The sequence below is a fragment of the Dyadobacter sp. HNCC25DJ187 genome (assembly GCF_056895255.1).
This window is the reverse complement of the sequence record NZ_JBXHAT010000001.1, coordinates 1,211,101-1,441,786: the sequence shown is the minus strand read 5'-3', so window position 1 is coordinate 1,441,786 and position 230,686 is coordinate 1,211,101. Positions and strand designations below refer to the sequence as shown.

Below are 230,686 nucleotides of genomic sequence, written 5' to 3'. Positions count from 1 at the left end.
TATCGATTTTTGCAACCACATGTTCCGCCTGCTGCAAGGTATCGTCAAGATTCTTATCAGTAGAAATATGAACAAAAAGGTCGTTCTCCTTTTTAGTATCGGCGATTCTGATTGTTTTTCCACTTACCTCTAATACTCCCGTGTCACCTACCTGTCCACCCATTTCTGCGTAGAACGGCGTACGATCCAGCACAATATGGTATTCTTCACCAGCTTTTGTTTTCACCTTGCGGTACTTCACAATATTGCTGTGTGTTTCTTCAAAGTCGTAACCAAGGAATTCAACTCCTTCAGATTCACGCAATTCAATCCAATCAGTAGCTTCTTTGGCTGCATCCTGACGTGAGCGTTTTTTCTGCTCCTGAAGCGCATCCTGAAAACCAGTTTCATCAATCTGGAAACCTTTTTCTCTGGCGATAAGCGCAGTAAGGTCAACAGGGAAACCGAAAGTATCACTCAGTTCGAACACCTCGTCACCTGCGATTGTGTTCACACCGGCTTCTTTTTGCGCAGAGATGATCACGTCCAGGCGTTTAAGTCCTGATTCGAGTGTTCTCAGGAAGCTTTTTTCTTCTTCCAGAATAACTCTGGTTACGAATTCCTCCTGCGCTTTCAGTTCTGTAAATACATCTTTGAACTGCTCAGCCAGCACAGGTACCAGTTTGTGGAAGAATGGCTCCTGCAGTCCCAGATAAGAATAACCGTAACGTACAGCACGGCGAAGTATACGGCGGATTACATAACCCGCTTTTACATTGGATGGCAGCTGACCATCCGTAATTGCAAAAGAAACGGCACGGATGTGGTCTGCGATTACGCGCATGGCGATATCCGCAAACGGCTCATCATTGGCAGCATATTTTTTGCCCGACAGCGTCTCCAATACACCAATCGTGTTTTGGAATACATCTGTGTCATAATTTGACATTTTACTTTGAACAGCCATACAAAGGCGTTCGAAACCCATTCCGGTATCTACGTGTGTAGCAGGCAGAGGTATCAGCGAGCTGTCGGCTTTACGCTCAAACTGCATAAATACCAGGTTCCATATCTCCACTACCTGTGGGTGATCATTATTTACAAGAGATTTGCCTGACACTAACGCAAGATCAGCTTCAGGTCTCAGGTCAATATGAATTTCGGAACATGGTCCGCATGGACCTGTGTCGCCCATTTCCCAGAAATTATCTTTTTTGTTTCCCAGAATAATCCGGTCTTCACCAACGATTGGTTTCCACAAATCCCAGGCTTCCTGATCAAAAGGAACTCCGTCTTTGGAATCGCCTTCAAATACCGAAACATACATTCTTTCCTTTGGAAGTTTGTATACTTCTGTCAGCAGTTCCCAAGCCCAGCTAATTGCCTCTTTTTTGAAATAATCCCCGAAAGACCAGTTCCCCAGCATTTCGAACATGGTGTGGTGGTAGGTGTCAAAACCTACATCTTCCAGGTCGTTGTGTTTTCCTGATACGCGCAAACATTTCTGAGTATCCGCAATACGTGAGGAGGGAGGTGTGCCATTGCCAAGGAAAAAGTCTTTGAACTGCGCCATTCCCGAGTTGTTAAACATCAGGGTCGGGTCGTTTTTGGCCACAAGCGGAGCAGATGGCACGATTAAATGTCCTTTACTACGGAAAAAATCCAGAAAAGCCTGTCGTATTTGATGCGAAGTCATAAAATTATTTGCGTGTTGCGAGCAGGGTTATGCGATGTCCTGCATCTTTATTTTTTCGCAAATGTAATGAAAAAATAAAGCAGACCTTTAAAGCAAAATCACTTCAAAAGTCTGCTGCTTAATTTTCATGTCGTAATAGCTGCAAAATGGTGTACTTCAAGGTTCCTGATCACGTCATTACAGTTGGCGCAGGCATCCATCCCGCGTTGCTCAAACCACCTGCAACGGTTTCGGATTGGGCAGTGTTGCGGCGGATCCGAAAGAGGGCTGTTCATGCGTTCGATGATTGCACTTACGAGCCCGCACTGATGTGCGCTATCGTTCCATTGATGGCAACCTTTTTCAATGCACTTTCCTGCAAACCGGAACCGTTCCTCTGCTGCTCGTCCCTGTTGAGCTGTATCGACGAAAGTCTGATCTATGGTGATCGTCTCTTTCAGATAATCGATTTTTCCTTCGCTGTTCTGAATGCCGAACAATTTTGCCCCCGGCTTACTTACGTAGCTGGGGCATAACAAAGGATCTGTGGTTTGTTTCCGGGGAGTTTCCATATCAGTACATTATATACTGAATATGTCCTTGTGAATTTTGGCATAAATACCATCGATGATCGGTCCCGGAATAAGCTTTACCTTTTCAAGTCTGATTTTCCTGCTCAATGCAAGATCTCCTCTGTTGTCGATAGAGGCAAGCTCTTTCATGACAACCTGTGCGATACCTGACGCGATTCTGTTGTGTTGCTCTTTGGTCAGTTCTACACCATCAAGTGCAGCCAGAAATTGTGTGGTTGTTGTTTCTGCTTTCATAACTTTGGATTAATTTGAGTTGAATTATATTCCAAAGTTATTTTGTTGTAATGCAGTTTTTTAGAGGTTAAACACCTGATTTTTAGATCGCGTAGAAATCTGTCCATATGCGTAATTTTCCTCATCTCCATTGCATGAGTGCTGCGTTCAGGACTTCTTCAACGCGGCGCCTGGGTTTATAAAAATAAGCCATGCCGTGCCCAGGCAACATAATATCACTGTCAATTCTGGCTATTTTCTTTAAAGATTCTGTATAAATGCGCTTGTCAAAGTCTACAGATCCGCTCCAGCCGAAATCTCCCGAAAGCAAAGTACCTATAAGATCACCGCATACCAGTACATTTTTATGATCCCAAATAAACTTATAGGCAGTACATCCCATGCTGTGGCCGGGGACGTACAACGCCTGAATTGTTAGGTTGCCGATCTGAAAAAATTCCATATCGGCTACGACCTGATCTGCCTGCAACGGAGTAAAAGTTTTATGGTACAAAAATCCGCAGCACCTTTCATCCCCGGTCACGATCGCATCAGCCGTTTCTACAGAAGCTATAACAGGCACACCCTTTTTTTGCAATACTGCTGCACCTCCGGCGTGATCCAGGTGTGCATGTGTGAGCATACAACATACAATGTCCGAAGACGACATTTCCCAGTAAGCCATATTTTCAAAAATCTGATCCAGTGTATCCCCGCAACCACAATCGAAAAGGATAACACCTGCATCTGTTTTTAATGCATAACAATTGGCATCGTTCCATAATGCTCCGGGCTGGTCGAAAGTGATACCGTGCAGGTCTCCGCCGACCTGATATAAATTCTTTAAAAGCTGCATAATTCTTGCGTATATCCTGACTGACTTAATACCGTAAACCTATATCAAATGGACTATTGCAAGGTTTAATTGCCCTTTAAAACGCCGTATGAATAAATTGAACATTCAGTTGAAATACGTTTGAGTATAAATTACTTTTGCCCTCCTTTTTTTAATGTGCCCTTCGATTAAACAGAAGCACAAATTATTGCCGTCTGGTGGGTTGCACTACCGGACTTAACGTTTTAATGCAGACGAGATGAAGCCGTATTCGGATTATTCAGCCGAGGAGTTAGCGATGGAAAATCTTTTTATAAGATGGGTCCGGTTTCCTGATGATCCATCCATCCGTACTTTTTGGGAAAACTGGATCGTGAAGTATCCCTATATGAAAGCAAATGTGGAGCGGGCAAGGGAACTCGTACTTACTGCGTCCGATTGGAAACCTGATTCCCTCAGTAATCAGGAGGTCAATTCACTATGGGGTAGAATCCGAAATTCTCTGGAAATAATAGGTGAGCGCGAAACATATGATCCGGAAGATAAATTTTTCAGTCTGAGATCCTGGACAGGCCGATTGGTCACCATTCTGGGATTGGTTGTTTTCCTTTTTTTTGTAGTGTATTTCGTGACCAAATAATCCTTTTAGCCATACCATCCTTACCACTTTAAAGCCAGAAGTTGCCGCCGCACTGCAACTGATGTTTTGTACAGATAATCCTGTTGTTATTGTATATTTTAAATATTTTAAGAAAAAAAATAATAATTAAGGGTGTGTTTTAGAAAGCGCGTCAAGGATTTAAAGCCGTGACCTTCGGGTACATTATTAACACTTGTGAAAGGAAAGCCTATGGATTTGAGCAATGATATGATTTTGTCTGGCGGTCAGATGGCACCGGTACAAAATCAGGAAGGGCAGGCGATTATCAGCGAACCGCAATGGGAGCAGATCAGGCAGGGAGATTATACGGCCTTTGAAAAAGTATTTAAGACTTTTTATGCACAGCTCTTGAATTACGGACTGAGATTTGTCCGTGATGAAGAAGAGGTTAAGGATTGTATACAAACTCTTTTTCTCAATATCTGGGAAAGACGATGTTTCCTGGGACCGTGTGACTCCATAAGAAATTACCTGTTGGCTTCTCTGCGCCGGCATATGCTGAAACGATTGAAAGTTGCAGATCAGCTCGTTGGGCTGGATGAACACAACATGACTTTTCATATGGAGGCGTCTGTGGAAACCAGGTTGATTTATGACCAGACACTCGCAGAAAATATAGCGCTTGTAAAAAGCGCCATGAAAGTTCTTCCTGAAAGGCAAAAGGAGGCACTGTATCTTCGATTCTACGAAGACCGTTCATTCGCAGATATGGCCGCTATTATGAATATCTCCACAAGGGCAGTGTACAAGCTGGTTTACAAAGGACTGGATACTCTCAACGCCAGACTCAACACAGATAGCGAATCAAAAACTCCACATCTTTCCCCTCTCCAGTTTTTAATTGCGACAATAGGAGCAAATATCACGGCACAGTTGGTATTTAGTTAGGATATGCAAACGTTTGCCAAAGATTTAATAGATATCAAACGTCTGTATTTCAGTAGTTTAATCAATTTGTGAAATAAAATATTAAAATTTTATAAGAAAATGTGACTTTCGGAGGGTCACTTTGCAGGATAACCAGCTTTATTAATTTAAAGTCTAAATATTATCCTATTGAAAAAGGTTTACGACGAATATTCCTGTAACGATTTTGTTCTGGACGATGATTTCAGGGCCTGGGTACTGAGACACGAAAATGCCGGACTTTGGGAGGCACTTCTTCTCTCAAATTCTGCGTTACGTACCGAAGCGGAACGTGCAAGAGTGATTGTATATGCACTTCATACCGAGCAGCACCCCGCGCTGATCGGTGATGCGAATGAACAATGGTTGCAGCTTGACAAAGCGGTGAAGCAAGCTGATCAGGAACAAGATCCGGCACATGGTATTTCTTCCCGAAGCTTTTTATCAGGGTGGCAAATGGCTGCCGCTTCCGTCATGATACTCTGCTGCCTGGGTGCAGCTGTTTTTTTCTTCAAAGATACTTTTATGTCTGCTCCTGCGGTCAGTATGCAGGAGGTGACCGACGATGGTCAGCAAAAGACAATCGTTTTAAAGGACGGAACAAAGGTTAAGCTCAACTCTGGCTCTACTCTTACTTATCCCAAAACATTCGCTTCCGATGTAAGAGAGGTCACGCTGAAAGGGGAGGCTTTTTTCTCTGTTACCAAGAATCCGGATGCGCCATTTATCATTCATACCGGCGATGTTACTACCAAAGTATTGGGTACGGAGTTTAACGTAAGTGCCTATCCTGAAAGCGGGGCGGTGCAAGTCGCCGTGGTCAGTGGCAAGGTGAAAGTGAATGCCAATGTGAAGCCGGGTGCCGAGAAAAACAGTGTGTGTCTGAATCCAAGTGAGATGGTCACCTTTGAAAAAAAGGAGCGGGAACTGCTGGTTAGCCCTTTCGATGCCAAAGATCAGATAGGCTGGAAAGACGGTATTCTGTACTTCGAGAAATCAGATTTCCCTTCAGCGATGAAGAAACTGGAAAGATGGTATGGCATCCGGATACAGTTGCCGGCCGATTCCAGGAAATTAACTGACGCCGACTGGCGGTTCAGCGGGAAATTTCAGGATAAAGATATTGCCTATATCCTGAATGTAATGAGTTACCCCAATCGCTTTTCCTACACAATTGAAAATAAAAAAGTCAACCTGAACCTTTAACAACAACAATCGCTATGACACTGAACACAAGCTAAAAAAACCGGTAATTCAGAAGAATTACCGGTCCTGATTTTGACCTTACCAGAAACCAGAGTTGGCGCTCCATAAGATGACGGTAAGAGTCAGTTGTAATGAATTCGAAAATTCAAACGATCAAAAATATGGAATATAAACTACTACAACAAATTGCAGTAATGTCCAGATATGCCCTAGTCGGAATGGTGTTGCAATGCGTTTTTATAGGGTTACTTTCCGCATCAGAGGGTAATGCCCAGGAGAAAAGTATTGAGAAAATTATCATTTCGATTCACCTAGAAGATGTGCCGTTGGAAGATGCTTTCGTAGCCATCAATGACAAAACGGACTTTAATTTCCAGTATGATCAAACACTGGTTCAGAATAAAAAGGTTGATCTCAATTTTACTTCCAGCAGTATTGGCAAAATCCTTCGTCACATTTCAAAGGAATCCAATGTGAGCTTTGCCAGGGTAAATGAAACCATCTATGTATCAGGTGCAAAAAAACAGCCTGTTACTGAGGTGATCAGCAAACCCAAACCAAGTTCTTCATTGCCTGCTCCAGTTGAAAAAATGAACATGACAGTGGACGAGTTTCATGCCAACAGGCTTACGCAGGTGATGAACAATAGCTTGCAAGCGATGGCGGTAACGGTATCTGGTGTTGTAAAAGGGGACAACGGAGAAGTATTGCCAGGTGTGAATGTGGTTGAAAAAGGTACAGTGAACGGACTTTCCACAGATACTGACGGAAGGTTTAAAATCACAGTTGCCAACAACAATTCGGTTTTGGTTTTCAGCTATATCGGGTACGTTAGTCAGGAGCATCCGGTGGGTGTAAAGCGAACTATGGAAGTGAAGCTTGTTTCCGAAAACAAATCCCTTGAGGAAGTAGTGGTGGTAGGCTATGGTGTTCAGCGAAAAGAAAGTGTGGTGGGAGCCATCACTCAGGTGGACAACAAAGCTTTGATGCGCTCGGGTACGTCTAACATTACGAACGCCATTGCTGGTAAACTTTCCGGTGTACTGACCATGCAAGCCAGCGGTGAGCCGGGAAATGACCATTCTGAGATTATCATCCGCGGTCTTTCGAGCTGGAATGGTTCTCAACCGCTGATTATGGTGGATGGTGTGGAACGTGATTTCAAGGATATGGATCCAAATGAAATCGCAACGATCTCCGTACTGAAAGATGCTTCCGCAACTGCTGTGTTCGGGGCAAAAGGAGCTAACGGCGTAGTGATTGTAACGACGAAAAGAGGAGCTATAGGTAAACCCAAGTTGGATTTTACAGCCTCTTATGGTTTGGCCAAAGCAACGCGTATTCCTGATCACATCAGCTCGTACAGAACAATGACGATGTACAATCAGGCGCTGATGAATGGACAGCAGTTTACCGACCTGATTCCGCAGTATGCTTTGAACGAGTACAAAAATCCCTCAACACCGCTGAATGCACTTCGGTATCCGGATGTGAACTGGTTTGATATCATGACCAAGCCTTTTGCAACCAATGCCAATGCAAACTTTAATGTGAGTGGCGGTACCAACTTTATCAAATACTTTGCTTCTGTAGGTTATACCTATCAGGGAGATTTTTTCAAAGCATATAAAGAAGGCTATGATGACACCCGTTATTGGTACAACAGGTTCAACTATCGGACTAATATTGACTTCAATCTCAGTAAAAGCACTACGCTTTCTTTGAATGTGGGAGGAGAAACAGGCGTAAAAAACCAGCCAAACGATACGCCCTGGCGTAACCTGTATTCAACGGGGCCGTCGCGTTACCCTGCCTATTTTCCTGCCTGGGTATTGGAGCAGGTTCCTGATCCCGATTATCCAAATGACAGAGGTGATCGCCTTGCCATGAACTTCGGAGAATTTACAGGGAATCCGTATACGTCTATGAATCAGGGTTCCTTCAACAGGTACATCGATTCTCAGTTGTTTACCGATTTAATTCTGGATCAAAAACTGGACGGGATCACACAGGGATTGTCGGCGCGCGGAAAAGTTTCGCTAAGTACATTTTACAGAAACAGATCGCTCACCGCCAGTTATACATTTCCGGAGTATCAGTTAAACTACGACAAGATTGGTACAGAAGAAAATCCATGGTTCAGGAACGGGCAGGGTAATGAGATGTTTCAGCAGGGACCGTTGGATATTAACGTAGGAGCACTTGAAGACAGCCCTCCGTATTACATGGATCTGTATTATGAAGGTTCTTTGAATTACCTGCGCAGCTTTGGTAAACACAATGTTTCGGGTCTTGCGCTGGTGAACCGTCAGCAGAAAGACAGAAGAACAGATTTTCCCTATTACAATCAGGGACTTGTAGGCCGCGGTACATATGACTTTGCAGGTAAATACATGGTGGAGGTCAATGTTGGTCTTACGGGTTCCGAACGCTTTGCTCCGGGAAACAGATATGGTTTTTTCCCTTCAGGTGCGGTAGGTTACATGCTTTCAGAAGAGAAATTTTTCAAGAATGCTCTGCCCTGGGTGAGTAAGCTGAAATTCCGTTATTCCGATGGAATGGTGGGTAGTGATATTGCTGCTAACAGGTGGTTGTACCTGAGCGACTTTTACAAAGACAATAGCGGTTATATCCATGAAGACCTGGGGGCTAACCGGGTGTCACAATGGGAGGAGGCTCGTAAGCGCGACCTCGGTATCGAACTCGGTTTATGGAACGACAGCTTCAATTTTACCGTCGATTTCTTTGATGAGAAAAGAGAAAAAATGCTGCTCGTACCACGAAGCGTAACTATGATGGTAGGTAATTCATTCAAAGAACTGAACCTGGGGCGTCTTAAAAAGCATGGGATAGAGCTTGAAGCAGAATACCGTAAAACAATCAGCAATGGTCTTAATTATTTTGTGAAAGGAATTTTCGGGTTTAATGAAAACCGGATTCTTTTCAAAGATGATTTGCCTTATGCTTTTGACTATCAGAAAGATGCAGGTAAGCCACTTGGTGCTCAGCTAAGTGGTGTGGAACTCACTGGGAGCGGCTATTACACTTCTGTAGATGACATCCATAATAATACAGCAGCCATTGATCTTTACAAGCTTAACGTAGGAGACTATAAGTTCCTGGATTACAATGGTGACGGAAAAATTACCAATCTGGATAAATATCCCATTCCCGGATCGGATTTTGCGCCAATCACCTATTCGTTCTCTGCCGGGTTTTCTTGGAAAAAGTTTGACTTCAACTTTATGTTCCAGGGCAACGTAGGCAAGTATGTCGAATTTAATCAGCCTTACGAAGTAGAGTTTATCAAAGGGGACTGGAGAGTCCACGCTTCTCAGCTTGATTATTGGACGCCGACAAACCCAAATGCCAATCACGCCACGTTGCATTATTCCGGCGGTGGTAGTACCGACAACCTTTTCTGGGGTGGTGGGGAGGCCGACAGAGGCTTTGATATCATGGTAGAGAACAGGTTCTGGAGGAATGCAAATTACCTGCGCCTGAGAGAAGTGTATGCAGCTTACACATTCAATTCCAAAGTTTTGCAGCGTGTATTGGGTACATCCAATCTGATGTTTTTTGTAACAGGAAATAATCTTTTCACCATCACCAAACTGATTGAAGGTGATCCCGAACGCAAAGATTTTAATCAGGGATTTTATCCGCAGATGACCACTTTGAAATTCGCCATCAGGGCGGTATTCTAAGCTAAACCTTTAACATATGAAAAAGTACTTCGCACTATTATGTGTACCGGTTTTATTGCTGGTACTGCTCTCGGGTTGTGTACAGAGTTATCTGGACCAGGCACCGGAGTCGGGTCTGGGACCTGAGGATGTATTCTCCAAATACGAAAACTTCAAGAAGTTTTTTGACACCATTTATGAAGGCAATAAACTGGACGGGACAACCTGGAGAGGCTACAACATCAAAAATGCCTACTCGCTGTATTTCGATTTCTGGGATCAGAAATATACCATGGAGTCGCTGACAGATATGAGCGATATGGGCCGTGTGATGGATGCGCAGGTCATCAAGAGCGGGTCCGTTTCGGCCATTATCAATAAAATGACCTATGATCAGGCGCGCCGCCCGATTCTGGGTTCGATGTTCAAAATTATCAGAGTTTGTAATACTTCCCTGCAAAATATTGATATGCTCAAAGATGTCAATGCGGTTGATATCAACGACTTCAAAGGGCAGGCGCATTTTATCAGGGCATTTGCACATTTCGAGCTTTTCCGGCTGTGGGGACCTATGCCATATCTTAACAAAGTGATTGGTCCTGACGATGAATGGGATATTGCCAGGTTATCCAAACACGAAACGCTGATTCGGATTGCTGCAGACATGGATACAGCAGCTTCTTATTTCAAAGCAGCTGATCTGATGCGTCGTGATCCGCCTCCGGGTATTGCCGGCCACCTTAACAATCCTGAACAAAAGCGCCCGAATGGAGTAGCTGCTTTGGCATTTAAAGCCCGTGCACTCTTGTATGCGGCAAGCCCGTTGAACAACGAACTCGGCGTGAAGGACTGGGAGGAAGCTGCAAAAGCCAATTGGGAGGCAATTAAAGTAGCTGAACAGTACGGATATGATCTTTTACCACTTTCTGATTACAAGCGAAACTATATCGGAAATCAATATTCCAATGAGCAGCTCTGGGCATGGTCTGCCGGTACGAGAGCCTACAATGCCGGCGATTTGCAAGGGCAGGTAAATGGTGTATTCGGAGGAGGAAAAACGGGCTGGTCAGGCGAATGTCCCACACAGAATACAGTAGATAAATTTGAAACCAAATGGGGGGAGCCTTTGAACACCGAGGCTGATCGTGCCGCAGCCACAGCAGCCGGGCATTATAAGGAACAAGATCCTTATGCGAACCGGGATCCACGGTTTGCGATTGACATTATCTACAATCAGTCACAAATTCCAGGTTATGGCGCTGCCAAGATTTACTATGAAACCAATAATGGAGCCGCTATTTATGCAGAGTTGCTTGATCAGACGTATGCCGGTATTACCCGCACGGGTTATTATGAGCGCAAAACCTGGGGGGAGCAAAGCGTAAAAAACAAAACTACGCCCCAGTATACCGACCCGCTGATCCGTCTGGGCGAATTGTATCTGAATTATGCAGAGTCGGCTAATGAGGCCTACGGACCTGCGGGTGTTGCGCCGGGAGCTACCATGACGTCGCTGCAAGCTGTCAACAAGATTCGCACGCGTGCCGGAATGCCCGATGTATTAACTGCCTATATAGGATCCAAGGACAAGCTGCGCGACCGGATCAAGAACGAAAGAACCATTGAGCTTTGCTTTGAAGGCGGCCATTACTTCCACGATATCCGGCGCTGGAAAGACGCTCCTCGCGTGATGAGCGGAACCTTGTACCGTGTGGACATTGAAAAGGTACCTGTGAGTGCTGCTTATCCTACAGGCTTCAGATACACACGTATGCCGATGTCGGCCGACAGGCAGGTGCGCTGGAAGGATGCCATGTACTATTTTCCTTTCAATACGGAAGACATGTACAAGATGAAAAATTTTGTTTCCAACGAAGTGTGGTAGCCTAAACCTAAAACATTGATCATGATCAGATTATATATATATCGAAAAATGCAGGGCTATCTGGGTTTGGCTGTCTTGATGCTCCTGTTTGTAACTTCGGTTATGGCTCAGGACAAAACCAGCAGGAAAGCACAACCTGTAGATGTAAACCTTAAAGTTACCGACGAAGAGGGAAATCCGATTCCCAAGGCCACCGTAGTAGTAGGAGAGGGGCTTATTCATGCCGAGACAAATGACAAAGGGAGTTTCAATTTCAAAGCACTGCCCGCAGATTTTATCACTGTAACTTCTTATGGGTACAGCAAAAAGGTTTCTCTGATCGGAGATTTGATTGAAGATAACATTGTCTTGAAAAAGGCGAAGCTCTATATGACTCCGGATGATGAGGTGCCTATGCCTTACATGAATCTGTTGAAGCGAAAAACGACCGGCAGCTACAATGTATTCAGGACACAGGATCTTGAAAAATACCCAACCAATGATCTCAGAAATGCGTTTGCCGGTATTGCCACAGGTATTGAGGTAACCGAAAGAGACGGGTCAACCGGTCTGAACGCTGAGGAAGAACTGGGTTTTTTCAGGGTAACAGAGAAAGTGGGAATTACGTCCAGAGGTTTCAGTCCGATTTTTATCATTGACGACATTCCTACAGAAATTACAGAAATGAATCTGGATCCGCAGGAAATTGAAACAGTGACGGTTATCAAGGATATTGTGGGTAAAGCGATGCTCGGACCGCGTGGAGCCAATGGGATCATCTATATCAAAACAAAACGAGGTAAAGCGCACGAGCGTGTGATGAATGTGAATGTGGAAGAAGGTGTAAGTATTGTAGACCGTTTTCCTGGCTGGGCTTCCGGTGCGGACTATGCAAGACTAAACAACACAGCGCGGATCAATAGCGGAATGACGCCTTTGTATAGCGAATCGGCTATTAACGGATATGCGCAAAATGACCCGTATAATATGTACACGCCGAGCGTGGATTTCAGAAATATGATGCTGAAAAATTCGAAGTCCTTCCGCAGAGCCAATTTGTCATCAGGCGGAGGAAACGAAACGATTCAGTACAACGCGTATCTGGGCTACAATGGAGAAGGAGATATTTACAAGATCGGTGATATATCTGACTATCACCGGATCAATGTTCGATCCAATATTGATGTGAAGATCAATGAACTGATCAAAGTGAAAGTCGACTTTTTCGGAGGGCTAACTATTCGCCGTTCACCTAATTATGGCTACAATTCCAATTTTACCAATGAAGACGGCAACACCAATACTGCTCTGGATCTGGTAGAATTCAATACGGTAATCAATGATATTACGAATACGCCACCAATCGCATTTCCGGTGTATGCTGCCTTTGGGGACAATGCAGTTGCACCCTGGTACGGTGTAAGTTCCAACTTCAAAACCAACCCCATCGGCAACCTTGTTCACAACGGATACTATTCTGAAAAGGGACGTACAGGAGCATCTAATGTCACTTTCGAATATGATATGAAAGAGATATTGCCCGGTTTGAAATCAAGGACTTATGCAGGTTTTAATGTTTTCAATAGTTTGCGTATTGGTAAGGCTGAAGATTATATCGCCTATATCGCTACGCCTGGAACCACCGCCTCAGGCCAGGACACTATTCGTTTATCGAAAGTACACGATGGTGTGGACATGCCGGGTATGGCCAAACTGCACGACTACTATTCCCAACGTTTTGTGATCTATGAAAACCTGAGCTATGACAAAACATGGGGCGCTAATGACTTGCAGGTAGGACTTACCTATTTCCTTTCAAGAATTTCCAAAAACGGAATAGAGGAGCCGCAACGTCAGCAGAATGCAATACTTACCGGAATTTATTCCTTCAAAGACAGGTACGTATTTCAGGGAGTGCTTAATTACGCAGGTACCTACAGCTTTGCCAAAGACAAAAGATACGCCATGTTTCCTTCTGCGGGTATTGGCTGGGTATTGTCAGAAGAAAGTTTCCTGAAAAATGTAACGCCGGTTAATTATCTCAAACTAAGAGTTGAAGGCGGGATCCTTGGTTATGAAAGCTTCCTGCCTCCGTTTTATGATCTGGATCGTTGGGGCGTAAACTCTACCGGTGCTGCTTTCGGGCCTTTTTCTACGAATCAGTGGTTTGGCAGTAATACCGATAACGCTGTATACAGAACAACGCCTGCCCGTATTGGTAATCCTGATCTGACGTGGGAGAAAAGAAAGGAAATTAGTATAGGTATGGATGCCTTACTATTCAACAGAAAGCTTTCGGTTGAGGTGAATTACTTCAATAACCTGCGTGATGGAATGGTGTCGCAGCTGGCGAATACTGTCCCTCTTGTTGCTGGTATATCCACATCCCGTCCCTGGTTCAATTACAACAAAATGCGTTTTTTCGGAGTGGAAACAGGTATCCAATACTCTGACAAAGTTGGAGCAGTCCGTTTCTCCATAGGTGGTAATGCATCTGTTCAAAATAGTAAAATCCTCAAATACGATGAGCCTGCCTACCGCTTTGATTATCAGACCCGCATCGGAACACCTACAGATGGCTACTGGGGACAGACCTATCTTGGTAAGTTCAGCAGTGACGAAGAAACCAGAATTGTTCCTCAGATCTACGATGAGGTGCTCAAACAGGGAGATTTGAAATACCAGGATAAAAATGGTGATGGGGTAGTAGATGACAACGACCAGAGCCAGATCGGGCACTCTTCTCCGAGACTGATTTATGCGCTAAATCTTCGGGTGGGTTTCAAAAATTTTGAATTGACTGCGGTAGGTAACGGACGGGCGTTTTACGATATCGGCATGACCAACAAATATTTCTGGAACGGCTGGAACGACAACAATTACTCCAATTTCGTAAAAGAAAATGAAGGTGGCGATTATCCCCGCCTGACGTATCAGAAAGTCAATAACAATTTTATCGGTTCAAATTTCTGGCTGAGAGACGGAGGTTATTTCAAAATTCAGAATGTAGAGCTGGCTTACAATGTGCCTGCCGGCGCTGCACAGGTGATTGGAGCCAGAGGGTTGAGACTGTATATACGCGGAGCAAATTTGCTTACAGTGTCTAAAATCAAGGATGTGGATCCTGAATCGATCAATTCAGGTGTAACCGTGAATCCGCTTTTCAGAACATTCACAGGTGGAGTGAAGCTCACATTTTAATCAAGAATGATTATGGATTTCAAAAATATAAAAATCAAAAGTCTGGGTGCGATACTGATGGTAACGCTCACACTGTTATCCTGCGTTGACTATCTGGAACCTTATCCTAACGGAAACAGAACCACGGAAGATATCTGGAAATACCAGGACATGGTACAGGGACTTGTGGGCCAATGCTACGACAACATGCCTCGTAACTATAACGATAACGAAGGTGTTTTCCTGGATGGGGCAAGTGACGACGTGGTGATTACTGCTACTACCAATGCCATGGTCAGACTGGCAACTGGGGCTTTGCCTACAAGCCAGGATCCTTTCCGTACCTATTGGGATCGCGATTACCGGTCTATCTATCTCGTGAATCTTTTCCTGAAAGACCGCAGAGGTTTCAATACCCGTTTCCTTGTCAATGCGCATCTGGACAGTCTTGTGAAAACCCGTTTGCAGGGAGAAGCTTTCGCTTTGCGTGCCTGGTTCCAGTGGGATCTTTTACAAAAATTCGGAGGAAAAGGAATGGATGGTCAGTTACTTGGTTTTCCTATTGTACTGGAGCCGATTGATGTAAAAGCAGAAACAAACCTGAAGCGTAATACCTATGACGAATGCGTGCAGCAGATCATTGCCGATTGCGATTCGGCCTACAAGTATTTGCCGATTGCACATAGAGACTACCTCGTTCCGAATGTGAATGACAGAGCATATGCCGGTGGGCGCTATTGGGGACGTTTCGACGGCATCACTACCAAAGCATTGAAAGCGCTCGTATATCAAACCTGGGCGAGCCCGCGTTTCAACCCCGCCAACAATGTAGCCAGATGGGATTCTGCTGCAAAAAATGCCAAAGTGGTAATGGATTTTAAACAAAAAACAGATGCAGTAACGAATGGTTTCGGCCCCACAAAAGCAGTCGATTGGTTTAATCCCAATTTCGGGGGAATCGTTTTTTCTGCACGGTATAACAATGCCAACGATGCGATGGAGCGTATGTTTTATCCGGGTGGTTTTCAGGGAAATGGCCAGGTAGGCGCAACACAGGAGCTTGTAGACGCATTCCCGATGGCGAACGGTTTTCCGATTACAGATCCGGAGAGCGGATACAATCCTGCCAAGCCTTACGATAACAGAGATCCGAGACTTTATGCTACTATCTTTCACAACAATGCCAAAGCGATGCGGCTGAACAGTTCCAGCACCACGCCCATGTATACATTCGAGAACTGGACAGGGGGAAAAGATGCACCGGGTCCACCGGCAAACAGCAGAACCAACTATCATATCAAGAAAATGGTATTTATGGGGCTGAACTGGGGAGATAATGCGATCAACCGCCAACCGCATACCAAAATCTTCATTCGCTGGGAAAACATGGTATTTGCTTTTGCCGAAGCAGCCAATCAGGTGGAAGGCCCGCTAGGAAGTAAGTATGGTATTTCAGCTAAAGATGCCATGGCTTTGATCAGAGCTAAAAATAATACCGATGGTGGAAAAGGCTTCGTTCGGGATCCTTACCTGACGAAAGTCGCTGCGGCGGGCAAAACGTCTTTCGGGGAGTTTGTTAAAAATGAACGCAGGATTGAATTTTGTTTTGAAGGACAGCGCTTTTACGATATCAGACGCTGGTCAACAGGACTCACTGAAATTAACAAACCCGTTCACCGCCCGCTCATTACCAGAAATTCAGACGGATCATTTACTTACAAACTCGACGACCTTGCCGAATCGAGGTCCTTTACCTCGGGTTCTTTACCTATTCCTTTCGACGAAATGCTGAGAATGAGCAATCTGGTACAGAACGAAGGATGGACAACCTGGAAATGATTTGCAGAAACAACTAAGTAATCACTGGGATTCACGCTTTACAGGTCAATCCCACAGACAATAAGGATATGAAAAAAACGATCACAGCTGCTTTATTTCTGCTCGCAGGCATGACTTCCTGCTATGAAGACTATATCAAAGACTTTGATTACAGCTCCATCTATTTCATGTATCAGACCAACGTACGCACATTTGTGGTAGGTGAAGGGATGAAAATTGAGGTAGGTGCTGCTTTGGGCGGTGTGCGGGAGAACCGTCAGGACAGAGTGGTCAATTTCACGATGGACAATTCCCTGATCAATGCTAACATACTGGCAGCCATGAAAGCGGGTGCCAACTATATCAAAGAAGCAATTGCTCCTGTGGACACGCTGAAGTTAATGCCGGCATCGTATTTTACGATTTCAGATAACAGTAAGATGATTATCAAACAAGGTAATCACATGGGTGCGGTGACTATTAAAGCAGATTCTGCCCGTTTTTTGCAGGATCTGGCGACAATCAAACCTGGATATGCGATCCCATTTCAGATCACGACAGCCGACGCTGACTCGATTCACAGGGCAAAGGCTTTTACTGTAGTAGCACTCAAATACGAGAATATGCTGTTCGGGAACTACTGGCATGGTGGAGTTACCACGGTGAAAGACGCAACCGGCAAAGTGGTGAACACCATTCGCTATTATACGACGATTCCCTCACCCGAAGTGAAAATTCTGAACCTGAAAACGGTGGCACCCAACGCATTGGTGACTAATAAAATTAGTGATCAGGCAGGCTCTATGAAACTGACACTAGATGGTACTAAAGTTACAGTGAGCAAGGCACCCGGCTCTGCAGTTGAAATCCTTCCTGACGGAGAAAGTGTTTTCAACCGCTCTAAATTGTTACAGGATAGGCGCATTGTGCTTCGTTATAAATATGCTAATGCAGATGGTACCACCTCATTTGCCCAGGATACGCTCACTTTCCGCAACAGAATTAGGGATGGTGTAAATGAGTGGCAGGATGAAAACCCGGCGAATTACAACTAATGAAGCATTGATTTTGCAAACAAGTATAAAACCAGGCCCGGAATCATAACGTTTCGGGCCTGGTTGTTTTAGAAAATACTACGTATAAAAAGGTATCAAATTGCTTTTGAAAAGGTAAAGAGGTAGTTACATGGTTACTTTCGATATCAGTTCCTCCTTCGTTAATTGGATACTATTCCTTAAACTGCTCATAAATAATCTGATGAAAAAACTCATAAACCTAACCCTTGCTCTGACGTTATTGTCAGTCTTTTGCATGGCTCAGCAATCCGTCACTGAACTGGTCCATTCCATGTCTGCACAGCATCCAAGATTATTGTTGCTGAAAGGCGAGGAGACGCTGATTAACCAGCAGGTGAAAAAGCATGCAGAATGGAACAACGTACATCAGGCTATATTGGCAGAGTGTGACAAGCTGGTCAACGAAAAAACATTGGAAAGAATACAGACCGGCAAGCGCCTTCTGAGCGTATCACGTGAATGCCTCCGGCGCGTGTTTCAACTATCTTATGCATACCGGACCACAGGCGATCAGAAATACCTGAAACGAGCGGAAAGTGAAATGCTGGCCGTCTCCGGTTTCACGGACTGGAATCCGTCGCATTTTCTGGATGTGGCTGAAATGACGCTTGGCGTGGCTATCGGTTATGATTGGCTTTACGACAAGTTGCCAGAAGAATCGCGGTTGAAAATTCGCCAGGCCATCAGGGAAAAAGGTATTGATCCATCTTATGATAAAAAATACAATTGGTTTCTGTCATCGGATAATAATTGGAATCAGGTATGTAATGCGGGAATAGTGTTCGGGGTTTTGGCTATTGCCGAGCACGAACCCGACCTTGCCGAAAAAACAATCACCCGTGCATTGGAATCACTTCCAAAAGCGGTAAAGCCAGCCTACCATCCCGATGGAGCCTATCCTGAGGGGTTTGGTTACTGGGAATATGGGACAAGCTTTAACGTGTTATTGGTGAGTGTGTTGGAAAAGGCGCTGGGAAGCGATTTCGGGCTTTCCCAATCTTCCGGTTTCCTGAAAACAGCAGACTTTTTTCAAAACATGGTGGGGCCTACAGGTTTGGCTCATAACTGGGGAGACAGCGGCTTAAAGAACGGCCTCAGTCCGGCGATGTTCTGGTTTGCCGGCAAGAACGATGCCCCGACATTATTATGGTCTCAACGGAATATGATGTCATCCAAAAATGTAAGGTTTGTTGGTAACAGATTACTGCCCGCCATGCTGATTTGGGGAGCGAAAGCTGATCTGGAAAAAGTAAAGGCACCGGTTCATAAAGTTTGGATTGGGCAGGGGCCTTCGCCCGTCGCACTTATGCGCACTTCCTGGACGGATCCCAATGCCATTTTTGTGGGCGTAAAAGCCGGGTCACCTTCAGTCAGTCATGCGCACATGGATATAGGCTCCTTTGTGATTGACGCGCAAGGGGAGCGTTGGGCATCAGACTTCGGTATGCAGGATTACAATTCACTTGAAACCAAAGGAGTGGATTTGTGGAACAAGGCTCAGAACTCTCAACGTTGGGAAGTGTTCCGTCTCAATAACTTTGCGCACAACACGCTGACCTTTGATGGACAACTACAGAATGTGAAGGGTTATGCCAAAATTGACGCCAGATCTCAGGACGAAGCTCAGCCGGCTGTAACAATGGATATTTCTCAAATCTATAAGGATCAGGTGGCTGAAGCCAAAAGAGGAATTGCGATTCAGGATCAGAAGTATGTGGTTGTAAGGGATGAGATCAAAACACTGGATAAACCGGTTAAAATGCGTTGGAATTTACTAACAGCCGCACAGGTAAAAATCATAGATGGTAAAACGGTGGAACTGACTAAAAATGGCAAAAAAATGCTTTTGAAGTTTGAAACGAAGGCTAAGATTGAAATTAAAATCTGGCCGACAACGCCAACACACGACTACGATGCCGCCAATCCGGACACACAATTTGTGGGTTTTGAAGTTGAAATACCAGCGTCTTCTTCGGAGAGCTTTAATGCTTATTTCACTACAGACGGAAAAGTAAAGCCTGCCAGAGCGCTTACCGCCTGGAATGTGAAATAGGTTAACGAGTATATTACCCTGGCAATTTACGGTAGTGCTGCGATAACGTCAGCTTTTGCTAACTTGACCTTTCGAAATTAATATTGAAATACATCATTTATGAGAATTATAGTATTGCTGCTGATCTTGTCTGGCACGGTTTCACTGGCGCAGAAGTTACGGAGACCGGGCGATAACCACGCAATACCTGTTTCGTCGGGTATGGGTGAACAGGATGCGGATCTGGAGATCATACGGCAACGGGTTATTGCTGATCTGCTTGCTTCGCCAGTTGATGAAAATAGGATCAGTGAGTTAAGCAGCACACAAAAAGCTGATGGGACATGGGCAACTATTAACTACAAAAATGTATCGAAAACAGGTTTTCAGCATCGTGAACATCTGGCGAATATTCTGTCTTTGTCCAGGGCATTCAGGAAAAGCGGCTCGCCATTTTTTAATGATGTAAAGGTGAGAAGTACCGCTTCGAAAGCATTGGATTTTTGGATTGACAATGATTTTATCAGTGAAAATTGGTGGTGGAATGAAATGGGGACGCCGGAGTTGATGATCAATATTTTGTTGGTACTGGATACTGATCTCACTCCCCGGCAGCGTATGGAAGGCGGTCGTATTGCAGGACGTGCCAATATGGAAGCGTCAGGAGCGCGGCCAGGCGGAGATTTGATCCAGATTGCCGGAATGCGTGGAAAACAGGCACTTTTTCAACGTAATCCGGAGGTTTTGAGCAGAGTTATTGCTGTGATGGCTAGTGAAATCAAGACATCGTCAGGAAGAGGGTTAAAACCGGATCTGAGTTTTCACCACCGTACTGATAATGTGATTTCAACCTTGGGATATGGCTTGGGATATGCTGATTCCTTTGCCTACTGGGCTGCAAAAATAGCCGGCACAAAGTACACGTTGCCCGAACCCGCTATGCACCTGCTGATCGATTATTACCTGGATGGAATTTGCCAGTCGATGGTATATGGGAAGTATCCGGATCCGGGCGCCGAGAACCGTGGAATTACAAGAAAGGAAGCATTGGAGATCGCAGGGAATGATTTGCCGGAAAACTTGCTGGCAGCCGGTTCCTATAGAAAAGCTGAACTGGAGAATATCATCAAAATCAGAAGGGGCGAGGTGAAACCGGCACTTACCCGGGATTATTATTTCTGGCATTCTCATTATTATACCCACCAGCGGCCGGACTATTACACCTCTGTGCGCATGCACAGCAACAGAGCAAGCAACATGGAACAGCCACATAATGAAGAAGGGCTGAAGAGCCATCATTATGGAGATGGTAGCAATTTTATATCTGTAACAGGCGAAGAATACAGGCAGATTTTTCCGGTGTGGGATTGGCAGAAAATTCCGGGAACTACCGTGTTGCAAAAGCCGGACGTTGCACATTGGAATGACCTGGCACGACAGGGGAGGAAGGATTTTACGGGAGGAGTGACAGATGAAAAATACGGCACTGCAGCTTTTGATTTTGAAAGTGTTCATGATCCTTTGAAAGCTAAAAAGACTTGGTTTTTCTTTGACAGCGAATTTGTCTGTCTGGGAGCGGGAATACAGTCAGATGCGGACCTCAACGTTGCAACTACATTGAATCAAAGTCTTCTGAATGGAACAGTAACAGTCAAAGCGGACAACAGACGGCAGCTGGAGCCAGATTTGCATGATTTAAAAAATGTAAACTGGGTTCATCATGCCAGTATCGGCTATGTGTTTCCGGGTAAGGCGAATGTGAAATTGAAAAATCAATCACAAACCGGCACCTGGCGATCCATCAATCATCAATCCTGGGCGACCGATGAGCCGGTAACCAAAGAAGTATTTACTCTATGGCTGGATCACGGCAGAAAACCGCAAAGCGGCTCTTATCAGTATATTGTAGTGCCTGGTGTAAGTGAAGCAGCTATGAACACTTATCGGTCTGATTTGGTGAAAATTATCTCAAATACGGAGCAGATGCAGGCTGTGGAGCATACCGGTTTGGGTTTAAGCCAGATTGTTTTTTATCAGCCCGGTGTCGTTAAACTGGGAGATAACTTAAATATTAAAGCGGATCAGCCTTGCCTGGTGATGGTAACGCGCAAGAATAGCAAAGTTCAGAAAGTGACGGTTTCAGATCCTACGGGAAAATTGAAGAAAATCAGACTTGAATTGAATACCAGACTAAACGGAGCAGGAGGGGATTGGCAGAATGAGTGGGATGAAAACAGAAAAGTAAGTGTGCTGCAATTCAGTTTGCCTGAAGAAGGAATGGCTGGAAAGAGCGTTTCAGCTTTATTAACTGAGTAACATCGCGGAGAACATTGAGGAACAATTTTTGTTAATACAGTAGCTATCATATGTTTCCATGCGTTAATACGCTATTTTTGCGCATGGATGCAATACATTCATATTTGTTGAGCCTATCGTTCCCAAACTTTCTGTGAAAACAAAAGACGAAATATTAAAAGAAAAAATTCTTGATGGCGCTGATAAACTGTTTCAGAAATATGGTTTAGATAAAACCACGATGGAAGAAATAGCCAGGGAGGCTGGTAAGGGTAAAAGTACGTTATACTATTATTTTAAAAGTAAGGAGGAGATTTTTGACGCCATCATTCAGCGCGAGAAGAATGAGTTCTTTAACTACGTTCAGGAGGAAGTTTCCAAAGCACCGACGGCCGTGGAAAAACTGAAGGTTTTTGTTACGATCCGTTTTAAAAGACTAAAAGAAATAACAAACCTCTATAACATCATGATTACAGAGGTGAAAGCGGCACTCAATCTGGATACGATCTGTAAACCGAACTATCGTCAGCAATATGACCAGAAGGAAGCCAATATCGTAAAAAGTATTTTGCAATACGGAATTGTATCAGGTGAATTTCGCGTGTTCACAGAGAGTGAGCTGGATATGATGGTGTTTGTCTTCATGAGCGCTCAAAACGGGCTGGAAATGGATCTGATTATTTATGACAAACTTGATGAAATGCTCACCCGACTCAACTTTTTTCACGAAATAATGCTGGGTGGAATCAAAAAGTAAGGACTACAGATACGTATTTAAATCATAGAAGCCCGGTTGATTTTAGTAGGATCAACCGGGCTTTGTTTTAATTAAGATTAATTTTTCAAAATTTTAGTTTCGCTACTTTGTGCTCAACTAGCTCCTTAACTGTCACAATACTAAGGTTTAGTAAATTTACTCTGTGATGATATTGTCAGACATTTATTATACTTTTGAATAGACTTTGTCCCCTCAATCGTCCCCTGAAATCATCAACATCAATATGGCAAGCGTTAACTTTTATCTTAAAGATCCTAAATCTACAAAAGATACCCCAATAAACATGCATTTTGCTTATGGTGGAAAGCGGCCACTAAAGTATGCTTCAGGAGATAAAATACACCCTAAGGATTGGAGCGCAGATAAGCAGCGTATCAGAGAGAAGCGCACAGTAGATAACTGCGAAGAGCGCAATGCTTATCTATCCAAGATGGAAGCAGCGATAAACACAATCTACAAAAAACTATTACTCGAAGAGGTTGAAATAACTGAAGAGCTTCTACGTGAAAGGTTAGACCTGGACCTCAACAGAAGTAAAAAAACAAAACACAGTACGTTACTTGCTTATGGTGAAGCTCTGGCCAAATCAAAAAAAGATCGTGGCGACTCTGATGGATACCTGGTAGCGATGGTTGTGAAGAACCTGAAGAAGTATTGCACAACAAAAAAGGTGAAGGTAGACTTTGAAGATATGACACTTGCTTTTCGGGATAAGTTCAATGCGTTCCTCTACGAGTTGGATTACAAACAAAACTCCGTCCGAACCAACTTCTCAGCCCTCAGGATTATCTTAAACTATGCCACAGATGAGAAGATCAACACCAACGTGGAGTACAAGAGCAAGAAATTCACAGCCAAATCTGAGAAGGTTAAAAAGTTCGCACTGAAGGATACAGAACTAAAAGCAATACTCGATCTGGATCTATCAGAGCAGCCGACGCTTTACGATGAGGTGCGAGATATATTCCTTATCGGGGTATATGTTGGTATGCGAGTTTCTGACTATGCAAAGCTGAGTAAAGAAAGCATTGTAGACAATAAGATATATCGGAAAACACAAAAAACCGGGAAACATGTTGTTGTGCCTATCCATCCGGTAGTACGAAAGATATTGAATAAGCGCGGTGGAGAATTCCCGCCAGCTCATAGCAAGGTAGTTATTAATAAGATTATAAAGGATGTCTGTCAGCTTGCCGAAATAAACAGCAAAGTAATCATCAGTTACACCCAAGGCGGTAAGAGGGTGGACCAGGTAAAAGAAAAGTGGGAAACAATCACAACGCACACAGCACGGCGGTCAGGCGCTACCGGCATGCTCAAAGCTGGAATTGATAGGGAGAAAGTAAAAATGATTACCGGTCATCAGTCAGATGAAGCATTCTCCCTTTACATAGATATTGATCAGGAAGAGAATGCAACTGAACTGGCTAATCATCCTTACTTTCAATAAAAGAGGGCAGATCGTTCAAATCTGCCCTCTTTAGGTATTAACACTTACATTCGCTTCGATCAACGTAAGTTTTGTTGCCTTTGCTATTGATGTAGTAACAGCCTCCTTTGGGACCAAGCTTTAATGGTTCGCCATTATGATAGCCGCAACTATCAAGGTCACCGGAGCATGAAGAAATACAGGCAGCAGCCAGGAGGAGAATAAATAGTCTTTTCATGGTTATTTGGTGTAAATCACTACAGAATTGGGAATTCCCGAAGCCATATTATTAAGCACAACGAATGCGTCACTATCTATTGCATTTGATCCTCTCCAAGTAACGCGCTTAAGTCTGTTTTGCACTGAGATAATACCGTAATCTATATAATCTTGTTGGATTGGTCTACTAGACCAGGTACCCATAAAAAGAGCAGAACTACTATCTCGGCTAATCGATTTTATTTTAATTACAGGCTTAACATACAACCCTGGGCCAAATTGCTTACTATCCGCTTGAATTTGCATTGCTTCCCGAGATCCGCTAATCAACCAATTTACACCTATGGTTTTAGCAATGTAAGTATATAAACTATCAGCACTGACATTAGCGTGAACGTAAATTTTATTTGTTTCAAGCGGAATACCCTTAGGGTACTGCAAATACCTCGATGACGAGCAGTTGAATAGTAATAGAGCAAGAGTGATAATTGTAAAATATCTTTTCATTGATAACGCTCGGTAATTGCTTTAATGTAAAATATCTCGTTCACATCGTCCAGGTGAACCTCAAAGTCAGGATAAGACTCTTTGTCTGGATTGAGCGAGTGACAAACCAATATTCCATCTTCAACTTTATGCTCTATGATTTCCTTTATCAATATTCCATCCTTGGTTACTAGCACATAGTTCTTGTACTTGTGCAGATGCAGCCGATTAACCCAATAGTCGCGGTTTAATTTACGGGCCGTAACAATGTCGCCATCTCCAATACAACCTTTAAGTCCATTATCCATCGAATCTCCCTTTACTTCAAAGGCTCGATAAATACCAGGGCTGAGTTCTTTTACTATTACATGATGCCTTGGTAAATCCTCAACATAAACCTCATCAGCCCAGCCGGATACATAGCCTGCGTAAGCATACTGACTGATTAAAGGACATTCTATTATAAATCTATCGCCGATACTCCGGAATTCTGTAGAGTCAATTTTCCTGACTAACTCTAAAACGGCGTCTTCTTCTGCTAAAAACTGCGCATTTGATCGATTGTCCGGTGATGGATTAAGCATATTACCCTCTCCGGTTTCCCACCAAACTTCATTCACATTGAATTCATTAAGTATTCGGTATTCAATGTTCTTACCTAATGTGCGACTACCAACTTCTATCGCGCTGTAATTAGATTGGTTTATTCCAATTTTTTCTGCAAATCTACTTTGATTTAACTTCGAGTGCTTCCGTAATTCCTTTAATCTTAAAATTTTATCTTTCGAAACCTCCTGTAAATCAGACATTTAAAAATATTTTAAAATAATTCTTAGATTATATATCAAATGACTTTGATTAATTATATCATTTGATATATATTTGTAATGCGATCACAGCAAAGATATACAAAACACTTTGTAACCGCCTACGCAACTGATTAAACGGTTGTACGGATGATTAAACGGTTAAACGTGATTGCAAACTGATAGAGGAGGGTTTACGTGTATCGGTAGCTGGTTTTACTGGCTACCGATCTAAAAAAGTATCTCTATTAACTCAGATAGCAGATTATTTTGTGGAGGGTAAGGTGTATCAGCGGCAGACCTTGTTTGTCGCTGATCTTGAAAGCTCTCTCACAAGTCAAGACATAATCCCCTGCAACACGTGGATTCCGGAGGAATAATCAGGTAAAGATCCGGCTGAGAGGGCACCAGTTATTAGCGCGAGCCGAAATGCGCAGTCAGTCCGAAGTGTAGGTAAGGCTGGCAGACCCTTTAAAGTCTGCCCAAATGGCCAGATAGTGAAGTGGAAAACACACGAGGCTTAATGCGTCGGGTTCAGGTTCGAGTCCTGATCTGGTCACAAGGACAGTGCGACAATGGCGTGGGTGAGTCCTTCATAAAATTGTATACGTCATTGACAGCCGGGAAAGACCGGCAATTTCTAAAACCTTGAATCTGCCACATGAGACGCATTTTTTCGCAACCAGAAATAAAGCTTGAAATCGGAGGAGTTTACGAAGCGAGAAAGCCTGAAGCATGGGAGATGCTCAATAAGCCAGCGGTACGGACAATAGTTAAAAAACTTCCGGACTTCCATGTGTACGACTGGGAAGATGATCAAGGAGAGACTTACCTGCATAGCGGAAGGTTTCTGATTAACATGAAAACCAGGTTCGACCTCGTAAAGAAAATCAATTAATTACAACACTTAATATGGAAACATCGACACTTACCAGACAAGAATGGGCACAAAAAAGACACAACGATCTTTTTGACGAGTTTTCAGCGCTTATTGACTCTGGTGTAAAATCTCGTAAGGCAGTTGATGCCCTGAAAGACAAGTACCAGATCCAAAACTATCAGAGCGCCTACCGCATAATTGCTAAGATTCGAAATGAGCGAGAAAACCAGCACGCATCATGAAAACCCTTCTGCTGTTCCTTCTGATAGGGATTGTTGGAACCTACATTGATCCTATTATTGATTGGATCAACTGGCCTCTGGTAATCGTGGTTGCTCTCTCATTAGCAATTCTTTCTCCTGCGATAGTGCAGAGATTAAAAGAAATCAACAATCTGAACAAGTAAATAAAATGTCAGCTCTCGAAGATATAGCATATTTCCAGCGTAAGACGGCTGAAGAAATGCACGAAGTAAAACAGGCTTTATTCCGAATGGAAACACCTCCGCCAGCGCCTGAGCCTTTCCCTGAACTGTACATCAACTCAAAGGAAGTTCAAAGGATACTTGGCTTATCAGCTAATACTATTACCTCCTTTGCGAAGGAGGGATTGATCACAAAAAGAAAAAATGAAAAGTGTCCAATCAACTGCTATTCCGCTGCAGAGATACTCTGGCTTGAAAAGCAGAATTTCACTTACCTCAGCCCACGTGAATTAAGACTACTGATCGAAAGAAGAAAAAAAGAGCTGGGATTTTAGTAAACGTATACAATCAACAGTTATCATAAATCAACAATTAATCATGGCAAGGTACGAACAAACAAAAGTATCCAACCCGACAGCTAAGTATCTGGATTGGGATCAAAACGAGCAGTCATACACCTATTGGGATTCGAGTCTAGAAATTCCTGCGCGTGTTCCGGTTGATCTTCCCTTTAAGTTTCTGGTAATCCGCCAGAGCGTAATGGTTATGGGCTTCACGGATAACAAAGACCGCATCTACAGCAATGAGCTACTCGATGAAAAAATAGGTTTTGAAGAGCTGTATGTACGGACAAAGGATGGTATAATCGCTCAGGGTCTATGGAGGAACATTAAGCCACTCGCCCAAGAAAATGGAGCAAATTTATGCAAGATAATCCATGCTGTTTGTGGCAATGAAATTGTCTGTATACGAGTAAAAGGAAAAGGCTGGTCCTCATGGATTGAGACTGTAGGCTCAAAAAGGAACATTGAGCGCATACCTGACGAACTTATTACTGTTACCGGATTTGAGGAAAGCGAATATGACGGAGAAAAGTACAACTACCCAACATTCGGCTTTGCAGGATCTTTGAATGTAACGCAAAACAACAAAGTAAACGAGCTGGATAAGAAGCTGGATAGATATTACTTTCATCTTGCTGAGGAGAAATCCCGTAGAGCTGCTCAATATCAACAGACTCAACCCGAGCAGCATCAAAAACCAACACCTGCGCCACAGCAGCCAGCACGTAACCTAATGCCAACACCTGCACCAGCAGAACTTTTCGCTCCTGCGGGAGAAGACGACGACCTGCCGTTTTAGCGTGTCAAATTTCACTTCATCATAATTAATAATACCCATGCAGCGCGGACTCAACAAGATTTTTACTGTTGTCTACCAGCCTAAGAAAACAGCTCCTTTCGCAGAGAAAAGAAGGTTTGCAGTAGGTGCTTATTCTCTCAAAAAATATATAGGAGAAAAGAACGCAATTACCGCTATAGGTCGCGCTCTTAGGTCGGATCAGGATAAATACACAGTGAGACTCCGCGCTCATGGCCTAGTTGAATTTTACTTTAAATAACTCATAATTATCTCATGGAAACATTTCTCTCAGCGATTAGCATTGTTTGTGCTGCTTGCCTGACTATTGCCGGAATCTGGACTATAAGAGAGTTAAGAAATCCGGCAATGATGGATCGAAACGGCAACTGGATCAAAAAAGATGGCAAAGGTTTGTAAGCATCCAGGATGCAACAACCCAGTTTTCTCTAAGCTCTATTGTGCATATCATCAATACATCGTTAAGAAGCCGGTAAAGATCAGACCGGTAAGTAAAAAGACCTCGGCTCAATTGAAAATCTACAGTGGGCTGCGATTAGAATACCTAAAAGAAAAAAGTAACTGTGAGGCTCAGCTGAAAGGATGCACTAAAGTTGGTACGGAGATACATCATAAGGCGGGAAGAGGAAAATATCTAAATGATACTTCAACCTGGATGTCAATCTGTAGATGGTGCCACGATCAGATACATACTCAAATGAGTATCACAGAAGCAATCAAAAAAGGATTTAGGATAAAACGGAACTGAAATGGCACGTCCAAGCAAAGTAGGACTCGACTATTTTCCTTTTGACGTAGACTTTTTTGAAGATGAGAGGATAGAGGCGATTAATGGTGAATTCGGTATTAAAGGAGAATTAGCTGCCGTGAAGCTGCTATGTGCGGTATACAATAATGGATACTTCGCTGTGTGGAACAACCTGCTAAAAATGAAACTCCTGAAGAGACTGCCCGGAGTGAGTATGGATCTGCTTGATCAAATTGTAAACCGCTTGGTTATATGGGGATTCTTTGAAAAATCCCTCTTCGACTCGGATGGTGTTCTAACAAGCACAGAAATACAAGCCCGGTACTTTGCAGCCATAAAACGACGCACCTCTACAGATGATTTAGTTTATGTTATCAATAACGGAGTTAATGTATACAGAAACCCTAGTTCAGGTGTAGTTAATGTATGCAAAAACCCTCAAAGAAAAGAAAAGGAAAATAAAGTAAAGGAAATTAAAGAAGAGGATTCAAAAGAGTCGCCGTCCATCGAAGATCTTGTTTTGGAATTTCAGGAAAAAGAAAGACTGCGTCTTTCAGAAGAGTTAAAACCTGATCCCCCCGAGTTGCGGCCGCCCCCCTTTAGCGCTGATGAGTACGAATCTGAATTGAAAAATAACCGGCTCCTGGTAGAGACAATGTGCATAACCAGAAAATTTACAGAGCCTGAGGTTATGCTTGCTCTGCGGGACTTCTTCGCAGAAAAGAAGGTGGAAGGACACAAATGGAAGGATTTACAGGATGCAGTCAGGCACTTTATGAACTGGTCGGCATTCTGGATGGATAAGCGAAACAAAGAGGCAGTTTCAAACGGAGGTAAAGGTAAGATTCAGCAGGGAGTAGAAACGGCCGCATCGGCCGCAGACAGAATACGTCAACGCAGAGCAAATCAGTAAAATGGAAATTGTATCAACCAGAAAAGATAACGAATTGGTGGCATGGGATGTGCCGCTGATCCCGATACAGCTGACAAAATCAGAGCGCGAAATTGTAGCACTTGCATCTGTATCAGAAGAGAACCCAAAAATTAAAGATTCTGACCTCCTTACGCTGGCGGAGAAAATCAGCAACATTACACGGATCAGACTCAATCTACGCCCAAGATCAAACGCAGACGAAGAGGTTTTTCTTCAGACGCTCGAAGCCGACATAAACAAGTTTCCTCAGCTGACAGTTGCAGAGATTGAGAAAGCGCTAACAATGGGACTTGACGGAGAATTCGACCCGGACGACAAGGATATTTTTTTTAGCAGCTCCAAGTTTGTCAGGTGGATACGGGCCTACATCGAGCAAACGAAAAAGCCGGTAATGTCGAAACACGCACAGTTTGTCCACCAGCTGAAAGAGCCGGTTATGGTCCTGTCTGATGAAGAGAAAGTAAAGTCAGCCTGCGATGTGGCAAACATGTACGCCAGAGCCAGGCGTAAGGATACTGAAAGTAGAGCCGTTGGAGCCGCTGTCCTGTGGCAGAATTTGGAAGCTCTTGGAATTCACTCAATGCCTCTGCCTGATAAGATGGCTCTGAAAGAAGAGTTTGAAAAAATCTACCCTCAGGCTACACCTGCTGAAATCGTAGTGCTCTGCCAGAATGCAGCCTACAACAAGTTTATAGCAGACCTGGTCGAATGGGATAGGATGCTGAGTGATGAAGGAGAAATAATTGAAATTGAATGCTGAAAACAATCGTAGGAATAGATCCTGACCTGACAAAGTCCGGTCTCGCAATCCTGACAGGTGACAGCTGGGTATTTCATGCAGCTGTGCAGAATTGCGATATAGTAGAAATCATTCAGAAGAATAGCGATCCAGCAACGACTGTGATTATCCTGGAATGTGGATGGCTCAATGAAAAATCGAACTTCCGGTGGATCTCAAATAAGCGAGTATCCGATAAGATCTCCAAGAACGTCGGAGAGAATCAGGCTACAGGGAAATTCATTCTCTCGCTTCTGAAGAAAGCAGGATACCAGGTAATAGAACAGCCTCCGCTACAGAAGAAACCATTAAAGGTAGATGGAAAGTGGACAAAGCTCGGACGTGAATTTATTGTAAAAGCCTCAGGAATTACCTCACGGATTAATGATGAAGTCAGAGACGCGGTATACCTGGTTATCGCAAAGAAAGGAAAAATCAACATAAAATCTTAAAAATGGAAAGGTTCACTCAGTATCAAATGGGATTTGTCGCAAAGGCAAATCGTACCTGCGAAAGTCAGCCAGATAAGTACAAGACATTCCACATTATTTTGGACAATGACTTTGCAAATGTACCTGAAAACTACACCGCCGTTTTTCTTCGTGGTACACCTGTTCAGGTCGTTCCTGATGATTGCCTAAGGGAAATCAAATTGCTAAGCTCACAGGGATTTTTTAGAGAAAATAACGAACGGCGTTTTGTGTGCAAATACGATGCAAATTCAGACGAAGGTCGCAAACTGTACCGACAAATAATGGAATGTGTAGCGGCCTGGATGAATAAGCATTTGTCATGACCGGCTATTACAGGTCTATCTCTGACGGCAGCAGCATTTACCACGTGTATTATAAAGGATTGGAGCTAACTGCAAGGTGCATAAAATGCAAAACCAGAGAAGTTAATAACCCTTTTCCGATCGCAGCAGACAGAATTACAATGATGTTGCTGCGCAATTGTTGGCAGCAAATCACAGATCCGGAAGAAATCAATCAATTAAAAACTAATCAATAAACTAAAATGGCAAGTTGGTATTTATTAAAAAACAAGTATCAGAAAGAGGATGAAGCCGGTAGCTTGAAAACTATCGAAGAGTTCTACCTGATCGATGCGATATCCTTCACTGAAGCTGAGGCGCGCGGCTATAAGTTGATCGTAACCGGATGTACAGACTTCTCAGTTACCAGCATCAACCGTATGCGGCTGGCAGATGTGTTTTTCTACGAGGATGGCGAAGAATGGTTTAAAATCAAAGTGATCTACTTCTCTGTAGATGAGAAATCCGGCAAAGAAAAAAAGGTTGTGAACCGTATGCTCCTCAACGCTACAGGCATCGATCAGGCTTTGGAGCGTATCAGAGAAAGTATGCGCAATTTCCTCATCCCTTACGAAGTAACAGACATTAGCCTTACTCCAATACTGGACGTATACCCGTATTCGGCGGAAGAGGAAGAGGTTGAGGTTCCTTCCAACATGCGGCCACTATCTGAGGTACTGGCAGAACGCGCAAAGGATATTAACGCACCATTTGCATAAATCAGACTATGAGCAAGGTTTTAACATTCAGCCGACGATACCCTAAATATCATCGTAAAGCAGGTTTTCCCACTTATTTCGCTGAGAAGATCTGGAATAGTCTTCACTTCATCCAGCAAAAATTTACGACCAATTATTACAGCATAGCTGACTTAAATAAAGACAAGCCTGAGCACGTAAATCAGTTTTGGGGCGAAGTACTGGATGGATACGGAGAACTAATACCGAAATATCATACAATACGTGCCGGTAAAAGATGGAAAGAAGGGGATAAATTCAGCCCTCGTGTATGGTCGGGAGATCCTTACAAATCAAAAATGATAACTATAGCTCCTGACATCACTATTCTCAAAGTATGGGACATAGAAATCAAAGTGTTCCCTGCTAATGAGCACATCTGTAAAGATTTTGCAATTGCTGTGATTAATGGGAAAATCATATCCGGTAAGCAATATGTAGAGTTGGCAAAGAATGATGGCCTGACGCACGTGGACTTTGTTGACTGGTTTCAACCCAAAGGGAAGCCCACTCCATTTAGCGGACAAGTTATCTGTTGGTCCCCAAGCCCTAATTATTGATTAACCTTAACAGATTAGAACCAATGAACCACGGAAGCCTATTTTCTGGGATTGGCGGATTTGATTTAGCTGCCGAACAAGTTGGATACACTAATATTTTCCATGTGGAGGTGGATAATGAGAATCGTGAACACCTTGAATTAAGTTTCCCTAATTCAAATAGCTATGCAGATATTAGAGAATTTAACGGCACCCCGTACGCAGGAGCAATTGACATTATTTCAGGAGGGTTCCCATGTCAGGATATCTCAATCGCCAAAACCCACGCCGGCGGCGGCAAAGCAAAAGGGATCAAAGGAGCGAAGTCGGGTCTTTGGAAAGAATACGCCCGTGTGGTTAGGGAAATTGGACCAGGAATCATACTCTTTGAAAACAGCTCAATGCTCCTTAGTAGAGGACTCGAATACGTCCTATGCGACCTTTCCAAGCTCGGGTATGATGCTGAGTGGAGATGTTTTTATGCTTCCCAATTCGGATATCCACACTTCCGCCCGAGGGTTTATGGCTTGGCCTACTCCCGCGGCCACCGATGGCACTCGCTTATTAAAAAGGGTGGAGTCCTACAGAAAGTACCTACGGAACGGGCACCAAGACAAAACCGTGTACCAATGCCACCTAAACGGTATGACGGCGACTCAGACTTTAGCGGTGTATTGTTGGATGATGGGTTTTATTCCGAATTGGATCAAAAAAAAATCTTTGGATACGGGAATGCAGTAGTTGTCGATATTCCATTTACTATTTTTCAAACGCTGAATACAGCAATTAACAATCAACAAACTTGACAGAACAAGAATTAATAAACATTGGCTTCATACGCCGCGATTGGGCTTTTGAAGATGAAATATTTCACGACTACATACTTGAAGGTAATTCAGCTTTTAAGATTGAGGTGTGTGATGATTTCTCAGCAAGCCTTATCGTAGGATGTGAAAGCAAATCCCTTCCCAGATCTACAGGGATTAAGGAAATACAGAATCTGGCTAATATTCTATGTATTGTATGAAAACAGTAGACATTCAAAAGCTAATATGCAAAGCAGAGGTTCTGAAGTTTAACCACGCCTGCGAAAACGTCGCACATCTTTTAGCCTGGGAGTGCGACGTACTTTCTCTCAATAAATCAGGCTACTTATCAGAGTTCGAAGTAAAAATTTCTCGGTCTGACTTTCTGGCCGAAAAGAAGAAGGCCCGAAAATGGGAATTGATTGCGGAACGTAGCGAATGGACCTGCCCTAATTATTTCTGGTATGTATGCCCCGTAGGACTTATCAAGCGAGATGAGATCCCGGATTACGCAGGACTTATTTACACCGGCGAAGAGAAAGTTCAGATCGTGGTGTCAGCTCCATTACTTCATAAAGCGAAGAGAGATAAGTCTAAGGTATTGGAAAAGTTCTGCCGGGTATCTGCTGAGCGGACCTATCTGGGAGGTTGCAGGCTAACATACGATAACAGGCAGCGCAAAGAAAAGTTTGATCAGGTCAGCAATGTAAACGAATGGGAACTTGCAATACAGTATAAAGCTGCTCTGGCTCAGGAAAACTACGAACGCTGCAAGGTAATCAAAGATGAGATTGATCTACGGATTGAGAATGATACCATCAACCACGCACTCATGAACGGTTTCAGGTATTACGATGCAACGAAGGATGCTTTTACAGGGCCTCCAAGCTTTGAGCCCTACAATGGATTGTTTGACAACTATAAATACCCAGATGAACGAAGCGAAGATTAAAGAGGTAATAAATATCCTTTACGCAACCATGCCGCTTACACGATTTGAAACAGTTAAGCAGGCGGCAACATTGATCCATAAATTATATCAACAACAAACTATGAAAACAGGACTTGAATTTATTTCAGAAGAAAGAGGCCGTCAGGTTGCAATCAAAGGAATGACTGCTGAGGCAGATGATTTGTATGTACATAGTGAGCTATCAATGGCCGCTGCTGCATATGCATTGCCAGATAGAGTACAGCACCCAAATGGTTTGTGGGTTTCTGACCGTGACGAACTTTGGCCTTTTCATCCTGATGGACTTCATTCAACGCCAGAAAATAGGATTAAAGAGCTATCGAAAGCAGGGGCATTGATTGCAGCTGAAATTGATCGCCTCATCAGGAAGAGTGCAAGGGAAGTATCAGACCTGCCAGACGCTCCCAGCATATCAGAAAGAGACGGTAAAATACATGTAGACTTTGGAACCTTTGGAATGCCATGAAAAAACTTACAAGAAAAACCTACTGTGCAGCATGCGATATGCACGTTAATAATATACGCAGCAGATTGAACGTGCCTCATACCTGTGGTAAGACAGATTCATCCAGGATAGCGCAGGGGTTGAAAGATATAGGGAAGAAAAATACTTTCCCGAAGCAACAAAAAAGCTGAGAAAGGCTGAAATGATTTCAGCTCTTTAGTAGGAATTAAGAAATTTTTGAATACCGTAGGAGTTGAAGTAATTCGCAGAAGTAACAGGGGATATCCTGAGTTTTCTGCGGATTTTTATTTGGTGAAATAAAGGCCTTAAGTTATATAAGGCTATAATCAAATAAAATTTTTATGTTTTTTTATCTATAAAAAAAGTTTACAAATTATTTTATTTAACTAATTGATTTTCAGATTATTGTTATTTTACTAACAAAGAAAAGTTAACAATATATTAGGATTAATAGTAGTTTTGTGAAGCAGAAAAGGGAGCTGTGCTCGTAACACTTCTCCCTTCGTGAAAATTCTGCATTAACAAAACATAATAAACATGAACAGTTTTTTAGAAGCCATTGGCTTCATTCAGAATTTATCCGCCCAGCAGTGGGTATCAATTACAGGTCTACTTGCTTTAGTTTGGGACGTTGGCAAGTATCTGTTTGACATTGGAGATACACCTCCATCAAAGGCAGCTTCGACCGAAATAACAATCAAATTCAAGTTTTGCTTGACGATTGGCAAACGGTAGTGCAAAGCTACAGACAATGTTTCCTTAATTCAAGCAATTTGTTGAATTTATATACACTATTATGATATACCATAATAGTGTATATAACAAAAAGAGCGACTCAGCTGGGTCGCTCTTTTTGTTATAAATCCGGCTCTTCGTATCGTGTAACCAAAGTATAGTGCTTTGTTTCTACTCCCAAAGAATTATAGATAGCTCTTGCTTCATCATCTGTAAACCTTTGTCCTGGATCTGCTGGTACTGGCCGTTTACTTTGATCAATAGCTTGTACGTCAAACTTTATTCCTGTAAATGGATGTGTGTACTCTACAGCTGACCATCGCTTTACTTTCTTTGACGGTTCGGGGTAGAATGTATTGTAGAGCATTTGAGCAGCATGAAACTGATCCTTATACTCGCAGGTAATTCCGTGCTCAGCCAGTACAGAAGCTGACGCCCGATCAAATATTGATCTGTATTGCCAGACGATGTTGGGTATTTGCACTCCTTTTTCGATTTTCATACGGTGCCTAACCATTTCCATTCTGGAATGAATCAGGTGTGCAGCTGCGGAATATTGAGTTTTCATACGCATACATTGTGGATATAATCCCAAAGTTAGGAATATATCCAAATAAATAAAAAAGAGTAACCCAATCGGATTACTCTTTCAGCACTACAACTAAACCGAATGTTTTACTATGTGACCAATGTCCTATTATAAAGTCTAACCTGTAAATCTTCTCTTTCTGACGTAGGAAAGATGAGGTGTGTTAGTAGTCAAAACGTGGGTATCGAATATACGGTACCCATGTTTTTGTTTACTCCTCCGGCAAAACTGGCTTGATCTCTGGCATGCCTGACGCTGCAAAGAATCCGCGCAAAGTCGCAACGGTTGACGCGGTGACCGTTTTTCGGACGTAGTGCGTAATATTGTTATATATCCCGATAGGCACATTCCAGTTGCCGTCCCATGCTGTTCTGCCGTCTTCTTTTACGAGCTTGTAATAAACCGTCTGGAATTCCTTTTTTGTGATTATTTGACCTTCGTAGTAGGCCGTTTCAACCTTCGTTACTGAGTCCGTTACAACCGAATCAGGGGCAATCTGAACGTATCCGGCATTGACATAGTCGTAACGATAATTCAAGCCCTTTACGTCAAGATATTTCACATCAGGAACCTGCATTGTGTATTTCTCCAAAGGTACACGGGTGAAGTCCTGTGCCATTGAAGTGATGGCAATAAGAACGAAAGAAAGAATGATTGCGAAAGTTTTCATGCGTGTTGTGTGTGTTTTGGTTAATATCTGATCATTAATTGGCCTGTGGCAGTTCGGTAAACGTCACCCACTTGAAGCCCTCCAGAAATTGCGGCTGCGTTGTCTGCGTAGGTGGGAACGTTGGATAAATTAACTATACCGTCTGCTTTTACTTGTAATCTTGTAATGGAAGATCCTGTTTGGATATTGACTATCCCGGAAGGGTGAGTAGCTGCAAGACTTAATCCGCCTGAAACTGTGCTCATAACTCTTGCGGCAGGTGTTGTAGCTCCTGTGTAACCTATCTCAAACCCACCTATGCCATTATTTCCATTTATAAGAACCATTCTTGCAGCGTTACCTATCTGCCCTATAGATATCTGACCATTACCTGCCCATGTACCTGTACTAGATATAGTTCCTGCATTGAAATTATTCCCGGCAACGTCAACAGTATGTACAGAGGTATGAACGCCACCGCCGTTAGTGCCTGCATTCGTCCCTACGTCAATTAAATTCTTAGGTCCACTTGCGGTATTATCTGTGACAAAAACAGATGCGTGTATAGCCGCAAAACCACCCGTTCCGGTTTGTCTCATATTATTAATAATAGTCAAACCTTTATTGTACCCTGAGCTGTTACCAAGGTCGCCGCGGATTCCGACAGATGCGAAATTAGGCGCTCCGGTTCCCCTGTTTAGAGATATCAGGCCTAAGGCAGTCATAGGTTGCCCCATTTCTATAGTTGAGCCTCCGCCTGAAAACTTCAAATTCCTACCTACCCCTGTTCCTGCATTTTCTGTACCTATTTCGTATACGTTAGACACCCAACGCGCGTAGCCTCTTTCATAATTTGTAAGTTCATCGGTAGTATTGTAGTTGAGGTAGTTCCCGGTATTGCTCTGACTTAAAGTTCCTGTTATACGTTGATTGCCATTCGCTAATATACTCCCATCAACAGTTAATTTATTGCCATTATTGGCAGGTATAGCTCCCACAGCTTGCAAATGCCAATTACCATCACTGTGCACCCTCGTTACGGTTGAGGCAAGCGCACCATTACTAAATGAAAAACCATTGCTAACATTGAGGTGTGCGCTGGTAAAACCACCGTTAAATGTATGATATCCAGTCCATGTTTTTGAGCCTGTCAATCCTGTTTGATTGCCCGAAATTTTAACAGCTGTTGGATCTACCTCTTCTGTTATACCTCCTGTGCTTTCTTTTAACAGAGCGATAAGCTTTGTATTCAGGTCTACGATACTTGTAGAGGTAGGTACGGTAACCAGGTTGTGGTTATCGATCTTGAAAATACGTGTACCGTTCATGCTGAGCGTGATGTTCGGGTCGACGTATTGCAAATTCAGATCGCGCTTAGGGATTGACCTGGCATTGCCGTTGATGGTCACATTGAGATGTGATTGCCCGTCCGTAACCTGGATAGACTGGATCTGTGCAAAGATTGGAATGCTGAGTAAGACCAGCACCAAAGTCATTAATCTGGTTTTCATTGTGTGTGTATTTGGTTTGTAATTAGATTAGGCCGCTTGAAGCGTGATTATTGTTACATCTGAATTCCTGATCAGCCAGCCGTTGAGGTATTTCTGATCTTTCGGCCTCGCTTTGGCCAGTCCTGTATAGTGCCGGATTCGAGCGTTTGCAAAATCTCTCATTTCAATACGCTTCGTTGCCTTCAATGTATTTGGGCCCAACACTCCATCACGCTTCGCACCTGCCGCATGTTGTAGCGTTTTGATCGCTAACGGAACGCCTGCATTTACAGCAAAATCAAATACATGTAGGCGGAGAAGTGGCGGTAACTCATCCGCACGGACTTGCAACCAAAAGTCTTTGTAATAGATTTTGATTACCTCAGCACGTGTAAGTGTTTTGATATTCAGATGAGGATACGACCGTTTGGATATCCCCCAATTCGTTTCACCTCCTGAGTCGTCAGGATCGAACACGTACCCGCCTTCTGCAGATAGTACGTGTTCAATTGCTGTTTCAAAATTCATAGTGTGTATTATGTGATAATTAAAAGCAGTATCCAGACTGTCAGCTTTGTCAGTCCGTAAAGGCCAGCTATAGAAACCACTGTAAAGCTGGCCGTGTAATACCATTTGACTGGCTCTGGTTTTCCCATTATATCATAACCGGCTCTGTTACCTTCAATGTATTTCCAACAATGATCCTTGTCGATGGCATTCAGAAGTCCGGCCAGCCCAAGCCCCCAAAATGACAGCTTGCCGATAACCCAATTCTTGCCGGTTGCGCTGCTGATCGTTTCCCTGCCTTGTCCGTAGTGGTACCCTTTTTTCAGAATGAACCAATCGTTTAAAAATGAAGCAAAGGCCATGTTTCCGAATACATCTATCGCCTCAGCGCCTTTCAAAAAAGCATTGTCAACGTATCTGTATTTTCCCTTCCAGCGGAACGCACCTGCAATGGTATGAGTTAAGCCCGGATAAGATAACAGTATGGCCAGCGCCAGCGCCACTATAAAAAGTATGATTCCCATTACCAATTTATTTTAACTAACCATCGACCTAATTTATCTTTTGTACCACGGCAAATCCTGTAAATGATCAGCCGCTCCGTAACGACCGCTGCCATCAGAAAAACGTAGGTTGGAGCTACCCAGCCCCATAACATACCAATGCCGGTTGCAGCCATCAGGAGGTAGAAGTATAACCTACCTCCTAAAGTGTTTTTTGTAGACCGCCTGATAATCTCCTTGGCGCTGGAAATGTTGCTTTTCTGTAGCGACAAATGAGATTTTAAGCTGATAATGAAAATAAATCCGCACACAATGATGGTCAGTACCTGCGCGAATATCTGAAGTCCTGTTGCCATTATTCCTTAGTTTTTAGTTTATCAATTACTTTATCACGGATGATTTTGGTTACTGATTCAAAAGACAAAACCACAGAGGCAGTTGCGAAACTTGCCAAAAACGGGTTATCTACTCCGAACCAATACACGATCAGACCTGGCACGAGTAACGCCGTTCCAAGAGAAGCGCTTACCAGGTAGATGACTTTTCGCCGGGATGGTGGCTGTTCAGGTTCATAGATCCTGATCACAAAAAATATGATAGCCGTGAATAGCGCCAGTATCCACGATCCAGCCTTTACCCCGAACTCTCTTAATAACTCTTCCATTTACATTTTAAAATTTTAGTCCGACAATTGCCCCTCCTCCGAAACCGGCTCCAAGTCCAAATCTGAAGCCCCTCCACCACTTCCGGTTACCTGCCTTTTTATGATCTGCAAGCTGCGCTTCAAAAGTTTGTCTCTGCACTGTACTTTGCAGTTCGAGCACACGCACATGGTTTCTGAGCGCTTCAACTTCTTTGCCCTGGTATTCATAGGCCGTCCTGAGCTGGATGTGCGTTACTTTCAGCCGCTCGTACCGAATCGCGCTGTCCAGTAATGATCTTTCGTATAAGATTTGATCTATACTCTGCGCGTTGATCGTCTGTGATAGGAGAGCCATACACACTATCAGCCCCCAAATATTTTTTGTGAACTGAATCCTTTTTCGCCTGATGAACCTGCGAGGGATCGATGCCTGGTGTAAATGTTTCATTTGGCTTTTTTCTTAGTGTGATGAATAGGATTGCTGCTACGATCAGTAGCGCAACCACGATGATGATTATCTTTTTCATAGGTCGAGAATTATAGTTTGGCGACCGTAAGCCCGAAATGTCCTTCCTTGTATTGTTACGTCTTCGTACAGCTGACCAGACAAAAAACCATTGTAATAGATGATACACTTTCCGGCAGATCCTTCTCCGATTAAAGCAATACCTTTACCCTGGTTGAAGATGTGGTAAGAGTTATATTGATCTAAGTTAATTTCGCCAAATCCGTTCAAGGTTAAACCCGAAGTGCCCGGCGTGGGTACATACTCACCACGACTACTTTTGTACGCTACATGGCTTAATTTCGTAGTCCTGTCTCTATACTGCCATGCAACCTCCATTGCTGCTAAATGCGCATCCAAAGGAACAGCATAAAGCCTGTTGATATATCCCGTATTCCCTTTTTGCGGTGCGCCGTTCTGACCAGGTGTATAAGGATTGAAATCTTTCTCCCCAGTTTTTCTCCAACTGATAGCATGCTCGAATCCGTCCCACGCATCAAACTTTGTAGAATCGCCGCCAAACGTTCCGCCTGCATCCCAATTCATTGTACCTCCGCCTACCAGGTGTGACCACAGAACTGCGTTATACATTTCACCGATCGGAGCCGGTGGTTGATGGTTTACTTTGGTCAAGATCTCGCCAGTAGCGTAAGGGATAATCTCTCCTGTATCTACTACTTCGATATTATTCCTTGACCCATCTGGCCGCTGAACAAAAGACTCAACTTTTGGAGATGTAAACAGAATAACATTGCGCTCCCATCCCTGGCCCTGATAAAGCTTTGTTCCGATTTTAACACGTTCATTCAGATATAGAAATTCGTACGGAACATGTCTTACCTGATTATCGAAATATACCTTCTTATTTAGGTTTCGATACTGAACGTTACCTGTTTTGTAGTATACGACTTCGTCAGTATACCATCTGTCGTCTGGCGGATAGTATCCGCCGTAAAGCATACTTGTCAGCGACTTCTTAAAGTTTTCGTATCCAGCAGTTAGCCCTGACCCAAAAGCCCCAAACCAATCGTCACCTCCGTAATCTCCGAAGGCTCCCATCTGGCGAACATCTTTAATGCCGGTATGCTCGACTATTCCGTCGTAAAACCCTTTATCGTAGTTCCAAAGCCGCTCTTCGATCTTTGTTTTATCCTGCCCATACGTGTTTTCTACGAATTCGCTGGTCGTAGAAACGTCGATAGTTCCTCCCAAAAGGGATACCTCATACTTGCCCCAATTGTATAACTCACCATCCGTGGGCTGATAGTAAGGTTGCATCCGGTTTGTTCGCCATAAGGCACTACCCGAATCCTGGTTACCGAAATAAGTAGCTATGCCGGCTTTGTGATAAGCCTCTACATTATCGTACAGGTTGCGATCTCCAATACCATTGAACTTGTAATACCAGCGCCAATTTTTTGGCGTGGCAAATTCCGGGTAGGTAATTACCCGTGCAACCTGCAGCCAAGACGGAACGGAGTTGTTCCCCTGCTTTACATCTGACTGAATGGAAAGATAAATAGAGCTTCTGCGGGCATTGTCAGCATTTACCCCGCGGTCTCCCCATCCTGCATAATTGGCTTTAAAGGTCTCAAAGTCTGGAATTTTCGAAGCATCGCAAACGTATTGCTGAATGGTATAGATTCCATCAGGCAGATATATGTTTTGGAAAGGAGCAAATCCTCCACCATCCGCTTCCATCGGGAAGTGGTCTATTGCATAAAATACATTCTTGTCCCCGAACTTATTACCTGACAAGCCTGGGGTAACATCGGAAAGTGTTCCGTCATGATTAAATCCCAGGGCAAGCTCAGGCGTTTTATTGTAGGAGAAATTACGACCGTTTACTTTCCTGCGGTAAACTCCGAGCTTGATGTACTCTCCCTGATCAGGAGGCTTTATCCCTGTACCGGAAATGTGAAAAGTTTTTTCTGAAACTTCACTCTTGCATGTGCTGCCCTGGATCTGCAAAGTATAGGTGCCCGGAGTAAGAACTGGATACTTTATACGTATGTCGTTTCCGGTAGGTGCAACCATGTCAGAAAATACTTTACTGCCTGAACTGTTTTTGATATCGAGCGAGATACCATACACTCCTTCTCCGTCAAAAATGAAATTCAGTCCCGTTGTTGAAACGTCTTTAGTTCGCTCCAAATAAGGACCTTTCAGGCAATCCTTCAATCCTGGCTCAATCGGTTTTGTATTTCCTGACAGCACTTTAATCAAGCTATCCCCATAGGATTTAAGCCTTTGCTCAGTAACGACATTCTTCGGTAACTCGATGGTAATCTGCCCGGCTGCATACAGCGGTAGCAGTAAGGCCATTAGGCCAATCTTAAAGAAACTTTTCATGTGTGTATAGTGTATTGGTATGAAATAACCAGGTATTAAAGCGCCTGACTCGCTTTTGCTTTATTAAGCCCTTCGTTGATTGCTTTGGCAATGTCGAAGACTGAAAGATCTGTAATACCTGCCTGATTTTCCAGGTTCAAATTCACCGACTCGCTTATCGTTTCTTCGATCAACTTCACCTCCTTGTCTGTACCTTTATTCAGGTAGGTTTTCTTTTTGATATTCAAGGTGACTCCAATAAATACACCGGTAAGATCCAGCGTAAACGACACGTCTTGTTTGCCTTGCGGCATTTCGATTGTTTCAAGGTTATTTTTCATAATAAAAAATTGGTTATAAAATCTCTACGATTACATTGTTATTGGCATACTTGCCGGTTACTTTCAGTTTTGGAATGCCAGTAGTAACTACCGTTAGCACCCCAGCCCCGTTGAATGCCAGGTAGTCGCCCAACGCTCCGGTTGTGGTGCTGGTAACTACTTTTCCTTTCTTGCGGATGTGCGCAAACTTTCCGGCCGCACTATTCACCAGGCTAAACCCTGCAAAGTTTTTTGCATTGGCCGCAGTCAATGCTTCAATTCCGACAGGGACATCTACAGCCGTTTCCTGATCCAGATAATAGTGGGCTTTGATGCTACGGTATACATAAGCTACAGGCTGTCCCCAGGCAATTGCTGTTGCTCCGACGTTGCGCATAAATTCAACCTCCTCAATCATCGGCAGAGAGGTAGCTTCGTAGTTAGCCAGTGATGTGTCAACCACTTCATGGGCACCAAGGATTAAGCCCACACGAGTTGCGGAAAAATTAAATTTAAAACCGTTTTTCCGGCCAGGAGAATTGTTCTGAGATGGTCGGAAAGATTTTAATCTCAGACTTTCAATATTACAGCCCAGGTACATCCATACTGATTTATTCCTGGTTGCATCAGATCCGCTATGTTCATTCACATCTGCTATCAAAGCATTTGCAAAACCTCCCAGCATTGTACAGTTTTTGTAAACAACGATACCCGGCACTAGCTCTTCGGTTGCCGCAACCATGTTGTGATTATTGATCGGAAGCTTGTTTCTGCCTGTTGCTGTGTAATGGATATTTTGCCCTTCTATGATCGTATTCTCATACAAACAAAGTTGAGCGTCCCATGTGCCAATACCAACCAGCGTAGAAGCCGCATTGGTACCGGCAAGATCCGGAAATTTAACCTCTGACTTAATATGGCAATCCCGTACCGTTACCGTAAAGGGCCCAGTGTTTTTATCCGTGTGGATGAAGTAGGCTGGTGTGTTGAGCTGCGGGTTTCTGCTATTATCTTCGATAGATGTAAGTTTCAATCCGCTAATCTCAATATTGCCTTCAAAGAAATTGCCATCTACATTACTTGCAATATCACGGTTAAATTCAATAGCCCATTCGTCAAGCCCCATACCTCTTCCTTGGATCTTCCACCCGGAAGGGATCTGGCGCTGTGGGTTAAGGTCATAGAATTTGCCAGTAATGTAAATCGTTTTATCGCCTGCTGATTCTGTGAATAGTCCCGCAATGTTGGTATAGTTGATAAACTTACTTTCCAGGGATAAATCAAACGGATCGTTCCAGTCGTTTTGCGACTGCAATACAGCATCTTTCATAAACTTCACTTTGTAAATGAAGTCATTGAACCGTGCTGTGTCTGAAAACTGTATTACCACCTTATAGGCATTGTGCGTTACTGGGTATTGAACAGAACTGCGACCCCACTGTTCGCCACCTGCTGTCAATACGGTTGCGGTATCGCTCCAATAGCTTGCTTTAACAAGCGTCACAGGCGTAAACGCACCTGTAATCTCGTTTATAAAACCAATGCTTTTAATATCGCTCAGCTCCCAAGCTGCATTGTTAGCCCTTCTGATATTCAGATTCATGAAGTTCACGCCAGATACAGCATTCAGTCTGCGAACAGTCGAAGGCAAAGAACGCGCGATCTGCTTAATTTTCTTGTCGAAAAACCTGTTGATCGGAACCTCATCTACAACCTTCCTGAAACCATTCTGAGGATCACCCACAAAGGTGACAGCGGGATCGGTGTCCAACACTACGATAGATGCCAGCGGAACCGGGTAGTTTACACCTACAGGCACAAAACCGGTACGGGAAACAGCCGTATTGTCAGAGTAGAAAAACTTTACATCCGCCTGCCAGTCGGAAAAAGAGCCTGTAATGTTTATCCTGATTGTCTTACTTGCGGTAGCTGTCAGATAAACATTTCTTGCATAATCCGGAGCGCTTGCTGTATCGCCGACAATTAAACCCCAGTAGCTCCCGTCAATGATTGTCATGGGCCGGGTTACCCCCTTATCATCCGTCCAGGAAAATTCTGCTACATCCGAAGGTTGCCAAACTCCCTGGTTTGCCCTGCAGAAAGAAACGTTGAAAAAAATAGGAGATCTTTTAGCGTCCAGAAACTCAGTAAAGATGCCGGGGCCATCAGGAATAAATGATCCTGAACGGTTAGGTATATATGTTTTACCTACTACTTCCAGATTACCTATATCGGTTGCCTTTTCAACAGATTCAGAGATAATGTTTACCCGCCCCTTCGCACTCAGGTTTTCAATGATCACATCAGCCATTTGCAGCCTAAGAGCTGATCCGGATACGGCGATATTTCCGGTAATGAACATTACAGGTATCAAAAACAAATCACCTGCTTGCACAACGTACTGAAAAACGTAGGATACGTGATTGTCATTGATACGGGTCATGGTCGGAACAACGATATCAACCAAGCCTGTATCATTTCGTACTACGTTAAACCTTGCAGCTCCGCGGGATGTAAAGCCGTCCAATACGCTTTCGTACACAACCATAGTTACAGAAACCGTATCACCTGGGCTGATATTCTTATAGGTGTTGATAGGGAAAGAAGTACCTCCTGTCAGGTAAGAATTCATACCTGTAGAGCCTACAGGTATAGTCAGTACTTTGGAATTACTGTCGTAGGTAGCCCCGTTGCTGGTAACAAAACTAAGCTTCTTGTCAAACCTGCGTACAACAATCGTCTTATTGTTTACATCCTTTTCAACCTGCAGGCTCTTTTCAAAGCCTGTGTCTGTTGGCGGGATGTAATCCCACTTCACGCCACGGCTTACCAATGTCGCGCCAACCTTCATTGTCACAGGAAACCCATTAAGGCTGCTTACGCCTTCCTGAACCACTTTGAGCGACTGGCCGGATGGCAGGGAAGGAGCTTGCACCGGAACAAATGTGGTATCTATCCCGTTCGGATTATCCCTTATAGTAGCAATACCCGATTGTGCATTAAAATAACCACGCTCCTTAAAAGCGCCTACAGATGCAGTTTCAGCCCTTGCCGCAGCATCCTCCGCCTTTTTCAAAAGTCCTTGTTCGTCATACAGCGACGCCCTTACAACTCCTTCTCCTGGTGCAGAAATACTGACAGACCGGGGTTGCGGGGAACTGCCATCCATAGTCAGGGTTACAGGTATCGTAAATTTGAACGTACTTGCAAACTTGACGTAGATAGTAACCTTCTTCTTTGTGCCAAGCGGTAAAGCTTTAAGTTGAGCCGGTGAAATGCTAAAATCAATTTTGGAGTTAGCAAATGACGCAGGGACAAACATTCCCTGTATAACACCGTCAATTCCTATGACTACAGAAACAGGGTTTGCAACCGAAACCCCCTCTTCCAAACGTATCTCTACATTTAGCGGGTTTTCGACGAATACCGGAAGGTTTTTAATTATCTCGGTAGGCTGATTTGTCATTAGTGTGTGTAGTGTAGTCTTAAACTATTCGCCTTTCAATACGAACCCTTTGAAAATTGATAGGAGCGGCTCTTGCAAATCCTCCGGTGCTTCCGCGATATGAGGCTTGATATCAAACCGGTCTTCAACGAAAAGCTCCCGTAATTTTGCAGTCCTTGCTTTCTGCCCTTCTCTTGTAAATTCGTATTGCTTTCCAAATTCTGTGTTTTTGTAAAGCAGGGATTTTGTTACCGGATCTTCATTTGCAAACTCGATATCAATATCATCAAGCAAATCCTGATATTCATTGCCGACCTCAACCATTTGAGTGTATACCCGCTTAAGGGCGTGACTGAACTTAGTCTCTTCTGTGTGTACCTTCAGATACTCACCAGCTGCGTTCAAAAACTGAGAAACCCTTTTGTAATTGGTTACCATTTTTATTTTTTATGTTAAACCTGTTTGAAGTCTTGTCCAGACTACTGACCCTGATTCCAGTCTCTTTCTTCCATAAAAGAAACCAGCAGTAGAACCAAGAGTATCGGCTGCATATGCGATAGAACCTTCAGGTGCTAGTACAAGCGTAAGCTCTGCGATAGTCATTCTTGATAGAAGCAGAACCTTTGTCGTGCTCCTTAATTCTAGCGCCGCCCAGGCATTTATTTCTGATGCAGCCGAATTGTTATGTATGATTAATGTTCCGTGCGTATTCGTATGTCCCAAAGACATATTTTTCCAAACATTAAAATCATTTCTTACTGCCATTATTCCCAATACACCGACACTTCTGTTCAATGCAAATTCTATTTCAGATCCGGTATCCCTTACCGTAGTATCCTGAATATTCGCACCACCGGACGACCACTTTGTAAAGTACCCCGCTGTGCCCGATCCGCCTACAGTACCAGCACCTGAGCCGCCTGTATAAGATATAATTCCAGTCGAATTATTAACAGTAATAACACCTGATCCGGTGAATTTCCCCCGAACAGCTGTAGTAAAATCTGTGATATCTTGTGATACATGAGAGTGGGTTTTTGCTGCGTACCGAGCATCACCCCAAACAGTGTCGAAAGATAAGGACAAATCCGCAGAAAGTGAAGCACCTCCGTTTAATCCTGTACCAGTATTTATAAGCCTGGTAAGGGGAACATACCTTGCATCTGCCTGAGCTGTTGTAAAGGCATCAGTAATTCCATATCCGCCGATGGTTGTAGGCTTGCTGGTCAGGCTTGCGAAAGTATGTGTATGTCCACTAAGCGAGTACCTTGCATCACCCCAGACTGTATCAAAAGCCAGTGTACGATCAGCGGCAAGGCTTCCGCCGCCTGTAAGACCCGTTCCGGCCAATATCTGTCTTCCAACAACCGCATATCTTGCATCGCCCCAAACAGTGTCAAACGCAAGGGTGCGGTTTGCAGATAGATTACCTCCGCCTGACAGACCCGTTCCTGTATTGATTTGCCTCGTTTCAAGAACCAGTTTTACCTCATTATGTGTCAGGTTTTGAGAATAAAAATTGATCGTGCCGTTCGCATTTACACCGTCATGAATAGAGATATTCCAGCGGTCGGACTGACTGCTTTTCTGTATCGCTAAACGCGGCTTGCCAGTCCCGTAATCCGTTGGCTGGAATATAAAATAATTGGCGCTCGTTTCAGCTGTTGCCATAGAAACAACCGGGGTTATATTACTTGTATTACCCTTTGCCATTACAGCTTGCCAGCTCGTGCCCGCTGCGACTGCATTTTTTACCGCCAGAGCCGTAGGGATATTTAGATTGCTTGCCGCTAATAAATCAGACACAATAGGCACGCTCCCTAAACCTCCAACACCGTTAGCCGTGCGGCCAATTACAGCCGGACCAGTTACATCAATAAGGTGATCCATAGTGATGGATTTCTGCTTGACACGTAACCAGTTTTGTAAAGGATTATTCGGGTTGAAGATTTCAATCGTAACGTTATCAGGCCTTACGCTTAGCGTCTTGATGAAGTTAACAACGCTTTCAGATAACGCCGCGCCAGCATTGACTTCTACAACATCTCCGCCCGGTTCTTTAACTGGAACGTCCTCTATATCTTCGGCAGGACCGAAAGAAAAATCACTTTTTAGTATCGCTACTATCTGACCGGTAGCACCACCCAGACGCCGGGTAAACATAACTCTGAATGTTGACGGTGTACTATGTACGTTGCCAATATTTAACGAGTTGTACTCGCGAAAGAGCAATGTTTTTGCCATGGTCACAGGTGTGACAAATAGCGTGTAATCTGGCTGACCCGTATAGACTGGCACCTCAATCTTAATCAATCCCCCGCCTCGCAATTCCCAGATTTCAGCCTTCTCGTAATCGTACGGTAGCGACTCCGCATCAGATATCACATTCCAGTTGACTGGAAGGTCAAAAGATCCACCAGTTTCAGGCAGTTCACCTATCAGAACCCTATCAATTGTATTGGGCACCATTTTAACCAAAGAAAGCCCCTTTGTTGGCTTCGGCTTTTTGGGCACCGTTTCAAAATGTACGTACCTGGTAGCCACTTTCTGACCCGCCAAAAACAATTCAATTTTGACGGTGTGATCATAAACCTCGATAGGGAAATCTACATCCGAAAAGGAATAGGAATATTTTGTTACGGGTTCAGGATTCCCTTGTTGATCCAGATGTAAAACAGTTACAGGGGTAGTTAAGTCAAAAGACAAGATTGCTTTGTCGTGTTCAACCTCATCTACTTCGATTTTAAAGTTTCCTGTTTCTGGATCCAAAAAAGACGATGTGCCAGCTTGCGATAATTCACCCAGGCTAACGCCGCCTTTCATCAGGAAGAATTTGATCAGGTCAAGAAATTTTTCGTCGTAAAGAACGAAATCAATCGTTTCTCCTGCCAAAAACTTATCGTCAAGATACAAATCTGCTGACAGGCTGAATTGCCCAGCCTCAGTCACAATACCGTTATCCTCTTCATAGAAACGGCGCTTTGTAACCTGGCTCAATAATATCGACTGACTTACATTTTCATTTACCTCAGCCGCATTGGGGCCTCCTCCTTTGAGTCCGAACTTATACTGGTTATGTGTACCTTTCGCATAAACTTCAACATCCCATTTTGCAGGCAATGGCCATGCTCCGGGTAGCTCACCTACCACAACATTGGTAGCACCGGAAGTATCTATCAGCCTGTATGATAGCTCCGGTTTTGTAAATACCTTAATCGGAATAATAACCTCGACAGAGGTAGGCTGCATAGGTATTTCAGACTCAAGTTCTTCGTCTGTAAGCTCCTCTGTTACGCTGAATACGATTTCATAATTGCCGACTTCCATAGGCGTGCCACTTACAGCAACATCCATGAAAACTACCGTCTGATTATCTACCCAATTAGGCTTACGTACTACAGCCCACCGCAGAGAGTTAAAGTTGAATTGATCTTCCTCATCCTGTTCCTCGTTGTTGTAAATAACAACTTTGGAAAGATACTCGTACATATTAACCGAGTCCGATCCTCGCTCACCAGCAACAAAGTTGAGTGCCGGTATATCCTCGAATAAAGAAGCTCTGCGTGCGTTAGTATCGATAGTTTCCTGCAGCTCTATTTCTGTCAAAGGCATATCCTCTTCCAGTATCCGACCGTTCGTGCTATCCTGTTTTGAGGGGTAAATTCCATCCCCAAAACCTGGAATTGCATTAAGTTTCTTTGTTCCTGGGATGTATGAATCTTGCCTTAACTCACTTGCCGGAATTTCTTCATACTTAACTTCGACTGCGGTAAACTTAACACGGCGACTGTAATCGTTGTACGAAAAACGCAGGAAACGCATTCTAATACCTCCCAAATCTTGCATGATCAGGGTGTGCATAAAAGATAATCTTGGAGCACTGGCAGGAATAAATATACTTCCATCCGCCACTTTCAGAGGTCTACTCGTTAAGCACAACCTGTCAAGCATCATCGCTCGGTAGATGCTCATTCCTTCCTGTAAATTCGGCCTGCGCTTCCAGTTACTAGTTAGATCTGGGCTACCAATTTTAGTCCATGCCCCGGAATACCATGGAGTATAATCCCCCGATATCAGGTCAATTTGCGTGGCCTCCTCGTCAGTTACATTTCCTCTTTCAAGTGTAGTAGCGTATTTGGCTGAATCAGAGTTAGCTACAAAACCTGATAACTCTCCTTTTAAGTTAGATACCTTGTACCAATTCCCCGAACGAGGCGTATTAGTATCGTTTTCGCCGGACATCTTATAAAATCTAACGAAAATGTTACTAATTGGATAAGGTTTACCTGGACGAGCTATAAAGGTTGTGTTTAGAGATACTGCCAGTGAGAATGTCCCTTTTTTTGTATTGGTTCGCATGTTGATAACTTCCCAGTTATCTCCAACTTGATCCTGCCACCCGCCAGCGTTTGGAACTTTTGCTATTAATGCGTCTCCGTTTTCAACGATAACTCCGTTTGCGCCCCCAATGCGTCTATATTCTCCGTTAGGTACTCCCACAATTCGCCAAGCCCAATGTAACCTTGCACCTTGTGGATCTTGCGGATCTTGAGAATTATAAAGCGCTGATGGGTAAGGCGGGTTAGTTGCCACATCAAGATTACCTCTTTCAACTAGCTTCCCATAGTCAAGTGGTGGTATTCGTATAAGGTAGAACTCCTCTTGCGCAGCAGCCATAGTTTTATCAGCACTGGCAAGAGCAGGTTTTAAAGAAGGGTTTACCCAAAAATCTTTCTCTGAGCCGTCTGGCTGCAATACGGGAATTTTTATAGCAATTAAAATGTCCCGAGAAAATACATCCGATTCATAATCAAATGAAATAGTTACACTTTTATCATCCTTGGTTACAGGGCCTGCTGACGATTCAATATATTCATTTGGATGCTCATAGTAGTATTCATTTTTTAGGTTTTTACCTACAGCGCCTGTAAGAATGTTAAGTAAGATTTTGCCGAACTTCTTTTTTTTCTTTTTGCGGTGTGGCCCAGCAGAATATCCATTAATTTTCAGTATTCCACGTGATTCGTCTTGTACACCGATTTCAAATCGTTCCCAGCCTGGATTACCCTTTGGCATAGCAGAGAAATCCCATCCGACCAAACCCTCGTCAGTCCAAAGTACCATGTTACCATTTGGGAAAAATGGCATTTGTTCTCCGAAATCAACCTCTACACGGTATTTATTCTTTGGAGCAAGAATAGACACAGTTCCACCATCAACTGTAGCTGATCCAGACAACCCGCTGTTCAGAATATAAGTAGTCGGCCAGGATGCGCCGGTATTGCCGCCAATCTCTATGAAATCATTTGTGAATCCTGTGGCATTCCCGACAATATCCCAAATCACCCATCTGTTGTCAGACTGAAATAGTGCAGCATTGAAATGGTTAAGAATGTCATTGATGATCAGATCGCAGTACATGGCCTCGCCATTATTGTCATAATAACGGGCCGTATTTATTTCAAAGCATGACAAGCCTTCAAGTGCCGATCCAACAAAAGAAGTCTCCACCATGTGAGTGGAAACGAGTATGTTTTGCGTCGCTCCGATAGTATTCAAACATTCACGAATAATTTCAAGTCCTGTTTTCTTAAAAATATTCGTTGTGTTCAGATACTTCTTTCTGTTCAAATGAGACAAACCGCAGCTGGCCGTAAGGCTTACCTGCCATGGTAGTCTCTTATGATCCCTCTGAGCATTCCACGGCTCTACCCATCCACTCCATTCAATTACGTTTTCAGCAGTATTCCACAGTTCAACAAAGAATGTCTTCCGGTTGAAAACAAACTCTGAGAGATCATAATAATCTTCAAGGTGAAGGTTAATTTTTGCGATAGACGGTATAATCGGATCTGAAAACATTTCGTCAGACTCCGCATAATCGATCGTAACCGCACCGCTATGGCAATACCATTCAATGACTGCACCTTCGTTATTCTCTTTAAGAAAACGCAGCTCTTTGATAGTGTTGTTAGTGTCCTTATACCTTGCAAAGTATTTTAAACCCAGTGCCATTAACGTAATTTTAAATTATGATTTGCTTTTTCAACTTTATGAATTGCGATCACCAGGTCATTCATTTCAATACGGGTTTCAGCCACAAACCCAAAAGATCCGGAGTCTCGGCCTTTTTGTCCTTTGTTGATTATCCCTTCGAGTTTATCAAGCGGAGCCACAACCTCCGGATTAAACTGAGCACCTGGATTATCTCCCACAACAGCAAGGGTTTCACCATATGCAAGCGCTCCCTTAGCCATTTTGATTTGTTTATTCGACTTATTCGCCGAGTTTAACAAAGCTTTACCGGCTCCAATCGCAACAACACCGGCTGCAATTGCAACACCCGCATTCATGGTTTTCATTGCTATTTTGAGACCTAGCAAGGTGACGCCATAAGTGTTTAAAGCCTTTCCAATATCCATCAGTAGTCTACCAAATCCACTTTTTAGGTTTTTGCCAAAATTGGAAAATGGATCTTCCTGCGAATTGATCATATCCCCCAGCAATTCTCCGAAACTAGTCCCTAAATCAACAGCTGCATTATTTAAAGCAGAAGTCATTGACTGACTAAGATGTGCTGTAGCGTCAATATATCGATTCACCCTTTCCTGGTAGGCTTCAAAAGATTCACCAGCTACCTGTGGTATTTTAGCAAAGAAATCCCGTATTTCGGAAAGGCTTATTTTGCTACCAAACTGACTTTTCATCTGGATTGTAGCGTCAATATAACCGTTCACACGTTCTTTGTAGGCTTCAAATGATTCACCAGCTACCGTAGGTACAGAACTGAAATAATCCCGGATCTCCTTCAAGCCAATTGTACTTCCGAAAAAGCTTTTCATTTTGGAAGTCGCCTCAGCAAAGCCATCAATTCGATTTTGATACTCTTCAACTGATTCTCCCACAACTCGCGGTATTTCAGCAAAATGATCACGCAACTCATTTATATTCAGATCCCCTTTGAAATAGTCTTTAAGGTCCAGAGCTGATGCAAGCTGCATGTTTTGCTCGCCTGGATTCTGATTGAACTTGCGGGATATGTCGCTGAGCGTTTGAGGCATCCGGCGATCAGCTAATGCATCAGTTTTGGCCCTCGCCTTGGCTCCCATGTTTGCCAGGGTTCTGTCTGTCTCAATGGTTGAGCCCACCATACCTACAGCATTGATACCCTTGGCTATATCCCGGATCTCTTTGAGTTTCTTTTTATCCTCACGGACAATTTCCAGATAACGACGGTGGTTTTCCTTCGCTAACTCTTTATCAGAGGCACCGTCTTTATTCTGGCTGAACTTAAATTCTTTGGGCTTAGGTTTTCCTTTTTCCTCAACATACTCCGCAAGTCCTTTATTCCACTCGGACATCATCGGACCTATACGAGATTCAGTCGCTTTGATGTGTTTTGCAAGTGCGGCGGCTTCATCGTTAATGCTGGTAATCAATCCAACATCATTCGTTTTTCTTGCCTCCGCATACTCCTTGCTAAGCTCAACCTGCTTCTTTTTTAACTTTTCATATTCGGCGAATTCCTTTTTATAGATATCAACGCCACCCAAACGAACCAATTCAGCCCGATTCTTTTTGTCTTGCTCTTGAAGTGATGCAAGCTCTTTGCTTGCTTCCCGTATCTCCCTGGCGCCAATGTCTCTGGTAAGAACTGTACCGCCTGAGGCATCACCAACGAACTCTGTAACCTTACCGTTTCCATTAAGAAGCTTACTAAGTTCTTTCTGCCTTTCACCAGATTTTTTGTTATCAGCCAGTAGCGTTTCACGGCGCGTAGCCTGCATGGCAATCAGAAGCTTTTTCTGCTCTTCCGTATGCTGCTTAACCTTAGTTGTATTGATATCAACCGCATTGCCGTACTTATCCCATCCAGTAACAGCGGTGGGTACCAGATCGGCAATCTGCTTCGTAATATCCTTTAAATTTTTCTGCTCCTCAGTTGTAAGGTTGGTTTTCTCCTTTAACTCCTGGTACTTATCAACCAAGGGCTTCAATTTGGTTGATTGACTGGCAACAACTTCCTGTTGGCGATTGTATTCAGCCATTTGGTTGTTGAGAAGCGGCCAAAGCGCTATAAGTCCACCAATGGCAGATGCCAACGCAAGCGCACCCATGATAGGCCAGGAAATACCGGCAAAGCCAGCTGCAGTAATTGGGAGTAGTTTAATTAAGGTCCCGACAGCTGTTACTACCAATGGTATAGCAACAGCAAGCCCACCGAGTACAACAATAGCAGACTGAGCTTCCGGAGTGAGAGAGGCAAAGTTGGTTGCCAGGTCATCTAAAGCGCCACCTAATGCCAATAGCTTAGGCGTGATACCAACAGCTTTGTCGATCCCTTCACCAAGTGTTCCGGAAAAGAAAGTAAAGCTATCTCCAAGTTGCTCCACAGCAGAGGCAGCCAACCCTTCAACCTTTGGAAGTTTTTCAAGCTCAGTAATAAATCCCTCAATGAATTTATCAATACCAAGTTTGTTCAGCTTTTCAACATCAGTTGTACCAAATGCCTTTTCCAATACCTCCATGGTTTGAGGTATCCGGTTAGCCAGCTGACGCAAATCAACCTGGTTGATATTTTGTGTGGCTTTGAATTGTTTAAGGTTGAAAAGAGCGGGTTCCAGATCTGTACTATTCCCACCAGCGCCAGTTATGGCATTTGCAAAAGACTTTACTGCGCGCTCTGCAAGGCTGGATTCAAGGCGTACAGCTCTTAGCCCAACCAATGATTTTGCGCCGTCAAACACGCCAATATTAGGCTCCTTTGCAAGTCTGCGAACATCATTAAGGGTTTCTCCATACAGTTGAAGCCCTTTTTCCATCCGCTGAAGCTCGGTGTAATCTTTATAGTTTTTACCAGCAGCAAAAAGGGTAGGCAGAGCACCGAAAAGCGTCATTTTCTTACCTATCCCTTCAATTTCATTACCCAAACGCGTTAGTCCGCCGCGAAATGCTTTTTGCTCCGCGTCGGCTCTTTTATACGCCTGGGTAACGTTTGAATTGATTTCTCTGGTAAAGAGAGATACATGCTGTCTGGCCTGATTCAAACTCTTGATCAGTCCAGATTCATCACCGCTTATCTTTATATTTGCGCCTGTTACACTCATGGCATTTGGTTCATTTTAGCCTCCATTTCGGCCTTCTTCTTGGCGCTGACTTTTCTCGCTGCGGCTATTGGTTTAGCCTTCTTCTTGTTGATCTGATCAGATTCGAATATGGGATGAAACTCATCCATGGGTACCCGATCCTCAGCAGTGGTTTGCATGGCGTAGTTGTTCCATGCGACGTATTTAGCAAGCCTCCATTCGTGCTCTTGTCTTTTCTGAAAGCCTTCACGAATAAGATTAAACTCATAGGGTGTTATGTGCTTAAAATCAGCAACATTGATACCCATGGTTCCGGCGTCTCTCCAATAGTCCCGCCATTCGAATGGAATCTCCTTTATTTTTTTGCGGGCTGGCTTTCGCTTACTGTGTCGGCCAGCCTTTTGATAAGCAGCTCGAACCGACGATTGGTAAACCCCAATGAATTTTGGTAGGCAACAGGAATCTTAGAAAGATTTTCTTCATCTGTACACTCCTCGTACAATTCAATAAACTCCTTTTCCGTACTCCATTTTTTATCTTCTGGCTCTATGGCGCATTGGATCAGGAATGGTATAATTTCAAAGTCTGGTAAAGTTCCGTGTACCAAATCAAATCTCGGATGAATTTCTTCAATCCTACGACGAGTTAAAATACCAAACGATAGGTTATATACGACACCTCCTAGTTCAAGGCTAAGTTTTGTATCAGAAAATATTTGTTCCATGTTATTCGATTTGAAAAACAACCTCTTCGACATATGTAAAAGAGGTTGTTTCAGTGTGTGTTAATTTGATTTTACGCTGTTTGAGCTGTTAATACAGGCGGCTCGTCAATGTTAAGACCTACCGTGTAAGTCATAGCTTCGCCATTTGTGCCGGATTCGCGGAAGTTTGCGATGTATGCCCAGAAAGTTCTGACAGTATCACCAACATACTTTCCCTCGTATCGGTATTGTCTGCGAACCTGTGGTTTTACAGATGCCCATGTTTCAAAATCAAGAGATGATACATTTGTAGCCTGCTCTCCTGCTGCGTATTGAAATACAAACCCGTTAAGCTGGAAATCGTAAACCGGATCTGATCCCGAATCAACGTTACGTTCACCGGAATCACAATTTAGCTTGAGCATTTCATTCGCCAGTCCGTAATCCTTTCCGGTGGCACATCCAACCCAAACCCAATCAGGCGCGGCCATGGTCCCTTTATTTACAAAGAGATTTCGCTCTTTGGCCAACACGGCCGTTTGAACTCTCGCTTGTTTTGCCATTACTTTAAGTGTGTATAGTGTTATTAATTTTTAATCTCTGCGTAAGCTTCATATTCAATTACTTGAATGTTACGAGTACCAGTTTCGTCATAATCATCTGCAGTTTGTTCGCCTTCCAGTATTGAAATTCCTACATTTCCGACCATTCCGGAGTAATCATCTAGGGTTTGACGAATAAGTCTGATAATCTCAGCGCATTTTGAGTACTCCGTAGCATGGACTCCTATCTCCAAAATACCAGTGTGAACATGACCAGCATCGCAACCCATCTTTATCATCCGGTAGGCACTCACATACATTGCAGGATACACTTCGTCCGGTTTAATAATATTGGGACGAATTCTCTTGCCGACAATTGCCGCGAGTTGCGTGTTGGCGAGAAGTAGCTTTATAATTGAGCTTGTAATCATGTGTTAATTTGCGGCCATGTTGCTTTGGTCCACTTTACGAATGCTTCACGATACTCTTTTTGAAAATCTGCCGCCACGCCCGGAAACGTTGCATCATTGGCGCGTTGTAGAAAGTTGTTTGCTGTCATCCTACCGCGGTTGGCTCCTTTTTTCGTTTTACGCATCTTAGTACCCTGCGTAATGAAGATCGTCCGCCATCCAACTTTATCTCCACGCTTAGAGACTCCGACAAGCACCCTGCCAACCTCTCCCGCGGCCGGTTTGACTATTTTAATGCGAAGATCTCGTCTGGTTGCTCCGCCGCGCCGGTAAGCATTTGCATTTTTACCTGCGCTCCGCTGCTTCAGTGAGATTCTTTCGCGATCATTATTTGATACAGGAACTTCCGCTTGGGCTTTACGAAGCATCGGCCGCACTGCTCTGCGCAAAACGCTATTTGCTTTCTGCGTCGGCATGATGTGAGCGTAACGCTTCATTGAATCAGCCAGCTTATCTACCTCCTTTGTATCAAACTTTACTTTCATTCTAGCGCCAAAGTTTTTACTCGTATCGCCTGCCTTCTACCAATTTCAGATGGGGGGGAAATGATTTTATATTCCTTACCAGTAAAAACATCTACCAGCTTCCATGTGCTTTTAATGCCCATGTTCGGAATGAACCGCAATTCCCATTCAACGACATTTTTGGACTGCACAGCCTTGTTATCTTGCTGCTCTCCATCAGTCGTTACATTGTCTTTTCGATGAGCGGGAAAATTCTGATAGGCCGGTTCGAACTGAATCTGAGATTCATTGTACTCATTTTCGGTATTAACTGGCCTGAGCAGAGTTACCCGCCTGTCATACCGCCCTGCTGTAAAATTCTCTTTAACCTGCATAAGGAATAATGAAAGGAGTCAACAGCTTGTCAGATAAAGTTCTTTTTTCTGATACGCCGTCGCCTCGGTTAACATAAAACTCTCCGATCCTGGCTCTGATCGCCTGACGTATTCCAGCTGGAACTTTATCAGGCTCAAATCCGGCCTTAAAAACAACTTCGTAAAAAGGAGCTGTAGCTGGAGTGCTGTACCAGATGATCATTGACGAACGCTCACTGGTTTGCATCAAATAGTAACTGCCGGCATCAATAACAGTAGCTCCATGCTTGATGCTTACAATTTCTTTGATATAGAAAGTATCGTTGAATTTGTAAGGTAGGCAAGGGGAGTGCCACGTGTAAGTTGAGATACCGAGCTGAAAATTTAGCTCCTCCTCGATACTTTCAACAGCTGACTTAATAACCTCCTCAATGACATCATTTTTCCCATCATAACCCTCAATATCCATTTCTAGCCATGCCTTAGCCAAGTCAATGGAAATGACGGAAGTGGTATATTTCTGGGTTATGAAAGGATATGTTTTCATTGATTTTATAGTGCTCTGGCGTATCCCTTTTCAATCAGCTCATTCGCCTTTTCTTCAGTCAAAGTTGGCGTCTCCTTTACGTCATGAGCAATCATAGGGTGAAACTTGATAATTTCAACTTTCTTTGTTTTGACATTGGATTTAGTATCCTTTTCTGCCGATTTTTCTTCTGCCATTTTAAATATAGATGTGGCCGGATTAACCGGCCTTGTTATGAGATAATTAAGATTGGAGACTAAAACGTCAGAGCATCTTTGATCCCCGCAAATGATTTCGCACGTTTCACTTTCACACCCCAGAATGCGTTGGCCGTAACTTCGATTTGCCCCTTCTTCGCCTTAGTATATGGATTGGTAATGAATCTCGTACCTCCCCAACGCCCTACAGCTAAACCTTTTGGATCGCCGAAAATGATTGCAGATCCATTATTAGAAGTACCTTTTGTCAAGGTTGACGGCACCATATTTGTGGTAACTGCGGAGTATCCATTAAGATCGTTGCTATCTCCCCAGACCGGAATACCATTAGTGCCGGCAAATTTCTGAGTGACTTTCAGCTTGCCTTTAACTTTGGCATTGGTTAGATACTTCGGAGATCCCTGCAAATGATCTATACTGTCAATCATTGTTTCCAATTTGACAATATCCTCCCACGTTGCCGCTGCTCCGTTTGTTCCAAGTGCAAGCAAGTTGCCGTTGCCGGAAGTGATAGCGGTAAGTAAGTGTGCGAGAACTTCACGGTTCAATTTCTGAGCTAACTGACTGGAAATCTCATTCAAAACAAATCCTTGCATATCAATAGAGGACTGATCCAGGATCTGATAGGAAATAGGCACAGTCGCGCCACGGCGGCTTGGCTTCATCTCGAATGAACTGAAAGTGATCTCATCATCTTCCATTTCTTCAATTTCCGTCAACTCCTGAATGTCGATGGTAGTTTCCTGAACAGGGAATACCAGGTCGCCTTTCAATCCGCTCATGATTTCGACTCCCCATTCACTAAGGAATGTCTTTGCCTGAATCAATCGTTGGATACTTTGAAGCTCTTTCTGCACAAACAAACCTCCCAAGTCGCCAGGAGCAGTATTTTGAATTGTGACACCCTGACCAAGTGCACGGCTTTCATAGACCTCATCCAGCACGATAATACCTTTGCGAGGCCCCGGAATAGAGATACCATCCTGCAAAGCACGTTTTTCCCCTTCCTGAGAGACTTCAAGCTCAATACCATCCAATGAACGCTGCTCGGCATCAAGCAGTAAGGCGCGGTTAAGGTTGAAACGAGCCATATCCTTGCGATCCTGCTTTGAAGTATCACGGTTACCCATGCCAGCTCCACCCGAAGCAGCGCGACCGATCTGATATGCTTCCTGCACTTCCAGTTCGGAAATTTGGGTTTTTAGAGACCGAATTTCGGCCGACTTTGCTTCAAACGCAGCATGTTCATCGCTGTTCAAATTTCTTTGCTCAGCATCGCCCGCCTCGAGAAGTTTATCAGCCTCAGCGGAACGTAAGGCCAATTCGTCCCGTAAATCTTTAAGTGTTTTCTTAGCCATTATTGTTTGTGTGTATAGTGTAAAATTTAGAATCCTATCGACAGTCGCATTTTTGCGAGCTGCGCGTTGTATGATTTTTCCTCCTGTTGAAACGTTGCAATAAAATCGTCAAAAGACCTCGAAACGATTTCAGTTGTAGTGTCAGGAAAAGCAGGTACTGTAACCGGCCCCCATTCTAACACCACGATAATTTTTCTTACATACCTGGTAACTAATCCATTCGCTCCTCTTTCCCAATAATCGCCGTTTGGAGCGATATTGAACACAAAAGAGCTTCCTGTTACGTCCCTACGATCAATAGGAGCAAATACCATGTCCCGAATCAATTGTGTATCAGGCGGCAGGGTCTTATAAGGCATTCCAGTTTGGTCAATCTCGTATGTAGCAGTACCATTCCGGACTGATCCTAAGATTATGTCCTTATTGTGATTCCAGCAGGAAATTGCATTCGAGAAGTCAGCCCCGTCAAGCGCATTTTTGTCAATGATCTCCTGAAAGCTGTTAATACCTTTGGCGACAGACCTTAACGTACGCATAATACGAGAAGGAGAGTCAAATACAATTGACTTACCTTCAATCCAGCGAGCGCCTTGTTCATCCTGCAAAGTCCTTACCTCACTCTGCTCCTGAGGTAGAAACGCCTTTTCCATTTTGCTCTCCTGTTTTAACGTCTTTAATTAGCGATATCGGCGTCATCGTGCCGTTCATGTATGCATCGTCACCGCCTTTTTTCAGTGGCCTAAGATTATCGAAGTATCTACCCTCGTTCGGCGTCATTGTCCCGGCATTAACCGAATTGATAATGTGCTCCGATTGTGACTTAAAGTCACCCCTCAGAAGTCCTTTGAAATTATGCTCGGTAAAATATCCATCCTGAATTTCATCCTTCCTGAAACACTTGTAGTCAACCTCTTCTTCGATTTGTCGCGCCCAGGGCATAAGAACTGAGTTTGTAACAATCGTATTCATTGCCTCAACGCCGGTTCCCCAGGAGCTTTGAACCTCTGTGTCGCCTATAACAGTAAGCGGCAGATTGAACATTTTAGCGATATCCTTATCTGACTTGTCGAAAATCTCTAAAAGCCTTGAATCTGCCGGATTTAGGCCAATTTTGATATATTCAGAGCCTGTTGGTAGGATCGAAACGCCGGAACCGTCTTTATAGGAGGTCATAACCCGCGACTTTATCTCCATTGCCGCCTCTTCTTTTTTTACACCATTTACACTTGGGTGCGTAATAAAGCCTCCCATAAATGTGCCATTTTCAAAGAACTTGGTCGTAAATCCCATAGCTTGAAGATTTACGCGCAAGCAACTATTTTGAAATGTGGTTACAGAAGTCCCTTCTCTTCCGTCAAATGACAAGTCTTTTAAAAAGATTACGTCGTCTTGCGATAACGTCTTTCCGGTTTTTGTAATGTGGAAGAAATAGCTATCACTCCCTTCGTCAAAAATCGGATAAACTTCTGAGCACGCATGCGGAATGATTGACTCCGTACGACGCATTTCATCTCTAATAATTTCAGATATACTCCAACCGTGAACGAGCGCATTAACCAACATTGTCCTGCGCCCAATAAACGGGGACATATTTCTGTTCATTCTCGTTTCAAGAGCGTAGCTCAAAGGGTGATTTAACTCCCTATCCGTCCATTTTTCATCATAACGATATACATTATACGGAAGACTTGATATTTGATTACTGATGTATTTCACAAACCCGTAAAAGGTCGCGATACCCATCGAGTTGTTGGCGGAAACATTACCAATAAGATGCTCCAATCCCAAGTTTTTCAGGAAAGTTGCAGCGTCATCCATTGTAGAGGCATTCATTGACCTTTCTTCTGTCAATGGTTCTATATCAATAGATGGCTCAGGCACATAAGTGCTTCTCTTAAAAATATTTCCTGCCCACTCAAACAAAGTGTAGTGTGTGTTATAGTTCGTGGGCACTAAATTACGGCTGTTAACCTGCAATACATTGGCTCATTCTCAAATACTAGGTATTGGCAATACCTAGTATTTTTTGTTAGCAGTATAAATAGCCGCTTTTAGTGAATCTAGCGTGTTGTAATAGTTCTGGCATCCACTTTTACTACAAGTAGATGATATTTTTATGTATGCCTGATGAACAGACAGCCCCTCTCTTCTTAAAGCGTTGAATAGCCTAAAAAAACCATCCTTCGTTAACTTCAACTCTTCGCTTTGTATTTTTAAACTAGTAGATTCCATAGTTTTCGTCCAGATCGTTAGTATCCGCAACAACGTGCCACATAGAAAACTCTCCTATAGCCATAATTGCAGCAATAATTCCATCAATTTTATCCTTACTCTTGTCCTTGGCCGGTTTAATCTGTCCCAAATGATTCGTCATGATCGCAACATTACCGAGCATCCATGTTGTTACAGGATTGCCGTCATGCCGGATAATGCCGTTTGTTACCATTTCTTCAAACATGCGGGTAGGTGAATTGAAAGCAGCTATTGCCTGTGAGAATTTTTCAAGTTTTGCATGGTTTGCCCATTTGATTTCTCCATTTTGCAAATTCTTCTTCGCTCCCCAACTCACCCCTAACTGTTCGGATACCTGATCAAAAAACAACTGACCATGATTAGGGTCCATTCCTATAAATTTAATATCCCACATCTCAGCACACTCTATTATATCCTGCATAATAAAGTTGTAATCAGTGGTTTTACCCTCTGTAGCATGTAAATGCTCTTCGGTAATCCAGTCATTATAACTGATACCGCCTCTGGCTGCATATTCGGCCGCTTCCTTTGCTACGTAATGATACAATTTCAAATACTTATGCTCTGGAAAATACAACGCGAATGAAGATATATCATTACTGTTACCCAGATCTATTCCGCCAAAACACGAAGCTCCACGCGGGGGTGTGAATTCCAGATCCGCGCAGGCAACCCAATTCTCTTTCGGAATCCAGGTAACGTCAGCATCAACCCATAGGTTAAGGTGCTTTGTTTTAAACTCAACTTCTTCACGGCCATTCTTCTTTGCCTTTTCGTATTCCTCTTGAAGAAACTGCGGACGAACAGAAACACCGTAGTTAGGGTTTGCTTTCCGCCACATCGCCGGATCTTCCCAATCATCACCCTCATCGAGCGTATAGATCATCGCGAACATATTTTCACGATCATACACTGCTTTCAAAACGTCAATACAACCGCTCCGATATTTATAGCAAGGTCCCTGTTTATTTGAACCAGATGTTGTAATGGTGAAAAATAACGGCTGCTCCCTCGCCGCCATCCCCGAACGAAGGGACGTTTTTACGTCATCCGTCTTATGGACGTGATATTCATCGAATAATACACAACTCGAATGCTTACCTTCAGTATTATCCGCGTCGTGAGATACGGCCAGCATCGTACCTTCATTGTAATCGCAATAAAGATTGTAGGTTAAGATATCCAGCTCCGGCCTAAGTATCTCCGACTGCCTTGCCATTGATTTGGCAGCCTTGAAACAAATATTTGCCTGATCCCTGGTTGCAGCAGCCGCGTAAACTTCCGGAGTGTTTTCATCATCCAATACCAGCATACCTAGACCCACGCCTGCGGCAATCTCAGTCTTTCCGTTCTTCTTTGGAATCTCAATGTAAACTTCCGTAAACCGCCTATTACCATCATCCAAGCGAACCCACCCGTAGATATTGGCAATAATGAAGCACTGCCACGGCTCCAAAGAAAACGGCCGACCCTTCCATTTGCCTTTTGTAAAACGAAGCATCTCGAAAAAGTCAAGCCACTTTTGTGCCGCCTCTTCATCGAATTTAAAACCCTTCGCTTCGCCATTTATCAAGTCATCTTGAAATCTTTTAACAGCTAGTTTTATAAGTTCGCCCACAACAATATCACCCGACGAAACGCCGGAGGCATAATCATAAGCTTTAGAAATCGGGTTAATCATGAACTACTCTTGCCTCTGTTGCGCAACTCGTGTAAAGGGTTTTTCTTTTCTCCGATGGCTGACTTAACTTTAGCTCTGCTCGCAGGTGTCATACCAAATTCAGTCAATAATTTTAACAGGGTTTTTTCTGAATCTGCCAAGATATCATAAAGCGGATTTTTCTTCTGAACGGTTGCTCCGACATCGGACTTATGCTTTATCAGATACTTTTTCATATCCGGCATTTCGTCAGTCAGCTTTTTGACTCGAACAAAAGTTTTGCACAACAAACCGAAAGCAACCTCGTCCGTTTCTTTGAGTATCTCATTTTTCTGAAGGTGCTCATACCATTCAGACCAGACAGCTTTTTCTTCTTCATTCAGCCAGTCAACTGGTGATTTTTGCAACGCGTCTTTTACTAGTACGCGCTTACTGTGTCGATCTTTTCTATACGTTCCTTGCGCCTTTAGTAATTCTGTACTTTTCGGCTTCCTGCCTGCCATAGAATATTTGGTCTTTTTTGCCCTGTCGGGGAATTTGCTGTCAATTTTGACACGATATAAGAAAGAGAGTGACGACGGTTGCCAAAAAAGGTCGAAAAACCTTTTGACCCCTCCCCCTGGCTCGACCCTATTGGTAAAGTGCAATTTTCTTGATATAGTACAATTTATGATGATGTGATGACTTCGACCACGATCAAAACCGCTTCAGGTATCTCGATTTATGCCGTCTTGCAGCGGCTGTGTAAATCTCTGGATCTCGCCCAGCCAGGTCCGGCATGTTAGCCATGCGCTGTCTGTTCTCTTCAGCTGACTTGATTACATGACATCGCTTACACAATGATTGAAGGTTGTCGGGATCATAAGGATCTCCACCTGATTCAAGCGGCATCTTATGATCAACTTCAACGGCTTCGGTTAGCGCATCCTTCTTGTGGCATTCCTCGCAGTAGGGGAAGTCTAGCAACTGCTGAGGTCTTACTTTGTCGCGCCATTGGCGACTATTACGAATCTTGCGGACTTCCGCAGATGTCCGAACGCTCATGCTTATTATAGATTATGTAAGAAAATAGAGGAGCAGCAAGGCCACTCCCCATTCTATTTTTCATCAACAAATAATTGCAAGGTCGTTTCGGTAGAGTACGGCGTAGATGTAGGAAGAATTTTTCATGATTATTTTAGTTTTTCTGATGAAGTATAATGAATGCAATGATAGTAATTATTTCGTCCCCTAGCAAGTACACCCTGAAAATATAAATGAGCATAAATAGCTTATATAAAGCTACATATGCTCATTAAAATCTTAATTAAGATTAAGAACCGAAGGACCAAACTCCTCAAAGTAAATAGCCTCTTTCGCTACACCTTTTGTTCTGAGATCCTGATATTGTTTACTGATGAAAGATGACGGGCCGCAGAGATAAAAGTCGGCATCTGCCACCGGTAATTCCTTTTCCTGAATGTAATTCAGATCAACAATACCAGCAATCACAGATGCATCGCAGAGCCGTTCCGTTTCATTGTAAAATATGTGCTTTGTCAGATTCGGATACGCATCTGCCCAATAGTCAACTGTGTTTTTGAAAGCATGTACGGATTCATTCCTGCAACCATGAACCCATGTGATCGGTCGTGAGTCAGATTGCTGTAAGAGTGTTTCCAACATACTAACCAGTGGAGTCTGACCTACGCCGCCGCTGATAAAAACGATGGGATTCTCAGAATCCTGATTCAGTACAAAATCCCCTGCTGGCGCACTCACATCTATCAGATCGCCCGGATTGACAAAATCGTGTAACCTGTTGCTGATCATTCCGTCTGTGTTCAGCTCAGCACCTTTTTCGCGTTTCACCGAAATCCGAAAATACAGTTGATTCGGTGCATTGGAAATACTGTACTGACGGGGTTGCAAGAGATTGAGCTCAGGAAGGAACAATCTTATACTCAAAAACTGTCCGGGTACATGGTCCGGCACCTTACCTCCGTCGGCAGGGTACAGGTGAAAAGAGGTAATCTCAGCCGATTCTTCAATTTTATCCTTCACAATGAATGGTCGCCAGCCCGTCCAGCCATTTTCTCTGTTGACCTGGTTGGCATACAAGCGCGCTTCTGTTCCTGCCATAATGCCAGCCAACTGTCCGTAAGCCATTGTCCATGCTTCGATCAGTTCGGGCGTTGCTGCGTCACCCAGTACTTCACCTATAGAGGCGAGCAGGTGCCTGCCGATGATATCATAGTGCTCGGGGCGTATATCCAGACTGGTATGTTTATGTCCGATTTTTTCAAGAACAGGAAGTAATACCGACGGGTTATCAATATGCTCAGCATATGCCAGAACCGCCATTGCGAGCGCTGTCTGCTGTTTTCCATTTTGCTGATTTCCCATATTGAATGTGTTTTTCAGTTCCGGATTAAAAGAGAAAACACGGCGATAAAAATGTGTGGTTAATAAAACACCATGTTCTTTTAAGACGGGTACGGTAGCTTTTACGAGTTCTTTATGTATTGTTTCCATATGGCAATTCAATTTATAAAATATTAAAGGATCTTTTTATCTTCTATTTTTGTAAATTTTTTCAATTCCTCCCTAAGTGTACCAATCGACGTTCAAGCAGATCATTAAACTGGCTCACCGTAGCAGATTGTAACATTTGCTGCATCTGATTTCTGATTGATTTAAATTCATTGTGTATGGGGCAGGGGTTCTTTTCAGAACAGAATGTCAATCCTAAGCCGCACCCTTTAAAAATCTTATCCCCGTCAATGGCATTGACCACATCCGCAAGCGTTTTATTCATAGTTTCACTATTGATATAAAAACCACCATGCGGACCTTTCGCAGACTGAACCAGGTTTTCCCGGCCAAGCTGCTGCAGAATTTTAGCAATAAAGGGTTCAGGAGCATCTATGGCATGTGCAATTTGCTTAAATCCGGTTTTTCCACCAGATTTGGACTGCTGAGCTATATAGATCATCGCTCTGATGGCATACTTACACGTTTTTGAAAACATGCCGTAAAGATAATATTGAAATCATAAATAAAAGATAGAAATGTCTTTTATTTTCTTGAGAATTATTCAGTTACGTATAAAGCATTGAATAAAGGTGTCGGGTCACAGAAAAAATTGCAATATTTGTCAGTTTCTGAGAATAAATGTTTGAAGATCCAGTTAAATTATAGCATGCCTTTTATGTAGGATCACAGCCGTAGTGAACCAGTTTCGCCTAGTTTGAGTAATTTTTTATAATGCGCAGTATTTCAACGTTTTGGAATTGCTTCCAAAAAACCTCGTTAATAGTTATTTTAATTGTCCTTTTTATGCAGGCAGGCAGACTTTCTGCCCAAAGTGCTGCGGATCTCCGCAAGCTTATTGATATGTCCAATAGCCTTCATGCCTCCAGACTTAAGGTAACAAAAGATACGAGTTGGCATAAAATGGAACTCGGTGCTAATTTTAATCAGGGATCTTTTAGCAGCAACTGGACGGGCGGTGGTGTTAGTTCGGCAGGAATAGGAACATTTTTTAATGCACTCTTTGAAAACAGACAAGGCAAAAATTCGTGGCGGACTGATTTACAGTTGCAATATGGATTTTTGAAAAACAGAGGGCAGGAAAATCGGAAAAGTCAGGATCGGATTTTTTTTGATGCAAAATATAACCGGGAGATTGATCAGAAATGGACGCTTTTTGGGAATATTAACTTTCAGTCTCAATTCGCGGCTGGTTATAATTATGAATTTGTAGTTGATTCTGTAAAAGTGACCAGGCAGACTTCCAGATCTTTCGCTCCGGCCTATTTTACGCAATCCATCGGTCTGGAATACAAGCCGGATGCGTTCTTCTTCGTCGACTTTGCGCCAGGTGCATTCCGGCAGACTATCGTTTGGGACAGAACACTATATCCGTACACACCCGACCAGAATAATTATGGTGTGCCAATAGGCAAGCGTATCCGATACGAGCTGGCATTGATGCAGATTGTGGCCAACTATAACAGAGATATTACCAAGCAGGTGAATGTGAAATGCAGATACCAGCTTTATTCAAGTATACTCGATCCGTTCAATATAGATAATCGTATTGATGCGTCTGTTACCGCAAAAGTGAATAAATTTATCAATGTGAATTTCAGCGCGATATTGGCCTATGATGATGATCAGAGCAACAGCGTGCAATTTGCACAAGGTCTGAACGTTGGCTTTTTGTATTCGTTCTGAGATGAATCTTACCATAAGGTGGCTATTATCCAATATATTACGAGCGCTAACATGACTATTTTATGGTACGTACACCGCTGTGTCAATTTGCAGTACTTCTCAGTTTTATTGTAATCGGCCTTTCCAGCACCGGCTGCCGTAAAGATCCGGACCCTCTGCCTTCCGAGCTGGCAGACTCAACGAGTATTTATGATATTGTTGACAATGCAGTCAGAGTTACAACCTCATTGACTGAGACTTTGCCTGGAACGGTACTTAGATATGGTTTTGTATATGCAGAAAATTCGGTAACCGGGCTACCTACCATTTCAGATAGGAGCAGAGAATATACCGGAGGGCTTCCATCGCCTGCGAAATATACAATTCTCATCCAGGGTCTTGTGAAGAATACAAACTACAAACTCAGGGCATTTGTAGAAACTAATAATGGGATCGTATATGGTCAGCTCCAAACATTTACAACCCAGCCGGACTATATCAAACGACTTGTACAAACCCTGGACGGCTCACTCAGGAACCAGGGTTTTGGCTACAGCTTTATTGTAACGAGAAAGAATGAAGTGGTGGGTGAAGGTTTTGGCGGATATCAAGCCAGACGTATCGAGCAGGGTGGAGAAAAACTGGTCAGCCTGGATACTAAAATGCAGGTGGCGAGTATGACCAAGACCATCACTTCGGTTGCTTTCCTTAAACTGGCTGCTGAAAAAGGTATTAAAACCAGTGACCCCATCATGGCGTATCTTCCAGCTTCCTGGACGAAAGGTCCGAACGTTGATAAGATTACCTTCAGAGATTTGCTGCTTCATCGAAGTGGTCTTGTAGGCTTCACTGACGTTTGCCAGAATGGCGCTTTCCTTGAAAATGTATACAGTGGGTTGGTATCCCTGATTCAGAAAGGAGTGAGAACTGATAACCGAGGCAGACAATGTTATCAGAACGCAAATTATGGTATGTTTAGAATACTGATTCCGGCTATACTTGGATACAAATTCACGGGAGACGATCAGACAGATGATCTGGAAACAAGAAAAATCTATGAAAATTATATCAAAGAAAATGTGTTTGCCAAACTGGGCGTAACCTCAGATGACCTGTTTGTAAACGCTGCCCAATCGCCGGTATATGGTTATGATCATCCTTATACAGAGGGAGGATTCGGTTTTGATCCCGGGGATTTCAGGAATACAGCAGGGGGTTATGGTTTATATCTATCCGCCAGAGAAGCTGCGAAAATATATGCGGGCTTGTTTTCCACCTCAGATGTATCTGTGTTATCTGCTGCTTTGAAAGATTCTGTACTGACTGCCGGGTTAGGGAGCTATAGTACAGTTACGCCGCAGGGTAAATTTTCATATCACGATGGGTGGTGGCAACTTGGACTGGGAACCGGGCGCGCCAAGGGCTTCAGGAGTTTGTGGATGAAGTGTCCTGACGATCTGACGGTGGTTATTTTTACCAATGCACTAAGGAATGGCGATGGGCTTTTTCCGATTCGTTCTGATTTCTATTCAGATATTACATCTTATGTTTTATGGGCTTTTTCAGGTATCAATACAACAGAGAATAACAGACGAACGGAGCCGGTTAATTTTCATAAATATTTGCACAATCCGGAGCCTCATTGAAATACTTGATAGCAAAAAAATGGGTACCTGCCGAAGCGGGTACCCATTTTTATTTAAAAGCAGTAAGTTTAGAATCCTTTAGGAGCAGAACCGGCTGTTGGAGTCCATCCCGGGTTCTGGTAAATCGGAGATGTTGAAACATCACCGCCGGTTGCTGTCAGAAGGAAATGCTGTGCGGCAATCGGGTTGAGGTAATGTGCCATTGCCCAACGTGAACCTTTGTAAGAGTCGGCATTACTGCGAATCTGATGAGGTCTCAGGTACTGGCTTAATGCGGGGTCAGATACAACTGATGCATTGTTTGTTGCGCCAAATGTAAGCTGAGCTGGTGTATACCAGGCTTTCATTGGACCCCATAATTTGAATCCTTCTACATGGTAAGGCGTATTGATCATCTGGTCCATCGCTCTCCATCTTTTCAGATCCATAAAGCGAAGTCCTTCTGCCATTAGCTCACTACGACGCTCACGACGGATGTTGTACAAGGTTGGAGAGATCAGCTGATTTGCAGAGTATGCACCCCAGTCAGCAGTTTCTTTGCTCATTTGAGTAGCTGCAATGGTAGCGTCGATATTCGTACTTACTTTCGCACGTGTACGGATCTGCTGCCAGTACGTTCTTGCGTCACCGTCAAGTGCTCCTGTTTTTTCGTAACACGCTTCCATATAATTCAGATAAGCTTCTACTGCTCTGAAAGTGATGGAGCCTGTATACCCAGCTCCGTTTCCTGCGTGTGCTGCATTGTAAGTCAGACCTTTCCGAATGGTATAACCAGTAGAATATTTTTTCTCGTTGCTTGATTCCCAGATTTGAGGAGTTGGCTCAATTTCTGTTGCATGAGTTCCCTGATCTAAGTTGATCAAGACATTTTTCTGACCAGGTTCTTTCAAAAATAGGTTCAAACGTCCATCGCGTCCCTGTCTCACGTCGGTAATAAAATCATCACCTTTATAACCACTACCCGCTGCATAAATCGGAAGGCCATTTGCCATTACGAAACTTTCAACCATACTGCGCGTAAGTCCAACAGCATAGTTTCCAGCCATGGCATTCACGGGTACGTTGTGTGTTATCAGTGTTCTATTATACTGTCTCCAAAGTAATACTTCGCTATAGCTGCTCATGCTTTCAGCACTGAACATAGTAAAATACGGATTCTCAGCTGCAAGTGCTTCAATTACTCCTGTGTTATTGACTAAGGTAGTTGTAGATGCTACTTCCTTGGCGGAAGCCATTGCCTGTGTTAAGAAGAAATCTATTTCCCCTTCAATACTTCCACTTGGGAATTGGTAATTAGCGTTATAAGCTTTGCTTTTCCCTGGCCATTCAGGACCATTAGGTACCAAAGCAGTTCCTTTGAAATATTTCAACCAAGTTCCTTCATAAAGACCCACACGAGATTTAAGTAATTGGGCTACTTTTTTGGAGATACGGTTCGTGCCGCCGGTCGGAGCGGCGTTTTGCATCAGCAAAGCAGCAGAATCCAGATCTGAGATGATGAATCGAGCCACTTCATTTCTGGGATTTCTTGCACTCGCTGCTGTAAGTATCTCTTGGTTGTCTGCCATTGTATTTCTTACGATGGGGAAATCTCCGACAGCCTGCAATTTTGTGAAATACTCATAAGCTCTCAAAAAGTAAAGTTCTCCAATATAGTGACGGATATTTGCCACATTACCTGTTATAGCACCTGACTGAAGTCTGGGAACCGCAGCTTGAAGGACATAATTGAGCTGATAAATATTATTAAAGTTCCAGTCCCCACCATCAGCTCCTACACGCCACAAACCTGGTATGTATTTGTTATCTAAATTCGGCACAGCCATGTTATCGGTGTTGCCATCGAAACCAAACGTACCAAAATTCCAGTTAGGATGAGAAGGCAGAACTTCGGTGTACCGGGCCACCGCATACGCTGCCAATTGTGATTCTTCCTGCAAATAGGCTTCCGGAGATATATTTGACAAAGGAGCCTGGTCCAGATAGTCATTACACGATACCGCAAATGCGGCGGTCATGATCACTGACAGACCACTGATTATTCTATTGTTAAAAATGTTCATTCTTCGTATTTTAAAAAGTTACACTTAGACCTGCTGCATATACCTTGGAGAGAGGATAAACACTTCCTCCTGATCCGCCGTCGATTGTCTCAGGGTCAAACATTTTAGCAACCTTGCTTCTGGTAAATATGTTTTCTCCTGATATGTAGAAACGTAGTTTTTGAACCGCAAATTTCTGAGTTATGGTAGCCGGAATGGTATATCCCAACTGTATATTTTTAAGACGGATATAAGATGCGTCCTGTAAATAGCCACTCTGTACCTGCTGATTCTTACCACTACTGAAGTTAGGCCGTGGATAGTATGAATCAAGATTCTCTCCCAGTGGGTGATTTGGATCATTACGGAAGTAATCAACATGCTCAACCAAACCAGTAGAGAACCACATGTTGCTTGTTGCACCCCAGAAAAAGTAGCTTCCTTGCCACATGTCTCTTTTCAATACTCCCTGTAAAAATCCACGGAAGTCAAATCCTTTCCAGTCCAGATTAATGTCCATACCTACGGTATAGCGTGGCGTGTTATTACCAAGTAGCCTCTTATCACCAGGATTGGCAAGGGTGTTTGCTCCCTGGTCAATTCTTCCGTCACCATTCAAGTCGGCATACATAACATCACCTGCTGCCCACTGTGAACCGAATGCACTTTGTCCGCCGTTTGGAAGACTAGACAGATGGGCATCCATTTGTTCCTGAGATCTGGCAATGCCAACGGTTTCGAATCCCCATATTTCTCCCTTTTTCTGTCCCGTTCTGTATTGAGCGAGGTCATTTGTTGGGTTAGGATATCTTGTGATCGTGGTTTGATTGTCAGATAATAAAAACTTCACATTATACCCTAAACCAGCCTTTGTACGGTCGTTGTAAGCAATCTCGAATTCAAATCCACTTGTTTTCTGGTCGGTGTTGTTAATCTGAGGAACAGTTATACCATAAATTGCAGGTAATGTAGGAGCAGGTCCAACCATATTCAAAGTTTCACGAAGGAACCAGTCAAATGAACCGGTAAGCTTATTGTTAAACAACCCCCAATCAAGTCCGATGTCGTAGCTCTTAACAGTTTCCCAGGTCAGCGTAGTACTGATTGGTAACGGAGAACTTGCTATGTTAGGACGTACGCCGTCGATCAGCCAGCTTCCTGCCCCTGCAGAGACACGCTGTGTTAAATAAGTTGGATAAAAATCGTTAGAGTTTTCTCTAGCTTTCTGATTACCTAGTTGTCCGTATGAAGCGCGTAGTTTCATGGTATTGATAACTGAGATGTTATCTTCCCAGAAGCGCTCTCTTGCCATATTCCATCCCACAGAAACTGATGGGAAAAGATTCCAACGCTGCGCTGCACGGTAACGGGAAGAACCGTCGTATCTCAGGTTAGCCTCAAGCAAATATTTTCCTTCGTAGTCATAATTAAGGCGCCCAAAAAATCCCGCAGTTGCCCAACGATGATAAGTTCCGTTTACGATTGGAGGAGTTGGTTTACCGTTAATATCATTTCCATCGGTGGTATTAAGGGTTGGTAAAGTAGCGACCATTATACCATTCTTCGAAGCATTGAACATACGAGACTTAAACAATTCTGTTTGGAAACCTCCCATGATTTTGAAGAAATGCTTTTCTGCCACAGTCTTACTATACTCTGAATAGAGGTTAGTGTTGAAGAAGTTCTCTTTATATGCATACTCGTAAACTTCTGAGTTACGACCGTAAAGTACAGGGTTGCCTGCTACATCATAGTTATACGTGCGCTGCACATCCCAGTGACGGAAATCATTTCGGGTACGATAGTTGATTTCTGCAAATGTTTTCCAACCTTTCACTGGTTCAAAAACCAATTGCAATTGCTGATAAAGGTTGTCAGTCTGGTTACGGTCCTTTCCTCCATCACGCATTCCCAAGGCAGGAGAAGGTGAGCTGAACAAATAACCATTTGGATCATAAAGTGGTAAAGTCGGCCATCCCTGACGTCCAAGGTTTTCATAGAAGCCGGTGCCCAGCTGTGATGGACGATTATAATCTTCGCGAATAAAACGAGTACTATAATTGACCGATACCTGATCTGTTAATTGAGAATTGATTTTCCCTGTAAAACCATAACGGGTAAAGTCATCCTGGTTGAGTTTCATTAAACCCTCCTGACCCATGTAGTTACCGGATAGGTATACCTGTGTTTTTTCACTACCACCACTCAGGCTGAAGTTATGTTCCTGAGAAAGCGTTCTTGCACGATACATTGCCTTATACCAATCCTGATTTGCATTTCCATGTGCATATCCGTCAGCCCAACGGGTTGGATTATTGGGATCGGGGATCGTTGTATTTGTGATTACGCCATTTTGATAATCCAGAATACGTTGTAAGTGAGCTGCGTTGAAGTGAGGTGCACTTCCTCCGTTTTGTCCCGCGTCATTAAAATAGAGCGCAAAAGTATAAGAATCCATCATTTTAGGCATTAATACCGGAGTCGATGAACGCAAGCTATTGTTGTAATTTAACTGAAGTTTCCCGGACTTACCGCGCTTGGTAGTAATAAGTATTACACCAAAAGCTGCACGAGATCCATAGATAGAAGCGGCTGAAGCATCTTTCAGAATGGAAATATTTTCAATATCCTGTGGGTTGATTGAATTTAATGAACCTTCCATACCATCCACTAAAATTAGAGGATCAGAAGAAGAACCGGTGCCGATCGAGCCTACACCACGAATGTTGATGGAAGGATTACTTTCCAGCGATCCGTTGTTTTGAGCAATATTCAAACCTGTAACCATCCCTTGTAATGCTTGCGTCGCATTTCGTACGGGGCGGTTTTCAATAGCTCTTGCATCAACCGTCGCTACAGCACCCGTGAGGTTCACTTTCTTTTGTGTACCAAAACCGACAACAACTACCTCATCAAGGTTATTATCATTATTAGCCATGGTCACATCTACCTTGTAAACACCACCTGCCGAAGGCTGACGACTTGCAAGTGCTATTTCATTCGCTGTGTAACCGATGAAGGTAAAGATCAGAACTGCATTCTTGTCCGCATCGAGCTTATAATTTCCATCCACATCGGAGATGGTTCCGGTGGTTGTACCTTTCACAACCACACTCACGCCAGGCAATGCTCCCTGGGCATCTTTTACTACTCCTTCCACTTTTACAGTTTGTGCAAAGCTGCTGGTGAAGGATAACAAAGTCATCATAAAGCCGAGCAGTAAACCAGGCTCTCTGAGAAACACGTGTAATTTTCTTTTCATTATAGAATAATTGGTTAGAACTTCATCCGGTGAGGTTACTGGGGCCGGATTTTACAGAACTTATTAAACATGGTGGTCGACAGTTCGGATATCAACCGGGGAACAGGGGATTCTCTTTTAATTTGCAGTAGATTTCTCTTGTGTCATATGTACACTTATAGTTTGGTGGATATTGCTTTTTACCATCTGATTTAAATGGCTCGATTCTCTGTTCAGATTGCTCCTCCAGTGCTATCAAGATCTTTGTGTGTGAACTGTACTTTTGAAAGAAATGCCTTCGTTTGATTGTATCTGTTCGATGATTTTATATCATAGCCTTTACCAATACATAAAGACTTCAAAAGCAGGTATTCTGATACAGATTGATTTACTTAGTGTTGTATTTTAAGCATTTCGACTAAGTGTCAAATAATAATTTGAATAGTTCAAAATTATGAACCTGATGTGATAAAAGAGGGGTGCAATTCGTTTTTAAAGGGGTGTAATTCGTTTGAATACAAAAAAAGATAACAAAAATTTAATAGTACTATTCTAATATTAGTTAAGATGCTGGTGAGGGTTGAGGTAGCATCCTTTCAGGAATAATGAACAAAGAATAAGAATGAGGAATCGGTTATTGGTTATCATATTTAGTGTGTTGCTGTCTTGTGTAATCAGGTTGCACGGCCAGCCTGTGAACGCATTTAAATTTGAACATATAACGGTGGACGAAGGACTTGCTCACAGTGATGCAATGGCGGTGAGTCAGGATTCAAATGGATTCATATGGATCGGGACCAACAACGGGATCAACCGTTATGACGGGTACGAGCTGAAAAAATATGAACTCTATAATGATGGAGAAAGCGGTGTTTCAAGTAATAGAATCCGTGTACTGCACAGTGGCAGAAATGGGCGTATATGGGCAGGAACAGAACGTGCAGGATTATTTTGCTACAACCCGGCTAGTGATGCTTTTGTGAATATCAAAGCAATGATTCCGCAGGGTCAGTTCAGGAAAAATTTAGACCGGATCAATAAGACTACCATTCGGTCACTGGTTGTTGATGCAAAGGGTAAGTTGTGGATAGGCACACAGGATCAAGGATTGTTTGTTCTGAGATTGGACACGAAAGGTCAGATCAGTGCACTCGAAAATATCAGATTCAATTTATCTTCCCCGATACCTTTTGATATATCCAGTTTACAAATGGATCCCGCCGGCAAAATCTGGATAGGGACTTTTGGGGTAGGCTTGTGGCGAATGGATGCTTATCAGGCGGAGAATGCAAACGTATATCCTCAAAGGGTTTCTAATTTCACTGAACAGTTTATACGGGCGATGTATCTGGACAAATCCGGTGATTTATGGATTGGCGGGGATCAAAAGATATATAGAATTGTAAAAGAGGAAGTATTTGCACAGCGGCCAGCCTTTATTACAGCGTCTACTGTATTCAGAGGTGTGCAGTGTTTCTTTATGGATTCATCACGACGCTTGTGGATTGGTACTGATTTCGGATTATTGATGACCGAAAATACTGGCATCCAGTCCGGCGACTATACGTTTCGAACTTTTTTACCATCTGATGGAGAAGTGAACAGCATCAACTCAGGCCGAATACATGAAATACTGGAAGATTCTTTTAATAATTTGTGGTTGGCAGCTTCGTCGGGTGGGATAAATAAAGTGCATCTTAATACAGCACGTTTTGCCCATCTAAGCCGTGACGCTACCAAAAGCAGTGCACTTCCTAACAATTATGTAAATGTGATCAGGAAAGATGAGCAATATAATCAACTGTTCATTGGTACCAGAAATGGTTTCTCCCGTTACGATCCTCAACGGCGTCATTATACTAATTTCCTAAATCGCTCGCTGCAGGGAAATGTTACAGGTGTAGATGTTGCTGCATTGTACATTGGCGGGGATGCGGTCTGGATCGGAACGCGCTATAACGGACTTTTCTTACTGGATCGTAAATCGGGCACAGCATTAAGGAGCCTTCCCCCGATTCCAGGGTATAAGCCATGGAATTATATGAGCATAGAGAGCATCATTACGGATAAGCATCAGCAGGTTTGGGTAGGGACAACCGAAGGTTTGATGCTTTTTGATCAGAAGGGTAATTTCATCAGGGCATTTTATACTGAAAACTCTGCTTTGCCTTCAAACCAGTTTACTTTTTTATTATATGACAGCAAAGAAGATGTTCTCTGGGCAAGTACTGCTGATAATGGTATTCTAAAGATCAAAGCGGGGAAAGAATCATTGCGTGTGCTCAATCACTTCAGTCATCGTGCTGATGACGAAAATAGTTTAAAAGTCAATTTTGCATGGCCGTTACTACAGGATGAGTCAGGTGATATTTGGGCAGGAACTATCGGTGGCGGTCTGCACCGTTTGGTTAAAGAAAAAGAAACATACAGGGTAGAGCGATATTATGAATGGTTACCTGAAAATGATATTGAAAGTATACTTGCTGATCAAAATGGTAACCTGTGGATAGGAGGGGCGGGTTTATTCAGATTTACTACTGAAACTAAAAAAGTGATGCAGTATGATGTCAGTGACGGCTTGCAGAGCAATTCCTTCAAGGTAGGTTCTGCTTTTCATTCCGCTGATGGAACGATGTATTTTGGAGGAACAAATGGACTTAATTATTTCAAACCTGAAGCCATCCGGCCTAATCCACATGCACCCGTAGTGCATATTACCAGATTGAGGGTATTGAATAAAAACTCCGGAGATCATGACAATGAGGTGGGAAGCACGATGGTTACACGACCGTTTTCAGAACCTGAAGGAGTGATGATCAAGGCATCAGAAAATGACTTTTCTTTTGAGTTTGTGGGATTAAATTACATCAATCCCCACAAACAACAGTATGCGTATTTTCTGGAAGGTTACAATACAGACTGGATACAATTGCCGGAAGGACAACGTGTGGCTAGTTTTGCGAATATTCCTGCGGGAGAATATATCTTCAAAGTAAAAGCCAGTAATGGCGAAGGGCTTTGGTCAGTGAAACCAGCGCAGGTGAAGGTGATTGTTTTACCTCCCTGGTATAAGACATGGTGGGCTTATGCAGGCTATGTGTTAATCATTTTGGGTGCTTTTTTAATTTACAGGAAGATAACGTTAAGCAGACTTGAATTAAAGAACAGGATCGCACTCGAAAAAATCCATGCTGAAAAGGAGAAGGAGATTGCAGAGGTTAAGATCAATTTCTTTACCAATGTCTCCCATGAGTTTCGTACACCACTCACGCTGATTTTAGGGCCAATGGAAGAATTTATGGCCTATCTCGGAGAGTCGGGTGAGATGAAAGAGAAAGTGAATATGATGCACAAGCAGACCCAGAAACTGCTCAATCTTGTGAATCAGCTGTTGAGTTTCAGAAAAGTAGAAACGGGTAATGCAATGCTGTCTGTAACAAGAGGAAATATTCTGAGCTTTATCCATGAAATTTTTCTCATTTTCCGGCATAAGGCACAAGAGCAAAATATGAGTTACCAGATCACTCTGCCTGAAGAAGAAATACAGCTTTATTTTGACACAGAGAAATTGGAAATAGTGCTGACCAATCTTCTGTCAAATGCCTTCAAATATTCTCCGCAGGGAGGACAGGTTGATATAGAAGTGGTTGTGAATGGAGACAAAAATAGTGATGCAGTTTTTCTAGCCGGAAAGCTGATTCATAATTACCTTCAGATAACTGTAAGAGATACTGGTTTCGGGATCAGTGAGCAGGATGTAGACCGTATTTTCGATCCTTATTACCGCGCTTCTCATGTAGTGGCTGATGCCGAAGGAACAGGTATTGGTCTCGCTTTGGTGAAACAGCTTGTCCACAGTCATTCGGGTGAGGTTTCTGTGAGCAGTAATCCGGGAAAGGGAAGTACATTTGAAGTAAGACTCCCTTTTGGAAAGTCTCATATATCTGTATCCCAGTTGTTGGAGGATAAGCAAGTTCAGTATGACAGAAATCTTCAATATAACGAAATCAAAGAAATGGAATCTACGCCTGTGGCAGCTATTGACATAGCTTCCGGAACGCGTCGTAAAATGTTGATCGTAGAAGATAACTCAGATCTAAGGGAATACCTGAGTAGTTTATTTGCACCTGCATTTGAAGTGGTTCTCTCGGAGGATGGCGTTGATGGATGGAATAAAGTACCTGATCTGCAACCTGATTTTGTGCTGAGTGACGTAATGATGCCTGGCATGAATGGCCTGGATCTTTGTAAGAAAATTAAAAGAAATCCGAAAACTGCTCATATTCCTGTTTTGCTCCTTACTGCCAGAGTCGCAGCGATACAGGAACTGGAAGGTCTGGAAACCGGAGCGGATGATTACGTTGCCAAACCATTTAATCCGGGTATACTGAAAGCCAAGGTTAATACGATACTAATGAACAGAAATAAGCTTCATCAGTATTACCAGCGAAGTATTTTGCTTCAGCCTACGGAAATTGTTATACCCGACGAAGACAGGGCATTCCTCGAAAATGCGATGAAACTTGTTGAGCAGAATTTAGCGAATCCGGATTTCAATGTGCAAAGTCTGGTGGGAATGATGGGAATGAGCCAATCGGTTTTCTACAAGCGTGTGAAGAGTATTACAGGACAATCAGTAATCGAATTTATCAAAGATATTCGTTTGAAGCGGGCAGCTCATCTTTTGGCACATGGTCATGCACGTGTATCGGAAATCGCGCTGATGGTTGGTATAGAAGATCCAAAAAATTTCAGAGTTTCATTCCAGAAGATCTACCACATGTCGCCGTCACAATATGCACGCATGCACCGGCAAAATCATAAAGTCGACCATACCACAAGATAAAGATTTTCGTTCTGACTATCGGGTTGCCATCTGGCATCATTTTAGTGTATAGTTATCGAACAAACAAACTGAAAATTATGAAAAAATTAATGATCATTGCCGCTTTTGTTGCTGTTTCCACCATGAGCTATGCACAAGAAACCACTGCTGAAAAAGCAAAGGCTACTTCACAAAAAGTGGGGGAAGAAGTTAAGAAGGATGCAAAAGTTGTTGGAAACGGTGTGAAAAAGGGAGGGGAAAAGGTTGGTGAGACCGCTGAAAAAGGATATAACGCTACTAAAAAGGGTGTAAAGAAAGGTGCGAAAGCCGTAGGTGAAACTGCTGAAAAAGGTTATGATGCTACTAAAAAGGGTGTCAATAAAACAGCTTCCAAGATTGAAAAGAAAACGGATGACAAGTAAATAATTGTCTGCCCTGGTAAAAAGTCCGGCACCAACTGCCGGACTTTTTTACTTTAGTCAAGGGCAACTCTATAATCCGGGTCATCCATGATATTTACTTCAATTACAGATGATGCATTGTCAAGTAAATGTCTGCAATCTTCACTCAAATGTTTGAGATGTAGTTTTTTGCCTTCTTTGGCATATCGCTCGGTTAATTTATTCAAAGCTTCAATTCCGGACATATCTGCGATACGACTATCTTTAAAATCGATAATAACTGTATCGGGATCATTTTTGATGTCGAACTTTTCATGAAATGCCATCACCGATCCGAAGAATAGTGGGCCATAGATTTCATAATGTTTGGCACCATCTTTCATATATTTTCTGGCTCTGATTCTTTTGGCACTTTCCCATGCGAACACGAGTGCCGAAATGATCACACCGATCAGTACAGCAAGTGCCAGATTATGAAGGAAAATAGTGATAAGTGCTACCAGAATTCCTACAAAGATATCCTGCCGTGGCATTTTGTTGATGATACGAAAGCTCGACCATTCAAAAGTGCCAATCGCAACCATGATCATCACACCTGTAAGAGCTGCCATCGGCACGAGGTCGATGACAGGTGAAGCGAACAAAATAATAAACAGAATTGTGAATGAGGCTATGATTCCTGACAGACGTGTTCTGGCTCCCGCCGAAAGGTTGACAAGTGTTTGTGCAATCATGGGGCAACCACCCATTCCGAAGAAAAATCCGTTCAGGATATTGGCGCAGCCCTGGGCCAGACTCTCCCGATTACCGTTTCCTCTCGTCGCAGTAATTTCATCTACCAGGTTTAGCGTTAGCAGCCCTTCGGTAAGTCCAACACCTGCCATGATGAGTCCATATGGAAATACGATTTGTAGGGTCTCGAATGTAAACGGAACGGCCGGGATATGAAAAGGGGGTAAGCCTCCACCTACAGAAGCAATGTCCCTGACCAGTCGGGTATCAATTTGGAAGCCCATTACAACGCAAAAAACAACGATGATGGCTACTAGGGAAGGAGGGACTGTTTTGGTAATACGTGGAAAAATAACGGTAATTGCTATAGTAAGTAAAACCAGTCCGGCCATAGTCATGAGGGCACTGCCCTGCAGCCAGCCTTCCGCACCTGCCTGCCTTATTTTAAACTGATCAAGCTGTGCCATAAAGATGATGACTGCCAGGCCATTCACAAACCCATACATCACCGATTGTGGTACAAGTCTTATGAATTTGGCGAGTTTAAAAATGCCTACCAAAAGTTGAAAAGCACCTGCAAGTATAATAGCGGCAAATACATACTCGATACCGTGTGAGATCATCAGCGCAATAAGGACAACTACGGTAGCACCTGCTCCGCCGGAAATGAGTCCGGGCCTGCCGCCGAAGACAGATGTAACAAGCCCCATAATGAATGCGGCGTAAAGTCCGCACAAAGGTGGAAGCCCCGCAAGTATAGCGAAGGAGAGAGATTCCGGAATCATTGTCATAGCGACAGTGAGGCCGGCCAGAATTTCATTTTTATAATTGATCTGCTGACGGAAATTTAACAGATTGAGGTAAGACTGCATGGCTTAAACAGGATTCACATTTTCTGCGAAAGTACTGTTTTTTTCTCTGTGCTTCTGTGTGTTTGCTCAGCCAGTGGCGAATTATAACATAACTCCCCGATTTCATGAGAAGATCAGGGAGTTATCCATGCGCTTAGTATGTTAGCTTCGTAATTGTACCATCTTTGTAACTCAGAAGATAATACATATTATTTTTACCATGGATAATATCGGTAGGCAGGTTTAACTTGTCCAACAATACATTACCACTTTCATCAAGTACCTTGCCGGTATTCGGACTAAATCCCATTCCGAATAAACCGTATTGTAATACGACTGGCTTATTTTCAGCTGAAAGTGTGATATGTGTAAGACTGGTAAAGCCGGTTTTATATTCAGTTACACTACCAAAGTCATCAATCTTATATATTTTGGCAGCCTTTTCAGCAAAAGGAAATCCTGTAAGTGTACTAACCAGAAAGTTGGTTCCATCATATACTATACCTGTTGGAACTGCATCTGCCTGATCAGCTTTTGGAATTTCGGCGAATTTACTTAGCGCACCAGTATTTTTATCTCTTTTAATAATCGCATTTGCACCTGCGTCAGCAATATATAGATTGCCATCTTTTCCAAAAGTCAGGTCGTAAGCATTGGAATTGAGCGGGTTTGTAAGGGCAAGACTTCTGACATAAGTTCCGATATCCTGAACTTCCAGTGTATTAATTTTAACAGAATCACTGCCTGGTTTAAAACCTGAAACGTCCGCTGTGTACAGTTTGCCGCTAATTCCATGCAAAATGTATAGTTTACCACTCCGATAAAGCAGGTGACTAATCCCCTCAATAGATCCCATAGAAACGGTAGATGGTAATTTAGACAGAAAGGTGGTTTTAACCCCAGTTTGAGTGAACATGGATACGCTGGCATCGTCTTTACCTGTACCGGCCTCTGTCACCCAAATATTATCATTGTCGTCAAGGGCAATTCCAATGGGCGCAGCTAAATTGTTTACAAATGAAGTCTGTGTTAATTTGGCAGGTCCTGCTGATGGCGGTTGATGGTCGGTACAACCAATAAAAAGTAATGTAATGCCTGCCAGCGCAAAAGTGGAGAATGAGCTTTTCATCACGTTGTTTTGGGTTTAGTGAATTTAATTATAAAAATAATTACACTTCATCTGAAACACACTACATTTTCCAGTTTAACATTTATAAAACTTACTTAACGGTATTCGTTGCTTTTTTTAAGTAGATTATTAATAATATATTGTTTGTCAATGTTTTATAAAGAGTTTTGTTGTTCCAGTAGCTGAGCCATTTTTGATCTTAATTCCACTACGTTGTTAACGCCAAGTTTGGCAAATACAGTAGCTTTTACAGTGCTTACCGTAGACGATTTAAGCCCCAGAATCAAGGCGATTCCGGAGGTTCTTTCTCCGTCACTGATAAGTTTTGCAATTTCGGATTCACGAAGGGAAAGTGCCCCTGGTGTTTTCAGAGGAATTTTTCTCTGAATCACCTGCTCAATGATGTGCTGCTGAACCGATTTACAAAGGTAGTTTTTACCTTCCAGGACCGTTTTAATACATTTTATAAATTCGTCTTCTTCACAATTTTTGTCCAGATAGCCATCAATCTTTGCTCGTAACCCTTTTAACGCTTTATTGTAATTGGCATTTTCTTCATAAATAATCAGGAAGGTATTAGGGAAAAGTGATTTGTACTTGCTGGCAAGCATAAAGCCTTCTCTTTCATGAATATTATCCATGCTCATTATGATAACATTCGGATTGAAATGGACCAGGGCGGTTTCTGTACCCTCATCGGCATTCCTTTCGATCACCTCAGATTTTGGGAAATTGTTATCAATAATATGATTTAGCCCTTTTCGGTAGATAAAATGATCATCGATGATGGCAATACGTAACATGTGGATGGGGTAATGGATTAATTCTGGTAGTGGATAGCAAAGCAGTCATACACGACAAACACCCAAGTAGGATCTTATGTGTAATCAGATTCAGTATTAGATCAAACAACGGTAATACGCTGTCGAGAGATTTCTCAGCAGGTATACATGTATTTAGATTAAAGCCGCTGTGTATATAAATAATGCTTTCTGAGAAGCTTGCTTGTACTTTGTGAAAAAAGGTAGGATATCCGAAATTCTCCGTTGAGTTGTGGCATTGCGAAATTTTATATAGTTGAGGGATGCAGTTTTTACACTAAACTTTTGTTAAAGCCTAAAAAAGCAGGTATATCTTCAAATGTAGCGGATAAAATTTAATGTGCCTAGACAATATACGTATAATTTTTTAAGACAGCGGTTACAAGTTATATCAATGTGAAAATTAATAGATTTAGTTGTATAAATATATTGTTCAAGTTGAATTAAACTATGAAGCAGATCAAGATACTAATCACTTCGCCAACTCATTGACGCGCCATTCGGTGATAGCTTTGATGATATGTAGTGGTAATGGTTGGTCGTGTGGAAGTTGAATGGATCCTTTGCCAGTTTTGTAACCTGTGAAATCCATCCCGATGTCAGCAGGATTTACAGGAGCCGGGTAGAAGCCAATGTGGTTTTTAAATGCAGTAAAGTGAACGAGATTACCGTTCCATACAAAAGTGGGCATTCCATATTTAATAGTTTCTTTAGCTTCCGGAACAATTCCTTTTATAACCGATCGAATCTGCTGGAGACGTTGCTGAATCTCATGAGGAAAGCTTGTGATATACTCTCCAATCGTTGTAGGTTTGTTTGTAGCAATCATAGTGATGCATGCGTTCAGTCTTGTTGAAAAGGTTTTTTTTGCTTTGTAAGATTATTGAAAATATTGTTATATTATAATTTAATTTGATGAGGTGGAATTTTATCATGTATTCGATGTTGTAATTAATCACGGCTTCATACAGTTTTTGTATTTTTGAGGATGACGTTTTCAGTTGCAAATCAAAAGTACACTACGCCGGTGATCAAGGAAGATCAACCGGACGACTCTTTTAAGTTTCAAAATCTCCCTGCACCTACAGGTGAATATCCTTATCATTTGAATCTGGAAAAAGTAATTTCTGAGGATGTTACAGATACACTGGTTTTTCACATGGTTGGTGATACAGGTAGCCTAAGAAGCCCCGATTTTCAGAAGCTTGTTGCCAGTCAGCTGGAGGATCAATTCACCCGTGCAGATAAACCTGCGTTTCTCTATCATCTTGGAGACGTAGTATACAATCATGGTGAATTAGAGAGGTTTGAAAAGCAATTCTTTGGTCCGTATCAGAATTATCCTGCACCAATATTCGCTATACCGGGCAATCATGACAGTGATGTAAATCCTGCTAATCCTGTTCCGTATACAAGTCTTTCAGGATTTATGCAGGTATTTTGTTCAACGGAAGCAGGTGCAATTGAGTTTAGTGGCGGTAGTAAGCGGCAGAGTATGGTTCAGCCCAATATGTATTGGGTTTTGGAAACACCTCTTGCCAATATTATAGGGCTGTATGGAAATGTTACTAAGTATGGGTCTATCACAACAGAGCAGGAGAAGTGGTTTATTGAACAATTGGAATGGACGGTTTCTGAGCATCCTGATAAAGCCCTGATTGTTTGTATTCACCATGCTCCTTATTCAGCAGATATTAATCATGGGTCGAGTATACCTATGATTGAATTTTTTGAAAGAACATATAGAAGAACCGGAGTAAGACCTGATATTGTATTTAGCGGGCATGTTCACAACTACCAAAGGTTCAATAAGAAATATGACGATGGTGTACAGGTTCCGTTTATCGTTGCAGGGGCCGGAGGTTATGATGAGCTTCATGCTGTTGCAGAACAATCAGATGATCGTTTCACTTCGGAGAATCCGCTATTCGAAGGAGTAGAACTCAGGAATTTCTGTGATACTAAACATGGATTTCTTAAGGTGACACTATCCAAAAAGTCAGAAGCAGTGGAGCTTGTTACCGAATATTACACAATTCCTCACGAAATGATTACGGAAGACTTTGCTCCGGCGACTTTGTTTGACCGGAATAGCATATCTATCAGGTCCGTAAAGGGTTAAGTATTGCTGCAGAGTCCTGTAAAGCTGGTTATTTATAGGTTACCGTTTTGCGGTAGCGATAAGTAACCAGCTCTTGTGAGGCACCGGACTATTGATTTTTACTGGAAAGAGCCATTTTCTTAGCAAGTTCTATGGAGTCTCTGACATTAAGTTTATCAAATATTCTTCTTTTGTAAGTACTGATGGTGTTTTGCTTCAGATTGAGGACATGAGCAATTTCCTTTGTCCATTTCCCTTCGATCAGTAATTGCATTACCTGTAATTCGCTAGGCGTCAGTTGGTTAGTTTGCTTTGGCTCCCCGATGTTAGAGATTAAAGTCTGCTGTATTTCATAGCTTAGGTATTTTTTGCCATTCCTTATGGTATTTACAGCATCCTTAAATTCTTCGGGAGTCGCTTTTTTGGAAACGAAACCATCTGCACCTGCCTGCAGGTATGGCATTGCATACAAATGTTCGTCAAAAGCTGAATGTATAAGGATATGGACCTTTGGGGATATCTTTCGGATCATATCCATCATTTTCAGGTTCTCTCCACCAGGTAAGTCAATGTCCAGAACAATAATATCGAATTTTTCTTTCTCGAGCAGAACTAATGCATCCGGAAATGTAATAGCGGTTTGAATTGTAGCTTCGGGGCTAATATCCTTTATCGTTAGCGTTGTACCGATAATGAATAAAGGGTGATCCTCAACAATTAATACGTTCATTATAAATTCAATCAGTGGAAGTTAAGGTATGCCAGCAGTGCCGCATTTAATTGCAGTACTGCTGTATCTGTCCCTATTGAAGAAGGGATAGCGTATAATTCTGATGAGTGTGTGTAGCGAACATCAAAGTTCTGATTTTTAATCAAATTTTTCCATAGAAATACAACCGTTAATCTATAGAATTTTGACGACGGAAGAGATGAATTTATTTATCTAAAAGATATAAATAAACAAAGTTCCTATCATTGATAACCTCATCTAGGTACGATAGTATGACGCAATGGTCTTGGTGAAAAAAATTAGCACGTAACTATCTTACGGTGTATAGTCTTTTTCAAAAGTACGGCTTTTTAAATAGGATGTGTATTTAAAAAGTTATAAATATTTTCCAGCGTTTATTCTATTGCTATTGTGTCCGCTATATAGTAAGAATACTATTACTTACAAAGTAGAATAGATTTGATGTAAATGCAGATATATTCCCAATTGGTTGATTTGCAGGGTATTTTGGTTGTTGCTATCGGTGGAATGTCCTACTTTTGAACCGTTAAGATAACCCGGAAATTGAATTTTTTCTATTCGATATTTTTCTCTTACGCTTTATAATGTAGGATATTATTTATTGAAAAAATTAAATCTGGATATGGTTTTGGGTTGCTCTTTGTGTTTTAAGGTCACGTCGAATTACAACGTGATTATTATGGAATTTATATCAAATAATTACTAATCAACAATTTAATTGAGTAAGTGTAATGAAGAAACTTTTAGCAATTTTTCAAGTTGTAGTATCTCTCGGAGTTCATAATATTGTATCTGCGCAGACGCTACCTATTCTTCCGGCGCCCAACCATGGCTCTGCTCATAATGCTACTATAGCTGGTAAGGTAGTTGTAGGTGGTTCGGCCCAGGGGTCAGCTGGTATCATAGCCATTTTGTCTCGTGTCGATGGTGATGTTCCCGAGCCGGTGTCCTATGCAATTACGGATGCTGATGGGAATTTTAGTCTTTCAGGGTATGCGGGAGTAGCTTACCAGGTTAGCTATGAATATCCGAATGCAGGTTTTACATCGTCTGCAGGAAACCCGTCTTCAAGTTTGACAGCGACTGCTGGTGTCAATCCTATTTCCGACTTTGTCCTGACGAGACGTGAAAATGCAATTACCAATTGCAATGTATCCTTTTTGCAAGCTACGGACTGGAATGGGAATATTATAGTTGCTAAACCCGTGGCTACTTCTGGTGTTACGTTGCAATCAGTTTCCGTTTTTCAATCGGCAGCAGTAAAAAACCCTAAAATAACAATAACGGCAGAAAGTACAGGTGCAACTTACTCCAAATTAGACGTTGGTGCTCAGGTGCAAATTTCAGGTCCTTCAAACACGCCAAGAAATATATTGGAATCAGCAAAAGGCTTTGCCGGTCCGTTTGATGATGAAAAGTTAGTACTTGCTGCTGGCCAGGAACTGTCTTACTATAATATTTCCTCAGCTAAGTATTTTGAAAATAATTATTCCTCACCTTCATCTATATACACAGGGACAGGATCTGTTAATTTTGCTGTAAGAGCTACTGCTTTTACCAGTACGACAAGTACCAGCGGTAATTCTACTTTTCAGGTTGCAACAGAAGCAATGGCCGGAGTATGTCTTACGTATACATATGCGAAAAACCCACTTCCTGTAACATTGACATCTTTCTTAGCCAAAGCTGAAACAGAAGGAAAGCTTAATTCGGTGGATGTTATCTGGAGCACAACAGCTGAGGTTAACAGTGAAAAATTTGAAATCGAAAAAAGCGCAGATGCGAAAAAATGGCAACTTGCGGGAACGGAAGCTGCTTCGCAAAACAGTGATAAGTTAACAACTTACAAGTTCACAGATTTGTCTCCGCTTGCAGGAAAGAGTTATTATCGTCTTAAAATGATAGACTTGGATGGCTCTTTTGCTTACAGCAAAATAGTTGGGGTACAGCGTGAAGGTGGTAATATACAATTGAACCTTTTTCCTAACCCTGTTGCTCAAGAATTGTTTGTGCAGGAAGAAGGTCAGCCACTGGTGAAAGAAGTTGCTATATTCAGCAATAACGGTAAGATTGTCTCCCTTAGTAATGATGTTGCAGCCAATAAGGGTGTAGATGTAAAAGGACTGCGTACAGGTACTTATCTGGTCCGTGTGAAAAGTAATGACGGATCACACTATACACACCGTATTGTAATTGCCAGATAAAACCACAGAGAAACAAAAAACGCATTACTATTGAAAAAGTGATTGTCACATGGCAATCACTTTTTTTGTTTATCCGGGAATTTAAATTTTCGTTCATCCGCTTTATTTATTCACAGTGGATTTGAGTAGAGCCACTCTGAAGTATTTACCTGTGTTGCTGGGTGAGATTATAATAGATTAAGTACGTTGGTATTGTTGGTAATGTATTCATTAGTAGTTGTTTATTAGGTTGTATTGAGTTGTAGTAGCCTATTGGCTCCCAAGCCAGTGGTATATAAGGTTTGAGTTTAATATTAATTATGAATTAACAATCTAACCCAGTGAACAAGTGTTCTATAAATTTTCACTCTGAATTAAATATAACAATTCTAAGATGAAAGTATTTTAAACAAAGATTTTAAATGGTTGTTTAAAATTTCTATTTCAATCTGTTGGAGAATCCAAAATCATGAACGACCTTTGTTCCCAACAACATCAATTAGCATTGTGAAGTGTATCAACTTATCCAGTGAGGAAAAATTAAAGGAGGCTGCTAAGTCCGTCTTTTTAAAGAAAGGTTTTGCGGGTACTACGGCGAGGGATATTGCGGATGCGGCAGGTATGAACATTGCGCTTACGAATTACTACTTTAGGAGTAAGGAGAAGCTATTTATTGAGGTTTTCAGAGATTTGTTTCAATTGTACTGTACCAATACGATCAAAATTCTGGAAAAGCCGATTGGTCTGGAAGAAAAGATTATCGAGATCATTGAAGAGGATTACAGGATGATGAAGGAAGAGCCAACTTTGGTACTGTTCATCATGACCGAAATTCACAGAGATTGTGAGAATTTGCTGCCCGAGCTATCAAAATATAAGGAATTGCTGAAAGGTATTCTGATAAAACAGATGGAAGATGCAAAGAAGGCGGGCCAGATGAGGGATATTGAAGTTGAGCATCTTATGCCGATTATTATTGGTAGCCTTCAGTTCGTATTTGTAGGTAAAAATATGCACCGGAAGATGTACGGGTTATCAGAGGAAGATTTTGATAAATTCACGGAAACGCATAAAAATCACGTGATCGGAATGGTAACAAATTATCTTTTCCGAAGTTCCTGACAGAAAGATGAAGAGATTGTTAACACAATTTGTTTTTTTTGTAAAATATTAAGTCGGGAACGAATATTTACAGGTGAGGGAGGTTGCATCAAAATGATTTCCCCATTTTAGACACCAGTTACAAATATGAGAAGTAAATTACATAAAAGAGTCGCTGAATTTAAGGAAGCGGCATATGCCAGAGAGAAAGGGGTTTATCCTTACTTTCGACCCATTCAGTCGGCACAGGATACCGAGGTTTTAATTGGTGGAAAGCCGGTTCTGATGTTTGGCTCCAACTCTTATCTGGGGCTTACTACGCATCCGTATGTTATTGAGTCTGCTCAGAAGGCAGTTGAGAAATATGGCAGTGGCTGTGCTGGCTCGCGTTTTTTGAATGGTACTTTGGACATTCATGAGCAGTTGGAGAACCGTCTTGCCAAATTTACGGGTAAGGAATCTGCAGTTCTATTCAGTACGGGATATCAGGCAAATCTGGGTGCTATTTCCTGTCTGACCGGCCGTAATGATTATCTTATTCTTGATGAAAGAGACCATGCGTCCATTATAGATGGCAGTCGGTTGTCATTTTCAAAAGTTGTGAAATACAAGCACAACGACATGGCTGATCTTCGTAAAAAGATTAACCTGTTACCTGAGGATGCTGTAAAGCTCATTGTGACAGATGGTATTTTCAGCATGGAAGGAGATATCGTGAAACTTCCGGAGTTGAACGAGATCGCTGTGGAATACGGAGCGTCTGTGCTTGTAGACGATGCGCATGGATTGGGAGTTATCGGAAAGAATGGTGCAGGTACAGCCTCTCATTTCGGACTGTCCGATTCTATAGATCTCATCATGGGAACGTTCAGTAAGTCGTTTGCTTCTCTGGGCGGATTTATTGCTAGTGATCAGGCTACGATTGATTATATCAAACACCGTGCAAGAGCGCTTATTTTTAGCGCAAGTATGACTCCGGCAAGCGTGGGAAGTACACTTGCTGCTTTGGAAATTATCGAAAATGAGCCTTTCCATATGGAGCGCTTGTGGGCCAATACACGTTATGCGAAGGAACTGCTTCTTGTAAACGGCTTTGATCTGGGAAATACGGAAAGTCCGATTCTGCCCATCTACATCCGGGATAATGACAAGACTTTTATGATGACAAAACTTCTTCTGGAAGCTGGTGTTTTTGTGAATCCGGTTGTATCTCCTGCAGTGCCAACGGATGAGACACTGATCCGATTCTCGCTGATGGCAACGCATACCTTCAGTCAGATTGAAGAAGCTATCGACAAAATGGCAAAAATTTACCGCGAATTATTTTCTGAACCTGTAATAGCAAGAATATGATTCGCATCCAGCCCGTAACGACAAGTAAGGAACTTGGGCGTTTTATAGATTTCCCTCATGACCTTTATGCGGGTGATCCGAATTACGTTCCCGAACTTTTCATTGCGCAAAAGGACTTATTGACGCCGGGCAAACATCCGTTTTACGAACATTCCAAAGCGCAGCCTTTTCTGGCGTATAATGGAGATCGTATCGTAGGACGAATTGCAGCAATTCTGAATCGTAACCATAATCAATTCACAGGAAGAAAGGACGGGTTTTTTGGTTTTTTTGATTGTATAAATGATCAGGAAGTAGCCAATACATTGATCAATACAGCAACTGAATGGGTCAAACAACAGGGAGCCGATACGATTGTAGGGCCTATTAACTTATCTACCAATGACACATGCGGACTCTTGGTTGAGGGATTTGACCTTCCGCCGATGGCCATGATGCCTTATAATGCACCTTATTATGAAACGCTATTACTGAATAATAGGCTGGCTAAAAAGACAGACTTGCTTGCATATGAGTTGAACGTAAATGAATCGAATGATCGGTCGGTGAGGTTACTGGAAGTGTTACAGACAAGACTGAAAAGAAGCGGTATTACGATCAGGCAGGTTAATATGAAGGATTTTAAGAATGAGGCAAAAAAAATTCGAGAGGTATATAATGCCGCCTGGGATAAAAACCTGGGATTTGTTCCGGCAACCGACAGCGAGTTTGAATACCTGGCTAAAGATCTTAAAATGATTGTTGATCCACGATTTTGCCTGGTAGCAGAGAAAGACGGAGAATTAATCGGCTGGACACTGGGTGTTCCGGATATAAATCAGATACAGATAAAAATTAAGAGAGGCAGGCTTTTGCCTACGGGCATTTTTAAACTGTTACTCAATAAAAGTAAGATCACCCGCATACGTGTATTGACCCTGGGTATTTTGGAAGAATATCGCAAAATGGGTATAGAAGCTTGCTTGTACGGAAGTATTATTAAGAATACATATGGTACACGTATTACGGGAGGAGAGTGTTCCTGGATGCTTGAAGATAACTATCTGATGAATCACGCAATTGAGCAAATCAATGGAAAGCTTTACAAGCGTTACAGGCTGTATGAAAAAGCATTATGATTAACAGGGTTTTAATTACCGGAGCAAGTGGCTTCATAGGCCAGCATCTTGTAAAGGCAGCATTGAAAGAGGGGTTTGAGGTGCATGCTGCGGTGAGGGAGTCAAGCAACATAGCGGAACTGAAGGCATTAGGCCAACAGGCAGAGGAGAGAAAAACAGGAAAGTTGTTGTTTGTATATCCGGATTTTAGCTCGAAACAGGCACTCATCCCTTTATTCAAAAATGGTGCTTACAGTCATGTTATTCATGCAGCAGGCGTGACCCGCGCCAAGGAAACAGGGATATATATCGAGATCAATGCCAGCTATACCCTCCGGCTTGCTCAGGCAGCTCTGGAGGCGGAATTACCTCTGAAGCGATTTGTTTTCGTGAGCAGCCTGGCAGCACTTGGTCCTCTACCATATGATTCACCTATACCAATTGACGAATATACCGAACCGAGACCTGTAACATCTTACGGTAAAAGTAAGTTGCTTGCAGAAAGTTATCTGGCAGAGCTGACAAAGCTTGCGCTTACAACGATCAGACCAACAGCAGTTTATGGTCCAGGGGAAAAGGATATTTATATCTTGTTTAAGACATTAAGTAAAGGTCTTGATCTATATATAGGCAAAAAGCCGCAGCAGCTGAGTTTTGTATATGTAAATGATCTGGTGGCAGCTACGATGGCTGCACTACATGAGACTGACGTGAACCATACCGTTTACAATATATCCGACGGCAGGGCATACAACCGGTACCAATTGGCCGATTTGTTCAGGAATTTTAGCAATAATAAACTCATCAGGATTCATGTGCCTGTAGGAGTAATAAAACTTACCGCAGAACTACTCGAAATATGCTCAACCTTTTCCCGTAATACCCCTGTACTCAACAGGGAAAAGATTGGAGAACTTACAGCTGAAAACTGGAACTGTTCCATTGAAAAAGCAAAAGTAAAATTGGGCTATAAGCCGCAATTCGAACTTGAAAAAGGTGTACATCAAACACTGAACTGGTACAGGGAACACCAGTGGTTATAGCATAAAACAGATCTGAGATTATGTGAGCGGAGCAGTTTTCAAAACTGCTCCGGAAGGAAGTGCTTTGAAAAATAAAAAAAAGAAATTATCCAGCTTACGCCATGTTTAAGCAATTTTATATAAAATGGGTGCTCTCCCTATCAATACTATTGATAGGAATGGCAGATGCCTCAGCGCAGTCGACTACTGTAAAAGGAGTGATCACTGACGAAAAGACCGGTGAAACATTACCTTATGTGAACATCATTATTCCCGGAACAACTATGGGAACAACTTCAGATGTGGACGGAAAATATGCCATGACCTTAACCGCTCCCAATTTAAAGATCCGGTTTACTTATGTAGGTTATGTAAGCGTGGAGAGAACAATACCACAGAGCACAAATCAGGTGCAGAATATTAAGATGCGTGTAGATGCTTCTATGCTTAAGGAGATTACTGTAAAAGGCAAAGCCAAATACCGTAACAAAGATAATCCTGCTGTCCAGCTTATTCGCCAGGTAATCGCCAATAAGGACAAGAATCAAATGGCGAACTACGACTTCGTAGAGTACGAGCAGTATGAGAAAATGTCGTTTGCATTAAGTAATCTGTCTGATAAGTTTAAAGACAGAAAGGTATTCAAGAACTATCAGTTTTTGTTCAATGATCAGGATTCGGCGGCCATCGGTGGTAAAAATATGTTGCCGGCATACATGGAAGAAAAGCTGTCTCAGGTATATTTTCGCAAAAATCCTTATACCAAAAAACAATGGGTGAAGGCCAACCGTCGCGCAGAGTTTGACAGTAAATTCGTTGATAATGATGGTTTGAGTGCCTATTTTAACCGGTTGTATGAAGACATTGATATTTATAAAAATGACGTATCCATTGCTACGAATTTACTGCTAAGCCCTATTGCAAACACATCGCCGACATTTTACAAGTTTTTTATCAGAGATACAGTTAAAACCCAGGAACCGTGGCTTATCGAACTTGGATTTGTACCCCGTAATAAAACGGATATGCTTTTCGAGGGAAGGCTATTTATCACACTCGATGGTAACTATGCAGTACAGAACGCCTATCTGACTGTCAATAAAGATATCAACCTCAACTTTATGAGGGATCTGGAAGCACATCTGGAATTTGATAAAAGTACGGATGGGCGCTATCACCTAAGCAAAACCACATTGGGGATGGAATTTGCGCTAGGCGATAAAGGAGCAGGTTTATATGGACAGCGTACGGTCAATTTTAAAAATTACGAAGTTAATCACGAGCAGGCGGATAGTCTTTACCGCGGCCCTGCACAGCAGATTGTGTTTAATCCTTTGGAAAGAAAGGGTGAGAACTACTGGGCTCAGGTACGTCATATGCCATTGGCCGGATCCGAAAGGAATATCTACAGAAATGTAGACACATTGCAAACGATCCCATCTTTCCGAAGAACAATGGATATTACGACCCTCTTCCTGGCTGGCTATAAGTCTTTTGGTAAGTTCGAAATCGGCCCCGTAAACACTTTTTACAGTTTCAATCCGGTGGAAGGTTTACGTTTGAGGTTTGGTGGCCGGACCACTACCGAGTTAAGTAAAAGAGTATTTTTCGAAACGTATGCTGCATACGGATTTAAGGATGAGAAGTGGAAGTATTTTTTTAGCGGTACTTATTCACTGAACAACAAATCTGTCTATCATTTCCCACTGCATTATATAAGAGCAAGTTACCAGCACGATACCAAAATTCCGGGGCAGGATCTTCAATTCGTTCAGGAAGATAACTTCCTTCTTTCATTCAAACGGGGAGATAATAACAGATGGCTTTACAATGATATTTACAAAATAGAGTATGTACGCGAATTCCAGAATCGTGTGTCGTACAAATTGGGATTCACACAATGGGCACAGAGTCCCGCGGGTATACTGCGCTATGAGGCAGTAAAGCCTGTTGATGATGTCGTGAACATTGAACGTTTGAGAAACACAGAGTTGAACGTTGAACTGCGTTATGCGCCCGGTGAACAATTTTATCAGGGAAAATTGTACCGAACTCCTATCATCAATAAATTCCCGATCTTTACGGTCCGATATAATGCCGGGTTGAAGGGTGTTTTAGATGGCCAGACAAGTTATCATAATTTCAATGCTAATATTTCGAAAAGAGTGTATTTGTCTCAATTCGGTTTTATGGATCTGACGGCAGAAGGAGGGTATATACTTGGAAAGAATATTCCTTTCCCGTTACTGACCATTCACAGGGCGAACCAAACCTATGCATATCAGCTTAATTCTTATAACCTGATGAATTTCCTGGAATTTGTAAGTGATCACTATGCAGGCCTGGATGTTCAGTATTATATGAATGGATTTTTGTTTAACAAAGTACCATTACTTAAAAAGTTGAAACTAAGAGAGGTATTTAGTTTTAAAGGTTTGATAGGTGGACTCAGAGATGAAAACAATCCTGCGAACGGAGCGTCAGTATTTCACTTTCCTGTGGATCAGGATGGAAAACCGATATCCTATACGCTATCCAAAGAGCCCTATATTGAAGGTAGTGTTGGGGTAGCTAATATTTTCAAATTACTTAGAGTTGACCTTGTTAAACGCTTTTCTTATCTGAATAATCCAAATATTTCAGAGTGGGGCATCAGAGCAAGGTTCAGGCTCGATTTTTAAGAACATTGCCGAAATGCCTGAGTTTGTTCACAAGGATTTCTGACATCAAATATGGAAAACAAATGAATTACGCAATCATAGCAGCAGGAGAAGGTTCACGATTAGCAAAGGAGGGTTTTACTTTGCCTAAGCCAATGGTGAGCCTCCATGGAGAAATGCTTATTGACCGACTGGTTGGTGTTTTCTCCCGCAATCAGGCTGATGCAATTTATATCATCATCAACGAAGAGGCTGTGTTACTGGAAACCCATCTGGCCGATCTGGGTTCTGACTATAGCCTGCAAATTACCAAAAAGACTACCCCCAGTTCGCTTCATAGCTTTTATGAGCTGCTTAAGAATGCGGATAAGCTAAATGCTGTTTGTCTTACGACAACGGATACTGTATTCAGAGAAGCTGAATTTAAAAAGTTTATACAAGCTTTTGAGGCTGATAAGGAAATCGATGGGTTAATGGCTGTCACTACTTTTATCGATGATGAGAGTCCGTTGTTTGTTCAGACCGATCAGGATTTGAACATCACAGCTTTCACTGACAGTAATGAGGGTAATACACCTTTTATTTCAGGAGGTATTTATTGTCTTCGTGGTAAAGCATTGCAGGTAGCAACCGAAGCTGTGGAGAACGGAACCAACCGTATGCGCAATTTTCAGCGTCAGTTACTTACAAGTGGCATGCAGCTGAAAGCATATCCGTTTTCTAAAATTGTGGACGTAGATCACGTAGCGGACATTGAAACGGCTGAACATTTTTTAATGGAAACGACAGAAGCGTAGATATTCGCTGAAATATCAACATCAGCCAATAGGAGAAATAAAAGGAATCTGATACTGACTATAACAAGGCTTGGAGCCAAAGCAGTTGCAAAGGTCAAAAGCTGTTTATTATGAATAATAGAAAAATACTGGCCGTACCCAGGAATAAGAAATTTTCACCTAATCACATTGGGAATGATGATGCTATATTTTCATTGACCAAGCATGAGCTTGAAAAACTCGGGGGCGAGGTGGACCTTGTTTTTGAGAATGAATTTTTAGAAATGCAGGATGTTCCCTACAATATGATCTTTACCATGGCTCGCCAAAAGGAAGTCGTAAAGAAATTACAGGAGCTGGAACAGACAGGAGTGAAGGTGGTAAATTCTGCTTTCGGGATTGAGAATTGTTTCAGGACAAATATGACTAATGGATTATTGAACAATGACATTCCCTATCCTAAGAGTTATGTAGTGCCAACTCATTATACAGGGGACGACGTGTTTGACAATTTGCCGGGAAAAGGCTTCTGGATCAAAAGGGGGGACTTTCATGCTATTCATAAAGAGGATGTAACTTTTGCCTATTCCCGCCAGGAGGCAAAGGAGATATTAAAGGAATATGCACTTCGTGAGATTCCTGATGCTGTTATATCCGAACATCTGGTCGGTGATCTGGTTAAATTTTATGGTGTTTACGGAACGGACTTTTTCTTCTGGTTCTATCCTTATGATAACAATCATCATAAGTATTCAGAGTATGAAACGATCAATGGAAAGTCGTTGTATCATACGTTCGACGAGCAGAAACTACAGGAAATTGCAGGTGAATCGGCCAGAGTCTTGGGGATAGATATCTATGGCGGAGATGCAATCGTTGGGGCTGGCGGGACTTTTCATATTATTGATCTTAATGATTGGCCGAGTTTTGCTCCCTGTCGTGATGAAGCTGCCGTTTTTATTGCACAAAGAATTTTTCAAAAGTTTTCAAACTGATCCGGATGGATAACACATTTAAAGAAAATACCGAAGTAACAGTAAAGGCGCAGGAAGTTTCGGCATTCGAAAGTTCGTTGAAATCGAACGATACTGAAGAGAAAATTGACATTTGGTTCTATAGGCCTATTGGTTATCAGATCGCCCTGTTCTGTGCTAAGATTGGCATGACACCCAATACGGTTACTATTATCAGTATTTTTTTTGGTGTAGCTGCGGGTATTCTGTTTTATAGTCAGGATTTGTGGGTGAATGTGATTGGGATGCTGTCATTGATATTTGCTAATTCATTGGATAGTGCAGACGGGCAGTTGGCGCGGTTAACAAATAACAAAAGCAGACTTGGTCGTATTCTTGACGGAGCTGCCGGAGATTTTTGGTTTATTTCTATTCATATTGCCATATGTCTTCGCAGCATGGAGGAAGGCTGGACCGCATTAATCTGGATACCTGGCGTTTTGGCGGGAGCGTCTCACGTAGTGCAGTCGGCGATGGCAGATTATTACAGAAATGTGCATTTGTTCTTCATCAAGGGTACATCAGGAAGTGAACTTGATAATAGTCGTGACCTACAACGGGAGTATGATCAGTTGACATGGTCGAAAAACTTTGGGATGAAGTTGGTCGCAAGAACTTACCTGAACTACACAAAACAACAGGAATTTTTCTCTCCCAAATTGCAAAAATTACTGGCAGTTGTAAGAGAGAAATACAAAGCACGTTTACCTCTGAATCTGATCACTGACTTTCGGGTTATGAACAGACCTTTGATGAAGTATACCAATATTATTCAGTTTAATACAAGGGTTCTGTTTCTATTTTTATGGTTGTTTCTCGACCAGGCCTGGATCTACTTTTTCTTTGACATTTTTGTCCTGAATCCGATCCTGATTTATATGTGTTTGAAACAGGAGAAAGTGAGTAGTCATTTTTATAAAAAAATTACGACTGGTACTGAATATGGGGTCTAAGATATATAAGGCGGTATTTCTGCTTATAGGGATTTTAACACTCGGCTATATGATTTATGGCATCGGGGTGGAATCCATATGGGAAAATATACAAAAAACCGGAATTTGGTTTGTACCTGTTATCGGAAGCTGGTTGCTGATATACGTGCTGAATGCCTACGCATTTAAGGCTATTATTCAGGAGCCCGGTCTGCCGGAAAGTAATATGTCTTTTTGGTCTGTTCTAAGATTGACGATAAGCGGATACGCCATCAACTATATCACTCCGTTTGTTGCCTTGGGTGGAGAACCATACCGCATCATGGAACTGAAACCGACACTCGGAATCAATAAGGCCACTTCCTCGGTGCTGCTTTATAGTCTGATGCATATGTTCTCACATGTTTTGTTCTGGTTAGTTTCAATCCTGTTGATCCTGGCTTTTATTCCGGTGAATAACATGATTCTTGCGGGATGCGGATTTATGTTGATCACGAGTATGCTTCTGGGTTATTGGTTCATTCGTGTTTACCGTAAAGGGTTTACTGTCAGCAGTATCAATCTGCTCGGAAAACTTCCGTTTGTAGGGAAAAAGGCGCGTGCTTTTGGCGAAGAAAAGGCTGGTTCCTTGTTGGAAATTGACAATCAAATCAGGATTTTATATGCTGACAGAAAACCAAGATTCTACTGGTCGCTGTTTCTTGAATTTATTGCGAGAGTTATAGGATGTGCGGAAATCTATTTCACGGCTGTAGCCATTGGATTAACCATGTCTTTGACCGAATCACTGGTGATCAGTTCCGGATCATCTTTGTTTGCGAATCTGGTCTTTTTCTTTCCTATGCAACTGGGAACGCGTGAAGGAGGTTTGGCTATGGCACTCAGCAGTGTGGGCATGGCAGCCTCTGCCGGAATCTTCATTGGTGTGGTTATGCGTATCAGAGAGATCGTCTGGATTCTGATCGGTTTGGCACTGATCAATAGAAAAAGTGCCCCGGTAGAAGTACCGGAAGAAAATGAATTGAGTTATGCGCATTCAGTTGCGGGAAATAAATAAGCTATGATAAAAGGAGTATTGATAGATTACGGCGGAACGATAGATACAAATGGTCTGCATTGGGGCTCGGTTTTATGGGATGCCTATCAGAAGTTTGAAGCAGGTATTACAAAGGAAGAATTTTCCAAGGCATATTCATTTGGGGAGCGGTCGCTGGCAATCAACCCGATCATCAAGCCGGATCATTCCTTTTATGATACGCTTGAATTAAAAATTGAGCAGCAGTTTAAGTTTCTGAAAGACAATGGCAGCGACTTGCCGAAGGAATTGATCAAAGCTATTGCAAAAGAATGTAATGATTTTGCGTTGACTACAGTAGGTAAAGCAAAACCTGTTCTAGAGGAGATTGCCAGCCAGTATCCTGTTATTCTTGTTTCAAACTTTTACGGAAATATCAACCGCGTTCTGGAGGTATTTGAGATCGAATCCTTCTTCCAGCAAATCATTGAATCGGCTGTTGTGAAAGTGCGTAAGCCTGATCCCCAAATCTATCAGCTCGGTGTGGAAGCACTGGGTTTGAGACCTGAAGAATGTGTGGTGATCGGTGATTCTTTTACGAAAGATATTGTACCAGCAAAAACAATAGGCTGTAAAGCAATTTGGATCAATGTGGCAGGCTGGGAAGATACAACTGTGAATCACGAAGGTCCCTACCAGGCAGATGCTGAGATTAAGGATTTCAGTGATGTTCCGGCAGTAATAAGTCAGTTGAATAAGTAATCTGTGATGCTGGAATAACGAAACCGGCCGGACTAAACCAGTTATAAGTATGTACGATATCTGTACCATAGGGCACATTACGCTTGATAAAGTCGTAACCACCCAATCTGTTAAATTTATGCCGGGAGGTACTTCATTTTACTTCTCAAAGGCTATACAGAATTTTGATCTTAATTATACCCTTGTAACCGCTTTGGGCAGCGAAGAGGCTTACATTGTCGATGCCCTCCGCAAATCTGACATAGAAGTGTACGCATTGCTGAGTGAGTTCACGGTTCATTTTGAAAATATATACAGTCACAATCAGGATCATCGTGAGCAGAATGTACTTCACACAGCAGCTTCATTCGATGTTCCGCAAATGCCCGATATTGATGCGAAGGTGTTTCATCTAGGCCCTTTATTGTCTGATGATATTTCCATAGCGTTGATCAAACATCTGGCTGGCAAGGGGCAAGTTTCCTTGGATATACAGGGTTTTTTAAGATATGTCAAAGATAAAAAAGTGTACTATCGTGACTGGGTGGATAAGCAGGAAGCGCTGCCATATATCACCTATCTGAAGGCGAATGAGTTTGAAATGCAGGCGGTAACAGGTACGGAAGATGTAGAAGAAGGATCAAAAATCCTATCGGCCATGGGAGTGAAAGAGGTGATCATCACGCTTGGAAGTAAAGGATCTGTTGTATACAGACATGGTATATTCCATACAATTCCTGCCTATGAGCCGGCGGCGGTTGTAGATGCCACGGGCTGCGGTGACACCTATATGGCAGGTTACCTGATGAAACGTATCAAGGGGGCTTCCATTCAGGAGGCTGGCGAATATGGCGCTGCCATGGCGACTTTAAATATTGCTGCGTCGGGACCATTTTTGCACGGAGTCGAAGAAGTTGAATCAATTATAAATCAGGGTACTTATACCCCTTACATGAAGCGTGTGAGTGCCGAAGAAAAGTAGGAGTATTGTCATGAGACACATCATCAGCATATTAATTATCAGTTTATTACCGTTTTTGTTTTCTTTTAAAGGCACAAATACGGCCACGTCGATTGAAAAGGGAAATCTGGCAGATCCCGACACATTTCCGGTTCCGGGGCGTGAAGTTCCGGGGTTATTGTTTTACATACAGCGTGATCCCAATACAAATACGATAATCTATGAACTGAACCGGGACGGACAAGGTCAGGTAAGGGAAAAGGATCCCGTCAGTACCTTTTGGATACGTTACCCCGAGGGTGGAGGGCGTAAAGATTTGAATTATCTTCAGCGTAAATTTGCTTATGGGATCAATTCAAAACCAATTGGTAACGGAGATTTTGAGCTACGATCAGTGGCATATTCCAAACTCCCCTTGTACTTACGCAAAGACAGCAAGAATAAATATCATGTTTATGCCGATATCGGCAGTAGAAAATGTGTTCTTAGCCGTGTATTTATTCGTATAGATGGCGGGACTTTCTGGTCGCCAAATGTTCTGTATATTGAATTAAAAGGAACTGAAATTGCTACAGGTAAAATTATAACCCAACGTATTAAACCTTCCTGATACCTTCTATCTGTGAAGTGAGTTTTTGAAATAAATAATCTAAGAATCAGTAAGTTGTGATTCGAAAGGCCGGTTGCACATGGTTGCAGCCGGCCTTTTATGTTTTATTCCGTTAAATAGCATAATCTGTTTTTTGTCATATCAACCCAGATATGTACTCTCATTCCTAGCCGGAAGGTATAGTCTAATTGCTAGGCTACAGTCTGGAAGTAACGCAAGTATAGATCCGTATATAATTTTATGAAAAATGCAATAGTGTTAATTCGATGCGCCTTTGACAGTATGTTAATTAGCGGAGGAATATCGACGGTAGTGATGTTTCAATTGTTGGTATGTCTGTCGATTTATATGTTAAATCAATGTTATGATACTTGTTTTGATAGGTTTATTTGGTATTTATTCAAATTTTCAAAAGATCTCAAATTTTTCGTTGTTCCACAAATTCTAAGGTTTTTTTAATACCTTTCCCGCTTATTCTGAGTAGCCTGTTGTAATCCGGTGAAGTAGCCGGCGATCATTGAATTTGGAACGGGTGAAAGATTTTAATATACCTAACTTTAAATTACTCAATATATGATTACAGAGGATGTGGGACAGGGAGGAAGGGATTTGGTTTTTAATGAAGAGATTACGAAAGTTTCAGATTTCAAATTCAGTACAAAGGTGGTTACCGTCTTTGATGACATGGTGAGCCGGTCTGTACCGTTTTATAATGAAATGCAGAGGATGCTGGCCGAAATAGCTGCGGATCATGTAAAAGAAGGGGGCTTTGTTTACGATCTTGGCTGCTCAACAGGGACAACCATGATAGAAGTGGATAAATTAATCCCATCCGACATACGCTTCATTGGTATAGACGAATCAACGGAAATGCTCGATAAGTGTGATACTAAATTGAAGGAAGCCGGCTTTGTCCGTCCTTATGATCTTGTAGTAGGTGATTTGCACGAGAAACTTCCTGTTAAAAATGCATCGGTTGTTATTCTTTGCCTTACGATGCAGTTTGTCAGGCCGTTATTCAGGGAACGGTTACTTCGTAATATATATGAAGGATTGAATCCGGGTGGTGTATTGCTACTGGTAGAAAAGGTGCTTGCCGAGAGTACTGTTTTCAACCGTGACTTTATAAAGTACTACTATAATTACAAGAGACGAAATCATTACAGCGAAATGGAGATTTCGCAGAAACGGGAGGCGCTTGAAAATGTACTGATACCCTATAAGTTGTCAGAGAACCTGTTACTGCTTAAAGAAGCAGGTTTCGGAGACTGCGAAACTTTCTTCAAATGGTATAATTTTTCGGGAATGATAGCTCATAAAAAATCATGATTTCAATCGGTAATTTCTTTTTCAAATACAGGAACACACTCTTCATTTTTCTTTACTTATTGCTTTTCTTACCCTCTGCTCCACTGTTCACGCAAGAAGCATTTGGCCCCAACTATTATCTGATTCCTATCATATTGGGTCTGGTAATCACCTTCTCAGGAGAAATTATACGCGGAATCACCATTGGTCTGGCGTATATCATTCGGGGCGGACGGGATAAAAAGGTATATGCTGAGAAGCTCGTTACAGAAGGAATATTTAATCATTGCCGTAATCCGCTGTATGTGGGTAATATTCTGATGCTGCTGGGCGTGGGAGTACTTTCGAATTCTCTGATCTATGTAGGTATCATCATTCCGTTGTTTCTCTTTATTTATCAGGCGATTGTGTTAGCTGAGGAGAATTTTTTGCGTAACAAATTCGGGTCGGATTTTGATCAGTACTGTAGTCGGGTTAACCGCTGGCTGATCCGGTTTGGTGGGATAGGTGCCACCATGAACCAGATGCGATTCAATTACAAACGCTGGTTATTGAAAGAATACAATACGCTAATGGTCTGGCTTGTCGGGATCGTGGCAATTTTGCTTTTTAAATATCCTCAAATAGTACCGGATGAAGAGCAGAGGCTCTATATTTTTGCGACTGCGCTGGTGATTCTGGGTATAGTTTATTTCTATGTGCGTTATCTGAAGAAGTCAGGGAAAATGACTGATCAGATGGGGTGAACATCCAGATCATTTGCCGTTTACTAAATATTGTATAATAAAAGTTCGAATATTTGTAAATATTCGAACTTTTATGCTTTTGATTGTTACCTTAGGTATAAATTTTTGTATTAATACCCGTGAAGATGAGTGGGTTTTACTCCAGCACGGAATTATAGCACACAGGATAAAATTTATGCAGAAATGGTACACGAAAAAATATTCAAACTTACAGTAGACAGAGAGGCAAAAATTGTTGTGAAAGGAAGCCTCATTAGTTCAGGACAGGTAGTGATTGATTATGATTTTCTGGTAAAGGAAAAGAACGATCATACCTTCCGTGCTCCTATAGGTGCTGATCATCCTAAGTACTGGAAGCTAAAAAGATTGTCAAATGAAAAGGCAATCCTGTTGCAATTGGTATACAGTGGTTTGTCAAAGAAACAATTGAATGCTGCCTTGAAGGAATTCAAGGAGAAAGCAGGAGACGATTATGTGTTTGAGGACACGCTCGTAGTCGAAAAAAAGGTTAGGAATCTGAAGGGAATAAAAGGATTGGCTTTGGAAAACAGAACAATGGCAACTGCCTGAATCGTATAGAGGAAATATTTTCGGCTGACTTTTCTTTTCAGAATTGTCAGCCAGATTTTTGTTTATACATCTAATCGGAATTCGATTATTGCTTTCTCCTCTCCATTCACAATGAGTGATAGCTTATGCAAACCCGAATAAAATGTTCGGGTTGTGATAGGTTTGAAGCTTTGTTTTCTTCCAATTGTCGCGCGCTCTAAAGCCTCATAAGATTTCTCACGGATTTTAAATACTTTTTTGGATAACAGCCCATTCGCTTTCATATAATAGATTGCATATTCCAATCTTATGGTACGAGCTATGGCAGACTCGTTTTGTACAGTAAAAGAAAAGGACAGATTTTCTCCCACTCTTATGGCAGACGACTCCAATTCTATGGCGCTCATGCTGATGTTATTGGCTGTCAATCCATAGTGGTCGAGAATAGCTGCATTGCCCTGTTTTAAGAGTGTCCGGGACCCATGTCGGATAATGGCATCTGTTTCTCTGCCCTGACCCGCCCATTTTTTTGCCGTTTCGAGTACGATATGCGGATGTGATTTTGCAATATCATTCAGGCTGTTAGCTACACTTCTTCTCACGGATTCTGACGAATCATATTTCAATTTTTCAAGAATCGGCAGTACCAGCTCGGGGGTTTGCTTTAGATAAGGAACGGCCATCGCCCATGGCAACCGGGGACGTGTTCCTTCACTCGCCAGTCGTCTTACAGTCGGCTCCGGATGCTGAGACCAGTCTAACATTTGTTTCAGCATTTCATCCGGATACCTGATCAGAAACGGCCTTACTGCAAATTCGCAAGTGATAAATTGTGTCATGAATTCCAGAGCGATAACCGCATTCGGATAATCTTCTATTCCGTAATTTTCAATATAATCCGGAAGAAAGGCGAACTCCAGACTTCCTGCACGGAAATTATCTTTTAACAACTGTGCAATGATTTGTTTTAAAGCAGCAACAGAATCAGAAAATCTCGCAGGCATATAGCTATGCAAAACACGTGCGGTGTGTCTCATACGGTCTTTTAACTCCATATCAGTAAACTGACTCGTAAAGATTCCATCAATGAAAGCAGCTTTATCAAATTGATCCAGACTAACTTCGAGGCTTCCAGCTAATTTATTATAAAAAGAAGGAGAGTAAAGGTCTTTGAGAAGTGTGCCCATAAAGGTATTTCTATATTTCAGAGTAACAGATTGGTAAAAATACAGATTCAGGTGTATACGGAAGGTTTTCACTTCTGAAAATTTACTTCCCAGGTGTGTCGCCGAACTTCACGCGTCATCAGTTACTTTTGCAGCATGGAATATTTTAAAAAATTGCTTGACCTGCTGAAGTTGGAGCGGGAAGAAGATAAGCAATCCTATATAAAGCTTACAGACACCACTTCGGTTTCGCAACGACGTGCTGCTGGTTTATCCTGGTACCCCATTGCCATTCGCGGATCTGAAATGAGCAGAGGTGACTATCTGACTGTGGAAGTGGAGCGTACCACGCATACTGACCTTTCGCATCAGCTCCGATTCGGTGTTCCGGCAGTACTGTTTTCTAATCATGACCCTAAAAAGGACAGAGTTGAAGGGACTGTAACGCACCAGAGTGGAAACCGGTTAAAAATAACTTTGAAAACTGATGAGTTGCCGGACTGGTCCAAAGATGGTAAGCTTGGGATAGATCTGCTTTTTGATGACAACAGCTATGAGGAAATGCAGTCGGCATTGAAAACAGCATCTCAATCCATAGAATCCGGTGTGCTTGGGCGTTTGATCAAAGTATTGACGGGTTTGCATGAACCTACATTTAACGACCGATTGCTTGTTGAGCCTATTCCATCGCTGAATGAATCGCAGCAACTCGCCATAAAGAAAATTCTGTCAGCCAATGAAATTGCCGTGGTTCATGGTCCGCCCGGAACAGGAAAAACTACCACATTGGTGCAGGCTGTAAAAGCACTTATTGCACAAGATCCTCAGAAAATATTGGTGGTTGCTCCCAGCAATACGGCTGTTGATCTGTTGAGTGAGAAGCTTTCAGAAGCAGGGCTGAATGTACTTCGTATAGGTAACCCGGCCCGTGTATCGGAAAGGCTGAACGATCTTACGCTTGACAGTAAAATGGCAGGCCATGCGAGAATGAAGGAAATCAGAAATCTTAAAAAGCAGGCGAACGAATATAAGAACATGGCCCATAAATATAAGCGGCAGTTCGGGAAATCGGAGCGTGAGCAAAGAAAGGCACTTTTCGATGAGGCGCACAGGATTATGAAGGAAGTAACCAGTTCGGAGCAGTACATTATTGATGATGTGGTAAGTAGGGCACAGGTTATTACGGCGACTCTGGTAGGTGCGAATCACTACACGATTCGAAACGTCAAGTATCATACGGTTGTAATAGATGAAGCGGGACAGGCACTCGAGCCCGGATGTTGGATTCCTATATTGAAAGGCCAGAAGGTAGTTTTGGCAGGAGATCATTTTCAACTTTCCCCTACGATCAAATCTGATGAAGCTGCGAGAAACGGATTAGCTACCACGTTGATGGAGAAAAGTGCAGAATTGCATCCCGAAGCAGTTGTACTTTTGGAGGAGCAATATCGGATGCATGAGTCCATTATGCGTTTTTCTTCTCAGATATTCTACGGCGATCGTTTGAGAGCACATGAATCTGTAAAAGACAGACTATTATTTCCAGGTGATTTGGCAGTTACTTTCATTGATACGGCGGGTTGTGGGTTCGACGAGCAATTGGATGGAACGAGTTCAACCAATCCGGAAGAAGCAGCTTTTCTTTTCAGGCATTTTTCGAAATTGGTTGGTGATCTTGGGAAACAGGGCTATACGGATAAGAATTTTCCGACGGTTGCTGTCATCTCGCCCTATAAACAGCAGATTGCCATTCTTGCGGATCTGTTGAAACATGCTCCTGATTTACAAGATTATCTTCCCTATATATCGGTCAATACGATTGATAGTTTCCAGGGACAGGAGAGAGATATTGTTTATATCAGTATGACCCGTAGTAATGCAGAGGGTATCATCGGATTTCTGTCGGATGTACGAAGAATGAATGTGGCGATGACCAGAGCCCGTAAAAAGCTGGTTGTTGTAGGTGATAGTGCGACTTTGTCCGTACTGCCTTTTTACAGTTTGTTTGTTACATATGCCGAAAAGTTGGATGGGTACAAAAGTGCATGGGAATATGTTGAAATTTGATCAAGAAGATTAATAGCCTTTTGTAGAGGAGAAGTAAACAGGCCATCGACGGATGGTAAATGTCGTATTGATGTCGGGCCATGAGGCCGCGAGTATGGAAGGAAGATTGAAATGCTAATACATAGGTTAATAAGATCAGTTAGCTGAAGTGAATATTGACCTGATCGTTGTTAACAGTGCCACACGATTGTCAATCTCAATTGGCAGTTGTCACAAAAAGGAATAGGAAAGCTATTCATCAGTATCTATCTGTAGATTTTTATTCTCAGATAGATGCTTTTTTTGTTCTTACCCACATTGGATGTAGCGTATTATCTACAGGAGAGATGTTCAGTCTCTATAACCCATTGATTAATTTCCTTACACTGCTTCAAATTTTGAAATTTCTCTGATATGCTACCACTGGATGTGGTAGGTGACATAGTTATGTTGATGTCTTCAAAATAATTCTATTAGTAATTGTATATTCTAGTTGAGGTATCAGAATATGTGATGGTTTGTTGTATAATGTTAATTTTTATCCAAATTTTTTTGTATTGTGTTCGTAAATAGGTATTTGTAGTGTGATATATATATGTTTTTCTGTACATATATATATGGAGTCACGGGTGGTTAAATTATATTTTTTATACGTATGAAGAAGTACTTACTTTGAATATATGATACTTGTATAGATTATGTCGATTACTGGTATAGAATTAATTTCATTTAAATGAATAATATTATTTTTATTATTAATGATAATGACTAGTTTTGGTACTGACAAAAGTCATATTTATGCATACACAAATTTTATATAGCTGTACGTTAGTGGTTTTATTTTCAGAAGTAGTTCGAAAAGTGAAATGAATATCTTGTGGCGGTAGCAGATCTTCGAAGAATAATTGAATACGTATATATGTAGCGTTATTTTTTTAATGCTATGAGTTGTTCTGTATTTTTTCATAATACAGGTATTGATTATCAATGAGTTAAATATTAATTCCGAAAATCAGTAATATATAAGTAAATTTTTACTCACAATACGCGCTATGATAAACTTAATACTCCCCCAAATGGTCGTACTGCGATCTTTCTGCCCTGTGTTTTCGCACTCCACACGCTCTTACCTTTCCCTTTGTGCAAATCTGAGAGCGTTCAGGCGGCCTGCATAACGCGCCACATGCAAGCTTTGAGTGCTTTGAATACCAGAATCGGTATACATCAGGCTTTATGTGTCATCACGGTTTATCAGCATTTTTTGGTGTATGCCAAACTCAACTTTATCTACCCTCCACAATTGCAACTCTGGTGTTTTTCAGTGTTTTACAAAGTCAATAATGTTTATCTAATGTTTCACTTTACCTTTTAACTTTATGAAAAGATCTACACGATTTTTTAATAACCTGATGAAAGTGCCTTCTGCCTGCCGATCTAAGCTTCTGCAGGTAAAGGGCGTTTTGCTTGCAGGTTCACTCTTGCTGAGTTTACAAGCAGCTGCACAGCAGGAAAATTTAGCATGTAATACACCTACAAAATGGGAGCCTGCAGCAACGTATACCGGTTTAGCAGTTACACCAGGAACTTTCACAGGATCAGCCGGTTCAGGCTTATCTAACCCCAATGCCATAATTGACGGTGATGCGGGGACAAGTGGAACACTGACGCTTGTTGCTACCAGGACGGCAACTGGTGGAATAGCTGGATGTGCCACATCGAGTGTAACAAATGCTTCTGGGTTTTTAAGGATCAATGGAAATGCGACTTACACTGCAGGTAATTATGTTGGCTTTATTACATCAGCGAATCCTCTAACTACTTTTACAAGCTTTACAATTTCCACGATTAACGGAAATGAAAGCGGAACACAGGTAGCACCCACTGTTACCGAACTTGCCGACGGCACTTTCCAGGTCGGATTTCTGAGTACTTCATCTTTTAATGGGATTAGGCTACAGGCCACACTCAGTGCTCCTGCCATTCTGAATTGTGGCACAATCACAAGATCGATAAACATTATCAGTCCTTTCCAGATCAGATATTGTTCTGGTCCCGAAATGCCTTGTAATGTTGCGCAAAACACAAGTCTTCCCAATTTTAATTTGAACGTGTTGACTGGTGGGTTAGGTGTTGCTGACGGAAATGACGTAATCTCAGCATCTGCAAGTGATTATGGAACATTCAACACTTTCTTGGTGAGTCTTGGTGCGCGCTACATCGGAGTACGTGACAATGTTACCACTTATCCTTCAGGAACGTTTGCCGGTTTTGTGATTCAGAATTCAAGCTTGGTTTCTCTGTCGTTGTTGGACAACTTCACAATTGAGCTATACAATGGAGCAGAAAGGGTTCAGCAGGCGAGTGGAGCAGGATTACTATTGGGCGGTGGTTTACTTTCAGGCGGAGGACCTAAAACGATAGGGATAGTTTCAACAGTACCATTTAATCAGGTCAGAATTGTTGATGCCGGAGTTTCTGTTGGCTTCGCAGAAACCAGGGTGTACAATGCAGTGTTTCAAAAATTCTGTGAAGGTACTAGCATTGCCTGCAATACACCGACAGCTATTACCTCTCCTAATTATCCACTATTCCTCAATACTGCAAATATGGGAATCGGTGGAGCTGCATGTGTTAATTGCGAATTGATAGATCAGGATCAGGTTATTGATGCAGATGTGAACAACGGTGCTAAAATAAACTTGTTAGCTAGTGTTGGCACAACTGGATCTATTTCTGTAAAAAAGGAGCTAGGCAATTACACGGCTGGCACATTCGCAGGGTTTGATATCTCGAACTCAGCAGTGCTGGGCTTAAACTTGTTTGACAATATTTCAATCTCTACCTATCTGGATGGAAATGCAACACCTCAGGAAACGAGAACAGGAAGTTCAGGGTTAATAAATGTGGGTTTATTGAATGGTGGACGGCAGACCATAGGGTTTTTAACTACTCTTCCTTTTGATGAAGTTAAAGTAACAATTACGCAGCTGGCAGGTGTATCACTTGGAATTACAACTGTGCATAATTTAGTTGTTCAGTCATTTTGTAATGATGGAGCACTTAGCTGTAATACATTGACAAACGTTACGAACCCTGGTTATGCCGTTTACGTAGATATGGCTAATACAAGCGTTTCGGCGATTGGATGTGTGAATTGTACGGTTACTAATTCACAAAATGTACTTGATGCTGCAAGCTCAGACGATTTCGCTACCTTATCATTAGGGGTAACAGTAGGTAGCACGGCTAGCTTTGCTGTTGGGAACGCAGTGACGAACTATCCTGTAGGGACGTATGCAGGATTTGACGTGGGAACTTCAGGGCTTCTGAATGTAGGATTGCTTAGTGGTATTAGGATCAGAACATATCTTGATGGTATTGAAACCCTTAAATCTTCAACTGGAGTTGGATATAGTGGAACTGGTCTTGTCGTTTCTGCTGGTTTACTTACTGGTCAGGGAAGGCAGGTTGTTGGTATAGTGTCCGAGGACGTGTTTGATAAAATCAAAATTGAGTTTACCAACTTAGGTGCAAATCTATTTGGAGACATACGTGTCTACAATGCTGTCGTGCAGAATCTTTGTGATAACAATCCGATTGCATGTAATGTAAATACACCTTTGTTGTCGCCAGATCAGCCAGTTGTAATTGAAAGTTCTCGTACCGGATTGGAAGGTGGTGTCTGTGCGCTATGTTCGGTTTCTGATGTTGCAAGCGTGATAAATACGAGCATTTCTGACTATGCGACAATTACTATTCCGGTAGGTGTTTTAAATACTGGTTCAATATCAGTCAAAAATGGTGTAGTTACCTATCCGGCAAATTCTCTTGCTGGTTTTGTAATAAGGGATGCAAATAACCTTTTACAGGCAGAATTACTATCTTCGTTAACCATATCGACTTATAATAACGGACAGTTTGTTGATTCTGAGACTGCAGGGAATCTGCTTATCGCAGATGTGCTCATTCCAATTATTGGTTCAACTGGAAATAGCATTAGCTTCCGTAGCTCCGGAGCTTTTGATGAAATTAGAATCTCGGTTGGTTCAGTTGCCAGCGTCTTGAATGTAATAGATGTATTTTATTCTACGGTATCTCCTTACACTGCTGGTTGTGGCCCGCTTCCTGTTAAACTGGCATCTTTCAAAGCGGCTAAAGAAGGAGAAGTCGCTCAGTTATCATGGTCTACAACGTCCGAGTCAAACAGTGAAAGTTTTGAGGTACAAAGAAGTAGAGATGGTAAAAATTGGAATGCCATTGGTAAAAGAAATGCTAAAGGAGAAAGTTCTGCAATCGCAACCTATGATTTCACGGATGTGAGTCCATTGGATGGAGAAAATCTTTACCGACTTAAAATGATCGATAAAGATGCAACATTCGCGATAAGTGGAATTCAAAGTTTAACCTTTAAAATGGAAGCTTTGAAAATTTATCCTAACCCTGTTGCCAACGCTGAGCCTCTGAACATTCAAGTTAAAGATTGGGGGTTGGTTAAGTCGGTAAAAGTAATTAACACGCTTGGCGCTGTTGTATTTGAGTCTAATGGAAATGTAAAAGCAGTTGTTTCAACTGATAACCTTGCAGCCGGACTTTACATCGTACAGGTTACTCGTAAAGACGGGCAGACTGTTAGCAGCAAGTTCGTTAAACAATAATAAATAGTAGGTGTATTTTAAAAGTCGCCGGACAAATTGTCCGGCGACTTTTTTTATGTATCACAAGTTTCTGAATTCAGCGAATTGTGGTGAAAATTTTACATAATAACAGGTCGTGAGTTTGACTTTTGAGATGGTACGATTATTTTCTAAACCTGACCAAGAAAAAATGTTAAACCTAACTCAAATTACTATGGTACAGTCATTTTTGAATTTTCTTTCACTGTGGCCTTATCTTATCTCTGTACTAATGATAGGGGCGGGTCTATGGGCAATATGGGTCATACGCCAACTCTCATCGAAGAAGCAATTTACGAGCTATTATAAACACCATTCCGGTCAGGTCTTCAGGAAATTCGCTTAGGGTAGTGAAAGATTGTAGGCATCTGATCGTAGATAATCATACATTGAGTATAAATAAAAACATCCAGGGGCAAAGAGCCCCGGGATGTCCGATTTTACTCAACGTTATGAGTACTGTTACCAGTCCTCAGGTGCAAATTTAATTATTTAATTGAAATAAACACCTAATATTTAGTAATTTAAATTTAATAACTTCGTAATGTTAGTTGTTAATTTATTTGGTTAGTTCAGGCTCGTCAAGATGGCTTTCATTAACTTTGTCATTTATTTCCTGCACTATTGAATCTATAAATTCCTGTAAGTCATTACTGCTATAATAAGACGCATTGTCTATCTGAAGTCGGTTGTAGACAGAGAGCATCTTATTGTATTTTACCATACTCAGCGGATTGTGTGATCGAAGATTGCGTCCACGATAGTCATTAGGTTCTTCCATCCTGTCCACCAGGTAAGTCATCATATGGTAATACATTTCGTTGTTATCATCAAATCCTTCAAATTCCAGGCTTGCCAGGTCAAGTACTTCCTGCTCTGACAGAGGTAAATTCCGTATCGACTCATTAATTCTTTTATACATAGCGAGGATGGACTCCACGTCGTTGTATACTGTTATTGGAATTTCTTCGTATAGTGTATCAAACACTTTCGGGTATAGTCCCGTATATCCTTTCTGTAGTATTTCAATTTTATTTGATAGCTGCTCCTGCTGTTCTTCATTTTCAACAATTGATAGCAATTTAAACTGATTAATCAGCATCAGTCGCTGTTCCAGCGTGAGGGAAGTTGGTATCATATTTTATGTGGTAATATTAATCAGGTTAAATTAACGTAGCAATATAATATGAATTCTTAACCTACTGACACAAAACTTTATCTCCATGTTGTGGCTTGATAGAGGTTGTTCTATATTTGTATCATATTTCTTCAGCTTATACTGTCGTTTAGGATATAATTAACTGCCTTACCTAGTTTTACAATAGTCAGAATTCGGATTTTAGAAGTTCACGATTATATAAATTTCCGATGAAAAGTAATAATAAAATACTTAACGATTATGAGATATTCGGATCTTCCGAGAAGGGTAATGCGGAGATTGATAAGCGGGCAGAGAAGCTGCTTTCCGAAAAGGAAACGGAAGGAAATCTAAGACTTTTCGCAAAACGGATTGGATCCGACTGGAAAGCAACAGGCTCAAGTGAATCCTCCCGCTTACTGTCATTTAGTGATTTTGAAAAAGCAATTGCGCACAGGAAACAGGATATAGCGAAGTTTCTTGAAAATGATCGAAATGCCCGTAGAAAGGATCAATAGGCTATTCAACGGGAGTTGTTTAGTAATTGTAGTGATCTCCCCACCAGTGTTGTAGCTTTTTCCGTATCTCTTCTTCCCTCGCGTTCATGCCAGGTTCAAAAAATCTGGTGCCAGTTAATTCCCCCGGTAAGAACTCCTGTTTCGCAAAATTGCCCTCATAAGCATGTGAATACTTGTACTCTTTGCCATAGCCAATTTGCTTCATCAGCTTGGTAGGAGCATTACGCAGATGTAGCGGAACGGGAAGGTGTGCTGTGTTTTTGGCAATCTCAATAGCTTCTCCAATTGCCATATAGCTTGCATTGCTTTTAGGTGAAGTCGCCAGGTATATGGCAACCTGAGATAAAATGATACGGCATTCGGGGTAACCAACCACGTTCACTGCCTGCATGCAAGCATTAGCCATAATCATGGCCGTTGGATTTGCATTACCTATATCTTCTGATGCCATGATCAACATTCTTCTGGCGATGAAGGAGGGATCCTCCCCGGCGACGATCATGCGTGCCATCCAATACACCGCTCCATTCGGATCACTGCCTCTCAACGATTTTATGAAAGCTGAGATAATGTCGTAATGTTGTTCTCCGGATTTGTCATAGCGTGCTATATTCTGCTGTGCAACTTCTGTTACCCATTCATCGCTGATTTCAATCTCGGTTACATCTCCCTTTGCCAACACAACCAATTCCAGCAAATTCAATAATTTCCTTCCATCACCTCCCGAAAGCCTGAATAATGCGTCATAGGAAGAAAACGTTATTTTTTTACCAGACAGCCAACTGTCCTTAACGAGTGCCCGGTCAATAATTTCCTTTAATTCATCTTGCCCAAATGCTTCCAGAATATATACCTGGCATCGGCTTAGTAACGCTGAATTTATTTCGAATGACGGATTCTCCGTTGTAGCTCCAATCAGTGTTACCTGTCCTTTTTCAACAGCTCCGAGCAGCGCATCCTGCTGACTTTTGTTATACCGGTGGATTTCATCAATAAAGAGGATAGGAGGAAATAAACCGGATGGTCTCGAAAGAATTTCCCTGAGATCTTTTACTCCGGAACTGATCGCACTCAGATTATGAAATTGTCTTTTGGTAACCTCAGCCAACAATAGTGCCAGTGTCGTTTTTCCAACTCCCGGAGGACCCCATAAAATCATGGAAGGAATGGTATTTTGCATGATAGCTCTGCGCAGGGGTCCATTGGGTCCCAGCAGTTTATCCTGTCCCACATAATCATCCAGATTTCTCGGTCGGAGGCGTTCCGCAAGTGGTGTGTTCACCATAGTTATTGGCAAAAAACTGATTTCGTTTTAATATACCATAGATAACAAAAAACGCGTGGCATAGTTCGCCACGCGTTTTTTATATGTCTGTTGCATTATATGTCAGAAAGTTAGTCTTTCCAAAGTCATTTGCTTCTTCAAATTACCCAAAGCACCAAACACAAGATTATATACCGATTGGATATTAATCTTCATCAGATCGGCGATCTCGTGGTTGTTAAGATTCATATAGAATTTAAGAAAAATAGCTTCGCGTTGACGACGGGGAAGCCCGTTAATGGCTACATTCAAATGCTGATTGGTAGAATCGAATTCCTCTTCCGATATCATGTGATTCTCGTGAGAAGGGGTATTGATATGCCAGTATTCAACAGGAATATCCTCGTTGCTGGTATGTTTCTGCTGTGCATTAAGGTGGCGAACAAGCTTTCTTTTAATAGAGGCCATCAGGTAGAACCTCACCGACGTCGTGTCACCCAAAGTAGCCCGGTTTTTCCATAACTCTACGAACAAGTCGTGAATGCAATCTTTAATCAGGGGTTTGTCAATTGTAAATTGTGAGCAATACTGGTAAAGAATATGCACATATGACTTGTACAGACATGCATAAGCATTTTCGTCGCCCTTTCTGAACTGATCCCAGAAGGAAAGCTCTTCTTCTTGTTTGTAGCGTAGGTGAGCCATTTTTGTTAAGGTTAGGAATTAACTGAGGTTAGGAATTATAAAATAAGGGTCATTTATACACTTGTAAATATATTTATAAAAAAACACATTATAAAAATATTTACAGATAAAATTACATCTGATAACTTAATCTTACTATTCTACTCATTTTACTAGTGTTATAAGGTTCGGGATATAAATTCAAACTTATCGCCATCAAATAACCCTTTGTCACTGAGTTTTAAGGATGGAATTACGAGAAGTGCCATAAACGACAAGGTCATGTACGGCGACTGTAAAGTAGATTGGAGCGTATTTTTCACAAACCAGTCCATTTTTGTGTATTCTTCTGCAACCAGATAGCCGTTACTGTCACTCATGAGTCCGGCAATAGGGAGTTCAAGGACCATTTTTTCGCCGTTCCCTACTGCAGAAATGCCGCCTTTGGCGTCAATCAGAAAATTAACTGCTTCGGCTATACTGTCATCGTCGCAACCGACCACTATGATATTGTGTGAGTCATGTGCTACTGTAGATGCCATTGCTCCGGATTTCAGCCCGAAATTTCGGATGAAGGCAATTTCAGGAGCGCTATCCCTATATCGGTTTACTACTGCAATTTTTAAAATGTCACGATCTGTGTCTGCCACGATCAATCCATCCTTCGATGGAATATGTTCTGTCAGCTGGTTGGTAATCAACTGTCCTTCCAATGCTTCTATGATCCGTAATTGTGACGCATTTTCAGATGCTTTACACTGAAAGTCTATTGCATTTTTTCTTTCGCAATTGAACTGATTGACATGAGGGCTTCGAAGATTAGGGATTAGAGAGGTGCCGTTTTCAGCTACAAGTTCACCGTCGAGCCATGTTTGTATAATATCAAAGTCATCGAGATTATTCACAACGATGAAGTCTGCGGCGTCCCCCTGCCGTAGCAGACCTACCGGTAAATTATAATGTGTGATTGGATTTAAACTTGCCGCTCTGAGCACATCCCATAACGAATGACCCTGTTCCAACGCTCTTTTTACGAGCAGATTAATATGCCCTAAAACAAGTGAATCGGGATGTTTATCATCGGAGCAGAACATGATTTGCTCCGGAAACTCACTAAGTAGAGGTATAAGTGCTTCAAAGTTTCTGGCTGCACTTCCTTCCCGTATTAATATTTTTACTCCGTATTCGATTTTTTCCCGGGCTTCTGCATAGGTGAAGCACTCATGATCAGTGCTGAGCCCTGCCTGAGCATAGGCTGCAGCCTGCTTTCCGCGTAGTCCCGGGGCATGTCCGTCGGCTGGCTTGTTATAATGCCGGGCCCAGGCAATCTTTGCGAGCATGTCAGGATCGCCGCTCAGTACGCCGGGAAAGTTCATGACCTCGGCCAGATACCCAATGTCATCACTTGCCAGCAGCTGGCGTACATCTTCTGCGTTAATTGTTGCACCGGCTGTTTCGAAAACGGTGGCAGGGACGCAGGATGGGGCACCAAAGCAAAACTTAAATGGAACGCGCTTTCCGTCGGCGATCATATAATGTACGCCTTCTATTCCAAGTACATTTGCGATTTCGTGAGGGTCGGAAACGGTAGCGACCGTACCGTGAACTACAGCCATACGTCCAAATTGTGATGGAGTCAGCATGGAGCTTTCTACATGAACGTGTGCATCTACGAAGCCTGGTAGTGCGTAGAACAATGTATGATTTTCAGGTCCGACAATGGAAATGTCAGCAATCTTCCCCTCTATTGTGATCAGCTCTGCTTCCCTGATTGATTGTTCGAATATATTTACAAGATTAACGCGCATCAATAGTTTGGTTTAATACAAGTTGGTTGCTACACAACCTGTTAAAGCTATACATTTTGATTTAAGAATGTTTAATCCTGCTTTCTATATTCCTCTTATTTACCTACTTCCAATATTCCTTTCCAACGTCAGAATACCAGCTACCTAAAAAGGGTAAATAATTATTTGTAAAGTACAATAATTGGTTTTGTTTATACTTTAATTATCTGAGCATGTTTTACAACTATTCTAGCATTTTGAAGAATAAATAATCTATGTGATGTAAAACTATTTTTTTAATAAATAGAAATAATTTTCTCGTACTATGATCGATATTCTTTTTGGTACCGTAATGGGCTATTGCCGGTCTGATTTTTAAAGTGCTTATTGAAATTTGCAAAATTATTGAACCCACTGTCGTAACAAACCTGGGCTACGCTTAGCTTGCCTTCTCTTAATAATTTGCATGCGTAACCAATACGCAGTTCCAGTAGAAATTGCGAATAGGTCTTGCGGCTCCTGCTTTTAAAATACCTGCAAAATGAATTTGGACTTATATTGGCAACTTCTGCGATCTCCTCAATACTAATTTTTTGTTGAAAATTGGCCAGTGAGTATTGGTATATCTGGTTAATCCGGTCCGTGTCATGAGCATCAAATTCCTGTGGATAATCCGAAGCAGAAAGTTCAGCGGCATCGGGGTTTTGCGAAAGTGTTTGCAGGATATTAAGCAGTGCTATCACTGGGTTGCTTTCCTTCTCATCCAGAAGATCCTGTAAAATGCTTTTGACTACCTCATTTTCAGATCCTGTGAGCTTCATGCCTTTTCTGGCACGTGATAGTAATTCGCGTATCGCTTTGTTTTCCGGAAGCTCCAGAAACGAACCAAAAATACTTTCTGAGAAATGTAGAACTGTAGCCTGTGCATACAAATTAGTATCGCCCTGGAAGTATTTTTCATCACATCTCCAGTAATGCGGCAGGTTAGGACCAATCAATATAAGATCTCCACTTTGAAAATTCTGGATATTATCTCCCACAAACTGAGTACCGGACCCTTGCTCTATATGAACCAGTTCCAGTTCGGGGTGGTAATGCCAACGGTTATAAAAGTAAAGTACCACATCACGGCGTATGCTGAAAGACTGTTGCAGAGCCTTATGAACTTTTAATAGCTGAGGTTTCACTGTTAAAAAAACACGTTATGAAGCTGTGAAAGTATTAAGATGCCAATATAGTTGAAAAAAATGCTATTATTGTAAAATTATGTAGTTCAGGAAAACTATTCATTTGTATTCAATTTCACCAGGAGCAATGTATTTCAATTTTGGTAACTTTTTCCTTCTGATTCCGAATGCCCTGATATGGTTGACCTACCCGAAAGTATTTCAATCTTATTTTTAATTTGAATAGTAATTTTGGGCACTGAACTGTTTTTAAAGCTCAATTCGGAAATAAACAGGAATTATTACACCAAAAAATCACTATGGCGTCGAATCTTTTAAAAATCCATCCATCTGACAATGTTATTGTTGCGTTGCGCGATCTGCCTGCAGGGGACATTGCACAATGGAATGGTGAGCAGTTCAATCTTGCTTATGGCGTTTCTGCAAAACACAAATTTGTTACGGAGGATATAGAAACAGGTGGAGCTGTCATTATGTATGGGGTTTTAGTTGGAAGGGCAACACAGCCAATCAAAAAAGGCGAGCCTATTACGACCTTCAATCTTAAACATGATGCGCACGATTACAGTACATCAAAAAGACAACCTTATACCTATATACAACCGGATGTAAGCAAGTGGGAGGGACGTACCTTTAATGGTTACCACCGTGCAGACGGTAGGGTTGGTACCTATAATTACTGGTTGGTAGTTCCTCTGGTATTCTGTGAAAACAGAAATGTCATGATTATGAAGGATGCATTTGAGCGTGAGTTGGGATATGCCCAAACTGACATTTATCGCGACCATGTGCGGGATTTTCTGAATCTGTACAAAGCAGGTGATATCAATGCTATTCGTACTCTTCAGAGCTCAGGGGAGCAACAGGCAGTGGTGGACCGTAAACCGGATCGCCCGTTTCAGAATGTGGATGGTGTCAAATTCCTGACGCACGAAGGCGGTTGCGGAGGTACACGCTTTGATGCCAATACACTTTGTTCGTTGTTTGCATCCTATGCGGTTCATCCTAACGTAGCCGGTATTACAGTATTAAGCCTTGGGTGCCAGAATTCGGAGTTGAAAACACTGGAAGATGAGATCAATAAGAGAGATGCTAATTTCAATAAGCCATTTTTCGCGTTCGAACATCAAAAGGGGACTGAGTATTCACTGATGTCGGGGGCGATCAAGGAAACTTTTATAGGGCTTACTGAGATCAATAAATTTGAAAGAGAATCTGCACCTCTATCCAAACTTTCTGTAGGATTGAAGTGCGGAGGGTCGGATGGATTCTCTGGCATATCAGCCAATCCCGTATTAGGGCACCTGTCGGATATAGTAGTCGGATTGGGCGGGCAAACACTTCTGGCTGAGTTTCCCGAATTGAACGGCGTGGAGCAGGAGTTGATAAATAGATGTGTTACAGAGGAAAAAGCGGCAAAGTTTGAGAAATTAATGCGCGACTATGCTGGAAAAGCTGAGGCAGTTGGATCTGCATTTGCATTTAATCCATCTCCTGGTAACATTAAAGACGGTCTGATCACAGATGCGATCAAATCTGCAGGAGCTGCGAAAAAAGGAGGAAATGCATATGTATCAGATGTGCTGAACTATACAGAGCGCGCCACTGAATCGGGTTTGCACTTGGTTTGTACACCAGGAAATGATGTGGAGGCAACCACAGGACAGAGTGCTGCAGGTGCCAACGTAATTTTGTTTACAACTGGTTTGGGTACGCCAACAGGAAATCCGATTTGTCCGGTAGCCAAAGTGGCGACTAACTCTGTGTTAGCGAAACGTATGCCTGACGTAATCGACTTTGATTGTGGTCCTGTTGTAGATGGAACTCAGTCTATTGAACAGAATGCAGAGCACCTTTTGGAATATGTAATTAAGGTTGCCAGCGGTGAGCTAACCAAAGCGCAGCGACTGGGCCAGGATGATTTCATTCCGTGGAAAAGGGGAGTTTCTTTATAGTGCATTGGGCAGAGGGGTTTGAGCATGGAGGTAAGGCATTGAGCAGAGGGTGTGGGGAAGGTTTTTGAGTAAAGAATAAATTGAAAAACCTTTTCCGTATATAACTAGCTTCAGTTGAAGCTGGAGGATTTTTAAAATTAGGATCATGTTTGATTTAACCGGAAAAGTTGCTCTGGTAACAGGAGGAGCAAGCGGCATTGGATTAGCAATTACAAGAACCTTTGTCAGGCAAGGCGCTCATGTCCATATTCTTGAACTCAATTTTGAACTTGCTAAGCAGGTTGCTGATGAGATCAGAAATGAGGGTGGATTGGCTGATGCGCATGCTGTCGACATGTCGAAGCAGGCCGAAGTAGTGAGTCTTATTGATCGCATCGCTTCAACACAAAAGGTTGATATTATTGTGAATAACGCTGGAATTGCACACGTAGGCAAAGCAGATACTACCCAGGAAGCGGATTTCGATCGTTTGCTAAGTGTAAATGTGAAAGGTGTCTACAATTGTCTTTTTGCCGCTATACCACATCTCAAAAAAGGGGGTGGGGGTGTGATCCTGAATATGGTTTCCATTGCAGCTACTGTAGGCATACCTGATCGATTTGCCTATTCTACGACGAAAGGTGCGGTTTATTCGATGACACTTTCGGTAGCCAAAGATTATCTGGCTGATAACATCCGTTGCAACAGTATATCTCCGGCGCGTGTACATACACCGTTTGTAGATGGATTTATCTCTAAAAACTATCCCGGACAAGAAGCCGAAATGTTTGAGAAACTATCCAGGACTCAACCCATTGGCCGTATGGCAAAACCTGATGAGATTGGTGCACTGGCACTGTACTTGTGTTCGGACGAAGCCGGATTCGTTACTGGCTGCGACTATCTGATTGACGGTGGATTTGAGAAATTGAACAATTAAGAGCTATGCGCAGTAGGCTTTCGGCCAATGGAACTGCTGGAGTCTTTATTCGAGAAACTAAGATATCACAACATAGTCGTGCAATGGTGTGAACAGCCGAGTGCTGATAGCCGATAGCCGACTGCAAACCTAAAACCATGAAACTATTTCGATTTGGTGCTTTTGAGCAGGAGAAGGCAGGTGTTGAACTTGCAGATGGGACTAAAATAGATGTCTCTGCCTTTGGCGAAGACTATAACGAGAAATTTTTCGCAACCGATGGTGTAAAGCGTTTAGAAGAATGGCTGAAAACAAATGCTGATTCTGCTCCAAGAGTAGAAGAAGGTTTCCGGTTCGGATCGTGTATTGCACGTCCTTCGAAAATTGTGTGTATCGGTATGAACTATGCCAAACATGCTTATGAGTCGGGTGCAACTGAATTACCAAAAGAACCGATCATTTTCTTCAAAGCTACTTCGGCACTTTGCGGTCCGAATGACAACGTAATTATTCCAAGAAATTCTGAAAAGACGGACTGGGAAGTGGAGCTGGCTGTAATCATTGGCAAAAAGGCGAGTTATGTAGAGGAGGCAGATGCGCTGAATTATGTAGCTGGTTACGCAGTTCATAACGATTACTCCGAAAGAGCTTATCAGTTGGAGCGTGGCGGACAATGGGTAAAAGGAAAGAGCAATGATACATTTGCCCCTCTTGGGCCTTATTTTGTACCTGCTTCGCAAGTAGCAGATGCCAACAATCTGGATCTCTGGCTGAGCCTGAATGGAGAAAAAATTCAGGATAGCAATACTTCGGATATGATTTTCCATATTCCTTTCCTGGTAAGTTATCTAAGCCAGTTCATGACTTTGCTTCCTGGTGATATGATTACAACTGGTACTCCTGCCGGGGTAGGTCTTGGAATGAAACCTCAGGTATATCTAAAGGCAGGTGACGTTGTAGAGCTGGGAATTGAGGGGTTGGGGCAGCAGAAACAGGAAGCCGTGTCGTGGACGCCGGTAGCGTAAATCTGGAAATGGTCAAAGGCCATGAATGGTCGTTTGTTGTCATGAATGGTCAGGAAGTAGTCAGGTTGTAATTTGAAGTTTATGACTAAGAATGACAACTCCTGACAACCTTTGACAAAAAATGACAACACCAGACTACTTCTGACAACAAATATTAATACCTGACTATTTGAAATATGAAAATCGATTCTCATCAGCATTTTTGGATTTTCGATCCGATCAGAGATTCCTGGATTACTCCGGAAATGGAAACGATACGGCGGGACTTTCTACCTGCTGATCTGAAACCTGTTTTGGATAAAAATAAGGTAGATGGCTGTGTAGCCGTGCAGGCAGATCAGTCTGAAGCGGAAACGGAATTTCTGATACACCTGGCCGAGGCAAATGATTTTATAAAAGGTGTAGTTGGCTGGGTTGATCTGGGATCCGATGACATTTACGATAAACTGGAAGTATACTCACAATTTGAATTGCTGAAGGGTTTTCGACATGTTGTACAGGCAGAGCCGGAGGGCTTTCTGGAACAGCAAACATTTATCAATGGGGTTGGACAACTGGCTGCATTCGATTTTACGTATGACATTCTTGTCTATCCACATCAGCTGAAAGAAGCTTATACTTTTGCCGCTCAACTGCCTAACGTAAGGTTTGTCCTGGATCATATTGCAAAGCCTTTCATCAAAAAAGGTGAAATTGAACCATGGAATAAAGATATCAAGGCGCTTGCAGAATTGCCTAACGTGAGCTGTAAAGTATCCGGAATGGTTACGGAGGCAGACTGGTACAAATGGCAGAAATCTGATTTTGTTCCTTATTTGGATGTAGTATTTGACTCTTTCGGAAGCAAACGAACCATGTTTGGTTCTGACTGGCCGGTGTGTATGTTGGCAGGTGAATACGAAAATATGATGTCAGTGCTTACCACATATCTTTCTGCATTCACCGCTACTGAGCAGGCAGATGTCCTGGGAGGAAATGCAGTTAGATTCTATAATCTGGAATAGAGCTTTGGTTAAAAGTGAGATTATGAGAACAATTTTTTTCTGACTGATGGCAGAAAACGCAACTTCTAAGGTTGCTCAGCAAATGAAAAATATGCATATTGATGATAATATTTAAAGCATATGATTTGTTAGAACCTATTTGATTAAGCGTATTGAAGAAATTAGTATTAATAACCATTCTGTTTTGTAGCGCTTACGTTTTGTTGGCTTCTCAGCCTCGTAGGACAGTGGAAATGAAAATAATGAGTTTTAATATTCGTCATGGATTAGGTATGGATGAGGAGTCGAATATGATGGATATATTGAGAATAATCAAGGAAAATAAACCGGATTTGGTAGCGCTTCAAGCTGTTGACAGTCTGATTAATAACGGAAAAACACAGTTCCAGCTTAGACAACTTGCAGCTCAAACCGGTATGTATTTTACTTATGGGGCTGCTGAACATTCAGAAAACGGTAGTCAGGGAGTTGGAATTTTATCGGCATGGCCGTTGGAAAAATCACAAACGATTGCTTTACCGTCCACTCCGGGGGCCGACCCGAAGATATTGCATTGCGGATTGATCCGTCATTCAAGAAATCTGACTTTGCGTTTCTGTAATTCCCGACTTGAATATGCGTCAGTAATGGACAGAGCATTACAGTCGGCTTATATTAATCAAATGCTTCAGGGGAGTATTCAGCCCGTTGTGTTAGGTATGGATATGGGCGCAAGACCCAATGAGCAACCGTACTTTTCATTTCGTCAGAAGTGGCAGGATGCAGCTCAGGGATCGCAACTTGAGACCTGGAATGAAGGACTGCCCGGCGACAGGCTCGATTATATTTTTGTATTGCTGAATAATAGAGTGCGTGTGAAAGACTATAAGGTAATCAGAAATTATCCGAAAGCCTCAGATCACTATCCAATCATTGCAACTGTTGAATTCTGGTAAAATGACATATTCTCATTTAAAAGTTGGCTTATTCATCCCTTGTTATGTGGATCAGTTTTATCCTCAGGTTGCGATTGCAACACTGGAGCTGTTAGAGAAGCTGGGATGTAAGGTAGGTTTTCCTCTCAACCAGACTTGCTGCGGTCAACCGATGGCTAACTCCGGATTTGAACACCTTACAAACGGATGTAATACATTGTTTATGGACTCTTTCGGTGAATTTGACTACATCGTTTCGCCATCGGGAAGCTGTGTATTGCATATTAAAGACCATTTGAAAGTGGAAGGAAAGCCGGCAGAATCTAAAGAGATTAGAAAAAAGGTGTATGAACTGGTGGAATTCATTACGGATATTTTGAAGATAGATTTCATTCAGGCTGATTTTCCGCATCGCGTGGGTTTACATCAGGGATGTCATGGCCAGCGTGGTCTTCATCTGGCGCAGATGTCAGAACTGAATGCTGAACCATTTTCAAAACCAGAAACGCTTTTGCGAAATGTAAAAGGTTTGGAGCTGGTGGAACTGGATCGTAAGGATGAATGCTGTGGCTTTGGAGGAACGTTTTGTGTAAGCGAAGAAGCCGTTTCCGTGAAAATGGGCAAGGACCGTGTGGCGGACCACATCAGACATGATGCGGAATATATCACCGGGTCAGACATGAGCTGTCTGATGCATCTGGAAGGTATTTTGAAAAGGAAAAACTCTGAAGTTCGTGTGAAGCATATCGCTGAAATTTTAAATAATGCTTTACCGACAGTTGTGTAAAATAAATGCCGACATCATAAAGAATGCCGGCACTACAAAGTTTCGGAAGTTCAGAATCTGAGAAGAACCGCTAGTTTAGTTGATTGAAGAAACCACGCGGCTCGTCTTGGTCAAAATATCAAACGTCTGGGCATGCTTCTCTTTTCCGTCTGTAATCTCGAAAGTATAGCTACCGTCAAGAAGAGTGGAAAGATCGAAGTATTTCAGATAATTGGTTTCAGTACGTCTTGTTTCTGAAAACAATACATTTTTGTTTGTATCCAGGATACGTACCAGTACTGCGTTTGACTGTGGTGTATTATATAGAACTCTGAATTGCATAGGTTTAACTTCCAATATGCTTAGCTTTTTGTCAGCTGAAGCAGTTGTTTCAGAAGTATTGATTGCCTGAGCATTGCTATCGAATGAAGAGGCTGAAAAAAGCAAGCCGGTCAGGGCTGCTGCAAGGATGATGGTTTTTGTTTTCATAGGAGTTGTGATGTTTATGTGTCTAAGAAAAGTTAAAATAAACTTTTTTCAGACTCCGATGCCCCGATCGAAAATCTTTGTATGTCAAAATTATAACATATTGCTTTACAATAAAATAGCTTTTAGGTGTCAATTTGAAAGTTGTTTGTTAAACAAATTCTAAACTTTGAATAGTGCAGTGAATGTGAATAGTGCAATTCAAGTTCTTTAAATAATACTATTATCTAATTGTTAAGAAGAGTATGTCAAACGTAACCATGGACCATGCAGGGGCTTCAGATGTTTTCAACGCTGACGAACCATATGTAAACTGGCATGACGAAACCCTATGGTTTGTTCGTCATAAAAGAGACAAATCCTCCAAAATGCTGCCGGAATGGGAGGATTTGAGAGAAACAGCCTCGTCTATCAAACATTATGTACTTTCTCATCTTGACACTTTGCTGGAATCTTTTGAGGCAAAAGCCAAAGAAAACGGAGTGCAGGTACATTGGGCATCCAGTGCAGCAGAACATAATGAAATTGTATTAGGACTACTTCGCAAGCATAAGATTGAAAAAATGGTCAAAAGTAAATCCATGTTGACGGAAGAATGTCACATGAATGAGTTTTTGATCAAAAACGGTATTGAGGTCATTGATACAGATTTGGGTGAGCGTATTGTACAGCTTCGGAATGAGCCTCCGAGTCATATTGTACTTCCTGCAATCCATTTGAAGAAGCAGGATATTGGTGATTTGTTTCACGAGCATCTTGGTACAGAAGCGGGTGCAACCGATCCGCAGTATTTGACGGAAGCAGCGCGCCAGCATCTACGGGATAAGTTTCTGACCAGACGCGCAGCGCTTACTGGCGTCAACTTTGCTATTGCTGAAACGGGAGGGTTTGTCGTTAGTACAAATGAAGGCAATGCAGACATGGGTGCACATCTTGCTGATATACATATTGCTTCCATGGGGTTTGAAAAAATTATTCCCCGTCAGGAGCACTTGGGCGTATTTTTACGACTTTTGGCCAGAAGCGCCACGGGTCAGCCTATTACAACTTATTCAAGTCATTTTAAGAAGCCCCGCGAAGGGCAGGAGATGCATATTGTTATTGTTGATAATGGCAGAAGTACGCAACTCGGGCGTGAAGATTTTCGGAATTCACTTAAATGCATCCGTTGCGGTGCCTGCATGAATACCTGTCCGGTTTATCGCCGGAGTGGCGGCCATAGCTATCATAATGCTGTAGCTGGCCCCATCGGTTCTATTCTTGCACCGAATCTTGACATGTCAAAAAACGCAGATTTACCATTTGCCAGCACACTATGCGGCAGTTGCTCGAATGTATGTCCTGTTAAAATTGATATCCATGACCAGCTTTACAAATGGAGACAAGTGCTGGTAAAGGCAGGGCATGTACCTGGTGGTAAGAAAGCGGGCATTAAGGCCATGTCGGCTGTACTATCGCAGCCCAGGTTCTATCAATGGTCAGGACGAATTGGTCGTTCTGTAATGCGGTCGGTTCCTTTTATGGTAAACAATGGGCTTAATCCCTGGTATAAACAGCGTGATATGCCCGAGCCACCCAAGGAAAGTTTCCGCGATTGGTATGTTAAAAATCGTAAATAGGCAAGTAGTTGTCAAATGAACAGTATGAGCGCAAGAGAGAAAATACTCCAGCTAATAAAAGCAAATAAGCCTGAGGCTACACAACTACCTGAAAATTGCAGATTTGATAGTAATTTTTCAGATCCGGAAGTTAAATTTACAGAGTCTCTGGCGGCAGTATATACAGAAGTCTTTGTCGTCTCCGGAACTGATGAACTCAGTTATAAGATAAGGGAAATGTACGATGGAGTCGTAAACCGGGCCACCACCATCCCTGAGCTTGCCGATTGGGCGGATTTTAGTTTGAATGTTTCAGATCCTCACGAGCTGGAGACAATTGAAGTAGCCATTTTGCAGGCTGAATTTGGAGTAGCAGAAAACGGAGCGATCTGGATTTCTGACAAAAACCTGCCGCATCGTGTACTGCCTTTCATTACGCAAAATCTTGCTTTCGTCATTCCAAGGAACAGCATTGTTGGCAATATGCATGATGCATACCAGGTATTAAGCGATACTACTGGCTGGGGCTGCTTTATATCCGGCCCTTCCAAAACAGCTGATATTGAACAATCATTGGTGATTGGAGCGCATGGAGCCAGGAGCCTGGTTGTTTTTCTGGTTGATGGTATCTAAATAACTGGTCTTATATTCGTTATGGAATCTTTAAAGGATTGCGTTCACATGAACCAGCAATCCTTTTTCTATTTATGATAAAAAAAGCTGTTTGCACACAGTAGTTTCTCTATTTTTGCAAAGTATGGCTCCTTATACGGAAAGTGATTTCGTTGCTTTCGACTGGTCTCGTTTAGTACAGGGAGGGAACTATAAACTAACTATTGCCAACCTGGGTTTCCAGGATGGTAAACATCAGCAGAACATGCCTAAAATAATCGTCGCCATAGATGGCTATTCAAGTTGTGGTAAAAGCACAACCGCTAAGCTGGTTGCTAAACAGCTTAATTACCCGTATATCGATACCGGTGCCATGTATAGGGCAGTGACTTTGTACTTCATTCAAAACCATATAAGCCTCACGAATCCCAAAGAGGTTGAAGTTGCACTGAGTCAGGTGCAGATTACTTTTCGCAGACATCCGGAGCTGGGACGCAATGACACTTATTTGAACGGGCTGAATATAGAAGATGAGATCAGAAAGATGTATGTGTCTGAAAAAGTCAGCGAGGTGAGCGCGATAGCCGAAGTACGTCATGCGTTGGTGGCACAGCAGCAGAGAATGGGAAAAGCTAAAGGTATTGTGATGGATGGACGTGACATTGGTACCGTTGTGTTCCCAAATGCTGAACTCAAGATCTTCATGACTGCAGATCCCATGATCCGAGCTCAAAGGCGGCAGTTGGAATTAATAGAAAAAGGCGATCTGATAGGAATCGGAGAAATTCTGGAAAATCTTAGAATGCGTGATCATATAGATACAACGAGGACGGAGAGTCCATTACGACAAGCAGAAGATGCTGTGTTTATTGATAATTCTCTAATGACACTGGACGAGCAGGTGGAAATGGTTGTCAGGCTGGCTGATGCACAGATAGCATCATCGCTCCGTAAAAGAGATTTAAACAATTTAAAATGAACAAAGGGACTCCCGATTACGATTATCTGATCGTCGGTCATGGTATTGGCGGCTTGTCCGTGGCGTGGCATTTACAACAGGCTGGTAAGACTTTTCAGATCATTCATGATTCCACCGCGCCCAACTCTTCCCGGGTAGCCGCGGGTATTCTCAACCCGCTCACAGGAAAAAAGCTAGTCAAAACCTGGTTGGCAGATGATCTCTTTCCTTATGCTTACAGGTTTTATGAAGATCTTGAAATAACCTTGGATGCGAAATTTATTCACAGAACATCGGTATACAGACCCTTTCGGTCATTAGCAGAACAAAACACCTATCTTGCGCAGACGGCTGAGCCTGCAATAGCGCGTTATGTCGGTCAGGCAGAAGATCAGGGAAGTGTAGCTGCGTATACGCATATGGAGCACGGGGCACTGGAAGTAATTGGAGCCGGCTGGATTGACCTCCCATTGTTGCTTGATAAAAGTATTGCTTATTTTTCGGAGAAAGGTGTATTTATTGAAGGTCTTTTTGATTTTCATGATCTGAATCTTTCTGGTGACTTCGTGAAATGGAAAGGTAGCACTTATGGAAAGTTGATATTGTGTCAGGGATTTACTGCTGTAAATGATCCGGTCTTCGACTGGCTTCCGTTTGCACCTGTCAAAGGGCAACTGCTCGAGATTGAAACAGAACAAAAGTTGCAACCTTATATCGTTAATCAAGGGATATTTATTCTTCCTGTGGGAATGAAGAAAGCCAAAGTAGGTGCTACCTATTCGTGGGATCCGCTGGACTGGACACCCACCAAGGCTGGGAGAGAAGAATTGGAAGAAAAGCTATCAATACTTCTGAAAGGTGCTTATCAGGTGACGGGTGAAGTAGCAGGTATAAGACCGTCTGTGAAGGACAGAAGGCCTCTTATAGGTATACATCCGGTTCGGAAAAATATATGCATTTTTAACGGATTAGGTACAAAAGGTGTAACGCTCGGTCCATTTTTTGCAAATGAATTAGTAGAACATTTAGAAAACGGGAAAGAATTAAATCCTCTTGTGAATATTCAGAGGTATTTTTCGTTATATTTCCATTGATGTAAGCCTAAGCATATATGAGGATAAAATCTTTATTATTATTTGCTGTACCAGTTAGTATAGTAGCTCTGTTAGGGCTGAATACTGACGTATCCGCACAGAGATACCCTTCCCAGGAAACTTTCGGTAAGAATCGGGTTCAATACAAAACCTTTAACTGGAAGATTTTCAGAACTACAAATTTCGAAATTTATCATTATCAGGGTGGTACTGACCTGGCAAAGCTCACAGCGCAATACGCTGAAAGTGAGTTTGATAAAATTACAGATGTACTGGGTTGGACACCTTATAACAGGGTAAAGATTTTTCTTTACAACTCTCCGGCAGAGCTGGAGCAGAGCAATATGGGGCTTACCACCATGGACAACCGCGACGATCAAAAGCTTGATCTTGCACAGTCACGTGTGGAGGTTGCTTATATAGGAGATCAAATCGGCTTCAGAAAAAAGCTTGTGAATGATATAAGCCTTTTGTTTATATACGACATGCTTTATGGGGGTAACATGAAGGAGGCGCTGCAGAGCTCTCTTTTGCTTACCGTTCCCGAATGGTTTATGACAGGAGCCGCAGCTTATATTTCAGAGGGCTGGTCGCCGGAACTGAATGATTATATGCGGGATTTCTTTAAAAACCGTAATGTAAGAAAGCCAACACTGATGTCTGGCAATGATGCGAAACTTGTAGGACACTCCATTTGGAATTACATTGCTGAACGCTACGGGAAAGATAAAATATCGGACATTCTTAACCTTACGCGTATTATCCGCACCGAGCAAACCAGTATTACGAGTACACTTGGTGTGCCATCGTATAACCGTTTTTTGCGCGATTGGAAAGCGTACTATCTGAATCTTAACAAAGTTGCCGAACAAACTTATACAACTGCTCAGCCAACATGGAAAGTGAAGCTGCATGAATTTAATGGCTCAGGCACTGCTGCGGTTGCTAAAATATCGCTTGATAAAAAATTTACAGCAGTAAGTGAAGTTAAAAATAGTCGTTATAAGGTTTATGTAATTGATACGGAAACCGGATCCAAAAAGCTGATACGTCAGGGGAAGGCAGATCATGTGGGTGCGAAAACCAATAGTGAGCCTCCTCTTTTAGGCTGGTCAAGAAATAATCTCCTTACTATACTGGTTTCGGAAAACGGGCGAAAAAATATCTACGTCTATGAAAATTTAGGAACTAAGAAAATCAAACTAAAAGTAAAAAGAAATATCCGTGGTCTGGATCAGATTGAAGATATGGATGTTTCTAATGATGGTAGCATGCTGGCTGTAAGCGCTGACAGATCCGGTAGAAATGACATTTACCTGGTGAGTGTTGCAAGGGGTTCTGCTTTGCCGCTGACAAGCGATTTGTACGATGATTTCTCTCCAAGGTTTATTCAGGGATCGTCGCGGAAACTGGTATTTTCGTCAAATCGCCCTGCTGAATTTGGAGATACAATTAAAGCAGATTACAGAACGATCAATGGTCCTATTTCAATTTTTGAACATGATGGAACGCCTAAGTCTGCTGAAATAAAGGTTTTGCTTAAAGGTGAGGGGAAGACCAAGTCCACACCCATATATGCAGATGCTAATGAGGTATACTATTTGTCTGATAGTAAAGGTATTTCCAATGTGTTTAAGATTTCCCGTAACGGAGATTCGCCTCAACAGCTCACCAATTACATACATGGAATCAGAAGTGCAGATATTAATCCAAAGTCGGGTGGTGCATTGGCGTATACGTACCTGAATGATGGATACTATCATGCTGCCGTCAAAAATGGATTTGATACCAATGCATCCATCTCATCTCCGGATTTAAACGGCGGTCAGGCAGCTGGTGTTCAGGAAGGCGCAGTAGCGGTGAAAGACTCTTTGGCTGCAAAACCTCAGGAACCGGAAACATCTAAGCTGGTGCTGAAAGAAGGGGAGGTAGATACTGATAACTATCAGTTTGATGAGGATGTTCTTAAAACTTTTGAGTCGAGACAGCGTCGGGGTGCCCTTTCAGGAACGGCAGGTGTTTTAAATCGTACAAGACCGACAAGAGATAATATTGCAATTAAGGGTCCGTATCCTTACAAAGGTCTGTTTATAACCAATGATGCCAGCTCTGACTGGCGTATTGATCCAATCCGGGGTTTTGGTTACGCTCAGTCGCTATCGATGAATGACTTGTTGGAAAATCATGTGATCAAGGCAGGTTTCTTCATCTCATCCAACTTTAGGAATAGCGATTTGTTCGCCGAGTACAACAACAATACTCATCGAATCGATTTTGGAATCCGCTTTGATCGCAGGGCGTTTTATTCCAGCGCAGAGAATTACCCTCAGAAGTATAGGTTTAATCAGATCACTTTCTCTGCTTCTTACCCGTTCTCGCCTACAAGCCGTTTTACGCTTTCACCTATGTTCAGTTCGTCAAATCTGATTGACGTTGCCATTTTACAGAATCCTGATCTGCATTCTAATTTCGGCGGCTTGCGTAGTGAATATGTTTTTGATAATACAAAAGTGAATGGGTTAAACATGATGGAAGGCACACGGTTTAAGCTTCGGTTTGACATGCAGGCCGGATTGACTTCTGCCAATGAGAGTTTTAATCGCTTGAGTCTCGACTTTCGTCATTATCAGAAGCTACACAGAGATCTGATACTGGCTATTCGTGCGGCGGGAAGTCACTCTGCGGGCAGGGCGCCTAAGCAAAGTGTTTTGGGTGGTATGGAAAATTGGATTGGTTATAAAAGAGATAGCCGTACTGTTAATGATCCACTGGCATTTGGACAAGGTATCGATAACAGAGATATTTTCTTCACTGACTTTGCTACGAATTTAAGAGGGTTCAACCTTAATAAGCTGTCGGGTACAAGTTACATGTTGTTGAATGCTGAATTAAGAATTCCGTTAGTTAAGTATCTGTATCGTGGCTCTATAACTTCCAGCTTTTTGCGGAACTTCCAGCTGGTTGGTTTTGGCGATATAGGAACCGCTTGGACTGGCAAGGGCCCATTCAGTGAAGAGAGTAGTTTAAATACAACGATTATCGGCGCTGACGGAGATACCTACAGAGCGACTGTAACGACCTATAAAAACCCATATCTGATGGGTTACGGACTTGGTGCCCGCACAACTATTTTCGGTTTCTATGTCAAATTCGATTATGCATGGGGGATAGATAATGGCTATACAAATAAGGCTATTCCATATGTGACGCTTGGATATGACTTTTAAGGGGATGAAATGATATTTTACGTCTATAAGTAAGAATGGCAGGAGATTGCTCCTGCCATTTTTTCTGACGCTTACTACCACAATACAGAATATGATGATAAACAAGCTACCACTAAAGTTAATATTGGTAACTGCAACTATTTTAGGGTCAGTAACATGTAGTTTTTCTCAAAGGGAGGTGCTCAGTGAGCAGTATATTCAGAATCCGATGGCAATTAATCCGGCATTTACCGGAGTGCGGGAGACCTTCAATATGACCGCCATGTTTCGCAGAAAATGGTTTAATATTCCTAATTCACCTTCCAGTCAGACATTTGCGGCAGATGGGACTGTCAGTAATGGAAAGTTTGGTATTGGTTTTCAGGCAATGAACGACCAGACCAGCTATTTTACTACCACTGCTTTGTCGGCAAGCTTTGCATATCACCTGGGCATATCCGACGACTGGAAACTTGGATTAGGTGCCCAGGGCGGAATTAATGTTTTACCTGTGTTTGATCTGTCTGTCAGAACAAATAATAGGGCACTTGCCAGTTTTGGTGTGGGTGGATGGCTGTATTCTGAAAATTTCTATGTAGGCATCTCTAAACCGGAAGTGCTTTCTGAGGGCTTTGGTGATCAGGCGATCGGCGGCTTTTATCGCAGACCTCTGTATCTCATGACAGGAGGAAGTTACGAGCTGGGTGATGAGCTGATGTTGCTTCCTCACGCACTTGTTGTGCAAGAAAAAGATCATAAACTGAGAGTGGATCTGGGGGCACGGTTATGGATCAGTGAAAAGATAGGATTGGGTGCGTCTTATCGAATGGGTGGAGGATCAAATGCATTTTCACAATCAGGAATCAATTTCTTTCAGTTGTCCGGTGAGGTTAACATCGGTAAAAATGTACGGCTTGGGTATTTCTATAATTCCAAACAAGTGGAACAAATTTTTACCAACTACACAGGCCCCAAAGGAGTACACGAGTTGATGCTCAAATTTGTTCCGAATCCCAACGGATTCCAGAAGTATTAAATTTATGTTAAAATGAGTATAGTTTTGGGTAAAGTTAATAGGACATTTTATGTGTTTTGTTTACATAAGTGTCTTAACTTTGCCCTGTAAATGAAATAATCACATTTGTGATGGATAAATACACGTATATAGCAAATTCCGACGGTGCTTACATAGAGGAGTTGTACAATTCCTATAAGCAAAACGCAGCTTCAGTAGACGAAGGCTGGCAAAAGTTTTTTGAGGGTTTTGATTTCTCTCAAAAATATCCTGAAAAGGCAAACGGACACACAAATGGTGCTGTCAATGGTAAGGAATCTGCTGCTGCAGGAAAGGCTGATCCGGCTCGTATCCGTAAGGAAATGGAAGTGGTCCACCTGATTCGTGGTTACCGTTCCAGAGGTCATCTTCTGGCTACTACAAACCCGATTAAGAAGCGCAAAGATCGGCAGCCACAATTGGAAATTTCCGATTTTAACCTGAGCATTGAAGATCTTGATTCTGTATTTGAAGCTGGTGTCGAAGTTTTCGGACGCCCTGCTACACTACGGGAAATTGTTGACTCACTCAAGACTATTTATACAAGCAACATCGGTTTTGAATATTTATATATCCGGGATCGTGAACAGAAAAGCTGGCTTCGTAAAAAAATAGAAAAGGAGGCTTTGGATATGGCGTTCTCTATCGATGAGAAAAAGCACATTCTTAAAAAGCTGAACGAAGCAGTCGTCTTTGAGAACTTCCTACATACCAAATATCTCGGACAAAAGCGTTTCTCACTGGAAGGTGGCGAAACAACAATCCCTGCTTTGGACGCCATGATCAATAAGGCGGCTGAGATGGGCGTTGTAGAAGTAATGATCGGTATGGCTCACCGCGGACGTTTGAACGTACTTGCCAACGTGATGCAGAAAACATACGGTCAGATATTTAATGAGTTTGAAGGGAATTTACCCGATCAGGTATGGGGTGATGGTGATGTGAAGTACCACATGGGTTTTGCAAGCCAGATCACTGCTGAGAACGGAGAAAAAGTTCATTTGAAACTGGCTCCGAATCCTTCTCACCTTGAAGCTGTAAATCCTGTAGTTGAAGGTTACATTCGTGCACGTGCTGATGGCATGTACGACAGTGATTACGATCGTGTCCTTCCTGTATTGATTCACGGAGATGCTGCTGTTGCAGGTCAGGGGATTGTGTATGAGGTAACACAAATGTCGGGTCTGCGTGGGTATTACACGGGTGGAACAATCCACTTTGTAATCAATAACCAGGTAGGTTTTACAACGGATTTTGAAGATGCAAGATCAAGTATTTACAGTACTGATATTGCGAAAATCGTTGATGCGCCGGTATTGCACGTCAATGGTGATGATCCTGAATCTGTCGTATTCTGTATGCGTCTGGCTGTAGAATACCGTCAGAAATTCAATAAGGATATTTTCATTGACATGGTTTGCTACCGTCGTCATGGACATAACGAAGCAGACGAACCGAAGTTTACACAGCCTGTTCTTTACAAAGCTATTGAGAACCATCTTAATCCACGCGAGATCTACCAGAAAGTGTTAGTGGATCGCGGCGATGTAGATGCCCAGTTGGCAGTAAATATGGATAAGGAGTTCAAGCAGCTGTTACAGGAGCGCCTGGATATGGTAAAACAAAAGGCATTACCTTATGTAATGCCCAAACTGGAGCAGGAGTGGCATACACTACGCAAAGCTGTTGCAGGAGATTTCGATCAGTCAGTAGAAACAGGAGTGCCTCTTGAAATACTTGAAAAAGTAGGAAAAGCATTGATCAAAACACCTGAGGGTTTTAACAGACTAAAGCAAATCGATAAGCTACTCAAGGATCGTGAGCAAATGATCTTTGATAAAAAAGAGGTGAACTGGGCAACCGCTGAATTGCTGGCTTATGGTTCATTGCTTGCAGAAGGAAATATCGTTCGTTTGAGCGGGCAGGATGTTCAACGCGGAACATTTTCTCACCGTCATGCGGTATTGCACGACGTAGAAACGAACTATTCATATAATAGCCTGGGACATATCAGTGAGGATCAGGGTCCGTTTATGATCTATAACTCGTTGCTGTCGGAGTATGCAGTTCTCGGTTTTGAGTTTGGTTATTCCATGGCCAACCCGAAAGCGCTGGTGATCTGGGAAGCACAGTTTGGTGACTTTGCCAACGGTGCGCAGGTAATTATCGATCAGTTCATTTCTTCAAGTGAAACCAAATGGGATCGCTGGAATGGATTGGTTATGCTACTTCCTCACGGATACGAAGGTCAGGGGCCGGAACATTCTAATGCTCGTCCTGAGAGGTATCTGCAATTGTCGGCCAACTACAATATGATTGTGGCTAATGTTACCACACCGGCTAACTTTTTCCATATTCTGCGTCGCCAGCTGAAATCACAATTCCGAAAGCCATTGATCATCATGTCACCAAAGTCGATGTTGAGACATCCACTCTGTGTTTCTTCTATGGATAGTTTGGTTAATGGTAATTTCCAGGAAACAATTGGAGATACTTACGCGGATCCTAAGAAAGTGAAAAAAGTATTGCTGTGTACAGGAAAGCTTTACTATGAGCTATATGAAAAACAGCAGTCTGAAAAACGTGATGATGTCGCCATTATACGTTTAGAACAAATGCATCCATTCCCACAGGCTCAGATTGATGCACATCTGTCTAAATATAAAAATGCCAAAGTGTACTGGGTGCAGGAAGAGCCGTTTAACATGGGAGGATGGACATTTATGTTACGTATGTATAAGGGTGCTAGTCCACTTCAGGTTATTGCAAGGGAGTCTAGTGCTTCACCTTCTACCGGTTTCAGTAAAATACATGCAAAAGAACAGGCAGAAATTCTGGTTCGGGCTTTTGAATAAAAAGATAAACAAGACACTTAATTCGATCACAAGATTGCAGATAAAATGGCTGAAATTGAAATAAAAGTACCGCCCGTTGGCGAGTCTATTACCGAGGTGACAATAGGAAACTGGTTCAAAAATGATGGGGATTTTGTGAAGATGGACGAAGTCATTTGTGGACTGGATTCGGATAAGGCAACTTTTGAATTGACTGCAGAAGCAGAAGGTGTTTTACATATTAAAGCGCAGGAAGGCGATACCCTGAGTATTGGAGATCCTATAGCTACGATTGATACTGCTGCATCGGGTGGTTCTGCTGAACCTGCACCGGAAGCTAAAACTGAAGCACCGGCAGAAGTTGAGCCTGCCGCTGCCCCCGCAGAAGCTGAGGCCAAAACTGAAGCAGCTGAGGCTAAAATTTATGAAATGAAAGTTCCTGCGGTAGGCGAGTCTATTACCGAGGTTACGATTGCTTCATGGAGCAAAAAGGATGGAGATCACGTAGAAGTGGATGAGATTCTTTGCGAACTGGAGTCAGATAAGGCTACTTTCGAATTGCCTGCAGAAGCTGCCGGTACATTGAGAATAGTGGGGCAGGAGGGCGATACGTTATCAATTGGCGCACTGATCTGCAAAATTGAACAGGGTGCTTCGTCAGGTGCTTCTGCACCATCTGCACCTGCTGCCGCTCCTCAATCTGGTTCTTCTGAAAAAACAGTAGAAAAACATGCTTCACCTGTGGCCGCAAAAATACTTGCAGAAAAAGGTATAGATGTGAAAGACGTAAACGGTTCCGGCGCTGGTGGTCGCGTAATGAAAGATGATGCTTTAAAAGCTGGAAGCAAACCTGCTGAACCTGTAGCAGCATCTGCTCCAGCAGCACCTGCACCAGTTGCTAGCGGAAACCGTGTTCAGCGCCGCGAGAAAATGTCTTCATTGCGTAAAACTATTGCCCGCCGTCTGGTAGCAGTGAAAAATGAAACGGCTATGCTGACAACCTTTAATGAGGTTGATATGAAGCCGGTAATGGATTTGCGTTCGAAATTCAAAGATAAGTTCAAAGAGAAACATGAAGTAGGTTTAGGCTTTATGTCATTCTTTGTGAAAGCAGTTACCGTTGCATTAAAAGACTTCCCTGGTGTGAATGCTTCTATCGACGGAGAAGAGATAATCTTTAATGATTTTGCTGATATATCTGTAGCGGTATCTACGCCAAGAGGTTTGGTGGTACCAGTTATCAGAAATGCAGAAGCGCTTTCTTTTGCTGCGATTGAGAAAGAAATCGTTCGTCTGGCGATACGTGCCCGTGACGGAAAGCTGGGACTTGACGAAATGTCAGGAGGTACTTTCACAATTACCAATGGTGGTACTTTTGGATCGATGCTCTCGACACCTATTATCAATGCTCCTCAGTCTGCCATACTAGGAATGCACAATATTGTAGAGAGAGCAGTTGTAGTAGACGGGCAAATAGTAATCCGTCCTATTATGTACCTGGCCCTTTCATATGATCACCGCATCATTGATGGTAAAGACTCGGTAAGCTTCCTGGTTAGAGTGAAGCAGTTGCTGGAAGATCCGATGAGATTATTACTTGATATGTAATACAGTTGAAGCCCGTCACACGACGGGCTTTTTTTGTTTAGTGCCATGTTAAAGGGTTAAAATAGAGCCTTGAATTTTTTTGTAACTCAGAAATACGGCTACAATATCCATGATGGGATAAACAATCGTTTACTCGTCAATGTATATAAATTATAAACACCACCGGCGCCGTACACCTGCACGTATTAGTAAAAAAGGAATCCAATGCAAACAGGCAAAGCGATTACAGGATTGAATAAAGCGATAAAGTCAATTGTTTTCCTAAGCACCGATAAATCACAAAAAAACCGCTACAGAATGGGCCTGATTCAGATATTTCCGCTTATTTTTGCCTTTGATTAGAAACAGTCAAGATAAGAACTGTGAGAAATCTGGCTGAAGTATCAGCAAAACTTCATGATTTGGATATGACATTCATATGTATCCGGACAGCTTATTCGTAAAAAGTATTTTTTTGAGATATTGATTGTAATTGATTTAAATAAATAAAAGCTAAGCATCTAACTCTAAAATGAAAAAAATCATACTGACCGGCTTACTGTTTGCAGCCTTAAATGCAACCGCTCAACGGGCTAATACCAATACATTGATGAGCCCTGACTTTTGGAAAACAAAACCTACTATTGTGCAGGTTAAAGCTGAAATCGCCAAAGGAAACAGCCCTTCCAAACCGGATGCAGCATCGTGGGATCCGACAGCAAGGGCTATTTTGAACGGTGCGCCTATGGAAACTATCAAATTTATGGTGGAGCAGGAAGGGAATGGTGTAAAGAAAAAAACACACCATAGCGCTTCATATCTGCATTGGGCAGCAGCGAGGGGTAATGCAGAGCTGGTCACTTATCTGATTGAAAAAGGTTCAGATGTACATTTAACGGATAGCCACGGTGCGAGTGTTATTGGCAATGCGGCTGCCAACGGTAACCAGGATAAAGACGTTTACGAAGCTCTATTCAAAGCTGGCGTTTCTCCTAAAACAAAATATGAAAATGGCGCAACCGTGCTTATGCTGGGCGTGGCGGCCGATCCGGATCTAACGCTCACAGACTATTTCGTCTCAAAGGGTCTTGCTATTACCGATAAAGACGAATACGGGCGTACAGTTACAGACTATGCTGCGCGATCAGCAAACAAGGAATTGATAGAAAAATTGATCAAGCGTGGGGTGAAGCCAACTGGTCATGCTATATTTTTTGCAAGTCAGGGGTCAAGAATGTCAAGCGCCGGAATTGATACTTACAAATATCTGGTGGAGACATTAAATTTGGATCCTAAAACAATCAGTAAGGATGGAGCCACTATTCTACATCAGTTGATTCGCAGACCGAATGCCGAAATCATCACTTATTTTATAGATAAGGGCGTAGATTTGAATAAAGCTGATAATGAGGGCAACACATTGCTCATGCTAGCTTCTGCAGGAAGAGATACTGAACTATTGGAGAAAACTTTATTACCAAAAGTTAAAAATATAAATGTTGTAAATGATAAGGGTGAATCAGCTTTAACCAAAGCCATTGCAAGTGGATCTTCGGAGGTGGCAGTATTGCTACTTAAAAATGGAGCGGATGTGAATGTGATGGATAAAGACGGCAATAATCTGGCCTATCACTGGTTTGATTCTTACAGAACAGCTGGTCCTGGTGGCCCAGGAGGACAAGGCGGAAATGGAAGAGAACGTGCAGAACAGGAGTTTGAGAAAAAACTTGAGATCTTAAAAGCGGCGGGTCTGGACGTATCGGCCCCTCAGAAAAACGGAAGTACACTGTACCATCTGGCAGTTACAAAGGATGATGAAAAGCTATTTCAAAAGGCTTCGACATTGGGCGTGAATATCAATGCACAGGATAAAGAAGGAGCAACGCCTTTACACAAAGCAGCTCTGACTGCGAAAAATGATAAGATTTTGAAAACACTAATATCATTAGGTGCAAAAACAGATTTGAAAACTGAATTTGGTGAGACAGCTTATGATCTGGCAAAGGACAATGACTTCCTGGCAGATAATAAGGTTACTCTGGATTTTCTGAAATAGTTTTAAGGAGGCGTTTACAATAATTGTTTGACGCCTTATAAAGTAGTAGTTATTTCGCAAATATAGTGTCGTGACGCCACAGTAATTGTCACACTGAGCTTGTCGAAGTGCATGATGCAAAAGCCCTTCGACAGGCTCTGGGTGACATCACTCATATTGCTATTCAAATATCAGGCGTGGCTCAAATAGATGCGTCCTTCAATTCGACACATTCTCCCAAACAATTATTAAAATTGAAAAATTATCTAATGAAGTATTCTTATAGAGTTCTTGCTCCCTTACTATTTATATTCATTTTTGCTACTAATTCTTTCGCTCAAACCGGTAAATACAAATGTCTTGTGCAAATGAATAACTATACTGGTGAGGCAGCCTACGTAATTATTTCTCTGATAAATCCTCAGGGAGCTTATGATAAAACTTTGTACGTATTAGGGCCAGATAAGCAATGGTATAACACGCTGAAGGAATGGCACAAGTACCAGACAAAAACCAAAGCGAAGCTTAGTGCCATCACAGGTGCATCTATCGCAGGTGGAGACAGAGCAGTGAATGTGATCGAAATAGACGATGCAAAGATCAATAAGGGATACAAACTCAGATTTGAATCAGCAGTTGAAGAACAGAAATACCATGCAAAAGACCTGGAAATTCCATTGACCACAGAAGGCCTGGCCGAGCGCGCAACAGGGAGTGGCTATGTGCGCTTTGTGAAACTTAGTAAAGTGCAGTAAATCCAATGACGCTCTCTATCTGGAGGTATGCACATTTGGCACTTGCTTTTGTTTCTACACTGTTTTTGATCATTCTTTCGGTAACAGGAGTAATTCTGGCGATCGACGCTGTGAACGAAAAGACTCCGGCTTACCGGATCGAAGATATTAATTCCATTAGCCTGTCAGATTGCATACCCACTCTAAGTAAAGTATATCCCGAAATCATGGAGTTGTCGGTAGATCACAATCATTTTGTGACCATCGATGCTACTAATCAAGACGGCGATCATGTCAAAGCTTACATCGATCCCCGTGATGGTAAAGTGCTGGGACCTGTTGTTCCTAAAAGCGATTTTATTCAGTGGAATATTTCGTTGCACCGTTCGCTTTTTTTAAAGGAAACCGGAAGGATTGCAGTAGGCATAGTCTCCTTTCTACTTTTTTTGATCACCCTCAGCGGAGTCATCCTGATTGTCAAACGACAGCAGGGAGTAAGGCATTTTTTTGCGAAAATAAACCGTGACTTCTTCTCCCAGTATTTCCATGTAGTTAGCGGAAGGCTTTTTCTGATTCCAATTCTGGTGATTTCTTTGACAGGAACTTACCTGTTTATGGTCAGAATTGGACTGATGAAACAGCAGGAATCGGAGGCCGTTATTACCGAGGGAAAGGATGAGGCTACGCCTTTGGAAAAATCGAAATTTCCTGTTTTTCAACAAACCAGACTAGTTGATGTTGAGAAGGTAGAATTTCCTCTGATGGAGGATGATCCGGAGGAGTTTTTTGTGTTGAAACTCCGCGATAAAATTGTTACAGTGAATCAGATTGATGGCTCTGTAACAGAACAAACATCCATTGCCAAAACGGTTATATTGGAAAAACTGAGTCTGGATTTGCATACAGGTCGTACCAATATTATTTGGGCAGTTGTGCTGGGTTTCGCTTCGCTGAATATTTTGGCTTTCATTTATACTGGATTTGTGATGACTTTCAGGCGAACGCGTACCAGGGTCAGGAACAAGTTCAAAGCGGACAGCGCTGAAATTGTATTGCTGGTGGGTACTGAAAATGGCAGTACATTATTCTTCGCGAATCAGATTCATCAGCAGTTGCTTGCCGATGGTAAACGCTCTTTTATGACTGAAATGAATCAGTATTGTACTTATCCGCAAGCTAATCATCTGATCATTTTCACGTCAACTTACGGCTTAGGTAGTCCGCCAGCTAATGCAACACATTTCATAGATTCGGTAAAAAGGACATCACAGGCTCAGCACGTTACTTTTAGTGTTGTTGGTTTTGGATCAAAGGCTTATCCGGATTTTTGCGAATTTGCCAAAGATGTCGACCAAATATTGGAAAAGCAGCAGTGGGCAAGTCGTTACCTGAATCTTTATACGGTGAATGATAAATCTCCGGATGAATTTGTAAAGTGGGTACATGCGTGGAGCGAACGCTCCCTGACGGCTCTGGCTACCGCTCCGGCACTTTATACCGAAAAACAGATAGGTTTGAAGAGTCTGAAGGTGGTTGAGAAAACATTGGTCAGCACAGATAACACAACATTTAAAATAATACTGGCTCCAGCGTCTGGTAGCGACTTTCAGTCGGGCGATTTACTGGCGATTTATCCTGCTAACGATAGCCGCGAACGCTTTTACTCCATTGGTGAAAACAATGGGATGATTCAGTTGGTGGTGAAGTTATATAAGAACGGATTGGGATCGAGCTACCTGTATAATTTGGAAGTGAATAGCAAGATAAAGGCACGTATCGTACAGAATTCCGCTTTCCATTTCCCACAGAAGGTAGGTTCGGTTGTAATGATTGCCAATGGAACGGGTATTGCGCCTTTCCTGGGCATGGTGATGAATAACCATTCAAACGTGCCCATCAGCATGTACGCAGGATTTAGATATGATAATGAATTGACAGAACAATACAGGCAATTTGCCTCCGGTGAAATAGGACAGAAGCGACTAGAATGCCTTAAGATAGCATATTCCAGAGGTGATCAGCCTCAATATGTAATGGATCTTATACGAAAAGACAGTCAGTATTTTGCAGATTTGTTGGCCAGTCAAGGTGTGATTATGATCTGCGGCTCGTTAAAAATGCAGCATGATGTCGAGCTTTTACTGGAAGAAATTTGCCTCTCAAAAAATAATCAGACGTTGAATTATTATAAAAATCGCAATCAGCTGATGACGGATTGTTATTAAAATGACCGGAAAAGAACGATTTTCATATGGTTTGATGAGCATTCTGATGATAGGATGCTCATTTTCCTGTTATGCCCAGTTGCTGGTAAAACGGCAAATGACACTCATGGGATCTTTGTTTGATATCAGCGTAGTCGCAAAGGATTCTGTCCGGGCAAATGTTGCAATTGACTTGGCAGTTGTCGAAATTGAAAGAATTGAAAATCTGATCTCCGAATGGCGACCTGATACTCAGATTTCCGAGGTGAACAGAAATGCAGGAATCAGGCCCGTAAAAGTAGATCAGGAAGTGTTTGCCCTGACCAAAAGAGCCATTGATTACTCCCGAATGACCGATGGTGCATTTGACATCAGTATAGCAGCTATGGATAAGCTATGGCTTTATGATGGCAGTATGACCCATATGCCTGATTCTTCCTTGGTACAACAGTCAGTAAAAAAAGTAGGCTATGATCATATTGTTCTGGATAGTAGCAATTCCACAATTTATCTGTCCCTACCGGGTATGAAAATTGGCTTTGGCTCTATCGGCAAAGGTTATGCAGCGGATAAGGGCCGGGAAATTTTGCAAGCTGATGGTATAACAGGAGGGATTATAAATGCGTCAGGAGATCTTTCAGCCTGGGGAGAACAGGTAAATGGTAAACCCTGGAACATTGGTGTTACAAATCCTTTTAAAGTCAGAAAATTTGTGAAAATTCTTAAAATCAAAATTAGTTCAGTAGCTACTTCCGGAAGCTATGAAAAGTATGCTGAAATAAATGGGAAGCGTTACTCGCATATCATTAATCCTAAAACAGGCTATCCATCTACCGGCCTTACAAGCGTTACTATCGTTGGGCCAAGTGCTGAATTTGCCAATGCCTTAAGCACTTCTATCATGGTCGTTGGTGTTGAGGAAGGTCTCAGATTAATGAACAGCTATCCTGACTATAAATATGTTTTTATAACTGATAAGGAAAAAATAATCCGAAGCAGGAAACTATGATCTTTTAAAGAGGTCGGAGGGCTGATTACTGAACTTTAAGTGTTTTGAAGCAAGAAGGTGCTATTTATCTGGCTCAATATGAATCAGAATATTTCCGAGCTCAGGAAAGTTCTTTCTCAGCCTATCCTGCAATTTATGAGAGAGGATGTGCCCGTCACGAACAGGAATATCGCCGTCAACAATGGCATGAAGTTCAATGTGGTAAGTCAATCCCGCTTTTCTGATCCAGCATTTTTCGGTACCTAAAATTCCCGGTTCTATGACGGAGATTTCCCTTATCTGTTGCTCCAGCTCATCGTATAGATTTTCATCCATGATTTCCGCTAACGCCGGCCTGAAAATAGAGTAGCAGTTATAAAGAATAAAAACAGCGGCGAACAAAGCAGCCCAGTCGTCGGCGGACTCATAACCCTGCCCCATTATGCACGCGATGGAGATTCCTATAAAGGCGGCTACAGATGTGATAGCATCACTGCGGTGGTGCCAGGCGTCTGCCTTGAGTGAAGAACTATTGGTTTCTATGGCTCTGGTCATCACCTTTCGGAATGAATATTCTTTCCAGGCAATAATGAGTGCTATTACAGCAAGTGTCCATGGCTCAGGAAGAGCATGCGGCGTACGGATATTTTGAATGCTTTCATAAGCAATAACTACGGCAGAAACAATCAGAAAACCTGCAACCAAAAAGGTGAAAAGTGGTTCAGCGCGTCCATGACCGTAGGGATGATTACTGTCCGCAGGTCGGCTGGTATATTTAAGCCCGAACAGAACCAACACGGATGCGAAAATGTCTGCGGTTGATTCGATTGCATCTGCCACCAATGCATAGGAATTACCAAAGTACCCGGCAGCTCCTTTAATGATAGCTAAGCCCGCACTGCTGAAAATGCTGAAATATGTCGTACTTATTGCTTTTTCGTGCGGACTGGGTTCTGGCATGTGAATGAATAAGGTACAGGATCAAATATACTAAAAAGTGGCTAGGAACAGCTGCCACGCAATTATTCAATGACCAGAATTTGTAAGCTTGAGGTACAAAAATAAGTTTTTCGGTGATACCATTTATCCATATAGCAGTAGGCAACAATTAATTCTTCAGATATAACCATATCGCGCCCTCAAAATGATTGATAAGGGCGTTATCAGACCCAAATTAATTTTCTTTCTGTATAAAATTTTAACGATAAGATGCCTATTCAGCACTGGATTGTAGGTCAAGATATGCTACAGATTTCCGTATTCCTTTCTCTATCAGCATTCCTGAGATCGAATTCGCCATGTCAATGGATGCTTCAATTTCTGTTTTGCGAATGGCAACGCTTTCAATATTGAAACCGAAAGGAATGGCATGTTCCACACAGTAAGCCGTAAGCTCAGAAGCTATATCCAGACAAACTCTGACTGATCTGTCAAGCATATCCTCTTCTGCCAGTAACTCTCTTTTTAGCTGCTCAGGTATATGAATACCAAGCCATTCCATAAAACTAAGTGTTTTAGGAGAGCCACACGCTGTGATGGTAAATATAATCGTCGGCGGATCTATCTGCTTACTTGCACAGCTCGCCGAAAGGTCTTTGACAACTTGTTTTGCATAGGCAAGGTCAAAAACACATTGAGAAATGAAATAGGATACACCGCTGTCCATTTTATCAAGCATTCTTACATCCTCATCTTTGAGCACTTCATGTCTTTCCGGAATGGTAACCGCTCCGATAACTGATGTTTCCTGATACGTTTCCCAGATTTTGTACGCTTGTGGTAAACTGGTTTTTACCGGAAAATCCGGTGCGGGAACGCCTACGAAGACAGGATGGAACTGATGTGCATGCAGTTGCTGAAGCCACTCAGATATCTCTTCGGGAGAGAACTTGCCGGCAGGACGATAAATGATCTTGGGCACATTTAATCCTCCTAAATGCTGAGTAGCAAATGTAAGTGGGTCCAGCGCATTAATAAACGGAAATGGCCTTTCCTCTTTGGTCCGGGCTGACTCGTCCTGTACATCATACACTACCAGTGCATCTATATCTAGTGACGACAAACGCTCTACTGTCTTATTTGCAATTTCCTCAATGCGCTCGGCAGTGGTACTGGCTTTTGGCGGAGTGATGCCATAAAGCATTACACCTGATTCCTTAGATTTTATTTTTTGTAGAAACATGATAGATTTCTATTGGCGGCTGTGCCTCTTCTATGTATTGTAAAGTAATAAGTGTTCTTTTTCTCCGCAGGTTTAGAATGCCTTTGTCTTTAACCCCGAAATATATTCAAAATATCTCTCACTATCTGCTTTCTTACCATTAATCCGTTTGTGTTGAGCCGTGTTTAAGTATAAGGTAATGTTTCAAACATACTCTTTAAAAATACTTTTTCCCGGATTCCTGTACCGATACAAATCGTCTTTTAAATAAGGCAGAGCAGTCATATTTGCCCTGCCTTATATCGTGTTATGCAATGATTGTTATCAATTCCCGCGCCTGCTTTGCTGCAGTTACCATATTTTCAAGAGCAGCTTTCGTTTCCGGCCATTTTCTGGTTTTCAAACCGCAGTCGGGATTTACCCATAAGTTCTGAGCCGGCAATAAATTTGCGGCTTTTTCCAGAAGTGAAGTCATTTCTTCCGTAGATGGTATGCGTGGTGAGTGAATATCGTAAACGCCAGGCCCAATCTCGTTCGGATAATCGAAATGAGCAAATGCTTCCAGTAATTCCATTTGAGAGCGGGAAGTTTCTATTGTGATCACATCCGCGTCCATAGCTGCAATGTGCTCAATGATATCATTGAATTCGCTGTAGCACATGTGTGTATGAATCTGAGTTTTGTCCTGTACACCACTGGCTGTGATTTTGAAAGCATTTACTGCCCAATTCAGGTAATGTGGACGTTGGGATTTACGTAGTGGCAAGCCTTCGCGGATCGCCGCTTCGTCTATCTGAATAATACCAATACCCGCTTTTTCCAATGCCTGTACTTCATCGCGAATTGCAAATGCGATCTGGTTAGTAGTCACTTCGCGGGGCTGGTCGTCGCGGACAAACGACCATTGCAGAATTGTCACCGGGCCTGTCAACATTCCTTTCATAGGTCTGTTGGTTTGTGCTGCTGCGAACGTACTCCACCGAACGGTCATGTCGGAAGGACGGCTTATATCTCCATAAATAACTGGTGGCTTCACGCAACGACTGCCGTAGCTTTGCACCCAACCATTTTGGGTAAACAGGAATCCTTCAAGTTGCTCTCCAAAGTATTCAACCATGTCGTTACGCTCGAACTCCCCATGTACCAGTACATCGAGATCAATTTCTTCCTGCCAGCGGATTGCATCAATGGTAGCTTGTTTGATTGCTTTTTCATATTCTTCCACAGTTAGCTCGCTCTTTTTGAACTTGGAGCGCAGTTGACGTATGTCATCCGTCTGAGGAAAAGATCCGATGGTTGTCGTCGGGAATGCAGGCAAATTGAAGCGTTCCCGCTGTATTTGCTGACGAACCGGAAAAGTACTTGTACGTTCAAAATCTGTGGTGGTAATCGCTGCTAGTCGGTCTTTCACTACTTGCTTATGAACTTTCTGGGAAGACCGTCTGCTGGCAATAGAGGCTTTGTTAATTTCCAGTATGGCACTATTTCCATCAATTATTTGCTTGAGATCGTTTACCTCGTCTAGTTTCTGTTTCGCAAATGCCATCCAATTTTTAATCTCAGGATCAAGTGCTGTTTCCAGATCAAGATTAATAGGACTGTGAAGCAAGGAACATGACGGCCCAATCATCACCCGATCAGAACCCAGTTTTTCAATTACCTTATTGATTTGGCCGATTGACTTTTCGTAATCGTTTTTCCAAACATTACGCCCGTCGACCACACCTAAGGATAAAATAAGTTGATCCGGAATGCATGTTAGGACTTCATCCAACTGGTCTGCTGCACGAACCAGGTCAATATGCAGAGCCTGCACCGGCAGATTGACAGCCAATGACGTGTTGTCCAGCAATGCATCAAAGTAGGTTGCTACCAGTATTTTAACGCCGTTCACCTGAGCAGCAATACTACGGTAAGCAGATTCAAACGCTTCTTTTTCTTTTTCAGAAAGATCGAGTGCAAGGGTTGGCTCATCCAGCTGAATCCATTCTGCGCCAAGTCCGGCAAGACGGTTGATAATTTCAATATAAACAGGTACCAGATTTTTAATGAGGTCAACTCTTTCAAAACCAGCTTCCTTTTCTTTTCCGAGCAGTAGGTAGCTCACAGGTCCCAACAGAACTGGCTTCGCTTTTTTTCCAACAACCTGTTTTGCTTTGTTGTATTCGTGGAAGATATTTCCATCTGAAACGCGGAACTGCTGGTTTGCTTTGAATTCCGGAACAATATAGTGGTAATTGGTATCAAGCCATTTGGTCATTTCCATGGCTGTAATATCAAGACCGTTTTTTTGGTAACCACGGGCCATAGCGAAATATACATCCAGCTCATTTTTTGTTTCCGCGAGAACTGCTTCATAACGCTCAGGTATCACTCCAAGCAAAATGCTTGTATCCAATGTTTGATCATAAAAGCTGAAATCATTACAAGGGATGAGATCAATACCGGCATCCAGTTGCGTTTTCCAGTTTTCTTCCCTGATCTGTTGACCTACTTTTTGAAGTTCGGTAACTTCAATTTTTCCTGCCCAGAATTGTTCAGAAGCTTTTTTGAGTTGTCTTTGTCCACCAATCCGCGGGTAGCCCAAATTTTGTGTTAACATTTTCTTGACTGTTTGATAAAAAAATAGTTAAAAATGTTTTGCACAACCAGGCAATGTTTCGCTAAATAAGTAATAATAGAGATGAATGGTCATAGAAGTAATAAACTCTTCAGAATCATATTGTTATTCGCGCAAACATTGTCTATCTGGTAACAGGCAGGTATCCTGGCTTATAACCTGGCGTTCGTCCTTCCCAATCCGAAAATCAGTGGACATACTTTGAACGACAGTGGAGATGTTAAATACAGTTGCGCGACAGCTCGTGATTCTTACACGATTCCCTTTTCATTCCGACTTTCATCAGAAACCCATTCCAGTGTTATGTAAAAGAACAATGAATTAGTCTATCGATTAGACTAAAAATCCTTACAAATCTATATATAAAGATTTTATTTCTGAATAAGTATAATTTTAAAGGATATAAAATCTATTAATAATTTGAATGTCTAGATTTTTGATCTTTTCGGATTGTTTTTTCAGTAAGAAATAGATAATTAATCTGTGTCGTCAGAGCGTAAGAGATCTTTTAAGGTTGAAGATATTATGTCTACGATACACCCGATTGTTAAGGAATAAACCAGATTGCGGAACAGTCGGGAGATCGTTTACCGCATCGTACTATCGGGAGCGTTTTCCTTTGCGTACACGCCGCCACCAAAGGAGAAATCCCGTGATAGAAAGCATTCCGGGTGTGATTCCGACGATTACATATAGAATTTTTACAACTACACCACCAAAGTTGCCGACATGCAGGGGAAATACTGCTGCCTCAAGTCGATCTGGTAATGGTTTTTCAATCAAACGGTTGATCTGCAGTATTTCACCGCTATGCTGGTCTAAGCGGACAGAATTGCCGCTACCCCAAATTTGCCATTGGCCATCCGCATATCCTCTCACTTCAAACTTGCGTTGAGGCTGGGTAGGCAGATACACGTAGGTAGGTTCCAATCCCGGTAAAGCAGCCAACGCCCTTTTGTACATGTCATCGGCAGATACTGACATCAGGGTATTTGGTTTGGTTGAAATCAATTCATTTTGCCATGTCTTGCCTTTAAATGCAAACATGTTCAGCCAGAATCCCGTGAAGAAAATGATCATGTTGATCAGCATAGACCACACGCCCACAATACGGTGAAGATCCGAGCAGATCGTTCGCCAGTTTTTTCTGTTAATTCGGATACGAAAAGTAAGCACCTTCCAGATCATCTTATTGTAAACAACAGCGCCGGTGAGCAGTGAAATCAGCATCGTAATTCCGAAGATAGCGGTAAGGGCCGCGCCCGGAACACCCAGTTGAAAGCTGAAATGAAACTGTAATAGCCATTCTATAAAGCTGGGTGTAAAATGGCTTGCGGGGCCTTCGCGGAGAATTTTACCGGTGTAGGGATCAAACGAGATCAGCGCCAGATCGTAGGTGAATAACCGGGTATCGTTAAAATAGATTCTGAAATTATAAGCTTCATCAGGTTTTGCATCGGGGTTGAGCCAGGCAATTCCGTCCAGATCCTGATAGCGTTTGGTAATCGTGTCGTAACACAGTGATAGCGCCTTATCTCTCTTCTCGTTCTGAGAAGGAATAACATGAAGCAGGTCTTTATTCAGGAATGAATCCAGCTCGGTACGAAAAACAAGTATGGATCCGCTGAGTCCCAGCAATATCAGAAACACACCTGTCACCAGACCAAACCAGCTGTGTAACGTAAACAGACTTCTTTTAATTGACACTTTAGCCATATTTCGGTCACGTGATATTGTTTGTTAGGTTCATTGCTCAAAATTTAATATCAGAAAGAAGGGCAATCAATGCCCTTCTTTCTGATTCACCATAGTTGATAACTCAACCCGATACGTATATTGAAAGGATCTCCGAGTCCTGCTGTAGTCATACCTGATCGGCTTCCTGTCAAGTAATGCCTATTGGTCAGATTATACGCATTTACCTGAAACACATATCGGTTACGATGGTAGGAGAGTGCTGCGTCAAATACGGTATACTCGGGAAAAAGGAAATTCTGGTTGCTGAGTAAACCAACCTGATTACTTACGTATCGCATGCCTGCTGCTGCTCCCAATCCTTTCAGCGTACCGGATGTCAGCGTATATTTTCCCCAAAAATTCACCTGATGCTTAGGAGCATTGGCGAACCGGTCGCCTTTCTTTCCATATGAAGAGGTGCTTATCAGAACGTGCTCATTGAAGGCGTATCCGGCAATCAGATTCAATCCTTTTAAATTACCTGTCAGCGAAAACTCTGTTCCACGGCTACGCGTGCCATCAATGGCGGCCTGGCGGTGTGAATTTTCCTCGGTCGGGGCAGCGGTAAGAATGTTGGCATAGTTGATCTGATAAAGAGATACACTGGCCGATAAGTGGTTGTCGATCAGGTCAGCTTTGGAACCAACTTCATATTGAGTAGATTGCCGGGTAGGGAATGGGCCGCCAGCTAGTATATTATTTGATGTCTGTGGATTGAAGGATTTGAGATAAGTACCGTAAATCGATACATTTTTTACCGGCAGATACACCAAACCTATTCTTGGAATCCATCCGGATGCTTCCAACTGGTCGCCCTGTTTGCCGTCTCTATCCGACAGTGGCGTTTCTTTTCCATGATAAGCATCATAGCGCAGCGACAAAAGAACTTTCAATTTCTCACCTACACTGACCTGATCCTGAATATATCCTCCTATCAGATTGGTAACACGCTTGTTATCATCGGATTCAATAACAGGCGCGGATGCGTCAGGAACACTTCCTGTATAATCGGGATTGAGGATAGAAATCCTTGTAGAGCTTTTGTACTGGTAGTCATTTTTTGTCCAGCCATATCGGTTGTAATCAACACCGGCAACGATCTGATGACCGAGTAAACCGGTTTTTGCTGTGTAAGTGGCGTAGGCTGTCGTTTGCAAACTGAATCTGTCTGTTTCCCAATCCTGATATCCCCGACTGATGGAATCGTTGCGGATTCTGCCCGAAGGGATATGATCTGTGTAGTCAAGCGTATTTCTCACAATGCGCTGTACGACATTTAGTTTCAGGTTCTGGCTGACCTTGTGGTTGAAACTCAGCGTGGCGGATGCGTTGTGGGTCTTACCATAATCCGTAGGGCTCTGAATGGTCAGATGGTGAGGGTAATAATTAAAATCAAAACTGCCATCAGGCCGGGAATAGATATAGCTCCCGTTGTCGTACTGATGCACCGCCTTCTGATAAGCATAGTTTACCTCCAGATTGACCGATGTATTATTGTTGACCAGATAAGTCAGAGATGGTGCAACAAATAAATTCTGTTTATCCTGGTAATCCCTGAAACTTTTGGAACGGTCATAACCAACAATGGCGCGGTACAAAAGCTTTTTATTTTGGGTAAGCGGACCAGTGAAATCAACCGAGGCCCGTCTGAATGCCCAGCTTCCCAGAGATAGTTCAATGCTTGCCTTTTTCTCGGATAAAGGCTGTTTGGTAATAAAATTGACAACACCTCCCGGAGAACCTTCGCTGAACAAGGCGCCAGAGGGCCCGCGTAGCAATTCTACCGATTCTATATTGTAAAGCAAAGGCTGCTGACTCCATAAAAACAGGTTTCCACGAATTCCGTTATAAAGTAAAAAGCTGGCATCATTGGGTGAGTAAGCAGTAAAACCGCGTATTTGAAACGAGCCGTTTCCATTGTTGGCTTTCATGCCCGTAAATGTGCCTGCGATCTCGTTGAGTGTAAACGCCTGGCGGTCTTTCAATACCTGTGAACCCAGCACTTGTACCGATTGAGGTGTTGAAAGTAGCGGTGTATTCAAGCGTGTTGAAGTTCCCGATGCCAGTACTTGATAACGGTTTTTACTGGTTGTAATCACCACTTCTTTCAATTCCTGTCTGCTTTCAGAAAGTTGCAACGTAATAAATGGATTTTTTCCTTCTGTAATACGCAAATGCTGCGTGTAGGCTGTATACCCAATATTGGAAACCGACAAAATATAGGATCCCGGAATAACGCCGAACAAGCTGAATCCACCCGTGTCATTCGTAGAAATTCCCAGCGTGGTATTCAGAAGTTTGATACTTGCACCTGTAACAGGTTCCTGATCTGCATTGATGATACGGCCGCTGATCGTTCCTGATCCCGGTTGCGCAAGTGAATAGCTTCCATTGATGATCGTCAACAGAAAAAGTAAAATATATTGAAATTTCATTTGAGTAATATGAATAAAAGCCTGTTGCACAGACATGCTGAATACAACAGAGAACGAAATGAGTATTGAATTTACAAGACGAGCACTGCAGCCTGAAAAGGTTGACAGCAATAAACACGGATAAAAATCAACAGGTATTGCTAACGGTTCTTCATGTCATGTTTTATGAACAGCAAGAAGAAAGTCAGTGGATGAAGTTCATCGTGTCAACTCGTGAAAATGAAGAGAGGTCAGGCCAAACAGGGTGGTGGTACCAGAACTGAGAGGTGTGCCTGGTAGGCGTTCAGTTTGTAAGTAAAGTTTACCCGACGAATATTTTTGAAATACCCTGGTAAGAATTGGAAGGAGGTAACAGCATATGCGAATAGCTGAACGACAGGCAAATTATGAACCCGGTCACTGGTTTGTTTATCCTCTTTCTCTTGTTGGGCTTTTAGAGTTTTGGCCAGATAGCACTGTCCGTTACAATTTAACTGCGGTCTGTCGCGGTTTTCGCATAATACCCGAGTAATATATTGCTTGTTAATCTGGTAATATGCAATTGTTCCCCACTGACTGAATGTCGGTAGGATGGTTGCAATAAGCCATATGTAAAGCAGAGTATTTCGCATCTTATTAATCGCAAAGATAGCTACGGTTTGTTTTGCTATACAATGCGTACACGCATAAGATTATCAATTTTTGTTTTTGCCTACCTGTTGCACGGGATCAGGGCATATCTTTGCTCCATGAAATTCTCGCTGATCATACTGGCATTTTACATCGGAATCTTATCCTGCTTTCCCTGCCAGGATGGACCCGTCGGTGTTGCGTATGAAAGCAGCGTTTTTCGGGAAGTTGCTCATCATGAAGTCGATCACCGGGAGCATGGAGGCGACTATTGTTCTCCTTTGTGTATTTGTTCCTGTTGCGCTACTGTAACAATGCCACCGATTTTTTTCGGATTGGCGTTGCCCTCAACTTTATCTTTTATCCCCGAGAAATCTTTTCAGTACAAAGCTGCGTCTGGTCAGACTAACACAGGACTGATCTGGCAACCCCCACGCCTGGTTTAACATGTTTCGTTTTCAGTTTGGTTTGTTACGATGGCTACCTATTAGCCATTGACGGGCTATGTCTGCACACTTTTTACGTTAAACAAAAATGTTGGATAGAATCATTTATTTTTCGATCCGCAATAAGCTTATTGTGGGCATTTTCACGCTCGGTCTTATTGTATGGGGACTTTGGAGTGCATCCCGCTTAGCAGTGGATGCCGTTCCCGATATTACAAATAATCAAGTTCAGATTATCACATTGACACCAACACTGGCGGCTCAGGAGACGGAGCAGCTGGTTACCTATCCCGTTGAGCAAAGCCTGGCAAATCTGCCTGATCTGGTTGAAATGCGTTCTATTTCCCGGTTTGGTCTCTCAGTGATCACCGTTGTTTTTGAGGATGATATAGATATTTATTTTGCTCGTCAGCTTATCGGGGAGAAACTTAAAGAGGCTGAAGATAAAATTCCGAAAGGACTTGGAACACCACAACTTGCACCAGTGAGTACAGGTTTGGGGGAAGTATATCAATATGTGTTACACCCCAAAAAGGGCGCAGAGAGTAAGTATTCGGCCATGGACCTGCGAACTATGCAGGATTGGATTGTCGCACGTCAGCTTTATGGAACCAAAGGAGTAGCAGAGGTAAATAGCTTTGGCGGTCTTTTGAAACAATACGAGGTGGCTGTCAATCCTCAGAAGCTGAAAGGAATGAACGTTTCCATTACCGATGTATTCACTGCTTTGGCAAAAAACAATGAGAATACAGGCGGCGCTTATATTGATAAGAAACCTAATGCCTACTTTATACGAGGTATTGGTCTGGTTTCATCCCTGGATGACATCCGTGCCATTGTGGTTAAGAATGTGAATGGTATTCCGGTATTAGTCCGCGATGTTTCGGAGGTGCATCTGGGGCATGCTGTTCGGTATGGATCCGTGACCTATAATGGTGAGAAAGAAGTAGTAGGTGGCATTGTGATGATGTTGAAAGGTGCCAACAGCGAAGCTGTTGTAGCGCGTGTAAAAGATCGCATCCAGACAATAAAAAAATCATTGCCTGCAGATGTGGAGATTGAAGCCTATCTCGACAGAACTGAACTGGTCGACAGGGCAGTGAACACAGTTAAGACCAACCTCATTGAAGGTGCACTGATTGTAGTATTGGTTCTGGTTTTGTTTCTGGGCAACCTCCGGGCAGGCTTAATCGTGGCCTCTGCCATACCTCTTTCCATGCTTTTTGCTTTGGGAATGATGAATACCTTTGGAGTATCAGCCAATCTGATGAGCCTGGGTGCCATCGACTTTGGCTTGATCGTGGACGGTGCGGTGATTATAGTTGAAGCAGTACTGCATCATTTGGCACTGAGGAAAACTACGCAGGCACTCACACAGGATGAAATGGATCAGGAAGTGTATGAATCTGCATCGAAGATACGGACAAGTGCAGCCTTCGGAGAGATTATTATCATGATCGTTTATATCCCAATCCTGGCCTTGGTTGGCATTGAAGGTAAGATGTTCAAACCTATGGCGCAGACCGTCTCGTTTGCCATTCTGGGGGCTTTGATCTTGTCGCTGACCTATATACCGATGATGGCCGCCTTGATTCTGCCAAAAGTTTCCTCGCATCATAAAACGCTATCAGATAAAATGATGGATCACCTGCAGGCAATTTATCAACCTGTTCTGATAGGAGCAATACGTTTTAGAATTGCGACAGTTGCAGGTACCATTGCAGTTTTTGCCGTGGCTGTTTTCATTTTTTTAAGAATGGGAGGAGAGTTTATACCTCAGTTGGAAGAAGGCGATTTCGCATTTCACTGCATACTTCCGCAAGGAACTTCCTTAACCCAAAGTGTAGAAACTTCCATGCAGGCAAGCCGGATTATAAAGACATTTCCGGAGGTAAAAATGGTGGTAGGGAAAACCGGAAGTGCAGAAGTCCCTACCGATCCGATGCCGCCCGAAGCTACTGATCTGATTATCGTCCTAAAACATAAAAATGATTGGACCGGTACCAAAAGCTATTCGGAGCTGGCAAAGCAGATGGAAGAAAAACTGGAAGACATTCCCGGGGTATTTTTCGAATCCAATCAGCCGATTCAAATGCGTTTTAATGAATTAATGACCGGCGTAAGACAAGATGTAGCCATTAAGGTGTTTGGTGAAAACATAGATACGCTTGCTGCCATAGCACCAGAGATTGCCAAAATGATTCGGTCGGTGGAAGGCGTAACCAGCCCGCAAATAGAACGTACTACTGGTCTGCCGCAAATTACTATTGAGTACGATCGCGCTAAAATTGCCGGATACGGGATGAATATCCAGGATATTAATCGTACAGTACGGACTGCGTTTGCCGGGGAAGTAGCAGGAGTGGTCTTTGAAAATGAACGCAAGTTTGATCTGGTGGTACGTCTGGATAGTGCCAACCGCTCTTCCATCGAAGATGTCAGCGATTTATTTGTTGCGCTGGCCGACGGGACACAAATTCCGCTGGCACAGGTGGCAAATGTATCCTTTAAAGAGGGGCCGGCTCAGATCAGTCGTGAAGATGGAAAACGTCGTGTTGTTATCGGCTTTAATGTGCGCGGGCGTGACGTACAGAGTGTGGTTCAAGATATACAAACAAAATTGGAAGGCGCAAATCTTCCAACAGGTTACTATATCACATACGGAGGTACTTTTGAAAATCTGCAAAAAGCAACGTCTCGTTTGTTAATCGCAGTGCCAATTGCTCTTGTGCTGATTTTTGTGCTACTGTATTTTACATTCGGTTCGTTTAAAGAATCTCTGCTCATTTATACGGCAATTCCCATGAGTGCGATTGGAGGCGTGTTCGCTTTATTGCTGAGAGACATGCCATTCAGTATTTCAGCAGGTGTCGGGTTCATTGCGCTGTTTGGGGTGGCAGTGTTGAATGGAATTGTGTTGATAGGTACTTTTAATCAATTAGAGAAGAGTGGGTTTAAACGACTCATTCCCAGAGTGATTGAAGGGGCTAAAATAAGGCTGAGACCTGTAATGATGACTGCAACGGTCGCTTCTTTTGGTTTCATTCCTATGGCGCTTTCAACCGGGGCCGGAGCGGAAGTACAGAAACCACTGGCCACCGTCGTAATAGGGGGATTGGTCTCTGCTACGTTTCTTACTCTGATTGTGCTGCCATTACTTTACATTCTGTTCGACAAAGCCAAAGGAAAAATATCCGGAACCGTAGTAGCAGTAATCTTTATGATGATTTGGGGAAATGCGAATGCACAAAATGTCACGGGAGAAAGAGTGCGGATAGAGCATCTTCTGAATGCCGGTAAATCGAATCTGGAATTGGAAGTAAACCGCCTGGCCGTGATACAGGGAGAATTTCAGATTAAATCAGCTGTATTGATACCTAAAACGGGTGTTTTTGCTGAGAATGAAGACCTAAGGCCGACCGACCGTAAGGGCATTTTAAAAATTGGAGTGTCACAAACTCTCCCCTGGCCAGGTCTGTATAAAGCTCAGAAAAATCTTTATCAGCAGCAGCTTGAAGCTTTAAGAGCAAGTGGTGCTTTAATAGGTACCAAACTGAAAAAGGATATTTATTCAGTATACTATCAGCTATGGTATCTGCAGGACAAGGAGCGACTGTTTCTGCGTCTAGACAGTATTTTTACTACTTTGAATCAAACTACAGCTTTAAGGGCGCGTACCGGATATGTGCCTGGGCTGGATAGTATTGGTTCCATGACCAGGTCGCGGGAAATGAAAGCTTTTGTAACACAGACAGCCATAGAAATAAGGATTCAGCAAAGTTTGCTGATGCAGTTATTAAATGTGCAACAGCGCTATCTTCCGCCCGATAGTTCTTTGCAAAAACTGTCCCTAACAGAGAAAACTCAGCCAATAACCCATCCTTCTCTGGACCTGCAACAGAGCAATGTTGCTATTGCAAGCGCAGGTGTATCATTAGCCAGAAGTGAGAACAAGCCTGATTTTTCCGGCAGATTCTTTTCCCAGCGTTTGTATGGTTTGAGTGATCCGTTCACGGGCTTTTCCGTGAGTGCGGCTTTTCCGTTATTCGGCGCCGGTGCATACCGAAACCGTGTAAATGCTGCGAAAGCGGAAGTGGACTTGCAGCAAAAGCAGCTTGCCTATAGTCAGCAGCTTTTCCTGACACAAAGCGAGCAAATACGACAAGAGGTTGATAAAAATGAGGTTTTGCTCTCTTTTTATGAAACCACTGGGCTGGGGCAGGCATCGGAAATGATCAGGTCGGCTACACTTGCTTACAAGCAGGGTGAGATCAGTTTTACAGAACTGTCTCAGTTTTTAACGCAGGCCATAGACATCCGCCGCAGCTATCTGGATAGTCTGAATGCCTACAACCAGTCTGTTATTCAATTCAATTATTTTCTGAATCGATAAGCAATGAAAAAGATATTAATGATCATAAGTGTACTTGCGTTTGACTACCTGATTTTATCGTGCAGAGAGAAAGGTGCCTCTGATAGACAAGAACATCGATCAGAACAACACGTAGAAGCAGACATGGCAGACAACCATGAAAATCCCAATACAACCAGTCTGACTGCTGCACAAATCAAAAGCATAGGTGTTGAAATAGGTACAGTGGAAGAGAAAGAGCTCACAGCGGCGTTGAAAGCGAACGGAACCCTGAAGGTCCCTAATCAAAATCGTGCTACAGTTAACTCGCTGTATAACGGAGTGATTCAGAGCTTGCAGGTTCAACCTGGGGACGTTGTGAAAAAAGGGCAGGTTCTGGCAACATTAGCCAATCCCGATTTTATGCGCTCGCAGGAGGAGTTTGTGTCCGTAAATGATCGCATAGCACTGGCTGACATCGAGTACAACCGGCAGAAGGAGCTATCTGCCGGAAATGCCGGCGCCTTGAGAAATTTTCAAGTTGCGGATACGGAACGTAAAACCCTTCGTACACGTCGCAATGCGCTGGAACAACAAATTCGATTGATGGGGATTGATCCTGCAATGATTCGTGATGGTAAACTTATATCCAGTATCAGAGTAAAAAGTCCGATCTCCGGAGTAGTGAGTGATGTAACTGCTCAGATCGGGAGTTATGTAGATTTGTCGACAGCCATTGCAACGATTGTCGATAACAGCCAGTTACACCTTGATTTGCATGTATTTGAAAAAGACCTTCCAAAACTCCGCAACAACCAGATTATTCATTTTACATTAACCAATGCGCCTGGAAAAGAATATGATGCCCGTATCTTTTCACTTGGATCTTCATTTGAAGGTGAAAGTAAGGCGGTATCGGTACATGCCAAAGTCATGGGCAATAAATCGGGATTGATCGATGGAATGAATATCACCGCTGCTGTGAGTCTGGAAAAAGCAACCGTACCCGCTGTGCCAACCGAAGCAATTGTAAATCACAGAGGACAGGATTACATCTTTATCGTTAATGATCCGCATAAAGAAAATGAACATTCCGAGCAAAGTCATTCGCACGACAAAGCTGATTCTGATCTTAGTCATGATCATCAAGAAAAGCAGAAGCCAGCTAGTACCACTGATGTTATTTTTGAAAAAATTGCCATAGCAAAAGGAACGACAGACGTGGGCTATACGGAAATTACATTATTAAAACCTATCCCAAATCATGCAAAAGTGGTGGTGAAAGGCGCATTTTTTGTGTTGGCTAAAATGACAAATTCAGGAGGTGAGCATGCGCATTGATGATGTGTGAAACTGTTGGCCGAGATAATGATGATGAGGCCAGTTAATAGTTTACTTTCTAATACAATTTATTCACAGACAAATGGCCTAAGCACTAAAATATTTCTTCTGGCATAAATTTTATTTTGGCATTTTTAATAGATAATTATTTGTTTTTGTAGAATAGTGGGGATGTATTTCTACATTTTTTTGTATTTTAGTGGCGTGAAAACCTACTCTCCCTATTAATGAAACGGAAAACCATCAAATTGAACCCTTCGTGGATTTCAAAACTTTCAGTTGTCGCATTATTTACCTTCTTCGTAGCATTTCTAACTCCCGGATTCGGATCTCGGGAATCGAAGGTTACAAGTGTTAAGTCTCCGGTAAAGACATATTCCAGATGGAACACTTTATCCAGAGAAGAATTCAAAGAGTTAAGTCGATTTGCGAATCTGGATCGCACAAAGCGAATTCAGGAGCACGACGACCTTGATGGTCGCAAGGCTTTGGATAGTATTCGCAGGAACAATCGTTAGTATTCTGCTGTCCTGATGGAGCAAAGAAATTGATTTTCAATCATCATCCAAATAAGCCGTTTGCCTGTCTAGCGTAAACGGCTTATTTCTTATCGTAATTCCTGAATCGCAAAATAGCGGTTTCGTGACCTATCTTAGTAGCCTGAACTGCCACTAACGAACAAACTGTCGAAATATATAATGACCCTTTCCCGCAATACACTGGTTCTTTGGTTTTTTATTATCCTGAAATTCGGAATTCATTGTTTAATCATTTCTCCTGAATATGATCTTCAGCGTGACGAATACCTGCATATTGATCTGGGTAAACATCTGGCTTGGGGATATTTGTCGGTGCCGCCATTGACATCCTGGAGCTCGTGGCTGATTCTGGCCTTAGGTGGTTCTGAATTCTGGGTAAAATTTTTTCCGGCGCTGTACGGGGTGCTCACGATGGTTGTGGTCTGGAAGGCAACAGAGGCACTGGGCGGCAAACTCTTCGCGCAGATTCTGGCAGCAATGGCTGTGACTTTTTCTGTTTTGCTGCGGATCAACATGTTGTATCAGCCTAATTCCTTCGATGTACTGGCATGGACGGCACTGTATTACATGTTCCTTCAATATCTGAAAACAGGGCAATCCAATTGGCTGTATAGGGCTGCGCTGGTAGCAGCACTGGCTTTTCTGAATAAGTATAATATTGTATTTCTGCTGGCTGGATTGGCTCCTGCGCTCTTAGTGGCAGGCCAGTATCGGCTGTTCATGAACAGGCATCTCTATCTCGCGGCGTTGTTGGTGTTGCTTTTGATTGCTCCCAATCTGATATGGCAGTATCAAAACAACTGGCCCGTGGTTCATCACATGAAATTGCTTTCGAAAACCCAGCTTGTGAATGTAAACAGAGGGGATTTTCTAAAAGAGCAGCTACTGTATTTTTCCAGTTCAGTATTTGTGATGATTGCAGCTTTGATTGGCTTTTTTACTTATCAGCCATTCAGGAAGTACCGCGTTTTCTTTTGGTCTTTCCTGTTCTCGTTAGGCATTTTTGTTGCAGCACGGGCCAAAGGCTATTATGCCATTGGGTTGTATCCTATTTTACTGGCTTTCGGATCTGTATACCTTGAAAATGTGATTCAGGAACGATGGATGTGGCTTCGTGTCGCTGCGATTACGCTCATTGTTGCGGCATTCCTGCCAGTCGTAAAAATAGCTTTTCCGTTACAAAGTCCTGAGGCAATTGCAGCTCACCCGGAATCTTTCAAACCACTGGGTTTGTTGCGGTGGGAAGACGGAAAGGATCATGCCTTGCCTCAGGATTTTGCAGATATGCTCGGGTGGAAAGAGCTTGCAGCGAAAGTTGACAGTGAATACGCTAAACTGAAAGATAAAAAACACACTGTTGTTTTATGCGACAACTATGGGCAGGCGGGTGCGATTAACTATTATTCAGCATTTAAGGATATTGGTGCGGTAACGGTCAACGCGGATTATATCAACTGGTTTCCGCTGGATGAGGAAATCGTGAATGTTATTCTTGTTCAAAATGCAGACGATGACGATCCGGATCGAAACAAGGAGAAACCGCTCTTTCGTACGATCAGACGGGCAGGTAATATTGAGTCGAAATATGCACGTGAGGCTGGCACCAGTATTTATACGCTGGAAAGTGCTACAGTATCAATCAATGAAATCCTGAAATCGGATATCGAAAATGCCCGCTGGAAATAAGTCTGCCTTGTGGGGATAAGCGAACTATTTTCTTACATACATTTCAATAATCTCCTGATTGATACCCAGACTGTCAATTTTCTCGACTCCCGTCTGGATAAGTGTGTCATTTTTGAGTTTTAGTTTGAAATGAAAATCATGGTTTTCCCATTCCCGGTAGTTGCAATAGGTCAGGTGCTCGGTATAATCTTCGCCTTTAAGCTCATAGGTTCCGCTTCCGGCCGAAAACACCGCTGAGTCTTTGGACGTTGCCCGGATATTATGATTGAAAAAAGCGAATTCCTTATCTGTGAACATTTTGATCATTTCACGATTTGCAACAGGAAAGGTGATGGCTGTATCTGTTTTCGTTATGATTTTACTGGATATTAATTTCCAGGTTCCTGGCAGCAGAGGTGATTCAACAGAAGTTTTGTTTTCCTTTTGGCAGGAAGCCATAGCGATTGTGGCAATCAAAATAGTGAAAAGGGTTTTCATAAGGTAGGGTTGATAATTAATTGGATTTGTATATTTAATCAGCTAATCCCAGAACGTAGGTGCTTTCTCTGTACGCTCAAGTCGGAGCAGAAAATCCTTGTTATGCAATCCTCCGGCAAATCCCGTTAGTTCTCCCGATGCACCTATTACACGATGGCATGGAGCAACAATAGAGATAGGATTTTTTCCATTAGCCGCGCCCACGGCACGTACGGCTTTTATGTCTCCCAGTTTTTTGGCAATAGCTCCATATGTACGCGTTTCGCCGAATGGAATTTTAAGTAATTCTGTCCAAACACTTTTCTGAAAATCGGTACCGATAAAGTCCAGTTGCAAATTGAAAATAGTCCGTTTTTTAGAAAAGTATTCAGCCAACTGTTTTTCAGTTTCCAGAAGTAAAGGATGTGTTTCATGGACTTCGCCTGGATCCACCTTCACTCGTCCGGCTTTATCATTTTCCCATAATATTGCGGCAAGTCCATTTTTAGTAGCAATAAGTGTAAGTTCTCCTACCGGGGATTTAATTACTTTAAAGTGGTTCATGCTATAGACAACTGTCAAATGATGGTCTGTTTGTATAAAAATTATTTAATAAAGGTAACCACGGAAGTAATTTTACTTTATTGCTTTAATTCGGATTCAAAACGCTTTCAAATTTGCAGTGTATGAAAAAGTCAATACTTCTTTCTCTGTTGCTTCTATTCTGCCTCGGTACTGCTCCGCGGGAAATAACGTGGGTAGCTATCGGAGATTCCATTACTTATCTGAATGACCACAAGGAACAAACAGGCAACCGCGTAACCAAGGGCTACCTGACATTGATCACCGAAAGGCATCCGCAGGTAAGCTACATTAATAAAGGGTATAATGGATGGACCTCGGTAAATATTGCGGATAAGATTGAAACCTTAGAGCTGACCAAAGCTGATGTGTATACGATATTCCTCGGAACGAATGACTGGTGGCAGGGCAAAGCACTGGGAACCTATAGCAACTACAAGGATAACACAGGTTCAGGTACCGTATATGGTGCTTTCCGAATCATCACGGATAAGCTTCGTTTACTGAACAAAAAGGCAAGGATCATTCTGATCACTCCTATGCAAAGAGGTGACTTTGTATATATTAATAATCCGAAAAATAATGCTTTTGGCTCCTACAGATTGAAGAACGAACAATCCCTGGAACAGTTTGCCAATGCCATAGTGGAGATTGGGAAAAAAGATAAAATGCCAGTCGTGGATTTATACCATGATAGCGCCATGACGCTGGAAAAGATGGTTCACTTTAAAAAGTTACGTAATCCGGATACAGGTACGTATACAAATTTTCAGTATCCTGATTATACAACTATTCCTTTTGATCCGGAGAAAGATGCTTATCCATATCCTGAAGAATCTATCTATATGACGTATGATGGCTTGCATCCTTCTGACGAGGGGTACAGGATCATCGCCGATATGCTTGAAGCAAAGTGGAAGAAGCTGAGATAAACAGTTATTGGTTATATTTACGCACTCAGAACCATCTATTATGAAAGCCAGACAGAAGTTTGCGGTTTTACTTGGATTGCTGTTACAATCGGCAATCTCTCACGCCCAACCCCTGAAACCTTACTTTGATAAATCAGAGTATATTGAAACGCTGAAAGTAAATCATAAGGTACATATTGATGTTGATAAATGGCAGGATGTCAAAACGGTTCCGGAACCGGCGCATTTCAAACAGGTATACCGGTCGAAAAGTGTCGGGTTTGATAATTTGTGGGATCTATGGAAAAAAAATGATCGACTGGGTATGATTGCCGTGCGAGGCACAACGCAGACAGAAGCTAGTTTTTTGGCTAATTTCTATGCTGCGATGGTTCCTGCTAAAGGTACCTTGAAATTAAGTAAAAATTTCACTTTTGATTATCATCTGGCTGATCATCCCAATGCAGCAGTACATGTGGGTTGGCTTGTGTCTATGGCGTATTTGTCGGGAGATATCGTATCCAAGGTAGATTCCTGTTATAAAACGGGTATGAAAGAATTTATTCTCACAGGGCATAGTCAGGGAGGAGGAATCGTTTTTCTTCTAAAAAGCCATCTTGAAAACCTGAAGAAAACTGGTAAGCTTCCGGCTGATGTTCTTTTTAAAACCTATTGCAGCGCAGGTCCTAAACCAGGTAATCTGTTTTTTGCCTATGAATATGAAAATCTCAACAGGGACGGCTGGGCTGTGAATGTGGTCAACACCGCCGACTGGGTTCCTGATGTTCCTTTCACCGTTCAAACCGTAGATGATTTTACAGCAGTGAATCCTTTTCATGGTGCTAAGGCACAGATCAAAAAACAAAAATTTCCGAAGAATCTGGCTTTAAAATACGCTTACAATCAGATGAGTAAGCCAAGTTACAAAGCGCGCAAAAATTACCAGAAATATCTGGGGAAAATGGTGTCTCAAACCGTTAAAAAGCAATTTCCCGAATTTGAAGCCCCTAAGTATTTCAACAGTAACTATTATGTGAGAACCGGAAATACCATTGCACTACATGCAAACGAGGATTATTTCAAATTGTTTAATAACGATCCTTCCAATCCCAACATTTGGCAGCATCACTTACCGGCAGCATATCTGAACCTGGCAGAGAAACTGGAATAGCCAGATTAGTGTGACGCAATGTATTCTTTCAGGCTAGCCAGCACTTTGAACATGGCATCGTTTACGCGATCATTGTCTGCTTTTGCCTGATCTAGTTGCCCCTGCAATTCTGATCTTTTTTTCTTGCTGTTTTCTGTTTTCACCAACATTTCTTTTTCTGCTACCAGATTGTTCTCCTTAATTCCCAATCTTGCCGGCGAACGTAGTTGAGAAGTACCATCTAGGTTAGTGATCGTGACCTTGTATCCCTGATTATCCATGTTGAGAGTCAGGTCAAAACGGACATAGTCGTACAATGATGTCTGTACCGGAACATAAGAATTAATTTCCAAAAGTCCGGCTTGCGTATCCTGCTTAACTACAGCATTTTCATAATTACCAAATGTATCAGAAATCCATCTTTGAGCTATTTTGAAACACTCTTCCTTACTTTTTTTCGTGGAAGATTGATCACTATATGTAGCTTTTTTATTGGCGTCGAGCAGGAGCTTTCCGTCTTGAGAATAAGTAGCGCCGGAAATAAGGATCAGTGCCCCCAGAATGAAATATTTCAATGTTGATTACGAATGGTACGTTGCAAAGTATAGATTAATGGATGGAATGTCAAAGGTTGGGCTATGGTATTTTGTAAAAAAGTAAAGTAGGTTGAGATAGATATAATGATGCACAGGTATCAATTTTGTAATATAGCAGAGAAAATCACTTAGCACTAAAAACACTAAAATTATGCGTTGGCAGGATTTACGCGGAAGTAGTAATGTAGATGACCGCCGCGGGATGTCGGGTGGCGGCAAGGTTGCACTTGGAGGAGTCGGAGTAATTATCGTGGTAGTATTAGGGCTGCTCACAGGCCAGGATCCCGGGCAGATTATGGAAAACCTGCAGGGAGCGCAAACAACCGAGCAAACTGGTGCGCGTCAGCCAGGACCCAGACCAGACGACCGTACAGCCGACCTTGTTACTAAAGTGTTGGGCAGTACCGAAGACGTATGGGGAGAGATATACACTGAGAATAATGCGCAATATCAACAGCCTACACTGCAAATTTTTGAAAATGCCACGCAGGGAGCTTGTGGCAGCGCTTCAGCTGCAATGGGACCTTTTTACTGTCCTGCAGATCAGCAGGTATACATTGATTTGTCGTTTTGCGATGAGTTGCGCACGAAGTTTAAGGCACCTGGTGACTTTGCTGTGGCCTATGTCATTGCGCACGAAGTAGGGCATCACGTTCAGAATTTGATGGGAATTTCTTCCCAAGTGCAGGAACAGCGAGGTAGATTAAGCAAGGCAGAATACAATAAGTTATCCGTAAAACTGGAGTTACAGGCGGATTTTCTGGCTGGTGTTTGGGCAAATCATGCCAATAAAATGGAAAAAATACTCGAGCCAGGTGATCTGGAATCAGCTCTTGCAGCCGCGAATGCCATTGGTGATGATAAACTTCAAAAGCAATCTCAGGGTTATGTAGTGCCTGATGCTTTTACACATGGGACCTCTGAGCAACGGATGTACTGGTTCAAAAAAGGATTTGAAACCGGAGATTTAAGCCAGGGGAAATTTGATGATATTAAATAGTTGTCTGACAAGTGGAGGCCAAAAACTATCCACTTGTCACAACTGAAGCTATTTTTCTTCGGACTCTCCCGTGCTGTCTGATCTGGCAGTTATTGTATTGATTGCGAGGGTATGATATGGAATTGCAGCGGTGTTATATTGTTGCGGCGCTTAAAATACATGTGGTAAATTAATTACCGTATAATAACCTTTGATACGTAGCTTTTTGTTTTTGATTCAAATTTTAGCAAATAAATACCCGGCTTCGTAGTGCCGGTATGAAGCTTGATATCAGCTTGTTGATTGACGGATTCAAGGGCGAGTAAATTTCCCGCCAGACTCCATAAACTGATTTTCCCAGTAGATGGTTGTACAAACCGGACTATAATTCCTTCCTGGCTCACAGACGGATTGGGATACACGGTGAACATTTTGCTGACTTCCTGATGCGTACCAAGAACAATGTCAGTCATGATTTCTGCATAACCAAATTCAGCTGATTCTGCTTTGTCGCTAACGGCTTTTAAACGGTAGTTTGACGATTGTCCGCTTGAAACCAGGTTGTCCCGATACGTTCTGGAAGAAGCTGGCAATACTGCAATGCCTCTGTAACTGGTATTAGTGTGATCTTTTCGTTCCAAAACATAGCTTTTAGCATCAGGCACTTCATTCCAGGTCAATGTTACATCGCGGTTAGTACCTGGCTGAGCATCCAGTACAGGAGTGTCTAACGCGTTCCCAATCGATACATGAAAAAAAGAAAAAGCTCTCATGCCGAGCTTGTTTTTTAAATAAGGACCAGTATATCTGAAATAGGGTGGGCTGGCTTCTATATAGTTGGGAAGATAGTTAAATTCCTTTGCCGATTGGCCGCCTTTTAATTCAAGAATAATACGATTACCTTCTGCTGTGCCGGACAACACGGCTCCGGCATTATCGTTGAGATAAAAGAAATCCTTCATGTGCAGCGTCACATCGGAATGATCTGGTTTGTATGCTTCGGGATATACGAGTTCCTGGCCCTCATCAAAAGCGAGGATTAATCTGTCATTCGCAAGGCTACTGTAAAATGCCTTCCGGACATCTGGTGAGTTGATATTGAGCGTATCCGTTAGTTGGTAGAAATCTCTGGCGATCAGACGGGCTACCTCCTGTCCACTCTGGATATTGCCTTCCCTGGAGTAGTGGAGTCCGTCAAATCCGGTAGTTCCTACACTCGCGATCGATCGTACATCCGGATAGATTTGTGGTAGCCTGCGCTGATAGTCCCTGACAATTGCACCTATCGGGGAATTGTAATAAATGATATCAATTTGAAATACATACAGATTTTGAAGATTGGGATAATCGGTATACAGGTTTTTTCTAAACAGATCGAAATAGCCTTCCCAGTTGGATCCTTCGTGATATGCCTCTGTTTCACCTTGTCTGAAAACAAGTCCGCGCACCGCTTTGGTCAGTCCTGCTTTTTGAACCCTGTACAACATCCGCCCATAACCATTATTCGGATCAGCGGGGTTCCCTGATGTGCGTCGGGAATGGGCTTCGGCAGATGACCAGTGAAATCCACCATTGATGAGACAGTTGGGAATCCCAGATACTTCTACCAGTTGCCTTTGTATTTCCAATCCCATGGTTCCCACCAGGGATCCTGAATTTTCCTGATTGGACAGTGCCCAGAGAGTATCGGCAGGATTATAAGGATCCGTGTTTAAGTTGCCGGTTATTTTTCCAAACGATCTGCAATACTTGCTTGTTTGCTTTTCAGTAAAGAAACCGGTGGAGTTGGATTGTCCCGTTAGCAAGTACGCATCTCCACTTACAATATTCTGCCGGTCAGCGATCATCGTTGAGTCACCAGGTTTACAAGCGTAAATCTTGAAACGGTAATCTGCCAGTTCTGCTTTGATTTTTGCTGTAGTACTGAAGCCCCCACCTGCACTGTAGCCAATCGCGGCACGCAGATATTTCACCAGTACTTCGTTACGATACACCATGACAGACATGTAGCTGTACTCAGGCAGATCAACCGTACCCGATACAGATACGTCCGCTTCGTCCTTAATATCACGCGGATACAACTGGTAGTTTTGTGGTATTGTATTAAAATTTACAAAGCTTATTTTTTCAGCACGTACACCATCTGAGAAATTATGAAAGCAGCAGAACGCAGTAAGCAGAAAAAAAATCTGATTGAATACTCCGGAAAACTTCGATTTCATGATGGCCTGTGAGAAGACTGATAAATAGAAATGTGAACTGAAAGACAGGATAGTGTCAAATAATTATTCCGGCACTTCCTTATTGATCTTTTCGTGTGCTTCTTCCAGTTCTTCATGATCAGCTTCAGGCTCTTCCTGCTGGTCGTCTGCCTGCTCTTCATACTGCAATGCGATGTAAATAGGAAAATGATCTGAATTGAAATTTTCTAATCGCCGCATCGTAACCAGCTTAAAATCAGTACTGCAGAACACATGATCCAACGGGAATCGCAGAAATGGGTATTTCGCATGAAAGGTATTAAAGAATCCTCTTCCTATTCTTGGATCGAGTGTCCCGCTTATTTTAGTAAACAACTTGGTAGTATGAGACCATGCCACATCATTAAGATCACCAACTACGATAGTGGGGCCAGGATTTTCTTTTACTTCTTTGGCTACCAGTAACAATTCCTTATCGCGCTCAGTTGCATAGAGGTTCTCCCCGGGCACTGGTGGAGTAGGATGTACACAGTGTAAGGTAATATGTTTTCCTGATAGAAGTTCTACTTTGGTTGTGATTGAAGGAATTTCATCGTCAACCAAATAACGCACTTCGGGATTGACCAGTTTGAGCTTTGAGTAAAGCAGCATTCCGTATGTATTTTCAATAGGGATCAATACCTGGTGAGGATATTTTTCTTTCAGTTTCTCAGTGCCCTTGTACCAGTATTGATCCGTTTCTAATAAAAGCACAATATCAGGATCATTCTTTTCAATCATGCTCAGGCAGCCAACCGTATTCTTATTGTCCTGATACACGTTTGAAGAAATAATACTAAGCTCATTCTTATGGTCTGTAAAGGACCTTTTCAGCAGTACTTTTTTTGCAAGAAAAGAGAAGGGGTATATCTGGTAGATCAGATAAAAGCAATTGATGATCAGGGCTGCGAAAATGGCTATTTCAAATGGCTCCTTTACTTCGAAATAAAATGAATAAAGGATAATGACAACCAGATTCAGAAACAGTTTCTGCAATCTTGGGTAGTCGAAGACTCGGAATGTCCAGTAATCATTTCTGACCAGAGGCATCAGTGAGAAAAGAATAATCAGGCCCGAGAAAACTTCCAGGGAGAGCTTTAATGACTGCATGTAACTATTTTAGTTTTTGTTTTTTTACTCCCGTTGTAGTAATCTTCACAGGATTGATTAAGCCTTTTTCGTTAAAGGTCATGACATCAATACAAGTTTCACGATGATTCCCATCTGTTTCTGTAAGTGGGCGGCGGTGATATACAATATAATACTGGTCTTTTCCCGGACCTTTGATAACTGAATGGTGACCTGCTCCTCTGGCCACGGTAGGATCCTGTTGCAGTATTCTGTCAATCCTTTTGAAAGGTCCGAAAGGTGAATCCGCAATAGCATAAGCTACAGAATAATTCGGGCCCGTCCATCCTCCTTCCGACCACATGAAGTAGTACTTTCCATCACGGATAAACATGAATGGCCCTTCCACATAACCTTCCGGAGTAACCTCTTTAAAAATACTACCATCTTCAAAAGGGATAAAACCTGTAAAATCATCATTCAGCTTTGCAACATTACAGTGTTTCCATCCACCATAATAAAGGTAATGCTGTCCGTCTTTATCCTTGAATACAAACTGGTCAATTGGCTGCGCACCGTTATGGAACTTGTCGATCAGTGGTTTGCCCAAATAGTCTTTGTACGGTCCTTCAGCCTTGTCGGCTACCGCTATACCTATACCTCCTTTTTCCTGATCATTCTGAATATCATTGGCTCCGAAGAAGAAAAAATATTTGTCGTCTTTTTTGATGATGGATGGAGCCCACATCGCACGTTTTGCCCATTTTATAGCTGAGGTATCCAATATAGATGCATGCTTTTTCCAATTGACAAGATCTGTAGATGAAAAGGCATCAAAGTGAACCTGCTTGTTATACGGCGCCGAAAAAGTAGGATATACCCAGTATTCTTTTCCAAATACGATAGCCTCAGGATCAGCATACCAGCCGGGAAAGATAGGATTGCCTGATGTTTCTTTTTTCTCCTTCTGAGCAAAAACAGGTTGAAGACTCAAAAGGGCCATGGCTGCGACAATACATTTTTTCATGGTGTTAAATTAAAATAAATATAGGTTAATTGGTTTAGTATTCACCAGCAGATCCTCCTCCGCTGAATTTGCCGCTTCCACCAAACTTATGGTCTTCTCTGACAGGAACATCACTTAAAAATTCAGAAGCAATTATAGTTTGTATGTACAGAGATGCAGACGCGTTTTCTTCGGGATGATCGCTGATGCCGAATTTAGGCTTTTTCAGATAATGTATACAAAGTGCAGATAGGGTAATCATTACGATGCCAGCCAGAGCAATAACCTGTGAAGCTGGAAGAAATTCGGAGTAATAATAGCATGTGAATGCGCTAAAAGCGAAGGCTAGCAAACCTGTTACAAGGAGAATACGATTCTTCCTTCGAAGTCCAAGAAATAAAAATAGTAATGGGACAGCTAATGTAAATATATAAAACAGAATGGCGAAATCTATTTGCGGGCTTTCCGTTCCGTGCAGATCATTAATGAATGCATTTGCTTCCCGCACCACGTAATAGTTACCACTAAGATATAGCAGTAGCAACGCGATAAATTCTATTAAAATACGACTTTGCCGGTAATAAATGTCACGTATTTTCCGAACAAAAAAGTATATACTGGTCGACATAACCATGATGGCGAAAGGTAGTAACATGCGTCCGGGTACTGATTTCATAATCAGGCTCATAACAAGGGTATATACGCTAATCAATATGCAAATCGCAAGCAATGAGTCGGCATAACGATAAAATGCTGGCACAAGCATCAATAAGGCAATTATACAATACTGCCATATTTCCAGCCCGTTCTCGTAATGAAGTATTGCTGGAACAAACAAACAGATCAGTCCCGAGTACAATAGTGCATTGTCTGCTCCGGAATGGTATAGCTTCTTTTGCTTGATCATATATTCCAGACTCACAAAAAAGACAATTCCGGAAATTATGATCGGAATGATAAAGGAATCTCCTGAATCCATCCCAAAAAGTAAAGTAATAAAACTCACAAAAAATGCGCTGGCTATGCTGGCAAACAGGAAAAGTCCTATTCGTACAAATAAACTCGGAAGATAGAATTGCTGAGGAAACTGCGTGCAAATTTGAGCAAACTGCGCTTCTGAAAGCAATTTCTCTGACATCCACCGTTTGCATTGGTTTTGCAGGTAGAGATTGTTTATCCAGGTTTGCTGATATGCTCTTTTCATTTTCCAGTTCCTAGAATTTTCTTGAAGTTCAAAAGAAAGATCAGCGTTCCGGCGCTGGAAACGAGCATATACAGCACACCGAACATGCCGATCATCACATCAGGAGTGATATGGAAAAAGGCATAACTAATAGCTATATAGCCATAAATAACACCCATCACTAAAAAAATGGCAACCTGATCTTTACGCGCAGTTTGTATCAGATAGAATGATAGGGCTACCGAAATGATGAAGTATATAATCCAGGGAGAATGGTTAAACATTCCCGCAATAGTAGCCGCTGCGGCAAGATTTGCTCCAAACAACGTATACGTAAAGCTAAAATGACTTTTAAGCTGCTTTAATTCAGACAACTTGCCTATTAATGAAAGAACCAGGCCCAATGCGATAGCTGATATCAGCAAACTTTGGTTGGTGAAGTCATTGCCGCGTAGAACAGAAGTAGGGGAGATGGTGAGTCCTAGCCAGGACGCAAGTCCTGTTAGTGCCATAGATAACACGCCTAAATGATCAAAGCGATAAGCAATAAGAAAAAAAAGAAACGTTGGAACAGCTACTGCCAGTCCATAGCTGGTTCCGAATAATGTATATTGATATTGAACGTAACCTTCCAGAATCAGAAATAAGCTACATGCGGTCAACAGGCTATAGTCGGCCAATTGGTTTTGTGGATTTACCTTTGACCAGGAAAAACCACAGCGATGCCTCAAAGCATGAGCAAAAAATACAACACACAAAATTGCCAGTAATGCGATGATGACCTGATGACCTATGCTATCAATGTTGTCATACACGATGACTCCGATGCCTGATGTAAAGAGCACTATGCCGAGATACAATATACTGCGAAGCTCTTTGTAGACGGAAAAAGGGCGTGAATTCAGGAATTGGGATATAAGCCCTTCTTGCTGTTTCGATATGATTTCACTGTTGCGAAGTTGCCTGAGTATATCGTTACTGGTCATGTTCCGGATAGTGGATTTGGACATACTGTAAGATATTACTCTTTCGCATAAATTTCTTTTTGTTAAAATCGTAGAATGAAGTCTTCTTTTACCTGTTCTTTTCTGAAAAAAACCAGACCAATCCAAAACAAATCTACAGTAAGGGTAACCTGAGGATGCGCTTTGATATGGCTCCAGGCCATTGTCATCTCATCAGACCAGTAGATATCATCAAATATAAACAGGCTGTTATTATGCGCATAAGGCAAGCATTGTTCAAAGTACCTTACTGTAGGCTCAAAGCGGTGATTGGCATCAAAGTAGGCATAGTCAATACCATTGGAAAAGCTCTTAAGCGTTTCAGGTAGCGTTTGATCAATGTTTCCTACCACAATTTCTATGTTATCCCTACCTTCATTCTTGAAGTTTTCACGAGCAACCTGAGCCGTTTGCGGACACCCTTCAAATGTAACAATTCGAGTTTGCGGACTCGCTTTTGACATATATAGCGTGGTGAGCCCCAACGAGGTTCCCAGTTCGAGAATATTGCCAGGCTTGAAACGCTTGATAAGACGATAGAACAACCGTCCAAATTTTTCAGGTTTTTCAGCGTTTTTGGCAATGGTTTTCAGTTTTCGCGTGTTAGACTTATTGATACGAGAACCCGCCCCGAGATCTAAAATTTCAATCTCCTGTTCAGAACAAAGTAATTTTTTTCTTAATATCTGCAGGCTGGTATAATCAGTATTTTTGTCGTTTTTGACCGCAATGACGTTCTTGTATAATTCAAACAAAAACGGGGAATGTATGGCATGTTCGTTACCGGAACGAAACAGATATTTGATATAAGAAGCAATCAATTCGTCTTAATTTATAGCAATTTAAAATCTCTTGGTTGGATCAGTTCAATCTGTAAGGTACAACCAGCGAAAATGCAGGTATAATCACTCTGAATTGTTTACCATCTATAATTCGCTCCATCAGATAAGTTCCGGCCATTTTACCAATATCAGTTCTTAAATTGCAGCCGGATACATAGTCATGTACATCGCCGGGTTCCAATATAGGCTGTAATCCTACAACACCTTCACCTTCCACCTCCCTCACAGAGGCGTTCGCATCGTAGATCAGCCAATGGCGGCGTAAAAGCTTTACGGTATGTTCACTACGGTTCTCAATCATGATTTTATATGTAAACACGTAGTGCTCCTGCCCAGGATTAGAGTAGTCGGGCTGATATTCTGTCAGTACGGTGACTTTTACACCTTCTGTAACTTTTGAAACCATAAGAATCAGGTGTTGTGTTTGTACTTGTGTAAGTACCAGTTTTTGACCATAAATACTCGTACCAGACGAAAATAGTCATCATTTGCTGACAAAACCAAATCAAAAGATATTAATTTGGTTTTTAATTTAAACTCAATTGGATGGATGTAAAAATAGAGGAATCGTGGAAAGAGCGTCTGGCGCCGGAATTTGAAAAGCCTTATTTTCAATCTTTAGTCACTTTTATAAAAGGGGAATATGCTACGAAGCAGATTTTCCCGCCGGCCAAGCAAATATTTAACGCGTTCAATCACTGTTCATTTGATAACTGTCGCGTGGTTATTTTGGGCCAGGATCCTTATCATGGAGCTGGCCAGGCTAATGGACTGTGTTTTTCGGTCAATGATGGGGTCAGGATACCACCTTCGCTTGTAAATATATTTAAAGAAATTCAGCAAGATTTGGGTAAGCCTGTTCCGTCAACCGGGAATTTGGAAAGATGGGCTTCGCAAGGTGTACTATTGCTCAATGCTACACTCACAGTTCAAAGCGCGGCAGCAGGATCACATCAGAACAAGGGCTGGGAGAAATTTACTGACGCAGTGATTACTTGTATATCCAAAGAAAAGCAAAACGTTGTATTCTTGCTTTGGGGGAAATATGCTCAGGATAAAGGCGCAGTCATTGAGGAGAGCAAACATTTTGTACTTAAATCGCGTCATCCATCACCTATGTCTGCTAATGCAGGAGGATGGTTTGGCAATCATCACTTCAGCCTGGCTAATCAATATCTGGAGCAACACGGATTAAAGCCCATAGAGTGGTAACGAAAAAAAGAGTCGGGAAGCCCGGCTCTTTTTCTAATTTTCACTCCTATTACTATTTATTTTTGAATATTGGAATTAAGCTCTAAGACCTTGTCCCAATTAGCTTCATTTACCTTTATAAATTCTTGACGGTCTGTATCTGTAACATATTCGTCGGCACTCTCCTTCGTGCGGAAAGTAAGATAATGCACTACGTCAAACTGCTCGCCATCCGCTTTACTTTTTTCAACTTTCCCAGCAGAATAAGCAACTACATCTTTTACGTTGTTCTTCAATGTTGCGAAGTCACGCATATGCTTTTCAATAGTTTCACCGCTTGTCCCTGGTTTAAATTTAATACAAACCACACGTTGGATTTCAGCAGGTTTATGCGGAACGTACGCACCGTAAATTACCAGCATAAACAGGGACAGGGCAAAAACGGGTATTAGATATCCTATTGTTTTATTACGAGGTTTCATTTTTATTTTATCTGTGTATAGCCAAAGTTGATTTTGAGCCAAACAAAAGTAAATATAAAAATTTAATTGTACTATTTTTATAATAAATATAATATATATTGAAAAATCAAGTCATTTTAGAATTATATTTTTTTAAAATAGGATATGTAGAAATAATATTTTGTTTCATTTATCGTCCCACCTTTGGCAGTTACTGGGATTTTGGATGTCAAATCAACACAGCACAGTGTCATTTTTTGTTGTTTGGATAAATACATGTTTGAAGATGTTCTCTTCTGTTACTTTTTATGCACGATTCTGTATAAACATTGCATTTGGCTCTGAATGTCAGTTCGAAATTTTATACTGAAAGCGATTTTGGCATCATTAAAAATATTTTTGAAAAAGACGGTTATTTTCGGTGTATTCGTAAGTTTCTGCTGCTCATCTGCCATGAAACGACCGAATTGGGGCTTCTGGGCTCACAAGCGGATCAATCGTCTGGCTGTATTCCGTCTTCCGATTGAAATGCAGTATTTTTATAAAACTCATATTGATTATCTTACGGAAAACGCCGTAAATCCAGACAAGCGAAGATATGCCGTGGTGGGAGAAGCCGAGCGGCACTTCATTGATTTGGATGTTTATGGAGATAGCGCATTACTTATTTTGCCGAAATTTTGGCAGGATGCTGTTGCCAAATTTGGAGAAGACAGTCTTCGAAGGCATGGCATCGTACCCTGGCACCTGCAAATGGCATCTTATCAACTCACCGAAGCATTCAAGGAGAAAAACGTCACACGCATACTTCGGCTGAGCGCAGATCTGGGACACTATGTTGCAGATGCTCATGTTCCTTTACACACCACACGTAATTACAATGGCCAGCTGACAGGGCAGGAGGGGATCCACGGATTTTGGGAGTCCAGATTGCCGGAATTGTTTGCAGAGAACTATCAGCTTTGGATTGGAGAAGTAAGGTATATTGACAATGTCAGCACTGATGTCTGGCGTGTTGTAGCTGAATCGCATGCCGCAAGCGATTCTGTGTTTCAGTTTGAAAGGGAACTTACAGCGTCTTTTGATCCCGATAAAAAATACACTTACGAACTAAGAAATAACGTGCTTACCAGGACTTACACCAGAGAGTTTTCGGGGCGTTTTGAGGAAATGTTGAGTGGACAGGTGGAGCGCCGTATGAAGGCGTCAGTAGCGATGGTGGGAGATATGTGGTACACTTGCTGGATTAATGCCGGGCAGCCGAACCTTATAAACTTATCTTCGTCAGCATTATCCACAAGTAAAGAAGAAGAAGAAGCCGCCGAACAACGAAGTTGGCTACAGCGGCTTCTCAAAGTCAGATCAGAAAGTGATAACTGACCTGCTATTTTAATTTTACATAAGTTTCCCGGAAGTACTGCACGCTCTTGGCTACCTCCGGACCATTGTTTTCCCAGTGATATTCATATTCGACAGAGATCGGTCCTTTGAATTTCTGACGTTTCATTTCAGCCATTACTTCATTGACCTTACTGTCACCATTTCCCCACACTACATCATAGTATTTGCCATCTGGTGTATCTTTTTTTACATCCTTGAAATGCATACCAAGAACATGTCCTTCCAGTTGTTTAAGACACTCAACCGGATCGAGGCCGGAACGAACCCAGTGGCCGATATCAGAGCAGGAACCAACAAATTTACTTCCGGCGGCATACCTAAGAACGGAATCAGGATGCCAATAGCGCGAAGGCTTCGGGTGATTATGTAGTGCCAGATTGACCTTGTACTTTTCAGCCATTGGAATAATGTATTTTAATTGATTCGGATCCGGCTCTGTATCAATATTGAGGACACCCATGTCCTTGGCAAATTCGAAAAGCTGTTTCCATTCTGCTTCGTCTTTACCTTTTACGACACCATAGGCAGTCATGGTGATACCGTGCTTTTTAAGCAAATCCTTTACCTGCTTTCTTTTGGCAGCATCCATTTTGAAATCCATTTTGCCCTCGATCCCGCCGCCAATCGTTTGTCCGGGAAAGGCCTCCACATATTTCAGACCACAGCTGTCTATTTTTTGTAAAGCTTCAGCAAAAGTGAATAATCGGAATGTATAAGATTGAGCACCTAATTTCCACCCTGCTTTATCTTCCGGATTCTTTTGTGCCATTGCTGAAATGCATAACAACGCCATGCAGCATGACAAAATAGTAAACTTAGTAAATTTCATTTTTTAAATAATTTGTGATTTAAATTCAAAAGTTCTTTTGCAAATATGTTCTACTCACCTTGTGACTTAAGAATTCGTGCTGTAACCAGTAGCTGTCCAAGATGCCGCTGAGTGTGCTCCGCTGCATGAAATATCAGTCCCAGGTGCGTGGATGGTATTTTAGCTCTCCCTACAAACCGGATCCCGGTGAGGGAATGCGCGTCGGTATGCTTTATTTGCTCCAAAGCAATGCCGATCTGCCTTTCAAAACTGTGTAGTAAGAATTGATACGAGCAATTTTCAATTGGTGCAATTCCCTCATTTTTGAGGTAGGCCAGCTGGCTATCAGAAAGCTGCTCTTGTCTCGCGTAGGTGAAAAGCCGATCTAAAACACCGGTAAGATGCTGAAGATGAAAGCCAACGGAGGCAATTCCGGCTGGTTTTTCCCAAAGTAGGTGATCAGGCAAAGTTACCTCCTGTAGTTCTTCCAAAGCTTGTAGAAGAGCATGTGCTGCAGGCTGTAACAAAGGAGGTATTTCCGGAAGCGGGCCTCTGAGCCAGACTTCGGCCTTGGACTGATTTTGCATAGCGATAGAGTTTTGCAAAGTTGATGTTAGGATTTTGTAATCACTGCTATTCTTTGTACCAATAAAAAGACAATTTTGTTCTCCTGAAAATAAAAAAGAGGAACCCGATGAAGAGTTCCTCTGTAATATATCACAAATTAAAGTCGCCTTATTTGGCAATATCAATCTGTACTGGCTTTCCTTTGATTGTATTTCCGTCCATAGCACGTAATACTGTGCGTGCATCACGTTCGGGCACATCTACAAAAGTGAATTTGTCATAAATGTCAATGGCTCCGATCGTCTTTCCAGGAATATTAGCTTCTCCGGCAATGGCTCCAACGATATCTTTTGGCAAAATGTGATCTTTACGGCCAAGGCTTAGGAACAAACGGGTCATCCCGGCTTCCGGAGTAGCAGATCCGGTACGTCTCTCTTCTCTTCCACCTTCTCTCCGTGAATCTGAACGAGGTGCAAAACGATCAGAGCTAGCACCACGACGTTCATCTCTTCCGCCTCTTTCGAAACGGCTGCCGCGATCAGCACCACGGCGATCTCCGCCACGCTCCGGGCGTTCTCCTCCGCGTCTTTCTTCCCATGCCAGGTTGCTGTCTGAATATTCGTTTTTCTGAACACCCATAATTTGCTTAGCCATCGCACCTACGATTTGCTCAGTGGAGAAACCGCTATGGTGAAGCATTTCAAGTACATCCGCGTATAAGTCAGCATCATTACTTTCTCCGATAGAAGCAGCAATTTTCTCAACGAATCGCGCTTTACGAACACCAACGATATCTTCAAAAGAAGGAATAACTCCTTTTTCGATTTTTACCTTTGTGTAGTTTTCGATAGTTTTGAGACGAAACTTTTCGTCACGAGCTACCAGAGAAAAAGCTTTTCCGGACATTCCTGCACGACCTGTACGACCAATACGGTGTACGTAATACTCTTCATCCAAAGGGATATCGTAGTTGATCACACCATCCAATCCGCTTACATCGATACCACGTGCAGCTACGTCTGTTGCTACAAGGATGGTAGTAACACCAGCCTTGAATTTGCTCATTACGTTGCTTCTTTGCTGCTGACGCAAATCTCCATGAATACCTTCTGAAGCGTATCCACGTAATTGAAGGTCTTCAACAATCTCATCCACTTTACGTTTCGTATTACAGAATACAAGAAGTGACTTCAGGTGGTACATGTCAATAAGACGAGTCATTACCTCCACTTTCGCCTGAGGCTTCACCTCGAAACATACCTGCTCTATGTTGACGTTAGTAAGTTCATTACGAACCACTTTGATCAATACAGGATCATGAAGGAAACGTTTTGTGATAGACATAATTGGTTTCGACATCGTAGCCGAGAACAATATCGTCTGACGGTCTTCCGGCATTTCTGCAAGAATGCTCTCAATATCCTCACGGAAACCCATATCAAGCATTTCATCAGCTTCGTCAAGAACCATCATGCGAACCTGGTCAAATTTTAATGTACGACGTTCCATGTGATCCATTACACGACCAGGAGTACCTACTACGATATGTACGCCTTTTTTCAAAGAGCGAATCTGGCGATCAATTGAATCTCCACCATATATGGCTTCAATTCTTACACCTCTGTGGTATTTTGCAAGACGTCCCAGTTCCTCAGATACCTGCACTGCAAGTTCACGGGTAGGGCAAAGTATAAGCGCCTGAACGGCATTATTAGCAGTATCAATTCTTTCAAGTACAGGAATTCCAAACGCAGCAGTTTTTCCCGTTCCGGTTTGAGCCTGACCAATCATGTCAGCACCACTCATTACAGCTGGAATACCTTGCGCCTGGATAGGAGAGGGTTTTTCAAAACCCATTTCAGTTAAGGCCTTAAGGGTGTTTTCTGAGAGCCCAAGATCGGCAAAGGTCTCAAAAGTTTCAATTGTTTCAGTTGTCATTCTATCTTGATTGTTATTAAATTCTTGTGAAATACATTGATTTACAGATCGTTAAATCTAAAATTCGGGTGAGCAGTCTGAAATATCAAACGCAATATGCACAGTATGTTTTCGGGTCAGCGGAAATAAGTCTTAGACTTAATGCCAGCAAACAAAAAACAGCCAGTTATTTTTTAATTCAAAAGGGGATTGCGCAAAAGCCCACCAACCACAAACAATCCGTGGGGCTCTGCATGACGAACGGTAATTACCAGCAGGACATTTTTAATGCTGGCGGTGCGTATTTGCACCCAAACCATATATGAGGCAGAGAAGCGAACGGATGTTCGTTCAAATTTTATGCAAAAGTAAGGGAAATATTTGAATATGCAACATGCAGCTAAATAAAATAGTAATATTTTTAGAAACCGGAAGGTTGCAGAGAGTCATAACGGTCGCTTCAAGATATCATTTTCGCTGCTTACTACAACGTAATGTGACTTTATGTGATTTGAGGCGTATTAAGTCCGATTTTTCCTATTTCAGGAAAACAGCGTTCAATACACAACTATATCATGAAAAAAATCATCTTAACTGCTCTATTGGTCACTGCGGGATTTGTAGCGCATGCGCAGAAAAACACGTTACTTGTATACGGGGATTTGGGTATTAATTCAGCTAAATCCGCAACCGATGTTAAAACAACCAGCTTCAAGTTAACTCCTGGCGTTGGTTACCAGTTTAACGACAACTGGACTGCAGGTGTAAATCTCCGTACTGAAAACTGGAAACAAGGAAATCCTTCTGTAAAAAGTAATGCATTCGGTGCCGGTCCCTTTGTTCGTTACGCCTATCCTTTGTCCGATGTATTTGCTGTTTACGGCCAATTTAATGCAAATGTAGTTTCAGGGAAAATAGCCGGGGTTAAGTCCAATGGCTTTCAGGGAGAATTGTTTCCTGCAATTGGTGTTAACATGAAGAACGGATTTGCACTGAACTTTAATTTTGGAAGTCTGGCATTAAATACCAGTAAAGTGAAAGGTGCTTCATCGGGAAGTTCTCACTTTGGTCTTCAATTTGGTAGTGGTGCAGGCGTCGGAATCTCCAAAAACTTTGGTTTATAGAGCCTAAAGATTATAATCAATAAGCCGCCCTGTACAAAATGCAGGGGCGGCTTATTCATTGTTTTAAATATAATTAAAGAACCTCACTGACATCAGAGTAAGGGAGGTTCCATGCATCTGATACACCTTTGAAAACGATCTTTCCACTTACCACGTTCAAGCCTTTTTTAAGTTCCTCATTGCTGGCACATGCAGTTCTCCAACCTTGGTTTGCTAACTGAATCGCATAAGGAAGCGTCGCATTTGTGAGTGCCAATGTAGACGTGTATGGAACCGCACCCGGCATGTTGGCCACACAATAATGTACCACACCGTCCACTTCATATATAGGATCTTCATGTGTGGTAGCATACGAAGTTTCAAAGCAACCTCCCTGGTCAATTGCCACGTCGACCATTACTGTTCCCGGCTTCATTAATTTCAGCATATCACGGGTTATTAGAGAAGGAGCTTTTGCGCCCGGTATCAATACGCCACCAATGATCAGGTTGGTGCTCTGGATCATTTCGCGGATGTTGTATTCATTGGACATGACGGTATCTACGTTGGCTGGCATAATGTCTTCCAGATATCTCAATCTTGGAAGGCTGATATCCATAATCGTAACATTTGCACCCAGACCAGCAGCCATTTTCGCAGACTGTGTTCCTACGATTCCGCCTCCCAATACCAACACATTTGCAGGCTTCACACCAGCAACTCCTCCAAGAAGGATTCCAAAGCCTCCCATTGGTTTTTCAAGGTATTTCGCTCCTTCCTGAATTGCCATGCGTCCCGCCACCTCACTCATCGGCACAAGAAGGGGTAGGCTTCTGTCTGTTTTTTCGACTGTTTCATAAGCAAGGCAAATGGCCTTACGCTCAATCATTGCTTTGGTAAGAGCTTCTGAGGACGCAAAATGGAAGTAGGTGAAAAGAAGTTGGTTTTCTTTAATCAGCGGATACTCCCTTGCAATAGGCTCTTTTACCTTTACAATCATTTCTGCGATTGCATAAACTTCTTCAATGGTTGACAAAATGACAGCTCCTGCATCTGCATACTGCACATCAGAAAAACCGCTTCCACTACCCGCTTCGCTCTGAACATAAATAGTATGTCCGTTTTTAATGAACTCAGTAACACCGGCCGGAGTTACTGCCACACGATTTTCATTGTTTTTAATTTCTTTGGGTACGCCAATAATCATTGGAAAGAAGTTTTAGGCTTGAAATAGAGTATTATTTATCCCAAATTTACTTGATTGCGGAAAATGATCCTTCAAAATCGCCGTTGAATAGAAAACAAAACTATTTTTTCTGATTTTTGTGGAAAAATATTCTCCTAGGCTTGTTGCTGTGGATTTCAGACAATAAAAAATACTTTATGCAACCGGACGCCACCGATAAAAAAATATTGGAATTGTTGCAGGAAAATGCACATATGACCATCAAGGAGATTGCCAGCATAATCAATTTGTCGGTTACGCCGGTTCACGAAAGAATCCGTAAAATGGAGCGTGAGGGATTTATTGAAAAATATGTGTGTTTGCTCAATAGAAGGAAATTGGGCAAATCTTTATTGGTTTACTGCCATGTCACATTGGACAAGCAGCGGAAGGAAAGCTTCGAAGAATTTAATAAAGCTATTGCCGGAATGCCTGAAGTATTGGAATGCTCTGTCGTATCCGGCAATTTTGATTATATGCTGAAAGTCGTCGTAGCAGACTCCGAAGATTATAATCAATTCTATCAGCTTAAACTTTCTGCCTTGAGTAGTGTGTTACATATTAGTAGTTATTTCGTTATATCCGAAATAAAGCATACTACCGGTATACCTGTAAGGTAGATAACTAGATATAAATAAGTTCAGTAGGAGTTATATTAGCAGATTACTAAGCCTGTTAATAGTTTCCCTAATATTCGATTAAAAACTCAGCCATTAGCTAACTGCTAACAGCTAAAAGCTATTACTGATGAACAAAAATTTTAAGGATGGGTTGAATCTGATGTCAAAAGTAACGCCACGAAGGGCTTGGAATGCAATTCAGATTTTAAGTAGTTATTTTTATTCAAAGGCAACAAAGCAACCGGTTCACTGGGGAATGCCCATAGCGATTTCATTTGAACCTACCACCTCTTGTAATTTACGTTGCCCGGAATGTCCCAGTGGATTAAGATCTTTTACAAGACCTACCGGAATGATGGAGGAGAAATTGTATAAGAAAACGATTGACGAACTTGCCGACCGGCTGCTTTACCTCATTTTCTATTTTCAGGGCGAGCCGTATCTTCATCCCAAATTTTTCGAGCTGGTCAACTACGCGCACAAAAAGGGTATCTACACTGCCACATCCACCAATGCACACTATTTGACAGATGAGAAGGCGAAGAAAACAGTTGAGTCGGGTCTGGACAGAATCATTATTTCGATTGACGGAACCACGCAGGATGTTTACCAGCAATACCGAATCGGAGGAAATTTGGATAAGGTGCTGGAAGGAACACGGAATATCATCAAATGGAAGAAAGAGCTGAAGTCCGGTACACCACATGTTATTTTTCAGTTTCTGGTTGTGAAGCCTAATGAACATCAGATAGAGGATGTGAAAAAGCTGGCCCTGGATATGGGCGTGGATGAAGTAGGATTAAAAACCGCCCAGATTTATGACTATGAAGAAGGATCGGATCTGATACCTACCATAGATAAATATTCGCGTTACAAGAAGAATGATTCGGGAGGGTTTTCAATTAAAAACAAGTTTGTAGATCATTGCTGGAAAATGTGGCATTCCTGTGTCATTACCTGGGATGGCGCTGTTGTTCCCTGTTGCTTTGATAAAGATGCCGAATACAAACTTGGTGATATGAAGCAAGAGACCTTCACGCAGTTGTGGAAAGGGAAAAAGTATACTGATTTTCGTGCGTCCCTGATACGCTCCCGTTCGGAGATTGAAATGTGCAAAAATTGCACCGAAGGAACCGAGGTTTGGGCGTGAAACACTCCCTTTTTTTCTCCTTTAAGAAATTTTAATTAAATAATAATATTTATCAATTGGTTGATTTTAAGTATCTTAAATCATTTTATTGAAACTCCGTGGAACATTTTTTGGTGGTTTGCCCTGAATAGTGGAAATTTGAATCGGGTAACTCACATGAATACATGGGCAAAGTAATTGCAATCGCAAATCAAAAGGGTGGAGTTGGCAAAACCACCACTGCTATTAATCTGGCTGCTAGTTTGGCGGCACTTGAATTCCGGACACTGCTGATTGACGCAGATCCTCAGGCAAACTCGACATCCGGGCTGGGATTTAATCCGCAGGAAATGGAAAACAGTATCTACGAATGCATGGTAGAGCAGGCTAAAACAGCAGATATAATTCTTGAAACAGATTTTCCAAATCTGCATCTTTTACCTTCACATATTGATCTTGTCGGAGCTGAAATAGAAATGATCAATCTAAAAAATCGTGAGCTCAGGATGAAGGATGCGATAGCCGAGGTAAGAGATAATTATGATTTCATAATCATCGACTGTTCGCCTTCTCTGGGGCTTATTACTATAAACAGCCTTACAGCTGCCGATTCGGTAGTCATACCAGTGCAATGTGAATATTTTGCATTAGAAGGACTTGGTAAGCTGCTTAATACGATAACAATTATCCAATCAAGATTAAATACAGGACTTGTTATTGAAGGAATTCTTCTGACGATGTACGATTTACGTCTTCGTCTCTCCAATCAGGTTGTTAATGAAGTGACAAGTCACTTTGAATCTTTGGTTTTTAATACGATTATTCCGCGTAATGTAAGGATTAGTGAAGCTCCCAGTTATGGAATTCCTGTAATGGCGCAGGATGCGGACAGTAAGGGTGCGATAAGTTACCTGAACCTGGCACGGGAAATTCTTACTAAAAACGGATTGCTATCTTCTGACAGGCATTTGGGAGTTAATTGATAGGGAACAGGTTAGCGGATAGCGCAAATGGATGCAACAAATAAGAATAAAAGAATGACTGGCCTTGGCCGGGGTCTGGGAGCACTTTTGCAGGACTCTGAAAAGGTTAATACACCACGTGCAACTACTTCCAGACTTGCTGTCACCGATGTGGTGGGTTCGATGAGTGACCTGGATATCACAACGATTGAAGCAAATCCTTATCAACCACGTACAAGTTTTGATCAGGAAGCTCTGCAGGAATTAGCTGATTCTATACGAATTCAGGGGATCATTCAGCCAATCACAGTTCGTAAAATTGGTGAGGATTCGTATCAGCTTATATCAGGTGAACGACGTTTACAGGCCTCACGATCTATCGGACTGGCAAGTATTCCCGCTTATGTGAGGACTGCAGATGATCAGCAAATGCTTGAAATGGCGTTGATAGAAAATATTCAACGTGAAAATCTCAATTCTATAGAGATTGCATTGAGCTATCAGCGGTTAATTCTTGAATGTAATCTGAAACAGGAGGAGTTGGGTATACGGGTAGGTAAAAACAGAACAACGGTTAATAACTATATCCGGCTGCTTAAACTTCCACCCGTGATTCAGGCGGCATTACGAGATAATCAGATCAGCATGGGACATGCCAGAGCGATTATTACAATTAACAGCGATATGAGCCAGCTGAAAATCTTTAATAAAATCATTGAAGAGGGCTGGTCAGTGAGGAAAGTGGAGGAGGAAGTTCGCAAGCTGGGTATGCTCAGCGCTATCACTGAAGAGCCTAAGAAACCGGTTCCGGCTAAACAGGAATTTAAGACATTACAATTTCAGCTGTCTTCGTTATTTGGCGCAAAGGTGTCTGTAAAAAGTGATAATGGTAATAGAGGTGAGATTAAAATACCATTTGAATCCAAAGAAGAGCTTGAGAAAATATTGGAAACACTAAAATTTGAAGGGAGAGCTTGAAAAAGTGGTTTTTGTTAATGGCAGTGTTGTTAGGACCTTTGGTAGGGATGAGTCAGAAAACAACGTTAGACACTGTTAAGACCGTTCCCCGAACAGTGGCTGTTTCGGATAGTGCTGTTGTGGCAGTTGTAGATTCACTATTAGGGAAAAATGGGAAAAAGAAATTTATGCCTAATCCTAAACTAGCTACACGTCTGGCACTTATACCAGGAGGCGGACAGGCCTATAACAGAGATTACTGGAAATTACCTATTATTTATCTTTCTATTGGAGGAGGAGTATATGCATGGAATCTTAATCGGTTAAAGTACAATGATTTTCTATCTGCCTACGAAGAATTCTATATCCTGGATGTACCAAAAGACCACGCTGATTATGGTACATTAAAGCCGGATATGCCGACAACAAGTGTGAGAGTCAGAAACTTGTTCAACACAGAAAGTGAAATGCGTACGGCAACGAAGGACCAGATTGAAAGACAAAAGAACTATTGGCGAAGAAATAAGAACCTGTCTATCATTGTAGCCGGCCTTATTTATTCGTTAACTATTATTGAGGCGAACGTAGCGGCGCACCTGAAAACGTTTGACTTGTCTGACGATCTTTCATTAAGAGTAGAGCCCAAGATCAGTCAGCCCATGATGAGGGAGCCAACTCCCGGGTTAAGACTGGTATTCAATATCAAATAGGAAGTATACGGTTTATTAATCAAGTAAATAATGCCGAAGCTAAATGTGCTGCGGTTCAGATCGAAAAAATGAAGATATTACTGCTTGGCTACGGCAAAATGGGCAAGACAATCGAGAAGATTGCACTGGACAAAGGACATTTAATTGTAGGTAGAATTGACGTTCAGAATAGAGCAGACATGGATCAGCTCACCGCAGATGATGTGGATGTTGCTATAGAATTCAGCTCACCTGAGTCTGCTTATGCAAATATAAAGTACTGTCTTGAAAAAGGTTGGCCTATTGTAAGTGGAACAACCGGATGGCTGGAGCACCGCTCCGAAATTGAATTATTGTGCCAGGAAAAGGGCGGTGCATTCTTTTACGCATCTAATTATAGTATCGGCGTCAACTTATTCTTCCGCTTAAACCGGCAGTTGGCCAGACTGATGAATGGGCAGGGCTATACTGCATCCATGACAGAAATTCACCACATCCACAAATTAGATGCCCCAAGTGGTACAGCTATCACGCTTGCAGAGGGAATTAGCGAAGAAGCAAATACAATCGAAGGTTGGAAATTGGCTCCTGAAGAAGCTAATGGTTTTATCTCCATCACTGCCGAACGTGAAGGAGAGGTGCCGGGTACTCATATTATTAAGTATGATTCTCCTGTAGATAGTATTGAAATCTCTCATACAGCTCATAACAGGCAGGGATTTGCTTCCGGTGCAGTTGTATCTGCTGAATGGCTGGTAGGTAGAAAGGGAGTTTTTGGTATGAATGATCTTCTGAGTAATCTTGATTAGCCACCAACGTTCATAAAAAAATCACATGTCTATTAATAAAGAACTTACCTCTAATCCCGTGTCACAAAAAAAACAAAAATCTGCTGTCAGAGAATGGTTTGACTCTGTACTTTTTGCAGTTGTAGCTGCCACCCTGATCCGCTGGTTGTTTTTTGAAGCCTTTACAATTCCTACTCCTTCTATGGAAAACAGTCTGTTGGTAGGAGATTTTCTATTTGTGAGCAAACTGCATTATGGTACTCGCACGCCGAAAACGCCTCTTCAGGTGCCACTTACGCACCAAACGATCTGGGGTACTAATATTCCTTCTTACACGGATGCGATTCAATTGCCTCAATATAGATTGCCAGGATTTAGTGAGGTAAAAAGAGGTGATGTGGTTGTATTTAACTATCCTCCTGAACTGCAACATCCTGTTGATTTGAAGACCAACTATATCAAACGTTGTGTGGGGTTGCCCGGTGATAAAATAGAGGTGCGAGACTTACAGGTTTATGCCAATGGTGTTGCTATGGAAAATCCTCCAAGAATGGAGAATGAGTATTTTATCGCGACAAGTACCGCTGTTAACGAAGAAAAGGTGTTTAAAGAGAATGGTATATCGGAATACAATGCTTACACCGAAACTTTCAATGATACGATCGCTACCAACGATCAAAACGGATATATCGTTTTTACAACGGAAGAAATTGCTGAAAAACTTAAAAGTTATGATTTTGTAAAAAGTGTGACTGTAGTGAAATCCCCAAAGGAAATCAGTGAGCCCATGTTATTCCCAAATTCGCAGCTATTTAAGTGGAACCGCGATAACTATGGACCGGTTTCTGTACCCAAAGGAGGAGTTACTGTCAATCTGACGCCGGAGAATATAGCATTATACGGAAATGTGATCAAAAGTTATGAAGGGAATGAAGGCGTGGAGTTTGATGAGAAATCACTTAAAATTGCTGGTAAAGCTGTTACGAGTTATACTTTCAAACAGGATTATTATTTCATGATGGGTGATAACCGCCATAACTCTGCAGATTCGCGTTACTGGGGATTTGTGCCAAAGGATCATATCGTTGGTAAAGCAGTATTTGTATGGATGTCAATAGACCCCAATCCAACAAGCATTTTGCATAAAATTCGCTGGAACCGTTTGTTCCGTGTGATCAATTAAAAGAAAACAAATAAGTAATTGACAAAGCCACCATCACTGGTGGCTTTTTTTTATCTGTATATAAAGAAAAACTTTATATAAAAATTGCTGTTCTATGATGTAAAATGTAAATTGACGGAAATATGTCTAGTCCATGGAAACAGTAAGCGAGGAAAAGAAAATTGACAGGACCAAAAAGTCTGGCCTGAGAGATTGGCTGGAGTCTGTGTTATTTGCCGCTACAGCAGCCACGTTAATCAGATGGCTGTTTTTTAGTGCTTTTGTAATTCCTACACCATCAATGGAAAACAGTCTTTTGGTCGGAGATTACTTGTTTGTAAGTCGGTTACATTACGGTACTACTACACCAGTTACACCCCTGCAAATTCCGCTTACGCATCAGACGATTTGGGGGACAGAAATTCCTTCTTACCTGAGTTGGATTAAATTACCTTCTTATCGCTTGCCAGGATTTGCTGAGGTGAAGAAAGGCGATGTTGTTGTATTCAATCTGCCTGTTGAGCATCCGGATCTGTATCAGAAATTCGCAAATGTACTGTCCGGACTTAAACCTCATCCTGTAGATTTACGAACTAATTATATTAAACGCTGTGTAGCAACGCCGGGAGATACGATGCGTATCAAAAACGGACAGGTATTTATTAATGGAAAAGACCAGAAATTAGCAAACAGATTGCAGGATGAGTATTTTGTTTCAACAGACGGACCAGTAAATGAACTGAATGTTTTTAAGAAGAATGGAATAGTAGACTACGCGCAGTTTACAGAGACATTCAATGACAGTATTCAATCTAACGACGAATCAGGCTATGTTATCAAAGCAACCAAAGCTATGGTTGAGAATCTTAAAAGTTATGATTTTGTAACACGAGTAGAGCAAGTACTTATGCCGGATCATATTAAGGAGCCTTTTATCTTCCCAACCTCGGAACTCTATTCCTGGAACAAGGATCAGTACGGCCCGATTGTCATTCCAAAAAAAGGAATGACCGTTACCTTGACGCGTGAAAATGCAATTTTGTATGCTGATGTAATTACCTGCTATGAAGGAAATGATGATATTGTTATGAAGGATGGCGTAATAATGCGTCACCAAAAACCTTTGCTGCAATATACATTTAAACAAGACTACTATTTCATGATGGGAGATAACCGTCACAATTCAGCAGATTCGCGCTACTGGGGATTTGTACCGAAAGACCATATTATAGGAAAGGCTATTCTTGTATGGATGTCTATAGATCCGGACCCTATAAGTTTACTGAGCAAAATACGCTGGGACAGACTATTCAGAGTGGTCAGATAAAACTACAGCCGGAAGATTTCTTCTGGCTGTAGTTTTTGGATAAGTCTAATTGTATTTTATTCTTCCTGTGAGAAAATCAGAGCCGAGTACGGTGGAATTTGCAACGAGGCAAACACAGGGCACTGATCAAATTCACTATCATGTGTGTCGACATCGTGCACTGCAATGTTTGAGAATTCCGGATCGTATTCCTCCTTATCACTATTAAATCGCAGATGCCATTTGCCGGCTCTTGGGAATCCAACTTTGTAATCGTCAAAAGTTTCTGTAGAAAAGTTAAGCACTACAATTACATCGTCTTTGGGACCGCCTTCTGACCAACGGTGCATCACCAGTACTTTTTTATCTTCATCTGCACGAATAATACCGACATTCTGTCCTTGCAGACCACCGGTGACTCCAAACCAGTTTCGTCTCAGGTGAATTATATCACGGTGTAGCATAGCAAACCCGTGAAACTTTTCCAACCGTGTCCAATCTATAGGATCACTGTCCGAAAACCATTTATCTTCAAGCAAAGGCTGACCTTGGAAAATCATTGGGATACCTGGGGAAGTAAGTACAAGTGCCACTCCAAGAGCTGCCCGTTTTTTGGAATACCAGTTGTTTACGTCACCATCGGCAATTTCTTCAGCCACTCTGGCTTGTCCATTAGCTACTTCATCATGAGATTCGGTGTACACAATACGTTGAAATGAATCTGCATTGTACATGTTGGTAACTGCCTTAACCACACTTTCAATACTTCTGTCCTGATCATTGGCTGTGATAATGGCATCACGTACAGCATGAACAAAATCAGCATCCCATTGAGAGCCATAGCCAAGCCCTCCTTTATCGACCGAACCAGTAATAAAGTCCAGAGAATGCATATCTTCTGCAATCGTAATTCGATTAGGGAATTTTTCGCGGATGTCTTTATTAATCCATTGCATCAGCGAGATACCCTCAGGAATATCATTTCCAGGGTTGCCATCTGCTTTTACATTACGGATGTAAGGTACCATGTCCATTCTAAGTCCATCGGCCCGGTATTCGCTAAGCCACATCATGGCATTGTCATAAATGTATTGGCGTACTTCGCCTCGGCCATAGTCAGGCCTTGTATTTCCCCATGGAGTTTCGGAGCGCCAATCGTTATAGAAATAAATACCCCCGCCGTCGTTCTCCGACCAGCCATCGAATTGCCAAAGATCCATATCTGAAGGTCCGAAATGGTTGTAAACTACATCCATAATAACGGCTATACCTGCCTTATGTGCCTCTTTTATAAAGGTTTTAAGCCCTTCGGGGCCGCCGTAATCAGATTCTACCGCGAAAGGCGAAGCAGGGTTGTATCCCCACGATCGTGATCCCGGGAACTCAGAGCACGGCATAAGTTCTACTGCATTGAAACCCATTTCTTTGAGGTAACCCAGCTTTTCAATAGCTGTATACAGCGTTCCTATCTGATCTTGTCCCGGAGCATTAAATGTTCCGATATGCAATTCGTAAATGACCAGTTCGTGCCATGAAGGTATATGGAAATGATCGTCTTCCCAGTCAAAAGACTCATGTTTGTAAACAATTCCATTCCCGGCAGAATTGGTCATTTTAAGTGCATAGGGATCGTTTCTGAGGAAATTGCCAAATGGAGTTTGTAAGGCAAATTTGTATTCGTCTCCCTCTTTGGCGTTCTCTACCAGGCCTCCCCAATAACCATTATCTTCTTTCTTGAGTTGATTTACATCTTCCTTCCAATCATTGAAGGAGCCTACGACAGTAACCTGATCTGCATGTGGCGCCCACACACGGAAGAAAATACCCTCGGGATAGCATACAGCTCCCATGCCTTCAAAATGTTGTAAAGTCTCTGGTTCATTAATATCGGTGCTGTCCATATAGGCTAAGAAAAAAAATGTTATTTTTGATATTGTTACGATTTTCCTTTAAATGGCAAATGTTATGCCAGAACGTATAGCGCTTATCATGGCAATGGCGAGGTCAATCTGACAAATCAAAGCACACTATATATTATGTTATTAACAGACGCTGAGAAAATCAGTATACTTGCCCTTGTTCATACCCCATTGGTAGGAGCAGTTACCGTCCGGCAACTTATCAGTTATTGCGGTGGCGCTGAGAAAGTTTTTAAATCTGATTATAAGAAACTGATAAAAATCCCAGGCGTCGGCGACAAAGTAGCCCGGGCGATTCTTAATGGAAGTGGATTTTCTTTCGCAGAGGAGGAATTTAAAAAATGTAATTCCTCAGATACAGTACTCCATTTTTTTACCGACCCAACTTACCCGGTGCGTCTCAAGCCACTTTACGATGCCCCAATCGTACTTTATTCCAGAGGTAACTTTGATTTCAATTCGTACCGGTCAGTGGGTATTGTGGGAACCCGGCAAATCAGTGATTATGGGAAAATGGTTACGGAAATGATCATCAAGGATCTGGTCCCGTTTTCACCTTTGATCGTCAGCGGGCTCGCGTACGGTGTCGATATTATTGCACATCGTGCTTGTATTAAATATCAGCTGCCTACCATTGGTGTGATGGCGAGCGGACTTGATGTGATCTATCCTGCGGCTCATCTGCGGACTGCGAAGGAGATGCAGCTGAATGGCGGAACTGTAACTGAAAATGCTTTAGCTACAAAGCCCGATTTTATGAGATTCCCGGCGCGAAACCGTATAATAGCCGGACTGAGTGACGTGACGATTGTGGTGGAATCAGCCAGGAAAGGAGGGAGTCTGATCACAGCTGAATTTGCAGGAAACTATCACAGAGATGTATTTGCAGTGCCTGGTAAAATTGAGAGTCCCCAATCTGAGGGTTGTAACCAGTTGATCAGAGATAATAAAGCCGCTATTTTCACTTCTGTTGAAGATATGGCCACAGCACTTGGTTGGGATACTACAGAACAGAATGCCGTTACAGAAGCTTCCTCTAAGCGCGATCTCATTATATCATTTGATGGATTTACGCAGGATGAAGGCCAGGTATTAAGTCTTTTAAGACAGAAAGGTATCATGCAGGTCGACGAAATATCGTGGCAAAGTGGAATGCACCTGAATAAGCTGGCTGCCTTACTCCTTAATCTGGAATTTCAAGGGATGATCCGGTCAATGCCGGGGAAGAAGTATAGTTTAATGTAAAAGGGTAAAAAGAGGCGGGGCATATGCTGATTTTGAAACAAATTTTGTTAGTTAGCTAAAACTTATGTGAACAGCTTTATCGTATTAATTCAATAATTCATGCCCGAAAGAAAAAGCACAATTGAAATCATCAAACAAGGGGAGGGGCTCAGTATTGAGTTTAAGCGGATCATCGATAGTCCATATAAGATTGCGAAGACGATTTCGTCTCTTGCGAATACATCCGGCGGAGTATTGTTGATAGGCGTAGGTAATGATGGTGCAATTTTAGGTGTTTCTTCTGAATTGCATGAGCTGCAAAAGTTGGAGCGTGCCGCCAGCAGTCTTGTTGAACCTGCTCTCCATCTTGCCTTTTCCACTGAAATATTGGATGGAAAAAGACTACTACGTGTTGAAATTGAAGAAAGCGCGGATAAGCCTCATTACGCACTGAATGAAAAAAGTCAGCGAATCATTTACATCAGAATAAAGGATAAAAGTGTTCCTACTCCTAAATTACTCATACAAGGAGAAGGTGATGTGGATACAGAGAAATTGCTTGCTACGCGGCACGTTAAGTCATTGATCAGCTATCTGAGATCAACAGATACAGTCACAGCAAGAACCTTTTCCAGGATCATCAATATTTCAGAAAAACGTGCAGAACGCATGCTGAATGACCTGACAGGAAAGCAGATATTGCTCAAAATTAATAAGGCTAAACCTGAAACATTCAGCCTGAAATGGTCTGAATAAAAAACGGCTGATATAGATTCTATATCAGCCGAACTATGAAACTGCCGGATCTTAGTTGATTCCAACAAGTTCCAATTCAAATATTAAATCCTGTCCGGCAAGAGGATGGTTAGCATCCAGTAAAACATGTTGCTCGGTTACTTCACGAATGATAACAGGGATTACCTGACCTCCATCCTGATGCATATTGAGCGTACTACCTATTTCCAAAGGAATATCGGCAGGTATCTGAGCGCGTTCAAAATTGACAACCATGTCTTCATTTACTGGTCCGTAAGCTTCTGCATTAGGAATGTGGATCGTCTTTTTATCTCCGATTTCCATACCAGTTACTCCATCATCGAAACCTTTGATCACCTGGCCGCTTCCCAATTGAAATGCCAACGGCTCGCGGCCTTCTGACGAATCAAATAACTGACCATCCGGAAGAGTTCCTTTGTAATGTACCTGTACGTTATCTCCTGCTTGTGCCTGCTTCATCTCAAATATTCTTGTTTGGTTAAAAAAATAAGCCGGACAGGTAAAAAACTGTTCCGGCAAAAACTAATATGCTCTGGCAAAAACCACCCGTTTATTGGATGGTTTACCAGAATAAATGCAAACACCACTTTCTTCTGTTGCGTTCAATGGAATGCAGCGGATCGTAGCTTTTGTCTCTTCTTTTATTTTCTCCTCGGTTTCAGAAGTCCCATCCCAGTGCGCCAGAATAAACCCTCCCTTGTTTTCTAAAATGTCATTAAATTCTTCGAATGAGTCAACCTTGGTTGTGTTTTCTTCACGGAACGCCAGGGCTTTGTCGTATATAGCGTGCTGAATATTGTCCAGAAGATCTCTTACGAAAATAGCAATACCATCCAGGGAAACAGTTTCCTTTGTTTTAGTATCTCTGCGCGCTACTTCTACGGTGCCGTTTTCAAGATCCCTTGCGCCAATGGCCAGACGAACCGGAACACCTTTTAATTCGTATTCCGCAAATTTATATCCAGGTTTATAAGCATCGTTGTCATCAAATTTCACACTGATACCCATACCCTTCAGTTCCTTTCTAAGTTCATCTACCTTTTCGGTAATGGCTGCCAGCTGTTCTTCATTTTTGTAAATCGGGACGATGACGACTTGAATAGGAGCCAGCTTCGGAGGTAAAACCAATCCACTGTCATCAGAATGTGCCATAATGAGAGCACCCATCAAACGAGTGCTGACACCCCAGGAGGTACCCCATACATGTTCCAGTTTTCCTTCTTTATCCTGAAACTTTACATCAAATGCCTTGGCGAAATTCTGGCCCAGGAAATGAGAAGTTCCTGCCTGCAGGGCCTTCCCATCCTGCATCAACGCTTCTATACAATAAGTATCTTCTGCCCCGGCAAATCGCTCATTAGCAGTTTTTACACCTTTAAGAACCGGAAGAGCCATCCATTGCTCGGCAAATTCAGCGTACACCTCCAGCATTTGTTTGGTTTCTGCAATAGCTTCTGCGGATGTGGAATGAGCAGTGTGACCCTCTTGCCAAAGGAATTCAGCAGTACGAAGAAATAGTCTTGTTCTCATTTCCCAGCGTACCACGTTGGCCCATTGATTGATCAGTAATGGTAAATCACGGTAGGACTGAATCCAGTTTTTGTAAGTACTCCATATGACAGTTTCAGAAGTAGGACGAACAATCAGTTCCTCTTCCAGTTTTGCATCAGGATCCACGATCACACCTTTTCCGTCCGGGTCATTTTTTAGACGATAATGTGTAACAACGGCACATTCCTTAGCAAAGCCCTCTACGTGTGATGCCTCTTTGCTGAGATAAGACTTCGGGATGAATAGAGGAAAATAGGCATTGGTGTGACCCGTTTCCTTAAACATATCATCAAGGGCACGCTGCATTTTCTCCCAGATAGAATATCCGTATGGTTTGATCACCATACATCCTCTCACTGCAGAGTTTTCAGCCAAATCTGCTCTTTTAACTAATTCGTTATACCATTCGGAGTAGTTTTCACTACGTGTTGGCAGGGCTTTACTCATTCGTTGTATTATTAGGTAAATTTAAAGGAGTATAACAATATACTTCGCTTGCATTTTCAGCATTGCAAAGATAGTTTTTTATGTTAATTTTGGAATTAATGTAACCGCATAGATGTTTATTGATTGTGTGGAATAGATTTTATATGTATTTTAGCATCAGTATAAGTTTAACCCTTTTAAGCCATGATTATGATAAATAAAGCAAAATATTTGTCTTTGCTGGTGCTGTTGGGAGCTTGGGGATGTACTACCAACCAATATGTTTCGAAGTCGGGTGGTGGGTATGATGATCTTTATGGCTCAGGAGCAGGTACAGGCATCGTAACAAACGATAGAAATACATACAGGAATTCGCAGGAAGATCTGTCAAGGTCCGACAATCCTGATTATTATGCAAGTACACAGCCCGAAATGGAAGGTACTGCAGATTACTACGACGAATCTTATCTTTCATCCAGAGTCGCAACCAGATCTTTATCCGGAGACCGTGTGGGTTATAATGCCGGTTTTGCTGATGGTTACAATGAAGCCAATCGGTTTTCAAACTTTAATAACGGGTTCGGATCATTCTGGCCAGGAAGAGTCGGTATGAATATCGGGTTCGGAATGGGAAGTATGATGGGAATGGGTGGCATGTATGGTATGAATCCATACATGGGTATGGGTTTCGGTATGGGATCCATGATGGGAATGGGATATTCTCCATTCGGATTTAACAGAATGATGGCTTACGGGTATGATCCATTCATGTTTGATCAATTCGGTTACGGCGGATGGGGTTACAGTCCTTACGGATATATGGGAGGACTGGGCTACATGGGTGGAATGGGTCTTTACAACGGTTTTTATGGTGGCTACGGATATAATCCATGGGCCTTTAGCCGTCCTGTAATTGTAGTCAATAATGGTGAGCGCCGGGGAGTAAGCAGAACTTATGGTCCGCGTGTGAACGGATCCAGAGGAACGGAGCGCTACAATGCAAATTATGTAAACAATAGCAGGACTTCCTCAGGAAGCCGTTCAGCATCAGGTAGCAATGCCAGAACGTCAGGCAGAACTAACTCTGACGGAGGTACTTATTACAGTGCTCCCAGGACATCTTCTTCAAGATCTGGTGAGAGAGGTGTAACAAATGGAAGAACTGGCGTGGAATCGAATGCCCGTACTTACTCACGTAATGGTTCGGAAGGTAATAATGTTTACTATTCACGACCACGCTCAACCGGAGGTAGCAACGTTTCCGGACGTACTGCATCGGAAGGCTACAGTGCACCCCGTGCTACGCGTAGCAGTGGGTCTTATTCAGCACCAACCAGAAATCAGTCGAACTATAATAGCAGTGCGCCTGCCAGGACATATAATACAACCAGAGAGTCTTATAGTCCACCGGCCAGAACCTATAATGCACCCACTCAAAATTATAGTGCGCCGTCCAGAAGTTATAGCGCGCCATCCGGTGGTGGAGGTGGTGGAGCTTCCCGATCATCTTCGAGAGGGCCAAGATAATTTTAACCTGATATTAATTGTAATATTATCGAACCCTGCAAAATGTCATAATTTTGCAGGGTTTTCGTTTAAGTAACAGTATTTAATTTTTACTGAGTTTTAACACACCATGAAAAGATCAATAGCCGTTGGTGGCTGTATAGTTGGTTTGATAAGCGGCTACAGCGCTTTTTCACAATATGCCGGTGATGCATTTAGGTATTCGGAAATTACCCAGAATGGAACGGCAAGATTTCAGGGGATTGGGGGGAATCACGCAGCCTTAGGTGGAGATGCAAGCTCAATTGTAGGGAATCCTGCTGGTTTGGGTTTTTACAACCGTTCGGAAATTGCGATAAGTCCCGTATTTACTTCTGTAAATAATAAGACGGATTATATTGGAGATATAAACGCAACTTCCAAAGGAAAGCTCAATCTGGCAAGTCACGCATCTGCGGTTTTCACAAGTCAACCTGGTTTTCAGAGAAAATGGAAACGTTCATCATTTGGAATCTCCTATTCCAGGCAGCAATCTTTCAGAGAAGAGTACATGTTCACAGGGTTTAACCAGAACAGCGCTTATCTGAATAAGGTAGTTGAAGACGTAAACGGAAGTGGCATTACTACAAACCAATTAGAAGCCGACTTTGATGCCGGAACTTCGTCCAGTGGTCCTTTGGCATATTCTATACCTGCTGCTTATTATCAATTATATCTCATCAACCCAACCGGAGTAAATGGTCCTCCATATACAGCTCTTGATAATGAAAGCCCTTTGGAGCAGGTAGGAACCTATACAGCCACCGGTGCCAATACGCAATGGACGCTTGCATATGGAGGCAATTATGACGATAAGCTTTACGTAGGAGGATCATTAGGTATTAACAGAATACGTTATAAGTATGACCGGGTCTTAGAAGATAATTATGTGGATGGTCCGGACCTGAACTGGGTGGATCAGCATGAAGGGCTTACCGTTACAGGAATTGGTATTAATGCTACCCTGGGTATTATTTATAAGGTAAATCCACTGTTTCAATTAGGAGGTTCTTTAACCAGTCCAACATTGAGTTCTTACAGAGAAACATTTTCTCAGGCCGTGGAGGCTAACTATGTAGGTGGACAAATAGAAGGTCCGGAGGGTAACCTGATCACTCCTGATTATAACTACATACCTGTAGCGCCAAACGATTTTGAGTACCGGGTTGTAAGCCCGTTCAGAGGATCTGTTGGTGGTACAGTCTTCATTAATAACAAAGGCTTCTTAACAGGAACTTTGGAGTATGTTGGTTATGCTGGTATGAAGGCAAGCACCAGCTATCTGGACGAGGCAGGTAATAGGGATTTTAAGGATGGAACTATTCAGGAAATCAAGGATATCTACAGAAATACAGTAAATGTGAGAGTGGGTGGTGAATACAGGATAGGCAAATTCAGAGCGCGTGCCGGTGCAGGTTATATTGCTGATCCTTATGTTGACCGAGCTAATATTAACAGAAATAAATTATTGTTTACCTTGGGAACTGGTATTCGTAGTGATCGTTTTTTTGCTGACTTAGCGGGTACGCTTGCTACCTCTAAGTCTGTATATACGCCGTATGTTCTTAGAAATCCTGAAGCTTATTCTTCGGCTGTCATTTCAAACAGAACCGTCAATGTCATGCTAACTGTTGGAACTTTCTTCTAGCAGCTGTCCAGTCTGAACTTAAGAAAGAATGCCCCGGATGTAAGAAGCATCCGGGGCATTTTGCTCTATGTGGTTTACATAAAAGATGTAATCGAATTTAACAATGTATCTACATCCGTAGCTCCACGAACCGTAACATCGGCCTGTTCATAAAAATGTCGTCTCTCTTCAATTTTTTTGCTTAATTCAGCTTCTACAGAAAGAGCTCCTGAAAGGATGGGGCGGTCGTCTTTGCCATGGCTTTTAATTCTTTGAGCAAGGTCGCCGGCGGGGACGTCGAGAAAAATACTAACTCCTGTTTCCTTAATAAATTGCATGTTATCGAAGAAGCAGGGGGCTCCGCCACCGGATGCAATAACAAGACCAGAGTTTGGTTTGATCGATTTTAGCAGCCTGCTCTCTACTTCCCGGAAATATGCTTCACCTTTCTGAGCAAATACGGTGGGTATGCTGGCCTGCTGATCCAATTCAATCATTCTGTCCAAATCTACAAACCTGTAATTCAAAACACGAGCAAGCTTTTTGCCTAATGTCGTTTTGCCGGATGACATCATTCCGACAAGTATGATATTTTTCATTTTACTTCAAACTCAAAACTTGCCTGTTACTTAATCAGTTCTTTTACTTCCTCGGCAGTTGGCGTATCGTTGTAGTGCCATTTCCCTTTTACGATACCATCCTGAAGTAACCATAGTCCCGGGTTCGAACGTGAAATTGTTTTCAGCACGGTGGCATCTACAGAATAGTAAGGCATATTAAGCTGATGTTCTTTCATAAACTGTTGGATTGCTCCACTGTCGCCCGACGTCAATATGATGGGGTCTATGCCGGTACCTTTAATTTGATTGATCAGATTACTGATGTCAGGAAATGCGGCGGTGTTGATGTCAGTAAAGTTTTTGATGATCAAAAATAACTTTTTCCCCTTGAAAGACTCTTCGGTGAAATCGCCCTCATCGTTCCATACTTTGTAGTCGGTAATCTTGGGTTTGGCATCTTCATTAAGCACAACCATTTCCTTGAATTCAAGTGTGGTGTCAGTAGGATATTGCTCGTACTTGAAGGTCTTTCCGTTTTTTTCAAATATATATTGATAACGCAAAGGCTCTGAAGGTTTCATTTGAGCGGGTATGCTTGCACTAACACGATAAGGTAGCAAATCCACAATAGGCAGGTGACGTAGTGCATAAACAGCAATACCCAGAGAGGCAATTGTAGATAACATCACAATAAAGCCGGTTGGTAAAGGGGTGAATTTCTTTCGGTAATAAACGATTACGAGTATAAGTATCAGTAGGAAAATGTCTTTGCCAAACGAAGTCCAGGGAGTCAATTTTATAGCAGCCCCAAAACATCCGCAATCTGTAACTTTGTTAAAGTAGGCGGAATAAAACGTCAGGAATGTAAAGAACAGAATAATCAGAAGCAGCAGTACGGATGTAGTTCGCGGTTTATATGCCACCAGAAGCGCAATACCCAGTACTACTTCTGCTGCGCATAAGAACACTGAGAAGTACAGTGCCATGGGAATTAATGATACAAACAAATCGTGAAATGCAGGAAGATCTGTTGCAAATACTTCGAAATACTCTTCCAGCTTATACTGTGTCCCTACCGGGTCATTTAACTTGATCAATCCCGAGAAGATAAATAGTAGACCTACTATTACTCTTGATATCTGAGCAAATACTTTCATTCTGTAATATAAGTTAAAGCGGTAGTTAGTGCCTAGTTGGTTTGAAGGCCATTCGATTTAATCAGGCAAAATATCGCGTAATTAATAATATCCTGATAGCCAGCTTTTACACCCTCAGAGACAAGTGTGAATCCCTGATTGTCTTCGATCTGCTTGATGCGAAGTAATTTCATGAGAATAATATCTGTCATCGAAGAAACTCTCATATCACGCCATGCCTCACCATAATCATGATTTTTATTGAAAAGGAGTTCTTGCACTTCTTTCACTTGTCCGTTGTATAATTCGTTTAATTCATTGGGGTCAATATTTGTATGTTCCTGGCCAGCCAGTGAAATTTGAATTAAAGCCATTACACAATAATTAATGATGCCAATAAACTCAGTGGAAACATTGTCTTCAACTTTTTGAAAACCCTTGTCCTGAATGGTACGGATGCGCTGAGCTTTGATGAAAATCTGATCAGTAATGGAAGGTATTCGCAGGATGCGCCATGACGTTCCGTAATCTTTGTTTTTTTTTGTAAAAAGATCTTGGCAATACTGTAGGATTTCCTGATATTCCGCTTCTGTGGCTTTCAATGTATTTGGATTTATTAAGGCTGGTATTTTATCAATATTATATTTCAATAAAGAATGGAGGTGGTTTTGGAAGATTTGTCTCTATATAACTTCTCTGTCCATTCTCTTTTTTAATATGTCGCAAGTTAATAAAAAAACGATTAACGTCAGGGGAAGGCTGATAGACCTGTCCACACCATTGGTGATGGGCATTGTAAATGTGACTCCCGATTCATTTTATAGCAGTAGCAGGGTTGGCTCGGAACAGGCAATAGTAGATAGAGTAGGGGAAATGATAGAGGAAGGGGCGGATATGATCGACATTGGTGGTTACTCAACCAGGCCGGGAGCTGCTGAAGTGGATGAACACGAAGAAACCCAGCGGGTATTATCAGTTATCGAAACAGTTAAGAAGTATTTTTCTGAAATTATCATTTCTGTAGATACTTTTCGTTCTGAGGTAGCGAGGGTTGCCATTCAGGCTGGCGGTGATATTATTAATGACGTATCTGGCGGAACCTTGGATGAGCATATGTTTGATACGGTGGCTGAGCTGAAAGTTCCATATATTCTGATGCACATGAGGGGTACACCGGAAACAATGAGCCAGTTAACGGATTATAACAATCTGATTGTAGATATTATAAAGGAGCTCAAGAGCAGCATTGATATTTTAAAGCAGAAGGGTGTGGCTGATATATGGATTGATCCTGGTTTTGGCTTTGCTAAAACTATTGAGCAAAACTTTATGCTTTTGCAGAGTTTAGCAGAATTTGAGCAATTAGGATATCCAATTCTCGTAGGCCTTTCACGTAAGGCTACCATTTACAAGACATTAGGTATTGGTCCAGAGGAAGCTTTGAATGGAACGACTGTACTTAATACGCTTGCTATCGACAGAGGAGCATCCCTATTGCGGGTGCATGATGTCAAAGCTGCTGTAGAAGTTATAAAACTATGGAAAGCAACTCAACGTATATGTTAAAAAATAGTAAATTAGTCGCGAAATAATATTGAGTTTCTTATGCGTGTGGGTTTTTTAAATGTCAATTGGGCTGATATTCTCGACGTCTTTCTGGTTTCAGTTCTTTTGTATCAGGTGTATATACTTGTCAGGGGCAGTATCGCCAGCCGGGTGTTTCTTGGGTATTTATTTGTTTATGTCTTTTATCTGGTCGTAAAAGGATTAGGGTTGGGCTTGCTGACTGCGATTCTTCAATACTTCATGGGGGTAGGGGCGGTAGCATTAATTGTCATTTTTCAGCAGGAAATCCGGCGGTTCCTTCTGATCATAGGGAAATCAACAATTCATACCAACAACGGGTTTTTAAAAAAAATCTTTCGTAATTCTCTTCTGGATGTGCAATCCAAGGATTTGAAAGAGATCGTTGAAGCGAGTAAGGCTATTGCAGCCAATTTCACCGGAGCTCTCATAGTAGTGAACAAAAGAGATGATTTGGGTAAATTTATAGAAACAGGCGAGTTGCTGGACGCAAGGATGTCAAAGCCTTTGCTTGTATCTCTTTTTAATCAGTATAGTGAATTGCATGATGGGGCAATTGTGATTGTAGATGGCCGCATCAAAGCTGCACGTTGCGTTTTGCCGGTTGCAGATGGTGTGGATGTTCCATCTTCATTAGGCTTTAGGCACCGCGCCGCAATGGGGATGAGTGAAGCAACGGATGCTGTGGTTATTGTTATATCAGAACAGACAGGACGAATATCTGTGGCGGTAGAAGGAGAATTACATGGAAATATCCCTATCAACGAGTTGCAAGGTCGTCTGGAAGAATACTTGTCATCTGACATGCAACGTATGCCCCAGTAAACTCTATGAACAGGATAAATATATTTCCTTCAGTGTTTGGGAATTGATGCAGGTTTTCCTATTTTTGCAAACCGTTTGTGAATAGAAAAATATCATTATAAGAAATGGCAAATCATAAATCAGCATTAAAAAGAATTCGCGCTAACGAAACGAAGCGTTTGCGTAACCGTTACCAACACAAAACGACTCGCTCTTATATCAAAAAATTGCGTGGAACAACTGACAAAGCGGAAGCTATAGCAGTATACAAAACTGTATCATCTATGTTAGATCGTTTGGCAAAGAAAAATATCATACACAAGAAAAAAGCATCTAACCAAAAATCAAAGTTGGCCAAAGTGGTTAACTCTATTTCGGTAGCGGCATAATTTTCTCTGCGAAGATTTGAGACCCCGGCATATTTTGTCGGGGTTTTCTGCGTTTAATATCAGTCTGAAACTGAAGCTAAAATGGTAATCTCATTGCTGAAAAGTTGTGCTCTAAAGCGTTTTGCCTTAAATTGCGAGCTTTTGGTAGTTGAAAAAAGGATGTTTTTGAGTATTGCTTTTTTAATTTAAACGCAATAGAACACGACATCCTGCAACAATTATTTTAACAAAACTTCTTTATTCATGAAAAAAATCGCATTGTTTGCCGGTTTGGCTGTCATGGGAGCTATCCCGGTAGTGGCCCAATCACAAATCAATTTTAATGCAAAGGGCTTGGTTGTGATATCTGATGCGGACATGGCCGCTTCTGCATGGGTTGATGGTAAACTGCTCAGGGATAATACGGCGAAAGATCTGCTGACTACCATTAAGTTCCCTCTGCAAAGAGGTAGTGAGGGCGTAGGTACAGCACTGATTTCCAATTCAGTACTTGGATATGGCAAAACGATAGCGGTGCCTGCTGTCGGTGGACTTGCTTATGTGCTGGAAAATCGTTTGAAACCGGAAGACGGTGTAATGGAGCTAAAGGATGTTGACTCTGAGTTTCCTGCCGGTGAGAAACTTTTTGTGGTAGACATCCTGAATCTGGCCGGACCAAAACCCAAGTTTGGTTTTGCTGTGGGGAAAAAACCTTTGGCTATTGACATAAATAAAAGTGAACTGATTATATCCACAAGTGATAAAGGTAAAGAGCTCGTGTTGATAGAAGCTGCACCAGATGGTAAGCCTGCAAAGGTACTTCACCTACCGGCGGGGATCGATTCAACCTCAAAAATAATTGATCTGACCTGGCATCCTTCTGGTGACTTTATTGCTTTTACACTGGACAACGCTAATGAAGTAGGTTTATACCGTGTAATTCGGGAAGCGGGTAAACTTAAAAACGTGGAGATGCTGGGTAAACCAGTGAAAGTAGGCGTTGACCCTTCCTTCGGAAAATTTTCTTCAGATGGTAAACATTATTTTGTGCTGGATGCAAAGAGCCCTAAAGGGAAAGGCTCTACGGAGGGTGAGATACATGTAATCGATTTCTCAATGGATGGATCTATAGAACATAAGGTGGCCAGTCATGCTGCAACGGGTAATAATCCTGCTTCATTTGCAGTGAGTCCTACCGGAAACTTATTGGTAGCGGTGAACACAGGGAAGAGTGGGATGCCATGGACGGAAACCGGATCAGCAACTGGTAGCAGTTTAACCCTATTCAAAGTTGCAGCTGATGGTGCGTTGACAAAAGTTGAAGATTATCCATTTGAAGGGATTTCTCCACAAGGTGTTGTGTTTGATAAAGATGGATCGAACCTTGCGGTAGCTGTCATGGAATATCACGAATATGGAAGTGGTAATGGAGGAGTAGAGTTTTGGAGCGTTACAAAGGGTGAGACGCCCTCATTGAAAAAACAAAATGGGAAAGTGAGTGTAGGAAAAGGTGCGCATACCTTACGGATTGTTCCCTGATTTTTTCAACTCGAATATTTTCAAACAGGCCGGTTTTCTCAATCGGCCTGTTTTGTTTTTGTAAGCCGTTTACAATCAGATATTGGGACGCTGCATATGTACCCATAATCCAAAATGTGCGGAAAGGGAGAGGGAAAACGAACTTGTCAATAGCTATACATGCATCCGAAATCATAAAGAGAATTGCTCCGATTAATACCATATTATATGATTTTGAAGAAACAAATGATGTTCTGAGTGCAGCCATCCATGCCATGAAAGCAATACTTAATGCGTAAACACCCACTGCTATCTGCATCGTTCTACCGGGCAGATTTGGAAAGAGTATGAAGTATAATGCGAACGCGCAGATTAGAAACGATAGCCCTTTTATAAAGAATCGAATGGAGAATTTCGAGATGCTGATCTGTCTTTTAAAGACTATGATATAGCATACCTGCATCATCAAAAAGCTGCCCAAACCAAGTATAAACAAGTCAGTATCTCTTATCATCAGGAAAATATCCCCGGCCAAAGCAAAAATGAGTCCTGCTATAAGCCATTTGTATCCTATGACAGGCAGTCTATTGAAATTTAGTACATAGAATAAAAGACTTATAACAATGAAAGGCTTGGTCAGGTAAACCAGCATGGCATGATTAATCCACTCGGCATAGATTTCAGATAGGGTAATAGCGGTGAATATAAATGTAAAAAGAGTGTTTCTTTTCATGTCATTTAGAAGGTTAGCCGGCATAAGGTATGCGAAATCGCTATGAATTTCGTATTTTTGCGGCTTCATTCATAAAAAATAAATTTTAAGATGATTACGGTTCAGAACGTATCGCTTAGGTACGGTAAAAGGGTTTTGTTCGATGAAGTAAATATAAAATTTGTCCCGGGCAACTGCTATGGTGTGATTGGAGCGAATGGAGCGGGGAAATCCACATTTTTGAAAATTCTTTCAGGTGAAATCGAGCCACAAACTGGACTGGTGAGTATGAATCCTGGTGAAAGGATGACTTTTCTGAAACAGGATCAATTCGAGTTTGATGCTTATACCGTGATGGATACTGTGATTTTAGGGCATGAGCGCCTTTATAAAATCATGAAAGAGCGGGAGGCTATATATGAAAAGGAAGATTTCACAGATGCGGATGGCGAAAAGGCTGCGAATCTGGAAGCAGAGTTTGCAGACCTGAATGGTTGGGAAGCTGAAACAGAGGCAGCCCAATTATTGAGCGGGCTTGGTCTCGGAGACGATATGCATGCTGCTTTGATGGGTGATTTGAACGGTAGTGATAAAGTGCGGGTGCTCCTGGCGCAGGCTTTGTTTGGAAATCCGGATGTATTACTTCTGGATGAACCTACCAACAACCTTGATGTTGAAACTGTACTTTGGCTGGAAAATTTCCTTGCCGACTTTAAAAATACGGTTATCGTTGTTTCTCACGACCGTCACTTCCTGGATGAAGTTTGTACGCATGTAGTAGATATCGATTTCAGCAAAGTTCAAATGTTCTCTGGTAACTATTCCTTCTGGTACGAATCCAGTCAGTTGGCTTTGAAGCAGCGCCAGGATGCCAACAGGAAGTCTGAAGATAAGCGTAAAGAACTGGAAGACTTTATTCGCCGGTTCAGTGCGAATGCTTCTAAATCCAAGCAAGCAACTTCACGTGCTAAATTGCTCGAAAAGCTGACGATAGATGACATTAAGCCTTCATCGCGTAAATACCCGTATATCGCTTTCAAATCAGAGCGTGAAGTAGGAGATCAGCTGCTCCGCGTGGAAGGTTTATCCAAAACTGCAGAGGATGGGACTGTACTTTTCAAAAATCTAAGCTTTAATATTAATAAAGGGGATAAAATTGCTTTCGTAAGTAAGAATGTCAATGCGATCAGTAGCTTTTTTGACATCATTAATGAAATAGATAAAGCAGATTCAGGCGAGTATACCTGGGGAGTAACCATCACTAAATCTTATTTCCCTAAGGATCCTACTGAATTCTTTGACGTGGACTTGAACCTGGTAGACTGGCTGCGTCAGTATTCAGAAGAAAAAGATGAAAGCTTTATCCGCGGATTTTTGGGGCGTATGCTATTCTCCGGTGAAGAAGCGCTGAAAAAAGCGAAGGTATTGTCAGGAGGAGAGAAGGTACGGTGTATGCTCTCAAGAACGATGCTATCAAGTGCAAATGCGTTGGTGCTTGATGATCCTACTAACCATCTTGATCTTGAATCTATTACGGCACTTAACAACGGTTTAATTGACTTTTCAGGATGTCTTTTATTCTACTCTCATGACCACCAGTTTGTTCATACAATTGCCAACCGTATCATTGAAATAGGACCAAAAGGTATCCTGGATAAACTAATGACTTATGATGATTATCTGAAGGATGAAACTGTGAAGCAACAGAGAGCCAAGCTCTATTAGTCTTTGGGCTGATTATAAATTTAAAAGGGTCTGCAATCATTTCGATCGCAGACCCTTTTAAATTAATGCATTTTGCTAAACAATATACTTTTCGTATTGCTTGATCACATCAGCCGGAGGACCTTCCCATATATTGGGCGTGTTACCTACATATCCTATATCGTCAATACCGATGCGGGTGGTGTAAAATCCGGACGCGGTCAGGTTACGCATCAGATTAAAAAATGCTACTCCCTGACTGTAAATCGGTTTAGCTTTCTCTGGATAGGCAATATCGTCCACGATCTGTATTTGCTGTTCCTTGCTGCAAAGCGTGAATATTTTTTTAAACCGCTTGTTCGACTCAATATCCAGCCACTTTAAACCCCCGCGAAGTGGTATCTGGTTTTGGGGCATATCCTTAGCAATGAATTCAATAAAGGCAGGCACACCTGCCTGCGATGCACTTCCGGACTTATCATCTGCCGGAATGATGATGTCACACAATACTTTTATTGTTGCAAGCTCTGCTACAGTGAAGAATTTTTCTTTCATCAGCTTAGCATCATGTATCGCTTCTTCTTTCTGACGACCGCCCGGAATTTTAATCGGAGTTTCCGGTGGCAGGTTGCTGTCTAATTCTCTTTGCTCTGCCATCGCTACCTGAGGATTAAGACCTGCGATACCTAGCGAGCTGAGCGTAAGTGCTTTTAATGTGTCTCTGCGTTTCATAATATGAATAGAATGACGTGCCGGTGATTAGATATTTTTCTTCTTGGTCTGATCGATGATATAATCAGATGCTCTCCATGCCAGTGCAAGAATAGTCCATGTAGGGTTCTTATCAGCTTGAGAAACAAAAGAGCCTCCATCTGCCACGAAGACATTTTTAGCATCGTGAGCTTGTGAGAATCGGTTTAAGGCTGAAGTTTTTGGATCATCACCCATTCTTACAGTACCCACTTCGTGAATAATACGTCCCGGGGCCGCTATACCATAATTTGTTTCAGCACCTGGCTTTGTACCACTTGCCACACCTCCTAATGCATGAATAATTTCTTCAAAAGTATCGTGCATGTGTTTGGCTTGCTTGATTTCATAGTCTGACCATTTATAATGGAAACGAAGCACAGGAATACCATATTTATCAACTACTGTTGGATCAATTTCAGCATAATTGTCGTAATTGGGAACTGCTTCTCCACGGCCTGCCATGCCGATATATGCTCCATAAAATCTACGATAATCTTCTTTTAATGAAGCTCCATAACCCCCGGCTGGTTTCATCACACCACCTGATGTTGCGTATTTTCCATTCATAGCTTCAATTCCGGAACCGAAACCATAAGCTGGCATACCCATTCCACCACCGTATTCAATGTGGTATCCTCTTGGGAAATCAAGTTTTTTGTTGTCGAGCCACCAGGGCGTATACACGTGCATACCGCCTACACCATCTTCGTTGTACCTCTTGCGATCCATCAGATGAGGAAGAAATGCTCCTCTGGAAGCTCCTGTAGAGTCATGCAAATAGCGGCCTACTACGCCACTTGAATTCGCAAGACCGTTTGGATGCCTTTCTGATTTCGAATTCAGTAATAGTCGTGCGGATTCACCTGCGCTTGCAGCAAGTACTACAACTTTTCCTTTAATGGTATGTTCAGTCAGTTTTTCACGGTCTACGTATGACACGCCTGTAGCCAGACCCGTATTAGGATCTGTTAGTACTTCGCGGGCCATCGCGTTGTTGATCAACGTCACATTTCCTGTTTTTACAGCTGGGATAACCAACACAGATGACGATGAAAAATCGGCATAAGCTTGGCAGGAACGTCCGCATTGGCTGCAATAAAAGCACACGCCACGCTGGTCGTTGATTGGTTTTGTAAGGATCGATAATCTGGATGGAATTACCGGAACATTGGCTTTCTTACCTGCTTTTTGCAAAAACATTTCGTGAAGACGAGGCTTAGGCGGAGGTAGGAAAATTCCATCCGGCTCGTTATCCATATTCTCAATCGTGCCAAATACGCCGATAAGCTTATCGACCTGATCATAATATGGTTTTACATCTTCGTAGCCGATTGGCCAGTTGTCACCAAGTCCGTCAATGCTTTTTCTTTTAAAATCTTTAGGGCCAAAGCGAAGTGAAATCCTTCCCCAGTGATTTGTTCTTCCTCCTAGCATCCGGGATCTGAACCAGTCAAACTGAGTACCATTTTTATGTGTATATGGTTCTCCATCCAATTCCCATCCACCCCAGGCAGCATCAAAATCCCCGAAAGGACGGTGGTTCCCTGCGCCTCTTCTCGGAGATTCCCAAGGCCATTTCAATTGGGTAATATATTTAGGGTCAGCAGGGTCAAAATAGCCGCCAGCTTCCAGCAATGCTACTTTAGCACCGGCTTTGGCCAGCTGATAAGCTGCCATTCCACCGCCAGCACCGGAGCCGATGATAACCACATCGAAAACCGTTGGCTGTTCTTTAATTTGAAACATAATTAAGGGTTAGATAAAGTACATTTTTCAATAAATATAAACACAGAAAATGTATTGAAAATACAATAATATTGATTTAAGACTTATTTAAAACGAATCTAAAATGGTGTTTTTTTCAAATACTAAAAAGGCTGTTAAGCTATTGAAAAAAACGGAGGATTCTCTGTTCATAAACAAGCGGTAGGACTGTATTTTTAGTGAGTTAAATAGGTTTTGATTAACTTTACATTTTGTTAATGATGTTATTTTGGCTACAATAGGTAAAGACATTCAGGCTGCAGCGCAAATCCTCACTAATGGGGAATTGGTGGCAATCCCGACCGAAACAGTATATGGATTAGGTGGAAATGCCTTAGATCGACTTTCGGTTTTATCCATTTTTGAAACGAAAAATCGTCCTGCATTTGACCCTTTGATCATTCATACGGATTCATTGGAAAAGGTAGATCAGTTCGTAACGCATTTCGACAGGATGGCAATGGCTCTGGCTGAAGCCTTCTGGCCCGGACCGCTCACATTACTTTTGCCTAAACGTGACATTATTCCCGATATTGTTACTTCAGGGCTTGACATGGTTGCTGTCCGGATTCCTGATCACGCATTGACGCTGGAATTACTTAGGAATCTGGATTTTCCTCTTGCGGCCCCAAGTGCAAATCCATTTGGTTATATTAGTCCTGTTTCTGCGGCACATGTGGATGCGCAGCTTGGAGATAAGATTGCTTATATTCTTGACGGAGGACCGTGTAATGTTGGAATAGAATCAACCATTGTCGGCTTTGTAGACGGTGTTCCGACCATATATCGTTTAGGCGGACTTGCTGTAGAAGAGATCGAGGCTGTGGTCGGTAAGGTCCAGGTTCTCCCGCATTCAACATCAAACCCACAGGCTCCTGGCATGCTAAAAAGTCATTATGCGCCAAGAAAGCCATTTTTTTTAAAATCCGCAGAAGAACTTATCAATGCGCCTGAGGATGTTTCCGTTTTATTTTTTACAAAACCCAAGGCGGTATTATCCAATACAATGAGAATCCTGAGTGATCGTGGTGATGTTCGGGAGGCTGCCCATCATTTATTTACTTACCTGAGAGAATTGGATGGTTCAGAAGCCAGAGAAATATGGGCCGAATATGCGCCTTCTAACGGCCTTGGGGTGGCTATCAATGATCGCTTAAAAAGAGCAGCCGCACATTGAAAGTTCACTTTACTTGAAGAAATGCTGATGGAAATTCATTAGAAAGACCTCGTCTGTAGCTCTGGTTATGGCAGTGTAGAGCCATCTGATGAATTCAGTATTTACCTGCTCTTCCGGTAAATACCCCTGATCAATGAACACTGCACTCCACTGACCACCCTGCGATTTATGAGTGGTAAGGGCATAAGCGAATTTGACTTGCAAGGCGTTCAGAAAAGGATCTTTCCGCAGAGCTTCCATCCGCTCCTTTTTTGATTTGATATCGATATAATCCTGCTGGATACTATCATACAGCTTTTTATTGTCTTCATTGGAAAGTGAAGGCGTAGCGGAGTGAAGTGTGTCCAGCATAATCTTAGCGTCGAATTCCGGCTGTTTATCATAATCGGTAAGGCGAAGCGTCACGTCTGCAAAGCGGAAACCATGCATTTCCTGTGTTTTTCTGATCTTCAACAGCTCTACAAAATCCCCGTTGGCAATGAAACCTGCGGGCGACTCTTCTTCCAGTACATTGTAATTGTTTCGAACTACCATCAAGCGATCGCCGGCATCAAGCTCATCTTCAGAAAAATTAATTGTCCTGCGAATGTACTCGTTATACTGAACAGCCGATTTATTAGATCGCGTGAGAATGATTGTATTTTCAGGACCAAATTTATCATAAGCATATCTCAGCCCTTCCTCAAGTTTTTCGCCAGTCATTCGGAATACATCACGATACGATTTGGTAGTGATACTGATTTGTGGTTCTTTAAGTGTAAGCTGATTTCTTAATTCCGTCGCATTATAAAGAATTCCGGATTCGGAGTCCTGGCGCATTACTTCCCTAAGCTCTTCTTCAAAAATGCTCATGTCGTAACGTTTGGCAAGGAAGCTTTTTTCAAGCGCAGGGCTAACATCCTGCCCAACCGGTGGGAGCTGTGCAACATCACCGATCAACATTAGCTTATTGCTTTCATGTTCAAACACATAGTCAATCAAATCGGAAAGCAGACTTCTGTTTCCAAATTCTGCCTCATCTGTAATCATCGAAGCTTCATCGACTATAAAAAGTGTTTTGGTGTGGTAATTTTTTTGTCGCTGAAAGGAAAGTGATCCGGTATATGGGTCCGCAGTCTGTTTATATATTTTTTTGTGAATGGTCAATGCTATTTTATCGGCATAGCCCGACATTACTTTAGCTGCTCTGCCCGTAGGTGCGAGCAGAACCGATTTATATCCGAAGGAAGGAATCACTTTAATCAGCGTACTGACAATGGTTGTTTTGCCAGTACCGGCATAGCCTCTCAACAAAAAACAATCCCGGTATCTTTCCAATCCTTCCTTCTCAACAAGAAAATGATCTGTTTGTTTAAAAAAACGCAACTGGCCTTCCGTAGGGCGGAAGGGAAAGCGTTCTATAAGGAGTTTGGACGGGAGCTTCTGGTTTGTTTGCATGATGGCGAATCTATATTAACCTGCCGTTAATTCCAAAGTATAATGTCTGTACAAAAATATACGATTATTTAATTGGACTTTAAGCCTGCAATTCTATATATTGGTTTCTGGTATGATCTTATCCTAATAACCTGAACATGTATGCAAGTATTTCAAATAATAGGCAATAAGCCTGTAAATGCACTGTACTCTGTTACAAAAGGTAATACTGTCTTCGAAGCTCTGGAGCTTATGGCCGAAAAAAACATCGGCGCAGTACTTGTACTGGAAGACAACCTGCTAATCGGGATTTTTTCGGAACGTGATTATGCACGAAAGGTAATACTACAGGGCCGTGCCTCTCGTGATACACTCATAGCGGAAGTGATGACCAATAAGGTAATTACGGTTGAGACGGATCAAAAAATTGAGGAATGTATGCAAATCATGGCTGATAAGCATATCAGGCACTTACCAGTAAATCAAAATGGTGAACTGATAGGTATTATTTCGATTAACGATATTGTGGCTGCAATCATCCGCGAGCAGAAAGATCATATTCAATCTCTGGAAAACTACATCTCCGGGAATCCTTATTCGTGATCGCTTACAAGCAATCCAATTATCTTCGTTTATTCACTTCCAAGATTTGTAATCCAAATCCTGAAGACTAATTCTATTGTCATATGTATCGGGTTGCTTATCTTTGCCCTCCCTAAAATAGATGACATTGGAAAAACCTGTCTCCGCTGTAGAAAATTTATATGGAAAACGGGTACGTGTACGGGTGTGTGGAATTTGTCTGGCAAATGACAAGATTCTGCTCGTAAACCATAGTATGTACCCAGGGCATGATTTCTGGAGTCTGCCTGGTGGAGGAGTGGACTTTGGTGAAAAAGCTTCTGAGGCACTGGAGCGGGAAATGACAGAAGAAACCGGACTTGTGACAAAAGTAAATTCTTTTCTGTTTCTCAAAGAGTTTGTGAATCCACCATTGCATGCGGTGGAATTATTCTTCAGCATCGATATCCTCAGTGGAGTAATTGTGACCGGATCTGATCCTGAATTTTCAGCTGATGAGCAGATTATTCGTCAGGTAAAGTGGATGACACTCGCTCAGGTGTCAGATATTGAAGATAGAGCCAAACATAGTGTTTTATCAGGAATAACCAGCTGGGACGATTTGTTGCAGGAGCGGGGACTACTCTGAACAGGGGAGGTAAAATGATTCAATTAAGCTAAATATAATATTTGTGACCAATTCAGATAACCAGTCAATTGAAATTATTCCTACCCTTCTGGTAGGTGACAGTTCTTTTGATTCTGATATGATACCGCTCTGTACCCTTTGTATCGAAGTGGATGACAGGCGTATTCGTTTCTGTATAGTCAGAGATGAAAATATGGAATGTATTTGGCTTGAGGACTATAATTTTGAAAAAGCGCTGGGGCAGGGCGACGTCTTTGAAAAATTGAAGAAGATCTTTACCGGGCATTTACTCTGGTCTTCCAATCACTGGAAAAATGTGCGCATTGCGATCAATTCTAATGCATTCAGCCTTATACCGCGTGTCATTTTCGACGAGAATTCGGTAAAAAGCTATCTGGAATTTGCTTTAGGTAAACTTGTGCCTGATGATGAGAGAGTATTGTATCATGAATTGCCTATTGTAAATGCCTGTAATGTATTTAGTATTCCCGTGCTCTGGTATGATTGGATGATTAATCACTTTCAGCATTCTAGTATTACCTTCTACCATATCACCAGTCCGTTGATTATAGGATCGCTGGTAAGCCATGCCGAACACCAGGAGCTCAAAATCGTATCTGCCTATTTCGAAAAAGATTACTTCACACTTATTATTAGTGAGGGAAAGCAGCTGATCCTGTGTAACCGATACAGGTTTGTGCAATATCAGGAGTTGGTTTACATTATACTTTTTGCCTTGAATCAGCTTGGTTTTCATCAGGAGGAAGTAAAGCTGCTTGTGTATGGAGAAATAGCAATTTCTTCTGAATTGTATCTGGAATTGTCAAAATTCTTCCCAAACATGCAGATAGGAATGAGTCCGTCCACATTGAAATACAGCTCGCAATGCGGAGAAATTCCTGGTCATCGCTATTTTGGACTATTTAATACTTATCTGGTATCTTCCTGATCGTTGTATTTTTTAAGGAAGTGGACTACTCATCTAGAAGATCTTTTTATGAAGCGTATTGCATTGTTTCCAGGCTCGTTTGATCCATTCACCAAAGGACACGAAGATATTATTTTAAGGGGACTTCGGCTTTTTGATGAAGTAGTGATTGGTATAGGAAATAATGCGACCAAAAAACGTTATTTCCCTCTGGAAGTAATGAAAGAGCTGATTGAGAAAACTTTCGAAGGGCAGCAAAATGTGAAAGTGATTACTTATGATGATCTGACAGCTAATGCTGCCAGACAACTGGGAGCTACATTTTTGCTGAGAGGGTTGCGCAATACCACGGATTTCGAATATGAGAACGGTATATCTCAGGTAAACCGGTATGTCTATGAAGAGATAGAGACGGTCTTTCTGATTACCTCGCCTAATCTAGCTCCGATCAGCTCAAGTATTATCCGAGACTTGCATCGCTACGGACAGGACGTTGATGACTTTCTTCCATATTCGCTCTCTGAGTTGAATAAACTGAAGGACGAAAGTCAATAGAACAAAAGTAAAGACGACACTTAACTGAAAACCAGTAAACGCCGTCTTTACCTTTACTTAAAGGATTTTTATTTACTTCACTGCCTGCTGCCTTTTTAGGCTATCCACAACATATCGGATCGAACTGAAGGAGTTCACCAATATGGCTTGTCCTTCAGCTTGCGTAAGCCAGCTTAATTTTTCTATTTGCTCCTCGGCTTGCGGAGCCATAGCCGAATCATCGGTACAGTCGAGCAGATACCATTTAGTCCGTTTCAAAATTCTGTTGTTATTCAGGCTGTAGGTATGCCAGGTGGTACATACCCTGTCTCTGATCACAGCTTTCACACCAGTTTCTTCCTCTATCTCACGAACGGCGGCTTGTTTGGAGTTTTCTCCTTTGTCCAGTTTCCCTTTCGGTAAATCCCACTTTTTCCTGCGGAACATGAACAGCCACTTGCCATCTTTCACGACAACCCCGCCAGCTGCTTTAATTACCTTGAACAGGCCCTTTATTTTTTCCTCCACTTCTGATTTCTCTCTGGTGGCCATCGTCAAAGACAACAGATCGGCAGGCATTTCCTTTTCCAGAATAGAAATAGCCTGAACTGCAGTGGCTGCTGTGGTATTCAAAAACAAAACATGCCCGGTCAGTAATGACTTGGTAAGTTTTGTCAGACGAAGATCCACAATCCGGTCAAACTGTGCTGTTTCAGTCTCAGATATTTGATTTGTCCTTACAATTTTAAAAGGACGGTCATCGAAGAAAATGATCATTTAGAAGGTATTATGTGAAATCTAAGTCAAAATTAAGTAAAGAGTTTAGTTTAGACAGTGATTATTATTGATAAATTTGTGACGTTAATAAATTAAACGTTTTTGGAACTCCTAATCATTTTATTGCTGGTGCTTCTCAATGGTATTTTTTCCATGTCTGAGATAGCACTCGTTTCCTCCCGGAAATCTCGTCTTGAAGCTGCTGCCAGAAATGGCGATTCAAGTGCAAAAGCGGCTCTGAACCTTGCTAATTCACCCACAAAGTTTTTATCTACGGTACAAATCGGAATCACGCTTATTGGCCTGCTGACTGGTATGTACAGCGGCGACAATATTACGGCTGACTTTGAAGCATTTATCACCAATATTGATATTCTCAGACCCTATAGCCATACGCTTGCGGTAGGCTCCGTGTTGGTATTTATCACTTATCTGTCTCTTGTTTTAGGAGAGCTGGTTCCAAAACGTATTGGAATGGCCAATCCGGAAACAATTTCAATATTCATGGCAAAGCCCATGAATTTGATTTCAAAAATCACGGCTCCGTTTATTGCCCTTCTCGGCTTTTCAAGTGATCTTATTATTAAAGTTCTGAATATCAAGCAAAGTGAGAATTCTGTCACTGAGGAAGAAATTAAGAGCCTTATTCAGGAGGGGACTTCCGGAGGGGTATTTGAGGAAATTGAGCAGGAGATTGTCCATAATGTATTTCAATTAGGAGATAGAAAGGTGACGTCGTTGATGACTAACCGGCAGGAAATTGTCTGGCTGGATATAGAAGATTCTGTTGAAGAAAACAGAGCGAAAATTTTCGAATCGAGACATTCCATATACCCTATTTGTCGTAATACTGTGGATGACGTTGTCGGGCTGATCTATGTCAAAGACCTGATCGCTACTGATATTGACGAGCAGTTAGCCAATATCAATGCTATTCTACGTGAGCCGGTGTATTTACCGGAAAGCAACAGAGCATACCAAGCGCTGGAGAAGTTTAAAGAGCAGCGGGTATATTTTGGGATTATTGTGGATGAGTATGGCGGACTGCTGGGTGTGATCACGATGCATGATATCATGGATGCACTTGTGGGTGATATCTCAGAAGATATAGAAGAAGCTTCAGAGATTGTTACCCGGGAGGACGGAAGTTTTCTGATTGATGCCCAATTATCATTCGATGATTTTCTCCAATACTTTGGACTGAATATTCAGGAAGCTGAGCGTCGTACTCTGACAGGATTCAACACGCTTGGTGGTTTTGTGCTGCACGTGCTGGAAAATATCCCAAAGGTTGGCGAGACGTTCAGCTGGAAACATTTCGATTTCGAAGTAGTTGATATGGACAGAAGCAGAGTGGATAAATTACTTGTAACTAATCATAAAAAAGAAGATAAGGACGAATAATATGCCAAACGATCACAATGTAAGTAGCCAGGTTGCAGAATTGCTTTTAGAAGCGAAAGCGATAAAACTTAGTCCGGAAAAACCTTTTCAGTGGAGTTCAGGCTGGTTGTCGCCGATTTATTGTGACAACCGTGTGGCTCTGTCTTTTCCTGATACCAGGACATATATAAAAAAAGCCATTGCCGAACTCATCGGAAAAGAGTTTCCTGATGTACAGGCTGTAGTTGGGGTTGCAACAGGAGGAATTGCGCAGGGAGCATTGGTGGCGGATCTGCTCGAACTACCCTTTGCTTATGTTCGCCCAGAGCCTAAAAAGCATGGTATGGGTAATCAAATTGAAGGCAGATTGGAAGCAGGTAAGCCAGTGATTATCATTGAGGATCTTATTTCTACAGGTGGAAGTTCATTAAAGGTAGTTGACGTTCTTCGCGATGCCGATATTGAAGTAGCAGGAATGGTCGCTATTTTTACTTATGGATTTGCTGTAGCAGAGCGAAACTTTGCAGAAAAAGATGTAAAATTGAAAACACTTTCAAGCTACGGAGCGCTGATAGAAACAGCTCTACAAAGCAATTATATATCTGAAGAACAGGTTGAAAGTCTTTCAGCCTGGCGCTCGGCTCCTGAAAGTTGGGGTAAATAGTAATGCAAATCGTGTCATGTGAATTGGGTAACCTGCATGACACGATTTTTTATATTCAGTTTTTCATGCGGTGGTTATGAAGCTTTTCATACATACCACCAAATGTTTCCTCCTTCACTCCGTCTGATTTTAGAAATTCGTGTGGAAATCCGAGCTCTATCTGACTGACCTCATTAAGCTTTTGCATCTGTTCTGCGGGTATTTCAAAAGAAAGGCAGCCCAGGGAATCAACCAGTTGTGCTGATTTGGATGCCCCTATAATCGGAATCATTACTTCCTCTCTCTGACGAGCCCAGTTGATAGCGATCTGAGCAGGTGTTGCATCCAGTTCGCGGGCAATATCTACCACCGTTTGTGCTACCTGGCTGCTGTTTTTGTTTCTCCTGGTACTGTCTTTGGGTACTCTTCCTGTCTCATCTCTAAGATATTTACCTGTTAAGGCTCCGCCTCCGATTGTTCCCCATGGTGTAACAGCCAGATCCAGCGCTTTGGCCATTGGAATTAAATCTCTTTCTGGTGTACGCTGTAATAAAGAGTATTCAAACTGAATAGCAGCAAACGCGTTCCAACCTCTGAAATCAGCTATGGTGTTCGCCTGAGATACGACCCAGGCAGGTGTATCAGAGATTCCTATATAGTGAACCAAGCCACGACTTACCAAATCATCCAATCCGCGCATTACTTCTTCGACCGGCGTGGTGTTATCCCAAAGATGCACCCATAAAAGATCAATGTACTCCGTGTTGAGTCTTTTTAAACTGGACAGAACAGATCGCATCATATTCTTACGATGGTTACCCGCAAAATTCAGGTCGTCATTCCGGTCCTTCAACGTAAATTTCGTAGATAAGACCCAATGGTCACGGTCAGATTCTATGAACTCGCCAACATACTTTTCTGATGAACCTTCGGTGTATCTGTTCGCAGTATCAATAAAATTGCCGCCCGCGTCTGCATAGGCGTCAAAAATTTTAAAACTCTCGTGCTTATCTGCTCCCCATCCCCAGTCGGTACCGAATGTCATGGTTCCGAGACATAGTTCGGATACTCTGAGTCCTGATCTGCCCAATAACTGATAATTCATATGTCATGGTTTTTACTCTATCATGAATGTATTCCCTCCGTCGACCTGTTGACCGCTGAGACATTTAATGCTACAAAGTTATGCCCTTACCGGCCAAATGTGTTTATATTGTGCCAAAATTATAAGCTTTTTAAACGCAATAATGATTGATGTTACTCACCCTTACTTTGATATAAACCTAAGTTGGCTGTCTAATAATTATCGTTTATTACTGGAGGCGAAGGACGAGACGGTTCCTGTAAGGGAGAGGCTTCGCTTTTTAAGTTTGTATGCTTATCAGACAGAAGAGTTTTTCAGGGTCCGTATTACAACACTGCTGGCTCTGGCTGAGGTAACGAGTGATATAAGGGCAAAGCTTAATATATTTCCGGAATCTCTGATGGAACATGTCAATGAGACACTGGAAAATCAATTACATGAATTTCATGAAATACTTTCGGGCAATATTCTGCCAGCTTTACATGAACATGGAGTACATCTGTATTTCGGTGAGCAGTTTGCAGAAGAACATGTTCCATTTCTGAGAAACTTTTTTCTCAACAAGCTCTTCAGGTATCTTCAACCCATTTTTTTAGATGGAAGAAGAAATTCTAAACTGGTTTTTTTTGAAAACCGGCAATTGTACCTCGTTGTACGTTTACGTCGTAGCGACTTTTTTCAGGAAGATCTTTATGCAACAGTCAATGTGCCGGAAGAGCCGTTCGGGCGTTTTATTGAACTTCCCGAAACAGATGGTCGCAAACATGTAGCTTTTCTCGAAGATGTGATCAGGCAGAATCTGCCGTTGCTTTTTCCGGGTTATGAAGTGTTGGACAGTTATACGCTCAGGGCAGAGCGTGATACGGAACTGGTTATTGAGGATGAGTATCAGGTGCAGATTTCCCAAAGAATTCTCAAACAACTGGATAAACGGAATTTTGTTCTGCCTTCCCTGTTTTTTTATGAAGCTGGGATGCCGGAAGACATGCGCAGTGCTTTGTTCAATAAGGCTGGAATACCCATGAATGAATTCCATCAAAGGGGATCCTACTTACATATGCAGGATCTTTCAGATTTTCCTTCATTCGGCAAAAAGCTTGATTACCCTGTACAAAGACCACTCCGAAATCCTGAGTTTGAGGATCAGGTGTCGGTATTTGAGACGATTCAGCGAGCAGATCAGCTGCTACACCTTCCCTATAATTCCTATGAACCTATTGTCAGATTTTTCAGTGAGGCAGCTACGGATCCATTTGTTCGCGAGATTTATGTATCGCTTTACAAGATCAGCCCAAATTCATTTATTTTAAATTCCCTGATCAGTGCCGCCAGAAATGGAAAGAGAGTTACTACTTACATTGAACTTAACAGTAAGATGGATGCCTATGAGAACCTGCAATGGTCCAGGAGCATGCGTGATGCAGGAGTTAAGATTGTACTCAGCGTTCCGGGACTTAAAGTTCATGCAAAAATGGCATTGGTGAAGAGAAAGCTGCAAAAGGGATGGGAACGATATGCATTTCTGAGCACCGGCGGCTTCTATAAACTTACGAGCAGGGAAATAGTAGATCATGCATTGCTAACAAGCGACAGAGAACTTACCAATGAGGTAGAATTGCTTTTTGGTTATTTATCAACACAGGATGAACCCAAAAAGTACAAGTACCTGCCATTTAATAACCTGATGGTGACCCAGTTTAACCTCCAAAAGAAACTGGTGGATCTGATTGATCGTGAAATAGCGAATTGTAATGCAGGCCTCCGATCATTTATTACTATCAAGGTGAATCAATTACAGGACCACATTCTGATTGATAAATTGTACCAGGCCGGGCAGGCTGGGGTGCCGGTTCATGTTATTATCAGCGAAAGTTGCAGCCTTATTGCCGGGCTTCCGTCTCTGAGTGATAACATTACTGTTAGCCGGCATATGGATCGGTATATAGAAAATACCAGAATTTTTCAGTTTGGAAACAGAGGCAATGATGAAATTTATTTATCATCCTGCGACTGGACTTACAGGAATCTACACCGCAGAATTGATATATGTTTCCCCATATTGGACGAAAATGTGAAAAGTCAGGTAAGACAAGTCCTGCGCAATTACTTCAATGATAATCAAAAATCAGTGCGCCTTGATCTGTATCAGAATAATTTGAGAATTACAGATGATTCGAGGATTAAAATTAGAGCTCAGGAAACTAATTACAAAATGGTTGAGCGTTTTGAAAAAGGCGGAGTGTCCAGGTAGTACAATGTTAAATTTTTTTAAGCAGTTAGTTTTTAAAATGGGCCTTGGTAATTAATGAGTACACTTTCTTCTACACTCATACCTTTCTATCGCTCATAGGATGATCAAATTTGAAGGATCGTGCTTGGGCAATTAGTACTATGTAAGTATATTTGAGAGTATATTATTGGTGCTCAATATATAAACATTTACAAGGTATGGGAATTGTAGAGCGACGCGAACGGCTTAAAATTCAGGTACGTTCCGACATCGTTAAGACTGCGAAGGAAATTGCGCGTGAGGATGGATGGACGGCAGTTTCCATCAGGAAGATCGCTGAAGTCATAGAATATAGTCCACCAATATTGTATGAATACTTTGATAGTAAGGATAAGCTGCTCGAAGCCATTCGTATCGAAGGTTTCGATTACCTTCAGGCAGAATTTGTAAAAATAAAAGGGCACTTTGGTAATTCAGAAAAACAACTGGTGGAGGCTGCTCAAGCTATTTGGACATTTGCTGTTGATAATCCTGAAGTATTTCAGGTAATGTTTAATATAGAAGGTGCTTTTTGTGATTCAAAGCGTGTATATTCTCAGGCAATGAATATCAAAGATAATCCCGTCTGGGAAATGATTGCAAAAATAAGACCCAAAGCTGGTGAACTTGTCACTAAAACCTACTATGAATGGTGGTGTCTTACGTATGGATTTATTGCAATTACCATGACAACACAGCCGAGGTATGCTTTAGGGCAGGCTGAGGGAATTTATATGGATAGTGTGAGACGTTTTATAAAGACCCTTCAATAACCTGCTGAACGGGCTGTTGTCGTACCTCTACCTTGCTTTGGTGATATACCATTGAATAGGGGGCAACACTTTTTACGATCCAGGCATTGCCACCTATTATAGAATCCTTGCCAATCACTGTTTCTCCTCCCAAAATCGTAGCATTCGCATACACAACTACATTGTCTTCAATCGTGGGATGGCGTTTGCGTGATGCGAGTGATTTTGAAACATGGGTAGCACCGAGTGTTACGCCCTGATACAGTTTAACATTATTTCCAATATGGGTTGTTTCGCCGATGACCACACCAGTCCCATGGTCGATAAAAAAGGAATGGCCAATAATAGCATTAGGGTGAATATCTATGCCGGTCTGACTATGCGCAAATTCGGTCAGCATTCGAGGAAGCAAAGGGATTTTTAGTTCTGCCAGAATATGGGCAATTCTATAGGTAGCAATCGCCATAAATCCAGGGTAAAGCGCTATTACCTCTTCTATACCGACCGATGCAGGATCGTTCTCTGTAATGGCTTTGGCATCCTGAAGGAGCAGATCATATATTTCAGGAATATTCTCGAATATCTGGTCGAGAGTCTCCTCTTTTCCGTCTGCAAGCTCTGGTAACAGCGGATCCAGCATGCATCCCAATTTCTGCCGTAAAGCTGAATAAGTCTGTCGTAAATCCGTGGGTTTTTCATTGTGCAGGCAATCCTGACTAATGGGGAACAAAAAATTGATGAGCTGCTGAATAAATTTCCCGGATTCCTGCCTTGATGGAAGTTTGTAGCGAAATGTTTTATTCTGCTCGTTCAAACGTTCAAAAAAAGCTTCCTGTTCCTGCGCTGTCATTAATTCCCACTTTTAATTTACCTCTCTTAAAGAGGATTTTAAACCATTTTACGGATAAACAAAGAAACGGACATAAATGTTGAGTTTTTGTTAAATAGTTAAAAAAAATAATCATCTGGCATCATTTTACCTATATTTTATCGTATATTGATTAATACAACTGAAAAGACTTCGAAGTAAAATAATTCGACTATGAGTAATTTTAGATTTCTGCGTTCAGCTGTTGTGGTTATTTTTTTGTCTGCGACTCTGTCATCATGCTTCTCCAAATACATTATATCGGCTAAACAGGTCAGGAAACATTATGCATCCAAAGATGTAAAGCCTGAAACAAGATTGATCCAAAACGATACTCTGGCTTTGCAGGTAGCGAGTGTCGGAGCGGATACACTGCCTATGCTACTGTTAATACATGGCGCTCCTGGTTCATTATGGGGTTATATGAATTTAATGGACGATGCAGAGTTACAGAAACACTACCATATAGTGTCAGTAGATAGAATTGGTTACGGTAAGTCCAGGCTCAAAAAGCGTAAATATGTAACTTCGATAGAGCTGCAAGCCAGAGCTCTGTTACCCGTATTCTCACTTAATAAATCAGAAGAAAAAGTAGTCGTACTAGGCCGCTCATACGGAGCTCCTATTGCGGCAAAATTGGTATCGATGATTCCGGAAGAAGTTAAGGAGCTGATCATGGTGTCTCCAGTTATTGATCCGGAAAAAGAAAGATTTTATTGGTTTTCTAAATGGGGGCGAAATTCGTTTGTACAGCTTTTTCTTCCCGGAGAATTCAATACTGCTACTGCTGAAAAATACAGTCATGCGGATGAACTGCGTAAGCTTTTACCGGTATGGCAGAACCTGGATGTGAGAACGACGGTGATACAGGGAGGAAATGATTGGATTGCTGATCCGGCGAATTTTGATTTTGCCAAGAAGCATATCAAAAGTAAAAAGGCGCAATACATTTTCCTGTTCAATGCAGGGCACATGATTACTTATACACATGCGGATATGATCAGGGAAATGTTACTTAGAAGTAGGTTATTTCAGGATAAAATTGCTGTTCAGCTGGATTATCAACATTAAAGATTTAGTTATACATTGGGCGTTTAATGAACTCTGGCCTATATTTGTGACCTTTGTTCAATAAAAGAAAACGACTGATCAGAAACCAGCCGTTTTACCGAATTATAATTAACCTATGATAAATTATCCGTGACACCGAAGAATTTCGGTGTTTTTTTTTGCTTCAAAAGTGAGCTGGCAGCATTCTTTTTTTGCAGCCTGCTAAAAATACAAAAGGGTTATAAGTCCCTTCTATACTCTATGACGCGTTATTTTCATTATACCACTAATAGCTTAATTATTTTATGCGGATGGATGAGAAGGCGTTGTAAATAGGCTTGAAAATGAAAAGATCCTGCCGTGACGCGGCAGGATCTTTATGTTAAGGATTATTGAAAGTCGTTATCTCACAATTTTTTTGGTTACAGTGTCTTTATCGTTGGTAACTTTGATCAGATAAATACCATTGGAGTAATTACGAAGATCAAATCGGTGCTCAATGCTATTCTCTGCTAATCTTGTTTTGTACGTCTCTCTAACACGTCCCTGGGTATCTACTATCTGAAGATTTAAAATAGATGAGCTATTGCTATAAACCTTCACAGTGACAAAATCTGTCGTCGGTACCGGATATGCATTAATTGAAATAGATATATTAGAATTGTCCGGATTGGGAAAGCCGGTAATAGGGCCCAATGTCTCGGCGTTTTCGTAGGGCGGTATGTCTATAGTCTCACCGGGTTTGTCGGATACCTGAACAATAAATTCTCGGTAGTTTTCAGAAATTCTGATTCCATCTCTCCATTCATACATTACAAAAGAGATGATATAGTTGCCGGTTTGGGTTGGAGCGAGCCACTGCAACTGTTTCGTCTGGTTGTCAATTTTGAAAGTACCCAATGCGTTTACATCATTCGGATAAATATACTCATTGTTGATACTCCTTACTCCGCAAGTTCCTGGTGAAGGTTTGCTTAGTTTCTGAAGCGCAAAGCTGATGCTATCTGATTCGGTGTCCTGTGCCTTAAGGTCTATCACAAATGGCTGCCTTACTCCCGCTTCGAAGATGCCATGCGGTAATATCGGTGTTGAATTTAGAAAGGAGGTATTGAGTACTGACCACAAGAAAAGGGGTTGCTGCTCTGTTATAGGGAAGTTCACTATCCCGCTCGTACGGTTATCAACTTGAGTTGAGATTTGATATATCCCCTGACTGGCGTAGGTGTGGCTGGTATTGTAAATTCCAATTCCAATCTTTGAGTTACCTGGAGAGCTCGTATATGAAGTTCTGTCAACTGTGATGGTTGTACCATCACCTGTACACACCAGAATTTGGTTATCGGATACCGGTGAAGCAGAGTCAAAATAAAGTACTACGGAAATATTGTAGGTTAAGCCACTTGTGTGTGACGATCGGATTTCGCCTCCGATCAAATGGGTAGCAAGAGCTGAAAAACTCGTTAAAAGGCTAAAAAATGCAATCAAGTATATATTTTTCATGAACATTGAAGGGAGTTAGTTGCTCAATGTGTTTTAATCACAACGTCAGATCCCGCTATTTTAATATCTTTAATGTATTGAATTTGGAAGAAATGAACGGTATTATTCTATTAGTCTTTGTAAATTTTTACTTCACTTTTCCCGTCGCTGGTAATAGATCCCCGGTACATACCCTCGCTATTAAATGGCATACTGATATTCCCATTTCTGTCAAGGGCAATTACGCCTCCTTCACCACCAATATCGACAAGTTTTTTCATCACAACGAGCTCTGAAGCCTCTTTCAGGCTCAATCCTTTATATTCCATCAGCGCGGAAATATCGTGCGCTACTACAGACCTGATAAATAACTCCCCGTGGCCGGTCGCCGAAACAGCACATGTGGCATTGTTGGCATAAGTTCCCGCTCCAATGATAGGTGCGTCGCCAACGCAGCCATATTTTTTATTTGTCATACCACCCGTCGATGTGCCTGCTGCCAGGTTACCGAATTTATCGAGCGCAACGCATCCTACGGTGCCGAATTTCTTCCCTTCTGTAAATATCAATTCGTCATCAGCTTTTAACCCTGTTTTGGGTGCATTTTTAATCTTCTTTTTGTCATTGTCGGTATGATCCAACTCTACTTTATCCGAAGCTATTGCTTTCTGTAAAGCTTTGTAACGTGCTTCAGTGTAGAAATAGGAGGGATCCACGATCTCTAATCCCTGCTGTTTGGCAAAAAGATCAGCCCCCTTTCCGGCCATCATCACATGAGGTGACTTATCCATGACCGCGATGGCAGCCCTGATCGGATTTTTAATTGTCGTAACGCCTGCAACCGCTCCTGCTTTGAGTGTATTGCCGACCATCACGGAAGCATCCAGTTCATTCTTGCCTTCGTTGGTAAATACTGCCCCTTTTCCTGCATTAAAGAGAGGAGAGTCTTCCATGACGATGATGGCTGCTGCAACTGCTTCCAGACTTGTGCCACCTTTTTTGAGAATCTGGTATCCCTGTTGCAAGGCATTTGCAAGCACTGCCTTGTATGCATTTTCTTGTTCAGCGGTCATATTGGCACGGGTGATAGTTCCGGCACCGCCATGTATTACTAATGTAATTTTATCTGAAAAGTCCTGTGCTATTGCTGTTGAGGACAGCGCTAGCAGCAGAGATAGTATACCGATTATTTTCATAGAATGGTTTATTAGTTACTCATCAAATATCAATATACGAATTTTTACCCTGATTGAAAATGCATTTTTAAAAAGAATAGCCGCCCTTTAGAGGCGGCTATTCATATGCATAAGTTCTGAATTATTCCTGCATTTGTGCTTCCACAACGGCGATAGCAACCATATTTACGATCTCACGCACGGAGCTACCAAGTTGCAGTACGTGCACCGGTTTCTTCATGCCCAATAAGATTGGCCCGATTGTTTCCAATTCAGCAGCTTCTTTCAGTAAGTTATATGCAATATTACTTGCTGATAAATTCGGGAATATCAGTGTGTTAGCGCCGCCGTCCACGAGAGTGCTAAATGGATGATTCTCTTTTAGAAGGTCTGTATTAAAAGCAAGGTGCGCCTGCATTTCACCCTCTACAATCATAGAAGGATTCCGTTTTTTAAGAATAGCAGTTGCAGCTCTCATCTTCTCTGCATCCTTACCATCGGCACTGCCATAGTTGGCATAAGTTACCAATGCGATTCGGGGCTGGATATTAAATCGCTCAATCGTTCTTGCAGTAAGCTCTGTAATCTCCACGATTTCATCAACCGTCGGATCTAGGTTAACTGTCGTATCCGAGAAGAACAATGGACCTTTAGGCGTAAGAAGGATGTACATCCCGGCTACTTTATTAACATCATCCTGTTTTCCGATTACATGTAAAGCAGGACGGATCGTATCAGGATATGTTCTGGTCAGACCGGAGATAAGTGCATCTGCCTCACCGTTTTCTACCATCATCGCGCCAAAATAGGCTTTGAAGTAGATGGTGCGTCTGGCTTCAATCGGTGTAAGGCCTTTACGTTGTCTTTTTTCGTAGAGTTTGGCTGCATAGATATCTACCTGCCCCTCGTTTTCATCCGCTCTCGGATCAACAATAGAGACGTCGCTCAGATCAAGCTTACTCTCTTTGATCAGAGTCAGAATTGTTTCTTTATGACCTAAAAGAATGGGGATAGCGATACCTTCGTCGCGTACCTGTTGAGCTGCACGCAGTACCTGTATATTTTCTGCATCAGCAAAAACGACTCTTTTAGGAGATAACTTTGCCTTATTAAGGATCACTCTTGAAAGCTGTTCATTTCTTCCAAGTCTGTTGGAAAGTTCCTGTTCGTAGGCATCCCAGTCGGTAATAACTTTGCGTGCTACTCCTGTTGCGATTGCAGCTTTTGCCACTGCAGGTGCCACCGTTGTAAGCAGTCGGGGATCTACAGGCTTTGGGATAATATATGTGTTTCCGAAAACGATATTGGTTTCATTGTAAGCGAGGTTGACAATATCAGGTACGGGCTTTCTGGCCAGCTCAGCAAGTGCATGAACGGCTGCCAGTTTCATTTCTTCATTGATTTCAGTTGCACGTACATCCAGGGCACCGCGGAAGATGTAAGGGAAACCCAGCACATTATTGACCTGATTAGGATAATCTGAACGGCCGGTAGCCATGATGACATCTTCACGTGCTTCAACAGCGTCGGGATAGGGAATTTCCGGGTTTGGATTAGCCATGGCAAGAACGATCGGATCTTTGGCCATGGATTTTACCATTTCCTTCGATACAATATTTGCAGTCGAAAGTCCGAGGAATAGGTCTGCACCGATCAGCGCATGCTCCAGCGAGTCATACTGAACCTCAGTAGCAAACTGCTTTTTCATTTCATTCAGATCTGTGCGTGCGTTGTTGATATGTCCTTTTGTATCGAACATCGCTACATTTTGAGGATCTACACCAAGTGACAAATATAGCTTTGTACACGATACAGCAGAGGCCCCCGCACCGGACACGACAACACGGATGTCTTTGATGTCTTTTTTGACAAGAACCAGTGCGTTCAGCATAGCGGCAGCACTGATAATAGCTGTTCCATGCTGATCGTCGTGCATAACAGGAATGTTAAGCTCCGCTTTTAGTCGGGCTTCGATCTCGAAGCACTCCGGTGCTTTAATATCTTCCAGATTAATACCACCAAATGTGGGTTCCAGAATTTTAACGGTTCTTACAAACTCGTCCACATCTTTTGTGTTAAGTTCGATATCGAATACGTCAATGTCAGAATATATTTTGAAAAGCAGTCCTTTTCCCTCCATTACAGGTTTTGAGGCCTCTGGACCGATGTCGCCAA

195 protein-coding genes, 1 tRNA gene and 1 riboswitch (2 of these 197 running past the window's edge) are annotated in these 230,686 nt (G+C 42.2%); of the genes, 110 read left to right on the top strand and 86 right to left on the bottom strand.

What is annotated here, in order from left to right:
• The 4 genes from alaS to AC1XUE_RS05900 form a co-directional block, all read right to left on the bottom strand.
• Positions 1–1,675, bottom strand: the 5' portion of a protein-coding gene (alaS, locus tag AC1XUE_RS05915) for an alanine--tRNA ligase (RefSeq protein WP_483355010.1). Its footprint begins 965 nt before the window's first position; only the first 1,675 of its 2,640 coding nucleotides appear in the window; its start codon is at positions 1,673–1,675; the stop codon falls past the left edge of the window.
• 125 nt (positions 1,676–1,800) lie between these two features.
• A complete protein-coding gene (locus AC1XUE_RS05910) occupies positions 1,801–2,226 on the bottom strand; it encodes a hypothetical protein (protein ID WP_483355009.1) in 426 nt (141 codons plus the stop codon).
• Positions 2,227–2,235: 9 nt separating this feature from the next.
• On the bottom strand, positions 2,236–2,481 hold the full coding sequence (locus AC1XUE_RS05905; RefSeq protein ID WP_115829889.1) for a hypothetical protein: 246 nt from the start codon (positions 2,479–2,481) through the stop codon (positions 2,236–2,238).
• A gap of 121 nt (positions 2,482–2,602) precedes the next feature.
• A complete protein-coding gene (locus tag AC1XUE_RS05900) occupies positions 2,603–3,316 on the bottom strand; it encodes an MBL fold metallo-hydrolase (protein ID WP_483355008.1) in 714 nt (237 codons plus the stop codon).
• A 238-nt stretch (positions 3,317–3,554) separates the two neighbouring features.
• Between AC1XUE_RS05900 and AC1XUE_RS05895 the strand changes: the two genes are divergently transcribed.
• The 12 genes from AC1XUE_RS05895 to AC1XUE_RS05840 all read left to right on the top strand — a co-directional run bounded on the left by AC1XUE_RS05895 (position 3,555) and on the right by AC1XUE_RS05840 (position 24,247).
• Positions 3,555–3,935, top strand: coding sequence for a hypothetical protein (locus tag AC1XUE_RS05895; RefSeq protein WP_115829887.1), 381 nt, complete (start codon positions 3,555–3,557; stop codon positions 3,933–3,935).
• Between the two features lie 195 nt (positions 3,936–4,130).
• On the top strand, positions 4,131–4,844 hold the full coding sequence (locus tag AC1XUE_RS05890; protein WP_147300342.1) for an RNA polymerase sigma factor: 714 nt from the start codon (positions 4,131–4,133) through the stop codon (positions 4,842–4,844).
• Positions 4,845–5,012: 168 nt separating this feature from the next.
• Complete coding sequence (locus AC1XUE_RS05885; RefSeq protein WP_483355007.1) at positions 5,013–6,068, top strand: FecR family protein; 1,056 nt, start codon at positions 5,013–5,015, stop codon at positions 6,066–6,068.
• 161 nt (positions 6,069–6,229) lie between these two features.
• The gene (locus AC1XUE_RS05880) at positions 6,230–9,775 is read left to right on the top strand and encodes a SusC/RagA family TonB-linked outer membrane protein (RefSeq protein ID WP_483355006.1); all 3,546 of its coding nucleotides are present in this window, start codon (positions 6,230–6,232) and stop codon (positions 9,773–9,775) included.
• Positions 9,776–9,791: 16 nt separating this feature from the next.
• Positions 9,792–11,639, top strand: a complete 1,848-nt coding sequence (locus AC1XUE_RS05875) for a RagB/SusD family nutrient uptake outer membrane protein (RefSeq protein WP_483355005.1) — start codon at positions 9,792–9,794, stop codon at positions 11,637–11,639.
• A gap of 21 nt (positions 11,640–11,660) precedes the next feature.
• Complete coding sequence (locus AC1XUE_RS05870) at positions 11,661–14,819, top strand: SusC/RagA family TonB-linked outer membrane protein (protein WP_483355004.1); 3,159 nt, start codon at positions 11,661–11,663, stop codon at positions 14,817–14,819.
• A 12-nt stretch (positions 14,820–14,831) separates the two neighbouring features.
• Positions 14,832–16,637, top strand: coding sequence for a RagB/SusD family nutrient uptake outer membrane protein (locus tag AC1XUE_RS05865; RefSeq protein WP_483355003.1), 1,806 nt, complete (start codon positions 14,832–14,834; stop codon positions 16,635–16,637).
• A 68-nt stretch (positions 16,638–16,705) separates the two neighbouring features.
• Complete coding sequence (locus AC1XUE_RS05860) at positions 16,706–17,671, top strand: DUF1735 domain-containing protein (RefSeq protein ID WP_483355002.1); 966 nt, start codon at positions 16,706–16,708, stop codon at positions 17,669–17,671.
• A 202-nt stretch (positions 17,672–17,873) separates the two neighbouring features.
• Positions 17,874–19,745, top strand: a complete 1,872-nt coding sequence (locus AC1XUE_RS05855) for a heparinase II/III domain-containing protein (protein ID WP_483355001.1) — start codon at positions 17,874–17,876, stop codon at positions 19,743–19,745.
• A gap of 99 nt (positions 19,746–19,844) precedes the next feature.
• Positions 19,845–22,040 carry a polysaccharide lyase family 8 super-sandwich domain-containing protein gene (locus AC1XUE_RS05850; RefSeq protein ID WP_483355000.1) on the top strand — a complete coding sequence of 732 codons (2,196 nt, stop codon included), beginning with the start codon at positions 19,845–19,847 and terminating at the stop codon, positions 22,038–22,040.
• A gap of 133 nt (positions 22,041–22,173) precedes the next feature.
• The gene (locus AC1XUE_RS05845) at positions 22,174–22,776 is read left to right on the top strand and encodes a TetR/AcrR family transcriptional regulator (protein ID WP_483354999.1); all 603 of its coding nucleotides are present in this window, start codon (positions 22,174–22,176) and stop codon (positions 22,774–22,776) included.
• A gap of 244 nt (positions 22,777–23,020) precedes the next feature.
• Positions 23,021–24,247, top strand: a complete 1,227-nt coding sequence (locus tag AC1XUE_RS05840; protein ID WP_483354998.1) for a tyrosine-type recombinase/integrase — start codon at positions 23,021–23,023, stop codon at positions 24,245–24,247.
• A gap of 219 nt (positions 24,248–24,466) precedes the next feature.
• On the opposite strand, the gene AC1XUE_RS05835 is transcribed toward AC1XUE_RS05840, so the two are convergent.
• The gene (locus AC1XUE_RS05835) at positions 24,467–24,952 is read right to left on the bottom strand and encodes a hypothetical protein (RefSeq protein WP_483354997.1); all 486 of its coding nucleotides are present in this window, start codon (positions 24,950–24,952) and stop codon (positions 24,467–24,469) included.
• Entirely contained in the window at positions 24,949–25,740 is a 792-nt protein-coding gene (locus AC1XUE_RS05830; RefSeq protein WP_483354996.1) for a helix-turn-helix domain-containing protein, read from the bottom strand. Before AC1XUE_RS05830 ends, AC1XUE_RS05835 begins: the two co-directional genes overlap by 4 nt.
• 485 nt (positions 25,741–26,225) lie before the next feature.
• Here AC1XUE_RS05830 and AC1XUE_RS05825 point away from each other — a divergent pair.
• The 18 genes from AC1XUE_RS05825 (at position 26,226) to AC1XUE_RS05740 (ending at position 34,997) form a co-directional block, all read left to right on the top strand.
• Positions 26,226–26,296, top strand: a tRNA-Ile gene (locus AC1XUE_RS05825).
• Between the two features lie 102 nt (positions 26,297–26,398).
• Positions 26,399–26,635: a hypothetical protein gene (locus AC1XUE_RS05820; protein ID WP_483354995.1), complete on the top strand. Its 237-nt coding sequence runs from the start codon at positions 26,399–26,401 to the stop codon at positions 26,633–26,635.
• A gap of 14 nt (positions 26,636–26,649) precedes the next feature.
• Entirely contained in the window at positions 26,650–26,859 is a 210-nt protein-coding gene (locus AC1XUE_RS05815) for a hypothetical protein (protein WP_483354994.1), read from the top strand.
• Positions 26,856–27,023 (top strand): hypothetical protein, encoded by a 168-nt coding sequence (locus AC1XUE_RS05810; RefSeq protein WP_483354993.1) that lies wholly within the window; start codon positions 26,856–26,858, stop codon positions 27,021–27,023. The genes AC1XUE_RS05815 and AC1XUE_RS05810 overlap by 4 nt, the downstream gene beginning before the upstream one ends.
• A 5-nt stretch (positions 27,024–27,028) precedes the next feature.
• Positions 27,029–27,376: a hypothetical protein gene (locus AC1XUE_RS05805; RefSeq protein ID WP_483354992.1), complete on the top strand. Its 348-nt coding sequence runs from the start codon at positions 27,029–27,031 to the stop codon at positions 27,374–27,376.
• Between the two features lie 43 nt (positions 27,377–27,419).
• A complete protein-coding gene (locus tag AC1XUE_RS05800; RefSeq protein WP_483354991.1) occupies positions 27,420–28,184 on the top strand; it encodes a hypothetical protein in 765 nt (254 codons plus the stop codon).
• Between the two features lie 37 nt (positions 28,185–28,221).
• Positions 28,222–28,443, top strand: a complete 222-nt coding sequence (locus AC1XUE_RS05795; protein ID WP_483354990.1) for a hypothetical protein — start codon at positions 28,222–28,224, stop codon at positions 28,441–28,443.
• 14 nt (positions 28,444–28,457) lie between these two features.
• Positions 28,458–28,601, top strand: a complete 144-nt coding sequence (locus tag AC1XUE_RS05790) for a hypothetical protein (RefSeq protein WP_483354989.1) — start codon at positions 28,458–28,460, stop codon at positions 28,599–28,601.
• A 350-nt stretch (positions 28,602–28,951) separates the two neighbouring features.
• Complete coding sequence (locus AC1XUE_RS05785; RefSeq protein WP_483354988.1) at positions 28,952–29,863, top strand: DUF4373 domain-containing protein; 912 nt, start codon at positions 28,952–28,954, stop codon at positions 29,861–29,863.
• Between the two features lies 1 nt (position 29,864).
• A complete protein-coding gene (locus tag AC1XUE_RS05780; protein WP_483354987.1) occupies positions 29,865–30,644 on the top strand; it encodes a hypothetical protein in 780 nt (259 codons plus the stop codon).
• Positions 30,638–31,114, top strand: a complete 477-nt coding sequence (locus AC1XUE_RS05775; RefSeq protein WP_483354986.1) for a hypothetical protein — start codon at positions 30,638–30,640, stop codon at positions 31,112–31,114. The genes AC1XUE_RS05780 and AC1XUE_RS05775 overlap by 7 nt, the downstream gene beginning before the upstream one ends.
• Positions 31,115–31,116: 2 nt before the next feature.
• Positions 31,117–31,458, top strand: a complete 342-nt coding sequence (locus AC1XUE_RS05770) for a hypothetical protein (RefSeq protein ID WP_483354985.1) — start codon at positions 31,117–31,119, stop codon at positions 31,456–31,458.
• Positions 31,459–31,679: 221 nt separating this feature from the next.
• On the top strand, positions 31,680–32,195 hold the full coding sequence (locus AC1XUE_RS05765) for a DUF4494 domain-containing protein (protein ID WP_483354984.1): 516 nt from the start codon (positions 31,680–31,682) through the stop codon (positions 32,193–32,195).
• Positions 32,196–32,203: 8 nt separating this feature from the next.
• Positions 32,204–32,773, top strand: a complete 570-nt coding sequence (locus tag AC1XUE_RS05760) for a hypothetical protein (protein ID WP_483354983.1) — start codon at positions 32,204–32,206, stop codon at positions 32,771–32,773.
• Positions 32,774–32,796: 23 nt separating this feature from the next.
• Positions 32,797–33,558: a DNA cytosine methyltransferase gene (locus tag AC1XUE_RS05755; RefSeq protein ID WP_483354982.1), complete on the top strand. Its 762-nt coding sequence runs from the start codon at positions 32,797–32,799 to the stop codon at positions 33,556–33,558.
• Positions 33,555–33,779 carry a hypothetical protein gene (locus AC1XUE_RS05750; protein ID WP_483354981.1) on the top strand — a complete coding sequence of 75 codons (225 nt, stop codon included), beginning with the start codon at positions 33,555–33,557 and terminating at the stop codon, positions 33,777–33,779. The genes AC1XUE_RS05755 and AC1XUE_RS05750 overlap by 4 nt, the downstream gene beginning before the upstream one ends.
• Complete coding sequence (locus AC1XUE_RS05745) at positions 33,776–34,510, top strand: hypothetical protein (protein WP_483354980.1); 735 nt, start codon at positions 33,776–33,778, stop codon at positions 34,508–34,510. The genes AC1XUE_RS05750 and AC1XUE_RS05745 overlap by 4 nt, the downstream gene beginning before the upstream one ends.
• Positions 34,470–34,997 (top strand): hypothetical protein, encoded by a 528-nt coding sequence (locus AC1XUE_RS05740; protein ID WP_483354979.1) that lies wholly within the window; start codon positions 34,470–34,472, stop codon positions 34,995–34,997. The genes AC1XUE_RS05745 and AC1XUE_RS05740 overlap by 41 nt, the downstream gene beginning before the upstream one ends.
• A gap of 856 nt (positions 34,998–35,853) precedes the next feature.
• Here AC1XUE_RS05740 and AC1XUE_RS05735 read toward each other — a convergent pair.
• The 30 genes from AC1XUE_RS05735 to AC1XUE_RS05590 form a co-directional block, all read right to left on the bottom strand.
• Positions 35,854–36,300, bottom strand: coding sequence for a hypothetical protein (locus AC1XUE_RS05735; RefSeq protein WP_483354978.1), 447 nt, complete (start codon positions 36,298–36,300; stop codon positions 35,854–35,856).
• A gap of 232 nt (positions 36,301–36,532) precedes the next feature.
• Complete coding sequence (locus AC1XUE_RS05730; RefSeq protein ID WP_483354977.1) at positions 36,533–36,991, bottom strand: hypothetical protein; 459 nt, start codon at positions 36,989–36,991, stop codon at positions 36,533–36,535.
• Positions 36,992–37,011: 20 nt separating this feature from the next.
• On the bottom strand, positions 37,012–38,481 hold the full coding sequence (locus tag AC1XUE_RS05725; RefSeq protein WP_483354976.1) for a hypothetical protein: 1,470 nt from the start codon (positions 38,479–38,481) through the stop codon (positions 37,012–37,014).
• 27 nt (positions 38,482–38,508) lie between these two features.
• Positions 38,509–38,988 (bottom strand): glycoside hydrolase family 108 protein, encoded by a 480-nt coding sequence (locus AC1XUE_RS05720; protein ID WP_483354975.1) that lies wholly within the window; start codon positions 38,986–38,988, stop codon positions 38,509–38,511.
• Between the two features lie 8 nt (positions 38,989–38,996).
• Positions 38,997–39,491 carry a hypothetical protein gene (locus AC1XUE_RS05715; RefSeq protein WP_483354974.1) on the bottom strand — a complete coding sequence of 165 codons (495 nt, stop codon included), beginning with the start codon at positions 39,489–39,491 and terminating at the stop codon, positions 38,997–38,999.
• Positions 39,491–39,826, bottom strand: a complete 336-nt coding sequence (locus AC1XUE_RS05710; protein WP_483354973.1) for a hypothetical protein — start codon at positions 39,824–39,826, stop codon at positions 39,491–39,493. Before AC1XUE_RS05710 ends, AC1XUE_RS05715 begins: the two co-directional genes overlap by 1 nt.
• Positions 39,826–40,134, bottom strand: coding sequence for a hypothetical protein (locus tag AC1XUE_RS05705; RefSeq protein WP_483354972.1), 309 nt, complete (start codon positions 40,132–40,134; stop codon positions 39,826–39,828). Before AC1XUE_RS05705 ends, AC1XUE_RS05710 begins: the two co-directional genes overlap by 1 nt.
• Positions 40,135–40,141: 7 nt before the next feature.
• A complete protein-coding gene (locus tag AC1XUE_RS05700) occupies positions 40,142–40,468 on the bottom strand; it encodes a hypothetical protein (RefSeq protein WP_483354971.1) in 327 nt (108 codons plus the stop codon).
• A 168-nt stretch (positions 40,469–40,636) separates the two neighbouring features.
• The gene (locus AC1XUE_RS05695; RefSeq protein WP_483354970.1) at positions 40,637–42,970 is read right to left on the bottom strand and encodes a hypothetical protein; all 2,334 of its coding nucleotides are present in this window, start codon (positions 42,968–42,970) and stop codon (positions 40,637–40,639) included.
• Positions 42,971–43,005: 35 nt separating this feature from the next.
• Positions 43,006–43,290 carry a hypothetical protein gene (locus AC1XUE_RS05690; protein WP_483354969.1) on the bottom strand — a complete coding sequence of 95 codons (285 nt, stop codon included), beginning with the start codon at positions 43,288–43,290 and terminating at the stop codon, positions 43,006–43,008.
• Between the two features lie 13 nt (positions 43,291–43,303).
• Positions 43,304–46,735 carry a hypothetical protein gene (locus AC1XUE_RS05685; RefSeq protein WP_483354968.1) on the bottom strand — a complete coding sequence of 1,144 codons (3,432 nt, stop codon included), beginning with the start codon at positions 46,733–46,735 and terminating at the stop codon, positions 43,304–43,306.
• A gap of 24 nt (positions 46,736–46,759) precedes the next feature.
• The gene (locus AC1XUE_RS05680) at positions 46,760–47,152 is read right to left on the bottom strand and encodes a hypothetical protein (protein ID WP_483354967.1); all 393 of its coding nucleotides are present in this window, start codon (positions 47,150–47,152) and stop codon (positions 46,760–46,762) included.
• A gap of 9 nt (positions 47,153–47,161) precedes the next feature.
• A complete protein-coding gene (locus tag AC1XUE_RS05675) occupies positions 47,162–52,729 on the bottom strand; it encodes a hypothetical protein (RefSeq protein WP_483354966.1) in 5,568 nt (1,855 codons plus the stop codon).
• Positions 52,729–55,821, bottom strand: coding sequence for a tape measure protein (locus AC1XUE_RS05670; protein ID WP_483354965.1), 3,093 nt, complete (start codon positions 55,819–55,821; stop codon positions 52,729–52,731). The genes AC1XUE_RS05675 and AC1XUE_RS05670 overlap by 1 nt, the downstream gene beginning before the upstream one ends.
• A complete protein-coding gene (locus AC1XUE_RS05665; protein WP_483354964.1) occupies positions 55,818–56,108 on the bottom strand; it encodes a hypothetical protein in 291 nt (96 codons plus the stop codon). Before AC1XUE_RS05665 ends, AC1XUE_RS05670 begins: the two co-directional genes overlap by 4 nt.
• A 47-nt stretch (positions 56,109–56,155) precedes the next feature.
• Positions 56,156–56,524, bottom strand: coding sequence for a hypothetical protein (locus tag AC1XUE_RS05660; protein WP_483354963.1), 369 nt, complete (start codon positions 56,522–56,524; stop codon positions 56,156–56,158).
• Positions 56,525–56,595: 71 nt separating this feature from the next.
• Positions 56,596–57,066: a hypothetical protein gene (locus AC1XUE_RS05655; protein ID WP_483354962.1), complete on the bottom strand. Its 471-nt coding sequence runs from the start codon at positions 57,064–57,066 to the stop codon at positions 56,596–56,598.
• Between the two features lie 23 nt (positions 57,067–57,089).
• Entirely contained in the window at positions 57,090–57,476 is a 387-nt protein-coding gene (locus AC1XUE_RS05650; protein ID WP_483354961.1) for a gp17 family tail completion protein, read from the bottom strand.
• Positions 57,473–58,000 carry a hypothetical protein gene (locus AC1XUE_RS05645; protein WP_483354960.1) on the bottom strand — a complete coding sequence of 176 codons (528 nt, stop codon included), beginning with the start codon at positions 57,998–58,000 and terminating at the stop codon, positions 57,473–57,475. Before AC1XUE_RS05645 ends, AC1XUE_RS05650 begins: the two co-directional genes overlap by 4 nt.
• Positions 57,997–58,353 (bottom strand): phage head completion protein, encoded by a 357-nt coding sequence (locus AC1XUE_RS05640; RefSeq protein ID WP_483354959.1) that lies wholly within the window; start codon positions 58,351–58,353, stop codon positions 57,997–57,999. The genes AC1XUE_RS05645 and AC1XUE_RS05640 overlap by 4 nt, the downstream gene beginning before the upstream one ends.
• A complete protein-coding gene (locus tag AC1XUE_RS05635) occupies positions 58,343–58,879 on the bottom strand; it encodes a hypothetical protein (protein ID WP_483354958.1) in 537 nt (178 codons plus the stop codon). Before AC1XUE_RS05635 ends, AC1XUE_RS05640 begins: the two co-directional genes overlap by 11 nt.
• A 5-nt stretch (positions 58,880–58,884) precedes the next feature.
• Positions 58,885–59,055 (bottom strand): hypothetical protein, encoded by a 171-nt coding sequence (locus tag AC1XUE_RS05630; RefSeq protein ID WP_483354957.1) that lies wholly within the window; start codon positions 59,053–59,055, stop codon positions 58,885–58,887.
• A gap of 59 nt (positions 59,056–59,114) precedes the next feature.
• Positions 59,115–60,434, bottom strand: a complete 1,320-nt coding sequence (locus AC1XUE_RS05625) for a phage major capsid protein (protein ID WP_483354956.1) — start codon at positions 60,432–60,434, stop codon at positions 59,115–59,117.
• Between the two features lie 26 nt (positions 60,435–60,460).
• On the bottom strand, positions 60,461–61,084 hold the full coding sequence (locus AC1XUE_RS05620) for an HK97 family phage prohead protease (RefSeq protein WP_483354955.1): 624 nt from the start codon (positions 61,082–61,084) through the stop codon (positions 60,461–60,463).
• Positions 61,050–62,387, bottom strand: coding sequence for a phage portal protein (locus tag AC1XUE_RS05615; RefSeq protein WP_483354954.1), 1,338 nt, complete (start codon positions 62,385–62,387; stop codon positions 61,050–61,052). The genes AC1XUE_RS05620 and AC1XUE_RS05615 overlap by 35 nt, the downstream gene beginning before the upstream one ends.
• Positions 62,388–62,652: 265 nt before the next feature.
• Positions 62,653–64,368 (bottom strand): terminase large subunit, encoded by a 1,716-nt coding sequence (locus AC1XUE_RS05610; protein ID WP_483354953.1) that lies wholly within the window; start codon positions 64,366–64,368, stop codon positions 62,653–62,655.
• Positions 64,365–64,850 carry a phage terminase small subunit P27 family gene (locus tag AC1XUE_RS05605; RefSeq protein ID WP_483354952.1) on the bottom strand — a complete coding sequence of 162 codons (486 nt, stop codon included), beginning with the start codon at positions 64,848–64,850 and terminating at the stop codon, positions 64,365–64,367. Before AC1XUE_RS05605 ends, AC1XUE_RS05610 begins: the two co-directional genes overlap by 4 nt.
• Positions 64,851–65,043: 193 nt before the next feature.
• On the bottom strand, positions 65,044–65,391 hold the full coding sequence (locus AC1XUE_RS05600) for an HNH endonuclease signature motif containing protein (RefSeq protein WP_483354951.1): 348 nt from the start codon (positions 65,389–65,391) through the stop codon (positions 65,044–65,046).
• 258 nt (positions 65,392–65,649) lie between these two features.
• Positions 65,650–66,861: an NO-inducible flavohemoprotein gene (gene hmpA, locus AC1XUE_RS05595; protein WP_483354950.1), complete on the bottom strand. Its 1,212-nt coding sequence runs from the start codon at positions 66,859–66,861 to the stop codon at positions 65,650–65,652.
• Between the two features lie 61 nt (positions 66,862–66,922).
• Positions 66,923–67,357, bottom strand: a complete 435-nt coding sequence (locus tag AC1XUE_RS05590) for an RrF2 family transcriptional regulator (protein WP_483354949.1) — start codon at positions 67,355–67,357, stop codon at positions 66,923–66,925.
• Positions 67,358–67,665: 308 nt separating this feature from the next.
• Here AC1XUE_RS05590 and AC1XUE_RS05585 point away from each other — a divergent pair, with 308 nt between their 5' ends.
• Entirely contained in the window at positions 67,666–68,565 is a 900-nt protein-coding gene (locus AC1XUE_RS05585; protein WP_483354948.1) for a DUF3078 domain-containing protein, read from the top strand.
• Between the two features lie 62 nt (positions 68,566–68,627).
• Positions 68,628–70,190 carry a serine hydrolase domain-containing protein gene (locus AC1XUE_RS05580; RefSeq protein WP_483354947.1) on the top strand — a complete coding sequence of 521 codons (1,563 nt, stop codon included), beginning with the start codon at positions 68,628–68,630 and terminating at the stop codon, positions 70,188–70,190.
• Positions 70,191–70,258: 68 nt separating this feature from the next.
• Here AC1XUE_RS05580 and AC1XUE_RS05575 read toward each other — a convergent pair whose 3' ends face one another.
• A complete protein-coding gene (locus AC1XUE_RS05575) occupies positions 70,259–72,253 on the bottom strand; it encodes a RagB/SusD family nutrient uptake outer membrane protein (RefSeq protein WP_483354946.1) in 1,995 nt (664 codons plus the stop codon).
• 10 nt (positions 72,254–72,263) lie between these two features.
• Positions 72,264–75,494, bottom strand: a complete 3,231-nt coding sequence (locus AC1XUE_RS05570; RefSeq protein WP_483354945.1) for a SusC/RagA family TonB-linked outer membrane protein — start codon at positions 75,492–75,494, stop codon at positions 72,264–72,266.
• Between the two features lie 601 nt (positions 75,495–76,095).
• On the opposite strand from AC1XUE_RS05570, the gene AC1XUE_RS05565 reads away from it, so the two are divergent.
• Both AC1XUE_RS05565 and AC1XUE_RS05560 read left to right on the top strand, forming a co-directional pair.
• Entirely contained in the window at positions 76,096–80,319 is a 4,224-nt protein-coding gene (locus tag AC1XUE_RS05565) for a hybrid sensor histidine kinase/response regulator transcription factor (RefSeq protein WP_483354944.1), read from the top strand.
• A gap of 77 nt (positions 80,320–80,396) precedes the next feature.
• On the top strand, positions 80,397–80,720 hold the full coding sequence (locus AC1XUE_RS05560; RefSeq protein WP_483354943.1) for a hypothetical protein: 324 nt from the start codon (positions 80,397–80,399) through the stop codon (positions 80,718–80,720).
• 53 nt (positions 80,721–80,773) lie between these two features.
• On the opposite strand, the gene AC1XUE_RS05555 is transcribed toward AC1XUE_RS05560, so the two are convergent.
• From AC1XUE_RS05555 to AC1XUE_RS05540, 4 genes are all read right to left on the bottom strand, one after another.
• Positions 80,774–82,303, bottom strand: a complete 1,530-nt coding sequence (locus tag AC1XUE_RS05555; RefSeq protein ID WP_483354942.1) for a SulP family inorganic anion transporter — start codon at positions 82,301–82,303, stop codon at positions 80,774–80,776.
• 133 nt (positions 82,304–82,436) lie between these two features.
• Positions 82,437–83,411 carry a ScyD/ScyE family protein gene (locus AC1XUE_RS05550; protein WP_483354941.1) on the bottom strand — a complete coding sequence of 325 codons (975 nt, stop codon included), beginning with the start codon at positions 83,409–83,411 and terminating at the stop codon, positions 82,437–82,439.
• Between the two features lie 155 nt (positions 83,412–83,566).
• A complete protein-coding gene (locus AC1XUE_RS05545) occupies positions 83,567–84,214 on the bottom strand; it encodes a LuxR C-terminal-related transcriptional regulator (RefSeq protein WP_483354940.1) in 648 nt (215 codons plus the stop codon).
• Positions 84,215–84,704: 490 nt separating this feature from the next.
• Positions 84,705–85,061: an iron chaperone gene (locus tag AC1XUE_RS05540; RefSeq protein ID WP_483354939.1), complete on the bottom strand. Its 357-nt coding sequence runs from the start codon at positions 85,059–85,061 to the stop codon at positions 84,705–84,707.
• A 159-nt stretch (positions 85,062–85,220) separates the two neighbouring features.
• Here AC1XUE_RS05540 and AC1XUE_RS05535 point away from each other — a divergent pair, with 159 nt between their 5' ends.
• Positions 85,221–86,354 (top strand): metallophosphoesterase family protein, encoded by a 1,134-nt coding sequence (locus AC1XUE_RS05535; protein WP_483354938.1) that lies wholly within the window; start codon positions 85,221–85,223, stop codon positions 86,352–86,354.
• 88 nt (positions 86,355–86,442) lie between these two features.
• On the opposite strand, the gene AC1XUE_RS05530 is transcribed toward AC1XUE_RS05535, so the two are convergent.
• Positions 86,443–87,063 (bottom strand): response regulator, encoded by a 621-nt coding sequence (locus tag AC1XUE_RS05530; protein ID WP_483354937.1) that lies wholly within the window; start codon positions 87,061–87,063, stop codon positions 86,443–86,445.
• A 752-nt stretch (positions 87,064–87,815) separates the two neighbouring features.
• On the opposite strand from AC1XUE_RS05530, the gene AC1XUE_RS05525 reads away from it, so the two are divergent.
• From AC1XUE_RS05525 to AC1XUE_RS05450, 16 genes are all read left to right on the top strand, one after another.
• Positions 87,816–89,288 (top strand): T9SS type A sorting domain-containing protein, encoded by a 1,473-nt coding sequence (locus AC1XUE_RS05525; protein ID WP_483354936.1) that lies wholly within the window; start codon positions 87,816–87,818, stop codon positions 89,286–89,288.
• Between the two features lie 486 nt (positions 89,289–89,774).
• Positions 89,775–90,389 carry a TetR/AcrR family transcriptional regulator gene (locus AC1XUE_RS05520; RefSeq protein ID WP_483354935.1) on the top strand — a complete coding sequence of 205 codons (615 nt, stop codon included), beginning with the start codon at positions 89,775–89,777 and terminating at the stop codon, positions 90,387–90,389.
• A 126-nt stretch (positions 90,390–90,515) separates the two neighbouring features.
• Positions 90,516–91,721, top strand: coding sequence for a serine palmitoyltransferase (gene spt / locus AC1XUE_RS05515; RefSeq protein WP_483354934.1), 1,206 nt, complete (start codon positions 90,516–90,518; stop codon positions 91,719–91,721).
• On the top strand, positions 91,718–92,839 hold the full coding sequence (locus AC1XUE_RS05510; protein ID WP_483354933.1) for a hypothetical protein: 1,122 nt from the start codon (positions 91,718–91,720) through the stop codon (positions 92,837–92,839). Before spt ends, AC1XUE_RS05510 begins: the two co-directional genes overlap by 4 nt.
• Positions 92,836–93,861, top strand: a complete 1,026-nt coding sequence (locus tag AC1XUE_RS05505) for an NAD-dependent epimerase/dehydratase family protein (protein ID WP_483354932.1) — start codon at positions 92,836–92,838, stop codon at positions 93,859–93,861. The genes AC1XUE_RS05510 and AC1XUE_RS05505 overlap by 4 nt, the downstream gene beginning before the upstream one ends.
• A gap of 101 nt (positions 93,862–93,962) precedes the next feature.
• Positions 93,963–96,521 (top strand): DUF5686 and carboxypeptidase-like regulatory domain-containing protein, encoded by a 2,559-nt coding sequence (locus AC1XUE_RS05500; protein WP_483354931.1) that lies wholly within the window; start codon positions 93,963–93,965, stop codon positions 96,519–96,521.
• Positions 96,522–96,583: 62 nt separating this feature from the next.
• Entirely contained in the window at positions 96,584–97,297 is a 714-nt protein-coding gene (locus AC1XUE_RS05495; RefSeq protein ID WP_483354930.1) for a nucleotidyltransferase family protein, read from the top strand.
• A gap of 110 nt (positions 97,298–97,407) precedes the next feature.
• A complete protein-coding gene (locus AC1XUE_RS05490; RefSeq protein ID WP_483354929.1) occupies positions 97,408–98,271 on the top strand; it encodes a hypothetical protein in 864 nt (287 codons plus the stop codon).
• A gap of 5 nt (positions 98,272–98,276) precedes the next feature.
• Positions 98,277–99,242, top strand: a complete 966-nt coding sequence (locus AC1XUE_RS05485; protein WP_483354928.1) for a CDP-alcohol phosphatidyltransferase family protein — start codon at positions 98,277–98,279, stop codon at positions 99,240–99,242.
• The gene (locus tag AC1XUE_RS05480) at positions 99,232–100,278 is read left to right on the top strand and encodes a lysylphosphatidylglycerol synthase transmembrane domain-containing protein (protein ID WP_483354927.1); all 1,047 of its coding nucleotides are present in this window, start codon (positions 99,232–99,234) and stop codon (positions 100,276–100,278) included. The genes AC1XUE_RS05485 and AC1XUE_RS05480 overlap by 11 nt, the downstream gene beginning before the upstream one ends.
• 3 nt (positions 100,279–100,281) lie before the next feature.
• Complete coding sequence (locus tag AC1XUE_RS05475; protein ID WP_483354926.1) at positions 100,282–100,998, top strand: HAD family hydrolase; 717 nt, start codon at positions 100,282–100,284, stop codon at positions 100,996–100,998.
• Between the two features lie 49 nt (positions 100,999–101,047).
• The gene (locus tag AC1XUE_RS05470) at positions 101,048–101,959 is read left to right on the top strand and encodes a PfkB family carbohydrate kinase (protein WP_483354925.1); all 912 of its coding nucleotides are present in this window, start codon (positions 101,048–101,050) and stop codon (positions 101,957–101,959) included.
• A 10-nt stretch (positions 101,960–101,969) separates the two neighbouring features.
• Positions 101,970–102,548, top strand: a complete 579-nt coding sequence (locus tag AC1XUE_RS05465; RefSeq protein WP_483354924.1) for a DUF4833 domain-containing protein — start codon at positions 101,970–101,972, stop codon at positions 102,546–102,548.
• A gap of 573 nt (positions 102,549–103,121) precedes the next feature.
• A complete protein-coding gene (cmoA, locus tag AC1XUE_RS05460; protein ID WP_483354923.1) occupies positions 103,122–103,877 on the top strand; it encodes a carboxy-S-adenosyl-L-methionine synthase CmoA in 756 nt (251 codons plus the stop codon).
• Positions 103,874–104,602, top strand: a complete 729-nt coding sequence (locus tag AC1XUE_RS05455) for a methyltransferase family protein (RefSeq protein ID WP_115829852.1) — start codon at positions 103,874–103,876, stop codon at positions 104,600–104,602. Before cmoA ends, AC1XUE_RS05455 begins: the two co-directional genes overlap by 4 nt.
• 183 nt (positions 104,603–104,785) lie before the next feature.
• Entirely contained in the window at positions 104,786–105,172 is a 387-nt protein-coding gene (locus AC1XUE_RS05450) for a hypothetical protein (protein WP_483354922.1), read from the top strand.
• A gap of 62 nt (positions 105,173–105,234) precedes the next feature.
• On the opposite strand, the gene AC1XUE_RS05445 is transcribed toward AC1XUE_RS05450, so the two are convergent.
• Entirely contained in the window at positions 105,235–106,338 is a 1,104-nt protein-coding gene (locus AC1XUE_RS05445; RefSeq protein WP_483354921.1) for a DNA alkylation repair protein, read from the bottom strand.
• A 135-nt stretch (positions 106,339–106,473) separates the two neighbouring features.
• Between AC1XUE_RS05445 and AC1XUE_RS05440 the strand changes: the two genes are divergently transcribed.
• Together AC1XUE_RS05440 and AC1XUE_RS05435 are read left to right on the top strand one after the other, a co-directional pair.
• A complete protein-coding gene (locus AC1XUE_RS05440; protein WP_483354920.1) occupies positions 106,474–108,384 on the top strand; it encodes an AAA domain-containing protein in 1,911 nt (636 codons plus the stop codon).
• Positions 108,385–109,739: 1,355 nt separating this feature from the next.
• On the top strand, positions 109,740–113,018 hold the full coding sequence (locus AC1XUE_RS05435) for a T9SS type A sorting domain-containing protein (RefSeq protein WP_483354919.1): 3,279 nt from the start codon (positions 109,740–109,742) through the stop codon (positions 113,016–113,018).
• A 577-nt stretch (positions 113,019–113,595) separates the two neighbouring features.
• Here AC1XUE_RS05435 and AC1XUE_RS05430 read toward each other — a convergent pair.
• A complete protein-coding gene (locus tag AC1XUE_RS05430; protein ID WP_483354918.1) occupies positions 113,596–114,174 on the bottom strand; it encodes a YfbU family protein in 579 nt (192 codons plus the stop codon).
• Between the two features lie 230 nt (positions 114,175–114,404).
• Between AC1XUE_RS05430 and AC1XUE_RS05425 the strand changes: the two genes are divergently transcribed.
• Entirely contained in the window at positions 114,405–114,692 is a 288-nt protein-coding gene (locus tag AC1XUE_RS05425) for a hypothetical protein (protein WP_483354917.1), read from the top strand.
• A 19-nt stretch (positions 114,693–114,711) separates the two neighbouring features.
• On the opposite strand, the gene AC1XUE_RS05420 is transcribed toward AC1XUE_RS05425, so the two are convergent.
• The 4 genes from AC1XUE_RS05420 to AC1XUE_RS05405 form a co-directional block, all read right to left on the bottom strand.
• A complete protein-coding gene (locus AC1XUE_RS05420; RefSeq protein WP_483354916.1) occupies positions 114,712–115,977 on the bottom strand; it encodes a replication-associated recombination protein A in 1,266 nt (421 codons plus the stop codon).
• Between the two features lie 102 nt (positions 115,978–116,079).
• Positions 116,080–116,661: an RNA polymerase sigma factor gene (locus AC1XUE_RS05415; protein WP_483354915.1), complete on the bottom strand. Its 582-nt coding sequence runs from the start codon at positions 116,659–116,661 to the stop codon at positions 116,080–116,082.
• Positions 116,662–116,819: 158 nt separating this feature from the next.
• Positions 116,820–118,448 (bottom strand): adenine deaminase, encoded by a 1,629-nt coding sequence (gene ade, locus AC1XUE_RS05410; RefSeq protein ID WP_483354914.1) that lies wholly within the window; start codon positions 118,446–118,448, stop codon positions 116,820–116,822.
• A 302-nt stretch (positions 118,449–118,750) separates the two neighbouring features.
• Positions 118,751–119,614, bottom strand: coding sequence for an AraC family transcriptional regulator (locus tag AC1XUE_RS05405; RefSeq protein ID WP_483354913.1), 864 nt, complete (start codon positions 119,612–119,614; stop codon positions 118,751–118,753).
• Positions 119,615–119,913: 299 nt separating this feature from the next.
• Here AC1XUE_RS05405 and AC1XUE_RS05400 point away from each other — a divergent pair, with 299 nt between their 5' ends.
• The 6 genes from AC1XUE_RS05400 (at position 119,914) to AC1XUE_RS05375 (ending at position 126,197) form a co-directional block, all read left to right on the top strand.
• Entirely contained in the window at positions 119,914–121,569 is a 1,656-nt protein-coding gene (locus AC1XUE_RS05400) for a UxaA family hydrolase (protein WP_483354912.1), read from the top strand.
• A gap of 145 nt (positions 121,570–121,714) precedes the next feature.
• Positions 121,715–122,488 carry an SDR family NAD(P)-dependent oxidoreductase gene (locus tag AC1XUE_RS05395; protein WP_483354911.1) on the top strand — a complete coding sequence of 258 codons (774 nt, stop codon included), beginning with the start codon at positions 121,715–121,717 and terminating at the stop codon, positions 122,486–122,488.
• A gap of 137 nt (positions 122,489–122,625) precedes the next feature.
• Positions 122,626–123,492, top strand: a complete 867-nt coding sequence (locus tag AC1XUE_RS05390; RefSeq protein ID WP_483354910.1) for a fumarylacetoacetate hydrolase family protein — start codon at positions 122,626–122,628, stop codon at positions 123,490–123,492.
• A 176-nt stretch (positions 123,493–123,668) separates the two neighbouring features.
• A complete protein-coding gene (locus AC1XUE_RS05385; protein ID WP_483354909.1) occupies positions 123,669–124,496 on the top strand; it encodes an amidohydrolase family protein in 828 nt (275 codons plus the stop codon).
• 242 nt (positions 124,497–124,738) lie between these two features.
• Positions 124,739–125,431 (top strand): endonuclease/exonuclease/phosphatase family protein, encoded by a 693-nt coding sequence (locus AC1XUE_RS05380; RefSeq protein ID WP_483354908.1) that lies wholly within the window; start codon positions 124,739–124,741, stop codon positions 125,429–125,431.
• Between the two features lies 1 nt (position 125,432).
• Positions 125,433–126,197, top strand: coding sequence for a (Fe-S)-binding protein (locus AC1XUE_RS05375; RefSeq protein ID WP_483354907.1), 765 nt, complete (start codon positions 125,433–125,435; stop codon positions 126,195–126,197).
• A gap of 75 nt (positions 126,198–126,272) precedes the next feature.
• Here the strand turns inward: AC1XUE_RS05375 and AC1XUE_RS05370 are convergent, their stop codons facing one another.
• On the bottom strand, positions 126,273–126,665 hold the full coding sequence (locus tag AC1XUE_RS05370) for a hypothetical protein (protein WP_483354906.1): 393 nt from the start codon (positions 126,663–126,665) through the stop codon (positions 126,273–126,275).
• A gap of 242 nt (positions 126,666–126,907) precedes the next feature.
• On the opposite strand from AC1XUE_RS05370, the gene AC1XUE_RS05365 reads away from it, so the two are divergent.
• The 12 genes from AC1XUE_RS05365 to AC1XUE_RS05310 all read left to right on the top strand — a co-directional run bounded on the left by AC1XUE_RS05365 (position 126,908) and on the right by AC1XUE_RS05310 (position 145,587).
• Positions 126,908–128,281 carry a lactate utilization protein B gene (locus AC1XUE_RS05365; RefSeq protein WP_483354905.1) on the top strand — a complete coding sequence of 458 codons (1,374 nt, stop codon included), beginning with the start codon at positions 126,908–126,910 and terminating at the stop codon, positions 128,279–128,281.
• Between the two features lie 24 nt (positions 128,282–128,305).
• Positions 128,306–128,893, top strand: coding sequence for a LutC/YkgG family protein (locus tag AC1XUE_RS05360; protein WP_483354904.1), 588 nt, complete (start codon positions 128,306–128,308; stop codon positions 128,891–128,893).
• Between the two features lie 244 nt (positions 128,894–129,137).
• Complete coding sequence (cmk, locus tag AC1XUE_RS05355; protein ID WP_483355997.1) at positions 129,138–129,851, top strand: (d)CMP kinase; 714 nt, start codon at positions 129,138–129,140, stop codon at positions 129,849–129,851.
• The gene (locus tag AC1XUE_RS05350; RefSeq protein ID WP_483354903.1) at positions 129,848–130,924 is read left to right on the top strand and encodes an NAD(P)/FAD-dependent oxidoreductase; all 1,077 of its coding nucleotides are present in this window, start codon (positions 129,848–129,850) and stop codon (positions 130,922–130,924) included. Before cmk ends, AC1XUE_RS05350 begins: the two co-directional genes overlap by 4 nt.
• A gap of 17 nt (positions 130,925–130,941) precedes the next feature.
• Positions 130,942–134,151 (top strand): hypothetical protein, encoded by a 3,210-nt coding sequence (locus AC1XUE_RS05345; protein ID WP_483354902.1) that lies wholly within the window; start codon positions 130,942–130,944, stop codon positions 134,149–134,151.
• Positions 134,152–134,242: 91 nt separating this feature from the next.
• Positions 134,243–135,166, top strand: a complete 924-nt coding sequence (locus AC1XUE_RS05340) for a PorP/SprF family type IX secretion system membrane protein (RefSeq protein WP_483354901.1) — start codon at positions 134,243–134,245, stop codon at positions 135,164–135,166.
• Positions 135,167–135,276: 110 nt separating this feature from the next.
• A complete protein-coding gene (locus tag AC1XUE_RS05335) occupies positions 135,277–138,039 on the top strand; it encodes a 2-oxoglutarate dehydrogenase E1 component (protein WP_483354900.1) in 2,763 nt (920 codons plus the stop codon).
• Positions 138,040–138,084: 45 nt separating this feature from the next.
• Positions 138,085–139,626 carry a 2-oxoglutarate dehydrogenase complex dihydrolipoyllysine-residue succinyltransferase gene (odhB, locus tag AC1XUE_RS05330; RefSeq protein ID WP_483354899.1) on the top strand — a complete coding sequence of 514 codons (1,542 nt, stop codon included), beginning with the start codon at positions 138,085–138,087 and terminating at the stop codon, positions 139,624–139,626.
• A 511-nt stretch (positions 139,627–140,137) separates the two neighbouring features.
• Entirely contained in the window at positions 140,138–141,661 is a 1,524-nt protein-coding gene (locus tag AC1XUE_RS05325; protein ID WP_483354898.1) for an ankyrin repeat domain-containing protein, read from the top strand.
• 248 nt (positions 141,662–141,909) lie between these two features.
• Complete coding sequence (locus AC1XUE_RS05320; RefSeq protein ID WP_483354897.1) at positions 141,910–142,395, top strand: DUF2271 domain-containing protein; 486 nt, start codon at positions 141,910–141,912, stop codon at positions 142,393–142,395.
• 5 nt (positions 142,396–142,400) lie between these two features.
• The gene (locus tag AC1XUE_RS05315; protein WP_483354896.1) at positions 142,401–144,599 is read left to right on the top strand and encodes a PepSY domain-containing protein; all 2,199 of its coding nucleotides are present in this window, start codon (positions 142,401–142,403) and stop codon (positions 144,597–144,599) included.
• A 1-nt stretch (position 144,600) separates the two neighbouring features.
• Positions 144,601–145,587, top strand: a complete 987-nt coding sequence (locus AC1XUE_RS05310) for an FAD:protein FMN transferase (RefSeq protein ID WP_483354895.1) — start codon at positions 144,601–144,603, stop codon at positions 145,585–145,587.
• Between the two features lie 60 nt (positions 145,588–145,647).
• On the opposite strand, the gene AC1XUE_RS05305 is transcribed toward AC1XUE_RS05310, so the two are convergent.
• The 5 genes from AC1XUE_RS05305 to AC1XUE_RS05285 all read right to left on the bottom strand — a co-directional run bounded on the left by AC1XUE_RS05305 (position 145,648) and on the right by AC1XUE_RS05285 (position 154,519).
• Positions 145,648–146,526, bottom strand: a complete 879-nt coding sequence (locus AC1XUE_RS05305) for a cation diffusion facilitator family transporter (protein WP_483354894.1) — start codon at positions 146,524–146,526, stop codon at positions 145,648–145,650.
• A gap of 253 nt (positions 146,527–146,779) precedes the next feature.
• Complete coding sequence (locus tag AC1XUE_RS05300) at positions 146,780–147,748, bottom strand: methylenetetrahydrofolate reductase (protein ID WP_483354893.1); 969 nt, start codon at positions 147,746–147,748, stop codon at positions 146,780–146,782.
• 286 nt (positions 147,749–148,034) lie between these two features.
• Positions 148,035–150,329 (bottom strand): 5-methyltetrahydropteroyltriglutamate--homocysteine S-methyltransferase, encoded by a 2,295-nt coding sequence (gene metE, locus AC1XUE_RS05295; RefSeq protein WP_483354892.1) that lies wholly within the window; start codon positions 150,327–150,329, stop codon positions 148,035–148,037.
• Positions 150,330–150,467: 138 nt separating this feature from the next.
• A riboswitch (cobalamin riboswitch) is annotated at positions 150,468–150,655 on the bottom strand.
• Between the two features lie 292 nt (positions 150,656–150,947).
• A complete protein-coding gene (locus tag AC1XUE_RS05290; protein WP_483354891.1) occupies positions 150,948–152,063 on the bottom strand; it encodes a PepSY-associated TM helix domain-containing protein in 1,116 nt (371 codons plus the stop codon).
• Between the two features lie 86 nt (positions 152,064–152,149).
• Positions 152,150–154,519 carry a TonB-dependent siderophore receptor gene (locus AC1XUE_RS05285; protein WP_483354890.1) on the bottom strand — a complete coding sequence of 790 codons (2,370 nt, stop codon included), beginning with the start codon at positions 154,517–154,519 and terminating at the stop codon, positions 152,150–152,152.
• A gap of 728 nt (positions 154,520–155,247) precedes the next feature.
• On the opposite strand from AC1XUE_RS05285, the gene AC1XUE_RS05280 reads away from it, so the two are divergent.
• The 5 genes from AC1XUE_RS05280 to AC1XUE_RS05260 all read left to right on the top strand — a co-directional run bounded on the left by AC1XUE_RS05280 (position 155,248) and on the right by AC1XUE_RS05260 (position 163,491).
• On the top strand, positions 155,248–155,574 hold the full coding sequence (locus tag AC1XUE_RS05280; RefSeq protein WP_483354889.1) for a DUF6660 family protein: 327 nt from the start codon (positions 155,248–155,250) through the stop codon (positions 155,572–155,574).
• A gap of 88 nt (positions 155,575–155,662) precedes the next feature.
• Positions 155,663–159,967 carry a CusA/CzcA family heavy metal efflux RND transporter gene (locus tag AC1XUE_RS05275; RefSeq protein ID WP_483354888.1) on the top strand — a complete coding sequence of 1,435 codons (4,305 nt, stop codon included), beginning with the start codon at positions 155,663–155,665 and terminating at the stop codon, positions 159,965–159,967.
• Positions 159,968–159,970: 3 nt separating this feature from the next.
• Entirely contained in the window at positions 159,971–161,266 is a 1,296-nt protein-coding gene (locus tag AC1XUE_RS05270) for an efflux RND transporter periplasmic adaptor subunit (protein WP_483354887.1), read from the top strand.
• A 227-nt stretch (positions 161,267–161,493) separates the two neighbouring features.
• Positions 161,494–161,784 (top strand): hypothetical protein, encoded by a 291-nt coding sequence (locus AC1XUE_RS05265; protein ID WP_483354886.1) that lies wholly within the window; start codon positions 161,494–161,496, stop codon positions 161,782–161,784.
• Positions 161,785–161,964: 180 nt separating this feature from the next.
• Complete coding sequence (locus AC1XUE_RS05260) at positions 161,965–163,491, top strand: ArnT family glycosyltransferase (RefSeq protein ID WP_483354885.1); 1,527 nt, start codon at positions 161,965–161,967, stop codon at positions 163,489–163,491.
• A 24-nt stretch (positions 163,492–163,515) separates the two neighbouring features.
• On the opposite strand, the gene AC1XUE_RS05255 is transcribed toward AC1XUE_RS05260, so the two are convergent.
• Together AC1XUE_RS05255 and AC1XUE_RS05250 are read right to left on the bottom strand one after the other, a co-directional pair.
• A complete protein-coding gene (locus tag AC1XUE_RS05255; RefSeq protein ID WP_483354884.1) occupies positions 163,516–163,968 on the bottom strand; it encodes a hypothetical protein in 453 nt (150 codons plus the stop codon).
• 42 nt (positions 163,969–164,010) lie between these two features.
• Entirely contained in the window at positions 164,011–164,511 is a 501-nt protein-coding gene (locus tag AC1XUE_RS05250) for a methylated-DNA--[protein]-cysteine S-methyltransferase (RefSeq protein WP_483354883.1), read from the bottom strand.
• 122 nt (positions 164,512–164,633) lie between these two features.
• Between AC1XUE_RS05250 and AC1XUE_RS05245 the strand changes: the two genes are divergently transcribed.
• Positions 164,634–165,461, top strand: coding sequence for an SGNH/GDSL hydrolase family protein (locus AC1XUE_RS05245; RefSeq protein WP_483354882.1), 828 nt, complete (start codon positions 164,634–164,636; stop codon positions 165,459–165,461).
• Positions 165,462–165,501: 40 nt separating this feature from the next.
• Positions 165,502–166,611, top strand: a complete 1,110-nt coding sequence (locus tag AC1XUE_RS05240; RefSeq protein WP_483354881.1) for a lipase family protein — start codon at positions 165,502–165,504, stop codon at positions 166,609–166,611.
• Positions 166,612–166,616: 5 nt separating this feature from the next.
• Here the strand turns inward: AC1XUE_RS05240 and AC1XUE_RS05235 are convergent, their stop codons facing one another.
• Positions 166,617–167,165 (bottom strand): DUF4468 domain-containing protein, encoded by a 549-nt coding sequence (locus tag AC1XUE_RS05235; RefSeq protein ID WP_483354880.1) that lies wholly within the window; start codon positions 167,163–167,165, stop codon positions 166,617–166,619.
• 172 nt (positions 167,166–167,337) lie between these two features.
• Here AC1XUE_RS05235 and ypfJ point away from each other — a divergent pair, with 172 nt between their 5' ends.
• Entirely contained in the window at positions 167,338–168,186 is an 849-nt protein-coding gene (gene ypfJ / locus AC1XUE_RS05230; protein WP_483354879.1) for a KPN_02809 family neutral zinc metallopeptidase, read from the top strand.
• 173 nt (positions 168,187–168,359) lie between these two features.
• Here ypfJ and AC1XUE_RS05225 read toward each other — a convergent pair whose 3' ends face one another.
• From AC1XUE_RS05225 to apaG, 7 genes are all read right to left on the bottom strand, one after another.
• The gene (locus AC1XUE_RS05225; RefSeq protein WP_483354878.1) at positions 168,360–170,387 is read right to left on the bottom strand and encodes a T9SS type A sorting domain-containing protein; all 2,028 of its coding nucleotides are present in this window, start codon (positions 170,385–170,387) and stop codon (positions 168,360–168,362) included.
• A gap of 63 nt (positions 170,388–170,450) precedes the next feature.
• The gene (locus AC1XUE_RS05220) at positions 170,451–171,515 is read right to left on the bottom strand and encodes an endonuclease/exonuclease/phosphatase family protein (RefSeq protein ID WP_483354877.1); all 1,065 of its coding nucleotides are present in this window, start codon (positions 171,513–171,515) and stop codon (positions 170,451–170,453) included.
• 4 nt (positions 171,516–171,519) lie between these two features.
• Positions 171,520–172,500, bottom strand: coding sequence for a glycoside hydrolase family 43 protein (locus AC1XUE_RS05215; RefSeq protein ID WP_483354876.1), 981 nt, complete (start codon positions 172,498–172,500; stop codon positions 171,520–171,522).
• Between the two features lie 34 nt (positions 172,501–172,534).
• A complete protein-coding gene (locus AC1XUE_RS05210) occupies positions 172,535–173,683 on the bottom strand; it encodes a hypothetical protein (protein ID WP_483354875.1) in 1,149 nt (382 codons plus the stop codon).
• Positions 173,680–174,672, bottom strand: coding sequence for a DUF2157 domain-containing protein (locus AC1XUE_RS05205; RefSeq protein ID WP_483354874.1), 993 nt, complete (start codon positions 174,670–174,672; stop codon positions 173,680–173,682). Before AC1XUE_RS05205 ends, AC1XUE_RS05210 begins: the two co-directional genes overlap by 4 nt.
• A 38-nt stretch (positions 174,673–174,710) precedes the next feature.
• Positions 174,711–175,487 carry an O-methyltransferase gene (locus tag AC1XUE_RS05200; protein ID WP_483354873.1) on the bottom strand — a complete coding sequence of 259 codons (777 nt, stop codon included), beginning with the start codon at positions 175,485–175,487 and terminating at the stop codon, positions 174,711–174,713.
• A gap of 40 nt (positions 175,488–175,527) precedes the next feature.
• Positions 175,528–175,914: a Co2+/Mg2+ efflux protein ApaG gene (gene apaG / locus AC1XUE_RS05195; protein ID WP_483354872.1), complete on the bottom strand. Its 387-nt coding sequence runs from the start codon at positions 175,912–175,914 to the stop codon at positions 175,528–175,530.
• A gap of 140 nt (positions 175,915–176,054) precedes the next feature.
• On the opposite strand from apaG, the gene ung reads away from it, so the two are divergent.
• Positions 176,055–176,720, top strand: coding sequence for a uracil-DNA glycosylase (ung, locus tag AC1XUE_RS05190; RefSeq protein WP_483354871.1), 666 nt, complete (start codon positions 176,055–176,057; stop codon positions 176,718–176,720).
• 56 nt (positions 176,721–176,776) lie between these two features.
• Here the strand turns inward: ung and AC1XUE_RS05185 are convergent, their stop codons facing one another.
• On the bottom strand, positions 176,777–177,223 hold the full coding sequence (locus AC1XUE_RS05185) for a Dabb family protein (RefSeq protein WP_483354870.1): 447 nt from the start codon (positions 177,221–177,223) through the stop codon (positions 176,777–176,779).
• Between the two features lie 390 nt (positions 177,224–177,613).
• Here AC1XUE_RS05185 and AC1XUE_RS05180 point away from each other — a divergent pair, with 390 nt between their 5' ends.
• The gene (locus tag AC1XUE_RS05180) at positions 177,614–178,540 is read left to right on the top strand and encodes a zinc dependent phospholipase C family protein (protein WP_483354869.1); all 927 of its coding nucleotides are present in this window, start codon (positions 177,614–177,616) and stop codon (positions 178,538–178,540) included.
• Between the two features lie 4 nt (positions 178,541–178,544).
• Here AC1XUE_RS05180 and AC1XUE_RS05175 read toward each other — a convergent pair whose 3' ends face one another.
• The 3 genes from AC1XUE_RS05175 to AC1XUE_RS05165 all read right to left on the bottom strand — a co-directional run bounded on the left by AC1XUE_RS05175 (position 178,545) and on the right by AC1XUE_RS05165 (position 181,874).
• Positions 178,545–179,390, bottom strand: coding sequence for a sugar phosphate isomerase/epimerase family protein (locus AC1XUE_RS05175; protein WP_483354868.1), 846 nt, complete (start codon positions 179,388–179,390; stop codon positions 178,545–178,547).
• Between the two features lie 50 nt (positions 179,391–179,440).
• Positions 179,441–179,956, bottom strand: coding sequence for a DinB family protein (locus AC1XUE_RS05170; RefSeq protein ID WP_483354867.1), 516 nt, complete (start codon positions 179,954–179,956; stop codon positions 179,441–179,443).
• Positions 179,957–180,104: 148 nt separating this feature from the next.
• On the bottom strand, positions 180,105–181,874 hold the full coding sequence (locus AC1XUE_RS05165) for a DEAD/DEAH box helicase (protein ID WP_483354866.1): 1,770 nt from the start codon (positions 181,872–181,874) through the stop codon (positions 180,105–180,107).
• Between the two features lie 554 nt (positions 181,875–182,428).
• Here AC1XUE_RS05165 and AC1XUE_RS05160 point away from each other — a divergent pair.
• Positions 182,429–182,977 carry an outer membrane beta-barrel protein gene (locus tag AC1XUE_RS05160; protein ID WP_483354865.1) on the top strand — a complete coding sequence of 183 codons (549 nt, stop codon included), beginning with the start codon at positions 182,429–182,431 and terminating at the stop codon, positions 182,975–182,977.
• Between the two features lie 73 nt (positions 182,978–183,050).
• Here the strand turns inward: AC1XUE_RS05160 and ald are convergent, their stop codons facing one another.
• Positions 183,051–184,163, bottom strand: a complete 1,113-nt coding sequence (gene ald, locus AC1XUE_RS05155) for an alanine dehydrogenase (protein WP_483354864.1) — start codon at positions 184,161–184,163, stop codon at positions 183,051–183,053.
• 176 nt (positions 184,164–184,339) lie between these two features.
• Here ald and AC1XUE_RS05150 point away from each other — a divergent pair, with 176 nt between their 5' ends.
• From AC1XUE_RS05150 to lepB (AC1XUE_RS05115), 8 genes are all read left to right on the top strand, one after another.
• On the top strand, positions 184,340–184,801 hold the full coding sequence (locus AC1XUE_RS05150) for an Lrp/AsnC family transcriptional regulator (protein ID WP_483354863.1): 462 nt from the start codon (positions 184,340–184,342) through the stop codon (positions 184,799–184,801).
• Positions 184,802–184,928: 127 nt separating this feature from the next.
• Positions 184,929–185,951, top strand: a complete 1,023-nt coding sequence (locus AC1XUE_RS05145; RefSeq protein WP_483354862.1) for a radical SAM protein — start codon at positions 184,929–184,931, stop codon at positions 185,949–185,951.
• A gap of 164 nt (positions 185,952–186,115) precedes the next feature.
• Positions 186,116–186,913 carry a ParA family protein gene (locus tag AC1XUE_RS05140; protein ID WP_483354861.1) on the top strand — a complete coding sequence of 266 codons (798 nt, stop codon included), beginning with the start codon at positions 186,116–186,118 and terminating at the stop codon, positions 186,911–186,913.
• A gap of 27 nt (positions 186,914–186,940) precedes the next feature.
• Positions 186,941–187,870 (top strand): ParB/RepB/Spo0J family partition protein, encoded by a 930-nt coding sequence (locus AC1XUE_RS05135; RefSeq protein ID WP_483354860.1) that lies wholly within the window; start codon positions 186,941–186,943, stop codon positions 187,868–187,870.
• Positions 187,867–188,559, top strand: coding sequence for a DUF5683 domain-containing protein (locus AC1XUE_RS05130; protein WP_483354859.1), 693 nt, complete (start codon positions 187,867–187,869; stop codon positions 188,557–188,559). Before AC1XUE_RS05135 ends, AC1XUE_RS05130 begins: the two co-directional genes overlap by 4 nt.
• Positions 188,560–188,627: 68 nt before the next feature.
• Positions 188,628–189,347, top strand: a complete 720-nt coding sequence (gene dapB / locus AC1XUE_RS05125; protein WP_483354858.1) for a 4-hydroxy-tetrahydrodipicolinate reductase — start codon at positions 188,628–188,630, stop codon at positions 189,345–189,347.
• Positions 189,348–189,372: 25 nt separating this feature from the next.
• Positions 189,373–190,509, top strand: a complete 1,137-nt coding sequence (gene lepB, locus AC1XUE_RS05120; RefSeq protein ID WP_483354857.1) for a signal peptidase I — start codon at positions 189,373–189,375, stop codon at positions 190,507–190,509.
• Positions 190,510–190,642: 133 nt separating this feature from the next.
• Positions 190,643–191,815 (top strand): signal peptidase I, encoded by a 1,173-nt coding sequence (lepB, locus tag AC1XUE_RS05115; protein WP_483354856.1) that lies wholly within the window; start codon positions 190,643–190,645, stop codon positions 191,813–191,815.
• Positions 191,816–191,871: 56 nt separating this feature from the next.
• On the opposite strand, the gene AC1XUE_RS05110 is transcribed toward lepB (AC1XUE_RS05115), so the two are convergent.
• On the bottom strand, positions 191,872–193,695 hold the full coding sequence (locus AC1XUE_RS05110; protein ID WP_483354855.1) for an alpha-amylase family glycosyl hydrolase: 1,824 nt from the start codon (positions 193,693–193,695) through the stop codon (positions 191,872–191,874).
• A gap of 135 nt (positions 193,696–193,830) precedes the next feature.
• Between AC1XUE_RS05110 and dprA the strand changes: the two genes are divergently transcribed.
• On the top strand, positions 193,831–194,958 hold the full coding sequence (gene dprA, locus AC1XUE_RS05105; RefSeq protein WP_483354854.1) for a DNA-processing protein DprA: 1,128 nt from the start codon (positions 193,831–193,833) through the stop codon (positions 194,956–194,958).
• Positions 194,959–195,057: 99 nt separating this feature from the next.
• Positions 195,058–195,693 carry an AlbA family DNA-binding domain-containing protein gene (locus tag AC1XUE_RS05100; protein ID WP_483354853.1) on the top strand — a complete coding sequence of 212 codons (636 nt, stop codon included), beginning with the start codon at positions 195,058–195,060 and terminating at the stop codon, positions 195,691–195,693.
• 51 nt (positions 195,694–195,744) lie between these two features.
• On the opposite strand, the gene AC1XUE_RS05095 is transcribed toward AC1XUE_RS05100, so the two are convergent.
• Entirely contained in the window at positions 195,745–196,173 is a 429-nt protein-coding gene (locus AC1XUE_RS05095) for an FKBP-type peptidyl-prolyl cis-trans isomerase (protein ID WP_483354852.1), read from the bottom strand.
• Between the two features lie 63 nt (positions 196,174–196,236).
• Positions 196,237–197,712 (bottom strand): proline--tRNA ligase, encoded by a 1,476-nt coding sequence (gene proS / locus AC1XUE_RS05090; protein WP_483354851.1) that lies wholly within the window; start codon positions 197,710–197,712, stop codon positions 196,237–196,239.
• Between the two features lie 183 nt (positions 197,713–197,895).
• On the opposite strand from proS, the gene AC1XUE_RS05085 reads away from it, so the two are divergent.
• Positions 197,896–199,218 (top strand): hypothetical protein, encoded by a 1,323-nt coding sequence (locus AC1XUE_RS05085; RefSeq protein ID WP_483354850.1) that lies wholly within the window; start codon positions 197,896–197,898, stop codon positions 199,216–199,218.
• Between the two features lie 109 nt (positions 199,219–199,327).
• Positions 199,328–200,884 (top strand): hypothetical protein, encoded by a 1,557-nt coding sequence (locus AC1XUE_RS05080; protein ID WP_483354849.1) that lies wholly within the window; start codon positions 199,328–199,330, stop codon positions 200,882–200,884.
• Positions 200,885–200,958: 74 nt separating this feature from the next.
• Here the strand turns inward: AC1XUE_RS05080 and AC1XUE_RS05075 are convergent, their stop codons facing one another.
• The 3 genes from AC1XUE_RS05075 to AC1XUE_RS05065 are packed head-to-tail and all read right to left on the bottom strand — an operon-like array spanning position 200,959 to position 203,161.
• Complete coding sequence (locus AC1XUE_RS05075) at positions 200,959–201,462, bottom strand: shikimate kinase (RefSeq protein ID WP_483354848.1); 504 nt, start codon at positions 201,460–201,462, stop codon at positions 200,959–200,961.
• Between the two features lie 26 nt (positions 201,463–201,488).
• Positions 201,489–202,580, bottom strand: a complete 1,092-nt coding sequence (locus tag AC1XUE_RS05070) for a BT_3928 family protein (RefSeq protein WP_483354847.1) — start codon at positions 202,578–202,580, stop codon at positions 201,489–201,491.
• A 32-nt stretch (positions 202,581–202,612) separates the two neighbouring features.
• Positions 202,613–203,161: a DUF1599 domain-containing protein gene (locus AC1XUE_RS05065; protein ID WP_483354846.1), complete on the bottom strand. Its 549-nt coding sequence runs from the start codon at positions 203,159–203,161 to the stop codon at positions 202,613–202,615.
• 115 nt (positions 203,162–203,276) lie between these two features.
• Between AC1XUE_RS05065 and folP the strand changes: the two genes are divergently transcribed.
• The 4 genes from folP to AC1XUE_RS05045 all read left to right on the top strand — a co-directional run bounded on the left by folP (position 203,277) and on the right by AC1XUE_RS05045 (position 206,854).
• Entirely contained in the window at positions 203,277–204,125 is an 849-nt protein-coding gene (folP, locus tag AC1XUE_RS05060) for a dihydropteroate synthase (RefSeq protein WP_483354845.1), read from the top strand.
• A gap of 39 nt (positions 204,126–204,164) precedes the next feature.
• The gene (cdaA, locus tag AC1XUE_RS05055; RefSeq protein WP_483354844.1) at positions 204,165–204,968 is read left to right on the top strand and encodes a diadenylate cyclase CdaA; all 804 of its coding nucleotides are present in this window, start codon (positions 204,165–204,167) and stop codon (positions 204,966–204,968) included.
• A gap of 104 nt (positions 204,969–205,072) precedes the next feature.
• A complete protein-coding gene (gene rpsT / locus AC1XUE_RS05050) occupies positions 205,073–205,336 on the top strand; it encodes a 30S ribosomal protein S20 (protein ID WP_483354843.1) in 264 nt (87 codons plus the stop codon).
• A 243-nt stretch (positions 205,337–205,579) separates the two neighbouring features.
• Positions 205,580–206,854, top strand: a complete 1,275-nt coding sequence (locus tag AC1XUE_RS05045) for a lactonase family protein (RefSeq protein WP_483354842.1) — start codon at positions 205,580–205,582, stop codon at positions 206,852–206,854.
• Here the strand turns inward: AC1XUE_RS05045 and AC1XUE_RS05040 are convergent.
• Entirely contained in the window at positions 206,766–207,566 is an 801-nt protein-coding gene (locus AC1XUE_RS05040; protein WP_483354841.1) for a lysoplasmalogenase, read from the bottom strand. The genes AC1XUE_RS05045 and AC1XUE_RS05040 overlap by 89 nt on opposite strands.
• A 90-nt stretch (positions 207,567–207,656) precedes the next feature.
• Here AC1XUE_RS05040 and AC1XUE_RS05035 point away from each other — a divergent pair, with 90 nt between their 5' ends.
• On the top strand, positions 207,657–209,270 hold the full coding sequence (locus AC1XUE_RS05035; protein WP_483354840.1) for an ABC-F family ATP-binding cassette domain-containing protein: 1,614 nt from the start codon (positions 207,657–207,659) through the stop codon (positions 209,268–209,270).
• Positions 209,271–209,345: 75 nt separating this feature from the next.
• Here the strand turns inward: AC1XUE_RS05035 and AC1XUE_RS05030 are convergent, their stop codons facing one another.
• Together AC1XUE_RS05030 and AC1XUE_RS05025 are read right to left on the bottom strand one after the other, a co-directional pair.
• Positions 209,346–209,981, bottom strand: a complete 636-nt coding sequence (locus AC1XUE_RS05030; RefSeq protein WP_483354839.1) for a gluconate 2-dehydrogenase subunit 3 family protein — start codon at positions 209,979–209,981, stop codon at positions 209,346–209,348.
• Between the two features lie 27 nt (positions 209,982–210,008).
• A complete protein-coding gene (locus AC1XUE_RS05025; RefSeq protein WP_483354838.1) occupies positions 210,009–211,748 on the bottom strand; it encodes a GMC family oxidoreductase in 1,740 nt (579 codons plus the stop codon).
• A 247-nt stretch (positions 211,749–211,995) separates the two neighbouring features.
• Here AC1XUE_RS05025 and AC1XUE_RS05020 point away from each other — a divergent pair, with 247 nt between their 5' ends.
• Positions 211,996–212,943: an L-threonylcarbamoyladenylate synthase gene (locus AC1XUE_RS05020; protein WP_483354837.1), complete on the top strand. Its 948-nt coding sequence runs from the start codon at positions 211,996–211,998 to the stop codon at positions 212,941–212,943.
• A 9-nt stretch (positions 212,944–212,952) separates the two neighbouring features.
• Here AC1XUE_RS05020 and AC1XUE_RS05015 read toward each other — a convergent pair whose 3' ends face one another.
• Positions 212,953–214,380: an ATP-dependent DNA helicase gene (locus AC1XUE_RS05015; RefSeq protein ID WP_483354836.1), complete on the bottom strand. Its 1,428-nt coding sequence runs from the start codon at positions 214,378–214,380 to the stop codon at positions 212,953–212,955.
• 141 nt (positions 214,381–214,521) lie between these two features.
• Here AC1XUE_RS05015 and AC1XUE_RS05010 point away from each other — a divergent pair, with 141 nt between their 5' ends.
• The 4 genes from AC1XUE_RS05010 (at position 214,522) to coaD (ending at position 217,052) form a co-directional block, all read left to right on the top strand.
• Positions 214,522–214,962: a CBS domain-containing protein gene (locus AC1XUE_RS05010; RefSeq protein WP_483354835.1), complete on the top strand. Its 441-nt coding sequence runs from the start codon at positions 214,522–214,524 to the stop codon at positions 214,960–214,962.
• 121 nt (positions 214,963–215,083) lie between these two features.
• A complete protein-coding gene (locus AC1XUE_RS05005) occupies positions 215,084–215,569 on the top strand; it encodes an NUDIX domain-containing protein (protein ID WP_483354834.1) in 486 nt (161 codons plus the stop codon).
• Between the two features lie 43 nt (positions 215,570–215,612).
• Positions 215,613–216,518 (top strand): DUF3822 family protein, encoded by a 906-nt coding sequence (locus AC1XUE_RS05000; RefSeq protein WP_483354833.1) that lies wholly within the window; start codon positions 215,613–215,615, stop codon positions 216,516–216,518.
• Between the two features lie 48 nt (positions 216,519–216,566).
• Positions 216,567–217,052 (top strand): pantetheine-phosphate adenylyltransferase, encoded by a 486-nt coding sequence (gene coaD, locus AC1XUE_RS04995; RefSeq protein ID WP_483354832.1) that lies wholly within the window; start codon positions 216,567–216,569, stop codon positions 217,050–217,052.
• Positions 217,053–217,124: 72 nt separating this feature from the next.
• On the opposite strand, the gene AC1XUE_RS04990 is transcribed toward coaD, so the two are convergent.
• Complete coding sequence (locus AC1XUE_RS04990; protein ID WP_483354831.1) at positions 217,125–217,808, bottom strand: NUDIX hydrolase; 684 nt, start codon at positions 217,806–217,808, stop codon at positions 217,125–217,127.
• 102 nt (positions 217,809–217,910) lie between these two features.
• Here AC1XUE_RS04990 and AC1XUE_RS04985 point away from each other — a divergent pair, with 102 nt between their 5' ends.
• Complete coding sequence (locus AC1XUE_RS04985) at positions 217,911–219,212, top strand: hemolysin family protein (RefSeq protein ID WP_483354830.1); 1,302 nt, start codon at positions 217,911–217,913, stop codon at positions 219,210–219,212.
• A 1-nt stretch (position 219,213) separates the two neighbouring features.
• Positions 219,214–219,855 carry an orotate phosphoribosyltransferase gene (pyrE, locus tag AC1XUE_RS04980; RefSeq protein ID WP_483354829.1) on the top strand — a complete coding sequence of 214 codons (642 nt, stop codon included), beginning with the start codon at positions 219,214–219,216 and terminating at the stop codon, positions 219,853–219,855.
• 55 nt (positions 219,856–219,910) lie between these two features.
• Here the strand turns inward: pyrE and AC1XUE_RS04975 are convergent, their stop codons facing one another.
• Complete coding sequence (locus tag AC1XUE_RS04975; protein ID WP_483354828.1) at positions 219,911–220,939, bottom strand: aldo/keto reductase; 1,029 nt, start codon at positions 220,937–220,939, stop codon at positions 219,911–219,913.
• A 142-nt stretch (positions 220,940–221,081) separates the two neighbouring features.
• On the opposite strand from AC1XUE_RS04975, the gene ppk1 reads away from it, so the two are divergent.
• Both ppk1 and AC1XUE_RS04965 read left to right on the top strand, forming a co-directional pair.
• Positions 221,082–223,169: a polyphosphate kinase 1 gene (gene ppk1 / locus AC1XUE_RS04970; protein WP_483354827.1), complete on the top strand. Its 2,088-nt coding sequence runs from the start codon at positions 221,082–221,084 to the stop codon at positions 223,167–223,169.
• A gap of 197 nt (positions 223,170–223,366) precedes the next feature.
• Positions 223,367–223,960, top strand: coding sequence for a TetR/AcrR family transcriptional regulator (locus tag AC1XUE_RS04965; RefSeq protein ID WP_483354826.1), 594 nt, complete (start codon positions 223,367–223,369; stop codon positions 223,958–223,960).
• Here AC1XUE_RS04965 and epsC read toward each other — a convergent pair.
• Entirely contained in the window at positions 223,941–224,789 is an 849-nt protein-coding gene (gene epsC, locus AC1XUE_RS04960; RefSeq protein WP_483354825.1) for a serine O-acetyltransferase EpsC, read from the bottom strand. The two genes, AC1XUE_RS04965 and epsC, sit on opposite strands and share 20 nt — an antisense overlap.
• Before the next feature lie 192 nt (positions 224,790–224,981).
• Here epsC and AC1XUE_RS04955 point away from each other — a divergent pair, with 192 nt between their 5' ends.
• Positions 224,982–225,878, top strand: coding sequence for an alpha/beta fold hydrolase (locus AC1XUE_RS04955; RefSeq protein WP_483354824.1), 897 nt, complete (start codon positions 224,982–224,984; stop codon positions 225,876–225,878).
• Between the two features lie 381 nt (positions 225,879–226,259).
• Here the strand turns inward: AC1XUE_RS04955 and AC1XUE_RS04950 are convergent, their stop codons facing one another.
• From AC1XUE_RS04950 to AC1XUE_RS04940, 3 genes are all read right to left on the bottom strand, one after another.
• Entirely contained in the window at positions 226,260–227,357 is a 1,098-nt protein-coding gene (locus tag AC1XUE_RS04950) for a T9SS type A sorting domain-containing protein (protein ID WP_483354823.1), read from the bottom strand.
• 110 nt (positions 227,358–227,467) lie between these two features.
• Positions 227,468–228,532, bottom strand: coding sequence for an isoaspartyl peptidase/L-asparaginase family protein (locus AC1XUE_RS04945; protein ID WP_483354822.1), 1,065 nt, complete (start codon positions 228,530–228,532; stop codon positions 227,468–227,470).
• A gap of 121 nt (positions 228,533–228,653) precedes the next feature.
• On the bottom strand, positions 228,654–230,686 hold the 3' portion of the coding sequence (locus AC1XUE_RS04940; protein WP_483354821.1) for an NADP-dependent malic enzyme. The gene runs 238 nt beyond the window's last position; only the last 2,033 of its 2,271 coding nucleotides appear in the window; its start codon lies beyond the right edge, outside the window — the gene reads right to left on this strand; the stop codon is at positions 228,654–228,656.

What these genes read in the sequence shown, in the direction of transcription:
- AC1XUE_RS05910 (WP_483355009.1), bottom strand. Translation starts at nt 2,226, where the DNA reads ATGGAAACTCCCCGGAAACAAACCACAGATCCTTTGTTATGCCCCAGC.
- AC1XUE_RS05905 (WP_115829889.1), bottom strand. Translation starts at nt 2,481, where the DNA reads ATGAAAGCAGAAACAACAACCACACAATTTCTGGCTGCACTTGATGGT.
- AC1XUE_RS05900 (WP_483355008.1), bottom strand. Translation starts at nt 3,316, where the DNA reads ATGCAGCTTTTAAAGAATTTATATCAGGTCGGCGGAGACCTGCACGGT.
- AC1XUE_RS05895 (WP_115829887.1), top strand. Translation starts at nt 3,555, where the DNA reads ATGAAGCCGTATTCGGATTATTCAGCCGAGGAGTTAGCGATGGAAAAT.
- AC1XUE_RS05880 (WP_483355006.1), top strand. Translation starts at nt 6,230, where the DNA reads ATGGAATATAAACTACTACAACAAATTGCAGTAATGTCCAGATATGCC.
- AC1XUE_RS05875 (WP_483355005.1), top strand. Translation starts at nt 9,792, where the DNA reads ATGAAAAAGTACTTCGCACTATTATGTGTACCGGTTTTATTGCTGGTA.
- AC1XUE_RS05870 (WP_483355004.1), top strand. Translation starts at nt 11,661, where the DNA reads ATGATCAGATTATATATATATCGAAAAATGCAGGGCTATCTGGGTTTG.
- AC1XUE_RS05865 (WP_483355003.1), top strand. Translation starts at nt 14,832, where the DNA reads ATGGATTTCAAAAATATAAAAATCAAAAGTCTGGGTGCGATACTGATG.
- AC1XUE_RS05860 (WP_483355002.1), top strand. Translation starts at nt 16,706, where the DNA reads ATGAAAAAAACGATCACAGCTGCTTTATTTCTGCTCGCAGGCATGACT.
- AC1XUE_RS05855 (WP_483355001.1), top strand. Translation starts at nt 17,874, where the DNA reads ATGAAAAAACTCATAAACCTAACCCTTGCTCTGACGTTATTGTCAGTC.
- AC1XUE_RS05850 (WP_483355000.1), top strand. Translation starts at nt 19,845, where the DNA reads ATGAGAATTATAGTATTGCTGCTGATCTTGTCTGGCACGGTTTCACTG.
- AC1XUE_RS05840 (WP_483354998.1), top strand. Translation starts at nt 23,021, where the DNA reads ATGGCAAGCGTTAACTTTTATCTTAAAGATCCTAAATCTACAAAAGAT.
- AC1XUE_RS05835 (WP_483354997.1), bottom strand. Translation starts at nt 24,952, where the DNA reads ATGAAAAGATATTTTACAATTATCACTCTTGCTCTATTACTATTCAAC.
- AC1XUE_RS05830 (WP_483354996.1), bottom strand. Translation starts at nt 25,740, where the DNA reads ATGTCTGATTTACAGGAGGTTTCGAAAGATAAAATTTTAAGATTAAAG.
- AC1XUE_RS05820 (WP_483354995.1), top strand. Translation starts at nt 26,399, where the DNA reads ATGAGACGCATTTTTTCGCAACCAGAAATAAAGCTTGAAATCGGAGGA.
- AC1XUE_RS05815 (WP_483354994.1), top strand. Translation starts at nt 26,650, where the DNA reads ATGGAAACATCGACACTTACCAGACAAGAATGGGCACAAAAAAGACAC.
- AC1XUE_RS05810 (WP_483354993.1), top strand. Translation starts at nt 26,856, where the DNA reads ATGAAAACCCTTCTGCTGTTCCTTCTGATAGGGATTGTTGGAACCTAC.
- AC1XUE_RS05805 (WP_483354992.1), top strand. Translation starts at nt 27,029, where the DNA reads ATGTCAGCTCTCGAAGATATAGCATATTTCCAGCGTAAGACGGCTGAA.
- AC1XUE_RS05800 (WP_483354991.1), top strand. Translation starts at nt 27,420, where the DNA reads ATGGCAAGGTACGAACAAACAAAAGTATCCAACCCGACAGCTAAGTAT.
- AC1XUE_RS05795 (WP_483354990.1), top strand. Translation starts at nt 28,222, where the DNA reads ATGCAGCGCGGACTCAACAAGATTTTTACTGTTGTCTACCAGCCTAAG.
- AC1XUE_RS05790 (WP_483354989.1), top strand. Translation starts at nt 28,458, where the DNA reads ATGGAAACATTTCTCTCAGCGATTAGCATTGTTTGTGCTGCTTGCCTG.
- AC1XUE_RS05785 (WP_483354988.1), top strand. Translation starts at nt 28,952, where the DNA reads ATGGCACGTCCAAGCAAAGTAGGACTCGACTATTTTCCTTTTGACGTA.
- AC1XUE_RS05780 (WP_483354987.1), top strand. Translation starts at nt 29,865, where the DNA reads ATGGAAATTGTATCAACCAGAAAAGATAACGAATTGGTGGCATGGGAT.
- AC1XUE_RS05775 (WP_483354986.1), top strand. Translation starts at nt 30,638, where the DNA reads ATGCTGAAAACAATCGTAGGAATAGATCCTGACCTGACAAAGTCCGGT.
- AC1XUE_RS05770 (WP_483354985.1), top strand. Translation starts at nt 31,117, where the DNA reads ATGGAAAGGTTCACTCAGTATCAAATGGGATTTGTCGCAAAGGCAAAT.
- AC1XUE_RS05765 (WP_483354984.1), top strand. Translation starts at nt 31,680, where the DNA reads ATGGCAAGTTGGTATTTATTAAAAAACAAGTATCAGAAAGAGGATGAA.
- AC1XUE_RS05760 (WP_483354983.1), top strand. Translation starts at nt 32,204, where the DNA reads ATGAGCAAGGTTTTAACATTCAGCCGACGATACCCTAAATATCATCGT.
- AC1XUE_RS05755 (WP_483354982.1), top strand. Translation starts at nt 32,797, where the DNA reads ATGAACCACGGAAGCCTATTTTCTGGGATTGGCGGATTTGATTTAGCT.
- AC1XUE_RS05745 (WP_483354980.1), top strand. Translation starts at nt 33,776, where the DNA reads ATGAAAACAGTAGACATTCAAAAGCTAATATGCAAAGCAGAGGTTCTG.
- AC1XUE_RS05735 (WP_483354978.1), bottom strand. Translation starts at nt 36,300, where the DNA reads ATGAAAACTCAATATTCCGCAGCTGCACACCTGATTCATTCCAGAATG.
- AC1XUE_RS05730 (WP_483354977.1), bottom strand. Translation starts at nt 36,991, where the DNA reads ATGAAAACTTTCGCAATCATTCTTTCTTTCGTTCTTATTGCCATCACT.
- AC1XUE_RS05725 (WP_483354976.1), bottom strand. Translation starts at nt 38,481, where the DNA reads ATGAAAACCAGATTAATGACTTTGGTGCTGGTCTTACTCAGCATTCCA.
- AC1XUE_RS05720 (WP_483354975.1), bottom strand. Translation starts at nt 38,988, where the DNA reads ATGAATTTTGAAACAGCAATTGAACACGTACTATCTGCAGAAGGCGGG.
- AC1XUE_RS05715 (WP_483354974.1), bottom strand. Translation starts at nt 39,491, where the DNA reads ATGGGAATCATACTTTTTATAGTGGCGCTGGCGCTGGCCATACTGTTA.
- AC1XUE_RS05710 (WP_483354973.1), bottom strand. Translation starts at nt 39,826, where the DNA reads ATGGCAACAGGACTTCAGATATTCGCGCAGGTACTGACCATCATTGTG.
- AC1XUE_RS05705 (WP_483354972.1), bottom strand. Translation starts at nt 40,134, where the DNA reads ATGGAAGAGTTATTAAGAGAGTTCGGGGTAAAGGCTGGATCGTGGATA.
- AC1XUE_RS05700 (WP_483354971.1), bottom strand. Translation starts at nt 40,468, where the DNA reads ATGGCTCTCCTATCACAGACGATCAACGCGCAGAGTATAGATCAAATC.
- AC1XUE_RS05695 (WP_483354970.1), bottom strand. Translation starts at nt 42,970, where the DNA reads ATGAAAAGTTTCTTTAAGATTGGCCTAATGGCCTTACTGCTACCGCTG.
- AC1XUE_RS05690 (WP_483354969.1), bottom strand. Translation starts at nt 43,290, where the DNA reads ATGAAAAATAACCTTGAAACAATCGAAATGCCGCAAGGCAAACAAGAC.
- AC1XUE_RS05685 (WP_483354968.1), bottom strand. Translation starts at nt 46,735, where the DNA reads ATGACAAATCAGCCTACCGAGATAATTAAAAACCTTCCGGTATTCGTC.
- AC1XUE_RS05680 (WP_483354967.1), bottom strand. Translation starts at nt 47,152, where the DNA reads ATGGTAACCAATTACAAAAGGGTTTCTCAGTTTTTGAACGCAGCTGGT.
- AC1XUE_RS05675 (WP_483354966.1), bottom strand. Translation starts at nt 52,729, where the DNA reads ATGGCACTGGGTTTAAAATACTTTGCAAGGTATAAGGACACTAACAAC.
- AC1XUE_RS05670 (WP_483354965.1), bottom strand. Translation starts at nt 55,821, where the DNA reads ATGAGTGTAACAGGCGCAAATATAAAGATAAGCGGTGATGAATCTGGA.
- AC1XUE_RS05665 (WP_483354964.1), bottom strand. Translation starts at nt 56,108, where the DNA reads ATGGGTATCAATGTTGCTGATTTTAAGCACATAACACCCTATGAGTTT.
- AC1XUE_RS05660 (WP_483354963.1), bottom strand. Translation starts at nt 56,524, where the DNA reads ATGGAACAAATATTTTCTGATACAAAACTTAGCCTTGAACTAGGAGGT.
- AC1XUE_RS05655 (WP_483354962.1), bottom strand. Translation starts at nt 57,066, where the DNA reads ATGGCAAAACAAGCGAGAGTTCAAACGGCCGTGTTGGCCAAAGAGCGA.
- AC1XUE_RS05650 (WP_483354961.1), bottom strand. Translation starts at nt 57,476, where the DNA reads ATGATTACAAGCTCAATTATAAAGCTACTTCTCGCCAACACGCAACTC.
- AC1XUE_RS05645 (WP_483354960.1), bottom strand. Translation starts at nt 58,000, where the DNA reads ATGAAAGTAAAGTTTGATACAAAGGAGGTAGATAAGCTGGCTGATTCA.
- AC1XUE_RS05640 (WP_483354959.1), bottom strand. Translation starts at nt 58,353, where the DNA reads ATGCAGGTTAAAGAGAATTTTACAGCAGGGCGGTATGACAGGCGGGTA.
- AC1XUE_RS05635 (WP_483354958.1), bottom strand. Translation starts at nt 58,879, where the DNA reads ATGAAAACATATCCTTTCATAACCCAGAAATATACCACTTCCGTCATT.
- AC1XUE_RS05630 (WP_483354957.1), bottom strand. Translation starts at nt 59,055, where the DNA reads ATGGCAGAAGAAAAATCGGCAGAAAAGGATACTAAATCCAATGTCAAA.
- AC1XUE_RS05625 (WP_483354956.1), bottom strand. Translation starts at nt 60,434, where the DNA reads ATGGCTAAGAAAACACTTAAAGATTTACGGGACGAATTGGCCTTACGT.
- AC1XUE_RS05620 (WP_483354955.1), bottom strand. Translation starts at nt 61,084, where the DNA reads ATGGAAAAGGCGTTTCTACCTCAGGAGCAGAGTGAGGTAAGGACTTTG.
- AC1XUE_RS05610 (WP_483354953.1), bottom strand. Translation starts at nt 64,368, where the DNA reads ATGATTAACCCGATTTCTAAAGCTTATGATTATGCCTCCGGCGTTTCG.
- AC1XUE_RS05605 (WP_483354952.1), bottom strand. Translation starts at nt 64,850, where the DNA reads ATGGCAGGCAGGAAGCCGAAAAGTACAGAATTACTAAAGGCGCAAGGA.
- AC1XUE_RS05600 (WP_483354951.1), bottom strand. Translation starts at nt 65,391, where the DNA reads ATGAGCGTTCGGACATCTGCGGAAGTCCGCAAGATTCGTAATAGTCGC.
- hmpA (WP_483354950.1), bottom strand. Translation starts at nt 66,861, where the DNA reads ATGGAAACAATACATAAAGAACTCGTAAAAGCTACCGTACCCGTCTTA.
- AC1XUE_RS05590 (WP_483354949.1), bottom strand. Translation starts at nt 67,357, where the DNA reads ATGTTTTCAAAAACGTGTAAGTATGCCATCAGAGCGATGATCTATATA.
- AC1XUE_RS05585 (WP_483354948.1), top strand. Translation starts at nt 67,666, where the DNA reads ATGCAGGCAGGCAGACTTTCTGCCCAAAGTGCTGCGGATCTCCGCAAG.
- AC1XUE_RS05580 (WP_483354947.1), top strand. Translation starts at nt 68,628, where the DNA reads ATGGTACGTACACCGCTGTGTCAATTTGCAGTACTTCTCAGTTTTATT.
- AC1XUE_RS05575 (WP_483354946.1), bottom strand. Translation starts at nt 72,253, where the DNA reads ATGAACATTTTTAACAATAGAATAATCAGTGGTCTGTCAGTGATCATG.
- AC1XUE_RS05570 (WP_483354945.1), bottom strand. Translation starts at nt 75,494, where the DNA reads ATGAAAAGAAAATTACACGTGTTTCTCAGAGAGCCTGGTTTACTGCTC.
- AC1XUE_RS05565 (WP_483354944.1), top strand. Translation starts at nt 76,096, where the DNA reads ATGAGGAATCGGTTATTGGTTATCATATTTAGTGTGTTGCTGTCTTGT.
- AC1XUE_RS05560 (WP_483354943.1), top strand. Translation starts at nt 80,397, where the DNA reads ATGAAAAAATTAATGATCATTGCCGCTTTTGTTGCTGTTTCCACCATG.
- AC1XUE_RS05555 (WP_483354942.1), bottom strand. Translation starts at nt 82,303, where the DNA reads ATGCAGTCTTACCTCAATCTGTTAAATTTCCGTCAGCAGATCAATTAT.
- AC1XUE_RS05550 (WP_483354941.1), bottom strand. Translation starts at nt 83,411, where the DNA reads ATGAAAAGCTCATTCTCCACTTTTGCGCTGGCAGGCATTACATTACTT.
- AC1XUE_RS05545 (WP_483354940.1), bottom strand. Translation starts at nt 84,214, where the DNA reads ATGTTACGTATTGCCATCATCGATGATCATTTTATCTACCGAAAAGGG.
- AC1XUE_RS05540 (WP_483354939.1), bottom strand. Translation starts at nt 85,061, where the DNA reads ATGATTGCTACAAACAAACCTACAACGATTGGAGAGTATATCACAAGC.
- AC1XUE_RS05535 (WP_483354938.1), top strand. Translation starts at nt 85,221, where the DNA reads ATGACGTTTTCAGTTGCAAATCAAAAGTACACTACGCCGGTGATCAAG.
- AC1XUE_RS05530 (WP_483354937.1), bottom strand. Translation starts at nt 87,063, where the DNA reads ATGAACGTATTAATTGTTGAGGATCACCCTTTATTCATTATCGGTACA.
- AC1XUE_RS05525 (WP_483354936.1), top strand. Translation starts at nt 87,816, where the DNA reads ATGAAGAAACTTTTAGCAATTTTTCAAGTTGTAGTATCTCTCGGAGTT.
- spt (WP_483354934.1), top strand. Translation starts at nt 90,516, where the DNA reads ATGAGAAGTAAATTACATAAAAGAGTCGCTGAATTTAAGGAAGCGGCA.
- AC1XUE_RS05510 (WP_483354933.1), top strand. Translation starts at nt 91,718, where the DNA reads ATGATTCGCATCCAGCCCGTAACGACAAGTAAGGAACTTGGGCGTTTT.
- AC1XUE_RS05505 (WP_483354932.1), top strand. Translation starts at nt 92,836, where the DNA reads ATGATTAACAGGGTTTTAATTACCGGAGCAAGTGGCTTCATAGGCCAG.
- AC1XUE_RS05500 (WP_483354931.1), top strand. Translation starts at nt 93,963, where the DNA reads ATGTTTAAGCAATTTTATATAAAATGGGTGCTCTCCCTATCAATACTA.
- AC1XUE_RS05495 (WP_483354930.1), top strand. Translation starts at nt 96,584, where the DNA reads ATGAATTACGCAATCATAGCAGCAGGAGAAGGTTCACGATTAGCAAAG.
- AC1XUE_RS05490 (WP_483354929.1), top strand. Translation starts at nt 97,408, where the DNA reads ATGAATAATAGAAAAATACTGGCCGTACCCAGGAATAAGAAATTTTCA.
- AC1XUE_RS05485 (WP_483354928.1), top strand. Translation starts at nt 98,277, where the DNA reads ATGGATAACACATTTAAAGAAAATACCGAAGTAACAGTAAAGGCGCAG.
- AC1XUE_RS05480 (WP_483354927.1), top strand. Translation starts at nt 99,232, where the DNA reads ATGGGGTCTAAGATATATAAGGCGGTATTTCTGCTTATAGGGATTTTA.
- AC1XUE_RS05475 (WP_483354926.1), top strand. Translation starts at nt 100,282, where the DNA reads ATGATAAAAGGAGTATTGATAGATTACGGCGGAACGATAGATACAAAT.
- AC1XUE_RS05470 (WP_483354925.1), top strand. Translation starts at nt 101,048, where the DNA reads ATGTACGATATCTGTACCATAGGGCACATTACGCTTGATAAAGTCGTA.
- AC1XUE_RS05465 (WP_483354924.1), top strand. Translation starts at nt 101,970, where the DNA reads ATGAGACACATCATCAGCATATTAATTATCAGTTTATTACCGTTTTTG.
- cmoA (WP_483354923.1), top strand. Translation starts at nt 103,122, where the DNA reads ATGATTACAGAGGATGTGGGACAGGGAGGAAGGGATTTGGTTTTTAAT.
- AC1XUE_RS05455 (WP_115829852.1), top strand. Translation starts at nt 103,874, where the DNA reads ATGATTTCAATCGGTAATTTCTTTTTCAAATACAGGAACACACTCTTC.
- AC1XUE_RS05450 (WP_483354922.1), top strand. Translation starts at nt 104,786, where the DNA reads ATGGTACACGAAAAAATATTCAAACTTACAGTAGACAGAGAGGCAAAA.
- AC1XUE_RS05445 (WP_483354921.1), bottom strand. Translation starts at nt 106,338, where the DNA reads ATGGGCACACTTCTCAAAGACCTTTACTCTCCTTCTTTTTATAATAAA.
- AC1XUE_RS05440 (WP_483354920.1), top strand. Translation starts at nt 106,474, where the DNA reads ATGGAATATTTTAAAAAATTGCTTGACCTGCTGAAGTTGGAGCGGGAA.
- AC1XUE_RS05435 (WP_483354919.1), top strand. Translation starts at nt 109,740, where the DNA reads ATGAAAAGATCTACACGATTTTTTAATAACCTGATGAAAGTGCCTTCT.
- AC1XUE_RS05430 (WP_483354918.1), bottom strand. Translation starts at nt 114,174, where the DNA reads ATGATACCAACTTCCCTCACGCTGGAACAGCGACTGATGCTGATTAAT.
- AC1XUE_RS05425 (WP_483354917.1), top strand. Translation starts at nt 114,405, where the DNA reads ATGAAAAGTAATAATAAAATACTTAACGATTATGAGATATTCGGATCT.
- AC1XUE_RS05420 (WP_483354916.1), bottom strand. Translation starts at nt 115,977, where the DNA reads ATGGTGAACACACCACTTGCGGAACGCCTCCGACCGAGAAATCTGGAT.
- AC1XUE_RS05415 (WP_483354915.1), bottom strand. Translation starts at nt 116,661, where the DNA reads ATGGCTCACCTACGCTACAAACAAGAAGAAGAGCTTTCCTTCTGGGAT.
- ade (WP_483354914.1), bottom strand. Translation starts at nt 118,448, where the DNA reads ATGCGCGTTAATCTTGTAAATATATTCGAACAATCAATCAGGGAAGCA.
- AC1XUE_RS05400 (WP_483354912.1), top strand. Translation starts at nt 119,914, where the DNA reads ATGGCGTCGAATCTTTTAAAAATCCATCCATCTGACAATGTTATTGTT.
- AC1XUE_RS05395 (WP_483354911.1), top strand. Translation starts at nt 121,715, where the DNA reads ATGTTTGATTTAACCGGAAAAGTTGCTCTGGTAACAGGAGGAGCAAGC.
- AC1XUE_RS05390 (WP_483354910.1), top strand. Translation starts at nt 122,626, where the DNA reads ATGAAACTATTTCGATTTGGTGCTTTTGAGCAGGAGAAGGCAGGTGTT.
- AC1XUE_RS05385 (WP_483354909.1), top strand. Translation starts at nt 123,669, where the DNA reads ATGAAAATCGATTCTCATCAGCATTTTTGGATTTTCGATCCGATCAGA.
- AC1XUE_RS05380 (WP_483354908.1), top strand. Translation starts at nt 124,739, where the DNA reads ATGAGTTTTAATATTCGTCATGGATTAGGTATGGATGAGGAGTCGAAT.
- AC1XUE_RS05375 (WP_483354907.1), top strand. Translation starts at nt 125,433, where the DNA reads ATGACATATTCTCATTTAAAAGTTGGCTTATTCATCCCTTGTTATGTG.
- AC1XUE_RS05370 (WP_483354906.1), bottom strand. Translation starts at nt 126,665, where the DNA reads ATGAAAACAAAAACCATCATCCTTGCAGCAGCCCTGACCGGCTTGCTT.
- AC1XUE_RS05365 (WP_483354905.1), top strand. Translation starts at nt 126,908, where the DNA reads ATGTCAAACGTAACCATGGACCATGCAGGGGCTTCAGATGTTTTCAAC.
- AC1XUE_RS05360 (WP_483354904.1), top strand. Translation starts at nt 128,306, where the DNA reads ATGAGCGCAAGAGAGAAAATACTCCAGCTAATAAAAGCAAATAAGCCT.
- cmk (WP_483355997.1), top strand. Translation starts at nt 129,138, where the DNA reads ATGCCTAAAATAATCGTCGCCATAGATGGCTATTCAAGTTGTGGTAAA.
- AC1XUE_RS05350 (WP_483354903.1), top strand. Translation starts at nt 129,848, where the DNA reads ATGAACAAAGGGACTCCCGATTACGATTATCTGATCGTCGGTCATGGT.
- AC1XUE_RS05345 (WP_483354902.1), top strand. Translation starts at nt 130,942, where the DNA reads ATGAGGATAAAATCTTTATTATTATTTGCTGTACCAGTTAGTATAGTA.
- AC1XUE_RS05340 (WP_483354901.1), top strand. Translation starts at nt 134,243, where the DNA reads ATGATGATAAACAAGCTACCACTAAAGTTAATATTGGTAACTGCAACT.
- AC1XUE_RS05335 (WP_483354900.1), top strand. Translation starts at nt 135,277, where the DNA reads ATGGATAAATACACGTATATAGCAAATTCCGACGGTGCTTACATAGAG.
- odhB (WP_483354899.1), top strand. Translation starts at nt 138,085, where the DNA reads ATGGCTGAAATTGAAATAAAAGTACCGCCCGTTGGCGAGTCTATTACC.
- AC1XUE_RS05325 (WP_483354898.1), top strand. Translation starts at nt 140,138, where the DNA reads ATGAAAAAAATCATACTGACCGGCTTACTGTTTGCAGCCTTAAATGCA.
- AC1XUE_RS05320 (WP_483354897.1), top strand. Translation starts at nt 141,910, where the DNA reads ATGAAGTATTCTTATAGAGTTCTTGCTCCCTTACTATTTATATTCATT.
- AC1XUE_RS05315 (WP_483354896.1), top strand. Translation starts at nt 142,401, where the DNA reads ATGACGCTCTCTATCTGGAGGTATGCACATTTGGCACTTGCTTTTGTT.
- AC1XUE_RS05310 (WP_483354895.1), top strand. Translation starts at nt 144,601, where the DNA reads ATGACCGGAAAAGAACGATTTTCATATGGTTTGATGAGCATTCTGATG.
- AC1XUE_RS05305 (WP_483354894.1), bottom strand. Translation starts at nt 146,526, where the DNA reads ATGCCAGAACCCAGTCCGCACGAAAAAGCAATAAGTACGACATATTTC.
- AC1XUE_RS05300 (WP_483354893.1), bottom strand. Translation starts at nt 147,748, where the DNA reads ATGTTTCTACAAAAAATAAAATCTAAGGAATCAGGTGTAATGCTTTAT.
- metE (WP_483354892.1), bottom strand. Translation starts at nt 150,329, where the DNA reads ATGTTAACACAAAATTTGGGCTACCCGCGGATTGGTGGACAAAGACAA.
- AC1XUE_RS05290 (WP_483354891.1), bottom strand. Translation starts at nt 152,063, where the DNA reads ATGGCTAAAGTGTCAATTAAAAGAAGTCTGTTTACGTTACACAGCTGG.
- AC1XUE_RS05285 (WP_483354890.1), bottom strand. Translation starts at nt 154,519, where the DNA reads ATGAAATTTCAATATATTTTACTTTTTCTGTTGACGATCATCAATGGA.
- AC1XUE_RS05280 (WP_483354889.1), top strand. Translation starts at nt 155,248, where the DNA reads ATGAAATTCTCGCTGATCATACTGGCATTTTACATCGGAATCTTATCC.
- AC1XUE_RS05275 (WP_483354888.1), top strand. Translation starts at nt 155,663, where the DNA reads ATGTTGGATAGAATCATTTATTTTTCGATCCGCAATAAGCTTATTGTG.
- AC1XUE_RS05270 (WP_483354887.1), top strand. Translation starts at nt 159,971, where the DNA reads ATGAAAAAGATATTAATGATCATAAGTGTACTTGCGTTTGACTACCTG.
- AC1XUE_RS05265 (WP_483354886.1), top strand. Translation starts at nt 161,494, where the DNA reads ATGAAACGGAAAACCATCAAATTGAACCCTTCGTGGATTTCAAAACTT.
- AC1XUE_RS05260 (WP_483354885.1), top strand. Translation starts at nt 161,965, where the DNA reads ATGACCCTTTCCCGCAATACACTGGTTCTTTGGTTTTTTATTATCCTG.
- AC1XUE_RS05255 (WP_483354884.1), bottom strand. Translation starts at nt 163,968, where the DNA reads ATGAAAACCCTTTTCACTATTTTGATTGCCACAATCGCTATGGCTTCC.
- AC1XUE_RS05250 (WP_483354883.1), bottom strand. Translation starts at nt 164,511, where the DNA reads ATGAACCACTTTAAAGTAATTAAATCCCCGGTAGGAGAACTTACACTT.
- AC1XUE_RS05245 (WP_483354882.1), top strand. Translation starts at nt 164,634, where the DNA reads ATGAAAAAGTCAATACTTCTTTCTCTGTTGCTTCTATTCTGCCTCGGT.
- AC1XUE_RS05240 (WP_483354881.1), top strand. Translation starts at nt 165,502, where the DNA reads ATGAAAGCCAGACAGAAGTTTGCGGTTTTACTTGGATTGCTGTTACAA.
- ypfJ (WP_483354879.1), top strand. Translation starts at nt 167,338, where the DNA reads ATGCGTTGGCAGGATTTACGCGGAAGTAGTAATGTAGATGACCGCCGC.
- AC1XUE_RS05225 (WP_483354878.1), bottom strand. Translation starts at nt 170,387, where the DNA reads ATGAAATCGAAGTTTTCCGGAGTATTCAATCAGATTTTTTTTCTGCTT.
- AC1XUE_RS05220 (WP_483354877.1), bottom strand. Translation starts at nt 171,515, where the DNA reads ATGCAGTCATTAAAGCTCTCCCTGGAAGTTTTCTCGGGCCTGATTATT.
- AC1XUE_RS05215 (WP_483354876.1), bottom strand. Translation starts at nt 172,500, where the DNA reads ATGAAAAAATGTATTGTCGCAGCCATGGCCCTTTTGAGTCTTCAACCT.
- AC1XUE_RS05210 (WP_483354875.1), bottom strand. Translation starts at nt 173,683, where the DNA reads ATGAAAAGAGCATATCAGCAAACCTGGATAAACAATCTCTACCTGCAA.
- AC1XUE_RS05205 (WP_483354874.1), bottom strand. Translation starts at nt 174,672, where the DNA reads ATGTCCAAATCCACTATCCGGAACATGACCAGTAACGATATACTCAGG.
- apaG (WP_483354872.1), bottom strand. Translation starts at nt 175,914, where the DNA reads ATGGTTTCAAAAGTTACAGAAGGTGTAAAAGTCACCGTACTGACAGAA.
- ung (WP_483354871.1), top strand. Translation starts at nt 176,055, where the DNA reads ATGGATGTAAAAATAGAGGAATCGTGGAAAGAGCGTCTGGCGCCGGAA.
- AC1XUE_RS05180 (WP_483354869.1), top strand. Translation starts at nt 177,614, where the DNA reads ATGAAACGACCGAATTGGGGCTTCTGGGCTCACAAGCGGATCAATCGT.
- AC1XUE_RS05175 (WP_483354868.1), bottom strand. Translation starts at nt 179,390, where the DNA reads ATGAAATTTACTAAGTTTACTATTTTGTCATGCTGCATGGCGTTGTTA.
- AC1XUE_RS05170 (WP_483354867.1), bottom strand. Translation starts at nt 179,956, where the DNA reads ATGCAAAATCAGTCCAAGGCCGAAGTCTGGCTCAGAGGCCCGCTTCCG.
- AC1XUE_RS05165 (WP_483354866.1), bottom strand. Translation starts at nt 181,874, where the DNA reads ATGACAACTGAAACAATTGAAACTTTTGAGACCTTTGCCGATCTTGGG.
- AC1XUE_RS05160 (WP_483354865.1), top strand. Translation starts at nt 182,429, where the DNA reads ATGAAAAAAATCATCTTAACTGCTCTATTGGTCACTGCGGGATTTGTA.
- ald (WP_483354864.1), bottom strand. Translation starts at nt 184,163, where the DNA reads ATGATTATTGGCGTACCCAAAGAAATTAAAAACAATGAAAATCGTGTG.
- AC1XUE_RS05150 (WP_483354863.1), top strand. Translation starts at nt 184,340, where the DNA reads ATGCAACCGGACGCCACCGATAAAAAAATATTGGAATTGTTGCAGGAA.
- AC1XUE_RS05145 (WP_483354862.1), top strand. Translation starts at nt 184,929, where the DNA reads ATGAACAAAAATTTTAAGGATGGGTTGAATCTGATGTCAAAAGTAACG.
- AC1XUE_RS05140 (WP_483354861.1), top strand. Translation starts at nt 186,116, where the DNA reads ATGGGCAAAGTAATTGCAATCGCAAATCAAAAGGGTGGAGTTGGCAAA.
- AC1XUE_RS05135 (WP_483354860.1), top strand. Translation starts at nt 186,941, where the DNA reads ATGGATGCAACAAATAAGAATAAAAGAATGACTGGCCTTGGCCGGGGT.
- dapB (WP_483354858.1), top strand. Translation starts at nt 188,628, where the DNA reads ATGAAGATATTACTGCTTGGCTACGGCAAAATGGGCAAGACAATCGAG.
- lepB (WP_483354857.1), top strand. Translation starts at nt 189,373, where the DNA reads ATGTCTATTAATAAAGAACTTACCTCTAATCCCGTGTCACAAAAAAAA.
- lepB (WP_483354856.1), top strand. Translation starts at nt 190,643, where the DNA reads ATGGAAACAGTAAGCGAGGAAAAGAAAATTGACAGGACCAAAAAGTCT.
- AC1XUE_RS05110 (WP_483354855.1), bottom strand. Translation starts at nt 193,695, where the DNA reads ATGGACAGCACCGATATTAATGAACCAGAGACTTTACAACATTTTGAA.
- dprA (WP_483354854.1), top strand. Translation starts at nt 193,831, where the DNA reads ATGTTATTAACAGACGCTGAGAAAATCAGTATACTTGCCCTTGTTCAT.
- AC1XUE_RS05100 (WP_483354853.1), top strand. Translation starts at nt 195,058, where the DNA reads ATGCCCGAAAGAAAAAGCACAATTGAAATCATCAAACAAGGGGAGGGG.
- AC1XUE_RS05095 (WP_483354852.1), bottom strand. Translation starts at nt 196,173, where the DNA reads ATGAAGCAGGCACAAGCAGGAGATAACGTACAGGTACATTACAAAGGA.
- proS (WP_483354851.1), bottom strand. Translation starts at nt 197,712, where the DNA reads ATGAGTAAAGCCCTGCCAACACGTAGTGAAAACTACTCCGAATGGTAT.
- AC1XUE_RS05085 (WP_483354850.1), top strand. Translation starts at nt 197,896, where the DNA reads ATGATTATGATAAATAAAGCAAAATATTTGTCTTTGCTGGTGCTGTTG.
- AC1XUE_RS05080 (WP_483354849.1), top strand. Translation starts at nt 199,328, where the DNA reads ATGAAAAGATCAATAGCCGTTGGTGGCTGTATAGTTGGTTTGATAAGC.
- AC1XUE_RS05075 (WP_483354848.1), bottom strand. Translation starts at nt 201,462, where the DNA reads ATGAAAAATATCATACTTGTCGGAATGATGTCATCCGGCAAAACGACA.
- AC1XUE_RS05070 (WP_483354847.1), bottom strand. Translation starts at nt 202,580, where the DNA reads ATGAAAGTATTTGCTCAGATATCAAGAGTAATAGTAGGTCTACTATTT.
- folP (WP_483354845.1), top strand. Translation starts at nt 203,277, where the DNA reads ATGTCGCAAGTTAATAAAAAAACGATTAACGTCAGGGGAAGGCTGATA.
- cdaA (WP_483354844.1), top strand. Translation starts at nt 204,165, where the DNA reads ATGCGTGTGGGTTTTTTAAATGTCAATTGGGCTGATATTCTCGACGTC.
- rpsT (WP_483354843.1), top strand. Translation starts at nt 205,073, where the DNA reads ATGGCAAATCATAAATCAGCATTAAAAAGAATTCGCGCTAACGAAACG.
- AC1XUE_RS05045 (WP_483354842.1), top strand. Translation starts at nt 205,580, where the DNA reads ATGAAAAAAATCGCATTGTTTGCCGGTTTGGCTGTCATGGGAGCTATC.
- AC1XUE_RS05040 (WP_483354841.1), bottom strand. Translation starts at nt 207,566, where the DNA reads ATGAAAAGAAACACTCTTTTTACATTTATATTCACCGCTATTACCCTA.
- AC1XUE_RS05035 (WP_483354840.1), top strand. Translation starts at nt 207,657, where the DNA reads ATGATTACGGTTCAGAACGTATCGCTTAGGTACGGTAAAAGGGTTTTG.
- AC1XUE_RS05030 (WP_483354839.1), bottom strand. Translation starts at nt 209,981, where the DNA reads ATGAAACGCAGAGACACATTAAAAGCACTTACGCTCAGCTCGCTAGGT.
- AC1XUE_RS05025 (WP_483354838.1), bottom strand. Translation starts at nt 211,748, where the DNA reads ATGTTTCAAATTAAAGAACAGCCAACGGTTTTCGATGTGGTTATCATC.
- AC1XUE_RS05015 (WP_483354836.1), bottom strand. Translation starts at nt 214,380, where the DNA reads ATGCAAACAAACCAGAAGCTCCCGTCCAAACTCCTTATAGAACGCTTT.
- AC1XUE_RS05010 (WP_483354835.1), top strand. Translation starts at nt 214,522, where the DNA reads ATGCAAGTATTTCAAATAATAGGCAATAAGCCTGTAAATGCACTGTAC.
- AC1XUE_RS05005 (WP_483354834.1), top strand. Translation starts at nt 215,084, where the DNA reads ATGACATTGGAAAAACCTGTCTCCGCTGTAGAAAATTTATATGGAAAA.
- coaD (WP_483354832.1), top strand. Translation starts at nt 216,567, where the DNA reads ATGAAGCGTATTGCATTGTTTCCAGGCTCGTTTGATCCATTCACCAAA.
- AC1XUE_RS04990 (WP_483354831.1), bottom strand. Translation starts at nt 217,808, where the DNA reads ATGATCATTTTCTTCGATGACCGTCCTTTTAAAATTGTAAGGACAAAT.
- pyrE (WP_483354829.1), top strand. Translation starts at nt 219,214, where the DNA reads ATGCCAAACGATCACAATGTAAGTAGCCAGGTTGCAGAATTGCTTTTA.
- AC1XUE_RS04975 (WP_483354828.1), bottom strand. Translation starts at nt 220,939, where the DNA reads ATGAATTATCAGTTATTGGGCAGATCAGGACTCAGAGTATCCGAACTA.
- ppk1 (WP_483354827.1), top strand. Translation starts at nt 221,082, where the DNA reads ATGATTGATGTTACTCACCCTTACTTTGATATAAACCTAAGTTGGCTG.
- AC1XUE_RS04965 (WP_483354826.1), top strand. Translation starts at nt 223,367, where the DNA reads ATGGGAATTGTAGAGCGACGCGAACGGCTTAAAATTCAGGTACGTTCC.
- epsC (WP_483354825.1), bottom strand. Translation starts at nt 224,789, where the DNA reads ATGACAGCGCAGGAACAGGAAGCTTTTTTTGAACGTTTGAACGAGCAG.
- AC1XUE_RS04955 (WP_483354824.1), top strand. Translation starts at nt 224,982, where the DNA reads ATGAGTAATTTTAGATTTCTGCGTTCAGCTGTTGTGGTTATTTTTTTG.
- AC1XUE_RS04950 (WP_483354823.1), bottom strand. Translation starts at nt 227,357, where the DNA reads ATGAAAAATATATACTTGATTGCATTTTTTAGCCTTTTAACGAGTTTT.
- AC1XUE_RS04945 (WP_483354822.1), bottom strand. Translation starts at nt 228,532, where the DNA reads ATGAAAATAATCGGTATACTATCTCTGCTGCTAGCGCTGTCCTCAACA.